General features: G+C 53.8%; 193 protein-coding genes, 8 tRNA genes and 2 pseudogenes (1 of these 203 running past the window's edge). 91 read left to right on the forward strand and 112 right to left on the reverse strand.

Annotated elements, in window-relative coordinates; all coding sequences use genetic code 11:
* Positions 1–51: 51 nt before the first annotated feature.
* A complete protein-coding gene (gene hxpB / locus NH461_RS09510) occupies positions 52–705 on the forward strand; it encodes a hexitol phosphatase HxpB (protein WP_261600126.1) in 654 nt (217 codons plus the stop codon).
* 401 nt (positions 706–1,106) lie between these two features.
* Positions 1,107–1,310, forward strand: coding sequence for a CPXCG motif-containing cysteine-rich protein (locus NH461_RS09515; protein ID WP_261600127.1), 204 nt, complete (start codon positions 1,107–1,109; stop codon positions 1,308–1,310).
* A gap of 63 nt (positions 1,311–1,373) precedes the next feature.
* On the opposite strand, the gene NH461_RS09520 is transcribed toward NH461_RS09515, so the two are convergent.
* Entirely contained in the window at positions 1,374–1,982 is a 609-nt protein-coding gene (locus NH461_RS09520; RefSeq protein ID WP_261600128.1) for a riboflavin synthase subunit alpha, read from the reverse strand.
* A gap of 239 nt (positions 1,983–2,221) precedes the next feature.
* Between NH461_RS09520 and NH461_RS09525 the strand changes: the two genes are divergently transcribed.
* The 10 genes from NH461_RS09525 (at position 2,222) to NH461_RS09570 (ending at position 6,930) form a co-directional block, all read left to right on the forward strand.
* Complete coding sequence (locus NH461_RS09525; RefSeq protein ID WP_261600129.1) at positions 2,222–3,592, forward strand: MATE family efflux transporter; 1,371 nt, start codon at positions 2,222–2,224, stop codon at positions 3,590–3,592.
* A gap of 109 nt (positions 3,593–3,701) precedes the next feature.
* The gene (locus NH461_RS09530) at positions 3,702–4,751 is read left to right on the forward strand and encodes a DUF3080 domain-containing protein (RefSeq protein ID WP_261600130.1); all 1,050 of its coding nucleotides are present in this window, start codon (positions 3,702–3,704) and stop codon (positions 4,749–4,751) included.
* 132 nt (positions 4,752–4,883) lie between these two features.
* Positions 4,884–5,144 carry a DUF5062 family protein gene (locus tag NH461_RS09535; RefSeq protein ID WP_261600131.1) on the forward strand — a complete coding sequence of 87 codons (261 nt, stop codon included), beginning with the start codon at positions 4,884–4,886 and terminating at the stop codon, positions 5,142–5,144.
* Between the two features lie 65 nt (positions 5,145–5,209).
* Positions 5,210–6,019 (forward strand): ParA family protein, encoded by an 810-nt coding sequence (locus NH461_RS09540; RefSeq protein ID WP_261600132.1) that lies wholly within the window; start codon positions 5,210–5,212, stop codon positions 6,017–6,019.
* Positions 6,020–6,212: 193 nt separating this feature from the next.
* Positions 6,213–6,289, forward strand: a tRNA-Val gene (locus tag NH461_RS09545).
* Between the two features lie 45 nt (positions 6,290–6,334).
* Positions 6,335–6,411 (forward strand) — tRNA-Val (locus NH461_RS09550).
* A gap of 58 nt (positions 6,412–6,469) precedes the next feature.
* Positions 6,470–6,546: transfer RNA gene (locus tag NH461_RS09555), tRNA-Val, on the forward strand.
* 47 nt (positions 6,547–6,593) lie between these two features.
* A tRNA-Val gene (locus NH461_RS09560) sits at positions 6,594–6,670 on the forward strand.
* A gap of 59 nt (positions 6,671–6,729) precedes the next feature.
* Positions 6,730–6,806, forward strand: a tRNA-Val gene (locus NH461_RS09565).
* Positions 6,807–6,853: 47 nt separating this feature from the next.
* Positions 6,854–6,930: transfer RNA gene (locus NH461_RS09570), tRNA-Val, on the forward strand.
* Between the two features lie 149 nt (positions 6,931–7,079).
* Here the strand turns inward: NH461_RS09570 and NH461_RS09575 are convergent.
* From NH461_RS09575 to NH461_RS09585, 3 genes are all read right to left on the reverse strand, one after another.
* Positions 7,080–8,000 carry a ribose-phosphate diphosphokinase gene (locus NH461_RS09575; RefSeq protein WP_261600133.1) on the reverse strand — a complete coding sequence of 307 codons (921 nt, stop codon included), beginning with the start codon at positions 7,998–8,000 and terminating at the stop codon, positions 7,080–7,082.
* Positions 8,001–8,012: 12 nt separating this feature from the next.
* The gene (locus tag NH461_RS09580) at positions 8,013–9,524 is read right to left on the reverse strand and encodes a thymidine phosphorylase family protein (RefSeq protein ID WP_261600134.1); all 1,512 of its coding nucleotides are present in this window, start codon (positions 9,522–9,524) and stop codon (positions 8,013–8,015) included.
* Positions 9,525–9,627: 103 nt separating this feature from the next.
* On the reverse strand, positions 9,628–10,983 hold the full coding sequence (locus NH461_RS09585) for an MBL fold metallo-hydrolase RNA specificity domain-containing protein (RefSeq protein WP_261600135.1): 1,356 nt from the start codon (positions 10,981–10,983) through the stop codon (positions 9,628–9,630).
* Positions 10,984–11,312: 329 nt separating this feature from the next.
* Here NH461_RS09585 and NH461_RS09590 point away from each other — a divergent pair, with 329 nt between their 5' ends.
* A complete protein-coding gene (locus NH461_RS09590) occupies positions 11,313–12,395 on the forward strand; it encodes a porin (protein ID WP_261600136.1) in 1,083 nt (360 codons plus the stop codon).
* Between the two features lie 46 nt (positions 12,396–12,441).
* Complete coding sequence (locus NH461_RS09595; protein ID WP_261600137.1) at positions 12,442–15,588, forward strand: ExeM/NucH family extracellular endonuclease; 3,147 nt, start codon at positions 12,442–12,444, stop codon at positions 15,586–15,588.
* A 125-nt stretch (positions 15,589–15,713) separates the two neighbouring features.
* On the opposite strand, the gene deoR is transcribed toward NH461_RS09595, so the two are convergent.
* From deoR to NH461_RS09610, 3 genes are all read right to left on the reverse strand, one after another.
* Positions 15,714–16,472 carry a DNA-binding transcriptional repressor DeoR gene (gene deoR / locus NH461_RS09600; protein WP_261600138.1) on the reverse strand — a complete coding sequence of 253 codons (759 nt, stop codon included), beginning with the start codon at positions 16,470–16,472 and terminating at the stop codon, positions 15,714–15,716.
* Positions 16,473–16,629: 157 nt separating this feature from the next.
* Entirely contained in the window at positions 16,630–16,932 is a 303-nt protein-coding gene (locus NH461_RS09605) for a polymer-forming cytoskeletal protein (protein ID WP_261600139.1), read from the reverse strand.
* A gap of 8 nt (positions 16,933–16,940) precedes the next feature.
* Positions 16,941–17,891 (reverse strand): M23 family metallopeptidase, encoded by a 951-nt coding sequence (locus NH461_RS09610; protein WP_261602875.1) that lies wholly within the window; start codon positions 17,889–17,891, stop codon positions 16,941–16,943.
* 220 nt (positions 17,892–18,111) lie between these two features.
* Here NH461_RS09610 and NH461_RS09615 point away from each other — a divergent pair, with 220 nt between their 5' ends.
* Both NH461_RS09615 and NH461_RS09620 read left to right on the forward strand, forming a co-directional pair.
* Positions 18,112–19,212 carry an efflux RND transporter periplasmic adaptor subunit gene (locus tag NH461_RS09615; RefSeq protein ID WP_261600140.1) on the forward strand — a complete coding sequence of 367 codons (1,101 nt, stop codon included), beginning with the start codon at positions 18,112–18,114 and terminating at the stop codon, positions 19,210–19,212.
* On the forward strand, positions 19,212–22,391 hold the full coding sequence (locus NH461_RS09620; protein WP_261600141.1) for an efflux RND transporter permease subunit: 3,180 nt from the start codon (positions 19,212–19,214) through the stop codon (positions 22,389–22,391). The genes NH461_RS09615 and NH461_RS09620 overlap by 1 nt, the downstream gene beginning before the upstream one ends.
* A gap of 111 nt (positions 22,392–22,502) precedes the next feature.
* On the opposite strand, the gene NH461_RS09625 is transcribed toward NH461_RS09620, so the two are convergent.
* The 7 genes from NH461_RS09625 to NH461_RS09655 all read right to left on the reverse strand — a co-directional run bounded on the left by NH461_RS09625 (position 22,503) and on the right by NH461_RS09655 (position 26,594).
* Positions 22,503–22,922: a GNAT family N-acetyltransferase gene (locus tag NH461_RS09625; RefSeq protein ID WP_261600142.1), complete on the reverse strand. Its 420-nt coding sequence runs from the start codon at positions 22,920–22,922 to the stop codon at positions 22,503–22,505.
* Between the two features lie 113 nt (positions 22,923–23,035).
* Positions 23,036–23,731 carry a hypothetical protein gene (locus NH461_RS09630; protein WP_261600143.1) on the reverse strand — a complete coding sequence of 232 codons (696 nt, stop codon included), beginning with the start codon at positions 23,729–23,731 and terminating at the stop codon, positions 23,036–23,038.
* An 84-nt stretch (positions 23,732–23,815) separates the two neighbouring features.
* Positions 23,816–24,238 (reverse strand): DUF1801 domain-containing protein, encoded by a 423-nt coding sequence (locus NH461_RS09635; RefSeq protein WP_261600144.1) that lies wholly within the window; start codon positions 24,236–24,238, stop codon positions 23,816–23,818.
* 74 nt (positions 24,239–24,312) lie between these two features.
* On the reverse strand, positions 24,313–25,185 hold the full coding sequence (locus NH461_RS09640; protein ID WP_261600145.1) for a GNAT family N-acetyltransferase: 873 nt from the start codon (positions 25,183–25,185) through the stop codon (positions 24,313–24,315).
* Positions 25,186–25,201: 16 nt separating this feature from the next.
* Entirely contained in the window at positions 25,202–25,681 is a 480-nt protein-coding gene (locus NH461_RS09645; protein ID WP_261600146.1) for a GNAT family N-acetyltransferase, read from the reverse strand.
* A gap of 17 nt (positions 25,682–25,698) precedes the next feature.
* On the reverse strand, positions 25,699–26,178 hold the full coding sequence (locus NH461_RS09650) for a GNAT family N-acetyltransferase (protein ID WP_261600147.1): 480 nt from the start codon (positions 26,176–26,178) through the stop codon (positions 25,699–25,701).
* A gap of 74 nt (positions 26,179–26,252) precedes the next feature.
* Positions 26,253–26,594, reverse strand: coding sequence for a GFA family protein (locus NH461_RS09655; protein WP_261600148.1), 342 nt, complete (start codon positions 26,592–26,594; stop codon positions 26,253–26,255).
* A 176-nt stretch (positions 26,595–26,770) separates the two neighbouring features.
* Between NH461_RS09655 and NH461_RS09660 the strand changes: the two genes are divergently transcribed.
* On the forward strand, positions 26,771–28,078 hold the full coding sequence (locus tag NH461_RS09660) for a YjiH family protein (RefSeq protein ID WP_261600149.1): 1,308 nt from the start codon (positions 26,771–26,773) through the stop codon (positions 28,076–28,078).
* Positions 28,079–28,323: 245 nt separating this feature from the next.
* Here NH461_RS09660 and cydB read toward each other — a convergent pair whose 3' ends face one another.
* Both cydB and NH461_RS09670 read right to left on the reverse strand, forming a co-directional pair.
* Positions 28,324–29,322: a cytochrome d ubiquinol oxidase subunit II gene (gene cydB / locus NH461_RS09665; protein ID WP_261600150.1), complete on the reverse strand. Its 999-nt coding sequence runs from the start codon at positions 29,320–29,322 to the stop codon at positions 28,324–28,326.
* An 8-nt stretch (positions 29,323–29,330) separates the two neighbouring features.
* On the reverse strand, positions 29,331–30,698 hold the full coding sequence (locus NH461_RS09670; RefSeq protein WP_261600151.1) for a cytochrome ubiquinol oxidase subunit I: 1,368 nt from the start codon (positions 30,696–30,698) through the stop codon (positions 29,331–29,333).
* 278 nt (positions 30,699–30,976) lie between these two features.
* On the opposite strand from NH461_RS09670, the gene NH461_RS09675 reads away from it, so the two are divergent.
* Positions 30,977–31,390 carry a RidA family protein gene (locus NH461_RS09675; RefSeq protein WP_261600152.1) on the forward strand — a complete coding sequence of 138 codons (414 nt, stop codon included), beginning with the start codon at positions 30,977–30,979 and terminating at the stop codon, positions 31,388–31,390.
* Positions 31,391–32,223: 833 nt separating this feature from the next.
* Positions 32,224–32,664, forward strand: coding sequence for a murein L,D-transpeptidase family protein (locus NH461_RS09680; protein WP_261600153.1), 441 nt, complete (start codon positions 32,224–32,226; stop codon positions 32,662–32,664).
* 154 nt (positions 32,665–32,818) lie between these two features.
* On the opposite strand, the gene NH461_RS09685 is transcribed toward NH461_RS09680, so the two are convergent.
* The 10 genes and pseudogenes from NH461_RS09685 to xsc all read right to left on the reverse strand — a co-directional run bounded on the left by NH461_RS09685 (position 32,819) and on the right by xsc (position 44,980).
* Positions 32,819–34,765: a tetratricopeptide repeat-containing diguanylate cyclase gene (locus tag NH461_RS09685; RefSeq protein WP_261600154.1), complete on the reverse strand. Its 1,947-nt coding sequence runs from the start codon at positions 34,763–34,765 to the stop codon at positions 32,819–32,821.
* A 190-nt stretch (positions 34,766–34,955) separates the two neighbouring features.
* Positions 34,956–35,339 (reverse strand): annotated as a pseudogene (locus NH461_RS09690) (cache domain-containing protein); the annotation flags it as partial.
* Positions 35,340–35,461: 122 nt separating this feature from the next.
* Positions 35,462–36,802 carry a TRAP transporter large permease gene (locus NH461_RS09695; protein ID WP_261600155.1) on the reverse strand — a complete coding sequence of 447 codons (1,341 nt, stop codon included), beginning with the start codon at positions 36,800–36,802 and terminating at the stop codon, positions 35,462–35,464.
* Between the two features lie 24 nt (positions 36,803–36,826).
* Complete coding sequence (locus tag NH461_RS09700; RefSeq protein WP_261600156.1) at positions 36,827–37,390, reverse strand: TRAP transporter small permease; 564 nt, start codon at positions 37,388–37,390, stop codon at positions 36,827–36,829.
* Between the two features lie 74 nt (positions 37,391–37,464).
* A complete protein-coding gene (locus NH461_RS09705; protein WP_261602876.1) occupies positions 37,465–38,463 on the reverse strand; it encodes a TRAP transporter substrate-binding protein in 999 nt (332 codons plus the stop codon).
* A gap of 200 nt (positions 38,464–38,663) precedes the next feature.
* Positions 38,664–40,136: an NAD(P)/FAD-dependent oxidoreductase gene (locus NH461_RS09710; protein ID WP_261600157.1), complete on the reverse strand. Its 1,473-nt coding sequence runs from the start codon at positions 40,134–40,136 to the stop codon at positions 38,664–38,666.
* A gap of 35 nt (positions 40,137–40,171) precedes the next feature.
* Positions 40,172–40,594 carry a nuclear transport factor 2 family protein gene (locus NH461_RS09715; RefSeq protein ID WP_261600158.1) on the reverse strand — a complete coding sequence of 141 codons (423 nt, stop codon included), beginning with the start codon at positions 40,592–40,594 and terminating at the stop codon, positions 40,172–40,174.
* A gap of 460 nt (positions 40,595–41,054) precedes the next feature.
* Complete coding sequence (locus NH461_RS09720) at positions 41,055–42,002, reverse strand: FRG domain-containing protein (protein ID WP_261600159.1); 948 nt, start codon at positions 42,000–42,002, stop codon at positions 41,055–41,057.
* A gap of 12 nt (positions 42,003–42,014) precedes the next feature.
* Complete coding sequence (locus NH461_RS09725) at positions 42,015–43,058, reverse strand: YeiH family protein (RefSeq protein ID WP_261600160.1); 1,044 nt, start codon at positions 43,056–43,058, stop codon at positions 42,015–42,017.
* A gap of 110 nt (positions 43,059–43,168) precedes the next feature.
* Positions 43,169–44,980 carry a sulfoacetaldehyde acetyltransferase gene (gene xsc / locus NH461_RS09730; protein ID WP_261600161.1) on the reverse strand — a complete coding sequence of 604 codons (1,812 nt, stop codon included), beginning with the start codon at positions 44,978–44,980 and terminating at the stop codon, positions 43,169–43,171.
* A 288-nt stretch (positions 44,981–45,268) separates the two neighbouring features.
* On the opposite strand from xsc, the gene NH461_RS09735 reads away from it, so the two are divergent.
* Together NH461_RS09735 and NH461_RS09740 are read left to right on the forward strand one after the other, a co-directional pair.
* Complete coding sequence (locus NH461_RS09735) at positions 45,269–46,249, forward strand: AAA family ATPase (RefSeq protein WP_261602877.1); 981 nt, start codon at positions 45,269–45,271, stop codon at positions 46,247–46,249.
* Entirely contained in the window at positions 46,246–47,982 is a 1,737-nt protein-coding gene (locus NH461_RS09740) for a cobaltochelatase CobT-related protein (RefSeq protein WP_261600162.1), read from the forward strand. The genes NH461_RS09735 and NH461_RS09740 overlap by 4 nt, the downstream gene beginning before the upstream one ends.
* A gap of 16 nt (positions 47,983–47,998) precedes the next feature.
* On the opposite strand, the gene NH461_RS09745 is transcribed toward NH461_RS09740, so the two are convergent.
* Both NH461_RS09745 and pta read right to left on the reverse strand, forming a co-directional pair.
* Positions 47,999–48,757 carry a sulfite exporter TauE/SafE family protein gene (locus NH461_RS09745; RefSeq protein ID WP_261600163.1) on the reverse strand — a complete coding sequence of 253 codons (759 nt, stop codon included), beginning with the start codon at positions 48,755–48,757 and terminating at the stop codon, positions 47,999–48,001.
* A gap of 28 nt (positions 48,758–48,785) precedes the next feature.
* Entirely contained in the window at positions 48,786–49,862 is a 1,077-nt protein-coding gene (pta, locus tag NH461_RS09750; RefSeq protein WP_261600164.1) for a phosphate acetyltransferase, read from the reverse strand.
* A 177-nt stretch (positions 49,863–50,039) separates the two neighbouring features.
* Here pta and NH461_RS09755 point away from each other — a divergent pair, with 177 nt between their 5' ends.
* Positions 50,040–50,849 carry an IclR family transcriptional regulator gene (locus tag NH461_RS09755; protein WP_261600165.1) on the forward strand — a complete coding sequence of 270 codons (810 nt, stop codon included), beginning with the start codon at positions 50,040–50,042 and terminating at the stop codon, positions 50,847–50,849.
* Positions 50,850–50,949: 100 nt separating this feature from the next.
* Here NH461_RS09755 and NH461_RS09760 read toward each other — a convergent pair whose 3' ends face one another.
* Positions 50,950–53,349: an ATP-dependent helicase gene (locus NH461_RS09760; RefSeq protein ID WP_261600166.1), complete on the reverse strand. Its 2,400-nt coding sequence runs from the start codon at positions 53,347–53,349 to the stop codon at positions 50,950–50,952.
* A 289-nt stretch (positions 53,350–53,638) separates the two neighbouring features.
* On the opposite strand from NH461_RS09760, the gene NH461_RS09765 reads away from it, so the two are divergent.
* The 5 genes from NH461_RS09765 to NH461_RS09785 all read left to right on the forward strand — a co-directional run bounded on the left by NH461_RS09765 (position 53,639) and on the right by NH461_RS09785 (position 59,730).
* Complete coding sequence (locus NH461_RS09765; RefSeq protein ID WP_261600167.1) at positions 53,639–54,745, forward strand: phosphoribosylaminoimidazolesuccinocarboxamide synthase; 1,107 nt, start codon at positions 53,639–53,641, stop codon at positions 54,743–54,745.
* Between the two features lie 256 nt (positions 54,746–55,001).
* Positions 55,002–56,870, forward strand: a complete 1,869-nt coding sequence (locus NH461_RS09770) for a methyl-accepting chemotaxis protein (protein WP_261600168.1) — start codon at positions 55,002–55,004, stop codon at positions 56,868–56,870.
* Between the two features lie 212 nt (positions 56,871–57,082).
* Positions 57,083–57,661: a porin family protein gene (locus tag NH461_RS09775; protein WP_261600169.1), complete on the forward strand. Its 579-nt coding sequence runs from the start codon at positions 57,083–57,085 to the stop codon at positions 57,659–57,661.
* 335 nt (positions 57,662–57,996) lie between these two features.
* Positions 57,997–58,839 (forward strand): MBL fold metallo-hydrolase, encoded by an 843-nt coding sequence (locus NH461_RS09780; RefSeq protein WP_261600170.1) that lies wholly within the window; start codon positions 57,997–57,999, stop codon positions 58,837–58,839.
* Between the two features lie 294 nt (positions 58,840–59,133).
* Positions 59,134–59,730 carry a DUF998 domain-containing protein gene (locus tag NH461_RS09785; RefSeq protein WP_261600171.1) on the forward strand — a complete coding sequence of 199 codons (597 nt, stop codon included), beginning with the start codon at positions 59,134–59,136 and terminating at the stop codon, positions 59,728–59,730.
* A 130-nt stretch (positions 59,731–59,860) separates the two neighbouring features.
* Here NH461_RS09785 and NH461_RS09790 read toward each other — a convergent pair whose 3' ends face one another.
* The 4 genes from NH461_RS09790 to NH461_RS09805 all read right to left on the reverse strand — a co-directional run bounded on the left by NH461_RS09790 (position 59,861) and on the right by NH461_RS09805 (position 62,499).
* Positions 59,861–60,388 (reverse strand): GNAT family N-acetyltransferase, encoded by a 528-nt coding sequence (locus NH461_RS09790; protein WP_261600172.1) that lies wholly within the window; start codon positions 60,386–60,388, stop codon positions 59,861–59,863.
* A 67-nt stretch (positions 60,389–60,455) separates the two neighbouring features.
* A complete protein-coding gene (locus NH461_RS09795; protein ID WP_261600173.1) occupies positions 60,456–60,674 on the reverse strand; it encodes a VF530 family protein in 219 nt (72 codons plus the stop codon).
* Positions 60,675–60,865: 191 nt separating this feature from the next.
* Entirely contained in the window at positions 60,866–61,465 is a 600-nt protein-coding gene (locus NH461_RS09800) for a hypothetical protein (protein WP_261600174.1), read from the reverse strand.
* Positions 61,466–61,575: 110 nt separating this feature from the next.
* Positions 61,576–62,499 carry a LysR substrate-binding domain-containing protein gene (locus NH461_RS09805; protein ID WP_261600175.1) on the reverse strand — a complete coding sequence of 308 codons (924 nt, stop codon included), beginning with the start codon at positions 62,497–62,499 and terminating at the stop codon, positions 61,576–61,578.
* Positions 62,500–62,660: 161 nt separating this feature from the next.
* Here NH461_RS09805 and NH461_RS09810 point away from each other — a divergent pair, with 161 nt between their 5' ends.
* Entirely contained in the window at positions 62,661–63,422 is a 762-nt protein-coding gene (locus NH461_RS09810) for an isocitrate lyase/phosphoenolpyruvate mutase family protein (protein ID WP_261600176.1), read from the forward strand.
* Positions 63,423–63,542: 120 nt separating this feature from the next.
* Here the strand turns inward: NH461_RS09810 and map are convergent, their stop codons facing one another.
* The 10 genes from map to NH461_RS09860 all read right to left on the reverse strand — a co-directional run bounded on the left by map (position 63,543) and on the right by NH461_RS09860 (position 76,257).
* Positions 63,543–64,322 (reverse strand): type I methionyl aminopeptidase, encoded by a 780-nt coding sequence (gene map / locus NH461_RS09815; protein WP_261600177.1) that lies wholly within the window; start codon positions 64,320–64,322, stop codon positions 63,543–63,545.
* Positions 64,315–64,521 (reverse strand): ParD-like family protein, encoded by a 207-nt coding sequence (locus NH461_RS09820; protein WP_261600178.1) that lies wholly within the window; start codon positions 64,519–64,521, stop codon positions 64,315–64,317. Before NH461_RS09820 ends, map begins: the two co-directional genes overlap by 8 nt.
* 151 nt (positions 64,522–64,672) lie before the next feature.
* The gene (locus NH461_RS09825; RefSeq protein WP_261600179.1) at positions 64,673–66,220 is read right to left on the reverse strand and encodes an alanine/glycine:cation symporter family protein; all 1,548 of its coding nucleotides are present in this window, start codon (positions 66,218–66,220) and stop codon (positions 64,673–64,675) included.
* Positions 66,221–66,875: 655 nt separating this feature from the next.
* Positions 66,876–68,324, reverse strand: a complete 1,449-nt coding sequence (gene gnd, locus NH461_RS09830; RefSeq protein ID WP_261600180.1) for a decarboxylating NADP(+)-dependent phosphogluconate dehydrogenase — start codon at positions 68,322–68,324, stop codon at positions 66,876–66,878.
* A gap of 10 nt (positions 68,325–68,334) precedes the next feature.
* Positions 68,335–69,051 (reverse strand): 6-phosphogluconolactonase, encoded by a 717-nt coding sequence (gene pgl / locus NH461_RS09835; RefSeq protein WP_261600181.1) that lies wholly within the window; start codon positions 69,049–69,051, stop codon positions 68,335–68,337.
* Positions 69,051–70,550 carry a glucose-6-phosphate dehydrogenase gene (gene zwf, locus NH461_RS09840; protein ID WP_261600182.1) on the reverse strand — a complete coding sequence of 500 codons (1,500 nt, stop codon included), beginning with the start codon at positions 70,548–70,550 and terminating at the stop codon, positions 69,051–69,053. Before zwf ends, pgl begins: the two co-directional genes overlap by 1 nt.
* A gap of 171 nt (positions 70,551–70,721) precedes the next feature.
* Positions 70,722–72,314 carry an ABC transporter ATP-binding protein gene (locus NH461_RS09845; protein ID WP_261600183.1) on the reverse strand — a complete coding sequence of 531 codons (1,593 nt, stop codon included), beginning with the start codon at positions 72,312–72,314 and terminating at the stop codon, positions 70,722–70,724.
* Positions 72,315–72,317: 3 nt separating this feature from the next.
* A complete protein-coding gene (locus NH461_RS09850) occupies positions 72,318–73,334 on the reverse strand; it encodes an ABC transporter permease (RefSeq protein ID WP_261600184.1) in 1,017 nt (338 codons plus the stop codon).
* Positions 73,335–73,339: 5 nt separating this feature from the next.
* Entirely contained in the window at positions 73,340–74,425 is a 1,086-nt protein-coding gene (locus NH461_RS09855) for a microcin C ABC transporter permease YejB (RefSeq protein WP_261600185.1), read from the reverse strand.
* A 44-nt stretch (positions 74,426–74,469) separates the two neighbouring features.
* The gene (locus tag NH461_RS09860) at positions 74,470–76,257 is read right to left on the reverse strand and encodes an extracellular solute-binding protein (RefSeq protein ID WP_261602878.1); all 1,788 of its coding nucleotides are present in this window, start codon (positions 76,255–76,257) and stop codon (positions 74,470–74,472) included.
* 600 nt (positions 76,258–76,857) lie between these two features.
* Between NH461_RS09860 and fusA the strand changes: the two genes are divergently transcribed.
* Complete coding sequence (gene fusA / locus NH461_RS09865; RefSeq protein WP_261600186.1) at positions 76,858–78,945, forward strand: elongation factor G; 2,088 nt, start codon at positions 76,858–76,860, stop codon at positions 78,943–78,945.
* Positions 78,946–79,132: 187 nt separating this feature from the next.
* Here the strand turns inward: fusA and NH461_RS09870 are convergent, their stop codons facing one another.
* From NH461_RS09870 to NH461_RS09900, 7 genes are all read right to left on the reverse strand, one after another.
* The gene (locus NH461_RS09870; RefSeq protein ID WP_261600187.1) at positions 79,133–79,912 is read right to left on the reverse strand and encodes a phosphorylase; all 780 of its coding nucleotides are present in this window, start codon (positions 79,910–79,912) and stop codon (positions 79,133–79,135) included.
* 467 nt (positions 79,913–80,379) lie between these two features.
* The gene (locus NH461_RS09875) at positions 80,380–81,591 is read right to left on the reverse strand and encodes an amino acid permease (protein WP_261600188.1); all 1,212 of its coding nucleotides are present in this window, start codon (positions 81,589–81,591) and stop codon (positions 80,380–80,382) included.
* Between the two features lie 628 nt (positions 81,592–82,219).
* Positions 82,220–85,162, reverse strand: a complete 2,943-nt coding sequence (locus tag NH461_RS09880) for a chondroitinase family polysaccharide lyase (RefSeq protein WP_261600189.1) — start codon at positions 85,160–85,162, stop codon at positions 82,220–82,222.
* Positions 85,163–85,331: 169 nt separating this feature from the next.
* On the reverse strand, positions 85,332–86,411 hold the full coding sequence (locus NH461_RS09885; protein ID WP_261600190.1) for an efflux RND transporter periplasmic adaptor subunit: 1,080 nt from the start codon (positions 86,409–86,411) through the stop codon (positions 85,332–85,334).
* Between the two features lie 16 nt (positions 86,412–86,427).
* Positions 86,428–89,937 carry an efflux RND transporter permease subunit gene (locus NH461_RS09890; protein ID WP_261600191.1) on the reverse strand — a complete coding sequence of 1,170 codons (3,510 nt, stop codon included), beginning with the start codon at positions 89,935–89,937 and terminating at the stop codon, positions 86,428–86,430.
* Positions 89,938–90,055: 118 nt separating this feature from the next.
* Positions 90,056–90,520, reverse strand: a complete 465-nt coding sequence (locus NH461_RS09895; RefSeq protein WP_261600192.1) for a YeeE/YedE family protein — start codon at positions 90,518–90,520, stop codon at positions 90,056–90,058.
* Positions 90,521–90,529: 9 nt separating this feature from the next.
* Entirely contained in the window at positions 90,530–90,943 is a 414-nt protein-coding gene (locus NH461_RS09900) for a YeeE/YedE family protein (protein WP_410000077.1), read from the reverse strand.
* Positions 90,944–91,099: 156 nt separating this feature from the next.
* On the opposite strand from NH461_RS09900, the gene NH461_RS09905 reads away from it, so the two are divergent.
* Together NH461_RS09905 and NH461_RS09910 are read left to right on the forward strand one after the other, a co-directional pair.
* Positions 91,100–91,300 carry a DUF2892 domain-containing protein gene (locus NH461_RS09905; protein ID WP_261600193.1) on the forward strand — a complete coding sequence of 67 codons (201 nt, stop codon included), beginning with the start codon at positions 91,100–91,102 and terminating at the stop codon, positions 91,298–91,300.
* 55 nt (positions 91,301–91,355) lie between these two features.
* Positions 91,356–93,059 carry an FAD-dependent oxidoreductase gene (locus NH461_RS09910; protein ID WP_261600194.1) on the forward strand — a complete coding sequence of 568 codons (1,704 nt, stop codon included), beginning with the start codon at positions 91,356–91,358 and terminating at the stop codon, positions 93,057–93,059.
* A gap of 152 nt (positions 93,060–93,211) precedes the next feature.
* On the opposite strand, the gene NH461_RS09915 is transcribed toward NH461_RS09910, so the two are convergent.
* The 7 genes from NH461_RS09915 to NH461_RS09945 form a co-directional block, all read right to left on the reverse strand.
* On the reverse strand, positions 93,212–94,534 hold the full coding sequence (locus tag NH461_RS09915; protein ID WP_261600195.1) for a hypothetical protein: 1,323 nt from the start codon (positions 94,532–94,534) through the stop codon (positions 93,212–93,214).
* 586 nt (positions 94,535–95,120) lie between these two features.
* Positions 95,121–95,960 (reverse strand): DUF4434 domain-containing protein, encoded by an 840-nt coding sequence (locus tag NH461_RS09920; RefSeq protein WP_261600196.1) that lies wholly within the window; start codon positions 95,958–95,960, stop codon positions 95,121–95,123.
* A gap of 29 nt (positions 95,961–95,989) precedes the next feature.
* A complete protein-coding gene (locus NH461_RS09925) occupies positions 95,990–99,079 on the reverse strand; it encodes an NfrA family protein (protein WP_261600197.1) in 3,090 nt (1,029 codons plus the stop codon).
* Positions 99,076–101,277: a glycosyl transferase family protein gene (locus NH461_RS09930; RefSeq protein ID WP_261600198.1), complete on the reverse strand. Its 2,202-nt coding sequence runs from the start codon at positions 101,275–101,277 to the stop codon at positions 99,076–99,078. Before NH461_RS09930 ends, NH461_RS09925 begins: the two co-directional genes overlap by 4 nt.
* Positions 101,264–102,355 carry a non-hydrolyzing UDP-N-acetylglucosamine 2-epimerase gene (wecB, locus tag NH461_RS09935; RefSeq protein ID WP_261600199.1) on the reverse strand — a complete coding sequence of 364 codons (1,092 nt, stop codon included), beginning with the start codon at positions 102,353–102,355 and terminating at the stop codon, positions 101,264–101,266. Before wecB ends, NH461_RS09930 begins: the two co-directional genes overlap by 14 nt.
* A 60-nt stretch (positions 102,356–102,415) precedes the next feature.
* Positions 102,416–102,811, reverse strand: coding sequence for a DUF805 domain-containing protein (locus tag NH461_RS09940; RefSeq protein ID WP_261600200.1), 396 nt, complete (start codon positions 102,809–102,811; stop codon positions 102,416–102,418).
* A 217-nt stretch (positions 102,812–103,028) separates the two neighbouring features.
* On the reverse strand, positions 103,029–103,931 hold the full coding sequence (locus NH461_RS09945) for a LysR family transcriptional regulator (RefSeq protein ID WP_261600201.1): 903 nt from the start codon (positions 103,929–103,931) through the stop codon (positions 103,029–103,031).
* Positions 103,932–104,097: 166 nt separating this feature from the next.
* Here NH461_RS09945 and NH461_RS09950 point away from each other — a divergent pair, with 166 nt between their 5' ends.
* The gene (locus NH461_RS09950) at positions 104,098–105,792 is read left to right on the forward strand and encodes an L-lactate permease (RefSeq protein WP_261600202.1); all 1,695 of its coding nucleotides are present in this window, start codon (positions 104,098–104,100) and stop codon (positions 105,790–105,792) included.
* Positions 105,793–105,875: 83 nt separating this feature from the next.
* Here NH461_RS09950 and NH461_RS09955 read toward each other — a convergent pair whose 3' ends face one another.
* Positions 105,876–107,132, reverse strand: a complete 1,257-nt coding sequence (locus tag NH461_RS09955) for an MFS transporter (protein ID WP_261600203.1) — start codon at positions 107,130–107,132, stop codon at positions 105,876–105,878.
* Positions 107,133–107,262: 130 nt separating this feature from the next.
* On the opposite strand from NH461_RS09955, the gene NH461_RS09960 reads away from it, so the two are divergent.
* Positions 107,263–108,153: a LysR family transcriptional regulator gene (locus NH461_RS09960; RefSeq protein WP_261600204.1), complete on the forward strand. Its 891-nt coding sequence runs from the start codon at positions 107,263–107,265 to the stop codon at positions 108,151–108,153.
* 335 nt (positions 108,154–108,488) lie between these two features.
* Positions 108,489–109,799 carry an IS4 family transposase gene (locus NH461_RS09965; RefSeq protein WP_261600205.1) on the forward strand — a complete coding sequence of 437 codons (1,311 nt, stop codon included), beginning with the start codon at positions 108,489–108,491 and terminating at the stop codon, positions 109,797–109,799.
* Positions 109,800–109,955: 156 nt separating this feature from the next.
* Here NH461_RS09965 and NH461_RS09970 read toward each other — a convergent pair whose 3' ends face one another.
* Positions 109,956–111,176, reverse strand: coding sequence for a NupC/NupG family nucleoside CNT transporter (locus NH461_RS09970; RefSeq protein ID WP_261600206.1), 1,221 nt, complete (start codon positions 111,174–111,176; stop codon positions 109,956–109,958).
* Between the two features lie 475 nt (positions 111,177–111,651).
* Between NH461_RS09970 and NH461_RS09975 the strand changes: the two genes are divergently transcribed.
* Positions 111,652–112,092: a c-type cytochrome gene (locus NH461_RS09975; protein ID WP_261600207.1), complete on the forward strand. Its 441-nt coding sequence runs from the start codon at positions 111,652–111,654 to the stop codon at positions 112,090–112,092.
* Between the two features lie 97 nt (positions 112,093–112,189).
* Here NH461_RS09975 and NH461_RS09980 read toward each other — a convergent pair whose 3' ends face one another.
* Together NH461_RS09980 and NH461_RS09985 are read right to left on the reverse strand one after the other, a co-directional pair.
* Entirely contained in the window at positions 112,190–113,110 is a 921-nt protein-coding gene (locus NH461_RS09980) for a LysR family transcriptional regulator (RefSeq protein ID WP_261600208.1), read from the reverse strand.
* Positions 113,111–113,248: 138 nt separating this feature from the next.
* Positions 113,249–114,877, reverse strand: a complete 1,629-nt coding sequence (locus tag NH461_RS09985) for a methyl-accepting chemotaxis protein (protein ID WP_261600209.1) — start codon at positions 114,875–114,877, stop codon at positions 113,249–113,251.
* Between the two features lie 366 nt (positions 114,878–115,243).
* Here NH461_RS09985 and NH461_RS09990 point away from each other — a divergent pair, with 366 nt between their 5' ends.
* The 4 genes from NH461_RS09990 (at position 115,244) to pstB (ending at position 118,722) form a co-directional block, all read left to right on the forward strand.
* Complete coding sequence (locus NH461_RS09990) at positions 115,244–116,062, forward strand: phosphate ABC transporter substrate-binding protein (RefSeq protein ID WP_261600210.1); 819 nt, start codon at positions 115,244–115,246, stop codon at positions 116,060–116,062.
* Positions 116,063–116,170: 108 nt separating this feature from the next.
* Positions 116,171–117,082 carry a phosphate ABC transporter permease subunit PstC gene (pstC, locus tag NH461_RS09995; protein ID WP_261600211.1) on the forward strand — a complete coding sequence of 304 codons (912 nt, stop codon included), beginning with the start codon at positions 116,171–116,173 and terminating at the stop codon, positions 117,080–117,082.
* A 5-nt stretch (positions 117,083–117,087) separates the two neighbouring features.
* On the forward strand, positions 117,088–117,954 hold the full coding sequence (gene pstA, locus NH461_RS10000) for a phosphate ABC transporter permease PstA (protein ID WP_261600212.1): 867 nt from the start codon (positions 117,088–117,090) through the stop codon (positions 117,952–117,954).
* An 18-nt stretch (positions 117,955–117,972) separates the two neighbouring features.
* Entirely contained in the window at positions 117,973–118,722 is a 750-nt protein-coding gene (gene pstB / locus NH461_RS10005) for a phosphate ABC transporter ATP-binding protein PstB (RefSeq protein WP_261600213.1), read from the forward strand.
* Positions 118,723–118,861: 139 nt separating this feature from the next.
* Here pstB and NH461_RS10010 read toward each other — a convergent pair whose 3' ends face one another.
* Complete coding sequence (locus NH461_RS10010) at positions 118,862–119,788, reverse strand: LysR family transcriptional regulator (RefSeq protein WP_261600214.1); 927 nt, start codon at positions 119,786–119,788, stop codon at positions 118,862–118,864.
* Positions 119,789–119,946: 158 nt separating this feature from the next.
* On the opposite strand from NH461_RS10010, the gene NH461_RS10015 reads away from it, so the two are divergent.
* The 3 genes from NH461_RS10015 to NH461_RS10025 all read left to right on the forward strand — a co-directional run bounded on the left by NH461_RS10015 (position 119,947) and on the right by NH461_RS10025 (position 125,075).
* Positions 119,947–121,086: an efflux RND transporter periplasmic adaptor subunit gene (locus NH461_RS10015; protein ID WP_261600215.1), complete on the forward strand. Its 1,140-nt coding sequence runs from the start codon at positions 119,947–119,949 to the stop codon at positions 121,084–121,086.
* Between the two features lie 3 nt (positions 121,087–121,089).
* Positions 121,090–124,203: an efflux RND transporter permease subunit gene (locus tag NH461_RS10020; protein WP_261600216.1), complete on the forward strand. Its 3,114-nt coding sequence runs from the start codon at positions 121,090–121,092 to the stop codon at positions 124,201–124,203.
* 434 nt (positions 124,204–124,637) lie between these two features.
* On the forward strand, positions 124,638–125,075 hold the full coding sequence (locus NH461_RS10025; RefSeq protein WP_261600217.1) for an META domain-containing protein: 438 nt from the start codon (positions 124,638–124,640) through the stop codon (positions 125,073–125,075).
* A 185-nt stretch (positions 125,076–125,260) separates the two neighbouring features.
* On the opposite strand, the gene metE is transcribed toward NH461_RS10025, so the two are convergent.
* Complete coding sequence (gene metE / locus NH461_RS10030) at positions 125,261–127,567, reverse strand: 5-methyltetrahydropteroyltriglutamate--homocysteine S-methyltransferase (protein ID WP_261600218.1); 2,307 nt, start codon at positions 127,565–127,567, stop codon at positions 125,261–125,263.
* 267 nt (positions 127,568–127,834) lie between these two features.
* Between metE and metR the strand changes: the two genes are divergently transcribed.
* Positions 127,835–128,746, forward strand: a complete 912-nt coding sequence (gene metR, locus NH461_RS10035; RefSeq protein ID WP_261600219.1) for an HTH-type transcriptional regulator MetR — start codon at positions 127,835–127,837, stop codon at positions 128,744–128,746.
* A gap of 91 nt (positions 128,747–128,837) precedes the next feature.
* Here metR and NH461_RS10040 read toward each other — a convergent pair whose 3' ends face one another.
* Positions 128,838–129,026, reverse strand: a complete 189-nt coding sequence (locus NH461_RS10040) for a DUF4250 domain-containing protein (RefSeq protein ID WP_261600220.1) — start codon at positions 129,024–129,026, stop codon at positions 128,838–128,840.
* 197 nt (positions 129,027–129,223) lie between these two features.
* Positions 129,224–129,895: a hypothetical protein gene (locus NH461_RS10045; protein WP_261600221.1), complete on the reverse strand. Its 672-nt coding sequence runs from the start codon at positions 129,893–129,895 to the stop codon at positions 129,224–129,226.
* Between the two features lie 308 nt (positions 129,896–130,203).
* Between NH461_RS10045 and NH461_RS10050 the strand changes: the two genes are divergently transcribed.
* The 4 genes from NH461_RS10050 (at position 130,204) to glpC (ending at position 135,866) form a co-directional block, all read left to right on the forward strand.
* Positions 130,204–131,376, forward strand: a complete 1,173-nt coding sequence (locus NH461_RS10050) for a GGDEF domain-containing protein (protein ID WP_261600222.1) — start codon at positions 130,204–130,206, stop codon at positions 131,374–131,376.
* A 205-nt stretch (positions 131,377–131,581) separates the two neighbouring features.
* Positions 131,582–133,315, forward strand: a complete 1,734-nt coding sequence (gene glpA / locus NH461_RS10055) for an anaerobic glycerol-3-phosphate dehydrogenase subunit A (RefSeq protein WP_261600223.1) — start codon at positions 131,582–131,584, stop codon at positions 133,313–133,315.
* A complete protein-coding gene (gene glpB / locus NH461_RS10060) occupies positions 133,312–134,655 on the forward strand; it encodes a glycerol-3-phosphate dehydrogenase subunit GlpB (protein WP_261600224.1) in 1,344 nt (447 codons plus the stop codon). Before glpA ends, glpB begins: the two co-directional genes overlap by 4 nt.
* Entirely contained in the window at positions 134,652–135,866 is a 1,215-nt protein-coding gene (gene glpC, locus NH461_RS10065) for an anaerobic glycerol-3-phosphate dehydrogenase subunit GlpC (RefSeq protein WP_261600225.1), read from the forward strand. Before glpB ends, glpC begins: the two co-directional genes overlap by 4 nt.
* Positions 135,867–135,953: 87 nt before the next feature.
* Here the strand turns inward: glpC and NH461_RS10070 are convergent, their stop codons facing one another.
* The gene (locus NH461_RS10070; RefSeq protein ID WP_261600226.1) at positions 135,954–137,189 is read right to left on the reverse strand and encodes an MFS transporter; all 1,236 of its coding nucleotides are present in this window, start codon (positions 137,187–137,189) and stop codon (positions 135,954–135,956) included.
* A 102-nt stretch (positions 137,190–137,291) separates the two neighbouring features.
* Between NH461_RS10070 and NH461_RS10075 the strand changes: the two genes are divergently transcribed.
* From NH461_RS10075 to NH461_RS10090, 4 genes are all read left to right on the forward strand, one after another.
* Positions 137,292–138,164 (forward strand): LysR family transcriptional regulator, encoded by an 873-nt coding sequence (locus NH461_RS10075; protein WP_261600227.1) that lies wholly within the window; start codon positions 137,292–137,294, stop codon positions 138,162–138,164.
* 245 nt (positions 138,165–138,409) lie between these two features.
* Positions 138,410–139,762 (forward strand): anaerobic C4-dicarboxylate transporter DcuC, encoded by a 1,353-nt coding sequence (gene dcuC, locus NH461_RS10080; RefSeq protein ID WP_261600228.1) that lies wholly within the window; start codon positions 138,410–138,412, stop codon positions 139,760–139,762.
* 282 nt (positions 139,763–140,044) lie between these two features.
* Entirely contained in the window at positions 140,045–141,595 is a 1,551-nt protein-coding gene (locus NH461_RS10085; protein ID WP_261600229.1) for a methyl-accepting chemotaxis protein, read from the forward strand.
* A gap of 244 nt (positions 141,596–141,839) precedes the next feature.
* Complete coding sequence (locus tag NH461_RS10090; protein ID WP_261600230.1) at positions 141,840–142,352, forward strand: ClbS/DfsB family four-helix bundle protein; 513 nt, start codon at positions 141,840–141,842, stop codon at positions 142,350–142,352.
* A 54-nt stretch (positions 142,353–142,406) separates the two neighbouring features.
* On the opposite strand, the gene NH461_RS10095 is transcribed toward NH461_RS10090, so the two are convergent.
* Positions 142,407–143,333, reverse strand: a complete 927-nt coding sequence (locus NH461_RS10095) for a LysR family transcriptional regulator (RefSeq protein WP_261600231.1) — start codon at positions 143,331–143,333, stop codon at positions 142,407–142,409.
* 219 nt (positions 143,334–143,552) lie between these two features.
* Here NH461_RS10095 and NH461_RS10100 point away from each other — a divergent pair, with 219 nt between their 5' ends.
* The 6 genes from NH461_RS10100 (at position 143,553) to NH461_RS10125 (ending at position 148,432) form a co-directional block, all read left to right on the forward strand.
* Complete coding sequence (locus NH461_RS10100; protein ID WP_261602880.1) at positions 143,553–144,698, forward strand: alkene reductase; 1,146 nt, start codon at positions 143,553–143,555, stop codon at positions 144,696–144,698.
* 34 nt (positions 144,699–144,732) lie between these two features.
* Entirely contained in the window at positions 144,733–145,368 is a 636-nt protein-coding gene (grxB, locus tag NH461_RS10105; protein WP_261600232.1) for a glutaredoxin 2, read from the forward strand.
* Positions 145,369–145,720: 352 nt separating this feature from the next.
* Complete coding sequence (locus NH461_RS10110; protein WP_261600233.1) at positions 145,721–145,939, forward strand: hypothetical protein; 219 nt, start codon at positions 145,721–145,723, stop codon at positions 145,937–145,939.
* A gap of 90 nt (positions 145,940–146,029) precedes the next feature.
* Positions 146,030–147,061: an IS630 family transposase gene (locus tag NH461_RS10115; RefSeq protein ID WP_261600234.1), complete on the forward strand. Its 1,032-nt coding sequence runs from the start codon at positions 146,030–146,032 to the stop codon at positions 147,059–147,061.
* On the forward strand, positions 147,042–147,578 hold the full coding sequence (locus NH461_RS10120) for a hypothetical protein (protein ID WP_261600235.1): 537 nt from the start codon (positions 147,042–147,044) through the stop codon (positions 147,576–147,578). Before NH461_RS10115 ends, NH461_RS10120 begins: the two co-directional genes overlap by 20 nt.
* A 95-nt stretch (positions 147,579–147,673) precedes the next feature.
* Positions 147,674–148,432 (forward strand): hypothetical protein, encoded by a 759-nt coding sequence (locus NH461_RS10125; protein ID WP_261600236.1) that lies wholly within the window; start codon positions 147,674–147,676, stop codon positions 148,430–148,432.
* 310 nt (positions 148,433–148,742) lie between these two features.
* On the opposite strand, the gene NH461_RS10130 is transcribed toward NH461_RS10125, so the two are convergent.
* Positions 148,743–150,011, reverse strand: a complete 1,269-nt coding sequence (locus NH461_RS10130; RefSeq protein ID WP_261600237.1) for an IS4 family transposase — start codon at positions 150,009–150,011, stop codon at positions 148,743–148,745.
* An 894-nt stretch (positions 150,012–150,905) separates the two neighbouring features.
* Here NH461_RS10130 and NH461_RS10135 point away from each other — a divergent pair.
* Positions 150,906–153,203, forward strand: coding sequence for a YgiQ family radical SAM protein (locus NH461_RS10135; RefSeq protein WP_261600238.1), 2,298 nt, complete (start codon positions 150,906–150,908; stop codon positions 153,201–153,203).
* 77 nt (positions 153,204–153,280) lie between these two features.
* Here NH461_RS10135 and NH461_RS10140 read toward each other — a convergent pair whose 3' ends face one another.
* On the reverse strand, positions 153,281–153,436 hold the full coding sequence (locus NH461_RS10140; RefSeq protein WP_261600239.1) for a hypothetical protein: 156 nt from the start codon (positions 153,434–153,436) through the stop codon (positions 153,281–153,283).
* Between the two features lie 44 nt (positions 153,437–153,480).
* Entirely contained in the window at positions 153,481–154,224 is a 744-nt protein-coding gene (locus NH461_RS10145; protein WP_261600240.1) for a YggN family protein, read from the reverse strand.
* Between the two features lie 175 nt (positions 154,225–154,399).
* Here NH461_RS10145 and NH461_RS10150 point away from each other — a divergent pair, with 175 nt between their 5' ends.
* The gene (locus NH461_RS10150; RefSeq protein ID WP_261600241.1) at positions 154,400–154,882 is read left to right on the forward strand and encodes an NYN domain-containing protein; all 483 of its coding nucleotides are present in this window, start codon (positions 154,400–154,402) and stop codon (positions 154,880–154,882) included.
* Positions 154,883–154,889: 7 nt separating this feature from the next.
* On the opposite strand, the gene NH461_RS10155 is transcribed toward NH461_RS10150, so the two are convergent.
* Positions 154,890–155,585 carry a cation transporter gene (locus tag NH461_RS10155; protein ID WP_261600242.1) on the reverse strand — a complete coding sequence of 232 codons (696 nt, stop codon included), beginning with the start codon at positions 155,583–155,585 and terminating at the stop codon, positions 154,890–154,892.
* 169 nt (positions 155,586–155,754) lie between these two features.
* Here NH461_RS10155 and NH461_RS10160 point away from each other — a divergent pair, with 169 nt between their 5' ends.
* Positions 155,755–156,639, forward strand: coding sequence for a LysR family transcriptional regulator (locus tag NH461_RS10160; protein WP_261600243.1), 885 nt, complete (start codon positions 155,755–155,757; stop codon positions 156,637–156,639).
* Positions 156,640–156,821: 182 nt separating this feature from the next.
* Here NH461_RS10160 and NH461_RS10165 read toward each other — a convergent pair whose 3' ends face one another.
* Together NH461_RS10165 and NH461_RS10170 are read right to left on the reverse strand one after the other, a co-directional pair.
* Positions 156,822–159,911 (reverse strand): FAD-binding and (Fe-S)-binding domain-containing protein, encoded by a 3,090-nt coding sequence (locus tag NH461_RS10165; protein WP_261600244.1) that lies wholly within the window; start codon positions 159,909–159,911, stop codon positions 156,822–156,824.
* Positions 159,912–160,036: 125 nt separating this feature from the next.
* Complete coding sequence (locus tag NH461_RS10170; RefSeq protein WP_261600245.1) at positions 160,037–161,479, reverse strand: phosphatase PAP2 family protein; 1,443 nt, start codon at positions 161,477–161,479, stop codon at positions 160,037–160,039.
* Positions 161,480–161,658: 179 nt separating this feature from the next.
* Here NH461_RS10170 and NH461_RS10175 point away from each other — a divergent pair, with 179 nt between their 5' ends.
* The 4 genes from NH461_RS10175 to NH461_RS10190 all read left to right on the forward strand — a co-directional run bounded on the left by NH461_RS10175 (position 161,659) and on the right by NH461_RS10190 (position 167,142).
* The gene (locus NH461_RS10175; protein ID WP_261600246.1) at positions 161,659–163,302 is read left to right on the forward strand and encodes a VRR-NUC domain-containing protein; all 1,644 of its coding nucleotides are present in this window, start codon (positions 161,659–161,661) and stop codon (positions 163,300–163,302) included.
* Positions 163,303–163,597: 295 nt separating this feature from the next.
* Positions 163,598–164,434, forward strand: a complete 837-nt coding sequence (locus tag NH461_RS10180; protein WP_261600247.1) for a pirin family protein — start codon at positions 163,598–163,600, stop codon at positions 164,432–164,434.
* A gap of 121 nt (positions 164,435–164,555) precedes the next feature.
* Positions 164,556–165,146, forward strand: coding sequence for a YfiR family protein (locus NH461_RS10185; RefSeq protein WP_261600248.1), 591 nt, complete (start codon positions 164,556–164,558; stop codon positions 165,144–165,146).
* The gene (locus tag NH461_RS10190) at positions 165,139–167,142 is read left to right on the forward strand and encodes a diguanylate cyclase domain-containing protein (RefSeq protein WP_261600249.1); all 2,004 of its coding nucleotides are present in this window, start codon (positions 165,139–165,141) and stop codon (positions 167,140–167,142) included. The genes NH461_RS10185 and NH461_RS10190 overlap by 8 nt, the downstream gene beginning before the upstream one ends.
* A gap of 66 nt (positions 167,143–167,208) precedes the next feature.
* Here the strand turns inward: NH461_RS10190 and NH461_RS10195 are convergent, their stop codons facing one another.
* Together NH461_RS10195 and NH461_RS10200 are read right to left on the reverse strand one after the other, a co-directional pair.
* Complete coding sequence (locus NH461_RS10195) at positions 167,209–167,682, reverse strand: DUF2947 domain-containing protein (protein ID WP_261600250.1); 474 nt, start codon at positions 167,680–167,682, stop codon at positions 167,209–167,211.
* A gap of 186 nt (positions 167,683–167,868) precedes the next feature.
* Positions 167,869–168,087, reverse strand: coding sequence for a hypothetical protein (locus NH461_RS10200; RefSeq protein WP_261600251.1), 219 nt, complete (start codon positions 168,085–168,087; stop codon positions 167,869–167,871).
* Between the two features lie 337 nt (positions 168,088–168,424).
* Here NH461_RS10200 and NH461_RS10205 point away from each other — a divergent pair, with 337 nt between their 5' ends.
* On the forward strand, positions 168,425–169,228 hold the full coding sequence (locus NH461_RS10205; RefSeq protein ID WP_261600252.1) for a DUF3108 domain-containing protein: 804 nt from the start codon (positions 168,425–168,427) through the stop codon (positions 169,226–169,228).
* A 51-nt stretch (positions 169,229–169,279) separates the two neighbouring features.
* On the opposite strand, the gene NH461_RS10210 is transcribed toward NH461_RS10205, so the two are convergent.
* From NH461_RS10210 to NH461_RS10230, 5 genes are read right to left on the reverse strand one after another with little or no spacing between them, the layout of a single operon-like run.
* Entirely contained in the window at positions 169,280–169,531 is a 252-nt protein-coding gene (locus NH461_RS10210; RefSeq protein WP_261600253.1) for a hypothetical protein, read from the reverse strand.
* Positions 169,532–169,545: 14 nt separating this feature from the next.
* A complete protein-coding gene (locus NH461_RS10215) occupies positions 169,546–170,103 on the reverse strand; it encodes a gamma-glutamylcyclotransferase family protein (protein ID WP_261600254.1) in 558 nt (185 codons plus the stop codon).
* 30 nt (positions 170,104–170,133) lie between these two features.
* Positions 170,134–171,042, reverse strand: a complete 909-nt coding sequence (locus NH461_RS10220) for a biotin-dependent carboxyltransferase family protein (RefSeq protein ID WP_261602881.1) — start codon at positions 171,040–171,042, stop codon at positions 170,134–170,136.
* A gap of 17 nt (positions 171,043–171,059) precedes the next feature.
* Entirely contained in the window at positions 171,060–171,761 is a 702-nt protein-coding gene (gene pxpB, locus NH461_RS10225) for a 5-oxoprolinase subunit PxpB (protein ID WP_261600255.1), read from the reverse strand.
* Positions 171,758–172,510: a 5-oxoprolinase subunit PxpA gene (locus tag NH461_RS10230; protein WP_261600256.1), complete on the reverse strand. Its 753-nt coding sequence runs from the start codon at positions 172,508–172,510 to the stop codon at positions 171,758–171,760. Before NH461_RS10230 ends, pxpB begins: the two co-directional genes overlap by 4 nt.
* A 209-nt stretch (positions 172,511–172,719) precedes the next feature.
* Here NH461_RS10230 and NH461_RS10235 point away from each other — a divergent pair, with 209 nt between their 5' ends.
* The 3 genes from NH461_RS10235 to NH461_RS10245 all read left to right on the forward strand — a co-directional run bounded on the left by NH461_RS10235 (position 172,720) and on the right by NH461_RS10245 (position 176,043).
* Positions 172,720–173,352, forward strand: a complete 633-nt coding sequence (locus NH461_RS10235; protein ID WP_261600257.1) for a TetR/AcrR family transcriptional regulator — start codon at positions 172,720–172,722, stop codon at positions 173,350–173,352.
* A gap of 8 nt (positions 173,353–173,360) precedes the next feature.
* A complete protein-coding gene (locus tag NH461_RS10240; protein WP_261600258.1) occupies positions 173,361–174,236 on the forward strand; it encodes an SDR family oxidoreductase in 876 nt (291 codons plus the stop codon).
* An 82-nt stretch (positions 174,237–174,318) separates the two neighbouring features.
* Positions 174,319–176,043, forward strand: a complete 1,725-nt coding sequence (locus NH461_RS10245; protein WP_261600259.1) for an FG-GAP repeat protein — start codon at positions 174,319–174,321, stop codon at positions 176,041–176,043.
* A 93-nt stretch (positions 176,044–176,136) separates the two neighbouring features.
* On the opposite strand, the gene NH461_RS10250 is transcribed toward NH461_RS10245, so the two are convergent.
* From NH461_RS10250 to NH461_RS10265, 4 genes are all read right to left on the reverse strand, one after another.
* A tRNA-Leu gene (locus tag NH461_RS10250) sits at positions 176,137–176,223 on the reverse strand.
* Between the two features lie 155 nt (positions 176,224–176,378).
* Positions 176,379–176,452, reverse strand: a tRNA-Cys gene (locus NH461_RS10255).
* A gap of 425 nt (positions 176,453–176,877) precedes the next feature.
* Complete coding sequence (locus NH461_RS10260; RefSeq protein ID WP_261600260.1) at positions 176,878–177,510, reverse strand: bifunctional 4-hydroxy-2-oxoglutarate aldolase/2-dehydro-3-deoxy-phosphogluconate aldolase; 633 nt, start codon at positions 177,508–177,510, stop codon at positions 176,878–176,880.
* A gap of 14 nt (positions 177,511–177,524) precedes the next feature.
* Positions 177,525–178,445 carry a sugar kinase gene (locus NH461_RS10265; RefSeq protein ID WP_261600261.1) on the reverse strand — a complete coding sequence of 307 codons (921 nt, stop codon included), beginning with the start codon at positions 178,443–178,445 and terminating at the stop codon, positions 177,525–177,527.
* Positions 178,446–178,831: 386 nt separating this feature from the next.
* Between NH461_RS10265 and NH461_RS10270 the strand changes: the two genes are divergently transcribed.
* On the forward strand, positions 178,832–179,032 hold the full coding sequence (locus NH461_RS10270) for a hypothetical protein (RefSeq protein WP_261600262.1): 201 nt from the start codon (positions 178,832–178,834) through the stop codon (positions 179,030–179,032).
* 226 nt (positions 179,033–179,258) lie between these two features.
* Here NH461_RS10270 and NH461_RS10275 read toward each other — a convergent pair whose 3' ends face one another.
* The 3 genes from NH461_RS10275 to NH461_RS10285 all read right to left on the reverse strand — a co-directional run bounded on the left by NH461_RS10275 (position 179,259) and on the right by NH461_RS10285 (position 183,405).
* The gene (locus tag NH461_RS10275) at positions 179,259–179,642 is read right to left on the reverse strand and encodes a VOC family protein (protein WP_261600263.1); all 384 of its coding nucleotides are present in this window, start codon (positions 179,640–179,642) and stop codon (positions 179,259–179,261) included.
* 56 nt (positions 179,643–179,698) lie between these two features.
* Positions 179,699–181,360: a tetratricopeptide repeat-containing response regulator gene (locus tag NH461_RS10280; RefSeq protein WP_261600264.1), complete on the reverse strand. Its 1,662-nt coding sequence runs from the start codon at positions 181,358–181,360 to the stop codon at positions 179,699–179,701.
* Between the two features lie 347 nt (positions 181,361–181,707).
* Positions 181,708–183,405 (reverse strand): methyl-accepting chemotaxis protein, encoded by a 1,698-nt coding sequence (locus tag NH461_RS10285; protein ID WP_261600265.1) that lies wholly within the window; start codon positions 183,403–183,405, stop codon positions 181,708–181,710.
* Between the two features lie 833 nt (positions 183,406–184,238).
* On the opposite strand from NH461_RS10285, the gene NH461_RS10290 reads away from it, so the two are divergent.
* Positions 184,239–185,576: an IS4 family transposase gene (locus tag NH461_RS10290; protein WP_261600266.1), complete on the forward strand. Its 1,338-nt coding sequence runs from the start codon at positions 184,239–184,241 to the stop codon at positions 185,574–185,576.
* Positions 185,577–185,666: 90 nt separating this feature from the next.
* Here NH461_RS10290 and NH461_RS10295 read toward each other — a convergent pair whose 3' ends face one another.
* The 13 genes and pseudogenes from NH461_RS10295 to NH461_RS10355 form a co-directional block, all read right to left on the reverse strand.
* Positions 185,667–185,996, reverse strand: coding sequence for a DMT family transporter (locus NH461_RS10295; protein ID WP_261600267.1), 330 nt, complete (start codon positions 185,994–185,996; stop codon positions 185,667–185,669).
* 11 nt (positions 185,997–186,007) lie between these two features.
* On the reverse strand, positions 186,008–186,406 hold the full coding sequence (locus tag NH461_RS10300; RefSeq protein WP_255387914.1) for a DMT family transporter: 399 nt from the start codon (positions 186,404–186,406) through the stop codon (positions 186,008–186,010).
* 56 nt (positions 186,407–186,462) lie between these two features.
* Positions 186,463–187,227, reverse strand: coding sequence for a hypothetical protein (locus NH461_RS10305; protein ID WP_261600268.1), 765 nt, complete (start codon positions 187,225–187,227; stop codon positions 186,463–186,465).
* Between the two features lie 54 nt (positions 187,228–187,281).
* Positions 187,282–187,953 (reverse strand): phosphate propanoyltransferase, encoded by a 672-nt coding sequence (locus NH461_RS10310; protein ID WP_261600269.1) that lies wholly within the window; start codon positions 187,951–187,953, stop codon positions 187,282–187,284.
* Between the two features lie 368 nt (positions 187,954–188,321).
* A pseudogene (locus NH461_RS10315) lies at positions 188,322–188,564 on the reverse strand (BMC domain-containing protein); the annotation flags it as partial.
* 7 nt (positions 188,565–188,571) lie between these two features.
* Positions 188,572–189,540, reverse strand: a complete 969-nt coding sequence (cutD, locus tag NH461_RS10320) for a choline TMA-lyase-activating enzyme (protein ID WP_261600270.1) — start codon at positions 189,538–189,540, stop codon at positions 188,572–188,574.
* Between the two features lie 69 nt (positions 189,541–189,609).
* Positions 189,610–193,014 carry a choline trimethylamine-lyase gene (gene cutC / locus NH461_RS10325; protein ID WP_261600271.1) on the reverse strand — a complete coding sequence of 1,135 codons (3,405 nt, stop codon included), beginning with the start codon at positions 193,012–193,014 and terminating at the stop codon, positions 189,610–189,612.
* 89 nt (positions 193,015–193,103) lie between these two features.
* On the reverse strand, positions 193,104–194,246 hold the full coding sequence (locus tag NH461_RS10330; protein ID WP_261600272.1) for a 1-propanol dehydrogenase PduQ: 1,143 nt from the start codon (positions 194,244–194,246) through the stop codon (positions 193,104–193,106).
* 15 nt (positions 194,247–194,261) lie between these two features.
* Complete coding sequence (locus tag NH461_RS10335) at positions 194,262–194,519, reverse strand: EutN/CcmL family microcompartment protein (RefSeq protein ID WP_255387920.1); 258 nt, start codon at positions 194,517–194,519, stop codon at positions 194,262–194,264.
* A gap of 33 nt (positions 194,520–194,552) precedes the next feature.
* Positions 194,553–196,232, reverse strand: coding sequence for an acetaldehyde dehydrogenase (acetylating) (locus NH461_RS10340; RefSeq protein ID WP_261600273.1), 1,680 nt, complete (start codon positions 196,230–196,232; stop codon positions 194,553–194,555).
* Positions 196,233–196,334: 102 nt separating this feature from the next.
* Positions 196,335–196,613 carry a BMC domain-containing protein gene (locus NH461_RS10345; RefSeq protein ID WP_261600274.1) on the reverse strand — a complete coding sequence of 93 codons (279 nt, stop codon included), beginning with the start codon at positions 196,611–196,613 and terminating at the stop codon, positions 196,335–196,337.
* 12 nt (positions 196,614–196,625) lie between these two features.
* Positions 196,626–196,910 carry a BMC domain-containing protein gene (locus NH461_RS10350; protein ID WP_255387922.1) on the reverse strand — a complete coding sequence of 95 codons (285 nt, stop codon included), beginning with the start codon at positions 196,908–196,910 and terminating at the stop codon, positions 196,626–196,628.
* A gap of 24 nt (positions 196,911–196,934) precedes the next feature.
* A complete protein-coding gene (locus tag NH461_RS10355; protein WP_015670698.1) occupies positions 196,935–197,213 on the reverse strand; it encodes a BMC domain-containing protein in 279 nt (92 codons plus the stop codon).
* A 347-nt stretch (positions 197,214–197,560) separates the two neighbouring features.
* On the opposite strand from NH461_RS10355, the gene NH461_RS10360 reads away from it, so the two are divergent.
* Positions 197,561–197,764, forward strand: a complete 204-nt coding sequence (locus NH461_RS10360) for a hypothetical protein (RefSeq protein ID WP_261600275.1) — start codon at positions 197,561–197,563, stop codon at positions 197,762–197,764.
* A 394-nt stretch (positions 197,765–198,158) separates the two neighbouring features.
* On the opposite strand, the gene NH461_RS10365 is transcribed toward NH461_RS10360, so the two are convergent.
* From NH461_RS10365 to amrS, 4 genes are all read right to left on the reverse strand, one after another.
* The gene (locus tag NH461_RS10365; protein WP_261600276.1) at positions 198,159–198,536 is read right to left on the reverse strand and encodes a FidL-like protein; all 378 of its coding nucleotides are present in this window, start codon (positions 198,534–198,536) and stop codon (positions 198,159–198,161) included.
* 134 nt (positions 198,537–198,670) lie between these two features.
* The gene (locus NH461_RS10370; protein ID WP_261600277.1) at positions 198,671–199,480 is read right to left on the reverse strand and encodes a transcriptional regulator; all 810 of its coding nucleotides are present in this window, start codon (positions 199,478–199,480) and stop codon (positions 198,671–198,673) included.
* 557 nt (positions 199,481–200,037) lie between these two features.
* Positions 200,038–200,346, reverse strand: coding sequence for a glutaredoxin domain-containing protein (locus NH461_RS10375; protein ID WP_261600278.1), 309 nt, complete (start codon positions 200,344–200,346; stop codon positions 200,038–200,040).
* 107 nt (positions 200,347–200,453) lie between these two features.
* Positions 200,454–201,530, reverse strand: a complete 1,077-nt coding sequence (amrS, locus tag NH461_RS10380; protein WP_261600279.1) for an AmmeMemoRadiSam system radical SAM enzyme — start codon at positions 201,528–201,530, stop codon at positions 200,454–200,456.
* Between the two features lie 71 nt (positions 201,531–201,601).
* Here amrS and amrB point away from each other — a divergent pair, with 71 nt between their 5' ends.
* On the forward strand, positions 201,602–202,390 hold the full coding sequence (amrB, locus tag NH461_RS10385; RefSeq protein ID WP_261600280.1) for an AmmeMemoRadiSam system protein B: 789 nt from the start codon (positions 201,602–201,604) through the stop codon (positions 202,388–202,390).
* Entirely contained in the window at positions 202,359–202,964 is a 606-nt protein-coding gene (amrA, locus tag NH461_RS10390) for an AmmeMemoRadiSam system protein A (RefSeq protein WP_261602882.1), read from the forward strand. The genes amrB and amrA overlap by 32 nt, the downstream gene beginning before the upstream one ends.
* 86 nt (positions 202,965–203,050) lie before the next feature.
* Here amrA and NH461_RS10395 read toward each other — a convergent pair whose 3' ends face one another.
* The 5 genes from NH461_RS10395 to NH461_RS10415 all read right to left on the reverse strand — a co-directional run bounded on the left by NH461_RS10395 (position 203,051) and on the right by NH461_RS10415 (position 207,648).
* Positions 203,051–204,205, reverse strand: coding sequence for a DUF3541 domain-containing protein (locus tag NH461_RS10395; protein WP_261600281.1), 1,155 nt, complete (start codon positions 204,203–204,205; stop codon positions 203,051–203,053).
* Positions 204,206–204,419: 214 nt separating this feature from the next.
* Entirely contained in the window at positions 204,420–205,052 is a 633-nt protein-coding gene (locus NH461_RS10400; protein ID WP_261600282.1) for an alpha-ketoglutarate-dependent dioxygenase AlkB family protein, read from the reverse strand.
* Between the two features lie 6 nt (positions 205,053–205,058).
* Entirely contained in the window at positions 205,059–206,210 is a 1,152-nt protein-coding gene (locus NH461_RS10405) for an endonuclease/exonuclease/phosphatase family protein (RefSeq protein WP_261602883.1), read from the reverse strand.
* A 237-nt stretch (positions 206,211–206,447) separates the two neighbouring features.
* Positions 206,448–206,933, reverse strand: a complete 486-nt coding sequence (locus NH461_RS10410) for a hypothetical protein (protein ID WP_261600283.1) — start codon at positions 206,931–206,933, stop codon at positions 206,448–206,450.
* A gap of 205 nt (positions 206,934–207,138) precedes the next feature.
* Positions 207,139–207,648 (reverse strand): O-acetyl-ADP-ribose deacetylase, encoded by a 510-nt coding sequence (locus NH461_RS10415; protein ID WP_261600284.1) that lies wholly within the window; start codon positions 207,646–207,648, stop codon positions 207,139–207,141.
* A gap of 47 nt (positions 207,649–207,695) precedes the next feature.
* Between NH461_RS10415 and mobB the strand changes: the two genes are divergently transcribed.
* Complete coding sequence (gene mobB / locus NH461_RS10420) at positions 207,696–208,223, forward strand: molybdopterin-guanine dinucleotide biosynthesis protein B (RefSeq protein ID WP_261600285.1); 528 nt, start codon at positions 207,696–207,698, stop codon at positions 208,221–208,223.
* A 483-nt stretch (positions 208,224–208,706) separates the two neighbouring features.
* Positions 208,707–210,689, forward strand: coding sequence for a methyl-accepting chemotaxis protein (locus tag NH461_RS10425; RefSeq protein ID WP_261600286.1), 1,983 nt, complete (start codon positions 208,707–208,709; stop codon positions 210,687–210,689).
* 79 nt (positions 210,690–210,768) lie between these two features.
* Here NH461_RS10425 and NH461_RS10430 read toward each other — a convergent pair whose 3' ends face one another.
* Positions 210,769–211,224: a hypothetical protein gene (locus NH461_RS10430; RefSeq protein ID WP_261600287.1), complete on the reverse strand. Its 456-nt coding sequence runs from the start codon at positions 211,222–211,224 to the stop codon at positions 210,769–210,771.
* Between the two features lie 868 nt (positions 211,225–212,092).
* Between NH461_RS10430 and NH461_RS10435 the strand changes: the two genes are divergently transcribed.
* A complete protein-coding gene (locus NH461_RS10435; RefSeq protein ID WP_261600288.1) occupies positions 212,093–212,458 on the forward strand; it encodes a response regulator in 366 nt (121 codons plus the stop codon).
* Positions 212,391–213,020 carry an HD domain-containing phosphohydrolase gene (locus NH461_RS10440; RefSeq protein WP_261600289.1) on the forward strand — a complete coding sequence of 210 codons (630 nt, stop codon included), beginning with the start codon at positions 212,391–212,393 and terminating at the stop codon, positions 213,018–213,020. The genes NH461_RS10435 and NH461_RS10440 overlap by 68 nt, the downstream gene beginning before the upstream one ends.
* A gap of 239 nt (positions 213,021–213,259) precedes the next feature.
* Here the strand turns inward: NH461_RS10440 and NH461_RS10445 are convergent, their stop codons facing one another.
* Positions 213,260–214,183: a glycosyltransferase family 2 protein gene (locus NH461_RS10445; RefSeq protein WP_261600290.1), complete on the reverse strand. Its 924-nt coding sequence runs from the start codon at positions 214,181–214,183 to the stop codon at positions 213,260–213,262.
* 296 nt (positions 214,184–214,479) lie between these two features.
* On the opposite strand from NH461_RS10445, the gene NH461_RS10450 reads away from it, so the two are divergent.
* From NH461_RS10450 to NH461_RS10515, 14 genes are all read left to right on the forward strand, one after another.
* Positions 214,480–215,652, forward strand: a complete 1,173-nt coding sequence (locus tag NH461_RS10450; RefSeq protein ID WP_261600291.1) for a glycosyltransferase — start codon at positions 214,480–214,482, stop codon at positions 215,650–215,652.
* Between the two features lie 2 nt (positions 215,653–215,654).
* Complete coding sequence (locus NH461_RS10455) at positions 215,655–217,064, forward strand: lipopolysaccharide biosynthesis protein (protein WP_261600292.1); 1,410 nt, start codon at positions 215,655–215,657, stop codon at positions 217,062–217,064.
* Positions 217,057–218,406, forward strand: coding sequence for an O-antigen ligase family protein (locus NH461_RS10460; protein ID WP_261600293.1), 1,350 nt, complete (start codon positions 217,057–217,059; stop codon positions 218,404–218,406). Before NH461_RS10455 ends, NH461_RS10460 begins: the two co-directional genes overlap by 8 nt.
* Positions 218,369–219,070, forward strand: coding sequence for an acyltransferase (locus NH461_RS10465; protein ID WP_315903220.1), 702 nt, complete (start codon positions 218,369–218,371; stop codon positions 219,068–219,070). The genes NH461_RS10460 and NH461_RS10465 overlap by 38 nt, the downstream gene beginning before the upstream one ends.
* A 32-nt stretch (positions 219,071–219,102) precedes the next feature.
* Positions 219,103–220,320 (forward strand): glycosyltransferase, encoded by a 1,218-nt coding sequence (locus tag NH461_RS10470; protein WP_261600294.1) that lies wholly within the window; start codon positions 219,103–219,105, stop codon positions 220,318–220,320.
* 55 nt (positions 220,321–220,375) lie between these two features.
* Positions 220,376–220,711 (forward strand): hypothetical protein, encoded by a 336-nt coding sequence (locus NH461_RS10475; RefSeq protein ID WP_261600295.1) that lies wholly within the window; start codon positions 220,376–220,378, stop codon positions 220,709–220,711.
* 1 nt (position 220,712) lies between these two features.
* Complete coding sequence (locus tag NH461_RS10480) at positions 220,713–222,287, forward strand: GumC family protein (protein WP_261600296.1); 1,575 nt, start codon at positions 220,713–220,715, stop codon at positions 222,285–222,287.
* Positions 222,238–223,248: a glycosyltransferase gene (locus NH461_RS10485; protein WP_410000107.1), complete on the forward strand. Its 1,011-nt coding sequence runs from the start codon at positions 222,238–222,240 to the stop codon at positions 223,246–223,248. Before NH461_RS10480 ends, NH461_RS10485 begins: the two co-directional genes overlap by 50 nt.
* 10 nt (positions 223,249–223,258) lie before the next feature.
* Complete coding sequence (locus NH461_RS10490) at positions 223,259–225,058, forward strand: sugar transferase (protein ID WP_261600297.1); 1,800 nt, start codon at positions 223,259–223,261, stop codon at positions 225,056–225,058.
* A 118-nt stretch (positions 225,059–225,176) separates the two neighbouring features.
* Positions 225,177–225,479 carry an STAS domain-containing protein gene (locus tag NH461_RS10495; RefSeq protein ID WP_261600298.1) on the forward strand — a complete coding sequence of 101 codons (303 nt, stop codon included), beginning with the start codon at positions 225,177–225,179 and terminating at the stop codon, positions 225,477–225,479.
* 1 nt (position 225,480) lies between these two features.
* On the forward strand, positions 225,481–226,248 hold the full coding sequence (locus NH461_RS10500) for an OmpA family protein (protein ID WP_261600299.1): 768 nt from the start codon (positions 225,481–225,483) through the stop codon (positions 226,246–226,248).
* 9 nt (positions 226,249–226,257) lie between these two features.
* Positions 226,258–228,345: an SLBB domain-containing protein gene (locus NH461_RS10505; protein WP_261600300.1), complete on the forward strand. Its 2,088-nt coding sequence runs from the start codon at positions 226,258–226,260 to the stop codon at positions 228,343–228,345.
* A complete protein-coding gene (locus NH461_RS10510; RefSeq protein WP_261600301.1) occupies positions 228,342–229,040 on the forward strand; it encodes a hypothetical protein in 699 nt (232 codons plus the stop codon). The genes NH461_RS10505 and NH461_RS10510 overlap by 4 nt, the downstream gene beginning before the upstream one ends.
* Complete coding sequence (locus NH461_RS10515) at positions 229,037–230,542, forward strand: SpoIIE family protein phosphatase (RefSeq protein ID WP_261600302.1); 1,506 nt, start codon at positions 229,037–229,039, stop codon at positions 230,540–230,542. Before NH461_RS10510 ends, NH461_RS10515 begins: the two co-directional genes overlap by 4 nt.
* Before the next feature lie 140 nt (positions 230,543–230,682).
* On the opposite strand, the gene NH461_RS10520 is transcribed toward NH461_RS10515, so the two are convergent.
* Positions 230,683–230,686: the 3' portion of a glycosyltransferase family 4 protein gene (locus NH461_RS10520; protein ID WP_261600303.1), read on the reverse strand. It continues 1,052 nt past the right edge of the window; 4 of the gene's 1,056 nt are visible here — the last part of the coding sequence; the start codon falls outside the window, past its right edge; it ends in the stop codon at positions 230,683–230,685.

Below are 230,686 nucleotides of genomic sequence, written 5' to 3' on the forward strand. Positions count from 1 at the left end.
AGATGAGTGCGAATCCGACTTGCCGCTCGTCGTGAAAATTGAGAGATGTACATGTTACAAGCTGCTGTTTTTGATATGGATGGCCTGCTGGTCGACTCAGAACCTTTCTGGCAACGCGCTCAAATTGAAGTACTAACATCGCAGGGTGTTCAGATCACGCTGGAAGATACCCGGGAAACCACAGGACTGCGGATTGATCAGGTGGTCGAGTTCTGGTTTGCCAAACAGCCCTGGCAAGGGAACGACTGCGCTACCGTCACCGACCTGATTGTCAGTCGGGTCGAAGCTCTGATCAACGAGCACAAACCCATGCTGCCGGGGGTGCTGGAAGCGATTCAGGTGTGCGAACAAGCCGGGCTAAAAATTGCTCTGGCCTCTTCTTCGCCGATGCGTTTGATCCAATCAACCCTGCAGGCGCTCTCTCTGGAAGATAAGTTTCTCGCGGTTCTGTCGGCCGAGCATCTTCGCTACGGAAAACCACATCCAGAAGTGTATATCAATGCCGCCGACGCACTGGGTGTTCCGCCTCAGGCCTGTGTTGCCTTTGAAGATTCGGTGAATGGACTACTGGCGGCCAAAGCCGCGCAAATGAAGGGGATCGCCGTTCCGGAACTTCACTTTGCCGATGATGCCCGCTGGGCGATTGCAGACCACAAACTTCGCTCGTTAAACGAAGTAAGTTGCGACTTGCTTCAGGCGCTGTAGCGCCATTTTTCGCAGCCTTCAGAGGTAAAGAGCAGCGCCCTGTCTTTACCTCTCATTTTTATCTTTTGCTTGCAGCGCAATGTTCCGAAATTGACTTTTTATCTTTTCGCGCCGCTCTGATAAAACGATAAATTACCAGCACAACAATTCCCCTCCCAGACACTTTCCTCGCAATTTGTTCTAAATTGCTCCAGCTATCAAACTTTATGGTTAATTTTCAGCAAAAACCAACACAAAACGCTACAGTTTAGATAAATGGAGGATGCCAGTCGTCCACAAACAGCCTTGATTTGAAAGGATTTTGATTCCCTCTGTCCGACACTCGAATCTCTCCAGAGGCGAATACTGAACAGCAAGGAATCTGGCTTGACGTGCTCAGCACTTCAGTAAGGAGTACAACAATGAAAAATATTACAGAGCAAGGGGTGATCTGCCCGCATTGCGGCCACAATATCCGCATCACCTTAGATACCAGCGGTGGCAGTCAGGAATTCTATGACGACTGTCCAGCGTGCTGCCATGCCATTCATTTGACCATGGAAGTCGATGATTTACATCGCACCATCAACTTATTCGTCGATGCCGACGACGAACAGATTTTCTGATCCAGAGCCTGCGAAATCACGAAACAACCCCGCAGGCTCAGAGCCGGACGGCAATCATTCTGGTTAGGACCGGGCTGCCAACACGCGCTCAACGGTATCGACGATCGCCTGCGTTTGCGGGTCGATTTCAATATTGACCCAATCACCAGCGCGACGCTGGCCAAACAGCGTCCGATTCAGCGTCTCCGGGATCAAATGGACACAGAACCGCGCGTCAGTCACCTCACCGATGGTCAGCGAACAGCCGTCAATGCCGATATAACCTTTACGCAGCACGTACTTACTGTAGTCCTCCGGTAAGTTGAACCACAGCGTACAATTGTTCGGGGTAGTGATCACCTCGCTGATCTCGGTGGTGAAGTTCACATGACCGGACATCGAATGGCCGCCGATTTCATCGCCAAATTTCGCCGCCCGCTCAATATTGACGTGATCGCCCACCGCCACCCGACCCAGGTTCGTTACTTTGAGCGTTTCCTGCATCAGATCGAAAGCAACCCGATCGCCTTCAATCGCCGTTACGGTCAGGCAGCAGCCGTTATGGGCAACCGATGCACCGATTTCCAACCCACAGAGCAACGCTTGCGGTAAGCGAATCACATGGGTCTGAAACTGCTCTTTTTTAATGATCTCAACAACTTCTGCGGTCCCTTGAACAATCCCGGTAAACATACATACTCCAGAGGAAAATCCGGTATCCGAATCATGGATACCGCTTGAAAAGCGTATCCTAGCACAACCAGTCCGTTTTCCCGGCAGGTGCTAACGGGCAAGCGGGAAATTCCGGCCAGGATTTCCGAAATCACAGCGTTTTTTAGTCGTTAACAATTGTGTCACGTTATTATCGCGCTATAATTCACCGCTCAGCACATTTGTATTACCTTTCTCTTACCCTGTTCCAGGAGCATCCCGTGCAAAACTATTGGCGAGAAACCCGTCATCTCTTGAAATTAGCCATTCCGGTACTGATCGCATCTGTGGCCCAAACTGCCATGGGGTTTGTCGATACCGTCATGGCCGGTGGCGTCAGCGCCACCGACATGGCGGCCGTTTCCGTCGCCGCCAGTATTTGGTTACCGGCTATTTTGTTTGGGGTCGGCCTGCTGATTGCGCTGGTGCCGATCGTTGCCCAGCTCAATGGTTCCGGAAAAAAAGAAAAGATCCCGTTTGAAGTGCAGCATGGATTTGTCCTCTCTGCGCTGGTGTCCGTTCCGATTATTCTGGTGCTCTATAACGCCGGAATGCTGATTGATTTGATGGACGTCGAGCCGGTTCTGGCTGAGAAAACCATCGGCTATCTGCATGCGGTACTCTACGCTGTTCCCGGCCTGTTGTTCTTCCAAACCCTGAAAAGCTTCTCCGAAGGGCTGTCTTTGACCATTCCCGGGATGGTCATCGGCTTTATCGGCCTGGCCGCGAACATTCCGCTGAACTGGATCTTTGTCTACGGTAAATTCGGCGCACCGGAAATGGGCGGGGTTGGCTGTGGGGTCGCAACCGCGATTGTCTACTGGCTGATGTTCATCGCAATGCTGATCTACGTGTTTATCAACAAGCGTTTAAAGCAAGCGGGTCTGTTTACCACCCTGTACCAGCCGCAGCCGAAGGCTGTTCTGCGCCTGTTTAAGCTGGGCTTCCCGGTCGCAGCCTCGCTGTTTTTTGAAGTTTCCCTGTTTGCAGCGATTGCCCTGCTGATCTCTCCCTTGGGTTCGATTGTGGTGGCCGCGCACCAGGTGGCAATCAACTTCTCCTCCCTGATCTTTATGCTGCCGATGAGCTTCGGCGCAGCACTGAGTATCCGGGTGGGTTTCCTGATGGGGAAAGAAGAGATTGATGAAGCCCGAATTGCCAGCCACAGCGGGATAATGGTAGCGATCGGAATGTCCCTCATCACCGCAATCTTGACTGTTGTGTTTCGAGAAGAAATCGCCCTGCTCTACACCGACAATCCTGAGGTTGTGCTGCTGGCCGGTCAACTACTGTTCCTGGCCGCGGTGTACCAGTGCAGTGACGCAGTCCAGGTGGTTGCCGCCGGTGCCCTGCGCGGCTATAAAGATATGCAGGCGATTTTCTCCCGCACCTTTATTGCCTATTGGATCCTGGGCCTGCCGTCCGGGTACATTCTGGGCATGACCGATTGGGTGGTAGCACCAATGGGTCCGCACGGCTTCTGGTACGGAAACATCATCGGCCTGACGTCCGCCGCCGTCATGCTGGCCGTGCGGATGCGCTGGGTACATCATCAGGACAACCAGTTCCAACTGGCAATGTCGCTGCGATAAGCACAGCACCTCCCCCTTCGAATGACAAGGCGACTCAGGTCGCCTTTTCTTTTTGCGCCAAAGTTAACCATAATAGAGAAAGCAATGATAAAAAACATAAGCTTACGTGATGCAAAAATGCCCTGCGATCGCTGTACTCCTCCTTTGCTTCGCCCTCTTCGGGTGTGAGCGCAATAGCTCGGAAGCCAGTTTCGAAATCTATCAACAACGCCTCGCCAGCGTCCTGGAGGTGCCGACACCTGCCGCACCAAAGACCCAAACACCACCCCTGCCGGATATCCGTGATCTGCTTCTGCCGATAGAGGAAATCCGAATCGGCCTGCTCGATGCATATGAGCTCCGAAAGTGCGGCCTGTTCCAGCTCATCGCAGAGCGAAACTCAACCCTGGGCAAACTTCAGGATAAGACCCGCCAGATGCGCTATGAGCTGCTGTTTATGGACGGGCTGGAATACTGCCTTAGTACGTTACCGGAAGACTCAGAGCTGCGGCCCCAGCTTGAACAGTTTCACGCCTTAAAACGCCGGCAGCTGCCGCATTATTTATGGAACATGCTGACAACGGGGGAAGAATGGCGCCGGCAACTGAACCTGTTCACCCACGCCTTTCCGCTGGACAGCTTCCCCGGTGCCACAGAGAACCAGGAGGCGATGCGCTATTTGCAACATATTCACCAACGAATTATCCGGGAAGAGACTCTGCCACCCAAGCAGGCGGAAGGTTTACTCCATCATCAAGCAGCCATTCACACCTTTCGTTACTTCGGCCAGCTCGTCTATTCGATGGCCCGCGCCAGCGACTGGCTCAACACCACCACCCGGTTGCTGGAAGCCCATGAATCCGCGGTCATCTGCGGCGCAAACCGCAACCAGCAGCAAGCGGAATATCTAAGTAATGTGTTCTATCGTTTTTTTGCCGCCGACCTGCAGCCTTATCTCACCGAACTCGACAGCCAGTACCAGCAGATCCAGGGACCACTACGGACGTTGTTGAACCCACCAACAGAACTCGGTCCCCGGTTCGCGCCCTATTATGACTATTACGTCGCCGGTCAGCTCTATCAGGACTATCGCCAGGCCATCCTCAACCATGTCCGTTTTTGGCAGCGCACGTTCAAACGCTGCCAGATCAAAGTCGGTTTGCAGCACCAATCCAACTAATGCTACGCAAACTAGCACTCGTCCAACCAACACCGGAGGCAACCCGGGCTATCTATCCCGGGGGAATCCCTCTATGATGAACTTAGCTGTGCTATCAGGCACATAGGTGGATCGCATAGGGAAGGAATACAAATGAAAAAGAATAAAAACGATGCCAAATTACTGAAAAAAGCACTGGAATTAGGTTTTGCCTTTGCGCACAAGCAGGGCTATGGCGATTTGGATAAAAGCGTCTCGGCCAAAGACAAGGTTGAATGTATTTACCGCCTGCTCGTTGCGGCCAAGCAAATTACACCACTGGCTCCGGAACAAGAAGACGGTCCCAATATGAAGCATAAGCTGGTGCTGTGGATTTCCCGCTTGTTGCCCCCGGATCACGAGTTGCTGAAATAAGCATTGCGACGCATACCGCGGTCAGGTAACGTATTTTGATTCAACATCATCCAGGGAAGGGAGACATGCGGCGAGTCATATTTAACCAAAAAGGTGGCGTGGGGAAATCAAGCATTGCGGCAAACCTGGCAGCGCTGAGCGCGGCACATGGCTACAGAACACTGCTGATCGATTTGGATGTTCAGGGCAACAGCAGCCATTATCTCGGCTACGATCCCCGCGATGACGCCGGGGCAGATCAAAGTAAAAATATTGCTGAGCTGCTGAATCAAACCGTCGGCTGGTTTTCAGTCTCCACGCCGGTCAAAGCCTTTCCCCAACCGACGCAATTCCCCAAGTTAGATATCATTCCGTCCAGCCCCAAACTGGAGAAAATTGAATCTGAGCTCGAGCGCCGCTACAAAATCTACAAGCTCCGGGATGCGCTCGATGAACTCGAAAAAAATTATGATCGCATTTACATTGATACCCCGCCCAACTTTAACTTTTTCAGTAAAGCTGCACTCATTGCCGCACAGCGGCTACTGATCCCGTTTGATTGCGACAGCTTTTCCCAGCAAGCCCTGATGACCTTGCTCAATAATGTCGCCGAGCTTCGCGAAGATCATAACCCTCGGCTTGAAGTCGAAGGCGTGATTGTCAACATGTTCAACGCCCAGGCAAACTTTCCGGCCAAAATCATTGCCGATCTGAGTGACATCGGTTTACCGATCCTCAAGCCCTATTTGCCTCTGTCAGTCAAAATGAAAGAGTCACATTACCACCAGCAACCGCTGATCCATATGCTCCCGAATCACAAGCTGACCCAAGCTTTTGAACAGTTATTTGAACATCTGGAGCAAACCGCACCCAGCAGGCTAGAAACTGAACAATAACAAGGCATTACTCTTTGGAAAACCGAAGTCATGATGCTGGTTTTAAGCCTGTTGTTGCTGGTTTGGCTTACGCTTTGCGTAAACAGTAAGCAAACACGCGCTTTTTTCAGTTTTTATGGATAGTTGCACTTGCGCCCCCATCATGAAGTGTTTAATATCCACCTTGTTCTCAGGAACATGACAGTTCAGTGATACGACCGTAGCTCAGCTGGTTAGAGCACCACCTTGACATGGTGGGGGTCGGTGGTTCGAGTCCACTCGGTCGTACCAATTTTGAATGTTAAACCAGAACATTCAATATACTGTGAACAATCTGCGTCTGTAGCTCAGCTGGTTAGAGTACTACCTTGACATGGTAGGGGTCGGTGGTTCGAGTCCACTCAGACGCACCAATTTGATAATGCCCTGCTCCTTCGATTCTTGTCAATTAAGCGGCGCATGACAAACAATACGACCGTAGCTCAGCTGGTTAGAGCACCACCTTGACATGGTGGGGGTCGGTGGTTCGAGTCCACTCGGTCGTACCAATTTTGAACGTTAAACCAGAACGTTTCGAAATACTGAAACAAAATCTGCGTCTGTAGCTCAGCTGGTTAGAGTACTACCTTGACATGGTAGGGGTCGGTGGTTCGAGTCCACTCAGACGCACCAAATTAAGAATGCCCTGCCCTTTCGATTCATGTCGATAAACGCAGTGCATCAAAAACAATACGACCGTAGCTCAGCTGGTTAGAGCACCACCTTGACATGGTGGGGGTCGGTGGTTCGAGTCCACTCGGTCGTACCAATTTCGAACGTTCAACCCAAACGATTCGAAATAATGTAACAAAATTTGCGTCTGTAGCTCAGCTGGTTAGAGTACTACCTTGACATGGTAGGGGTCGGTGGTTCGAGTCCACTCAGACGCACCATTTTCCTCGAAAGAGATTGAAAAGCCTGTTCTTTGGAACAGGCTTTTTTGTATTCCGACGTCACTGTCGACAAACTGTCTCGGAACCAGATTTACCGGGCCTGTCTTTACTGAGCCAAGCTGTATCAGACCGAGCGATACCCGAAAAAACTAGCGGGCGACAAACTCACGTATTGGCGCCAGCAACAAAGCCGTCAAATCCAGCTGTGGTCCGGTATATGGAATCGAGTTAGTCGTCATCAGCTGGCGCACCCCTTTATCCAATAACCGTTGATCCGAGCTATCGGCAAAAATACCGTGAATGGCCGCGCAGTCAATGGTTCCGAGCCCCTGGGCCTGTAAGGCATCGACGGTTTTCAGCAAAGTTTCGCCACTGGCAATCACATCATCAATGATCACCGCTGTTCGGTCCTGATACGGACGAAGATCCGGCAGCGTCACCTGAACATCCCGATCGCCACGGCGCAACTTGGTGCCAATCACGAACGGATGGCCACTTTGTGTCGCAACATCCGACACCCACTGGTGGCTTTCTTGATCAGGCCCGATCAAGAGCAACTGTTCCCTTGCTGCCAGCCATGCCGTCAGTAGTGATGTTGCATGAAGCACCCGAGTCGGGATCGTATAAATCTCATCCAGAGTTTGATAACGGTGCAGGTGCGGATCCACGGTGATCAGCCAGTCCATCTCCCGGGACAATTGTCCGGCAAAAATACGCGAAGTTACGGCTTCTCCCGGCATAAACCGAAAATCCTGACGCATATAGCAAAGATAAGGCGCAACCAGCCCCACACTGGTTGCACCGAGTTCACGCAAGGTCGCCGCCAGATAGACCATCGGCAAATACTTGTCATCCGGCCGGGACAGATCTGCCAGAATGATACAGGGCCGCCCGCTAACATCACTTTCCACGCGCAGGTAAGACTCGCCATCCGGGAAGCGCCGGGAATCGAGCTGCCCCGGCTGTGCCGGCAGTTGCTGACCCAAACTCCGGGCTAACGGATGCGGTGTCAGCGCAAACAACACCGGATGATTCTGCTGCGGGTGAAGCTGCACCCTTTCTTCAGTCATCAGCCACCTCGATTACAAGCCGTCGCCAATCACAAACATATCTAAGTTTTCCCGGTAGTACGCCAAGGCATAATCCCGCTCACCCAGGCTTTGCGTCAACAGGGTGAACAGCGGCGCCCCTTCTTCAACCCAGTCCCCCACAGCCACATGAAAACGCAGGCCTGCGCTGGCTTCATTCGGGGCCCCGGCCAGCTTCGCTAACCGGGCGAGGCGACGATTATCGATTCGCAACACCTTGCCGCTGTGCAGGGCATACTGAACCTGCTGATGGTGCGCGGTCGGTAGGATTTTCACCGGGCCTTGCGCCTGAAGAATTCGCTGAAACTGCGCCCAGGCAGCACCGCTGTCCAGGATTTGAGTGGCCTGAGCCAACGCGGCATCCAGCCCCTCACCAAACGCAAAGTCGAGCAACTCAGCCGACAACTGCAACGCCCGCGTCCTGAGCTCACCGGCCAGCCCGGCTTCACCTTTGAGGATGGCCAGGATCTCCCTGGCTTCCTCCGCCGGACCAATCCCCAAACCAATCGGATGGCTGCCGTCGGTGATCACACAGCGAACGTTCAACCCCAGCGCCAAACCGACCAACGGGAAGAGCTCCGCCAGTCGGTAGGCATCCTCTTGGTTCCGTACTTTGGCCGTCTCGCCGACCGGAATATCGATCAACACATGGGTAGAACCGGCAGCAATTTTTTTCGACAACACCGAAGCAATCAGTTGTCCTTCGCCATCCAGATCCAGTGCTCGCTCGACCCGGATCAGCACTTCATCTACCGGACTCAGGCTCACCGCTCCACCCCAAGCCAGACAGGCACCGGTTTGCTCCACCACGGTTTGCAACTGTGTCAGGTGCAGATCCACCGTCGTCAGGGTTTCCATGGTATCTGCCGTTCCGGCGGGTGATGTGATTGCCCGCGACGAGGTCTTCGGGATCACCAATCCGGCGGCACTGACAATTGCCACCACCAAGGGGGTCGTCCGGTTTCCCGGCAGCCCGCCGACACAGTGCTTATCAAACACCCGCTCATGCCCGGGCCAAGTCAGCCGTTTGCCGCAATCGACCATTGCGCGCGTCAGCGCAATAATCTCAATGGAACTCAGCCGCTGACCGGCACAGGCCGTCAGAAAGCTGGCTATCTCGATGTCACTGTAATGATGGGACCGGATATCCGCAATGATGGCTCGGATATCCAGATCATTGAGCTCGTGGCCATAAATTTTCTTCCGCAGCGCGCTCAGCGAAGGCACTAAGGGCACATGCTTCACCAGAACCTGATCACCACTGGCAACCCCGAGGCGTTGAAAGGCCACATCAGAAAACCCGATATGATGGTGCGGTATCACGTGCTTCGCCACCACATTCAGTGTCGCAATAATCACCTGCCCATCCGATTCAACCGCAACCCGGGAGCTGGCCACCAGCCCCTCGGCGCGACAGATATGACAGTCACTCCGCATATAGACCACCGGCTCCTGGTGGGTATCAATCCCCATTTTCATTGCGGTCAGCAGATGCTTCTTCTCCATACGGTTCGGCACCTCATGTTGTGGTTATCCATTGCCCATCGGATCTCAACAACGTCCTGGCTGTCTTGCCCCATACGAACTCACCCGCATGGTCAATCTCCGGTTAAATGGTCACAATGCTCTGGTATCCGGCGATATCGACCCGATATTTGGTGGTTTGTTGCAGGTGATCCCGCATCCCTTCGAGGGCATCCGGGTCGCCGTGGATCAGCTGGATGGGAGTATGCTGACGTAAGGCAGAGCGTTTCAGCCACGCCATGATATCGACATAATCCCCGTGCCCCGACAAACCTTCAATCACTTCAACTTCGGCCCTGTTTGCGACCCAATCCCCGTGGATTTTAACGTGCTCAACGCCTTCCAGCATTTTGGCGCCGCGGGTCCCGCCAGCCTGGTAACCGACAAACAGGATGGTGGTGCGGTGATCCGACAATCGCTGCTTCATATGATGCAGAATCCGCCCGCCCGTCACCATACCGCTACCGGCAATAATAATCATCGGCCCCTGCTTTTCAGCAATCATCTTCGATTCATCCACCGTGCGGGTAAACACTGCAACGTTACACATCGCGTGGCACTGATCCGGATTCAGCTTATGCTCCACTGCGTAACGGCAATAAATATCAGACACATCAATCGCCATCGGGCTGTCGAGGTAAGTCGGTAGTTTGGGGATCCGTTTCTCAGCCATCAGTTGCGATAACATGTGCAGCAAGGTTTGGGCACGTCCGACCGCGAAGCTGGGGATCAACAAGGTTCCCCCTTTCTGCGCCGTACGATTCACCACATCGGCCAGCGCGGCCATCGGATCGCCGGCATCATGCCGCCGGTTCCCATAAGTGGACTCCAGAAACAACATATCCAGAGTCGGCAGTGGTTCCGGCGGGCGCATCAGAATGTCATCCGGGCGCCCGACATCCCCGGAGAATCCGATCACCTTGCCTTCCGCCTGAAGGATCACACTGGCTGCCCCGAGAATATGACCGGCATTTTGCAGTCGAAGCCGGATATCCCCAACCTCGAACGTTTCCTCGTAATTGACCGACTGAAACAACGCCATCGACGCTTCCCCGGTCGGCCGATCATAGAGTGGCTCCGGCTTTTCGTGCTTACTCAGCTGATGCTTGTGATAAAAATTCGCATCTTCTTCCTGCAAATGTCCGCTATCGGCCAGCAAAATCGCGCAGAGCTCTTTTGTTGCACTGTGCGTGATCACCGGTCCCCGATATCCGCGCTTATAGAGCACCGGAATAAAGCCGGAATGATCTAAATGTGCATGGGTCAGCACAATGGCGTCCAATTTATCGATATCAAACAGTTGCGGCTGCCAGTTCCGTCGACGCAACCACTTGTAACCCTGATACAAACCACAGTCGATCAAAATCCGGGTGGTTTGAGTCTCCACCAGAAATTTCGATCCCGTGACCGTTTCACAACCACCAAGACAGAAAATCTTCATCGTTTTCCACAACTAAAAAGAAGGTGCTCCATCAATAGTAGTGTCGCTGGCGCCATTCCACGAAATTTCATCCCCGCTTTAGGGCATGACCATGCCATCTCTGCGCAACCGAGTCGTCATCAGGCCGTCATCGACTGATGTTAGTTGCGTGAAAATAATCACACTTTAAACAGAATGTAATCACATGGTTTCTATTCTATAAAGGCATATTGTTGACAGTTATCACAATTTCAAAAGCAACCGATTGCGAGTAATTACTCTAAGTGTGAGCATATAGACAGTTATTTGCGATTCAATGTTAAAAATCTAACACTTTCTAAGGTCAAATAATGAAGATGACTACGGCTCACAAAACCAAACTTGCGGCACTTGTTTCTGCCCTGCTCTGCGCATCCAGCGCTCATGCAGCCAAGATTTACCAGGACGAACATGGCAACGCCATGAACCTGTACGGTGAAGTCGGCGTTGGCGGCCACTTCGGTGCCAACTACGAATACGGCGAGTTCTATGCCGATCAGGGCTACATTGACGATTCATTCGCCACACTCGGGGTTAAAGGCAACAACGGCGATCTGCAGTATCGCCTTGAAGTCGACTACGAGCGCGAAAACTGGGCCTACGGCTCCGGCGATATGGTGCTGAGCATCGACAAGCTGTACCTGGGCTACATCCTGAATGACTACCACTACGTTGAATTTGGCCTGACCGACACCGCCTTCGACGACTACGACAAGTGGGGCGACTTTACATTTGATACCACCGTCGAAACCGGTGAAGCAGGCGATCAGGATGCCACCGTCAAATATGAAGGGACTTATGGCAGCGTGAAACTGGGCACCTCATACAGTTACAACGCCCAATCGTCTTCCGGTGCCCTGCTGGGTGACGTAGTGAACGGTTATCTTGGCTACTTCGGCGACCGCTTCTCTGCCGTGGTGGGGCTGGAAGGTCGCGCCGGGTCTGAAGGCGAATCGAAGTATGGTGAGCAACGACTCGTTGGCTTCGGCATGCGCTTTGCCCTGACCGACAGCCTGCTGTTCGGCCTCAATGCCTTCTACGAAGAAGAAGACATTGCCCAGTCGAAGACAACCGTGGATGCAACAGACCCGAACAACAAGGTTTACGCCTTTAACGACTACCAGACCTTAAAGAACGAAGGTGCACTGGTCTCTGCCAAATACATTCTGACCGAGCAATGGGAGTTTGTAGGTTCGGCAAACTACGAATCTTATGAGAAGTGGGAAGCGGATAGCGAATTCTGGGACGGTAAAAACACCGACTGGGGCAACAGCCGCACCTGGGGCACCCTGGGCGTGAACTTCAAGCCGACCCGCTCTTCGGTGATCGCGATTGAAGGTAACGTCGGCGAAGCGGCCCAGGATGCCTACGCCTACGCCCGTGTCTACTTCTAAACATTTTGTGAATACGCTATCTGCGACTGACGAATGAGAACTCACAATGAATAAGAAAATTACTGTCCTCTCTGCGGCCATTGCTACCGCTCTCTCCGCCCCTGCACTGGCGGATATCAACGATATTATTATTTCCGAGTATGTCGAAGGCTCGAGCTACAACAAAGCCATTGAACTGACCAACCTAGGGGCGACGGATTACACCTTCCCGGCACATATCGAGCTTTCCCGCCAGAAAGACGGTAAGGAGTGGAGTACAGTTGTAAATTCCAAAGGAGATCCTGCGCTAAGTGGCGAGACTATTCCTGCCGGCAAATCCATTATCATCCACCAGCCAAATCCAAGTAATAGCGATACGAATTTACTTGATGCCGTTTCTGCAAATGGAAAAGCATACGGTTCTAAAGCAATTCCAACGACCTCTGTTTCCCATAATGGCAATGATGCCATTGCGCTAAGAGATATGTCCGGCGAAACACCAAAAATTCTTGATATTGTTGGTGTACTGGACAGTGCTGATGACTGGGGGAAAGATGTCACCCTCCGTCGCTACAATACAGCGAACGCCCAGAAGAGCACCTATACCCCTACCGATTGGCTCTTCGAAGCCAAAAATACTTTTAACGGTTTAGGGGATCCGGCGCTTGCTGAAAAAGCGGTAGCACCAACCCCATGTACTGACGCCGCTGGTAAGTTTGAAACCAAAGTGATTGGTGAAGTTCAGGGCACCGGTTACCGCTCGCCACTGATCGCAGACGGTAAATTTATCAGCGACACCGAATATCAAATTGAAGGTGTGGTCAGCGCAGTGGGCAGCAGCCTGATGAAAGGCTTCTACCTGTATCAAAGCGATAATAATGAGCTGACTTCAGACGGCGTGTTTGTGGCCACAGAAGCTTTTGTGGATGAAAGCCTAGTCGGCAAAACGGTTTGTGTGATTGGTAAAGTTGAAGAAGCTTATGGCCTGACACAGATTCTGCCGACAGATGATCAGTGGGAAGTGAAAGAAGATGCACCAGTTCCGTCAGCGGTAGAACTGGTTCGCATCCCGGCAGACGGTGAGAACTTCCGTGCTACGCTGGAGCGCCATGAAGGCATGAAGGTCAGGCTGCCAAAAGATATGGATAGCAGCCAACAAGGCGACCAGGACATGCGAGTGTCGCGGACCTTCAGCTACGACTATGACAGCCGCCGAGACAATATGGTGCTGGCCTACACTCGTCCGAACATGCAGCCGAACCAGCAACATGTGGCGGGTAGCGTGGAATCGCAGCTTCAGGCCAGCCAGAACAAGAATTACCGTCTGTTTGTCGATTCCGACAAGAAAGCGCCAAGCGGCGAAATTCCGTACTACCCGGATTTCAACACCAAACCACACAGTAACTACATCCGGGTGAATGACAGTATTGTCGGCCTGGAAGGGATGATCACCTATAGTTATGGTGATTTCCGTCTGGTCCCAACCAATGAGATCACCAGCAAGAACATCACCCGAAACACACCGCGGACATCCTCACCCGAGCTGAACGATGAGACCACGTTCGAGCAGTTCCCAATCCGCATTGCGACCCAAAACGTGCTGAACTTCTTCAACTCACCATACGGCGGTGCAGACAACCAGCATGGCGACAACCGAGGCGCCGAGAGTGAGATTGAGTACATCAAGCAGAAAGATAAAATTGTTGAAGCGGTTTATGGCTTGAATGCCGATATCATCGGCCTGATGGAAATCGAGAACAACGGTTTTGGCGACTACAGCGCCATCACAGAGCTGGTCAACGCGGTAAACGAGAAATACACCGACGATCGCTACTCTGCGCGCCATTACAAAAACTCGGTTGAAAACAAATATGTTTTCGTTGGTTTCGATTCTGACGGCAACGCCCTACTGGACGACCTGGACGCCATCGGCGGTGATGCGATTTCATCCGGCCTGCTCTACCGCCCGAGCAAGGTGACGCTGGAATTCTCGAAAGTCATCCCGATGCCGTACCAGAAGGCACCGATGATCACCGATGAGAACGGCGCAGCAATCGTCGACAGCAAAGGCGAAATCCGTGAGAGCGGCAAGAACTACCAGCGGGATACCGTGGCTGCCACCTTCTGGGTGAACAATACCGGTAAGAAACTGACCGTAGCCGTCAACCACCTGAAATCTAAAGGCTCAACTTGTTGGGAAGACTGGCAAGGCTGGGAGAAATGGGACAACTTTGATCCGGCAAAAGACGATGTCAAAGATGATGACTTCCAGGGTTCTTGCGAAAACTTCCGGGTTGCAGCTGCTGATCACTTAGGGAAAGAAATGGCTAAGATCGGTGGTGATCGAGTCGTCATGGGCGACATGAACTCTTACGCTCAGGAAGACCCGATGCTGGTGCTGACAACAATCCCTGCTGGGAAAACCCTGAAAGCCGCTCGCGATACTTTCATTGGCTATAAGCCTCAGTTTGGTGAGAACGGTGGCGTCATCACCGAAGACTATGGTTATATCAATGCCGTATCCCTGAAGGATGAAGCCAATCAACGCACCAGCTGGAGCTACTCGTACAATGACGAAATCGGCTCACTGGATCATGTCCTGATCACCAAAACTCTGGAAACCAAACTGTTGGATGCGACAGACTGGCATATTAACTCTTCCGAGTCGCCACTGTTTGATTACAAGCATAAGAATAAGGGCAGCTCAACGGTTATCGACCGCCTCTACAGTGCCAATGCATTCCGCTCTTCTGACCATGATTCCGCGATTATCGCCCTGGGTTATGGCTACGGTGAAACCGCAGGCGAGCGCGTGATCCTGGCGAGTAAGAGTGACCGAATCGAAGTGGCCTACCCAGTGAAAGGCGGAACAGCGGGGCAAATTGCCAAGATTTCGTTCTCCCCAGCACCGGCGGACATGACCAACGTAGCGCTGCCGTCAGTCACCCTGAAAGAGAGCGGCGACCAGACCGTGATGTTTGATGTCAACGGCATCAAGCCAGGTGATTACACGGTAACCATGGAATTGCTCAACCCGCTGACCAAAGCGGCTACAACAGAAGCGACCCGCACCATGCAGGTCACCGTTATTAAACGTGATTCGCTGACCCCGAAAACCACTGTACAGCCATATGACGGCAGCGGCGGTTCTTTCGGCCTGTTTGGTCTGCTATCAATGCTGGGCCTTGGCTTCCTGCGCCGCAATAAGCGCTAAGCCACGTTAAGCAAGACAAGGGAGCAAATCCCATCACGCAAAGAGGCCGACTCCCGGCCTCTTTTTTTTGCTTACACCTCCCGCAGTAAAGCGGTCAAAACCCGACGACATCGGTGAAGTAAGGCTTACTGCGCTCCGGAACCAGGGACGCACTCCTGGTAAGCGAGCGGAATATCCGCATCGCAAATAAACTGATCCATTTGCTTCAAATCACAAACAAACGCCGATTTCACGGTACCCAGTTTGCTGTGATCCGCCAGCAGAATTTTTTGCCGCGATTGGCGAATAGCCTTTCGCTTATACGGCAGCTCTTTGTAGGAATAACAGGTGATCCCCATGGCCACATCCACCCCGGCCGCAGAGACAAACATCAAATCAAACCGCAGGTTATCGATCTCACTCTGATCCCCGAGCGGGTAAAAATTATCATGCTGGGGATCATACTCCCCACCACACAGAATCGCGCTACAGTTGGCCTTTTTTTTCAACGCCATAAACGTATTGAGGGAAAAACAAACCCCGGTAAACGGGATCTGCTCGTCAATGGCCGCAATCAAGTGAATATTGGTGGTCCCGTTATCAAAGAAAATGGTCTGATTTTCTGCCACGTAGGCCGCAGCCATCGAGCCAATCAGTTGCTTTTCCTGGACGTGATTCCCGGTCTGTTCCTGCAAGATATAGCGACCGCCCGGCTGATGTCTTGGCTTGCTGACAATATACCCACCAATCAGGCTTACCAACTCGCTGGGATCACTTAAATCCCGCCGAATGGTCATTTCAGACACGCCCAGTTGCTGGGCCGCCTCTTTTAAATGTATCTTTTCCCGACCCGCCAGAAGCGCATGGAGCTGCTTCAACCGGCGATCTCTTTTCGTTTCTGCCATTCGCAGCCCTGCTCTCCCTTCAATCAACACCAAATGCAACACCAGAAGCCTCATGCCACCCCGTCAAATCAGCGGCGGACGCTCTGGTGAATGACTGTCTACTGCTAGGATAGAACAAGTTCAAACTTCTATAAAACGAGCATTATCAACAGTTTGATCAGGATTTGGAATTCGCGGCTTTTTCTTTCGGGATCAGTTCCACCACCTGCTCCTGCTCAGTCGCATGGGTGGTGCCCAGGAACTTTCCCCCCCGCTCAATGCTCAGGTTGTCGCAGTAAATCGTGCCGGAGACCACCCCGTTTTCCAGGATTTCCATCACGTTGGCCCGACAGGTGCCTTCGACCAAACCGTTCACCACGATTTTGTCCGCCTGAATCTCACCTTTCAGTCGACCTTTGCGGCTGACCATGAGGTTTTTCTCCAGGCAGATCTTCCCTTCGATCATTCCGTCAACCTGCATATTACAAGCTAACTGGAGCTCTCCCTGGATAAAGCATCCTTCTGCGATGAGAGTTGTACCTGCAGACTGACCCGCTGCGTCACCTTGTTTATTAAAGAAACCCATTTCACGTTCCTCTCTTTCTCAAATATCTGTTCAAAGTTATCCATTTCCCAGTCCACGAACGGTGCCGGATCCAATGCCCGACCGACAAACCGAACTTCGTAATGCAGATGAGGACCGGAAGAAAGCCCGGAATTGCCGGAATAGGCAATCAAGTCCCCTTTGTTGACAAAGTCACCATTGCGGACAGCAAATTTTTTCAGGTGGGAATAGGAAGAGGTAAATCCAAATGCATGTCGCAGTCGCAAGTAGTTGCCCGAACCCTGCTTGCTCGGCCGGACTGCCGACACCACGCCATCGGCCGGTGCATACACCGGCGTGCCGGTATTTACGGCAAAATCGAGTCCCCGGTGCATTCGCTTCAGCCCGGTCACCGGGTGCTTGCGTACACCAAATCGAGAGGAGCGTCTGGCATCTTTCACCGGCGAGCCGCTGGGCAAGGTATCGAGCACAATTCTGCGCACCACCGAATTAATCGTAGCCACATCCAGCCGATCCTCCAGGGTTTTCAGTTCCCCGGAGTCACCACCAAGGACCTGCTCCAGCTGATCCAGGCGCTCTGACACCAGAGTTAAGCGCAAATCCTTGTCGTCGAGCGCCCCCTCCAAATCGGCTCGTTGCTGCTGCAATTCGGCCAGCTGGTCGTGAACCTCACGGGACTGCTGCGCCAGCGCCAGTTGTTTCTCTGTCGCAGCCTCCAACGCTGTTTGCAGATATGCAATGAAACCGACTGCGACTATGCCAGAAATGAACAGTAGTGCCCCGGCGCCCCACACCCCATAACGGAAGCGTTTTCCGATCCGGAAGTGTCTGGAACCCTGCGTGGAGGAGACAGAGATGGTGATATGTTCCTTCATCATTTTGCAAACTCAAGAATGCCTCTGCCCTGAATGGCGACCAACTGCCCCGTACTGTTAATTTTCATCTCACAATATTTGAGACATTACGCAAAAAAACAAATGAAACAAAACACATAAGTAACTTGAATACCTTATCAAGGTCGACAGTCAGGCTGTAAACTAACAATAATCTGTGCCGTGTATGCCCACGCCGTATCTTCCACAAGGACAGTTGCTGATGTTGCCGTTAAAAAAATTGCTATCCAGAAAACCCTGGATTATTTCCCTGTTTGTTATCCTGATCATCGCGCTCTGGCTGCTCAGCGGACAGGCAACGGTTGACGCCGAAAAACCGGAGAATGCCAAGGGCACGCAACAGTCCTCGGCACCGCCGCTGGCAAAAGTTGTGGTGGAACAATTTCAGGCCAGCCCGACGCAAAAAGTCATCATCCTCTATGGCCGCACAGCGCCGGATCGCAAAGCAACCCTGGCAGCCCAGGTGGCCGGCGCGGTGGAATCTCTCCAGATCCGCAAAGGGCAGCGCGTGACCGAAGGCCAACCTCTGCTGCGGCTTGACAAAGCCGACCGTGAGCTGCAACTGAAACGGGCCCAGGCGCTGCTGCGGGTTCGAGAGAAAGAGTTCAACGCCTCACGCTCGCTACGCGCCAAAGGACTGCAAGGCGAAGTTGCCCTGAGCCAGGCCGAAGCAGCATTGATTGAAGCCAAGGCCACGGTTCGCAACTTGGAGCTAGCGCTGGAAGATACCGCCATCACGGCCCCTTTTGACGGGATTGTCGAAAACCTGCTGGTCGAGAAAGGCGATTACCTCGGGATTGGTGATCCAGTGGCGACCATCGTCGATCTCAATCCGCTGGTGATCAGCGCAGATGTCAGTGAACGTCACATCCAGAACATCCGGAGCGGACTGGATGCCAATATTACCCTGGTGGACGGCGCGAAAACCAAGGGCGAGCTGCGGTATCAGGCCTCGGTGGCCGACCCGCAAACCAACACCTTCGCAATTGAAATTGAAATCCCCAACCCGGACATGCGCCTAAACGCCGGTGCCAGCGCCAGTGTCGAGCTGGTGCTCGATACCCTGGAAGCTATCAAAGTCAGTCCTTCCATGCTGGCCCTCGATGAAGCCGGCAACTTGGGGATCAAAACGCTGGCGGAGGACAACAAAGTCAGCTTCGTGCCGATTTCAATCGTCAAAGTCGAGCCCGACGGCATCTGGCTCGATGGCGTCGGCAAGCAAGTCTCGGTGATCACTGTGGGCCAGGGATTCGTACGTGATGGAGAAAGCGTGATCCCGGTACGACAGGCGGAGGCGAAGTAATGCTGACGTTAATCGATGCGGCGCTCAGCCGCGCCCGAACCATGATCACCCTGCTGATCCTCATTCTGATCGCCGGGGCCATCATGTACCGCCTGATGCCCAAAGAATCAAACCCCGATATCACCATCCCGGTCATTTACACCTCGGTCACCCATGAGGGGATCAGTCCGGAAGATGCCGAACGACTGTTGGTACGCCCGCTGGAGAAAGAGCTGCGCACCATCGAAGGCATTAAAGAAATGGAAGCCACCGCTGCCGAAGGCTATGCCTCGGTTGTCCTGGAGTTCAATGCCGGGATCGATATCGAAGAAGCTCTAACCGATGTACGCGAAGCAGTCGATCTGGCCAAGGTGAAACTGCCCAGCGACAGCGACGAGCCGAAAGTCAAAGAGATCACCATCGCCAGTTTTGACCCGGTCTTGTCCATGGTGCTCTACGGCACCGTCCCCGAGCGAACCATCGTCCAGATCGCCCGCAAACTCCAGAATGAGCTGGAAAGTTATCGCCAGGTGTTGGAAGTCGACATTGCCGGAGACCGGGAAGATGTCGTCGAAGTGGTGGTTGAACCCCTGCTGATGGAAAGCTACGGCCTGGATCAGGCTGACGTATTCAACCTGGTGGCCCGAAATAACCGGGTGGTCGCCGCCGGTTATATCGACAGCGGATACGGCCGTTTCTCCGTGAAGGTCCCTTCCGTTTTTGACTCCCTGAAAGATATTCTCGAGTTGCCGATCAAAGTCGAAGGCAACACCGTGATCACCTTCGGGGACATCGCCACCGTGCGCCGGGCATTTCGCGATCCCGACAGCTTTGCCCGCCTGAACGGCCAACCCGCCGTGGTGCTGGATGTGAAGAAACGGGCCGGGGAAAACATCATTGAGACGGTCGACATTGTCAAAGCGGTGATGGCGGAAGCCCAGCAGTTAGACGACTGGCCCGATAATCTGCTGGTGGAATACACCCTGGATCAATCCAAGGATGTCAAAACCATGCTGGTGGATCTCCAGAACAACATCCTGTCGGCGATCATCCTGGTGGTGATCGTGATCCTGGCAATCCTCGGTGCCCGTACGGCGCTGCTGGTCGGGATCTCGATCCCCGGTTCCTTCCTCACCGGTTTGCTGGTCCTGGCCGTGAGCGGCGTGACTATCAATATTGTGGTGCTGTTTTCGCTGATCATGGCGGTCGGGATGCTGGTCGACGGCGCCATCGTGGTCACCGAATATGCCGACCGACGAATGCAGGAAAACATTCCGCGCAAACAGGCGTATCAGGAAGCGGCCAAGCGCATGGCTTGGCCGATCACGGCCTCAACGGCCACCACCCTGGCTGCCTTTGCTCCCATGTTGTTCTGGCCGGATACTACCGGGGAGTTCATGCGCTATCTGCCGATGACCCTGATTGCAACCTTGAGTGCCTCCCTGGTGATGGCCATGCTGTTCGTGCCGGTACTCGGCAGTGTGCTCGGTAAGCCGCAATACATCAGCCCGAAACAGCAACAGCGGAAAATTGCCGTCGAGAACGGTCAGTTTGACCAAGCGACCGGCCTCACCCGGCTCTACCTCAACAGCTTAAGTCTTGCGATTCGCCATCCGCTGAAGATCTTACTGGGAGCGTTCGTCTTTTCCGTCGTGGTCGCGGTTGCCTATGCCAAAGCCGGACTAGGCGTGGTTTTCTTCCCGGATGTCGATCCACCGCACTTCACGATTAAGGCCCGCTCACAGGGGGATTTGTCTATCTTTGAAAAAGACCAGCTGATGCAACAAGTCGAATCGCGCGTGATCGGCACCGAGGGCATCAGCAGCGTCTACACCCGGACCGGGGGAGATGATCAGATCGGTCACATTCAGATCAACCCGCTCGACTGGCAATACCGGCCGCCGATTAAAGATATCATTGCTGAGCTACGGGAAAAAACAGCCGATCTGGCCGGGATTGAGCTGGAATTTACCTCCCCGGATGCCGGACCGCCCAGTGAACACGACTTGTTAATTGAGGTCAGCGGCAACAACAGCACCGAGATGTCGCAGACTGTTCAGCTGATCCGCCGCTGGATCGAGTCCCAGCCCGCGTTTACCAATATCTCTGACTCGGACAACAAGCCGGGAATTGACTGGGAGATTAATATCGCCCGGGATGATGCCGCCCGCTTCGGCGGGGATGCCACCCTGGTTGGCAACACGGTTCAGTTTGTCACCAACGGGTTGAAGATCGGCGAATACCTACCCAATGATACCGATGAAGAAGTCGATATCCTGGTACGTTATCCGCAAGATAAACGAGATATCGGCCAGTTCAACGAACTACGGATCAAAACCCAGTACGGGTTGGTGCCAATTACCAACTTCTCCAGTATTACGCCGTCTCCCAAGCAACATACGATCAGCCGGATTGATGGCAAGCGAGTAGTTCAGGTGATGGCAGATATGGCTCCGGGTTTCAACCTGAGCCTGGAAATCCCCAATATTCAGGCGGCCCTTGATCAAATGTCGATTGCAACCGGTGTGACGGTTGAAATTCGCGGCCAGAACGAAGAGCAAGCGGCCTCACAGCAATTCCTGGAAAGTGCATTTGTGGTGGCACTGGCCGTGATGGGGCTGATCCTGGTCACTCAGTTCAATAGTTTCTACCAGGCTTTCCTGATCCTGAGTGCCGTGCTGTTCTCAACCGTGGGCGTGTTCCTCGGATTGCTGATTTTCCAGCGGCCGTTCGGCGTCATCATGTCCGGGATCGGGGTGATCTCGCTGGCCGGGATTGTGGTCAACAACAACATCGTGTTGATTGACACCTATAACCAACTGCGTAAGCAGGGCTACGAGAAAACCGTCGCTATCATGCACACCGGTGCCCAGCGTTTACGTCCGGTGCTGCTGACCACCATCACCACGATTCTCGGGCTGCTGCCGATGGTACTGGAAATGAACATTGACCTGATCGGCCGGAAAGTGGAATTCGGCGCGCCGAGTACCCAATGGTGGTCGCAGCTGGCGACGGCGGTTGCCGGCGGTCTGACCTTCGCGACTCTGCTGACCCTGATCCTCACCCCTTGCTTGCTGATGCTGGGCCGGGATCAACATCAGAAGATCCAGCGTCGTCGGTTTGTCTATCAACCCAGTCACCACCAGCAACTGGAAAAACCGAAAGAAGTAACGCGGGAGAAAACGGAAGATGTTTATTAGCGATGTGCCGGACGTACTTTGACAGTACCCGGGTACCGAAAATGAAAACAGCCAGCATTAAGCTGGCTGTTTTTTCGCTGTTCTCCGACAGACTTGATGCCGTTAATCACCTCAAGACGGTTGACGACGCGGCGCGAACTTCTTCGTCATCCCATGGCTTGACGGCGCAACCATTCTGTATCCCAGTTTTTCATAAAACACCGGTTCATCTGCAATCATGGAGACATAAGACCCCTCAAGAGCCACGGAAGCCAGATAGCCGTCAATATGCGTCATGATTTGGCGCCCCAAGCCTTGTCCCTGATAGTGCGGGTCCACCGCCACATCCACCACCTCAAAATTACAGGCGCCGTCACCGACCACACGCCCCATCGCAACCAGGGCTTCGCCATCGTAAATTGAAACACCATACAAGGAATTCGGTAATCCGATGGTCGCCGCCTGCAGGGATTTTACGGACAGACCGGCTTTCACTCGCAAAGCACAGAACATTTCTGCACCGGGCACTTGTTCAACAATATTTAATGTCATGATTGGTCACTCCTTGTTCAGGCGGGTAATCATACACATGAATACTGTATAAATAAACATACTCCGTCATATCCAGCAACCTCCAAAAAGGAAAATAATTTCAACGAGTTCGCTTAAGGCGCAGCATGGCTCGTCACGATATTCCGGCTGAACTGATAATCCGGGTATTCCTGATTCAGTAAATCGACCACATCCAGCCATGCTTGCTGACCCAGCGAGAGCGGTGTTATTGCCGTCGGTAAAAGCGCCCACGGTGCCAAATGAAACCCCCAGGAAACTCCGCCCACAGGATACAACACGCCATGGCGTTCCGTTAATCCGAACAACATTCCCTGCCAGTTTAAATCCATATGCGGCGCGACCTGCCAACCGGGATTGTCTCTGAACACCGTTCCCAGACTGTAAAATGGGATACTGTGTTCTCTTTTTTCCTGCGCGCCGACATCGACAAAGGTCCAGAGATCATCTTGGGCGCCAAATGAGGCATGCTTGCCGGTGAGCTGTTTCTGTCCGGTGGTGGTCACGGGATGAACCCAGTGCGTCACCGCTGCTGACGACACTTCAATCGACGGAAATTTCGGGGCGTAGCAGTCGCCATTGCCTTGGGCGACGAACCGGATATCGAACTCGGTAGCGCTCCCCCACCCGCTCACCGTTTGTTGCACAAGAGACGGGTCGTCAAAACATTTGGCATAACTCCCGTGGGCAATGTTGGTGGCCAACAGCGCATTTCGATACAGGCCGAATGAAATATATGCCGCAATCACAAGGACGACGATACCGATCAAACCGGCTAAAAAGCGTTTCATCTCACTCCAGACTTCCATTCTGCTTTATGTGCGCCGGAGCGCTTCCAGCGTCATCATGAATGAATACAACTGAAGACCAGAGCATCAAGCAGCCGTTGAAGGGGATGCGCCCAGAAGTGGCTGGTGCTTGATCTTGTGATAAGTCATCGCCAATTGCAGACAATGCCTGATGGCTTGCTCCGGCAACGGCTCAGACAAACTCAGGACAATTGCCCGGTTCCCCTGAAATACCAAGCTCTCACCATACAGTTCCCGAAAGGTGTCCACCAGCTTGGTTTGGCAGTTAAAGAAGAGGTAATAATGGTGCGGTGTTTTCAGTTTCCAGTCGATGCGCACAGGGCTGCCGGCAGTGACGGTATAACTCGGCTCTCCCCACTTGAGCGTTTCCTCAACTTCCCCCAACGCATATTCCTCGGCGATTTGATAAATCAGCGCCCGCAAATTTTCGAGTAAAAGTTGAACGGCTGCCGGATAATCGTTGAATCGGGTTTGTACTGCCTTGTCCATGGAATGCCTCCTGTTCGAAAGTGTCGGGCCAAAAGCGTCCCGGCACTCAAAATACTGCTGAGTTCTGGCTGAATCTAAACCCGCCATTCATAGCGGATGTTTTTACAAAACTGAGTGAACCCTATCTTTTGATACAACGGAAAACCTTGCTCCGAGGACTGCAGAATCGCCACTTGATAGCCATCACAAAGAGCATCTCGCAAGATCACACGCATCATCTCCCGGGCGATCCCTTTGCCTCTGAAATCAGGCTTTGTGGAGACCCAATACACACCAACCACCCCGTCACTGAAGAAACAACTCGCTGTCGCAACAGGCTTCCCCTCATAAACACCGAGATAGTGTTTGACCGGATCACGAAAGCCGGCATCGATCAGCATTTGCTGATAAATCGGTCTCAATTCACGGTTGAACTGAAACCCATCAAACAAGGTCGCAATCCATTCCCTTAACCCCAGTTCCGTATCCACGGGCTTGATCGTCAAATTCTCTAACGGTTGCGAATCAAGATCCAGCGCTGAAAGCTCCGCGGCCATCCCCGGACATTCTGAAGCAAGGGTGAGTCCTTTAGAATGAAGTCTTTTTCCCAAATCCGAAAAATCCGATGAAGACCATACTTTCCAGCAAAAACTCTTCTGTTGTGATTTCAAAATATCCAGGATTTCATCAATACGGTTTTCGGGATCATCCGCACTGAGGTCCGCCGCCAGCACCCCATTCAAGATTGGCACGCAGCTTGCGCTTTCAATCCTGAGATAATCTTCATTTTTTCTCAACGAGATCACATCGGACTGCGCCAGAAATAGATCATACGCCCGCTGATTGTTGTCGATCAACAACGGTAAATTGTGCGGCTCATAGCTTTTCATGACACTCATGATTTTCCCCAACTCAATGTCAATACCATGATTTACAGAGACAGCTTCGCTAATACGCACGATGGTCATTCACCCCAAAGAAGCATTATTCACCGTCAACGGTGTAGCAATAAACCCACTCTGTTTCCCCATCGAAATTGAAGTCGCAAATGGTGCCGACTTTCTCAAATCCAATCGATTCAAATAAGGACTGCATCCGGGTGTTGCTTTCCTCGGTTGTTGAATAAACCTTATGCCAACCCGCCTGCGCTACCGCAGACCGAATCAACGCAGCGCCAATCCCTTTACCTCTATGGTCAGGGTGCGTATTCACCAGTGAGATCAACGGCTTGTTAAAAAACTCATTACTGGTTAATTTCAAATATCCCACGCAAGGGATTGAGTCCAGATCGGCTATAAATAGTTCACCACGCTCCATATCCATTCTCCGATCGCCTGCAAACTCATCGAATTCTTTCATTCGCACATAGTCGGTCACTTTACTTCTTCTGATCGTTATTTCCAAATTGGCATCCTTGCATTCATGAATTGATAAGCCAGATTGCGCCCCAACGACGCGAAGCAATTAATCTCCATTCCTTCTTAGTTGATAGACTGGATCAACTTCAACACTTCCACTGGCTGGCCATTGACCTGAACCACAAATTCATCGACCACGTTGAACTGATGCTGTAAGTAGAGACGGAGGGCTGGCCGATTAGACTTGACGATATTTAACGTCAGTGCCTGGCCTTGAAACAAAGTCATGACATGCGCCAATAAAGCACGCCCGAGCCCCAAGCGGCGAAAACCGGGATGAACATATAACCAGCCAATTTCTTGCTGCGATATCGTAATAAACCCTACGACGCTTTTGTTGATTTCCATGACATAAACATCAGAGTTGAGGAACTGCGCCAGACGGACCGGGTCATCTGCCAATGCCCGGGAGGTAATTTTCACCACTTCATGGGCAAACTCTTCAGGCTTACACAGTGCGTAAATATTCTGAATGTTTGAAAAGTCGTTCTCAACATAGTTGCGGATCTTGGTTTTAGCCTCGGTCGATGTTTCCAAAGTCATACCGGATGTTTCCTCGCGTGGTGGGCCCCAGTGTGTCTTCAATCGACATAAGCTGAACACTCACTGCCCGACCATTAATAGCTGGCACCATCGATTTTCCGCACCGGAATGCTGTTGAGCAGTTCCGGGGCTGCCATCTGCATATTGATGGCAAGGATATCGGCATCACAGGTTGGCGTGGTGACATAGTGGGTGATACAGCCGCACAAGCGACAACGGTGGAACTCGACTTCTTTATCGCCCCAGATGTAATAGACCGATTTTTCACGCTCAAACGCAACCGTGACCTCCTGCGGTGTGTAATACGCCCACGAAGCCGCATAACGGCGACAAATCGAGCAATTACACTGCCCAACCTCTTTGGGAACTGATACCGCCGAAATTTGAACATTTCCGCAATGGCAACTCACCTTCATCCGCACAATTCCTTCTGCTCAACTGAGTATACAAATAAAGCCAATTGCCTACTGTATCACCATTAATTTCGTAGGGGAAAGCGAATATTTAGTCACATCGATCACACAAACAAAACATAACCATAACAATGACGCGTTTTTGTATATACATTTTAATCAATAAACAAGGAGGTGTTATGGAAAATTCCAATGCAGCATCACAGGCACACAGCCGCAACTATTTTCGGCTGTTCGGACTCAGTGCCCTGGGTGTGTTTATCTTTTTTATTCCGGTCAGTTTTAACGGCAAAACCAGCATTCCCCTGGATCATCTGGTCAGCCTGATCAAAAGCGGGCTCGGCAGCGGAACCAGCTGGTACGCGATGGCGATGATCCTGGCCGGGGCCGTCTACCCGTTGATCACAAAATCCTGGCGACAGAGCACCACAAATACTGTGTTTCTGGGGCTGAAATGGCTCGGCGTCATCGCGGCGATTTTTGCCATCACCGGCACCGGACCGCAAGCCTTGCAGTCGCCGGATATGCTGCCGTTTCTGTTCAACAAGCTGGTGATCTCCGTCGGTTTGATTGTACCGATCGGCTCGGTCTTCCTGGCATTTCTGGTCAGCTATGGCTTGCTGGAAGCCATCGGGATCCTGGTTCAGAAACTCATGCAGCCGATTTGGCGAACGCCGGGCCGCTCCGCGATCGATGCCGTGGCCTCTTTTGTCGGCAGCTATTCGATTGGCCTGCTGATCACCAACCGGGTGTACACCGCCGGTCAGTATTCCGCCCGTGAAGCGGCGATCATTGCCACCGGTTTCTCGACAGTCTCCGCGACCTTCATGATCATCGTGGCGAAAACCCTGGGCCTGATGGAGATTTGGAATGTCTACTTCTGGGCGACCCTGCTGATCACCTTCATCGTCACCGCAATCACTGTGCGTCTGCCGCCGCTGTCGACCATGGATGATCAGGCGCAACACCGTGAGCCGGAGTGCGAGCCCGGTAACCGCATGAGAACTGCACTGGATACCGGCCTCACCGTGGCTGAGCAAGCGCCGAGTTTGGGCAAGAGCATTGTTGAGAACTTCAGAGATGGCCTGATCATGACCATCAGCATTCTGCCGTCCATTATGTCGGTCGGCCTGATTGGTTTGCTGGTTGCCAAGTACACACCGGTCTTTGACTGGCTGGGCATGGTGTTTTACCCCATCACGCTGATCTGGGGACTGGAAGATGGCATGGCGCTGGCCCGCGCCAGTGCGGCCGGCTTAGCGGAAATGTTCCTCCCGGCGCTGTTGATGACCGAAGCCAGCGATATTGCCCGCTTTGCGGCCGGGGTGGTCTGTGTCTCGTCGGTGCTGTTTTTCTCCGCTTCGATCCCCTGCATTCTGGCAACCCGGATCCCGCTGACCGTGGCAAAACTGGTGATCATCTGGTTGATCCGGACCATGCTGAGTCTGTTCCTGGCGATCCCAACTGCCATGCTGCTGCTCGGCTAACCGGCTCACTCGAAGCTAGCCGACCAGACAGTAACCCTGTTCCGACACAGCAAACATCAATGGAGGCCTCGCCTCCATTTTTCATGGCTTGTTTTGATGGCTTTATACTTTTTATCGTTCAACCCAAGCAGCTAAGTCCCGGGCAACGCCCAGCGGATCAACAGTGCCACCACCAGCAGCGTCAACACCCCGCCGGCCCACAGGGCCAGAAACCATAGCCAGCGTTTGAGACATGGATTACGCATTTAGTGATACCCCTCCCCTTCCTTGAGCCGTCCACGGAACACCCAGTAGGAGTAAGCGGTATAGGCAATGATCAACGGAAGCAGGAACACGGTTCCGGTCAGCAAAAACTTCAGGCTGGTGTCCGGCGCTGCGGCATCTGCATAAGTCAGGCTATGCGGCACAATGTAAGGATAGGTACTGACGCCAAAGCCGAGCGAGGCGAGGAAAAACAGCCCCAGACTCGCTAAATACGCCTTCACCGGTTTATGTTCGATCAAGTCTTTGAATAACAGATATACCAGATAACCCGACCCCGCCGGGATCAGCAAGAACAACAACGCCTGCGGGAACGAGAACCAGCGAGCCGCGATGTCATGATTAGAGATTGGCAACCAGAGACTGAGAATCGCAACCATGGCCACCATAATCAGCGCACAGCGCTTGGCCGTCACATAGTACCGACGATGATAGGATTTCGGCAGCTTGATCAGCAACCAACAGGCCCCCAGCAAGGTGTAGGCCGCAACTGTCACCAAACCGCAGAACACGGTAAAGGGCGTGAACCAGTCAAACCAGCCGCCGCTGTACTGGCGATCGACCACGGTGATCCCTTGCAACAAGGTACCCAGCATCATGCCCTGTGTGAAGGTAGCAATCAGCGAGCCGATGAAAAAGGAGCTGTCCCACAGAAACTGACCACGATGGGTCCGGAAGCGGTACTCAAAGGCCACGCCACGGAAGATCAGCCCCAGCAACATCATGATTAACGGCGCATACAGCGCAGGCATCACCACGGAGTACGCCAGCGGAAATACCGCAAACAAGCCGCCACCGCCCAGTACCAGCCAGGTTTCATTGCCATCCCAAACCGGCGCGATACTGTTCATCATCAAATCCCGCTCCTGAACCGACTCCCCGCCGAGGAACAAGATCCCGATCCCCAAGTCAAACCCGTCCAGGGCAACATAGGCAAACACGGCAATCGCAATCAGCATGTACCATATCAATGCGTAATCCATGTGGCCTCCTAAAGATTTGAGTGCGTTGTTGAAGTGACGGTGTCACTATCGAGCGGTCGTTCATACTTGGTCGGGGACTTGCGCATCAGCCGCAGCATGTAGAAAAAGCCCGCGCCGAACACGGTAAAATAGACCACCACAAATGCGGCCAGCGACACACTGACCGCCGCGGCGTTGACGGGAGAAATTGAATCAGCCGTGCGCAGTAGTCCGTATACCGTGAACGGCTGCCGACCCACTTCGGTGGTGATCCAGCCACAGAGAATGGCAATAAAACCGGACGGGGCCATCACCAAGCAGCACCGGTGGAACCAGTCAGCATGGTACAACTCTTTTTTCTTGCGCAACCACAGGCTAACCAACCCGACGGCCAGCATCAGAAAGCCCAGTGCGACCATGATGCGAAAACTCCAGAATACGATCGCCACTGGCGGGTGATCGGTTTCAGGGAAGGCATCCAGTCCTTTCACTTCACCGGTAAACGAGTGCGTCAGGATCAGGCTACCGAGATACGGGATCGACACCTGATAATCCACGGTCTGATTTTCCTGATCCGGCAATCCGAACAGGATCAACGGCGCACCTTCATGCGTTTCGAAATGACCTTCCATCGCCGCCACTTTGGCCGGCTGATGCTCCAGAGTATTGAGGCCATGCAAGTCGCCGACGAACACCTGAATCGGCGTCACAATCGCGGCCATCCACATCGCCATGGAAAACATCGTTCGCGCCAGATGGTTTTGCTGCGAGCGCAGCAAATGGTAAGCCCCGACCCCACCCACCACAAACGCCGTGGTCAGGAAGGCGGCCAGCACCATGTGGACCAGGCGATACGGGAATGACGGGTTAAAGATCACCGCCCACCAGTCTTCAGGAATAAACTGGCCCTGCGCATTCATGCCATACCCGGTCGGTGTCTGCATCCAACTGTTCACTGACAGGATCCAGAAGGCGGAGAATAAGGTGCCGATCGCCACAATCACCGTCGCCATGAAATGAAGCCGCTTGCCGACCCGGTTCATCCCGAACAGCATCACGCCCAGAAAGCCGGCTTCAAGGAAAAAGGCGCTAAAGACCTCATAGCCCATCAGCGGCCCGAGCACCGGCCCGGTCTTGTCCGCAAAGACACTCCAGTTGGTCCCGAACTGATAGCTCATGACGATCCCGCTCACGACCCCCATGCCGAAACTAATGGCGAAAATCTTGATCCAGTATTGATAGAGCTCGATATATTTTTGCTGACCCGTTTTCAGGTACAGGCCTTCCAGGACCGCCAGATAGCTGGCGAGGCCAATCGTAAATGCCGGAAAAATGATATGAAATGACACCGTGAAGGCAAATTGAAATCTTGCCAGATCGACTGCGAGTTCACCCATCGCTCCCCCTTCATCCGGCTCACCCGACCACGGCTGGAGCCAGATCGCCCCTTCATGAACACTCTCATGCAGATACGAACAAAGTTAAATTATGGTTCATCTCGCTCCAGGCCGGGTGTTTTTCCTGATGCTTTCCAATCCCCGTACCTATTTCTCTGCGCACGCGACACTCATGCCACTGAGTTATCAATGCCATGGTGATAACTCATTAGACGTTCGACCGGAAAAACCGCACAGTAAAGACACAAATTAAGCCATTGAAAAACGAGGAGCGAATCATGAGCAAGAAACAAGCCTTTCATAACCCACACATGCCGGATTTTCGCAATGCATTTAGCTGGGGACTGAAGCTGAGTGAGTTTGATGAGATCTTTTTCGTAACCGGTCATGCCGACTGCAATCCGGAATTTATCACCCAATTTCCGGATGATCCGGTCGCCCAAACCCGCCTGATCCTGGATCAAATTGACAGCCTGATCCAGGAAGCCGGATTCAGTCGCGACGATATCGTACGAACCGACTGGACCTTTACCAACGATGTCACCTCTGAGCAGTTCAGTGAGATCGCGGGGGTTTGGGAAGACTATCTAGCCGATGTCGCCGTCAAACCGGCAACGGGTACCCTGCGCTATGTCCAGCGACTGGGGATGCCGGACATGAGGGTTGAATACGAAATGATGCTGGCAAGATAGGTTCAGGGGAGAGCACGGGTCCATTTCCGGCACTTGGCCTTCACAAGCCAAGTTCATACGCCACTCTTAAAAGTTCCCCTCACAGGTCACCTCCCGCGGATGATAGTCGGCTTCACCTAAATAGCCGGCTATCATCATCAACCGACGATCATTAACCGACAGCCATCAACCAACAGGCGTCAACCAACAGTCATCTTCCAGCTTTCTGTTTCCTGCATCCTGTTTTCTGGATGCGTTGAGTCCCCTCACTGTTAAAAAACAAAAATATTAACAATGAATACTCATCGGATATTTCTAATCAACATTGGCACCTGAAATTCAGAGGTTTTATTTTACAACTGAGTTTAAACTCAAATAATGCACAATAAAAAAGACACATCAGCCTGAATAAATACACACCATAAAGATTATACCGTCTATTTTCTGTGAAATTTAAAAACAACCACGACAATAATTTGACGACAATAAAATGACGCAGAAAAATGCAAGTATTGACGCAAAAAAATACTAATTTCAGATCAAGCAGTTGAAAATGAACCCGCAAACATGGGATCAATATCACCTATTTTGAACGCTGTTTTTAGTTGATCCCTTATTCAGCATTGATTAAAGTCAGCTGTGTCAGGGCAATGTCAAGACGCTAAAAAATCACTAATAATTGTGAAATAAACTCAGGAGATCGGATTTTAAACTCAGGGAATGACATTATATTTCAATTTTTAATTTCATTTTACGATGCAACTTTAAATCACCGAACAACAATTAATCAATATATTAACAAGAAAATGAAAACATTATTAGTTATTTTATTTGCGCTCGTTTCAAACAGTGTCATGGCGTTCAGCTCATTACCTGCCGTCGATATGGTGCTGGTCAAAAAAGCCGAGAGAAAACTGTTTCTCATCAAAAATAATCAAATCTTCAAGGAATACTCAATCAGTCTGGGCAAGCGGCCGGTCGGACATAAACAGTCTCAGGGGGATTACCGTACGCCGGAAGGGCTGTATACCATCGATTTTCGCAATCGAAATAGTAAATATCATCTCAGCCTGCACATTGATTATCCGAACGATCAGGACAAGCGCCGTGCAAACCAGCAAGGTGTGAACCCTGGCGGTGATATCTTCATTCACGGCCTGCCGAATGGGAAAAACCTACCCCTGCTGTATCAGGGTGTCGATTGGACCCGCGGCTGTATCGCGGTAAATAATAGCCAAATCCGGGAAATTGCCAGCTATGTTGCAGACGGTACGCCCATTCGGATCCATCCCTGATGACATCACAGCTGTTGCGCCTGCCTGAAACATATAAAGGCAGGCAACAGAAGCTAAATAAGCAGCTTCTGAATCACAGCAGAGTGGCACAATAGGCCACGCTGCACACGGATGGGATGCCCCAAGACTGGCCAATCACTCCGAGACTTGCCAATTACTGGCCCTCCGTCATCAAGTAGCCGTTTCGGCCATTATGCTTGACCTGATACAAAGCGCTGTCGGCCTGCTTGAGTAATGATTCCCAATGGGCTGCCAGATTCTCGCCTGAAGTCGCCATCGCCGCACCGATTGACACCGTAATTTCACGTTCTCCCACGGTTGTCTCAAAAGGCCTTTCAATAATCGCCTGCTGTAATGCCGCCAGCCGCTGCCGGGCAACCTTCGGTTCGCATCGCATCACCGCCACAAACTCTTCGCCGCCCCATCGGGCCAGCATATCGTCAGCCCGAAGTGCCTGCTTCATTCTGGCGGCCAGCTCAACCAACACCTGATCGCCGACATCATGCCCGAGGGTGTCATTGATCATTTTAAAATGATCCACATCCAGCACAGCCACCATTAACGGTTGGCGCAGCTTGGTTGCTTTGGTGCGCAGCCAGTATTCGACAAAGCGGCGGTTCGACAGGCCGGTCAACACATCCTGACCGGATCGGATCGCCAACTCAGCATGTGACTTGGCCAGATCATGATGGCGTCGACGGATCCGGCTGTATTGCCCGTACAGAATGTACAGGCCCAGTGTGCCGACCACGGCTGCCAGCAGCCAGACATTTTCTCTGGCATTCTGCGCCGCGATCCGGGCAGTTTGCAAAGCATTTTCAGCTTTGAGCAAGGTCAGCTCATTCTCTTCCAGCTCCGCACCCAGCTCTTGCTGCAAAATTTGCTGAGCCTGACGGCGAGCCTCAATCAGGTACTCCCGTCCTTCTTCCATATATCGCTTGTAATTGACTAATGCCTGCTGATAGTCGCCCAACGCCTCATAGCTTTCCGCGATAATCTTGGTTGCAAACAGATAAAACTTGCGGTCATCTCGCTCATCCAGCTTCCCGGCCGCCACCATAGCAAGCGACTTCGCCTGATCCGGCTGCCCCATTTGCAACAGGGCAGAAGCCATCAGCACATTGCAATACGGCGTGCCTTTCTCGTCTTGATTGCGGTAGGACATGATCAGGCAACGACTCGCGCTTTTATAAGCCTCCCGACTCTGCGCCAAGTCCAGCTGGATATCGGCCAGATTGAGCAACGTCGCCATTTTTAGCCGATAGGAACTCGTCTGCTCCGCAAGCTTATAGGCTTCACGCAAATGGACTTGCCGCCGCTCTCCCCGATCAAAATATTTGTCGATCAGACTGGCATTAATGTGCAACGACGCCTCGGTCGCCGGTTGGGAATACTGATTCGCATGGTAAAGCTCTATCGCGCGCACCAAGTATTCTTCGGCCTTTGACCACATTTCCATGCGCATATACACCGTGGAGATGTTAGAAAGTAACTTGGCCACCTGCATGAAATCGTTTTGCTGATTGAAGATTTGATAGGCCTGGTGATAATGTGCCAGTGCTGACTGAAAATGGTCGCGATCCGCATCAACATTGCCCAGCCACTTCAAGGCCCTGGCCTGCAATGCATCGTACCCCAGCGCGCGAGCTGTCTTTTCAACGGTCAGTAATGTTGATTGTGCATCTGCCAACTGAAACCTGTCCACCAGGTTCACCCCCTGGTAATAGCGGGCTTCAGCCTCAATCCAGGCGATCTGGCTCTGCTTCCCCAGCGCTGCCAGTTGAGCCAGATACAGCTCTGCCTGCTGCCCCCCTTCCATATCTGCCAGTTCGATTTGCAGCGAGGCCAGCAAATAGAGCGCCTGTCGCACCGGGTTATCTTCCGGCTTCAGGCTCTGTTCCAGCTGACGAAGCTGGTCTTTCGCCCGGTACGGACAATTCGTGGCTTTAAGATACGTATTCAGATATGGCTGATCGACAGGCGAGACTTGCGCTTGCAGGTAAGGTTGAAGAATCTCTGCTTTTGCCGGAGCGGCAGGTATGAGCAGACCAGCAAACAGACAAAAGAAGACAAGAAAAAGCGCGTGTGGTCGCTGAGGCATAAGAAATAGCATACTACCTTAAGAATTTAAGTCACTGTCATTCCCTAACCTCAATCCCTGACTTGTATTTGTAACAAAGTTTATGTCGAAAATATAGGCTTTATGAATGAATCATTCACGCTCTTGACATGAAACGGCGATCAATTGGATCGTCGTTTCTGCCGTACAACCCGGATGATCACGGCTGACGATGATATCCGACAGCCACAATCACATCCCCCACGCGCATAAAGAGCGTGTGTTTGGGCTCACCCCGACTGTCGACCGGACTGGTCCAGTGGTACTCAATGATCCCTTTTCCCGCTTCGACGGCCGTGGTGATCATCTCTCGGAAAAAAGGCTTCCCGTACACATCCACTGTGTCCAACACGGTCTCCCCGGCCAGGACTGTCGACGAGCCGCCGCTGGCCAGAAACTGCCCGTCCACCCGCACTGCATAGACGTACAACTCACGGTCGAAGAACTTCGGATCAGTATTGAAGTCGGTCACGACCTCAGGCCCATACTTCTCAACATGTTTGACCGCTTTATCCAGCAAAGTCATGGCCCGGCGTTCATCTTTGGAAATAATATGTTCGACCGTGGCCTGATTAGCCCAAACAATCGATGCAAAAATCAAGGCCAGTAACGCCGCCAGACCCAGTAACATTTTCGACGTCATCTCACGCATGACTTCTCCCTCAAAATGACTCTTCATTAGTACCCCACCATCGACGGTAACCACAACGACAATTGCGGAAAGAACGCCACCAGAAAGACACCGACGACCGAGGCAATGACAAACGGGTGGATCCGGGCGGTGATCTGCTCTACGCTCGACCCGCCAATTCCGGACGCAACAAAGATGTTCTCACCAAGCGGCGGGGTGGCAAAACCGATCGATAAAGCACACACCACGACCACTCCGACATGCGTCGGATCGGCCCCCAGCATATACATGATCGGCAGCAGCACCGGCACGATAATCATGATCGCCGCCAGGGTTTCCATAAACATGCCGACAAACAGCAACAGCAAAATGGTCAGCGCCCAAACCAGATACATATTTTCAGTCAGGCTAAGTAACGACTCCGCAACCACCACCGGGATCTGTTGTTCAATCAACAACCGGCCAAATACGGTTGCAGCAAACAAAATCAGCAATACCCGCCCGGTGATCCAGGTTGTCGTGGTCAGCGACGTGAAAATACTTTTGACCGACAGCTCGCGATGGAGGAAAAAGCCGACGAACAGCGAGTAGAAGATCGCCACAATGGCCGATTCCGTCGGGGTGAACATCCCGCTGTAAATCCCCCCGAGGATCAGAAACGGCGCCAGAATCGACCAGGTTCCCCGCTTCACTGTTGCCTTGATATCTGACACCGACCAGGTTTCAGTCAGTCCTTTATAACCACGTTTTTTCGCAATCAGATAGTTAGTCAGGATCAGGGTAGAAGCCATCAGCAGCCCCGGAATCACCCCGGCGACGAAAAGTTTCGGAATCGACAGCGATGCAAACTGGCCGTGCTGCGCGACCGCTTCCGGTGGCGGCATCAGGCCCATAGCCGAGATACCGAATATCACAATCGGGATCGACGGCGGAATAATAATCCCCAACCCGCCGGATGCTGCGGTCACCGCCGACGCATAGCTGCGTTCATAGTCCCGCTTGACCATTGCCGGTACCATCAGCATTCCCACCGCCGCAGTCGTTGCCGGCCCGGAGCCGGAAATTGCACCGAAAAACAAACAGGCGAACACGGTTGCGGCGCCGAGTCCGCCGGTCACCGGCCCGGCTAGGCTTTCTGCAATATCCACCAGCCGTTTCGAAATCCCGGCCGCTTCCATCAGGGCGCCCGCCAGCACAAACGCCGGCAAAGCCATCAACGGAAAGTTACCGACCGAGGTAAACGCAATTTGCACCAACGCAATCGGGTTCTTGTCCAGGATCAGATAAGCCGCCATGGATGCCCCGGCCAGCGAGACAGTGATCGGCGCGCCTAAAATCAGCATCAGCAGAAAGCCGCCAAATAAAATCAGGGTTAAGTAATCTTCCATGATAATTTCCTCCTCCTTGGCCCGTTACTGCGCCGCCGCTTGGCGGGTCGCATGCTGCTGACGTTGTTGTAGCTTTTTCAGCTGCAGGGTTTCCGGATCCGTGGCCTCTTTGCCCTGGAACAAGCGCTCGTAGTTGTTCCACAGGATCCGAATCGTCATCAGGGAAAAGGCAATCGGCAGGATCAAGTAGAAGTACTTCATCGGGATCCCGGTCGTCTGTGACTTCCAGAACAGATTCATTTTATTAAACACAAAGTCATAGCTGAGGTAGACAAAGTAAAGATTGAACGCCACCCAAATCATGTCGGCGGACACTTCACAAACCGTGCGGACCACCGACGGAAAAAACTTAAAGTGAAAACTGACCCGGTTATGGGCCGACATCTTGGCCGCGACCACGGCGCCCAGATACGCGAACCAGACAAACATGTAGGTTGCGACTTCATCACCCCAGGGGATCGAATATTGAAACAACTGACGCACCAGGATCTGGGTAAAGAGCAGCAGAACAAATGCCGCCAAGAGTAAACAGCAGGTGTATTCTTCAATGTTATTCAGATGCTTGCGCACCGTGTGCATTGCAGACATATGGCCTCCGGAATAGACAACCGGCTGCCCGCCCGGTTTTACATCAGCGGCGGACAGCACAGACAGCGGTTGGATTAGCGCCCTAACACAGCCAACGCGGTATCGAGTTTTTCTTTGCCGCCGATACTGGCATAGAATTTCGGCCAGACCGCCTCGGTCACTTTCTCAATCCAGGCCTGCTCGCCGTTGGCCGGATCGGTAAAGACCATCCCCTTGGCCGCCAGCTCATCGCGGATTTTCTGCTCGGTCGTCTGGAGGTAGTTAAAACTGTATTCGGTCGCTTCTTTGCCAGCCGCCAGGATGGTTTGCTGCATCTCTGGCGATTGCGATTGGAAAATTGATTCACTGACAATCAACGGCTCAAGCGAGAAGATGTAGCGAATATTGGTCACGTATTTCTGGACTTCGTTGAATTTCATCGCATGAATGGTGATATACGGGTTGTCCTGACCATCGACCACGCCCTGTTGCAACCCGGTAAAGGTTTCAGACCAGGCCATTGGCGTCGGGTTCACGCCCCAGGCCTGATAGGCTGAGATCATGATTTCATTGCGCGGCACCCGGATCACCAAGCCTTTCAGATCCTCGGGAGATTTCACCGGACGTTTGGAGTTGGTCAGGACCCGGAACCCGGAATAAGCCCAACCGACAATGCGTACCCCGGCATCGCGAATGGTATTCTCCACCAGCTCCTGACCAATCTCACCTTGGGTCAGTAACTTGGCTTCATCCGCGCTCTGAATGACATAAGGCATGGTGAGCAGACCGACACTGGGTGAAAACGGCGTCACGTTATTAATCGCCAGCACGGAAAAGTCCAACAGGCCAATCGCCGCATTGTTGACCGTATCCTGCTCATTGCCGAGTTGCCCGTTGGGAAACAGATCCACGGTTGTCTTGCCGTTGGTTTTCTTCTCCAGCAGTTCGGCAAACTTGCTCCCCATTTCCCACTGAGTCCCGCCAGCAGCATCCCCCAGCGCCATCTTGAAGTTCTTGGCCAGCGCTGCAGGTGCAGCAACAGCCAGGCTGACTGCCGTAAATATCGGTAGAAGCTTATTTTTATTGAACATCATCATCTTACCCTTTCGTCAATGTCGCACAGTCCATGCGTAATCCATTCAATGACCGAGGTACAACCGGATGCCAAAGTTGGTGACCAGCCGTGCTGATCCCACTCCCTTGCGCCCCACCCTTTCAGCCATGTCCCTGTTATTCGAATTGAAGGTGGTCGGTCACCGCTTATGATGGCGCTGACCAACAACGATGGAGCGATTTACAAGACTTCGTCCTGAAGGTGATACCAGCGATAAAGGAACCGCTGCCCGAACCGACGGAACGGCGCAAAGGCTTCCGATTCCACCATTTCCCGGAGATTCGGGAACGGTAGTTTCGACTGGAATATCGGCAAGTCGAGATGCTCAGCATCCCCGGCAATCCACTGGGCGAGCCGCTTGCCCGCTTGTGCCGAGTACATCACCCCGTTGCCGCCGTAACCCAAGGCGTAGTAGATCGACTCGCCGGCATTAGGCTGGTAGATACGCGGCATCATGTCATGGCTGACATCCACCCATCCCCACCAGGAATAATCGACCTGGATCCCATCCAGCGCCGGGAATTTGCGCACCAAATCGGCCTTGAGCATGGCTTCATACTTCTGTTCCGGCGCCGCCCGGCCGGTGATCGCACTGCGGGTGCCGATCTGGACCCGGTTGTCCGGCAACAAACGGTAGTAATGACGCAAGACCCGGGTATCGGTGATCACCTGATTGGTGTGAAACTGACAGGCTTCCAGCTCCGCTTCGGTCAGCGGCCGGGTGACCATGGAGTTCGACAGGATCGGTAGCATGCGGTTTTTCAGCTCACGATGCAGTCCCTGCGAGGTATAGCCACCGGTGGCAACCCCAACGGCGCGGGCTTTGACCACGCCCCCCGGCGTTTGAAGGTAATGAATCCCATTCTTGGTTTCCCAGCCCGTCACCGGGCTGGCCGGATGCACCGTTGCGCCCAGGGCACGGGCCTTCTTGAGATAGCCAAAGGCCAGCTTACCGGCATGGATCCCAATCCCTTCCGGCTCATGCATCGCCCCGCAGGCTTCCTGATCGCCGACAAACTGGTTTTTCACCGTCTCGGCATCAAGGATCTGAGCGTCATAGTGAAAGGTATCTCGCAGCAACTTGGCTTCTTTTTCCAACGCCGGCATCACCCGGTCCCGGTGGGCGACATACAGGTGACCGCCGGGCTGTGGCTCACAGTCAATATCCTTGATCAGATCTTTGAACGTCGCCATGCCCTCCAGGCACTCTTCATGCATTTTCAGCGCGGTATCCAGTCCCCAGCGCTCAATCCACTGCGAGCGCTTCAAACGCCCGGAAGCACACTGGGCCTGTCCGCCGTTCCGGGTACTGCAACCCCAGCTGGCCCGGTTGGCTTCCAGCACCGTTGCCTTGATGCCGTATTTTTCCGCCAGGAAAATCGCCGCCGTCAGGCCGGTAAATCCGGAACCGATAATCGCCACATCGACATCCACATCGCAGGTGATCGGTCCGTCATCGGCAGGCGGCTCTCCCGCCGTTCCGACCCAGTAGGTCGGTGCATATTCAGCGCCCTGACCCGGCGTGGCCTGCACCAGCGGATCGTAAGCCGGATCGTACGAAGAAGACGCTTGCGTTGCCCGCTGTCGGGCACCCGCCGGGGCTGATGCAGATCGGACGACATCCTGTTGTTTTTCTTCCGCCAGTACACTCATGCTCAAACTCCTTGTATGAAACCCGATCCCTGAATTTAGCGATTCTCACCGGTTACCTGCGCCGGACGATCCTTGCGGAATGCGTTCTTCACCAGTATCTTGCCGTCCTTCAGCGTGAACACATCCACCATCCGCGCTTCAATGCGACTGCCGTCTGGCTTGGTCGCGCAAAAGGTCGACTCACTGACTGCCCGATTGCCGCAGACAAAATGCTCACCGTTGAGCCAGGCTGCATCAGGAAATGTTTTCCAGACCTGCTGGAAACTCTCCCGCACCGCATCACGTCCGGTAAACGAACTCCCCTGCAAACCAGGACCGGCCGCGGTATGGAAAGTGCAGTCATCGGTCATAAAAGTCATCAGCGCGTCGATATCATGATTGTTCCACGCCTCGCTGAACGCCTGTAAAAAAGCGACGCTGACTTCATCTCTGACCATTTCATCCATTTGTGCGCTCATAATTCTTCCCTTCTCAATTAACAGGTTACATAATAGTTTTCGGCCTCAAATCCATACCCAACAGTGATAAAAGCCGGATGAGAAGCTGACCTTCTTACAACGCATCCTCTAGAGGAATATCCCTGGGGACACGGTGTCGCTGACAGGCTTTCGCGTGGTGGTCGATTCACAGCAGCATGCCTTACAGCGAAATCAAAACAAAACAAATCATTAACAAAAATTTAACTTAAAATTAGTCCCGGTTTTGGGTTCCGTCAAGTCGATTTGAAGCTTTTCGAGACAATTAATTCCAAAAAATAACAATCAGTAAAAAATACTTATTTTTTGATGAGTTAACCATTTATCGGCACGGTATCAGTCCGTTCTCAAAGTACCCGATTCCAGGGTGCAGCCCATCGACCCCAAACACAGAGGCAAGGACAGTAAGACCACAGGGCAACAGGTGATTCAGCGAGAAGGATTAATCAAAATCGAAATCGGCAGTGTACTGCCGTCGGTACTGGCGTAAGCCGGATAACGAGTGGCCGGTGGTTAGACTCTCTGTCGGGGCTGATGCCACCGCTTGATAGTCCAAAGACCGGGGATGGATCCCCGAATAGCCGAACAGCTTGCCAGCCACGGTAGACGGCAGATTGTTCACCGCCACCTCAAGCTTTTCATCATCAGTTTCGACACCAGCTGACTTGGCGGTGAGCCAGTGGTTGAGGTGCTGGCAGAGGCCATCCAACCCCGGATACACAGTACGTTCATTGATCCCGTAAGTAGCCAACTCCGCCAGCAACTTCGATTTCATCGCCCGTAACAGCGGGATTTCCAGCAAACGATCCCGGCCATAAAGTTCCTGCTCCAACGGAACAAAGCCCTGCGCCTGCGGTGAGACTTGGCCATCACTGCCAACCTTAGACGGATGAATGGAATACCAGCTCCGCTGCGCGGTCGCCTCAGGCCGGGCCTCGATCGGTGAAAATACCCGGGTCTGGCTGATCGCCAACGGATCGGTGGTGAAGTCGACCTCATCAAGCCCATCCGCACGAAACAGATAAACATAGGGCTCAGGCGCACCACGCTGACAGGCAAACCACAGGGCGATCAGCGGGTTTTGGCTCCACGCCATCAACCGGGTCTTCATGCCAAACTGCTGCGCCTGTGACAACAGGTGCCAGTTAGATGCTTGGTCATCCCAAGTATGTGCCTCCTTCGGCGTAAACTCGCCGTATTGCTGAAACATCGCTAACATCTGACGCTCGACCGCCGTCGAGACCGGCTGATTGTGCCTGGCAATCGGTGGCAGCAAGGCCCTGCGACGATTCGGCTGGCCGCGAAACAAAGCCAGCTCACTGTCCGCCGTCAATTCACGAACCACTGCCAAATAACTCGACACGGAGCCAATATAGGTTGATGTTTGCATGAAAACTCCTTGTTAAGCCGCGGTCCACGGACGGACCAGAAAAACCACAGACAGCATGTATCCGGCAATAAACAGTGCATTGCCCAGCAGCAGCGCAATTGGCTCCCAGCCCAGCTCCGCCAGCTTTTCGAACGATGTTTTCACGCCGAGCGCGGCAATCGAAATCACCAGGCACCACTTGGACAGATCCGAACTCAGCGTAATCACCTCAGACGGCAACCATCCCAGGCTGTTCACAATCACCAAAGCGACAAACACCATCAGAAAACCCGGTACCAGCGGTTGCTTCGCCGCGCCAGTCCCACCGGCAGCCACGCGATCCTGATGAAACAACACCATCAGCACCACCACGACTGGCATCAGCATCGCGACACGGAACATTTTTGCCAGCGTCGCGGCATCCCCGACGTCGGTGGAAATCATAAATCCAGCCCCGACCACCTGCGCGACATCATGGATCGCCCCGCCGAGAAACAGCCCGGCTTCCGCTGTTGACAAGCCGGTTGCCGAGACCACCAGCGGATACAGCACCATGGCTGCGGTCGAAAATGCCGCCACGCCAATGGCCGTCAGCAGGGTAAAGTGCTCGTTGTCGCGGCTCTGGGGCAAGGTGGCAGAAATCGCCATCGCGGCGGAAATCCCGCAGATCCCGGTCGCACCACCGGAGAGCAGTCCAAGCATCGGCGGCAACCGGAGCACACGCGCCAGCAGCAAACTGAACCCAATTGTCAGCCCGACCGCCCCGGCCAGGGCGAATACACCCACCGTGCCAATGGCATGAATATCGCTGACGGCGATCCGGACCCCGAGCAACGCTACCCCGATCCGCACCAGTTTCTTGGCTGCCACTTCAATCCCGGGCAAGCATTTCCCGTTGTCAGCCAGAAAGTGAAACGCCATGCCGATCAGTAAGGCGTACAAGAATTTCGGTCCACCATACTGTCCGGAGACAAAAGAAGCGGCCGCAGCAATCACCATGCACAGCATCAGGCCCGGTACCAACTGCCCCAGCGCACCAACGGTGTTGCGCGGTTGACTGAGTGTATTTGTCGCCATCAGAAATCCCTTCTTGGCAGAAAAAAAAGCCTGGCTCCACCTCACCCGTGCCACCAGATGTCACACGGTGAGCATCGGGCGCCGGAACCAGGCCAAAAGGTCACCAAGGATCAAACATAGTCTTTGTATTTATCCAGGTAACGGACCGGCTTGGAGAGTGCGTCGCGGCGGAACGGGTCACCCAGCTCCTGCGTACACATGATCTCAATCACCGTGGTTTTCCCTTCGTTCATCTGCATATCAATCGCTTTTTGCAGCGTCGGGCCGACATCTTCCAGACGGTCAACCGTGATCCCTTCCGCGCCCATCGCCCGGGCAATTTCGGCAAAGCTCTGGTTATCCAGCTCACCGGCCACGAAACGGCGGTTGTAGAAGTCAACCTGGTTCTTCTTCTCCGCGCCCCACTGGCGGTTGTGGAACACCACCGCAGTCACCGGAATGTTATGACGAACACAGGTCATGGTTTCCATCAGGCTCATACCCCAGGCACCGTCACCGGCATAGGAAATCGCCGGGCGATGCGGTGCCGCGGCCTTGGCGCCGATAATCGTCGGGAAGGCATAACCACAGTTGCCAAAGCTCATCGCCGCAAAGAAGCTGCGTGGTTTTTCAAACCGCAGGTAGCTGTTGGCGATCGAGTTAATGTTGCCGATATCGGTCGAGACCATGACATCATCCGGCATCGCTTTCTCCAACTCGCGCAGCACCTGACGTGGATGCAGGTATTCGCCGCCGGAAAAAGGTTTTTCCTGGGCATTTTTATCAATCATGTCGAGGCTGAACTGGTCACGTTCGTGGGTCCACTCATCCAGCTCTTTCTCCCAGATCTCTTTCTCAGCCTGAACCTTGGTAAAGCGCTCATCTTTGGTCGCATCACAGGCCAGCGTGCGGCCTGCAAGACGCTCACTCAGCGCTACCGCAGCCGCCTTGGCGTCACCGCAGATCCCGACCGAGATTTTCTTCACCAGACCCAGCATCTTATGGTCGGCATCAATCTGGATGATCTTGGCGTCCTTCGGCCAGTAATCCATCCCGTGCTGCGGCAACGTGCCGAATGGCCCCAGGCGTGAACCCAGCGCAATCACCACATCGGCCTGGGAGATCAGCTTCATCGCCGCTTTCGAGCCCTGGTAGCCCAGCGGACCACACCACAACGGGTGGCTGGCCGGGAAAGAGTCATTGTGCAGGTAGCTATTGACCACCGGTGCGCCCAGACGCTCCGCCAGTGCCTTACACGCTTCGACCGCATCACCCATCACCACGCCGCCACCGGAAATAATCACCGGGAACTTCGCCTCGGCCAGCAAATCAGCAGCATCATTCAGGCTCTGCTCGCCACCGGGACCGCGATCCAGACGCGCCGGTTTTGGAATTTCACAAGTCACTTCACCGTAGAAATAATCACGTGGAATATTGAGCTGGGTCGGCCCCATCTCGCTCATCGCACGGTCAAAGCAGCGGCCTGTGTATTCCGCCATCCGGCCCGGATGAGTCACATGCCCCTGATACTTGGTGAACTCCTGGAACATCGGCAACTGGTTACATTCCTGGAACCCGCCCAGCCCCATGGTATTGGTCCCGGTTTCCGGGGTCACAATCACCACCGGGCTGTGTGCCCAGTACGCCGCCGCAATCGCGGTGACACAGTTACTGATCCCCGGTCCATTTTGTCCAATCACCACCCCGTGGTTCCCGGATACCCGGGAGTAACCGTCTGCCATGTGCGCAGCACCCTGCTCATGGACCACCGGGATCAGGCGAATGCCGGCCGGGGCAAAAATATCCATCGCATCCATAAATGCAGAGCCCATAATGCCGAACATATCCGTCACGCCATTGGCCACCATGGTTTCGACAAACGCTTCTGACGGCGTCATCTTGGTCGGGCCGGTTACCACGCTACGTGCTTCTTGCTCACTCATATCCTTTCTCCTTGATGATGGGACACTGAATCCTTTAAAAAGTGGAACCAAACGTCTCGTTATTGAAATTACAACTTTAAGCTAGACGGTGGTTTTTTAATCGTCAATAAAATTTAATTAATTGATATGAAATATTCCGAAAAACGATACTCGTTCGGCATTTTTGAAGATTGTACGTTTTGATTTGCGGATCACTCGTTAACAATGACAGTCAGGTTTTTGTCCGAATCGCGATCCGGAGCCTGATCCGGTACAGCAGCGAACGACAGTAAAAGGGAGCAGATCATGATGGAAATGGCAGCGAACCAGCCAGATATTGAAGTGTCCGTACGCGAGGTGTTCGGAATAGACAGCGATCTCCGGGTCCCCGCTTTTTCGGCCCGTGACGATCATGTACCGGAGATTGATCCCGCGTATCGGTTCAATCCAGAAGTGACCCTGGCAATCCTGGCTGGGTTTGCCCAGGATCGCCGAACCCTGATCCAGGGCATGCACGGCACCGGCAAATCCACCCATATCGAACAGGTTGCCGCCCGGCTGAACTGGCCCTGCGTTCGGGTCAACCTGGACGGCCACCTCAGCCGGCTTGATTTAGTCGGGAAAGATACGATTACGCTGCGCAACGGCCAGCAAGTGACCGAATTCCAGGAAGGGATCATTCCCTGGTCACTGCAGCGTCCGGTCGCCCTGATCTTCGATGAATATGATGCCGGACGGCCGGATGTGATGTTTGTGATCCAACGGATCCTGGAGCGGGACGGCAAATTTACCCTGCTGGATCAGAACCGGGTGATCCAGCCCCACCCGGCCTTCCGCTTATTTGCCACCGCCAACACCGTCGGGCTGGGCAACCTGTCCGGGTTATATCACGGTACCCAGGTACTCAATCATGCGCAAATCGACCGCTGGAATATCGTCGCGAGCCTGAACTACCTCCCGGCCGAAGAAGAACTGGCCATCGTGCTGGCCCGGGTGCCGGAAAAAAACAGTGAGTCCGGCCGCGCGCTGCTGCGGAAAATGATTGCGGTGGCAGAGCTGACCCGAAACGGCTTTGCCGCCGGGGATATCTCAACCCTGATGTCGCCGCGCACCGTGATCACCTGGGCAGAAAACTGCACCATCTTCCACAATCCGGCGCTGGCCTTTCGCTTCTCGTTTCTCAACAAATGCGATGAAGCCGAGCGACCGCTGATCGCCGAATATTTCCAGCGCTGTTTTGATCAGGAGCTGGAAGAATCCTGGGCTCATCAAATGGAGATGAGTCAATGAAAGCGCATTCCCGCCAGCAGCAGAAAACCGTCGAGCTCTGTGCCGCCAGCGTCCGGGCCATCAGCCGACAACCGGACCTTCACTTCCGTGGTCGCCAGCTCTATCGGGGCAGCACACCGCAACCGAGTCCGGCGGTTCACCTGCGCGAGTATGACGCTGAGCGCCCGTATGCCGCCAGTCGCGGCCGGGCCGATGCGATTGCCCTGCGCCTGCGCCACTCCGATCCGCAACTGCACCAGCAACACGCGCCGACCGCGCCCATTGCCCGGCTGATTTTCGATCTGCTGGAGCAATGCCGGATTGAAGCGCAGGCACCGGCCCACCTACCGGGTGCTGGTGCCAATATGGCCGCCAATTTCGAACACTGGGCCAGCCACTACTTCCACACCGGACTGGCGGAAAATCATATCGGCAACCTGATGCTGACTCTGATTTTAATCGCCCGCGCCCGGATCAACGCCGCGCCGGTGCCGGAATACGCCGAGACTGCCATTGAAGCGACCCGGGCCGCCATCGTGCCTGTGATTGGCCATGCGCTGGCTAAACTCAACGCCTGCCGTCACGATCAGGCCGCTTTTGCCCGTCCGGCCCGCCAACTGGCAGAAACCATCTGCGTCATGATTGAAGCCGAACTGGCTGACCAGCAAGAAGCCGGAGACGCTGAGCAGTCGGACAACGCCCTGGCCGCATTCCCGCTGTTATTGGCCATGGAAGAAGAAGGCTCTGAAACGGAAGCCATAGCCACAGCCAAAACCGGCCGCAGCGCGACTTTTAGCAAACATCATCAGCAATATCATATTTATACCACCGAGTTTGATCAGGAAGTCGCTGCAGCGTCTCTGATCCGGCCAGCCCTGCTGACCGAAATGAGAGCACAGCTTAATCAACAGATCCACCAGCAGGGGCTCAATGTCCGCGAGCTGGCGCGTAAGCTGGCCGCAGCCCTGAATCCGCCACAACAACGCAGCTGGCTGTTCGGCCAGGAAGAAGGCCGGATCGACGGCAGACGACTGAGCCAACTCGTCAGCTCGCCGACCGAGCGGCGTCTGTTCTACCAGGATCACCACCAGCCGACCCCGGACGCCGTGGTCAGCCTCCTGATCGACTGTTCCGGCTCGATGCGCGAGCATATTGATCAAGTTGCGATCATCGTCGATGTGATGGTCAAAGCGCTGGGAATGGCCGGGATCACCAGTGAAGTCCTGGGGTTCTCGACCGCAACCTGGAATGGTGGCCGGGCCCATCAGCAGTGGCTGAGCCGGGGACGTCCCGCGCAGCCGGGCCGGCTCAATGAAACCTGCCACCTGATTTTCAAACCGGCCGAGCAAGGCTGGCGCCAGAGCCGAAAATCAATCGCTGCGCTGCTCAAAGCTGACTTGTTCAAAGAAGGTGTGGATGGCGAAGCCGTGGCCTGGGCTTGCCAGCGTCTGCGGCTGAGGGCGGAAGGTCAGCGGTATCTGCTAGTGATCTCGGACGGCTGTCCGATGGATACCGCCACCAACTTAACCAATGATTCTTTCTATCTGGATAATCATCTCAAAGCGGTGGTGACGCAGGAAACCCATCGAGGCGAAATCACCATTCTCGGTCTCGGGGTCGGTTTGGATCTCAGCCCTTACTACCCGCGCAACCTGGCGATGGCAGGCGCCACCGCCGTGGATAACCGCCTGATGAGCGAGATCGTCGAGTTGTTCACATCATCTCGGGGAAAAAACTCAGGAAGCCGGCGCTAGCACCAACGGCATAAGACTAAAACAGCGCCGCCAGCGCGCTCGCAATCAGGTACAGGCCAATCAGCATCAACAGCCCAAACACCATCCGCCGCATCGCTGCCGCACTGAGCGGCGGCGGAAACCGCCTGGCCAGCACGGTGCTGAACATCACCACCGGGACTGCAATCCCGGCCAGCAGCACAATATCCATGCTCAATTGGCCCTGTACGCCAATCAACAGGCTGCGGAGGGCAGACGTGAAGGCAAAACTAATCAGCAACATATTGCGAATCGTTGTCAGGTCAAACGGCTGACGATAAAACTGATAGATCAGCGGCGGCCCGGCCATGCCGAACAACCCGCCGGTCAGCCCGGAACCAAAGCCACTCACCACGAAACTCGGATGACCGGAGCGAACGGTTTTCTGCGCCGGGCGCAACAGAAAATTCACCGCACTGTAGACAATCATCCCGCCCAGCAAGCCCTGCAACAAACTGGTGGCGGATTGGCTGAGCAGCTCCAGTAACCAGACGCCGGCCCCGATGCCGGGTAACACACCCAGCACCACGGCTGATACCGCACGCCAGTCCATCTGCTTCGCTGCGCCCGGCAGTGCCACCGCACAATTCACCAAAGTGACTAAGCTCACCACTGCAGCAATCACCGCGACCGTCGTCAGATCCAGCGCACTGGTGGCCCCCACCACAATGATCCCCAGGCCAAAGCCGGTCACGGTCTGAAAGTATGTGCCGACCATAATGATGGCGAGCAAAATCAATAAGGTTTCTGTGCTCATTGTTTCTCTTCTCCTGAGCATATCGGGTTCAACAGGGATCGCTTTGTGTCGCCGTAACGGTTGCCAGCATTGCGGGTTTCTGGTGGGATGCTTGCTGGTGGTGGAATGCTTGTTGCTGCGCCTGAACCGCCGTCACTGCTATCACGTGGTAAATATCCTGCTCGCTGCAACCGCGGGAGAGATCATTGGCCGGTTTAGCCAGTCCCTGCAGCAATGGGCCGATGGCAACAGCACGGCCGACACGCTCGGCGAGCTTATAACCGATATTACCCGCCTCCAGGTTAGGGAAGATCAGCACATTGGACTGCCCTTTTACCTGAGAGTCCGGTAATTTTCGCGCTGCGATATCCTGAACAATCGCCGCATCAAGCTGAACATCACCATCGATGGCCAGCTCAGGCTGGCGGGATTTCACCAGTGCGGAGGCCGCAACCACTTTATCCACGGCCGCATGGCGGGCACTACCGCTGGTCGAAAACGACAGCATCGCCACCCGGGGCGTTTCCATCAGCAACTGGCGGGCACTTTCGGCGGCCGAGAGGGCGATATCGGCCAGCTCCTCGGCGCTGGGCTCCACCACCAGCCCGCAATCAGAAAAGATCAGGCCACCTTTGAGATCATGAAACGGCTCGCACAACATCATCAGAAAGAAACTGGACACCAACCGGCAGTCCGGTGCCAGCCCGATCACCTGGATCGCACTGCGAACCACATTGGCGGTGGTCTGTACCGCCCCCGCCACCGAGCCGTCGGCGGCGCCATAGCGAACCAGCAGGTTGGCATAACAGAGCGGGTCCAGCACGGCTTGCTCTGCCTGCGTCCGGGTCATCCCTTTTCCGGCCCGCAGCGCGAACAGCATATCGGTCAGCGCCGGGCGTAAGGGAGACGTGGCCGGGTCGATCAGGATGCAGGACGCAATACACACGCCTTCCTCCTCTGCCCGGGCCTGGATCTGCGGCGTATTGCCGACCAGGATCACCTCGGCAATCCCGCCCTGCGCGGCTTTCACGGCGGCGCGAAGCACCCTGGCATCGTCCCCTTCGCTCAGTACGATCCGCACCGGGCGCTGCTTTGCCTGTTCAATAATACGTTCAATAGCCTTCATTTCTGCCTGCCTTGTTTGGGTCCCACCACAACAAACAACAATTAATGAGACGTTTTATTCCAAATATTGATATATATTTTGAATATTAATTGTTCAGCCGATTATGGTCAACGAATATTCAAATAAACGGTATAATTGCTATTATGTATTGATGATACATAGGGAAATCAAAGCGATATGACGAGTACAGTGAAAGAAACAACCGATCTTGCCCCCGTGCGTATCGAGGGAGACACACCGACCCTTCGCCTGTTCTCACTGCTGGAAGCCATTGCAGAGAAGGACGAATTTTTCTCGCTGCAAAAACTGGTGGAAGAGACCGGGCTGCCGAAGCCGACCCTGCACCGGATGCTGCAACAGCTCGAAACCGCCGGAATTATTCAGCGTGACGGGGATGAACGACACTACAGCACCGGTGCCCGGCTGCGGCGTCTGGCGGAGAAGCTACTGCTGAACAGCACCACCCACAGCGCCCGGCATGCGGTGCTGGCCCAGCTGAAAGAGGAAGTCGGCGAAAGCTGCAACCTGACCGCCCTCTCCGGCGGTGAAGTGATTTATGTCGACCGGGTCGAAACCGAGGCCCCGCTGCGGTTTTATCTCCACCCCGGCTCAAGGGTGCCGGTCCACTGCTCCGCCTCCGGTAAACTGTTTCTGGCCAGTATGAGCAGCTCCCAGCGACGCCGACTGCTGAGCAATGTCGAGCTAACCCAGTACACGGAAAAAACCATCACCGATTTCGACGCGCTGGAAACCGAGCTTGATGACGTCAAACGCACCGGCTATGCCATCGATAACGAAGAGTTCCTGCCGGGCCTGTTCTGTGTTGCCGTTCTGGTACCGGTCCCATCCGGACGATCAAACCTGGGCATTGCGATCCAGGCACCGATCATGCGATTAAAACCCGAGCAAGCGCTGCACTTTCTACCTGCGCTACAGCGCGCGGCAGAAGCCCTGGCCAGAATTGAAGCGGAAAGCTGGCCGGAATAGCACGACCGGCAGACTTCAACAAAAAAAGGCCACGCTCCGAAAGGAACGTGGTTCAGGTGCGTGGTCCAATTGATGGGCTCACGATCATCACAGCGCTAACTCAACGCCGCACCCGGCTGCGGGCGTGTGCAGCAACAATCAGACGATTGACCAGGACCTGCTGTTTGGTCGCCGCGGCGGATTTCAGTTCACGACGCAGCCGGCTCAGCTCACCATCCAGGTACTTGGCCGTTTTGGTTCGGATCATCGCCTGCAGCACCTTAGTTGCATTATCCGGCAAGGGTTGGCGCAGCGCCCAGCCATAGCTGTAATCCGGTTGTCCGGCCCCCTGACCTGCGGCGGTAGCCAATCCGGATGCTAAATCATGGAACGCTTCCGCATCCAAAGTTGGCTCCGTCTGCTCAGGTGCTTCTTTACGTGGTGCCTCTTGCTCAGGTGGTTCTTTGCAAGGTGCTTGTACATCGCCTTCCCGTCCCAGCCGCTTGTAGTATTCCGTCACAATCGGCGAGGCGTGGTACGGCAACTCACCTTCTTCGTACAACAGCGGGCCGACTTCTTTGGCTAATCCGGCTTTGGCTTCGAGCACAAAGGTACTGGCATTAGTGGCTTTACCGGCATTCGCTGCCGTGACCTCCGGCTCGGTAAAATAAACCATCGCTTGTTGCTTGGCCCGAGTCATCGCCACATAAGCCAGACGCCGCTCTTCTTCAATATCCGCCCCGATACTGCCGGAATATTTATTCAGATATGGAAAGGCATCTTTGTCCCAGAACGGCAGGTATACCCGGTCGTATTCACAGCCCTTGGCGCGGAAGATCGTGGTGAGCTGTACCCCGCGCGCACCCGCTTCCCTGTCGTGATTGACCGATTGCTGGGTATAGTATTCAAAATATTGCAGCGCTTTTTCGCACGGCTGATCCATGGTGTCCAACACAGTCGCCACACTATCGAGCCGCTCCACCGCTTCTTCAATCTCGGTGGCGGTGGCTTCGGTTTTCCAGATCCAGTTATCCAACCCGCTTTCGTTACGGTACTGGTTAAACACTTCCAGCGCTTTGAAGCTGCCTTTGCGTTGCAGCCGCACCAGCAAGTCCAGCCGCTCAATGAGATTTTCAAGCTTGAGGTTGCTGTTGGCTTTTTCAAAACGACCGATAAAGGTCAGCCACTGACCGCTGTCCATCCCGGCCAGCTGATCGCACAGCGGGCGCAAGGTTTTGTTCGGTACATAACAGTGCGGGAAGCTCATCAAATTGAACAGCAACTGCCCTTTGTTCGGCACCGGCCACTGGTCATAACGGCCGGTCGCCAACGACATCAGCTCGATCAGTAGTTTCACTTCCCGGCTGCTGGCGAGCACAGACGGCACCGGCATGTGATACGGCACCTGCTTGCTGAGAAATGCCAGCTCAAACAGCAAGGTCTGCGACCAGCGCCGGACCAGAATCGCCTGCTGAGACGGATCGCCCCCGGCGGCCAGATCTTTCTGGATTGACTGGGCAATTTCGCCAACCTGACGTGACGTGCCGCATACCTCGATGCGGGTATCATCCACCCCGGTATCCGAAACCGTCAGAAAATCATGGAAGCGCTGCTTGTTGTTGGCGATCAAATGGCTGGCCGACAGCGCCAGACTGTGGCCGAAGCGGAAGGTTCGCGACAGGGTGTACGTTTTCGCCGGGGCAAAATCCTGCTCGAAGTTGAGCATAAACTGCGGCGCGCTGCCCCGCCATTTATAGATACACTGATCGACATCGCCCACGGCCAGCAATTGGGTCTGCGGGCCGAGCAACTGCTTGAGCAGCCGGTACTGGGCGGTGTTGATGTCCTGAAACTCATCGACCACCACCAGCTTGCAATGTTGGTGATAATGGCTGCGGATCGCCTCATTGCTTTCCAGTAGCTTGACGGATTCCACCAACCAGTCATCAAAAAACAGTACTCGGTGCTGTTTGCGCAGGGATTCGAACTGCTCAAATCCATCGAGGATAAACAGATAGTCCCGGCTGATCTCCGCCAGCTGAAACACTTCGCGTGGCGGCAACATATAGGCTTTGACCAGACCAATAAAGCTCAGCAACAACTCGATGGTTTTGGGATCTTTGATCATCTGCTGGCGCTGATAGTTCTGCTCTCCGGCGGCAATCGAGCGCAACACCTGCTTGACCAGGGATTTATCACTCTCGCCGCTTTGATAATCGACCCGAAACCCCGTCTGGGCCAGAAACCCGGTCTGGTTGAGCAACCGAAGACAGAAACTGTGAAACGTGTGCACCGGGACCGCTTGCCCGATCCCATGATCCCGGAGCTTCTGCTGGAAGTCGGTCCTGATATCACGGTTGAACATCAACACCAGCATTTCCGAAGGCGGAATGTGCGCCAGCTTTTGTTCGATCAAGCCCACCAGTGTGGTGGTTTTACCGGTACCGGCCCCCGCGATGCACAGGGCGTTCCCTGCATCGTGGTGGATAAATGCGATCTGCTCGGGGGTATAGCGGGTCATAGGAACGATAGCCTGATCGTGAATAAGAAAATTAAACGAGAAAACAGGAGATTTTGCCACAGGCGCAGCGATTTCGCCTGACAAAAATTTCATTTGTCTAAGATGTAACCACGCATCTGACAGGCCCGGTGAAAATATTTGCGCAAACGTTTGCTTTAGTTGCTGAAAGCCGCCTGAGCTTCTGCTATGATCAGCGCCACTGGCAGCGGAAGCCGCTATTTTGTTGCTTATTCAGTCACGCTTTCCTGCCGGTTTGACTGTATCCCGACTCTTGAAATAGGAATTCACCATGAGCCTTGCCGATCAAGTTCTCGCTGTAAATGATGACCTCCCGATCCGTACTGACCAACCTGTTCACAGTGGTAAAGTGCGCTCTGTCTACTGGTTGACTGAAGCCGACAGCCGCCGCCTGATCAAGGAAAAAGGCTACAACGTCCAGCCGGATGCGCCACTGGCCATCATGGTGATCAGTGACCGTATTTCTGCCTTTGACTGTATCTGGCACGGTGAAGGTGGGATGAAAGGCGTTCCGGGCAAAGGGGCTGCCCTCAATGCGATTTCCAATCACTGGTTCCAGCTGTTTCGTGACAACGGCCTGGCCGACAGCCACATTCTGGATATTCCGCATCCGTTTGTCTGGATTGTTCAGAAAGCCAAACCGGTGAAAATCGAGGCGATCTGCCGCCAGTACATCACCGGTTCAATGTGGCGCGCCTACGACAAAGGCGAGCGTGAATTCTGTGGGATTGAAGTCCCGGAAGGACTGACCAAAGATCAGAAGCTGCCTGAGCTGCTCATCACCCCATCAACCAAAGGGATCCTGAAAGGCATTCCGGGGGTGCCGGAAGCTGACGACGTCAATATCTCCCGCCGTAACATCGAAGAGAACTTTGCCGCCTTCAATTTCTCGTCCGCCGAAGATATCAGCCGTTACGAAACCCTGCTGAAAGAAGGCTTCAACGTCATCAGCGACGCGCTGGCCAAACTGGATCAGATTTTCGTCGATACTAAGTTTGAATTTGGTTACGTCACCGATGCCGAAGGCAAAGAGAAACTCATTTACATGGATGAAGTCGGTACGCCGGACTCATCACGTATTTGGGATGGCACAGCCTATCGTGACGGCAAGATTGTCGAAAACTCAAAAGAAGAGTTCCGCCAGCTCCTACTCGACTATTTCCCGGATCCGGACATTCTGCTGAACAAAGATCGGATGGATGAGCGCGAAGCCCTGGCGCGTGATAATGCCCTGCCGCAAGAAGTTCTGATGCAGGTGTCCAAAGTCTATACCGGGATTGCTGAAAAAGTGACCGGGCAGCCAATCCACCTGAGTGACAATCCAAAAGCAGAAATCATTGATATCTTGCGTCGAGAGTATGATTTGATTGCAGAATAAGGTTTCAATTCTGTTAAAAATGGCGGCATTATTGCCGCCATTTTTCATTTTGTTGCATATTTAAACGCCAACAAATCGCCGAGATGAGCAACAATCCGCTGACATTGCACGCAATATCGTTCAAATTTTCATCAAAAAATGACCTAGCACAAATAATTCATATTCCATGATCACATATTTTGAAATCTTTGATTAACATCCCTGTCCGCGCAAGGGGACAATACACCTCACCATGTGCTTGTTGAGGTCTCATTCTATGAAGTTCAGCCATAAGATTGTTGCAACATCTTCTGCCATCTTGCTTGCTGCCCTATCTCTGCTTTCTGCCAACCAATATTTCAAAACCAAAGCTGAAGTCCAGTCGCTTGTCGTACACAGCATTGATGAAATTGTTTCCGGTATGAGTAATACGGTCAACGCGGAGCTCAACAGCAGTAAATCGCTGGCCCGCTATGCCACCAGCCTGATCGAACAGGATCTGTCGAAGGCCAATATCCAGACCGTGCTGAACCAGCCGGCCATTCATGATGCCTTTCTGCTGGCCGGACAGGGCTTTGAGCGTGACGGCAGTTACACCAGCAGTGATCCGAACTGGAACCCGGGCGCCAACTGGGACCCTCGTAGCCGTCCTTGGTATAAGGCCACCCAGCAAAGCCGTGATTTAATCATCACCAAGCCGTATCCGGATACGCTGACCAAAGAAATGCTGGTGTCCATCGCCACCCCTTTATTTGATAAAAACCAGTTTGTGGGCGCAATTTTCTTTGATGTCAGTCTGAGTGGCCTGGCAAAACTGGTCAATCAGGTCTCGCTGTTTGATGCCGGTTATCTGTTTATCGTCGATAACCACGGCACCGTGATTGCCCACCCGAATGCCGATTTCAACGGCAAAAGCATGTCTTCTTTCCTGGGGAATCTGCCGATTAGCAAGCAACCGACGACCCTGACACAAGACGGCAAACAGCTGAATGTCTCCTTCACCCAGATTCCGGGACAGAATTGGTTCGTCGGTGCCGTCCTGGATGAGAGCCTGGCGTTTGCCGCAGTCAATAAGCTGAAAACGGATTCAATTCTGTACTCGGCAATTGCGTTGATCACCGGGATTATTGCTCTGCTTCTGCTGATCAAAGTGCTGATGCGCCCGATCCAGGATCTCAACGATGCCATTCAGGATGTCGCGTCGGGTCATGGTGATCTGACCCGTCGTCTGGATACCAATACTGACCAGGAGTTTGCGGAGCTGGCGAAAGGTTTCAATGCCTTTACCGACAAGCTGCAACGCCTGATCATCGAGTCCAAATCACTGAGTCAGGAGATTCTGCACAGCACCGAGCAAACTGCAGCCGGGGCGAAACAGTCTGCGGATGCCATGTCTTCACAAATGCAGGAGCTGGATCAACTCGCGACTGCGATGCATGAAATGGCCATGACCTCCGCCGATGTCGCCAGCAATGCTCAACAGGCAGCTTCTGCGGCCCAGGCGGCTGAATCTTCAGTCTCGGAAGGCAGTCAGATTGTTTCCCATACCACTGCGGCGATCCACGACTTGTCGGCTCAGATCGACCGCACCGTAGACGTCGTCAAGCAGTTGGAAAGCGATACCGGTAACATTGAGTCCATCTTGCAGGTGATTAACGAAATTGCCGATCAAACCAACCTGCTGGCCCTGAACGCCGCGATTGAAGCCGCCCGCGCTGGGGAATCCGGTCGTGGCTTTGCTGTGGTTGCCGACGAAGTCCGAACGCTGGCCCAACGCACCCAGGAATCGACCACGGAAATTCGTCAGATGATTGAGCAGTTACAATCCGGCGCAACGACGGCTGCCAATGTGATGGGTGAAAGTAAGCAAACCGCAGCTAATACGGTCACCAAAGCTCAGGAAGCGGACGAAGCGCTGAATCAAATCAATGTCGCCATTGAGAAGATCAACGAGATGAACCTGCAAATCGCCTCGGCAGCCGAAGAGCAAAGCCTGGTTGCGGAAGAGATCAATACCAATACCCTCAACATCAAAGAGCTATCAGTCCAGGTCGCGGATGGCGCCGAAAACACCAATCAGGCGATGGAGCAGCAAATCCGTAAAGTTCATCAACAGGAAGAAGTGATGAGCAAGTTTACGGTCTAAAGACCCTACCCCGAAGACCCAAAAGCCACGATGTTGCATCGTGGCTTTTTTTGTAGCCTCGTGATACCAACCTGCTGCCTTTGATAGAATGTTAAGCCTATCTGATGCAGTGACCAACATAACTTTACAAGCACTCAGCGCTTCAATGCGGCCTCCTCTCATTTATTGTCTATAGTTTCTACATACACCCCTGTCTTGAAATGGTGACAACAATGAGAGAGTTTTTTGTATTGTTCATTTATCTTTCTTCACTTCTGCATAGCGCTATTGTTCATGCTGATTTTGGTGTGGGAAAGTATGAAAAAGTACCACGTCACATGTATTTGGGATTGAGTTACTCATTTGTCGATGTAAAGGTAAATATTAATGACGGCGATTCAACGTCTTTTGACAGTTCGCTATTAGGTCTAACAATCGGTTATCAAGCCCATACAAATTTTTCTGTAGAGTTTAGAGGCTATGGCAACATCTCTGATGATGAGATATCAAATACAACTGTCGAAGTCAGCAATAACTTTAGTTTAATGGGAAGAGCCCTTTTACCATTGGATGAAAATTTTAAGATCTACGCACTTCTAGGATACGGTAAAGCTAAAGGCAAATTAGGAGGGCAATCAGAAACCGAAAATGAAGTTCAGTATGGTGTCGGGATGGCTGTAAACGAAGGTCATCCAGTCGATCTCGAAGTTGAATGGGTTAAACTTTTTGATGATAACTTTAACCTATCAGGAGTCAATTTCTCAGGGGAAAGCATTAATATCAACTTGGTTTATCACTTTCCTGGTACATAGCTTCAAATCACAACATTCACATACGCCCCCTGAAAGCTTTTCCGATTTTGACAAGTGCGGTAGGATACCGACTTTAAATCAAGGTGTTTTAATGATCTTTACTCAGGCAGGATATTGGCAAAGCTCACAAAAGTTGTGAACGTGATATTGTTTTTAGAACAACACCTTGCCTTGGTAACCCTCTCCCGTGGATACTGAGCCTCTATGTGACGAAATCGATGCCATAGATGTACTTATGATATGGTGATTCTGGCGGTTTCGGAGTCAGACAGTTCTAATGTGCAAAGCCTGATGATGTGGATTTCATGTCATCCGTTAGCATTCAAGAGAGACTTATGAAGTATTCAATATTTTTAATCATCCTTCTGTCGTTTCAATCTTTTGCGCTTGAGCAAGCAGATTTTATCCCTGAAAAAACAGAAAAAAATGGATATGTCGAACCTTTTCAGATGTTTGATGATCTGTACTACGTGGGAGACAAATGGGTATCCGCCTATTTAATCACAACGTCAGATGGACTTGTTCTCGTTGATTCCTTAGAAAGCCCCTACGGGCGTTGGATCCCTGAAAATATCGAGAAACTCGGACTCAACCCAAAAGATCTAAAATACATGATCATCACGCATGGGCATTCCGACCACGTGGGTTCTGCAGAATATATTCAGAGAAAGTATGGGAGTAAGCTAATCATATCCTATGAAGGTTCCCTGTTGGCAAAATCTCAATCGGAGAAATCCAAAGGGAAAAGTCAATTTATGCCACCAAGGGTCGACAACATCGCTCAAGATAAAGACGAATTAATCGTTGGAAACAAGCGGTTCAAATTATATTTGACGCCAGGACATACAAAAGGAACCCTTTCCATAGACTTTTCCGTTCAGGACAAAGGCATTGAACATAGGGCATTCATTGTTGGTGGTAATGGCACCAATTTCAATGGCCTGGACTTGGCTGAAAAATACGTTCAAAGCGTAGAGAAGATTAGGCGCATTTCACAAGCTACACCAGCAGTCGAAGTCAACTTGGCAAGTCATCCCCATATGGCTCAGATTTTTTCGCGAAAAGCTAAAGGCTCCGAAGAAATGAATCCATTTATCGATGAAGATGGGTTCCAAGAATTTCTGGATGTCCTTGAAGCACGTGGCGCAAAAAAGTTGCTAGAAGAACAAAGCAAATAATGCAAAGAAATCAACCAATTTCACACCTACAACACCGAGCGTGCTAAAGCGCGCCGGTGATTGTGCCTTTCATAACGCAATGTTTACCGATTGAAGATGCACTGTTTTATGAATCAACAACTTGCCTTGATGGTCCTCACCATGGATACTGAAGCTCATTTTAGCAAAATCAATGCCATAGACAGATTTAGACATAATGGCTGCCGGTGTGTATGAAATCAGACATACCCCGTTGGAAAAGCCTGATGAGGTGGATTCCACGTCATTGATGAGTTTACAAGGAGGATTTCAAACATGGAAAGTTTGATTCAGTATGCTGGTATCGTTGCATCCATATGGATAGTTCTTGGTATTTATATCGCTTCCCTCTTCTATCCCAACTACAGCCATAGCACACAATTTTGTAGTGAGCTGGGTGCATTGGACAGCCCCACGCAGAAGTTGTCGCCAGCAATCAATAATTATCCCCTGGGTTTTCTTTTCATTGTATTTGGCTACTACCTTGTATCGACCCACGCCGCTTCCGTCGTGATCGTTGCAATCGGCTCAATGGTCATTGTTCATGGCTTATGTACGTGGGTTTGCGGATTTTTCCCGATGGATGCGGACCCTTACACGGCAACCCCATCGACAAGTTGCAATATTCATTCATACTCTGGCGCGATCATGCTGCTTTCATTCATCATTGCTCCAGCTATCGTCATTTTTTCAAGTTCGTTCCCATTCTCGCTCCGGACAATTTCCTTTGTTTGCCTGATTAGCAGCTTGTTCTTTTCATACAAACTGAGTTTAGCTTTCAAAGCCAAGACGAATCCTGGTCTGCATCAGCGGCTGAGTTATGGCTTTCAAATTTTATGGCTGTTTGTTTTTTCTATCTTTGAGATAGCTTAAAAGCGAAACTACGCATCATCACAATCGCCACGTGGCCGGAACAAAATAGACGTGATTTCGTCATCAGACTGACCCAATGTGACAAGGGCCTGGTGAGGGGGGGTAATCCCTCCTGAAAAAGAGCATCGACTCAGTCAATAATTCTTGATTTATTTTCACTACAACAGTATTCGGAAGCACACCCTGCCCCGATATTCTTCGCCATATTGAATCCGGTGATCGCAAATCCGACATCCTGATAAAGTTTGAGGGCTCGCTGATTATGATAAGCCACTCGGAGTTTGATCTGCGAAATACCAGCCAACGCAAGCTGACTTTCCAACATCGCTATCGCTTGTTTACCAAAACCCTGGCCACGATAACCAGGGTCAATATAGAAATCATAAATGAACGTCGATTGATCGGCGGCATGAATCGAATGCCAAAGATAGCCGACTAAACACACCTTGCCGTTGACCTCAGCATCAATACACAGCAGAGAATGATCGTTGTTTTCAAGGCCATTCGGGAAGCTTCGGCATAAATCCTTTTGGGCTAGCTCTACCGCTAAGTCCATGGAATGACCATAGTTCTTCGCAATCTCACGACTGTAGTCATCAATAAAATAGTCACAATAGGCGGGGTATTCAGCCTGGCGCATGTCCCTTAATACAACCATGTACCTTCCTTGCTCATTTTGTCAGATAGCCGATAACCGTAGCCAAAACGCTGTATGTTCTTTCGCCTCAGCTAAACGTACGGATATACAAGGATTCAACCTTGTCCCTCGCCCACTGCGTCTTGCGCAGGAACTTCAGGGAAGACTTGATGGATGGATCGTTGCTAAAGCAATTCACTTTGATCTCGTGGTATAAGCCATCCCAACCATAATGCTCGACTAAGCGTGTGAGGATCTTTTCAAGCGACAGGCCATGTAATGGGTTATTCGGTTGTTGCTGGCTCATGGAGCGGTTTCCTTTGTAAAATTGTCAATGCCGTGTCTGATTCAGGTGAACCGTCACAGACACAATTTCCGAATTTTACCAGAAAACGCCGTCAACCACGCGATTATCATCGCTCTCTTACTGTGTCACAGACGGTCAATGTCAGATTGGTCGACACTGCCTCAAGACGCTTCAAGTCCATCAACGCAACTTCACTTCGGCAGTTCAAACCAATCTTTCCACACCCCTGATCGCGCAATGGCTTCTATTGAAAAGTGGTCGCCCTGCCACTCAGTGAGTTTAATATTGCTATCAGTATGGCTTCCCACAAAGTCTTTGACGTTCGCCAATGACGTGAACTGATCCTGAGATGCATGGATCACATGCAGCGGAACGGTTGGGTGAGGTAAAACCATCGGTGGTATTGCTGAATTGATGATGGTTGCAGTTCGAAGCGCAGGATTACGTAGGTGTGAAAGGAGCGCATAAATCCCTTCACCGCCGCGACTATACCCAATGAGATCAATCTGAGCATGCCCGAAATGAGCGCTGACTTCATCCAGGTATGGCTTAAGAGCATCCGGCAACCAATGCGTGCCCGCCATACAACACGCAATGATCAATGGCTGCTTCAGTGAAAGATTGCCATCTCTGAGCAAGGTGGCAAACCCCGGATACTGATACTGGCCTTCAGCCCCTTGGCCGAATTCACCCGCGCCATGAAGGTAAACATATACCCTGTCGGTTGTCTTTTCTGCGCCATAAAGGATGGATTGGATGCCACAAACTTCCGGTAGCTCAGTCGATTTCATCTTCAGTCGCCCTGATTAAAAGTGCCAACAAACGCTATCAGAAAAGAAACCGGGGACACAGCGCCGAGCGGTGCATACAGTCAGATACATCCGGAACTTGGATGGATCATTCACTTCGATGATGAAGGTTCATGTTCGCCTTCACTCGACATCTCCGATTTCAGCCATTGCATGAACACCTGTAAGCGAGCCTTTTTCGCTGAATACGGATCGTACACGAAGTAGCGTTTCACCGAATTCGGATGCGGCTGGTCAAATGGGATCACTAACTCACCGGTATCAAGTCGTCGGCGACAGAGGTAGGTCACGGCGAGTGTGACACCATGACCACTTTGAACCGCATTTAGCGCCATATCCGTGCTGCTGACACGCGTCCACAGTTCATGGTGCTCAGAACCGTCAACGCCAGCATGTTCAAACCAGTGGTGCCAGCTATAGTAACCAGGGTTTTCCAGCGTCACAAGCCAGGTGGAGAGCAAATCTTGTGGCGATGCGAGCGCCAAAGTCTCCATCAGCCGGACCGAGCACACCGGATACACAAAATCTTCGCCAAAATAGTCGCAGGCAAGAGTCTTCGGGGTGTGTTTCTCCACATCAACCCCAAAACGGATCGCCAGATCGATATGCGATTGCTTGAGATCGTCAAAGCCAGGTGAGGAAACAATACGTACTTGAATATCAGGGTGTAACTCGGAAAAGCGCTGCAGCCGCGGCATCAGCCATAACGTGGTAAACGCCTGGGTTGAACTGATGGTCAACTCCCCTGCAACGTCCTCGGTATGAATGTGATTCAGTGTACGGTCAATCATTCGCAACGCCGGTTGCGCGCCATCAAACAGAGCTTGCCCTTGCTGCGTTAGTAACATTTGGCGGTTTTTTCGGATAAACAGCCGACACCCTAAGTCTCGTTCTAATTGCCGCATTTGCTGGCTGACGGCGGCCTGAGAAATACAAAGCTCTCCCGCGGCCAGGCTGTAACTGTTGTGTCGGGCCGCACATTCAAACGTCACAAGTAGATTGATATTTTTATACATTTTAGAATTCTGTCGATGTTTCACGAGCAAGCATTATAAGCATTGCTTATTTTAAAAGTCGATTTGTATCGTTGGCGTTCATTCATGCCGGCAAGCACAATCAATACAACAACCAAGGAATGGCGAGACAGCCACCGAGCCCCTATTGAGGAACCAAACGAATGCACGCATTTACCCAGCTACACCAGCAAGCAACCCCATTAGTCATCGGCAACGTCTGGGATGCCGCCAGCGCCCGTTGTGCAGAGCAAGCCGGCTATCAGGCACTGGGCACTTCCAGTGCAGCAATGGCCAGCCTGCTTGGGTATGACGATGGTGAACAGATGCCATTTCAAGAGTTGGTGTTTATGGTCCGGCGAATCGCCAGCGCAAGTTCATTGCCGTTGAGTGTGGATATCGAAGCAGGTTACAGCCCGGTGCCGGAAGTGATTGCGGATCATATTCAGCAACTGGCCGAGCTTGGCGTGGTCGGGATCAATCTTGAAGACAGCCGGGTGGAGACAAGCCGCAACCTTAGTGATGCTGATGAGTTTGCGAGCCTGCTGTTCAAGGTGCGTGAAATCTTGCAACAGCGCCAGGTGAACGTCTTTATCAACGTCCGCTGTGATGCATTCTTATTGGGCGTTGACGAGGCGCGTGCCGAAACCATCAAACGTGCACGGTTGTATCAGGCATCCGGGGCTGATGGCTTGTTTGTCCCCTGCATCACCCGAGCGGATGATATCCAGGCCGTCGCCGAGGCAATCCGGTTGCCGTTGAATGTCATGGCAATGCCGGATCTGCCGAGTTTTGAGATCTTGGCTCAGTTGGGAGTTAAGCGGATCAGCACCGGGAATTTTGCTTTTGAGCGGATGTACACGCATCTGAGCCATCAACTGACTACGATGAAGCAACACGGTTCGTGCGCAACGCTGTTCAGCTAATACGCACACCAAGCTCAGTAAAAAGAATTTGTGATAAGAACCAGCGAATAGAAGAAGTGTCCGTCGCGACACTTCTTCGAAACGCGGCAATGAAGCTGCCTTAAATTCGGGTTACTGCGCTCAAGCCGGGCTCTGCTCCCCTTCTCGCAGAGTCAGCACTTCCACGCCATCGGCGGTGACCAACACAGTATGTTCGAACTGGGCCGAGAGCTTTTTATCGCGGGTGATCACCGTCCAGCCATCGCGTTTGGTTTTGGTCTTTTCTGTGCCCTGGTTAATCATCGGTTCAATGGTGAACGTCATTCCCTCGCGCAGTACCAGGCCGGTATCCGGCAGGCCGTAATGCAGCACTTGTGGCTCTTCATGCATTTCCCGGCCGATACCGTGGCCACAGTATTCACGCACGACACTAAAACCAAAACGTTCGGCATGTTGCTGAATGGCGTGGCCGATATCTCCCAGCCGGGCGCCGGGGCGAACCATTCGGATCCCCTGCCACATTGCCTGATAGGTCACATCCACCAGCTTCCGGGCGATTGGGGTTGCTTCCGGCATCACATACATCTTGCTGGAATCGGCAATAAAGCCGTCTTTCTCCAGCGTAATATCGACATTGATAATGTCGCGCTGCCCCAGCTTTTTCTGCTCGCTCGGCATTCCGTGGCAAATCACTTCATTGATTGAGGTATTAAGCGCATAGGGATAATCATACTGGCCTTTGCTGGCCGGTCGGGCCTTCAGCTCGGCGGTGATAAATGCCTCAACGCGATCATTGATTGCCATGGTCGTCACGCCGGGTTCGATAAAGTCATCCAGCATGGCGAAAACCTGCGCCAGCAAGCGGCCGGATTCGCGCATCAAATCGGCTTCCTGAGCCGTTTTAATCACCACCTTATTCATGAACGGCCTCCATCGGCGGTACCACGACTTCCCGCAACAGCTTCTGAACCAACTCGTTATAGCTCAGGGTCGGATTCATCTCGGCCAGCATTCCCATTTTCACCCAGAACTCAGCCTGGGCGTTAATGGAGCGGGACATCACCTGACTGGCTTTACGGATCTCCTCGTGGAGATCATCTGAAATTTTCACGATACCCAAAACACACCACCTTGATACACTTCAAATATGATTTATATACGAAGTGTATATAAACAGTATATCAAGTGCAATGACGTATCATGGTGAACAGCCCAACAAAAAAAGGGTTAGCCGAGGCTAACCCTTATCTGTCATGAATGGTTTGTCGTGATTAAGCAATCGGCTTCACCGGCTCACCTTCGACTTCTTCAAGTTGTGCTGCAGGCTTGCCTGAATTTTTCAGACGTTTTTCCCAGAAGTCCGCGTTTTTGATACCCAGTTTCACTGGATCAAAAGTGAACTCTTTGACGCCCGCTTTCTGTTGCGCTTCGTAATCTTTCAGCGCTGCCAGGGCAGGTTTCGCCATGAAGAAAATGATCAGGATGCCGACAATGTTCAGCCACGCCATCAGGCCAACACCCACATCACCCATGGCCCACGCCAGGTTTGCTGTTTTCACCGTGCCGTAGAATACTGCAGCAGTCAGAACCAGTTTCAGCGCGAACATCATGCCCGGAATTTTCACAGAGCGACGGATGTAGGCAATGTTGGTTTCCGCAATGTAGTAGTACGCCAGAATCGTGGTGAAGGCGAAGAAGAACAGTGCAAAGGCAATGAACGGCTTACCGAAACCAGGCATGGTGCTTTCAATTGCCATCTGGGTGAAGACCGGACCGTTGGCTCCAATATCGGCCGCCAGGTTTTGTACCAGGAAGGTCCCTTCTGCACCACCGTGAACGTTATACGCACCGGTGATGATGATCATGAAGGCCGTCGCAGAACACACCAGCAGCGTATCGATGTAGATTGAGAACGACTGAACCAGACCTTGCTGTGCCGGGTGCTGGACATCAGCCGCCGCAGCAGCGTGTGGACCTGTACCCTGACCGGCTTCGTTCGAGTAAACACCTCGTTTTACACCCCAGCCAATTGCGGCACCCACACCGGCCATTGGCGTGAAGGCATCACCCACAATCATTCCGATAACCGTTGGCACCATATCGATATTCAGCAGGATGATAACGAACGCAACCACGATGTAGGCCAGCGCCATGAATGGCACGACAATCTGGGTGAAGTTCGCAATCCGCTTCACACCACCGAAGATGATGAAAGCCAGGATAATCGACACGATAGTACCGGTGATGATTTTCGCCAGACTGATGGTGCCCATCGTGGTTTCAATCATGCCGCCGGTACCAAACGCAGCTTCAACCGCGTTACCGATACTGTTGGACTGAACACCCGGTAGCATCACACCACAAGCAATCACCGTCGCGATGGCAAATAACCAAGCGTACCACTTCTGGCCCATCGCTTTTTCGATGTAATAGGCCGGGCCGCCACGGAACTGGCCGTCTTCATCTTCTTCTTTGTAAATCTGCGCCAACGCAGATTCAGTGTATGCAGTCGCAGCACCCAGGAAGGCAACAACCCACATCCAGAATACGGCACCTGGACCACCAAATCCGATCGCGGCAGCAACACCTGCGATATTACCGGTACCTACACGTCCTGACAAAGAAACGGCGAGTGCTTGAAAAGAGGAAATACCTTGGTCAGAACTTTTACCGGAAAGCAGCAGACGCCACATTTCACGAAAGTGACGGATTTGTACAAAACGCGTGGTAATGGAATAAAACAGACCCGCACCAAGGCACAAATAAATCAGTACCGGGCTCCATATAATTCCGTTCAAAAAATCTACTAACGACTGCATTAAAAATCTCCCTGTCTTATAGATTATGGTTAATGCTCAGTCAGTATAATAAGCAGATTGTAAGTTAAATGTTAAGGGTTTTATTTTGTCACTCAATTCAGCGTGAACTCCAGCACACTTATACAACAATAAAACAACACTCAGGGGGTTCTTCTTTATGTACCAGATCACATAGCTATTCATTCTAATGTGCATAAATGACCCAAAGATTCGATTTGTTCAGTTAATAATCAAACAACCAGTTTTTATGTTATTGATCACACTTATCTCAGCATTTAGACAGTCTTTCGCACCATTTCGATAAGTTTAAAGAACAAAGTTTATACGAAATGAGTGCAATTCATCGTCCAGTTTTGCCAAGTAAAATTTTATGCTATGCAAACTCGTATTCCAGTGAATTCTAAGAACCACCTGCCTAGAGTGTGTTTACATCACAATCATGGATTAATTGAATTCATCCGTAACGAATGATTCATGAGATCGGCTCTACTATGCGTAACATCTTGGCGGGTTGATAGCGCCTGTCCGGCTGTCAGATGCTTGCTGTCAGTCTGTGGCAGAATATGCAGTTTGTCATGAGCGGGATGAGACAGATAAAAAAAGCGCGGTTGAAGCAACCGCGCTTTTCGTCGAGGGCTTACTCAGCAGACTGAGATTAAACGTCGTAGGTGGTCGACGAGATATCGCCGCCTTTACCGGTCCAGTTGGTGTGGAAGAACTCACCCCGTGGCTTGTCGGTACGCTCATAGGTGTGCGCACCGAAGTAGTCACGCTGTGCCTGCAGCATGTTTGCCGGCAGACGTGCTGTGGTGTAACCGTTCAGGAACGTCAGCGCAGAAGACATACATGGCATTGGCAAGCCCGCTTCAAACGACTTGGCAACCACTTTACGCCATGCCGGCAGACAGTTTTCCAAAATCTCTTTGAAGTACGGATCCAGACCCAGGAACGCCAGCTCAGGATTGGTTTCAAACGCGTCACGGATGTTACCCAGGAACGCACTGCGGATAATACAGCCGCCACGCCACATCAGCGCTACGTTACCGTAGTTCAGTTCCCAGCCATTCTCTTCAGATGCTTCGCGGATCAGCATGAAGCCTTGCGCGTAAGAGATGATTTTCGACGCCAGCAGCGCCTGGCGCAGGGCATCAACCCATTGCGCTTTGTCACCTTCAATGCTGCTGATTGGGTTATTGAACAACTTCTCGGCTTCCACACGCTGCTCTTTCAATGAAGACAGGCAACGGGCGAATACAGAGTCCGTGATCAGCGTCAGTGGGATCCCGTGCTCCAGGGCATTGATCCCGGTCCATTTACCGGTCCCTTTCTGGCCTGCCGTGTCGAGAATTTTCTCAACCAGCGCTTCACCGTCTTCATCTTTATAGCCCAGGATGTCGGCAGTGATTTCGATCAGGTAGCTGTCCAGCTCAGTTTTGTTCCACTCAGCAAAGATCTGCTGCATCTCATCATGAGACATACCCAGACCTTCTTTCATGAAGTGGTACGCTTCGCTGATCAGCTGCATGTCACCATATTCGATCCCGTTGTGAACCATTTTCACAAAGTGGCCGGCGCCTTCTTTACCCACCCAGTCACAACACGCTTCACCTTTGTCGGTTTTGGCAGAAATCGCCTGGAAGATCGGCTTCACATGTGGCCATGCTTCCGGATCGCCACCCGGCATGATCGAAGGTCCGAAACGGGCACCTTCTTCACCGCCGGAAACACCTGCGCCAACATAGCGAATGCCTTTTTCACGTAACGCGGCATAACGACGATTGGTATCAGGATAATTGGTGTTCCCGCCATCGATGATGATGTCACCCTCTTCCAGCAGTGGCACCAAGTTATCGATGAACTGATCAACCACATCACCCGCGCGAACCATCAACATCACTTTGCGCGGACGCTCCAGCTGGTCGACCAGATCCTGCAGCGAGGTTGCACCCACAATGTTGCTACCCTTCGCCGGACCGTTCAAAAACTCGTCAACTTTCGACACGGTACGGTTGTACGCAACCACTTTGAATCCGTTGTCGTTCATGTTCAGGATAAGGTTCTGGCCCATTACCGCCAGGCCAATTACACCAATATCTGCTTTCATTTCATACTCCTCACGCTAGCTCTTGGGCTGCTTCTGAATCTAAATACCACTCTGTCAGGCCGTCAATGGCCTTCACTTGGGCAGCCGGATAAGCTGTCGCTTGCTCCGCTTCGTCATGAATCTCTTTAATTACTGAGGCCTTGCTCGCGCCCATCACCAGATAAGTGATGCGCTTGGCATGGCGGATCAGGTGTGCGGTTTTGGTCACCCGGATCTGACGATTTTCCGGATGTGCCGCAATGGCTGCGATCTCAGTGGTGTCGTAGTCGGTCTGGCCTGGGAACAGTGACGCCGTATGGCCGTCGGTGCCCATGCCCAGAATCACCCAGTCAAATGCCGGGACGCCCTCTTTCAGGGGGATCTCTGCCAGCATTTCTTCGGCAAATCGACCCGCTTCTTCGGCGGCGAAGTTCTCGCCACGGATCCGGTGAATATTTTCCGCCGGAATCGCAATGTGATCAAACAGCAGGGCTTTGGTTTTACCATAGTTGCTTTCCGGATCTTCCGGACCCACACAACGCTCGTCACCCCACCAGAAATGCAGGTTCTGCCAGGCAATCGACTCAGCCCATGGCGACTGAGCCAGGGTTTTAAACAGCAGGGCCGGCGTGCTGCCGCCCGACAGTGAAATATGGACCGGACGATTTTCCTTGCCGTAGGCCAACAAGGTTTCAGCCAGTGACGTTACGACATGATCAGGTGTTTCAAATACTTGATAGTTCATCATTATAACTCGCAGTAGTCGGTATCTGTCAGGTTCTTACATGGGAAGCGCCATTCACGCTGGTCGTTCGCCAGCAATGTGTCGGCTTCCTTCGGTCCCCAGGTACCCGCCGCATAGCCATAAAGATGCTCAGGATTCTCTTTATATTCGAGGATCGGCTGAACATATTTCCAGCAGGCTGTGACTGCATCGGAACGGGCAAACAGGGTCGCATCCCCTTTCATCGAGTCCAGCAACAGACGCTCGTAAGCCGTCAGCATGTTGGTCTCTTCCAGGCTCTCATAATGAAAATCCATCGAAACTTCTTTCGATTCAAAGCCTGCGCCCGGTTTTTTGAGGCCAAATCTCATTAAAATGCCTTCATCCGGCTGAATGCGGATAATCAGCTTGTTCTTCGGTGCGTTGGCACTGAACATCGGATGCGGGGTTTTCTTAAAGTGAATCACGACTTCCGTCACCCGGGTTGGCAAACGTTTACCTGTCCGGACATAGAAAGGCACGCCGCTCCAGCGCCAGTTGTCGATGAACATTTTCAGACCGACATAGGTCTCGGTCCGGGAGTCATCGGCCACACCCTGCTCTTCACGGTAACCCGGCAGGTGATCGCCGCGAACATCGGAAGCCGTATACTGACCCAGCACCAGGTTATTGTGCAGATCGCTTTCCGACAGTGGCTGGAAGCTGTTCATCACCTTGACCACTTCGTCACGCATGGAGTCGGCATTAATCGCTGCCGGTGGCTCCATCGCCACCATCGACAACACCTGCAGCAGGTGGTTCTGGAACATATCCCGCACCGCACCGGCACCGTCATAGTAGCCGCCACGCTCTTCCACACCCAGGAACTCCGCAGCCGTGATCTCGACATAGTCGATGAAATTACGGTTCCACAGCGGCTCAAACATCCCGTTGGCAAAACGGAACACCAGCAGGTTTTGCACGGTTTCCTTGCCCAAGTAGTGATCGATGCGGTAGATCTGGTGCTCTTTAAAATGCTGATGCAGTTTGTCATCCAGTACTTCTGCGGAAGCCAGATCATAACCAAATGGTTTTTCCACAATCAGACGCTTCCAGCCCTGAGACTCATCATTCAGGCCGTGGGCAGCCAGACATTCCGGGATCACGCTGTAAAGGCTTGGTGGGGTCGCAAGATAGAAGGTGGTATTACCCTGAGTGTCGTATTGTTGACCCAGGTCATCGAGGCGATGTTTCAGTTGCGCGTATTCTTCGACATCAGACGTATTGACCGCCTGGTAGTAAAGGTGCTGACAAAATGCTTCCAGCGTCGCTTCGTCGACTTTTTCCGAAGCCACCAACGCGGCTTTCAGCTTGTCTCTGAACGCTTGGTCAGAATACTCGGTCCGGCTGACACCGAGAATCGCGAATTTTTCTGAGAGCAGGCCGTTGGCATAGAGGTGGTAAAAAGCGGGGATCAATTTCCGATGAGTCAGATCGCCTGACGCACCAAAAATAACAATGCAATTATTTTCTGGCTTAACCATGAGTTTATCCATTCAGATCACACATACGGTGAACGCGTTCCTGATGGACCGAGATATTAACATCTAAATTAATATGAGATACATGGTTTTGCCTATTATTTTAATAGGCAAAACCTAATATTTTGCTTTACAGTATATGCAATATCTGGCATTAAATGTCTTAATCCGCTGTCAAACTGATGATAAATTCACCAACTCCCGCGTATACGCATGTTGTGGCTCCGTAAACAGCTGCCGGGTTTCCCCCTGCTCCACCACTTCTCCATTCCTTAATACCAGCGTGTAATGACACAAAGATTTCACAACGTGTAAATCATGGCTAATAAATAAGTAACTCAGTCCATGCTTCTGCTGCAGCTTCTTCAGCAGCGTCAGCACCTGAAACTGCACCGTGCGATCAAGCGAAGAGGTCGGCTCATCAAGCAGGATGAACTCGGGCTTCAGCACCAGTGCCCGAGCAATCGCGATTCGCTGCCGCTGACCGCCGGAGAACTCATTCGGAAAGCGGTGGCGGGTGGCCGGATCCAGTTCAACTTCACGCATCGCCTGACAAATCACTGCATCCGCGACCTCATCTGAAATCGCCTGATGGACTTTCAGCCCTTCTCCGATGATCTGCGCCACCGACATCCGCGGATTAAGCGCCGAGAACGGGTCCTGAAACACCACCTGTAACCGGCTCCGGTAAGGCAGCATCTGCTTGCGATTCAGGGTCGAGATATCATGCCCGTCAAATTCGATTCGCCCTTCACTGTGCAGTAACTTTAATAAAGCCATCCCCGTGGTCGATTTACCGGAACCACTCTCGCCCACCAGCCCCACACTATGGCCGCGACGCAAAACGAAACTGACGTCCGTCACCGCTTTGATATGATCCCGAACCCGCTTGAGGATCCCACCGGTGACGGGAAACCAGACCCGCAAGTGATCGACCGTAAACAACGCAGGTGCCTGCGTATCGACCGGGACCGGCTGACCGCTGGGATCGGAATTGATCAACTTCACCGTATACGGATCAGAAGGATGGGTGAAAATGATCTCCCGGGTATTGGTTTCAACCAGTTTACCCAGTTGCATCACGGCCACACGATCCGCAATCCGGCGCACGATACTCAAATCATGGGTGATGAACAGCATCGCCATCCCCATTTCCTGTTGCAGATCTTTGAGCAGCTCCAGGATCTGCGCCTGGACCGACACATCCAGTGCCGTTGTCGGCTCATCAGCGATCAACAGCTCCGGCTCGTTAATCAGCGCCATGGCGATCATCACCCGCTGACGCTCTCCCCCGGACAGTTCATGCGGATAGGCCTGCATCCGCCGTTCCGCGTTGCGGATCCCGACTTTTTTCAGCCAGTTCAACGCCCGCTTCTCGGCCACGTTCTGCCGGGTGCCATGGTGAATCGCCAGCGTTTCACACAGTTGGCGACCAATTTTGTGCAGCGGATTGAGCGACATCATCGGCTCCTGAAAAATCATGCCGATCCGGTTGCCACGGATCCCGCGCATTTCCCGCTCGCTGCAGGCAAGCATGTCGATGCCGTCGTAGCGGATCTGACCGCCGAGATAGTGGGTCGATGATTTCGGCAGCAGGCGCAAAATGGCATTGGCCGTCACAGACTTGCCCGAGCCGCTTTCCCCCACCAACGCCAGTGTCTCCCCTCGGCGGACCGACAGACTGACTTCCTGCGTCACCTGACTCACGCCGCCGCCGGTCTGAAAACCAACGGATAAATTTTCAATGGTTAGTAATGGTTTCGCCATAATTCATCTCTGATGATGGGGATCAAAGGCATCCCGGACCGCTTCACCGACAAAGACCAGCAAGCTGAGCATAATGGATAACACCACGAAGGCCGACAGCCCCAGCCAGGGCGCCTGCAAATTAGTTTTACCCTGCGCCAGCAACTCGCCCAGCGACGGCGAGCCAACCGGCAGACCGAAGCCCAGAAAATCCAGCGAGGTTAAGGTGGTCACCGAGCCGCTGAGAATGAAGGGCATCATGGTCAGCGAGGCAACCATGGCATTTGGCAACATATGACGCAACATGATCCGGCCATCGCCGACTCCCAGCGCCTGCGCGGCACGGACATAATCGAAATTGCGGCAGCGAAGAAACTCGGCGCGCACCACGCCCACCAGTCCCATCCAACTAAACAGCACCATAATCCCGAGTAGCCACCAGAAATTGGGCTCGACAAAGCTCGAGAGAATGATCAGCAAAAACAGCGTCGGCATCCCCGACCAGACTTCGATAAACCGCTGACCGAACAGATCCACCCAGCCGCCGTAATAACCCTGGCAGGCACCAACAATCACCCCAATCACCGTGGAGATCAGCGTCAGGGCGAAACCAAACAACACGGAAATACGAAAGCCGTAGATGATCCGGGCCAGGACATCCCGCCCTTTATCATCGGTCCCGAGCCAGTTCACACCATCCGGTGGCGACGGCGCCGGGCCCGGCAGATTGTAGTTAATGGTGTCGTAGTGAAAACGGATCAGGGGCCAGATCATATAGCCATCTTCCTGAATCAACTCCGCCACGTACGGGTCGGTGTAATCAGCGGCCGACTCAAACTCGCCGCCAAACTCGGTTTCGGCATATTCCGTGACGATCGGCAAATACCAACCACCGTCGAACCGGATCAGCAGCGGCTTATCATTGGCAATCACCTCTGCGAACAAGCTGATCACAAACAGCAGGCTAAACAGCCATAACGACCAGTAGCCCCGTTTGTTGGCCCGGAATCTGGCCCATCGTTCCTGGGTTAACGGGTTCATTTTCACTAGCGCGCCTCAAAATCAATCCGGGGATCCACCAGGGTGTAGGTGATATCGGAGACAATATTCAGGATCAGACCGAGCAGCGTCATAATATAGAGAGAGCTGAAAACCACCGGATAATCCCGTTGGATGGTGGATTCAAAGCCCAGCAGTCCGATCCCCTCCAATGAGAACATCACTTCAATCAGCATGGCCCCGGTAAAAAAGATGCTGATAAATGCGGCTGGAAACCCGGCGATGATGATCAGCATCGCGTTGCGAAACACATGGCGGTACAAAATATTCTGCTCGTCCAGTCCCTTGGCCCGGGCAGTGACCACATACTGTTTGTTAATTTCATCCAGAAAGGAGTTTTTGGTCAGCATCGACAAGGTGGCAAAGCCGCCAATCACCATCGCGAAGATCGGCAACGTCAAGTGCCAGAAGTAGTCGATGATCTGCTGATACCAAGTCAGCTGGTCAAAATCAGTCGATACCAAACCGCGCAGCGGAAACCAACTGAAGTAGTTGCCGCTGGCAAAGAAGATAATCAATAAAATCGCGAACAGAAATCCGGGAATGGCATAGCCGACAATCACCACCGCACTACTCCAGATGTCAAACCGGGAGCCGTGGTGCACCGCTTTAGCGATCCCGAGCGGGATCGACACCAGGTAGATAATCAGGGTACTCCACAACCCAAGTGACACCGAGACCGGCAGTCGCTCGATAATCAAATCAATCACGTTGCCGCCACGAAACAGGCTCTCGCCAAAATTAAACGTGGCGTAGTTTTTCAGCATCTCCCAATAGCGTTCGTGAATGGGTTTATCAAAGCCGAACTGCTGCTTGATGGCTGCCACGACCTCGGGATCCAGCCCCCGTGAGCCCCGGTAGCCACTCCCGCTTTCTTCCTTCGCCGCGGCCTGTACTTCCTGACCGCCACCGGTAAAACGCTCCATAATTCCGGAACTGCGCCCTTCCAGCTTGGCCACCGCCTGCTCGACCGGGCCGCCCGGTGCAATTTGGATCACAAAAAAGTTAATGGTGATAATCGCCCACAAGGTGGGGATCACCAAGAGTAATCGACGGATAATATATGCTGACATCTTCCCCTACCCCGACAACTGAAGCGCGCCTATAACTGTGACCGCTAACGACGCTCGACCGGTAGCTTGGAAAGTTTGGCAGCGTCTATCCACCAGGTATCCAGCCCCAACGCGAATTTCGGCCGCACTGCCGGACGAGCAAATTTATCCCAGGCCGCCACCCGGAACTTGCTGATGTGCCACTGCGGCATCACGAAGAAGTTCCACTGCAACACCCGATCCAACGCCCGCCCTAAATTCAGCAAAGCCTGTGGGTTTTCCTGATTCTTGGCAATTTCTGTCGTGAGATAGTCAATCGCCGGATTGTTTACCCCCGCCGTATTGTAGGTGCTGTCGATATACTGACTGTTCCACACAATCAGTAAGTTCGGGCTGGGGTAAGCGTTGGCGCTGTACCCGCCCGAAACCATATCAAAGTCCCGATCCCGCAGACGCTTGGTGAACTGAGTAACATCCACGGTGCGGATCTTCATCTCAATTCCCATCAGATTGAGGTTTTTCTGGATCGGAATGGCCAGGCGCTCCGTGGTCGGACTGTAAATCAGCAGCTCAAACGTGAATGGCTCACCGGTCTTGGTGTAGGTCATCACCCGATTTTTGACTTCCCAGCCGGCTTCTTTCATGAGTTGCAGTGCTTTACGGACTTGCTGGCGAATTCGCCCGGAACCATCGGTGACCGGGGGCTGGTATTCAGCCGTAAACACCCGTGGTGGGATCTGGTCCTTAATTGGTTCAAGCACAGCACGCTCGGCATCACTCGGCAGCCCATCGGCTTCGTAATCCGTATTCTGGAAATAACTACGGGTTCGGGTGTATTGGTTATAGAACAGGCTCTTATTCATCCACTCAAAATCCATCGCGTAGTTCAGGGCTTCACGAACCCGCGCGTCGCGGAAATACGGGCTTTGGGTATTAAAGACAAAGGCCTGCATCGCCTGCGGGATCTCATGCGGGATTTCTTCCTTCACGATATAGCCCTTGTCGAAGTTCGTCCCTTCATACATGGTGGCCCAGAACTTCGCCACGTTTTCCTGGCGGAAATCGTATTCCCCTGCTTTAAATGCTTCCAGCGTGACCGTTTCATCCCGGTAGTAGTCATAGCGTTTAGTCTGGAAGTTATGGCGCCCCACATTGACCGGCAGTGCTTTGGCCCAGTAATCCTCCACCAGGGTATAAGTCACGCTCTGACCGGGCTGATAATCAGTCGCTCGGTAGGGCCCGCTCCCCAGTGGCGGCGTGGTCAGCGGCTCGCTGAGATTTTTGTCCTGCCAGAAATGCTTCGGCAGCACGTTCATTCCCTGGACCAGGGAGAATAAAGTTTCGCGGCCGGGCGTTGCCATCTCAATCCGGGCGGTCAGCTTAGATTTCGCCGTCACAGAGCGCACGTCCTTATAGTAGACGCGGAACTGCGGCACCCCTTCTTTCATGAACTTATCAAAGGTAAAGGCGACATCTTCAGCGGTAATGGCATGGCCGTCATGAAAGCGGGCCTTAGGATTGATATCCACTTCCATCCAGGCATAGTTGTCGGCGTAGCGCACTTTTTCGGCAATCAGCGGATAGTAGCTGTCAATCTCATCAGCTGCGGAGACAAACAAGGTGTCATAAATTTCATCGGCCCCGGCGACCGACACTCCCCGACTGGCATACCGGTTGAAGCTGTCATAGGAGCCCACTTCGGCAAAAGTCACCGTGCCGCCTTTCGGCGCGTTCGGATTGACGTAATCAAAATGGGTAAAGTCACTGGAATATTTTGCACTGCCGAAACCGACCAAGTTGGTCGACTCAATCACTTCAGCCGCCTGCAGGCTCCCGGCGGCACACCACAGCATCCATATGAATGGTATCGTCTTCTGCATCTGCCTCTCCCTGACTGCGCATCATTCCCGAAGGTAAAAAAGTTCAAGTTATCATTATTCTACGATAGGACAGGAATCAAGTTTCAACAATGCCCAAACGACAGATGGTGTCACTTCAACGCGCTTCGATCCCTGACTTGCGAAAGCGGACGATACTTTTACAAATGTGATGTGTCGCGGAATAATACCACCCAATAAGCATCAAGGCACATATAACCCCTCACAATCTGTTGTCCTTGTATTCATCCGGAGCTGTCTCAGGTTTGTCATACTGGTGCCCTAGGCTATCAGCAACTAGACTTAAGCCGATTTGACCGTGAACAGCAAACCACAAGCGCGGGAGAAGTCAGGATCAGTAGCTGATTAGGTCAGACGATCGTCATCAGTCGGCATATTGCTCTTTGACTTGCTCCTTCTGTGGTTTTCTTGAGCGTTTAAGCCAAAAACACGAGAAAGACGAAGCAAAAACAAGCAAATGTTCATTTTCTAGTACATGGGCTCTGTAATCTTTGTCTGAATCAGTGATATACTCCCCCACCGAATAGTGACAGTAATTGTTTATAGAGAAAAACAATGGCAGATTTATCTAAATACAGAAACATTGGTATTTTCGCGCACGTAGATGCGGGTAAAACCACCACCACTGAGCGTATTCTGAAGCTTACTGGTAAAATCCATAAAATTGGTGACACGCACGACGGTTCAACAACGACTGACTTCATGGAGCAGGAAGCTGAGCGTGGTATCACAATCCAGTCTGCAGCAGTGAGCTGTTTCTGGAACGATCACCGTCTGAACGTTATCGATACTCCAGGACACGTTGACTTCACAGTTGAAGTATACCGTTCCCTGAAAGTACTGGACGGTGGTATCGGTGTATTCTGTGGTTCTGGTGGTGTTGAGCCTCAGTCTGAAACAAACTGGCGTTACGCGAACGATTCACACGTATCTCGTCTGATCTTCGTAAACAAGCTGGACCGTATGGGTGCAGACTTCTTCAACGTTGTTGACCAAGTGAAAAACGTTCTTGGCGCTACGCCTCTGGTTATGACACTGCCAATCGGCCGTGAAGATGACTTCGTTGGTGTTGTTGACGTTCTGACACGTAAAGCTTACGTGTGGGACGACACAGGTCTGCCAGAAAACTACGAAGTTCAAGACATCCCAGCTGACATGGTTGACGATGTTGAAGCTTACCGTGAAGAACTGGTTGAAACGGCTGTTGAGCAAGACGACGACCTGATGGAAGCTTACATGGAAGGTGAAGAGCCTTCTATCGAAGAGCTGAAGCGTTGTATCCGTAAAGGTACTCGTGACCTGGCGTTCTTCCCTACTTTCTGTGGTTCAGCGTACAAAAACAAAGGCATCCAGCTGGTTCTGGACGCAGTTGTTGACTACCTGCCAGCACCAACAGAAGTTGATCCTCAGCCGCTGACTGACAAAGACACTGGTGAAGCGACTGGTGAAGTTGCAACTGTATCTGCAGACGAACCATTCCGCGCACTGGCGTTCAAAATCATGGACGACCGTTTCGGCGCCCTGACTTTCGTACGTATCTACTCTGGTAAGCTGAACAAGGGTGACACCATCCTGAACAGCGCAACTGGTAAGACTGAGCGTATCGGCCGTATGGTTGAGATGCAAGCAGACGACCGTAACGAGCTGACTTCAGCACAAGCGGGTGACATCATCGCTATCGTTGGCATGAAGAACGTTCAAACAGGTCACACACTGTGTGATGTGAAGAACGAATGTACTCTGGAACCAATGATCTTCCCAGTACCAGTAATCTCTATCGCTGTTGCTCCTAAGGACAAAGGCGGTTCTGAGAAGATGGGTATCGCGATCGGTAAGATGGTTGCAGAAGATCCATCATTCCAGGTTGAGACTGACGAAGAAACTGGCGAAACTATCCTGAAAGGTATGGGTGAGCTTCACCTGGACATCAAGGTAGACATCCTGAAGCGTACTTACGGCGTTGACCTGATTGTTGGTCAGCCACAGGTTGCTTACCGTGAAACGATCACGCAGCCAGTTGAAGACAGCTACACGCACAAGAAGCAGTCTGGTGGTTCAGGTCAGTTCGGTAAGATCGACTACCGCATCAAGCCAGGCGAGCAAGGTTCAGGCTTCAAGTTCGCCTCAACTGTTGTTGGTGGTAACGTTCCTAAGGAATTCTGGCCTGCAATCGAGAAAGGTTTCGCTGGCATGATGGACACAGGTCCTCTGGCGGGCTTCCCTGTTCTTGATGTTGAAGTTGAGCTGTTCGACGGTGGCTTCCACGCAGTTGACTCATCTGCAATCGCATTTGAAATCGCAGCGAAAGGCGCATTCCGTCAGTCTATGCCGAAAGCGGGTCCACAGCTTCTTGAGCCAATCATGCACGTTGACGTGTTCACTCCAGAAGATCACGTTGGTGACGTCATCGGTGACCTGAACCGTCGTCGTGGTATGATCAAAGACCAACAAGCGGGCACAACTGGCGTACGTATCAAGGGTGATGTACCTCTGTCAGAAATGTTCGGCTACATCGGTACTCTGCGTACAATGACTTCTGGTCGTGGTCAGTTCTCTATGGAGTTCGCACACTACGCACCATGCCCAATGAACGTTGCTGAAGCAGTTATCGCTGAGCAAAAAGAGAAAAACGCTAAGAAATAATTTTTCTTAACGACTTCTTCAATAACCCCGGCCTGGTGCCGGGGTTATTTTTATCTATCGAACGACGCGTTCGACTCCAATTCTCTTCGTCTCATCGCATCAGACGGTCTTCCAGTCCGCCCCTTCTGAACGCGGCTTGCCTACGTTTGCAGCCAAAACACTCATGTCACAACGTCAACATCAACTGTCACGCTGCATCAAGTGACTGCGCACATTCAGTCAGATAACGCAAAAGGCCATACTGCTTCAGCCAGACCAGCTGCTCCGGACGTTTCACCAGAAAGCGGCCACTATAGTTCAGCGCGTTGGCGAACACCCCTTCAATGTTGTTCTGACTTCTCGGAAAGACCAGCATCCATCGTGCTGTCAGTAAGATGTTGTAGGGCTTGCAGTGGTCACCGTCAACCAAAGATAACCGCGTCAAGGCCTCGAGATAGCTCGCATACAAGGCCTCAACCTCTAAAGTCTGGTGTGTAAACAACATGTGCCTGAACGGCAGGGTCCCCCCAACAATACACGGCTCCAGAGGGATCTCCGCTTTGACCAGTTGCATGTGGCGATGGAGCTGACTGGCCCCGGCAAGGGGACCACTGTTATAGAAACCGAGTACATCCTCACTGGTAAACCCCAGTCGCCAGGCCTCAAAATCTGCGCGGGAGAGCGGTGCTGACTGGGGGACAAAACCTGCCGAACAGATCAGCAAGTGAGGTGACAGGACCGGAAATTTATTGAGCAGGCAGACATGGTCCGGCCCCGCCTGAGCCACGTACATGGCCGGCTCGTAGGGCAGAAAAGGATTGGCACCCGGTGCCAGAGCAATCGGCTTCTTGCGGGCATTTTGCGAAACGACATACCCCAAAAAATCGATCCCTTGCTCTGAGATAATCTCAGCCTCGGTGGTGATCGGCATTAAATCGCCGCTATCCAGCGCCTGCCGGGTAACGGTTTCAGCTTGATTCCAGAACATTGATTTATCCTTTTCTCGCCCTGAAGGCATTGCATCTCAGGTCATTAAATCTTATATATATCACGACCACTTCAGCGCCAAACCGAACGTTTGCTGAATTTTTAAACATGTGTATGTATTAGTTTACACATTCATGCGCTTCCCGTTGACGCTTAAACCCGGCGATTCATAGCCGCCGCAGGAGAAAATTTGTATTATCTACGGCGTTGAAATGAACAGGCTTTCCCACCTACCTTTTGCTGACTCCAAAGCATGGCGGTGACTCCAAAGGAAAGCCGGATAAACTGCGTTCGGTCAAACAAGTTTATCGCACGGCTATTATCGTTCGGTCAAACCTTAATACCCTCATGGTTCAACAATCCGTTTCTGAGCAGCTTTCAATCGATCAGAAGCGATTAATCTCTGAAAAAAGGGCGCTTACCCGAAGGTAAGCGCCCTTTTGTCGCTCCTGAACTTATTTTTGCGAATTAAATCAGCTCAGCGGCCAGCAAAAAGCAACCAAACAGGAAACTCATCACCATCGCCAGATGGCCACCTGCGGCTTGATATCCTTCGGCGACGGCCGCTTGCGTGCCTTCAATGGCGACAGCTTGCGACGCTGACGAGCTGACAGGCTGTGCCGGCGCCCGGCGTACCTTCAGCGTCATTGCCATGGGTACGAAAACAGCCAGGAAGACCAGAATAATCCCAGCGTAGCCCAGAACCGCCAGGAACTGGTCAGCAGCCCACAGAGCCCCCATCAGTGGGAAGATAAAGGTCATCACATAGGTTACGGCTCGATTCTGTTGAAACGTGTCGACGTTCTGATCAAACAATGCCATCGCTACACCAAGGAACGACGTCAGCAGGGCCAGGCCCGTGAAGACTGACAGGACAGCACTAATCGTGCCGTGATTTGCACCCAGTGCGACAATCAGCTCGGAAACGTTAGCGAATGTGCCCATCTGCGCTGGTGTTAAATTCCCCATGGCTGCATACAACCACAGCAGGTAACTGAACAACGGGATAAGAGAGCCGAAAATCACCATGTTTCTCAGCTGGCGATGCGTTGCTTCCTGGTTGTAAGAAACCAAGGATGGGATCACCACCATAAAACCAAAACTGGTAAACAGAACTGAGCTGGTTTTCACCAGTGCCAATTTGTCTGAGCTGCTGGCAACCAGCAGATTTTCGAGCGACAAGGTCGGTACCAGTGACATCAGCGTCACAGCCAGCATCACCACCATTACAGCAAACAGTGCGCGGTTGAGCTTGTCTATGACCGCGGTCCCGGCGGCGACAACCGCACCGGCCAGCAGGGTAAAGGCAATTTGACTCTGAACCATACTCAGCTCCAGCCCGATGCCGGAGAGCACTTTACGCACCAAATCCCCTGCCCCAATGATATAAGCCATCAACAGACAAACGAGCAAGGCGTAGAGCAGACCATTGGTGACGAACTGGCCGCCTTTACCTAAGGTTTTACGGGCAATGCTATTCATGCCCATCCCACCACCAGACTTGATACTGGCTTCCAGCAACAAAAGTGCAGCATAAGTGGTCCCCATCCAGATGAACAGCATCATCAGGGTGCCCCACAGCCAGCCGAACTGCGCCAGTACCATTGGGATCGCCAACATACCTGCACCCAGTGCAGTACCCGCAATGATCAGCGAGCTTCCAAGTAACTTTAAATTCACAACAATAATCTCTGAAAAATTGGTCAAAAAAGGGGTTCCGGCATCAACAAGGATTGAGGCCAGCGATCAGGCTTATCTGTCGTCACGATTTCCGGAATTGCACTGTGGTCAGCAGTGTGGATTTCAAATCAGTGAAATCGGTCCCATCGGGATCAGACAAAAATCAGCGTGAAAAGCTAAATCGAGAAACGGTCAGAAAGCCGTAATACTGAGAGGTAAAAGCAGGAAAGCGGAAAGATTGGCAGTGCAGGCGTTTCACCGTACTGAGCACCGGTAAAAGCCGATTCATAGCTGTAATTCGCAGCCCAGGCGAATGATGTGTCATTTATCGTACTCCAAAAAACGATATTACTGGATGGCAGAATAATCATCCTTTGATTATTCTATTTTCGTTCGGTCATTTGGCAACTTATAGGGCTGAAGTATAAAGCTCAACAACCGATAATGGAATCTAAGATTTCAAATTCTGCAAATCGGTTTCCTGCCACCAATACCAAGGTTTTCTTGTTATCCTGCAAAGCACAACGCCATTCACGGCGAACGCACCACCGACGAAAATCCCTCAAAAAGCCCTCACCACCTGCGTGGTAAGGGCTTGGTTTAACATGACTTCAAATGTTTACTGAGCTCAGTGAAACTTGCTCAGCGTCAGATTCACGGACTCTCCGAAGAAGCTCTCTACGGTAATCACCGTATTCTCACCCTGGTAGAAATAATCGGCCCCTTCCATTTTCCAGAGGCCCTTGACAACCACATCGATTGACACGGTTGGTGTTGGCTCTGTTTCATGAAGCATCAGCTCTGGAGATGCAACACTCAGATAGGCCGCCTCCCCTTTCAGCTGAATCAGCGCCTGTGCCGTGGTGCTCAGTGAGCGCAGCGGGCCATATTTAAACTCCGCGTGTCCCGTGCTGCTGTAGCCGAACAAGTTATTGGTCCGGTTGCGGATATACATCCCGTGGTCATCGGTCTTGCGAGTCACAAAGTACGGATACCGCTTCATCTCCGCGGCAAATACAGCCATATCCTCCGGATTGGTTTGCATCACCATCACGTATTCATAACGCGCATCTTCTGGTGCACGGCCATGATCAATCCATGCCGTGGAGAATTCACCGAAAGTCGCCTGCTTGGTTTTATCATGCCGGGATTGCTGCGGTCCACAGCGAACATGCACGGTACCGACATCCTTGAGATAATAGCCCACACCGTTATCATCAATGATCCAGTCCCCGCTTCCCAGCGTTTCTGAGAAGTTTTCATCCTGATGGCGGACGCCATTGATCCAGATCCCTTTCGACGGCTCCCCTATCGCCAACTGGAACAACGTGGTTTCGGTCTGGTGGTGACCGTCAGCATTGCGGATACCATTGCCGGTCAGGAACAGCTTATCATCGACGGCCATCACATGTTTTTCTGCTTCAAACGTCGATTCGAACTTACGGATATCCGAAGGTGCTTTGTGTTTAAAGGTAAACAGGCTGAAGCGCTCATTCAGCGTGGTCGCACCGCTGATCCCTTCTTCCGAACGTACCATCAGGCTGTGTTTGTTCGGACTTTCCAGCTGATCGTAATCCAGATGGATCGACGTCGCACCCGGATTACGGTTCCAGTCCCAGCCCTCCTGTTGATAGCCGAACTGTTCCGGATCCCCGTATGGCATCACATGCACGCTGCCGTGACTCTGGTAACGGCCGTAGCGGTTGTCTTTGTAATAAATTTCAGAGGACCAGACATCCTTGTTGTATCCCTTCAACACCGCCATCCGATCGCCATATCGGTGCACGACAAATCCACCGCCATTAAAGCTCCAGCTCCCTTGCGGTAATTTCGCCGGCGCGACCGATTGCCCGAAAATAGACTGGCTTTGCGCCTGCGGGGTATTGGTTACCTGCAGGAAAATCGATGCGAGCTCCTGATCGAGCGTCGGATAGGCTTTGGCCAGGTACTCCAGCCCGCTCTGATAGTGCATCACGCCCAGCTTGCCGAACGGATGTCGGCCAGACAGTGCCAGCGGCACATACGGGTTGCTATAACGCCAACCAGCGACCATGACCGATTTCAGGCTGTCGAGGGCCTGGGTCTCCAACGCAAAGCTCGAGCGCTTCAGGACATAAGCCACCAGCGCGGCCCGCTTAAAGGCATGGAATGCATAGCCGGGATAATGACCTTTATGACGCCACGCGGTGCCGTCCGGACGGAAACCGTCATGGTAGCCGGGTGGTGTCTGGCTCAGAGCATCGGAGAAAAAGGCGGAGAACTTATGCAGCAGCGCCACTCGCTCGCGAACATCCGGGTTCAACAACAGCAGCGCTAAGTGTTGGTTTGACAACGTATTCAAGTAGTCCAGATCGGAACTCTGGCTGCTCAGCACCATATCGAAGCTTTCTTTGAACTCGCGCGAGAACCAAACCAGCGCATCATAAGTCGGTTTGAGCAAATCATGCTTTTTCAGTTCATCAGCCATCATCAGCGCAGAAATATACCACCAGCGCGCGCCATATCCCCAGTGGTGGGTTGTGACCAGGCTACTGCCCTCAGTATAGCCCTGATCCAGAAGATGCTCAGTCATCAGGCGATACATGGTTGCAACCTGCTGGCAATCCCCTTTAAACGACGGGTCGTGATACGCCTTGGCTAAGTCCAGCATCAGATCGGTGTAGTCTGAGATTTCAGCATACTCATCAAACGCCGCTTTATCCGCCGGCAACAAATGATCCGGCTGATAGATGGTCTTTTGGTAGCCCGAGACAATATGACGGCCGGTGATCACATCCTGCGCGTCTTTCTGAATATTGAAGGCATTGAATCGTTTCTCCAACGAGGCGAAATTGCCAGAGCTACCGCTGTATTGCTTAATCAGTTGCGATTGAATTGTTTTCGCATCGTCCAGCTCAGTTTGCGTCGGCACCGGCAGCGTGTCCGGCAGCCCAAAATCAATTTCCGGGATGTCGTAACGGGTGGTCACCTGATGATCCGACCACTGATAGCGTTTGTCATCCACCGAGACCATCACCCGATCAATAAAGAGCGGCGCCGCACTCTCGGTTAATGCTGTCGGTGCGTGGAAGGTGAGTTTTGCCAGATGGTCGGTCACAGCAGGTTTGAAGTCAGCATTCAGAGACACACCGACGGCACGCCAGCCGGTGAAATTCATCTGAATCTTCAAATCTGTTGATTCCCGGCCTTCCTCATCCGACAGCACCACGGTCATGGTGTCATCCACGGCAACGGGGTTGTAGAGCCAGAACGACAGCACTTGCGTCGCGCCGCGCCCATAAGCGCGAGTGGCCTCGGCATCGGTCATGCGCTCAAAAGAATGGTCGATAGTGAGCGTATCACCCTGCTGCCAGTGCCACAACAGGGACTGTTCGCCGTGAATCGCACGCAGCTGCGTCAGTTCACTGTGATGATTTTGGACAAACGAAGGCAGCCGGGCTTCCTCAAAACTCAGGATCTGAGATTGAAGTTGGTTCGCGTTGGCTATTCCTGTGATCCCTAACGAAATTGCGGATGCAAGAATGAGTTTGCCTACCACCTGAGTGATGGCGGGAGATGTTGTTTTTTTCATTGTATTTTCCTGAATGACCTATGTTGGTCGGACACGGATAACACAAGTAAGCGTCTTCCAAATCTGGAATATTAAATGCCAACCGCTAAACGCAAGCCAAAACATACCTATAGCGCATGGTAAACAGATTCGAAAAAACAGATTCAGTCAAACGCAATCAACGCGCTTCTCACTCCTCCACAGCGGCTCTTGGCGAAGCCAGCAGGACCGTCTTATCCGTGACCCCTTTACGGACAATCACGCTGTCCGCATTGTGCTCGCGGGTTTCCACCAAGCGGGGCACCACCCGGTCCGATTCCACCACTTTGACATATTGCAGCTGACCGATCCGGTACAGGCTCGAGCGTGGGATCAACAACACCGCCTGCTCACCGGTTTGAATCGTCAGGCGGGCGAACATGCCCGGATACAGCTGCGTTGCCGGAACCTGCTCCGGCAACGCCAGCTTCACTATCACACTGCGTGAGCCGGTATCGGAAGCCGGGGTGATCTCCTGAATTTGCCCTGACAGACTCTGTTCCAGCACCGGCAACGAAATCGGCCAGCGCTGATCAAGTTGCAGCAAATGCCGCTGGCTGGCGGGGATCGAGCTCTCCAGCATCAGCGTTTTTGGATTATAAAGACTCAGCATCGCCACTCCGGGGGAAGCGATATCGCCCTGATGTACCAGCTTCTGGGTGATCACCCCATCAAACGGGGCCGCAATGATGCTATAGCCATAAGTCGTCTGGGCTTCTTCCAGCGATGCCTGCTGGCGTTTCAGCTCTGCCTGCGCCGTCTGCAAGGTACTGAGCGCCGTATCGAGTTGCGACTGCGAGACCAGTTTCCGCGCCACCAGCGATTGCATCCGCTGATATTCTTTCCGGGCAACATTGAGCTGCGCCTGCGCGCTGGCCAGTGCCTGCTCGGTCTGGCGAACCCGGGCATCTAAATCTAAATTGTCCAGCCGGATCAGAATATCCCCGGCTTTGACCGAATCGCCCACATCCACCAGCACATCTGCCACCTGCGCGGTGAGACGGGCCGACAGCGTCGCCTGCTGATCGGCAACAATGGTCCCGGTGTAACTCTGTTGCACCGGAATGTGCACGGATTCAATCGGCACCGTTTGCCGACCCGCCAGGGACTCGCCCGGCATCGACTGGTGCTCGGGATCGATTTTCGCGACAAAACCACCTGAGATGGCATAAAACAACACGCCAAGTCCGGCAAATGCAGCAACCGTCAGTCCACTTTTCTTCCTGTTCATCTTTTCGCTCCCTTTCTCAGTCGCTGGTCACCGCCTGGGCATCTATCTGATCCGCTGATTGCGCAGACGCCGAGGGTGTTCCCGTCTCTTCCTCGCCTGCCTCGGCCGGCAACCCATGACCCGGCTGGTTAGCGTAAGCCAGGTGGTACACCACAGGGATCACCAGCAGCGTAAACAAGGTGGATGCCGAAATCCCGAAGATAATCGCCCAGGCCAAGCCGTTAAAAATCGGGTCGAGCGTGATCACCACGTTCCCCAGCAACGTCGTCCCGGCGGTCAGCAAAATCGGCCGCATCCGCACTGCCCCGGCCATGATCAGCGCCGGTTTTAACGCCATCCCTTCGCGCAACGACTGATGAATAAACTCAATCAGCACCAGCGAATTTCGCACCACAATCCCGGCCAGCGCAATCATGCCGATCATCGCCGTTGCGGTGAACAATGCCGGATTCGGGATCCCGTTAATTTCCGTGGCTCCCAACTGATTGAGCAACCAGAAACCGGGCATAATCCCGATCACCGTCAGCGGGATCGCCAGCATGATCATGCCTGATACCGCCGGCAGCCCGGTTTGCAGCACCATGACGATAAACACGCCCAACAGCGCGGCGCCATAGGCAATCCCCAGATCACGGAACACATCCAAGGTAATTTTCCATTCCCCTTCGCCGCTCCACACCACCGAAATACCGTCCGGTAAAGTCCAGTGATCCCCGCCGCCGTTACTGAAATAAGTCCGTTCCTGCAACGTCCGGGGCGTCTGAAGGTGAACGGTTGATCCTTGGGCAACTTCGGATTCAGTTGAATCCTCTGCCGCGGATTGTAAATCCGTCATCACATCGACCACCACTTCTGCCGGCACCCGCCCCACAGCCTCGGCAAAGACATAGACCACCGGCCTGAGGTTCTTGCGCATCAGCGGTTGCGGCGCATCGACTTCCACAAATTCGCCCAGCTCAGAGAGTTGCACCAGCGGCTGTCCGGCATCCACCACCCGGCCCTGCTCGACCCGTTTGGCAATCCCCGGCATCCCCCGCACATACAGATTCTCCAGCGCGCTGAGATCATCGCGCTGATTGCGCGGCAACCGAATGGTGATTGGCAGCGGGTTTATCTCATGTTCGTCCTGTAAATAGCTGACCACCCGTCCCTCATTCGCCGCGGCCAGCGCCTGATTGATATCACGCACCGATACCCCGGAGAGCGCGGCTTTTTCCTGATCGACCCGGAACTGCCAGGAGGTCAGCGCCCCCTGAATGCTGGTATCGGTTTCCGCCACCAGCGGCTCGCGAGATAACCGTTCAGCCACCCGGTGCGCCGCTTGCTGAAGTTCGGCATACGGCGTGTGAGGCTGGCCGTACACTTCAGCGACAACCGTAGCAATCACCGGTGGTCCCGGCGGCATTTCAACCAACTGGATATCGGCCCGGTGCCGCGCGGCAATCGCCGTGAGGTCGGTGCGCAGTCGCGTCACCAATTCATGGGACTGCTGCTGACGCCGGTGCTTTTCGGCCAGCACGATCCGCAGCTCTCCCTGATGAGACTGATTGCGCATAAAGTAGTGCCGGACCATGCCGTTGAAATCCATCGGCGAAGCCGTCCCGGCAAAACCGGACACCGACACCACTTCCGGCACCGATTGCAGATAATCCGCAAAGTCACTCAGGGCGTTCGAGGTCTGCTCGACGCTACTGGTCTCCGGCATATTCAGCACCAGCTGGAACTCATTCTTGTTGTCATAAGGCAGCAACTTAAGCGGCACAATCCGCAGCGCCGGCAGCATTGCCGCCAGCACAAACGCCAGCCCAACCGCAGCCAGAAACAGCACACTGTTACGTTTACGGGCCAGCAGCGGACTTAACACCCGGTCATAGAGCCGGTACAGCAAAGTGTTTTCCACCCGATACCCACTCGACTGCTTGACCGCTTTGAGAATGTGCTTCGCCAGCCAGGGCGTGATCAGAAAGGCAACCACCGTACTGAACACCACGCTAATCGGCACGTTGAATGCCAGGGGGCCCATGTACGGGCCCATCATCCCGGTAATGAAAAACATCGGCGTGAACACAATGATAATCGCCAGCGTCGACATCAGCAGCGCACTGCGAATTTCGCTCATCGCCAGCACAATCGCCCGGGATTTCGGCAATCCCCGCCGTTTGAGGAACCGCTCAATGTTATCGATACTGGCGATCGGGTCGTCCACAATCAGGCCCAGCGCCAGGATCAGCGCAAACAGGGTGACCCGGTTGATGGTATAGCCAAACGCCAGGTCCATCGCCAATGCCGCCCCGTAGCTGATCGGGATCGCAATCCCCACCACCACCGCCGCGCGCCAGTTCAAAAAGACCCCGACGAAGACCACCACGGTCAGGATCGACAGGCCCAGACTGGATACCAGATTGCCGACTTTCCCATTGGCCGTCTCACCGTAATTGCGGATCACCGACACTTTGACATGGGGCGGAAGCTGACTGGCGGCGATCGTATCGAGGAGCTTGACGACATCATCAGCCACCCAAACCGCGTTACTGCCTTTTTGTTTCGCGATTGAAAGGAACACCGCCGGAAACGGCTCTGACGAACTCACCGTGTCCGGTGAAGCCTGCTGCGCAGCCGGTCCCCAGTGAAACCAGGTCTGGCTTTGCGCCTCATCGGGGCCATCCGTGACCGTGGCGATATCACGCAAATAAACCGGATGCCCATTGATCACATTCACCACAGTATTCGCCACATCATCGGCATCACGGAAAAACTGCCCGCTCTCCAGCTGATACACTTGACTTTGCTGGTGAATCGTCCCCAGCTGCTGGTGCTGATTGGTCAGGGCAAATGCCTGCTGAATATCTTCTACCGTGGTCAGGCGGCTTGCCATGGCCGGAGCATCCAGGGCGATCTGGATCACCCGCGGACTACCGCCAACCACCGCCACCTTATTGGTATCATCCAATGCTTGCAGTTGGATCACCGCTTGCTCGGCGATTCGACGCAGCTCCGCCGGGCCGGTCAATTCGGGACGGGTACTGTAGAGCGCCGCAACCAAAATCGGCACATCATCGATTTCAATGGGCTTCACCGCCCACTGGGTCACGGAAGGAGGCACCAGATCCAGGTTGGAGTAGATTTTGTTATACAGCTTGATCAGCGCTTCTTCGCGCTGCTCGCCGACATAGAAGCGGACAATGACCTGCGCTGCGCCTTTCATCGACGTGGAATACACATCTTCCACCCCGTCGATTTGCGTCAGCAGCTTCTCCAATGGCTGAGTGACCTGGTTCTCGACCTGGGCCGGTGACAATCCCGGCGCCTGGATCAGGACATCGGCCATCGGCACGATAATTTGCGGGTCTTCCTCACGCGGGGTCAGCCACAACGCAGCAGCACCGGCTATGAGGGCTAACACAATCAAGATGGGCGGAAATAAGCTATGGAGAAAACGTCCGACAATACCGGACTCTGCCGCCCCTTGCCCGGCTTCGTCCGTCGGATGCACTTGTTCCGAAGTGGGTTTGACCTTATCTGTCATCGCTTTCTCCCTCGCTTCCTTTCAACCGGTAGCCACCCGCAGCCCCTGAAATCCCAAGTTCCGCCAGCATGGCTCATGGTGAATACAATTGACGACATCCATGTCCAGAGTAGCTGAATCAGTGCTGCTCGATGGTGATCTCAGCAGCTTTTTCTTGTTTTTCAGTCCACAGGCAGCTGACCAATGTTCCGACAATCATACTGACCACAAACACCAGCATTTCAAAACGACCGCCAGACAGCGAGGTCACAGCCGGTCCCGGACAGATCCCGGCAATCCCCCACCCCAGGCCGAAAAGCACGGAACCGAACACCAATCGACCGTCAATGGTTTTCTTCTGGCTCAAGTGAAACTCCGCTCGGCACACCGGCTGAGCACGACGGTGAATCAACACCCAGTACGCCGGGGCAAAGACCAGCAACGCCCCGCCCATCACAAAGGCCAGACTCGGGTCCCAGTGGCCCGCCACATCCAGAAAGCCAATCACATTGGCCGGATCAACCATGCCGGAAACCATCATCCCCATGCCGAACAGCAAGCCGGCCATCAAAGCAATCAATCGAGAAATCAAATTAGAAAACATCGTAGCCTCTTACCCATGAACCCGAACATAGACCGTGGTAAATGCCGTGGCCATAAACACCAGCGTTGCAACCACGGAACGCTTCGAAAACCGGCCCATGCCGCAAATCCCGTGACCGCTGGTACAACCGTTAGCAAGCTTAGTGCCCATCCCCACCAGCACCCCGGCAACCGCGAGCATGCCCAGCGATGAAACCGGCAACGACGGCGGCAGCCTAAAGCCCAGCCCCGGAGCGATCACACCGGCAAAGACCATACCCACCAGAAACAGCAGCCGCCAGGAAAACTCGCCCGGCTTCGGATTCAGGATCCCGGCGACAATCCCACTGATCCCGGCGACCCGGCCATTAAACAAAAGCAACAGGGTTGCCGAAGCACCCAACATCATGCCACCGAATAAAGCAGGCCAAGGCCATGTTTCCATTATTTACTCCTAACCAGTCAGTGATTCATTTTCCATTAGAGATTACTGAATCACAAATTTTAGTCAATACTAATTTAGCCTAAAATCCATTAGACAAATCTAAAATTAAAAATTATAGTGAAGGAAATTCGAACGGCTATCCCAAGGAGTAGGACAATGACGTTAGAAAATGCAGTGCGGGTGTTTGCCGGGTTCATGGTTCTGGTGTCTGTCGCCCTGACCCTGTGGGTCCACCCTAATTTCTTCTGGCTGACCGTGTTTATCGGCGTCAATCTGATCCAAAGCGCCTATACTGGCTTTTGCCCGGCAGCCATGATTCTGAGTAAGCTGGGTTTTCAGAACAGTTCAGCGAAGTAAGCCTGTTTTAGCGGGGGTCCGCACCCCGCAACCCTTAATTGATTTGGAGCGAGCAATGACAAAAATTCTTATCGTCGGTGGCGTTGCCGGTGGTGCCTCGGCTGCTGCACGTGCACGACGTCTAAGTGAAGATGCGCAAATTATCATGTTTGAGCGCGGTAACTTTGTATCTTTCGCCAACTGCGGCCTGCCTTACCATATCGGCGGCGATATCAAAGATCGCAGCAAATTGCTGCTGCAAACCCCGGATAGCTTCCTGGCCCGATTTAACGTTGATGTCCGGGTCATGAACGAAGTCACTCACATTGATCGCCAGAGCAAATCAGTCACGGTCAAGAACCTGCTTGATGGCAATGAATACACCGAAAGCTACGATTTTCTGTTGCTCAGCCCGGGCGCAGCGCCAATTGTCCCGCCGATCCCGGGCATTGATAATCCGCTCACCCACTCACTGCGTAATATCCCGGACATGGACCGGATCATTGAAACCATCCAGATGAACAAGCCCGAGCATGCGACCGTGGTCGGCGGCGGCTTTATCGGCCTGGAGATGATGGAAGCATTCCACCAGCTCGGGATCAAAACCACCCTGGTGGAGATGGCGGATCAGGTGATGACGCCGGTCGATCGCGAAATGGCCGGCATCGTTCACGCGGAAATCCGGGACAAAGGCATTGATCTGCGCCTCGGTGTGGCACTCGAAGCCGTTGAGTTCGAGCCCAATATCTCTGTCGCCAGCGAAGATGCCGGGGAGCCCGTTTCGCACCAGCACCTGGAAGGTGAGCTGATCCTCAACCTCAATAACGGTGAAAAGCTCACCACGGATCTGTTGATTATGGCAATCGGCGTTCGCCCGGAAATCACGCTGGCGACCAATGCTGGATTGAAAGTCGGTGAGCTGGGCGGAATTTGGACCAACGCGCAAATGCAAACCAGCGACCCGTCGATTTATGCCGTCGGCGATGCCGTCGAAGAGCAGGACTTCGTCACCGGCAATGCCACGCTGGTGCCACTGGCCGGACCGGCAAACCGCCAGGGCCGCATGGCTGCGGATAACATGCTGGGCCGGAATGAAATCTACCAGGGCACGCAAGGCACCGCGATCTGTAAAGTGTTTGATTTAGCCGTCGCCTCCACCGGTAAAAACGAGAAGCAGCTGAAACGCGAAGGCATCGCCTACGAGAAGGTTTTTGTCCACGCCGCCAGCCACGCGGGTTACTATCCGGGGGCAGAGATTGTCTCGTTCAAAATGCTGTTTGACCCGATATCAGGCAAAGTCTTCGGTGCCCAGGCGGTCGGCAAAGACGGCGTCGATAAACGCATTGACGTGATGGCCGTGGCCCAACGTGCCGGCATGACGGTTGAGCAGCTCCAGCATCTGGAACTGACCTACGCACCGCCTTACGGCAGTGCCAAAGATGTCATCAACCAGGCTGCATTTGTTGCCGCGAACATCATCAAAGGCGATGCAACCCCAATCCACTTTGATGAAATCGATCAGCTGACCGACGCGCAAGTGTTACTGGATGTCCGCAACCCGGGTGAGCTGACCAACGTCGGCTATCTGGAAGGTGCCGTCAACATTCCGGTTGATCAACTGCGTCACCGGATGGATGAATTGCCGAAGGACAAAGAGATTGTGGTTTACTGCGCCGTCGGCCTGCGTGGTAACGTCGCCTATCGCCAACTGGTCAACAACGGCTTCAAAGCCCGCAACCTGATTGGCGGCTACCGCACGTATCAGTTTGCCAACGCATAGAAATGGAATAGGCATAATCAATTGCAACTGGATAGCTGGTTGCGTTTATTTTTCAGTATCCAGAAAAAAAGCCTAAAGCAAGTTGCTTTAGGCTTTAATCAACCTCCTGAAAATGATAAATAATCTTCCTCAGGTGTTTATTACGGCATCAATTAGTTGGAATGATGCTTTTTATAACTGCGATGCTTCCAATCGTAATGATAACGGTGAGACCATTTCTCGCTACGATTCGGACTCATGCTCACTTCAACCAACTCAATAATAAACAAGCAGTCAAAATACATGGGATCACCGACGCCATTGGTAAACTCGGAGAAGTTCAGCATCCCTGAACGCCGCACAGTCCCTTGATGCCCCTCGTAATCACCCGATGTTTCAATGACGCTATTCTCATCACTGGATGCCCCGGTAATATGAGTGATGTCTTCACCGTCCGGCGAAACAGTCAGTTCATTCACTGGCTGAATTGTAGTCTGCCCCCGAGTAATAATTTGTCCATCCGACAAGTTAAATATTGTGGTTCCGACAAGTTTCTGCCCGCCATTCTCACCGGGCTCAAGATTAGAGAGACAATCGGTGGCGGTCCCCACAAGCTCACCATCTGCAATATTTTTCAATTCAACATCGAAACAGTACGCAGGATCGGGTTGGCCATCACCATCAATATCCGGAACGTCCATTTCGTACATCTCACCGGCACCCACGACATTCAGCGCTAACCGTTGTTTCTCTGCATCATCTCCGGTGCCATCATCAGTGTCGTAGCCATCCGATGTATCGTCCGTGTTATCGTCCGTGGTGTCATCCTCATAACCGTAATCATCCGTCATGTCGTCGCTGGTATCATCACCGGTGTCATAGTCGTCCGATGTATCATCCGTGGTATCATCTTCGTAACCGTAACCATCCGTCATGTCATCGCTAGTGTCATCACCGGTGTCATAGTCGTCCGATGTATCGTCCGTGGCGTCATCTTCGTAACCGTAACCATCCGTCATATCATCACTGGTGTCATCACCGGTGTCATAGTCGTCCGACGTATCGTCCGTGGTGTCATCCTGGTAACCATAGCCATCCGTCATATCATCGCTGGTATCATCACCGGTGTCATAGTCATCCGATGTATCGTCCGTGGTGTCATCCTCATAACCATAGCCACCCGTCATGTCATCGCTGGTGTCATCACCGGTATCATAGTCATCAGACGTATCGTCCGTGGTGTCATCCTGGTAACCATAGCCACCCGTCATGTCATCGCTGGTGTCATCACCGGTGTCATAGTCGTCCGACGTATCGTCCGTAGTATCATCCGTGGTGTCATCATAAGATGTCGTTTCATCACCACTGACCTCATGCTTTGTATACGTATCGCCATCATATACAGAATCACTCGATACATAATTTTCTGAAGCTGCAACGCCGGAATAACCAATACACACTGCCAGTAATGATAGTGTAACCTTATTAAGTTTCATCTCATTTCTCCGGGGACTAATTATGGCTACCGTCATAGGATCATGGTTATAAAATATAACCACACCATCTAAAAAAACATCACAGATGTTTTTTTTGCATTCATTCCACGAAGCAAAGAATATATCAACAAAGAGGTAGGCATTGATAACAACTAAGACAGTTATTCTCAATTCTCACAAATAAGAAGTCACATGAGATGAGGGGCAACTTTAGAAAGGACAGTTTTGATTTTAATAAATCCCATCAAATCGCAATAAAATAAACCCTGAATGTCCCATCACGCCAAATAAAAACAAATTATAAATAAAACAACAATCTATCTTCTATAAATACCGTCCACCGCCCTCCACACCATCAGTAAATCATAATTAATACCGTGAAAGACAGATTCAACCCATGAGCATACAAAAAACAAAAAGACAGCGTTATAAAACATCGAGAATAAAAAACAAACACTGCTATATCACAAAAACCACGAGCCAGAATCATCAGTTTAGCGATCATCAGCTTAACGCTGAGCCACTGTGTTCATCACCACCTTAAAATAATCTCACTTACAATGGTCATCAATTTCTCCTGTTGAATTTATTTTTCCGATGTCAGGACGGTCTGCAACGGCTGGTCCGGGATCGGCAGATAACGCAGGGAAAACAGCGCGGTGGGGTGACAACTGGTTTGGGTGCGGATCTGAAAGTAAGCTGCCGGCTCAATTCGCGTTGCCTGAAACTGACGACTACTTTTATCTTGCTGAAAAACTTCTTTGATCAGCCCGACATGACACGGCAGTTGCGACAGATAGCGCTGGCGGGTGGCGTTATCGAGGCTTTGGGTGCCGGCACCGTCCTGGACATAAACCTGAAGTCCCAATGTTGTGAGCTGCAAGACCCAAGCAGAGAGTTCAGCATCCGACAGCTTCCCGGCCAGATACAAGCTGATCATCAGCGGGGACGGATACCGGGCGACCTCCCGGGCCAGGATGTCAAAAAGTTGCGCCTGCTGCGCCGGGGTTTCAAAGTCATAATCGCTGAGCTCCAGCGGCAAATAAAGCCCACGGATGTGTTGGCGGTAACGGTTCAGCCAGGGCTGCCATTGCTGATAGGTCGCATGCACGGCGGCGAAATAGCGGTGCAGGTATTGCTGTTGCGAGACCATACCCCGATGAATCTCCCGGAAATATGCTGGATCGGCGTAGAGGCCAAACCACAACTGCATGTCCGCGTCCATCATTGTTCGCAGGTTGCCGGCCAGCCAGCCCTGCGGCCCGCCGAAGGTTTCGCTGCCATAGTGCGACCACTGAATGATCAGGGTGTCTATCCCTTGCCGGCCGAGGGTTTGCGCCAATGCGTGCCACTGTTCGGGGCTGACCGGCCGATCCTGATTCAGCGGCTGATAAAACACTCCCTTCACCGGCTGGTTGCTTGGCACTGAACTGCACCCCCCAACGATCAAACTTGTTAAAAATAAGCCGAGAAACGCAGCAAAACTGCGTTGCCGACGTTTTCCAGTGCATCGTTGTCGAGAATATGCTGCCATTCCAGCCCCACTTCCGAGACGACATCATAGCCGTCGTAATGACTCGGATACCACTCCCAACGCCAGCTGGCACCCAGCCCGAGCCGACTGTCCTGCTGTCTGGCCAGTTCGCTTTCGTTCTCACTCCATTGGGCAAAACCGTACGGCGTCAGCAATTGACGGTGACGTATCGCTACCTTAAATGTCTGCCCCAGCTCATAGCGACCATAGAGGGCATGTCCGTCATCCCGGTTCAGGTAATACAAACCATCGAGGTAGAGATTTTGATACAACCAGCGTGCCTGCGCCTTCCAGGATTTGCTCCAGGCATCACGGGAAAAAACATCGGCGCTAAGCCGCACATACGGCCGGGTTTGAGTGTCACCATCCGAGAAAGACTGCTTCAGACCGGCTTTGAAATAGTAATTCCAGTGCTTGAATGGCTGGTATACAAGCCCCAAATCCAATTCGTTGCTGGCCTGACTGCCACTCTCCGCACGGTACTGGCCACTGTGCAACCCGGCAATCGACAGCGCACTACGCGGCAGCCAGGTATCATCGAGATAATAACGAGCCTCCTCGTAAAGGAAAAAATCCCCGGTGCTGTCTGAATAGCCGGGAACGGCCTGCCCGTTACTCTCCCCAATCCAGCCGGCGACGGTGAATTTCCAGCCCTGCTCCAAATCGCGATGGGCACGACGGAAATAATCCAGCTGTTGCTGCTGACGCACTTCCAGGGATGAGCTGACAGCCAGCTGATCGATATTCTCCGCATAAATTTCAGCGGCCCGGACTTTCCGACCATTTTCAGCCGCCACTCGGGCATATTCGGATTTTAAAATCAGATCGTGGCGGTACGGCTCAACCTGAACCGCTTGCCGAAACAGTTTCTCCGCCAAGAACGGCTGTGTCGGCGCCAGCAAATAACCGAGTTCGGCACTCATGGTACCGCGCTGATCATCGGCATCATTCGCCACAACCGCTGCCGTCAGCGCTGCCAGTTCCTGCGTATCCCCTGCCGCCAGGTAACGCTCCCCCAGTTGCCTGGCGATTTGCGGTGATGGCGCCCAGTGGAAGGCCTGTTTCAACCGCATGTCAAACACCCGCTGATCATTCAGCTCTGCGGCAAGATTCAGCCCGAGCAGCCACCAATATGGGTTTTCCCGGTCAAAGTTGGTGTTGCGCCAGTACGACTCAGCCAGCTCGAACTCACCGACTTCATACAGGGTACGAATGTAGAGATAACGATCCCCATCAGGCAGGAGTGCAGCATCAATGTTGCGCCAGTACGGATAGCTTTTCGAATAAGCTTGGGCCTGCGCATACCAGCGGGCAACAATGGTACTCTCCTCCAGGCTCGGGTTGGCCGGCAATGCCGCGGCATATCGTGTTGCAGCCGCTTCAGGTTGTTCCGCTGCCAGGCAATACGCCACCACCCGCCGGGCAAATACAGTGACGGAATAACGATCCCGCGGAGTCAACGCATCACATTTTTCCTGGATCTGCCATTTATAAGGGCCGATTTTTGCGTTCGGTGCCAGCGCGCTGTTCAGCCGTTCGATATCGGCCACCGAAAACCAGGCGACATTCTGATAGGCCAGCGTCGCCGCCCGACCCACTAAGTTTGAGTGTTTGAGAAAAGCCTTCGGCGTCGTTTGCAGTCCCGCAATAAACATTTCGGCCTGCCGTGCCGGTTGCGGTTCAGGCAACGTACTGAGGGTATACGTTGCCGCGTCGAGATACACTACGTTGCGCGTGCGCTGATACAATTCAAACTGAACTTGTGCCGCATCCTGTCCCATCCCCGCCTGACGCATCGCCTCCGCCAGGGCTTTACGATCGCCTTCGCGCCGACTGTGTTGCAACAATGCAATGATCTGCGGCCACTCCCCTTGTTGCTGATAGTGCTCGACCAGCACCGCACGACGCTTGCGCGCCAGTCCCGGCGATTGAAAAGACTGTTTGGCCAACAAGGAATAAGCCCCGAGAGATTCCGCCAGCGCCAGCCATTTGGCCGGGTTATCCTCGATCGAACACTGCGCCAGCATCGCACGGGCCCGGGGATTGTCATTCACTTGCGCAAGCCGCGTCACCTCTTTCAGACACGGACTCAGTACCCGGCTCTCCTCGGTGATTTGCTGAAGCTGCGCGGTGCTGAGCGCATTCAAACGAGTCAGCTGTTCCCGGTGTCGGTCGGTGATCAGTCCGGCCTGGGCCAAATCGTTGAGCACCGTTTTGGCCTCCTCGAGCCGGTTGGTATTCAGCAACCCATCGACATAGCTTTCCCACAAACCCGTTTTCACCGCCACATCGGTGATCCCGACCACGGTCCGGCGAAACGGCGCGGCCTGCCCCAGGCTCACATACATCTGCGCCAGGTACGCCAGGTCTTTTGCACTGGCCTGCTGTTGTTCTACAAAGCGCTCGAGAATCGCCACCGATTGCGGATAGCGCTGTAGTTGGTACAGGGTATACGCCTCAAACCGCTTGGCCTCGTCAGATTTAAACCGCTCCAGCTGCTTCAGGCTCCAGTTCAGTGCTTGCGTTGCCCCTTTGCGACTTTCGATCGCATAGAGATGGGTCAGATACCATTGCTGGATCTGGGCATCACTCAGCCCCTCGGTCATAGCCTCAAGCTCAAACGGCGCGTACAGCTGGGCATTGCCTGAAGCCTGCAACCTCAGCGTCAGTAATAAATCCCCGCGCTGATCGGCCGGGATCTGCTTGACCAGATGCTCAAGCTCTTCTTCCGGCCGCCCGGCCTTCACACTCAACGTATAGGCATATTTCAAGAAAGGGACATGGCCCGGGATCAGCGTCAGGGCCCGGTTGACCTCTGCCAGCGCGGCCTCATAGTCCTGCTGCTGCTCTTTGCGAAAAGCTTTATCGATATAAGGAAAAGTACGAAATTGCTGATATTCCGTGAGCCCCTGATAAATATCATCCGCAGGCTCAGCAGCACGGGCAAAGCCTGTCCACCCTGCCAGGTGAACCACCACCACCATCAATCCAACCACCAGGCCGCGTGTCATGGTTGCCGCTCCCGGTACTGCTCGATCAGTTGTGCAATCGTCCGCTGCTGCTTGGCCTGAAGCTGTAGTGCCTGCTGTACGCCGGCTTCCGAGACATAACCACGGCTGATCAGAAACGCCCCCAGACTCTGATCATCGACCGACTCAAAAACCAGGATCGCCTGGTTCAACACCGCCGGCTCAATTTGCCGGGACGAGAGCAAGCAGGCGCCCAACTGGCATTGCGAGGCATAATAGCTGTCCAGGATCATTTGCTGTTGTTCCGGCGAGATCACCCCGTCATTCATCGCCGCCGTCAGGGCCGGAGTCGGATTGGTCTCCTTTACCGCCAGATACCAGTAGCGCAGTCCCAGGGTCACTGCGCCGTTAGTGGTGATCACCCACTGTGCCGGGCGTTTGAGTCGACGCTCAATCGCTGCCAGCGCGACCGGGCTGAGGGCCGATTCCTTCCCCAGGATCAAGATGTCGTTGTCCATCGCCACAGGTAAAACGGCATATTTGAGCGCCAGTTTCCTGGGCACCAGGGCAATCAGGCTTTCATCTAAGGTAAAAGGATCGCACGCCTGATAACCGGCATGATATTGCTGGGCAATCGCCATACTGAGTGCGTGATTGGTCACCAAGTGCGCGCACACCAGATACATTCCCAACCGCTGATGTTGCGGACAGTCCAGGATCGCGCGATCCAACCGGCTCTGGCTCAGGTGGCCGTGCTCAACCAGGATCTGGCCGAGAGGGACTTTGCGCGATTCCATCGACACGCTGGGGAAATAATGCTCTGTTTTATCCCAGGCGACCCGGCGTGGATCGCCCTGCTGGATCACCTGATGCAGCGCCCGCAGGTTGGCCGAAAAGTTAATAATATTGCCCCACAGGATCCGGAGTAAAGACAGCCCACCTTCCCGGTAGCCATAATACTGGCTGACGAAATAGAACCGCTGCAACAGTCGATTGAGCAGCAGCCCGGTATTGATATAGAGCAATGACCGGGTCAGGGCATCATCGGTAATAATCGACATAAACCGGTAACTGTCGTCCGACAGATAACTGTAGATCAGCAGGGAAAGCAGTTGCAGCAACAACAGCATGGCCAGAAAACCGGCGGTATTGTTGACCAGCCCACGCCGGTCCCGCCACAGAAAATAATTAACCCGCCAGTCTTTGGTCCACTTATGGGTTTTAAAGCCCTGAAACACAATACCAATGATCCAACGGCTCTTTTGCCGCACGGCGGTATGATAGGTATCCGGAAAGTGCTCACGCACACACACCACACTGCCTTCGCGCATCGACACCCCGCGCGCGTCCTCCCTCAGCGTGGTTTGCTCCCGATCTTCGACCGGAAAACGAACAAAAATTTCATTCATGCCCCACTGTTTGAGACGAAAGCCGATATCGTAGTCTTCGGTCAGCGACTGAACATCAAACGGCAACCCGTCTCCTTCCACCAACAGCCTTAAGATCGCCTGGCGGCTAAAACAAGTACCGACGCCGGCGCTGGGCACCTGGCCGGCAATGGCTTCGCGCACCACAACATCCTTGCCGTGCAGCTCGGCAAACTCATCGGCATAGTGACCCGGCGTCATCTCGTACCATTTTCGGGTATAGGGATAAACCGGCAACTGGATCAGATCTTTACCGGGCAACAGGTAGTTAAACAGCCGCAGTTCCATCGGCGACAAAATATCTTCAGCGTCATGGAGAATAAATCCGACGAATTCCAGCTTGGCTTTTGTCTCAAACTCAACAATGGAGGCAATGATGTTATTGAGACAATCCGCTTTGCTGGTCGGCCCCGGCCGGGCACAGACGACTTTATGAACATGGGGATAACGCGCGCACACGCTATCGACATCTTGCTGGGTTTGCGGATCATTGGGATAGGTGCCGACAAAAATCTGGTAATTTTCATAATCCAGTTTTGACGCGGCCAGCTCAGCCATTTTGTCGATCACTCCGTGCTCCTGCCAGGCCGGCACCATGATCGCCAACGGCTGCTCGGCTTTGGTGTAGAGCTCTACCGCCTGCTTGCGAGTGTATTTCTTATAGACAGTGTTTGAGCGCCAGGCGCGCCGTACCCAATAGCACAGGTCAATGAAGAGATCGTCGAGGCCACAGATCATCAAGGTGATCATCAGCACAATCAGCACTGACTTCAGGCCATAGAGATACGTAACGAAGAAATCAAACCAGCTCATCAAACACCTGCTGCACCGCTTCGGCAATCAGGCGGGCGGCCTGACCGCTGCCATACGGGTTGATGACCCCCTTTGCCCGCCCCTGCGCCAACAACAATTCCGCCGCTGAGACAATTCGCGCCACATCCGTGGCTCCGGCCAGCTGCGACAGCCCCATCGCCAGCGCTTCCGGGCGCTCGGTGGTTTCACGAAGCACCACCACCCGGGTGCCGAAGGTCGGCGCTTCTTCCTGGATCCCGCCCGAATCAGTCAATACCAACGCCGACTGCGCCAGCACCTGTTGCAGCGCAACATAATCGAGCGGTGGCACCACGGATGCTGCCGGGCAGTCCGCCAGACCCGTCATCACAGCTTGTTTCACGGCCGGATTGGGATGGGTTGCAACCATAAATGTCAGGTCCGGCTGTTGTTGGCTCAACGCTTTAATCGCAGTACAAATCGTCGGGATCGCGGCCCAGTTTTCACGCCGGTGGGCCGTGACCAGCACTTGATTGGTCTCACCAGCGGTAATCGTGCCACTTGCCAGCAGGTACTGCTGGGCATCAATGGCTGTATTTCCGGTGACGAGAATCGTTTCCCCGCTGACGCCTTCTTGCAGCAAAGCCAGCTCGGCCGCCCGGGTCGGGGCAAAATGACGGTTGGCAATTTTCGCAACCAAGACGCGATTGAGCTCTTCGGGAAATGGGTGATGCAAATCGCCGGAACGCAGCCCGGCCTCGACATGACCGATCACCGGGACTTGATGGTAGAAAGCAGCCAGCGCGCCGGCGAGGGTCGAACTGGTATCGCCATGGACCAGGACACACTGATACGTCTTGTGGCTGAGTTGCTGATCAATATGATTGACCAGCCCCCCCAGCAGGGCCGGCAGGCCCGTTCCTGCCGGACGCTCGAAGACAACATCGGGCTGGATGCCAAACACCGCAAAGGTTTGTGCTGCCAGCGAATCATGCTGCCCGGTATGACACCAATCGATGGCATGTCCGCTGTTTTTAAAGGCCTGATAGACCGGCGCCATTTTGATAATTTCCGGCCGGGTTCCCGTCACGATCAGGATTTCATGCGCGTATTTCTTCATGACTCCCCTCAACAACATTCAATATGGCCATGTAATGAACGCCAGCGACTCTCCTGGGGTTCAGACTTTGAAATGCCCCATCGAATCGGCATCGATCTCTTTGGGGTTCAGGCCATATTCATTCGCGCCGGGCTGGCTGTCCTGAACGAAAAAATACACCAGTACAATCGTGCCGATGAGCGGGATCAGCGCCAGCAGCATCCACCAACCCTGACGCCCGATGTCATGCAGGCGACGTACGCCAACCGCAATACTGGGGAGCAACACCGCCAGGGAGTAGATACTGGCCAGCATGCCGGCCCCTTCGCCGCTGGCCGGACTGCCGATCAGCTTATCGACCCCCGTCAGGGTGAGACTGATCAGAAGATTGAACAGAAAAAAATACCAGTATTCCTGCCGCCGTGCCCGGCCCCGAAAGACCGCGTAATTTTTCAGCACATAAAGATACCAATGCATTGTTTTACCTGCCTGAGAGGACCTACTGAAAGTATATCCAGCCAGAACTTGGACCGTTTCTCTGTTCTAAAACAGCCGGCGTTTTTGGCTGCGATGAAGTTTCTGACGGCGATGAAGGTTCGGCGTGGGCTGCCTGCCCCCGACGCACAGGATGGCTTCAGGAGGTGGATGCAGGGGGTTGATGCAGGCAGCCTTTCAGGGAACAGCGAGGCGAGGGTTAAAAATAGTGATTCATCGACAGGTAGCGGTTGCGGATATGTTCAATCAGCAAACGTATTTTTTGTGAGGGCTGACGGGTATAGGGATACACCGCGTAAATGCCCAGTTTTTTGCCGACTTTGTCCGGAAACAGATCCACCAGTTTGCCTTCCATCACATCGTGATACACCAGGCAGCGCGGTACATAGGCAATGCCATAACCGCCCAGGGCCGCTTTCCGTAAGGCTGCGGCGTTATCGGTTGAAAAGTTCCCGTTGACCCGCAGAATATAGTTGCCCTGCGAACCGATGAACTCCCACTCCGCCGCCCCGGTGGTCTGATAAGCGTATTGCAAGCAATTATGATCGACCAGATCCTCCGGCTCCCGCGGCCGGCCACGGCGGCAGATATAAGCCGGGGCGGCGCAAATCACCCACTGGGAGTCGAGAATATGGCGGGCGATCAGGCTGGAATCTTCCAGATACCCGGTTCGGATCACCAGATCATACCCATCTTCAATCAGGTCAACGAACCGGTTATCCAAAGACATATCGACGGTCAGACCAGGATGCAGGGTACAAAATTCAGCCACCGCGTCGGCCAGCAACAAGTCCCCGGAGATCGTCGGCACCGACATTTTGACGTGACCGCTGACTTTTTCGCCATATCCGCTGACGGCATCGACCGCTTCCAGTGCCGCCTGCTTCACATTTTTTGCACCTTGATAGAGCACTTTGCCCGCTTCACTCACGGTTAACTTCCGGGTCGTCCGGTACAACAGTTGGACCCCGAGATCTTCTTCCAGTCGAGCTATGCGCTTGCTAACCACTGAGTTCGTAAGGGAATTTAGCTCTGCCACCTTACTGAATGACCCACATTCCACTACCTGTGCAAACAGGATCAAATCATCTGTCCTTGCCATAAGCCGCCGTTATTTATCTAGATTTGGAATTAATCTTTTTCATTATTTCCCTATATCAGAAAAAAATAAAGCGTCATCATCACACCGTATTAACAAAAGCATCACAACCAATAACACTTAAAACTGAACCTCAGACAAACAACATCGCTGTACGAAGGAAGTACTCATGAACGATACCCTACTCGCACTCCTGGCGTTCTCCCCGATCGTGGTGGCCGCCGTGCTGCTGGTCGGCCTGAACTGGCCGGCGAAACGTGCCATGCCCGTGGCTTTTCTGCTCACCGTCGCCATCGCCCTGCTGGCCTGGGACATGTCCGCAACCCGCGTGTTTGCTTCAACGCTGCAAGGACTGGCCATCACCGTATCCGTGCTCTGGATTGTCTTCGGTGCCATATTTCTGCTCAACACGCTAAAGCATACCGGCGCCATCACCACCATTCGCAATGCCTTCACGGATATTTCTGCTGACCGGCGAATTCAGGCCATTATCATTGCCTGGTGCTTCGGCTCTTTCATCGAAGGCGCATCCGGTTTCGGGACCCCTGCTGCAATTGCTGCCCCTCTTTTGGTTGCCATCGGTTTTCCAGCACTTGCCGCCGTCCTGATGGGCATGATGATCCAGTCCACCCCGGTCTCTTTCGGTGCCGTGGGCACGCCTATTATTGTCGGTGTCAACAAAGGTCTGGATACCCACAACATTACTGAAGCCCTGGCAAATAATGGCGCTAGCTGGGATTTCTACCTGCAGCAAATCACCACCAACGTGGCGCTGATCCATGCCAGCGTGGGCACCCTGATGCCAGTCCTGATGGCGATGATGCTGACCCGCTTCTTCGGCAAGAACAAGAGCTGGACCGAAGGCCTGGATATTCTGCCTTTCGCCCTGTTTGCCGGGGTCGCCTTCACGGTACCGTATGCGCTGACCGGCGTGCTGCTGGGTCCGGAATTCCCGTCACTGATTGGCGGTCTGGTCGGGCTGGCGATTGTCGTTACCGCAGCCAAAAAAGGGTTTCTGGTACCGAAGTCTCAGTGGGATTTTGAAAGCGAAGAAAAATGGCCGCAAGAGTGGCTGGGATCGCTGAAAATGGATATCAAAGAAACGCAGGGCAAACCGATGAGCCTGGCGCTGGCCTGGGCCCCATACGTCCTGCTGGCCGTGATCCTGGTTGCCAGCCGGGTCAGTGCTGATTTCAAAGGCTTTTTGGTCAGTATTAGCCTCTCTTTCTCCAACATTCTGGGCGAGAGCGGGATCAGCGCTGCCATCCAGCCGCTGTACCTGCCGGGCGGGATCCTGGTGTTTGTTGCCCTGCTTGCGGTCCTGCTGCAATCACGCAAGCTCTCACCGATGGTGCAGGCGTTTCATGAATCGAGCAAAACCCTGGTGGGCGCTGGTTTCGTCCTGATCTTCACCATCCCGATGGTGCGTATCTTCATCAACTCAGGCGTCAATGGTGCCGATCTGGCCAGTATGCCGGTGACTACGGCAAACTTTGCATCGAATCTGGTCGGTGATCTGTTCCCGGCGCTGAGCGCAACCATCGGTGCTCTGGGTGCCTTCATCGCCGGTTCGAACACGGTCTCGAACATGATGTTCAGCCAGTTCCAGTTCGAAGTGGCGCAAACCCTGACCATCTCCAGTGCCGCCGTGGTCGCCCTGCAAGCGGTCGGCGCAGCCGCCGGGAACATGATTGCGATCCACAACGTGGTTGCAGCCTCGGCGACGGTTGGCCTGCTGGGCCGCGAAGGGGCCACCCTGCGTAAAACCGTGATCCCGACGTTCTACTACCTGGTGGTGACCGGAATCATTGGCCTGGTGCTGATCTACGGCTTCCAGATCACGGATGCACTGATGACCCCATAAACCCGGTCCGCGGTGCAACTCCCAAGCGGCTGAAGCGTATGCTTCAGTCGCTTTTCTGTCTGCCGCTGACCCGATGATGACCGTCAAGTACGCTCCCTCACCATGCCACTCAGTGCCAGCGTGACCAGCCCAGCCGAAACAACAAATGTGACTGCAAACGCAACGACCGACTGAGGCTGCCCGGTCGGTGCAACAGCCATCGTCGCAAGATACACCCACCCCATCACAGAGGCGCCGCCCATCAGGCCCAGGTTACGGGAAAGGTTCAGCAACGCCGACGTCACGCCTTTGCGCCCTTCTTGCACGTTTCTCATCACCGAAGTATTGTTTGCCGCCTGAAACATGGCATATCCGCCCGTGATCATCACCAAGGGAAGCACATAGCCAAACGCCGCCGCCTCAGGGGAGTTCAACACCCAAATGGGGATCAGGGCAATGAGCAAGCAACCAGACAACATCACCACAAGCCCGGTCCGAATAACAAACCCGGAGCCCCGGCTATCGGCTAACTTTCCGGCTGGCGCTCCGGTCACAGCAGCAACAACCGGGCCGAATGCCATCACCAAGCCAATCTGCTCCGTCGTCAGCCCAATCCCATCGGTGAGGTAAAACGGGCCCACCACCATGGTCGACATAATCACAGCCGACACAAGAAAGTTTGCGCCACAGCTGCGTTGCAGCTCTGTGTTTTCCCGCAGGTGGTGCCACAATTGACCTTGCTGAACTGAACTTGGGACGACCGGACGATGATCCGGCAGCTGACGCACCAAGATCAGAAACGACAGGATGCTCACCGGTAAACTGACATAGAAAAGTGCATGCCAGTGAAAATGCGTGATCAACAACCCGCCCAGGACCGGGCCAAGTGCGGTTCCGACCGCAGAGGTGGTGCCCAACACACCCATCGCAAGTCCGGTTTTTTCGGCCGGGAGCAAATCGCTGACAAAGGTCATTGCCAGGCTGATCATCAGCGCTGCCCCCACCCCTTGGACCAATCGCGCCAGGATCAACGGCGTCAGGCTCTCTGCCAAAACGCAGCCGATGGTCCCCAGCACGAAAATACCGAGCCCTGACAACATCACCGGCTTGCGCCCCCACCGGTCGCCCCACCAACCGGCGATAGGCATCAAGCAAGTCATGGCCAGCAGATAAGTCACGACCAGCCATTGCACCGCTGGCATCGAAACCGAAAGCCTGTCGGCCAGGTCAGGTAGCGCAACATTGACCACACTGATATTAAACGACGAGAGCAACAGCCCCATGGCCAACCCCATCAACGCCAACCGACTGGCCAGCGGCAACGACTCCTCCCGCGCCAGCTCCGAAAAATTTTCTCTCATACGCATCACTCCGGATTGAATTATAAGTTTCAATCCATTCTAAAAGCGCCTCATATACAGCGGAAGATGCATGATTTACACTGATAACATGCAACAAACGCCATAGATGAATAGACGAGTAGATAAATAGATGAAAGACATCGACTTGAATCTGATCCCTGCGCTCAACATCCTGCTTGAAGAGCGCAATGTTGCCCGCGCGGCAAAGCGGATGAATCTGAGCCAATCCGCCATGAGCCGGACGCTGGCACGGTTGCGAACAACTATGGATGATCCGCTGTTAGTCCGGGCTGGACGAGGGTTGGTGCCATCCCCGCGAGCATTGGAGATCCAGGCTCAGGTCAGTCGATTGACCCTGGACGCCGAGGCGATCTTAACACCTGCGGCATCGCTAGATATTGCCGCAATCAAACGGACCTTTACCTTACTCACCAGTGACGGGTTTATGGAAAGTATTGGCGGCGAGCTGGTCAAACGCGTGGCAGCACAAGCGCCGGGCATTCGTCTTCGTTTCCTACCCCGCGCCTCCCCGGGCAACGGTTTACGCGATGGCAGTGTGGATATTGAGACCGGAAAACTCAAAGCAACTACCTACCCTGAGCTGCTGGTCCGCAGGCTGTTTGACGATCAATTCATCGGGGTGGTCGGTAAAGATCACCCCTTTTCCACCACCAAGGTCACCCTGAACAAATATCTCGACGGGCGACATATCGGCGTGTACCGAGACAGTCGAAACAATTGTCACCTGGAATCCATGCTGAACAAGCCGGAGCGTCCCCTCGCGATTCAGGCATTTGTCGGCAGCTATACCGGGGCGGTCGCGTTAGCGCGTGCCACCGGGTGTATCGCAACCGTTCCGGCCAGGCACACCGCAAGTTTTTGCCATGAGATGCATCGTTTCCCGCTGCCATTTGACGTCCCCGCCATCACGGTTTCTATGTTTTGGCACCCAAGAATGAATGCGGATCAAGCCCACCGCTGGCTGAGGGAAAAAATCATCGAAATCAGCGCCGAACTTTAAAGCCAGCGCCGGAGAACAGCCGGCGCTCGCAAAAACAGTTCCGATCATTGGCACACCGGCCTGTTTCGCATCGAACTATCGCAAACCAAGGGCGCAACAGCTGCGTCATTTCTGGATGAAAAGACCCCAAAAGGGTTGAATGCCGCATCCGTATCAGGATTAAGACACTTTGGCCTCCGCGTGTCCGCTAGTATTTAACTGCCCTTAGGTCTTAGATGTACGCACAAAGAAAGCCCGCGATGCGGTAATGCCGATCAGTTAAGCCAAAAATGATCGGTTGAACGATCCTCTGGAGCTGTCAAAATCCGAGTGTATTCAGTGCACTCGGATTTTTTATGGACGTCTCACAAGCCCTCGATATCATTAATAACTGGAAGCCTAACCAAGTAGAAACACTGGCTGACTTGCTTCCTCTCGAACTGATTGATGAAGCCTATTCCCTCACGGATACCGTCACGATGCGCAAGCGAAAGTTGACGCTGGAATCCATGGTCTGGCTATTGGTTGGCATGGCCATTTACAATGACAAGTCAGTGAAAGATCTTGTAAATCAGCTAGATATTGTTGATAGAACCGGGAAGGCTTTTGTTGCTCCAAGTGCATTGACCCAACGTCGAAAGACTCTCGGGGAGCCTGCCATGAGAGCGGTCTTCGAACGTATGACTGCCGCGTGGATGGAAGGCGCCAACTTGCCTCACTGGAACGGCCTCACACTGTTGGGCGTTGATGGCGTGGTCTGGCGGACGCCGGACAGTCCACAAAATAACGAAGTATTCTCCCGGCAAAAAGACACCCAATACCCTCAAGTCCGCATGGTCTGCCAAATGGAGTTAAGCAGCCATTTAATTACAGGCAGTGCTTTCGATGACTATGCTGTCAATGAGATGGTGTTGGCAGAGAAACTCATTGAGACGACCCCAGATCATAGCCTCACCATGTTCGATAAAGGTTTTTACTCTCTGGGCTTGCTGCATCAGTGGCATCAGGCGGGTACTGAACGCCACTGGTTGCTCCCATTAAAGAAAAATACGCAATATGAGATCGTACAATCTTTAGGCCGAAACGACAAACTGGTATCACTGAGAAGTAACCCGAGAGCCCGTAAACTTTGGCCCAATCTACCGGATAAAATCACCGCTCGCTTAGTCACGCGTAAAGTCAAAGGGAAGACATACGAGGTGCTGACTTCAATGGTAGATGCTATGCGCTACCCTGCCGCAGATATCAGCAGTCTCTATGGACATCGCTGGGAAATAGAAATGGGTTACCGAGAGCAAAAGCAGTATATGTTGGGCAACCGTCTGACCCTTCGAAGCCGTCTCCCCGAACTGGTGAAGCAAGAGCTGTGGGGGATTTTACTGACTTACAACCTGATCCGTTATCAGATGGTGGAGCTCTGCTTCACCCTAAAAGGGAACTACTTGCCTTACCAACTGAGTTTCAATGGAACGCTCGCACACATAATGCGCTTACTGGTTGGATTACCGTACTCAACACCGGGAGCTATCCCACGCCAGCTCAAGAGCTTCCACAGCATGGCTGAAAGTTTGATATTAGAGGGACGAAGAGAAAGAACCTTCCCCAGAACAGTCAAGCCTCGCCCCAAAAGATACGCCCAAAAGAAAAATGCCGCTCACCTTAAGTGAACGGCATTACCGCGATGCGGGCTTTTTTTGTAGTCATTTTTTTGGCCCGGCTCCATATCGGGACCGCATTCTCAGCGCAAACGAAAACAGAGCGCCGAAGCGCTCTGTGGCCATTTACAGCCATTGCAGGGGGTATCCGCTGCCATGGCAGGAAAATCAGAAAGACAAGAAAACCCCGGCAACGGTCGCACTCATCAGGTTGGCCAGCGTCGCAGCGAAAATGGCTTTCATCCCCAGACGGGCAATGTCCGGACGTCGGCTCGGGACCACCCCGCCCAGGCCACCCATCAGCATGGCAATGGAAGTCAGGTTGGCAAAGCCACACAGGGCAAAGGTCACGATTGCCTGCGAATGCTCGCTCAGTTGCGCTTTCACCGCCATCAGGTCGGCAAACGCCACAAATTCATTCACCGCAATTTTCTTGCCGATCAAACTCGCCGCGACCGTCGCTTCAGACCAAGGCACGCCAATCAGCCAGGCGACCGGCGCAAACAGGTAACCGAACAGCAGCTCCAGGCTCAGATTGTCCAGACCAATCAGCTGGCCAAGATGTCCCAGGCCACCATTGAGCAAAGCAATCAAGCTGATAATCGCCAGCAGGCTGGCACCAACGGCCATCGCAATTTGCAGGCCGCTCAGCGCGCCTTGCGAGGCCGCATCGATAATGTTCACCGGCGCATCATCAACAGCTTCCGCTTCAATCTCGGCATGATCCAGCGGTGCTTCCGTCTGCGGCACCAGAATTTTGGCCATCATCAGCCCGGCCGGCGCCGACATAAAACTGGCTGCGATCAGATAACTGATTTCAACCCCCAGCCCGGCGTAACCCACCAGTGTACCGCCGGCGACAGAGGCCAGGCCCCCGACCATTACCGCGAACAGCTCAGAGCGGCTCATCTTGGCCAGAAACGGACGGACCACCAGCGGGGCTTCAACCGAGCCGACGAAGATGTTGGCGGTCGCAGACATCGACTCGGTGCGGCTGGTGCCCAGCAAGCGCTGCAAAGCACCGCCGAGGGAACGGATCACCCAGCCCATCACCCCGAGATAGTAAAACACCGAGATCAGCGCAGAGAAGAACACAATCGTCGGCAGGACGTTCACCGCGAAAATGAAACCGATTTTGAATTTCGCCAAATCGCCGAACAGAAACTCGGAACCAATCCGGCCGTAGTCAATCACACCGGAGACGGCGCCGGAAACCGTGTTCAACACGTCTCGGCCGAGCGGCACATACAGAATGAACCCGGCGAACACGAGCTGAATCGCGAACGCACCGCCCACGGTCCGCCAGTTAATCGCGCGACGATTTTCAGAAAATAAGATAGCAACCGCAAATAGCGTGACAACGCCCAATAGGCTGACCAGATGGCTCAAGGTCATTCTCCAGTGTAAAGCTTGTAGTAAACGATTGCGGCGGCATTGTAGGGATAAATAAAACTGTGACAAGGTTCAAATTGTTATAGGTTTTTACACTTGCGATACACCCACAGGGAAAATTGCCGACTTTCCCACCAAAGCAAACGAAATCGGTAGATTGGTGCCTCACGGGAATTCTGTTGTTTCTTTACAGAACAATAACCCCCTCTCAAGTCCCCGAGGGGAATTTATTGTCGCGCATCAATTAACCATCATTTTTGCAGGGGTAATTCCCTCGCGTGCGCCGGACATCACCTAGACTTGTCTTTGCAATGTCACGTCAATGGCAACTCAGACAGCCGATGCATACACGGAGCAAGCTCATACACAAAGCAAACTCATGCACGAAACAGGCTCATGTACCAAACAGGCTGCAAGTGACCGTTGCCTGAATGTCTGGCCACTGGCTTTCGCAGAATACGGAGTGATCACCATGAACAAATATCAACGTCTAACAATGTTACTCGTGGTATTCGGTATCACTGGCTGTGAACAGGCCAGCAAAGGGTTCAGCCTCCCGGTTGGCGATCCTGTCAAGGGTGAGCAGGTGTTCCTGACGCTGGAGTGCCTCAGTTGTCACCAGATGGACGGCTATGAGCGTCCGGAAAATGCCAACGAGGAGCTGGCGGTGAAATTAGGCGGGAAAGTCGACAGTCTGAAAACCTATGCCGAGCTGGTCACTTCCGTGATTAACCCTTCGCACCAACTGGCTGAAGGGTATGATCTGTCGAAAATCCAGGTTGATGGCCAATCGATGATGCCAAGCTTCAATGACGTTTTAAGCGTGACCGATCTGGTCAACCTCATTACCTTCCTGGAGTCGCACTACGAACTGGAGCCTTATTCGAAAACAGAGTACATGATTTACCGCTAGACCTATCCGCCGAAGTCAGGGCCATCACGGTGCGTTACTGGGCTTCTGCCGGATCTCTTGATCCGGTTGGAAATACACAGCAGAAATGATGACCGCTTCAAAACAAAGTCCGGTCCCAGACGGCCGGCTCACCGATTTGCCCGCGAACGAAATCAATAAACACTTTGACTTTGAGCGGTAGGAACTTATGGCGCGGGTAAATCGCATACAACGGCAGATGCTGGCTCAGTTGCCAGTCCGGCATCAGCCGGATCAACCGCCCTTCCCGAAACTCGTTGCTGAGCAAGTACGTCGCCAGGTAGCCGATCCCATTGCCTGAGAGCGTCGCGTCGCGGATCGCATCGGCAGAATCCACCCGGTAGTTTCCCCGCACTTTCACCTTCTGTGTCTGCTCTCCCCGGCGAAAACTCCAGGTGTCATCTTTCCGCTCCCGGCTATGGTAAGTAATACAGTTATGCTCGGTCAGATCCTGCGGCTGATACGGCACACCGTACTTCGCCAGATAGGCCGGACTGGCGGCCAGCACAAAGCGGCAGTCGGTCAGATGCCGGGCAACAAAGCCTTCCGGCGGCGCATCCATCATCCCAATCCACAGATCCAGCTGTTCGGCAATTAAATCCACTTTGTGATCAAACAGGCTCATTTCCAGATCCAGCAACGGATACTGCTCATGAAACTCAGAAATGTAAGGACCGATATGATTGAGCGCAAAGGACTGCGCCACCCCGACCCGCAGCGCCCCTTGCAAGGTATCCGGATCGGTTAGCAACTCGCTTTCCGCCTCATTAATTTCATCCACAATGCTGGCACAATGGCGGGCAAACCGCTGCCCGGCTTCGGTCAGGGCAAACGAGCGCGTGGTTCGCTGCACCAACTGCACCCCGAGCCGGGCTTCGAGTTGTTGGATCTGCTTGCTGACCTGGGGCCGGGAAATATCCATAAGCTGCGCTGCGCGGGTAAAGCTTTGCTGCTTGTTCAGCGCATGAAAAATCACCATTTGCTGGACTTGTTTAAGCATAGACACCTTTTGATTGTTGTTTCCTGCCCCGGCAAAACCATCCGAGCAGGGGCGATTCATTCGCAGCAGCCAACACAAAAAGGCCTGTCAGTGACAGGCCTTTGATGCTGCGGTAATCCTTTATATAGCTGAAATCGATCAGATCTTAAAGAAGGACAACTGCTGTTTTTGTTGCTCCGCCAGTTGAGACAGTTCGCCACTGGCCGCTGCACTCTGGGTGATCCCCGCCACGTTCTGATTGATAATTTCAGACATGTTGGTCACGTTACGGTTGATCTCCTGCGTCACCTGAGACTGCTGCTCAGCCGCGGTTGCCACCTGGGTATTCATATCATTGATTTGCTCAATCGCCGTCGTGATCCCCATCAGCGCTTCATTGGCTTCGTTGGCCAGTTGCTGATTGCGATTCAGCATCTCCAGGCTGGACTGCATGCTTTCATTGGCCATATTCGACTGTGATTGCAACTCTTCGATAATCGCCTGGATTTCCTGCGTCGAATCCTGGGTTCGCGCCGCCAGCATCCGAACTTCATCAGCCACCACCGCAAAGCCCCGACCAGATTCACCGGCACGCGCGGCTTCAATCGCGGCATTCAGGGCCAGCAGGTTGGTTTGCTCGGAGATCCCCTGGATCACTTCGATCACCTTGCTGATTTGCTCAGATTGCTCTTTCAGGCGCATCACCACGCCGGCAGCATCGTTCAGCTTTTCACCCATCTGGATGCTTGCCGAATTGCTCTGGTCGAATTTATTCAACCCTTCGCGAGCCAGCTCATCGGTTTGCTTGGCCGAAGCATCCGCCGCGGTTGCCGTATCGCTGACATTATCCGCCGTGCTGGACAGCTCATTCACTGCCGAAGCAACCTGATCCACTTCGTTCAGCTCCGACTGGGCATTGACTTCTGCTTGGGTCATGACCGATGCCAGCTCCGTTGAAGCCGAAGCGACATCTTCGCTGATGCGGATCAGCGCATTCACCGTCGTGCGCAGTTGCGTCACGGTCTCATTCACATCCGCACTCAGGCGGGCAATCTCATTGGTCCCGTCCTGCTCAGCCTGAACCTGCAAGTTCCCGCTAGCCACTTCACGCATCACCACCTGCAGACGGGTAATCGGAGAAACAATCAGGCCGGACAGCCACCAGGCCACCAGCATCGCAAGGACAAAAATCGCCAAAATGACCATGGCAGCCTGACTCTTGAGCGCCTGGCTGTCGGCCAGGCTATCATCCAACCGCTTACCCGAATAATCATTAACCATTTTGGACAGGTCATTGACAGATAAAACCATTTTTTTACCTATCGTAACATACTGACTGACAAAACTATCGAACTCAGCTTGCGGCAGCAACCCTTGATCATGCCGGTTTAACAAGGGGACCGCGCGTTGCGAAAAGCGAATATACTCCGCAATATTGGCATTTACTTGCGCGGCCTGAGCTTTGAACAACGGCTCTCTTTCCAGCACACTCAATTCATGGGTAATACTGCCAGCAATCTGATTCAGCTCCTGCTGGAATGAATCTCGTCGGTTGGCATCATAAATGGCATACACTGCGCTAATACGCAGTGGGTAAAGCTGATCATCGACCTTCGCCAGAGTATCTTTATACTCAATCAGGGACGACGTATTGATAAAAATTTCATCTAACTCATGATCCAGCTCGTTTTTCACGATCCACAAAGATAGAAACAGAACGAGCACCGTAAACAGAACAGGTAACAGCACCTGAAGTCGGACTGATAAGTTTTTTATAATTGACTGCATCGAAACCTCAAACACACGTTATAGTTCGCGTCCCTGCGCGAAATCGTGCAGCATTATCCTTTTAAGTAGCACTGAAAGATAGACTCGAGTCACAAAAAAATACAATTTAGGATGACAAGACGTTAAAAGTGTCATTATGTCGTCGTGCCACCTGCCCGGCGGCAGAATTATGGCGCTTGTCACAAAGGCAAAAACAACAAATCGAGTAAAAACATTCTCTTGCAAGCGCCAACAAAAAAGCAAAGTTCATGATCGTCATATAGTGTTCAAAGTTCTGAAACAAGACTGTCATAAAACTCTCCTAATCTTTCCCTCGTTCATTCAAAACCGACTGGCAAAACAGCCAAGCATTTAAGGATTAGGAAAATGAAAACTAAGGTTATTGGTGCACTAGCCCTGGCAGGTTCAATGGTATTCAACCCTGCTGTCGCCAACGAAACAATTTCCGTTGTAGGCTCAAGCTCCGTATCACCTATCATGGAAGTTCTGGGTGAAACCTACGCAAAAACGCATAACGTGACCGTCGAAGTTCAAGGTCCGGGTTCGTCTGCCGGTATCCGTGCTGCTCACGATGGTTCTTCAGACCTGGGCATGAGCTCACGTAACCTGAAATCTTCTGAGAAGGCCGACAATATTACAGAAGTTGTGATTGCACGTGACGGTATCGCTGTTGTCGTTCATAACAACAACCCAGTTTCTGACCTGACAAAAGAAGAAGTTGCCAAAATCTACAAAGGTGAAATCACCAACTGGAACCAGGTTGGCGGCGAGAACAAGCCAATCGTCGTTGCGACCCGTGACACCGCTTCCGGTACCCGTGGCGCTTTCGAAGACATCATGAGCCTGAAAAAGAAAATCAACGGGACTAAGGTTTCTGCGATTTCTCAACGCGCTCAGGTTGCCAGCGGTAACGGCCAGCTGAAAACCATCGTCGCCAACAACCCGTTTGCTATCGGCTATATCTCTCTGGGCTCTGTTGACGGCTCTGTGAAGCCTCTGGCTATCGAAGGTCACAAGCCTTCTGTTGAAGCGATTAAATCCGGCGAGTACGGTGTTCAGCGTCCGTTCCTGGTCGTGTACAAAGACGGTCGCCCTTCAAAAGCCGCACTGGAATTCCTGAGCTGGGTTCAGACTGAAGACGCACAGAAAATCGTCGCCAACAAAGGCTTCATCGCAATTAACTAATTCATCTGCAACTCCTTTGCCGGCCAGCGTCAATGATGGCGGTGGCCGGTCTTTCACTTCCTCGATATTTAGGCAATCCAATTCTGGCTAGGTATCTGGAGAGACACTATGACCATCGCAAATAACATAGAAAGAACAACCAAAGGATCGTCGCTCAAAGCCAAAGATAAAATTGACTGGCGCGAGCTCTTCTTCAAATACCTGTTTTTAGGCAGTGCTGCCCTGGGTATTTTCTCACTCATTACGATCGGCTACTTCATTTTCCGTGAAGGTTACGCAGCGATTGAACACTCCGGCATCACCGGCATTGTGTTCGGTAACGACTGGTTACCACCTGCGCTGTACGGGATTGCGCCGATGATCGTCGCCTCAGTCGTCTCAACCGCTGGTGCGGTTGTCCTGGGCGTGCCCATCGGTGTCCTGACGGCAATTTTCATCGCCGAAGTCGCGCCAAAGCGCGTGTCCGATATTATCCGCCCGATGATCGAACTGCTGGCCGGTATTCCGTCTGTCGTTTACGGTTTCTTCGGCTTGGTGATTATCGTGCCGATGATTCAGAATATTTTCGACGTCCCAGCCGGGAACACCGTGCTGGCGGGGATTGTGGTGCTGGCCGTGATGATTCTGCCAACCGTGATTACCGTGTCGGAAACCTCTATCCGTGCCGTTCCGCGCAGCTACAAAGAAGGCTCGCTGGCACTGGGTGCTTCGCACATGTTCACCATCTTTAAGCTGCTGGTTCCGGCAGCCCGCTCCGGCATCATGACCGGCGTGATCCTGGGGATTGCCCGGGCCCTGGGTGAAACCATGGCCATCATCATGGTGATGGGGAACTCGCCAGCCATGCCAGAAGGCCTGCTGGACTCTGCCCGGACCCTGACCGCAAATATTGCCATTGAAATGTCTTACGCCACCGGTGTTCACGCCAGTGCGCTGTACGCCACCGGTATTGTGTTGCTGGTCTTTATCATGATGTTGAACGCCGCGTTGCTCTATCTGAACCGCGAGCGTGCGAGGTAATCCCTATGTCTATTTATTCAAAAAATGCTGCCAAGCAGCAGCTCAAAGATAAAATCTCGCTCAGTGTCATCTGGCTGTCAGCCTCAGTAACGGTCGGTTTCTTGCTGTGGGTCGTCTGGTACATCCTGAGCAACGGTCTGGCCCATGTAGACTGGAGCTTCATCACCAGCAACTACACCACCATCGGGCAAGAGTCCGGGATCTGGCCAATGATTGTCTCGACCCTGTACATGGTTGCCGCTTCGATTGCTGTTGCCGCACCCATGGGGATCATGACCGCCATTTACCTGACCGAATATGCCAAAGTCGGCAGCCGCCTGGTCAAAGTGATTCGTTTCTGTACGGAATCCCTGGCCGGTATCCCGTCAATTATTTACGGCTTGTTCGGGATGACCTTTTTCGTCGTCGTCCTGGGTTTCGGCTACTCGATTCTGTCAGGTGCCCTGACGTTGAGTATCCTGATCCTGCCGGTGATTATCCGGACGACGGAAGAAGCCCTGATGGCTGTGCCGCACACGTATCGTGAAGGCTCATACGGCTTGGGCGCCTCAAAAATTTACACCATCTGGAGACTCATTCTGCCAAGCGCTATGCCGGGCATCGTGACCTCCATCATCCTCAGCGTAGGTCGCGTGATCGGTGAATCAGCACCGGTGTTCCTCACCGCAGGTATGGTCGCCCGGATTCCGGAGAGCATGCTTGACTCCGGTCGGACACTGACTGTTCACCTGTATAAGTTGACCCAGGAACTCTACACCATCCATGAATGGAACCAGGCGTATGCCACCGCCACCATTCTGATTGTGGTTGTTCTTGTGATTAACATGATCACCAAACTGATTGCGAACCGATTCAACACTGCGACTTACTAAAATTTGAGGAAGAGAAACATGAACAAATTTGATATTGAAAACCTGGACCTGTACTACGGCGACAACCAAGCGCTGAAGAAAATCTGCCTGCCGATCCCGCAACGTCAGGTCACGGCCCTGATCGGTCCGTCCGGCTGTGGTAAATCCACCCTGCTGCGTTGCCTGAACCGCATGAACGACCTGATCGAAGGCGTTAAAATCGACGGCAAACTGACCATGGACGGCGAAGACGTCTACGGCAACATCGATGTGTCCCAGCTGCGCATTAAAGTGGGCATGGTGTTCCAGAAGCCAAACCCGTTCCCGATGAGCATCTATGAAAACGTTGCCTACGGCCTGCGCGCCCAGGGCATCAGCGACAAAAAACAACTGGATGAAGTGGTTGAGCGTTCGCTGCGTGGCGCGGCGCTATGGGATGAAGTGAAAGACCGTCTGAAATCACACGCATTCGGCCTGTCCGGCGGTCAGCAGCAGCGCCTGTGTATCGCCCGGACCATTGCCATGGAGCCAGAAGTGATCCTGATGGATGAACCAACATCGGCCCTGGACCCAATTGCCACCAAGAAAATTGAAGACCTGATGGAGTCGCTGAAGAAAGACTTCACCATTGTTATCGTCACCCACTCCATGCAGCAGGCACGCCGGATCTCAGACCGCACCGCCTTCTTCCTGATGGGTGAGCTGGTTGAACACGATAGTACGCACGCACTGTTTACTGACCCACGCGATGATCGCACCCGTGGTTACGTTAACGGTGATTTTGGCTAAACCAGCCACTTTTGATCATCTTCCTCGGCTCGCAGTCCGTGTAACCGAATAATAAAAAGCGATGGTACTTATTGCCCTCTTCTCGTAAGAGGGCTTTTTTTTGCTCTTTTATTGGATCGTTTCAGTATCCCGGATGGCCTTACATCGGCATCCCGCGCACGTCCCCTTCCGGTCGACAGTTTGGATAGTTTTCCGCTTCCGCCAGCAGAAAATCGATAAACGTCCGCACCGCCAGCGAGCGGTAATTGCGGGACGGATACACCAGCCAGCCGAAGCTCATATACGGGTCAACCTCTTCGAACAAGCGAAGCACCATCCCGCGCTCGACGTAATAACTCGCCAGCTCATCGGGCATCAAAATGATCCCGCGCCCCTGCAGGCAGGCTTCCATGATCAGCGGGACGCTGTTCATGATCAGATTCCCGGACACTTCAATGGTTTGATCGGCACTAATCGGCATCTGATTCTTGAGCGTCCCGTTCGGGTAGCGGTAAACGATAAAATTATGATTGGCCATATCTTCCGGAGAGACCGGCATGCCGAACTTGTCGATGTAATCCTGGGTGGCGTAATAGCCAAAGGACGCCGACTTAAACGGCCGTGCAATCAGGCTGGAGTCTTCCAGTTTCTCACCGACCCGCAACGCCACATCAATATGACGCTCGATCAGGTTATGCTCTTCCGAGCTGCAAATCACCTCGACGCTGACCTTGGGGTACATATCCATGAACTGAAAGATCAGCCGTCCGATTTCCATAATCCCCGGCAGCGGCAACAACTGCACCCGTAAATGCCCGGAAATCTCGTAAGTCGGCGCCGTGATTTCCTGAATACTCAATTCCAGCTCATCCAGAATACGCTTGGTTTTCTCATAAAACTTATGCCCGGCATCGGTCAGCTGCATCGAACGATTATTGCGATGAAACAAGCGGATCGACAACTCGTCTTCCAGCGATTTAATCCGACGGCTGAGGTTCGATTTGGGCAAATCAAAAATCTCCGCAGCCCGGATCAAGCTGCCCGCATCAACAACTTGATGAAATAGTTTCATATCTTCAGTCTTCATCACAACCCCTCAGTTCACAGCCGGTGCCCATTGTAAATCAAATCATGCGCAATTTTGTTCCACTTTTCGGAACACATATTCCCAAATCGTCCGGTTATTCGCAACTCAAGTGATCGGTATAGTGTGCGCATGAGATGCGAATAAGGAACAACATCAAAATGACGCCTAAATCCCTGAGCTTAATTGCCCTGCTCATTGTACCGGTTCTCTCCGGCTGCAACGATGTCGAAAGCGCAATTCAGCCTGAACCGCCGATCCGTCCGGTCAAACTCATGACGATCGAAGACATGAAGCTCGAGCAACAGCGTATTTTCCCGGCCAAGATTGCAGCGAGCCGGCAAGCGGATCTGGCCTTTCGAATCGGTGGTGAGCTGGTGAAACTTGAGCTGGTCGAAGGACAGCAAGTGAACAAAAGCGAACTACTCGCCCAACTCGATGATCGCGACGCCAAAAACGCCCTGCTCAATGCCGAGGCCAATCATGAGCTGGCGTTGGTCGATTTTACCCGCAAGCAAGAGCTGTACAACCGCAAGCTGATCTCCAAAGCCGAGTTTGATACGGCCAAGGCGACGCTGAAATCTGCGCAGGCAGCGCTGAATACCGCACGGGATCAGTTGGCCTATACTCGTCTCGAAGCACCATTCTCCGGGATCGTGGCAAAAATCAATCTGGATAACTATCAGAATGTGCAACCCACCCAAGTGGTCCTGACCCTGCAAGGAAACGAGAAAATCGATGTGAGTATTCAGGTCCCTGAATCACTGCTGATGTCCCTGAAAAATATCTCCTTCGACGAAGCCTTCAAGCCCCGCGTTCGTTTCAGTGCCCCGCAAACCCTGGCCCTGGAGAAAGGCTTTACCCCGACCCTGACCTCGTCGCGCCAGTCGTCCACCTATCCGGTCCAGTTTAAAGAGCGAGCCAGCAAAGTCAGTCCGGGCAGCCAGACCTACGAGGTTGTGTTCAGCCTGATCCCGCCGGAAAACCTCAACATTCTGCCGGGCATGAGCGCTGAGTTACTGCTGGATATGTCTGCCCTCAGCCAGCACCAACAAGCCATTGCCATTTTGCCGATGACCGCAATTGTCCGGACCGACAACAGCACCGACACCAAAGTCTGGCGCTATGATCACACCACCAACCAGATCGAAGCCGTTTCAGTTCATCTGGGCAAAATTCGCGGGAACGGCATTGAGGTGGTGTCCGGCCTGCAAACCGGGGATCAAATCGTGGCTGTCGGTGCAACAGCCCTCAAAGACAACATGGAAGTCAAACCCCTGCGTTGGGAACGGGGCGTTTAATTCATGAATGTGGCTCATTACAGTATTAAAAACAAAGTCGTCAGCTGGATGTTCGTATTGCTGATGCTGATTGGCGGCGCGGTGTCATTCACCGGCCTTGGCCAGTTGGAATTTCCTGAATTTACGATCAAAAACGCGCTGGTGATCACACCATACCCCGGTGCATCGCCCGAGCAGGTCGAAGAAGAAGTCACCCTGCCGCTGGAAGATGCCATTCAGAAAATGCAGCAGGTCAAACATATCACCTCGATCAACAGCGCCGGGTTGTCCCAGATTGAAATCGAGATGAAAGATACCTACGACGCGACAGAGCTCCCGCAAGTGTGGGATGAGTTGCGCCGTAAAGTCAACGACACCATCAGCCAGCTGCCGCCGGGCACAGCACAGCCGATCATCATCGATGATTTCTCCGACGTTTTCGGCGTCCTGCTGAACATCCGTGGTGACGGCTACGACTACCGCGAGCTGGAAAACTACGCCAATTACCTGCGCCGTGAGCTGGTGATGATTGAAGGGGTTAAAAAAGTCTCCGTCGCCGGTGTGCCGGAAGAGCAAGTCGTAGTCGAGATCAGCCAGGAGAAACTCACCGCACTGGGGCAGGACCAGGGCTATATCTACAGCCAGATCCAAAATCAGAACGTGGTCTCGAACGCCGGTAAAATCCTCGTCGGCGGCAACCGGATCCGGATTCACCCAACCGGTGAGTTCGACGATGTATCCGAGATGAACCGACTGCTGGTCAGCCCGCCGAACAGTGAAGACCTGGTCTACCTGGGCGATATTGCCAAAGTGTACAAAACCACCACCGAAACCCCGGATATCCTGTATCACAACCAGGGCCAGAATGCCCTGTCGCTCGGCGTCTCCTTCGCCGGGGGGGTCAATGTCGTCGATGTCTCCAAAGCCGTTTCCGCCAAAATCACCGAAATGCAATCCCAGTTACCGATAGGGATGGAACTCAACACCGTCTATGACCAGGGGTCTGCAGTTGAAGTGTCCGTCCAGGGCTTTTTAGTCAACCTGGCACAATCGGTCGCGATCGTGATTGTCGTGCTGCTGATGTTCATGGGCCTGCGCTCCGGGATCCTCATGGGCGCGGTCCTGCTGCTGACAATTTTCGGCACCTTCATCATGATGAACGTGATGGGCATTCAGCTACAAATCATCTCACTCGGCGCGCTGATCATTGCGCTGGGGATGCTGGTTGATAACGCCATCGTGGTCACCGAAGGGGTGCTGATCGGTATTCAGCGCGGCCAAACCCGCCTTGAAGCGGCGGGGCAAATCGTCAAGCAAACCCAGTGGCCGCTGCTGGGTGCGACCGTGATTGCCATTCTCGCCTTCGCGCCGATCGGCCTGTCCGGCGATGCAACCGGTGAATTCCTCAATTCGCTGTTTAAGGTTCTGCTGGTATCGCTGTTTATCAGTTGGATCACGGCGATTACTATCACCCCGTTCTTCTGCCATCTGCTGTTTAAAGACGGCGAAGCCACGGATGAGCCGCAGGATATGTATCAGGGGTGGTTCTTCAGCCTCTACCGGACCCTGCTGACCGCCGCAATGCGTTTCCGGGCCGCCAGTATCGGGTTGGTTCTGGTCATGCTGATCGCAGCGGTGTACGGCATGGGGCATGTAAAGAATGTCTTTTTCCCACCGTCAAATACCCCGATTTTCTTTGTTGACGTCTGGATGCCGGAAGGCACCGATATCCGCACCACCGAAGATTTCATCAAACAAGTTGAAGACGACATGCTGCAGTACGAGACCAAGAACCATGTGGGCCTGAAAAACCTGACCTCGGTGATTGGTCAGGGGGCGCAGCGCTTCGTGCTGCCTTATGTGCCGGAAAAAGGCTATGCAGCTTATGCCCAGCTCATTATCGAGATGGACAGCCTGGAACAGCAAACCCGCAATATGCCGCAGCTCACAGACTATCTCCGAGCGACTTATCCGGAAGCTGAGTTCCGGGTCAAGTATCTGGAAAACGGCCCGACGCCACCAGCCAAGATTGAAGCGCGTTTCTACGGGGAAGACCCGCAGATCCTGCGTCAGCTGGCTGCTCAGGCCGAGCAGATCATGATTGCCGAACCGACGGCGGAGAATGTCCGTCACAACTGGCGTAATCAGGTCACGGTGGTTCGCCCGCAACTGAACCTCGCCCAGTCACGGGAAGTGGGGATCAGCAAACAGGATCTGGACACCGCGCTGCTGACCAATTTCAGCGGCAAGATTATCGGCACCTACCGCGAGCAATCGCACCTGATGCCAATCCTGGCCCGGGCACCGGAGCAAGAACGACTCGATGCCGACAGCCTGCACAAGCTGCAGGTCTGGAGTTCGGAATACAACACCTTTGTGCCGGTCAGCCAGATTGTGTCTGCGTTTGAGACCGAGTGGGAAAACCCGATCATCATGCGTCGCGATCGCAAGCGTATGCTGACCGTGATGGCCGACCCGATCCTGGGAACGGAAGAAACTGCAGACTCGGTCCACCGTAAGATCCGGAACGAAATCGAGGCAATTCCGCTACCGGAAGGCTACACCCTGGAATGGGGCGGCGAGTATGAAACCTCGCGGGATGCACAGACCAGCGTCTTCAGCTCACTGCCGATGGGCTACCTGGCAATGTTCCTGATCACCGTGTTGCTGTTTAACTCCGTGCGTCAGCCGTTGGTGATCTGGTTCAATGTCCCACTGGCGATTATCGGGGTTGCGGCAGGCCTACTGCTGCTCAATTCACCCCTGAGCTTCATGGCGATCCTCGGCATGCTGAGCCTGAGCGGGATGATTATTAAAAACGGCATTGTCCTGGTCGATCAGATCCGGGTAGAGCTCGACAGTGGCAAACCCACCTACGACGCCATTTTCGACTCTTCGGTCAGCCGGGTCCGGCCGGTGTGCATGGCGGCCATCACCACCATGCTGGGGATGGTCCCGTTGATTTTCGACCCATTCTTTGAAGCCATGGCGGTCACCATCATCTTCGGCCTGGGTTTTGCCACCCTGCTGACGCTGATAGTCTTGCCGGTTAGCTATGCGCTGCTGTTTCGGGTGCCCCATCCGCACCGCACAGGGGCGTCTGAGCGGGCGTCCGAACCGGCACTGGCGGCGTCATAATGTCATCACGCATCCTGTAATGTAAATTAAGCGACTCGCTGCTTTGCCCGCCAATCTGGCGGGCTTTTTTATCTCCGGCCGCCATTGCATTCACCCAGAAAATAAATCCTTATTGAACAAAGGCCTGAATTCGAAAATAAGCCGATAACTGACATCCGCCTAACATATCCCGCGTTGATTTTTGCCAAGCTATTCACGGCCATCGCTGTAACAGCACCATCTGACGTAGATTGACCACAGCTTCGGCCGCCCGGAGTGGCCCGGCAACCGCCTGTTCATGTTCAGTTCAAGCGAAACCGGGCATGATAAACAGACGTTCCGGGCTCCGGTCTCTATACTCAATAACGACAGCACATTGAAAAATATAGCGACAGCACCTTGAAAAATAGCAACAATTTATCCGAAATTATCCTTCATCCGTTGGGGAATGAATCATGAAAAAGCGCTTACTGACGGCTCTCGCCATTACCACCCTGCTCTCGGCGTGTGCCGCCGACAAGCCGACACCACCCAAAATGATCGCAGACACTGATCTGGCCACCCACAACTGGGTGCTAACCAAAGTCGACAGCTCCCCCGTTTCGCTCCCGGAACCTTTCTCCGCCCCGACCCTGCAGTTTGATCCGGATATGGCTGCTAACGGCCACTCCGGTTGTAACCGTTATTTCGGTCAGGCGGAGCTGAAAGCGGGCAAACTACGCATTGAGAAAATGGGCATGACCATGATGGCCTGTCCGGCACCGGCGATGGAAATGGAACAACTGATGAGTAGCACGCTGATGGACTGGAGCCAGGCCAGCATTGTTGGGAATGAACTGGTGCTGAGCAACCGGGAGCACACCCTGATCTTCAAACGTCAGGATAACCAGTAAGCCCGGTCGTAACGACACCGATTGCGTCCCGGTTCGGCATGGTCCGAACAGGTCAATGCCTGGGTAAATTCAGTCTGGAAGTGGATTCGCTAACTCAGCGGATCCGATGCTGAACGGATGAGAGCAAACAAAAAGAGCGCCGAAGCGCTCTTTTTTATGGGGTCGTCTGAGTGTATCCAGCCCGCTTAGCTGACTTTCGCCTGCCACTGTTCACGCAGTGCCTTGGCCGCAGTGACCATGTTGTGCAGGGCAGCTTCTGTTTCTTCCCAGTTGCGGGTTTTCAGGCCGCAGTCCGGGTTAATCCACAGTCTTTCAGCCGGGATCAGCGCTTCGGCTTTCTCGACCAGTTGGGTCACCTGCGCCACTTCCGGAATATTCGGTGAGTGGATGTCATACACACCCGGACCAATTTCATTCGGATAATCGAAGGCTTCAAAGGCTTTGAGCAGTTCCATATCCGAGCGCGAGGTCTCAATGGTGATCACATCAGCATCCAGGGCTGCCACCGACTTAATAATGTCGTTGAACTCGCTGTAACACATATGGGTGTGGATCTGAGTTTCCGGCTCTGCACTGGCCGCAGAGATCTTAAACGCATTCACCGCCCAATCCAGATACGTCTGCCATTGCGAGGCTTTCAGCGGCAGCCCTTCACGGATCGCCGGCTCATCGATTTGAATCACTTGAATCCCGGCCGCCTGGAGATCAGCCACCTCATCGCGCAAGGCCAGGGCAATCTGGTTGGCGATAGCTTCACGGCTCAAGTCTTCACGCGGGAAGGTCCAGCCAAGAATCGTCACCGGTCCGGTCAGCATGCCTTTCACCAGCTTGTCAGTCAGCGACTGCGCATAGGTGATCCACTCAACCGTCATTGGCTTGGCACGGTAAATATCCGACACAATCACCGCTGGTTTCACACAACGTGAGCCGTAGCTTTGAACCCAACCAAAACGAGTCACTGCGAAGCCTTCCAGCAGCTCGGCGAAGTATTCGACCATGTCGTTTCGCTCGGCCTCACCGTGAACCAGCACATCCAGATCCAGCTTCTGCTGACGTGCGATGGCATCGGCAATGTGCCCTTTCAGCGCCGTGTTGTAATCGGCTTCAGACAGACGACCGGCTTTGAAGTCACGGCGTTGCACCCGAATTTCATCGGTCTGCGGGAACGAGCCAATGGTTGTGGTCGGCAGCAACGGCAAGTTCAGGGCAGCACGCTGTTGGCGGGCACGCTCTGCATACGGTGCTTTACGCTCTGCCAGTGCCGGAGTGATCGCCTGAGTACGCTGACGGACTTGCGGATTATTGACCAATTCACTCGTCGCACGGGCCTGGATCGGCGCGCTGTAGTGCTGGCATTCCTGCACCGCGACGTCGCTACCGTCAAGTGCCTGGGCCAGCAGGGTCACTTCACGACATTTTTGTTTGGCAAACGCCAGCCACTGGCGGACTTCCGGGTTCAGCTCAGTTTCCAGGTCGAGGTCAATCGGGCTGTGCAAGAGCGAACAGGAGCTGGCCAGCCACAAGCGCTCACCCAATTGCGCTTTTACCGGGGCCAGGATAGACAGTTGCTGAGCCAGATCGGCCCGCCACACGTTGCGACCGTTCACAACACCGGCAGACAGCACCCAATGGGCCGGGAGCGCAGCTACAACGTCGTTCAGCTGCTCCGGCGAGGCCGACAGGTCGATATGCAGGCCATCGACTTTCAGTTCAACGATTTTTTCGAGGTGATGGGTGATGTTGTCGAAGTACGTCGTCAGCAACAGCTTGGTACTGCCGTTCAGCACCTGATACGCCAGCTTGAATGAGTCCGCCCAGGCCTGAGGCAGCTCCAGCGCCAGCACCGGTTCGTCAATCTGCACCCACTCAACGCCCAGAGCCGCCAGTTTATTCAGGATCTGCTGATAAGCGGTCAACAAACGCGGCAACAGGGACAGGCGGTCAAAATCAGCTTCTTTCTCTTTGCCCAGCCACAGGTAAGACACAGGCCCCAACAGCACAGGTTTCACTGCATGACCGGCTTTTTGTGCTTCCACAACTTCTTCAAACAGCTGAGTCCAGCTGACGTTAAACGTATCGTCTTTGGTAAATTCAGGAACAATGTAGTGGTAGTTGGTATTGAACCACTTGGTCATGTCCGACGCCGCGCAAGCACAGCCAGTCGGTGCTTTACCACGCGCCACGCGGAACAGGGTATCGAGATCCGGATGGCCGTGATTGTGGCGCTGCGGGATATGGCCCAGCAGCATGCTGGTTCCCAGAACATGGTCATACCAGGCGAAATCACCCACCGAAACATAGTCCAGTCCGGCACCGACCTGATCGCCCCAGTGACGGTGACGCAACAGGCTCCCCACCTCTTTCAGTTCTTGCTGGCTGATTTCTCCACGCCAGTATTTTTCCTGCGCAAATTTCAGTTCACGCTGGCTCCCCACCCGTGGGTAGCCAAGAATATGAGTCGTTGTTTTCGGCGTTGTCTGTGTTGTTGTCATCATCATTACCTTATGAATGCGGTTCCGTGTCGATGACTTCACAATGGCTGAACGCTGTTTGATGAACAATGTCTTAAAATTCAAACTGATCATGAAGAAATTTAATATTGATCATCTTTCATATCAAATTCACACGTTTAGACGTCCAGATGTTTACACATCCAATTTTTGGCGGTACAGTGAACTTCTCTCTTATCCGGGACGCATGAGTTGAACTGACAACCGATACGGATAAAGCACTTGCAACAGGGACGGTAAGCAAAAACCATGATTGAAGTTAAACATCTCAGAACACTCTCGGTACTGCGAGACACCGGCTCTCTGACGGCAACCGCCACGACCCTCTGCCTGACCCAGTCAGCACTGTCTCACCAGCTCAAAGATCTGGAGCAGCGGCTGGGCGGTCAGTTATTCTTGCGAAAAACCCGGCCGGTGAAATTTACCGCCGAGGGGGAAATTCTGCTCCGCCTGGCGGACGAACTGATCCCAAAAATTGCCAAAGCCGAGTATGAACTAGCCAGTCTGAAAGAAGACATCAACGGGCGGCTGCATATGGCGATCGAATGCCACTCCTGTTTCCAATGGCTGATGCCGGCTCTGAAGGAATATCAGATCCACTGGCCGAGCGTCACCCTGGATTTCTCCTCCGGCTTCGGCTTTGAGCCCCTGCCCGCCTTGGGTGCCGGCGAGCTGGATCTGGTGATCACCTCAGATATTCAGCCACGCAGTGAGGTTCACTTCGAGCCATTGTTTGATTTTGAAATGCGGCTGGTTGTCTCTCCCCAGTCTCCGCTGGCAGACAAGCCGTTTATAACGCCGCAGGATCTGGCCGATCAAACCATGCTGAGCTATCCGGTTCAGAAGGGACGGTTAGATGTGGTCAAACATTTCCTCCAGCCAGCCGACGTTGAGCCGAGTCACTGGAAGCAGGCAGATAATACTCTGATGCTGGTACAAATGGTTTCCGCCGGACTCGGCGTCGCCGCCCTGCCCAACTGGGCAATTTATGACTTTGCCCGTCAGGGATTGGTGGTCAGCAAACCGCTCGGTGACGGCCTGTGGCGGCGCTTATTCGCTGCCATTCGCGCCTCCGAGCGAGACCGACATTATTTGCAGGCATTCTTTGCCACCGCAAAACAGCAATGCCAAACCCATTTGGAAGGAATTAAAGCGGCTTAATGGCCTCCGCGCCCGAGCCGCTTTATCTCTCAGAGATGCCAGCTGATTCGGTCAACAGTCGATTTCATCAGCCGGGTTCAACAGACTGATCTTATTTATACTGATTGGAGATGGGATCATAGCGAAAGCCCAATGATTCCATCTTGTCGTTTAACTCGTCGTAATCCAGTTCATAACGGCTGACCAGATCATCAATCGACGAGCATTCCAGCCGCAGCTTCTCATTGACAATACCCAGCACGATATTGCCATCCATCTTCAACAAGTTTGTAATTTCCATGCTTCCCCCTGACCGAAACGACTTCAGTGACTCTCAGTAAGCATAGTCATTGTTGCTGTTGCTGGCCTGGTTACAAAACCTGCCGCGTTCCCTAACGACAGAGAAAACACGGGTGCAGATCCAGAAACATACAACTTTAGATGCAACATGAGCGCCATCTGGCGCTCATGCTCATCGAATCCGGTGTCGTATTCGCACTAAATAAATGCCAGTTGCAAACTGCCGGAAGCAACCAACAGCAGTGAGGCCGCCAGCAGTTGCCAGCGATTGACCGTTTTGGTCAGCAAGAGATGCCCGGCCCAGACCAGCAGTGACAACACCAGCAGCACCAGGGCGCCGACCACATCGTTCACCAGCAGCTCCAGTTGCGACTCATCCAGCCCGGACAGGGCCCACAGCATCGTCAGGACACTCAGCATTGCGCTGACAAAACCGGTAAACGGCAGAATCCGGTGAAACGCCTGCAACCGGGTCCGGGCCTGGGTCAGCAACAAATGCGCCAGCGAAGCACCGAACAGCGGCACAGCCATCAGGCTGAGCGCCATTTCCGGTACGCTCATTGAAGGCAACAACCCAAGCCAGCTTAGAATCGCCAGCGCATCGGCAGCATATAAAACCTTCAACGGACCCGCATCCCGGGTTTTACCGGTTTTCACCTGGAACGTGAAGTAGCTCAGTGTCAGCAACGGCAAAAGAGCGATAGGATGGCTCACAACAGCCAACAGCCAGCCCACCAGCAATACCGGTAACGTTTTGTGAACCCGACCACGCTGGCCCGGGCAAATTTCACCTTTGGTCAGCACCAGCGTCAGAATGAATTGCGCCCCGAGTAACGCAGGCACCAGAAATGTTAAATAACCTGTAAACATGAAGGAATCAGCACTATGAAAAACCGGCCGCCATCATAGCAAGTTCCCTTCGATTTTGCATAATCGCGCAACTTTCTCATACCGCTTTCGGATCAGTAAATCCTCGAGCTGGAGCACAGAAAAACCACCCTTAATCTGGATCAGTATCACGGTTTACAAACCCAAGCTGTAGAATAATTACCCACATATACACGGACAAATTGTGTTGTTTTTCAAAAGAAAAACATCCAGCACGCTCATAACATCAGTCATCCAGTGCCGTCCCCCGGTGCCAAATCGGGACGACAGCAACGAAGCCGGCGAAAGGAATGCAAGAAAATCAAGAGCAACTGATTAAGACACTGAAACTTTACGTGCCGGATCTCTGGAGCGCCAACGCCCACAGTGCCAGCTTCCAACATACCCGTAGTGGTTACTTACGTAACCGTGTCTCGATGTTGTGTATGGTCTGGGGAGTGCTCATCGTCCTGTGGGCACCATTCGACCTGTTTTTTCTGCCCGAACACCAAGGTGTACCGGCCGCCATCGCCCGTGTGGTCCTCGGGTTGTTTCTGTTTATGATTGCCAAGGTGAATAACCGGCAAACTTCGCTTCACAAAGCCCAATGGTGCATGACCCTGATGGTGTTCGGACTGAACCTGTTTTATCTCTACACCATGCAGATCCTGAACTATCCAGTGGTCTCCAGCGGGTTCCAGTATGGCTATACCTTATTGCCCATCCTTCACGTCGCCATCCTGACCATTTTGCCGGTGACCCTGAAAGAAAGCCTGGGTCTTTTGGCGATGACCGCAATCACCCAGATCTATGTCGGATTCCAGACCGAGCGTTTGTTTACCCCGGAGCATATCGCCGATCTCTGGTTACAGAATGTCCTGGCCCTGATGGTGATTTGGTCCCAGCTGTCCAAGCTCTATATGCTGATGCGTCTTTACCGACAGGCGACGCTTGACCCGCTGACCGGGATCTACAACCGCCGGATGCTGCTGCAACTGGCGCAGAAATCGTTAAAATCCTGCGAAGCCAAAGATGCGCCCTTCTCTATCCTGTTGTTCGATATTGACCGGTTTAAACGAATTAATGATACCTGGGGCCACAGCGCCGGCGATAAAGTCCTGCGCGGTTTTGCCGATTTCATGCAAACGCAGATCCGGAAAACGGACCTGTTCGGTCGTTATGGCGGGGAAGAATTCATTCTCTTTCTGCCGCGCTGTAACGGCGAAATGGCCGAGAAAATTGCCGAACGCATGCTCACTTCAATTCGCCAACTGGAATTGTCCTCAGGCTATGACGACACCACGCTCAAAATTACCACCAGTATCGGCATCGCCACCAACTCCGGGAGCGATACCCTCTCGTCCCTGATCGAGCGTGCCGACCGCGCGCTGTATGAATGTAAAGATTCCGGCCGCGACTGCTGCCGATTCCATCACGTCGGGCACCTGTATCTCGGCGATGCGCGTCGACGGGCTACGGCCTAATCCACAACGAACATCCTCATTGCTTTAAGCGCCTTTGGGCGCTTTTTTGTTATCCGAACATCAAAATCACTCGAAATCGACCTTCGTTCGCTCACCATATGGTTCAGATCAAATAATCCCCTTACTTTTCGTGTCATATTGGACCCATAAAACAAGGAATCAAACTAATTCCTCGGTCATAAACAATAAATAAGCGAATACGAACATGACACGTTGGTTTGAAACGGAAGTTGTAATTATCGGCGGCGGTGCCACCGGAACGGGGATCATGCGCGATTGTGCCCTACGTGGGATCCGCTGCATCCTCATTGAACGAGATGACCTGGCGTCCGGCACCACCGGACGCAACCACGGCCTGCTTCACTCCGGTGCTCGCTATGCGGTCACCGATCAGGAGTCGGCCCGCGAGTGCATTCAGGAAAACCGGATCCTGAAAAAAATCGCCCGCCACTGTGTCGAAGACACTCAGGGGCTGTTCATTTCATTGCCGGAAGACGACCTGGATTTCCAGGCGCAGTTCATCATAGCCTGCCGACAAGCGGACATCGATGTTGAACAGCTCGATCCGCAACAGGCGCTGGCACTGGAACCCAATTGTAATCCGGCGCTGATTGGTGCGGTCAAAGTGCCGGACGGCACGCTGGACCCATTTCGACTGGCTGCCGCCAATATGCTCGATGCCACCGAGCACGGGGCACGCCTGATGAACCACACTCAGGTCACCGGCCTGATCCGCGACGGCGATACCGTCAAAGGGGTCAATTGCCTTAACCTGCGTACCGGCGAGCATATCGCGATCTACGCTAAGCAGGTGATCAACGCCGCCGGGATCTGGGGACAACAGATCTGCGAATACGGCGATTTGTCGCTCAAGATGTTCCCGGCCAAAGGATCGCTGCTGATCCTCGACTACCGGATCAACAACCGGGTGATCAACCGCTGCCGGAAACCGTCCGATGCCGATATTCTGGTGCCGGGCGATACCATCTCGTTGATCGGCACTACATCCGAGCGCATTGATTACGCCGACATCGACAATCTTCAGGTCACGCCCGAAGAAATCGATATTCTGCTGGAAGAAGGCACCAAACTCGCGCCGATCATGGCCAATGCCCGGGTGCTACGGGCCTATGCCGGGGTCCGGCCGCTGGTCGCGGTCGATGGCGACAGCAGCGGGCGTAATATCAGCCGGGGCATCGTGCTGCTCGATCATGCCGAACGTGACGGCATGAATGGCCTGATCACCATCACCGGCGGCAAGCTAATGACCTACCGGATGATGGCGGAATGGGCCACCGATATGGTGGCGAAAAAGCTCGGCAACACCCAGCCCTGCACCACCCATCTGCAACCCCTGCCCGGTTCGGAACAACCGGCGGCCAAGCCAAAAACGACGGCTAGTCTGGCCAAGCCGGTGTATCAGTCAGCCATTTATCGCCACGGCGAACGGGCGCAACAGTTCCTGAAAAATGACAAACAGCGCCAGGCGGTGATCTGCGAATGCGAAATGGTGACCTGCGGCGAAGTCGAGTACGCCATCAAATCACTGGATGTTCACAATCTTGTTGATCTGCGCCGCCGGACCCGCGTCGGCATGGGCCCTTGCCAGGGTGAACTCTGCGCTTATCGCGCTGCCGGGCTGTTTACCGAATTCGGTTCAAATTCAGGCAACCAGGCCAGCCACCTGTTGCATGAGTTTCTGGAAGAGCGCTGGAAAGGGATCAAACCGGTGTTCTGGGGCGATGCCCTGCGCGAAAGCGAATTTACCTACTGGATCTATGAGGGGCTGTTCGGCCTCAGCGACTTGCCGGAGCACTCCCCCGTAACCGGTACTTGTGGTGAAGTGGCGCCGAACCACGACGGTATCAATCACAGCAATACCGGCAGCAATAACGCCAATCGTCCCCGCCCGCACTCAACCGAGGAGATAGCGCCATGAAATTTGACAGCATCATTATCGGCGGCGGTGTCGCTGGCCTCAGTTGTGCCATTCGCTGCGCCGAAGCGGGATTAAAAACGGCGGTGATTGCCGCCGGGCAAAGTGCACTGCACTTCTCTTCCGGCTCTATCGATCTGCTCAGTCAGTTGCCGGACGGCACCCGTGTCTCCCAGCCGTTCGCGGCCTTCGACGCTTTGCATCAGCAAAGTCCGGACCACCCCTACAGCCTACTGGGCAAAGACACCGTCTTTGAAGCGATCCAGTGGTATCGGGCCATGATGGCCACCTGCGGGGTTCAGTTACAAGCGCAGCCGGATATGACCAACCACCTGCGGCTCACGCCGATGGGTACCTTCCGTCCGACCTGGCTGTCGCAGCAAACGGTACATCCATATCCGCTGACCGCCCCGGCACAAGGGCTGGGCCGGATTGCTTTGGTCACCCTCGAAGGATTCCGGGATTTTCAGCCGCAATTGGCAGCCGATAACCTCCGTCGCCTGCCAGCGTTCGATGGCGTTGAGATCCATACCGACGCCATCACCCTGCCAGGGTTTGACACCATGCTGCGTAACCCATGCGAATTTCGCTCGATTGATATCTCCCGGGTCCTGCGGGACACCGCCAAGCTGCATGAATTTGCCAAAGCCCTGATCCAGCAAGTCGGCCAGGCCGATCTGGTTGTGCTACCGGCTATTTTCGGCAACGGCGACGGTGCCGCCACCCTCAAACTGCTGGAAGGCCTGACCGGCTACCGGATATGCGAGCTGCCGACCATGCCGCCATCCCTCTTAGGGATCCGCCTGGAAGAAGCGATGAAAACACACTTCCAGGCTTTGGGCGGACTCCTGCTCAAAGGTGATGAAGTCACCGGAGGCGAGTTTAAAGACGGCCGCCTGCAGCGGATCTACACTAAGCATCATCAGGATATGCCGCTGGTTGCCAACCAATTCCTGATCGCCAGCGGCAGCTTTTTCAGCCGGGGGCTCCATGCGGATCGCAATCAGATCCAAGAGCCGGTTTTTAACCTGGATATGGCCGATATCCCGGATCGCAGCCATTGGTATCAACGGGAATTCTTTGGCCCCGGTAGCCATCCGTACCTGAAGATGGGCGTTGCGTGTAACCAGCACCTGCAGCCGGCAATCCACGGTCAGACCATCGGCAATCTTTACTGTGCCGGCGCCCTGCTTGCCCACTATGATCCGGTCACTGAAGGCTGTGGCAGTGGCGTCGCGATCAGTACCGGCTATTTCGCCGCTGAACAAATGATCGCTGCTATCCGAACCGTTCCAAACACAGACAACGAAACAAACGAACAAACAAAGAGGGTTTACCTATGAGCCTGCCGCGCAAAGACACCAGTTTTGATCAATGCATCAAATGCACCGTGTGTACCGTGTATTGCCCGGTGGCTAAAGCCAACCCGCAATATCCGGGTCCGAAACAGTGCGGACCGGACGGCGAGCGGCTGCGGATCAAAAGCCCGGAATTTTACGACGAAGCCCTCAAGTTGTGTACCAACTGCAAGCGATGCGAAACTGCCTGCCCGTCCGGAGTGAAAATCGGCGATCTGATCGCCGTTGCCCGCGATGAGCACGCCAAGAAGCCGCTGAGCATTAAAACCATCCGGGATTTCGTGCTGAGCCACACCGATCTGATGGGCTCTGCGGCGACACCATTTGCGCCGTTCATCAACACCATGACCGGGCTGCAGCCGGTGAAACAAGCCATGCACCACACCATCGGCGTTGATCAGCGTAAAACCCTGCCGAAATATGCCCATGGCACATTCCGTCGCTGGTACAAACAAAACTGCACCAGCCAGGCGCTCTATCCCCGTCAGGTGCATTATTTCCACGGCTGCTATGTCAATTACAACTACCCACAATTGGGCAAAGATCTAGTGAAGGTGATGAACGCCATGAGTATCGGCGTCCAGTTGCTCGACAAAGAAAAATGCTGCGGCGTCCCCCTGATTGCCAACGGCTTTTTCGACAAAGCGCGGAAAAACGCCCGGCTGAACGTCAACAGCTTCAAAGCGGCCGTCGACAAATATGATGCGCCAATCATTTCAACGTCATCGACCTGTGCCCTGACCTTGAAAGAGGAATATCCGCATGTTCTGAAAGTGGATAACAGTCAGGTGGCCAGCCACATCGAATTTGTCACCCGTTTTTTGCTTAAAGAATGCATGAACGGCAACCTGCCGAAGCTCAAACCGATCAACAAAAAGGTGGTCTACCACACCCCGTGTCACCTGGAGAAAAGCGGTGGTAGTCTTTACACCATTGAGCTGTTAAAGCAAATTCCGGGATTGGATCTGGTCGTACTCGACAGCCAGTGCTGCGGCCTTGCCGGCACTTACGGCTATAAAGTCGAAAACTATGACACCTCCATGGCGATTGGTCATCCGCTGTTTAGTCAAATCCAACGGGAACGTGCCGATTTTGCCGTCACCGATTGTGAAACCTGCAAGTGGCAAATTGAAGAGAACACCGGCTTAGAAGCGCTGCATCCGGTCTCTTTGCTCGCCATGGCCCTAGCCGATTAATCGACCCTACCGACACAAACGCCGCAGCCCGGCTGCGGCGTTTGTGTTCGTTTTGATGTTTGTAACCATGCCCGGAGCACAGCACTGTCACGCAGAGTGCGAATTGCCCTGCGCCGGATGAACGTTCTCTTCCCCGATGGGCGCGACATGCTGACTCACCCCAATCAACCGGAACGCCAGCAGATAGAGCACCACATAGAGCACACTGCCGCCCGCCAGGACCCCGGACCAGCCCCAGTATTCCCAGCACGCCACCAGAAAGAAGCCGCCCAGGCTCCCCCCGGCATAGTAATGCACCAGATACAGCGCCGTGGCGGTGGCCTTCGCTTGTGTCGCTTTCTGGCTGACCCAGGCATATGCTAGCGAATGAGTGAAGAAGGCCCCGGAGCTGATCAGCATCAGGCCAATCAGCATCGCCGGGATCGATTCCCACGCAGCCACCCACATGCCGGCCATACTAATCGTCGTGCCCAGTAGCATGCCGGTTACCGGATGATAAGACAGCGTCCACCGGCCGCTCAGTTTCGCCGTCACACTGCCGCCCAGATAGCAAAGGAAGATCATCGACGCCAGGCTCACCGGGATCAGGTAAGGCGCCGCGACCAGCCGGAAGCCCATCACGGTGTACAAATTCACAAATAAAGCAAAGTTCACCCCGCCAATCAGCATCGCATAACGCAACACGGGCTGGCGAAAATGCTGGAACACGCTTCGGGTATGCATACCCAGCTGCCCTTTACTGGCGACAAAATGCTGCTGAGGCGGTAGCAAGCGCCACACGATCACCGCCACCAGCAAACTGAACCCGGCCATCCCGATCACCGCCGTTTGCCAGCCCCAGTGATCGGCAACAAATCCACCGGCCAGCCGTCCGACAATGCCGCCGAGCGAGTTGGCACTAATATAGCCGCCGACAGCCACCACCAAGGCACGCGGCGTGAACTCTTCGGCCATATAAGCCACGGCGACCGCCGCAAATCCGGCCAGCGAAGCGCCCATCAGCGCCCGGCCGATACTCAACCACACCAGATCCTCCGCGGCCAGCATTAACAACCCGACCACCGGCAGCAGGAACAGGCTAATCAGCATTACCTGGCGTCGGCCGATCACTTCCGAGCCTACGGCCCATGGCACCAGCATCAACGCCAGCGCCAGGGTGCTGGCGGCAAGTAACCAGTTGACTTCCGTGGCCGTGGCCGAGAATGTTTCTGCCATCAGCGGCAGCATCGGCTGGAACAGATACAAGTTACAGAAAATCAGGAAAGAGCCGAGGGCCAGTGCGAAACTGGCGCGTCGGTACGCGGGAGTTTTTAAATCGATCATCCGATGCAGCCTGGTTAAAGTGACTGTGAAAACAGTAGCAATCCGCCAGCAATAATGAAAATATATTAAAAATATAGAGATGATAAACAGAGTTTATAGTGGATGGATATTCGCCAACTGACCTACTTCGTCACCCTCGCTGAAACCAAAAACTTTACCCGCGCGGCTGAACAACTGCACATTGCGCAACCGGCACTGAGCATCGCGATCAAGAAGCTCGAGTCCCAATTGGATCTGACCTTGGTTCAGCGCAACGAGCGCAAGGTTGCCCTGACCCATGAAGGCGAAGTGCTGCTTGAACATGCCCGGTTGATCCTGCAACAGGTCAACGATGCCAACGTTGCGATGGCTGAACTCAAAGGTCTGGAGAAAGGCGAAGTGCGTCTCGGCTTGCCCAGTATGCTGGGTTCCTACTATTTTCCCGAAATCCTGATGGGCTTTAAGAGCCGCTATCCGAACCTGAAACTGACCATTGTCGAGGCCGGCACCCAATCCATCCGGCGCATGCTCATCAGCGGTGAGCTCGACCTCGGCATTATCCAGAATGCCGAGGTGCCCGACAGCCTGGAAACCGAGCACCTGCTGCGGTCGCAAATGGTTGCCGTCGTCAGCCCGGAGCACCCCTTCGCCAAGCGCAAAACGATTCCGTTCGACGCTTTCTTTCAGCAAGAGCTGGTGATGTTCAAAACCGGCTATTTTCACCGTGAGTTTATCGACGAAGTCTGCCACCAGTATCAACTGCGCCCGAAAATCGCATTTGAAACGAATCTGCTGCCGATGATCCTGAAAATCGTGCGCAACGATTTCGCGATCACCGCCCTGCTGGAAATGGTCACCCAGCATGAATCTGGGCTGGTGCCCATTCCCTTTGCCGAACCGGTTTACCTGGATATTTCGATAGCCTGGCGTAAAAACGGTTACCTCTCCGTGGCCGATCGGGCGTTTATGGAGTACGTCAAGCAGCATGGTCACTAAACGGGCCGGCATGTGCCACAGCTAATGCTTTACAGGCATCAAACAGTATTTTCCCATGCTGTTTTCACCTGGTTTACAGACGAACAAAGGACAACAAAAATACTGTTTTAGATCATGATAGATTCAGTTATATATCGAGTGCCAGGCTAAAAGCGGGTAAATTCCCCATATAAAGTGCGTATTAAAGCATTTATGAAAACGCACAATAACTCACCAACTGTATGACGTTGATAAGGGGATTATTCATGCTGGAACTCATCATTGGCCTCATCGTCGCCGGGATTGTCGGCCGGTATATATTCAAAGGTTATACGGCCACTGGCGTGCTGTTAACCGGTGGTATTCTGCTGCTCGCCATCAGTGCCGCAATGAACAAGGCCGTGCTGCCGGCGGATGTCGCATCCACCGGCAATGCGGTCACAGATGTATTTGAATATATTAAATATTTGCTGATGTACCGTGCCGGTGGCCTGGGCATGATGATCATGGTGTTGTGTGGTTTTGCCGCCTATATGACCAAGATCGGCGCCAACGACATGGTCGTAAAAATGGCATCCAAGCCACTGAGATTCATCAAATCCCCTTATGTCCTGATGGTCGCGGCTTACTTTGTCGCCTGCCTGATGTCGCTGGCGGTCTCCTCGGCAACCGGTCTGGGGGTGTTGCTGATGGCAACCCTGTTCCCGCTGATGGTGAACATGGGGATCAGCCGCGGTGCGGCCGCGGCGATTTGTGCCTCGCCGGCTGCCATTATCCTGTCTCCGACTTCCGGGGATGTGGTGATTGCTGCCGAGTCTTCCGGCATGGAACTGATTGATTTTGCGTTCAAGACCACCCTACCGATTTCCATCGTCGCGATTATCGCCATGGCGCTGGCACATTACTTCTGGCAACGTCACCTGGATCGGAAAGAAGGCATCAGCCACGAAACCCTGGAAGTCAAAGAAATCACCGTCGACGCGCCGAAATTCTTCTGCATTCTGCCGTTCACACCGATCATTGGGGTACTGCTGTTTAACGGTACACTGCTGCCCGAGCTGCATATTGTCACGATTCTGGTGATCTGCATGTTCCTGGCAGCCTTGATTGAACTCGTTCGCCATCGCCGTGCCAATGCTGTCTTTGACGGACTGGATGCGGCATATCACGGCATGGCCGAGGCCTTCTCCGGCGTCGTGATGCTGCTGATCGCCGCCGGGGTCTTTGCCCAGGGCCTGAAATCCGTCGGCTTCATCGACAACCTGTTACACCTGGCTGAAATGGCCGGAACCGGCGGCGTATTCCTGATGATCCTGCTGGTTGGGATCACTACCATTGCTGCCATTACCACCGGCTCCGGTAACGCCCCTTTCTATGCCTTTGTTGAACTGATCCCAAGCCTGGCAGCAAAAATGGGGATTAACCCGGCGTATCTGGTGATCCCGATGCTGCAAGCCTCAAATCTGGGCCGCACCGTTTCGCCGGTCTCCGGGGTTGTGGTCGCCTGCTCCGGCATGGCTCAGTTGTCGCCGTTTGAAGTGGTCAAACGCACCTCCGTGCCGGTGCTGGTCGGCGTGGTCGTGGTCATCCTTGCCACCCAGGTGATGGTTCCGGCATAACCGCCCCCCTTACTCTATCTGTCCGACCAAAGCCCACCACGTGTGGGCTTTCTTGTTCTGCATTTCACAATTTAATACCGCTGATTTATCGGAATATACTCACCTGCTTCAATCATTACGCCATCCAGTCGCCCATATCCAATTGAATTCTATCAAGACTTTAGTCGCACGGTAATTCCCCTGGGGAATTACCGTGTTACAATTGATTGCACCTATTCATATTCTATTAATAATTATATTGATTATGCGTCAATAGCTTGCGATTGAGGCAAAGGTATTTCAATGAACAATCAACGTCAAATCACCCAACACGAAATTAAACTCGCCCAAGCCGACCAACTGGTTACCACCACCGATTTACAAGGTGTGATCACCTATGCCAACGAGTCGTTTGTCGAAGTCAGCGGCTACTCGGCTAAAGAGCTGGTTGGCCAGCACCACAATATCATTCGCCATCCGGATATGCCGCCTCAGGCGTTCACCGATCTATGGCAACACCTGAAGGCCGAGCAGCCCTGGCGCGGGATGGTCAAAAACCGCTGTAAGGACGGCCGCTATTACTGGGTCGATGCCTATGTCACCCCGATCTACGAAAACAATCGCATTTCAGGCTATCAATCGGTGCGCAGAAAGCCGAGTGATGCCCTGATCCAAAAAGCCACTTCGGTTTATCAGCAGCTCAATCAACAAAGACAGCCGGCTACTTTATCACTTTCAGCCAACCTGAAGCTTGCCCTGGCCTTGCTCCTCTCTGTCCTGACCATTTTTCTCGGCCACTTGCTTCCGGATAGCCTTGGTGCCTACAGCGCCCTGGCCCCGTTGTGTTTTCTTAGCCTGATCTATCGTCAGGAGCTGTTCATCACCCCCAAATTCTGCGCCCGGCTGGCCAGTCAGTATGACAGCCTGACCCGAGTCATCTATAGCGGCAACGCCCAGGCGTCCATTGCTGATTTTCACCTCCAGCTGAATCGGGCCAAAATGCACACGGTTCTCGGCCGGGTCGAAGATACCGGCCATGCCCTGAAAGATGTCGCCAACGCCATGCAGGACGCCTCATCTTCCACCAAAGCTTCCATTGCTCAGCAGGATCAGGACACCCACACCATAGCCTCCGCGATTACCCAGTTGACGACCGTTTCGGGTGAAATCGCACAAAATACCCAGCTCACCGCTGATAAAGTCACAACGGCGCAAAATCAGTGTCAGGAAACCACCCGCGCGCTCAACGCGACCCAGACCACAATTCATGAATTGGCACAAGAAACCCGAGCATCAGCTGAAACCGCCCGCTCTCTGGCCAATATTTCCGCGCAAATTGAAACCATGATGATTGAAATTCAGGGCATTGCCGAGCAAACCAACCTGCTGGCGCTCAACGCAGCCATTGAAGCAGCACGGGCCGGAGAGCAAGGACGCGGTTTTGCGGTGGTTGCCGACGAAGTCCGGGCACTGTCGCAACGCACCCATGGTGCCACCGAAAAAATGCAGGTCAGCATTGGGGAAATTCAGGTTGCCTTGAACCAATGGCAAGCCCGAACCGGGCAGACCACAGAGAAAACCAACCTGTGCGTCGAGAGCACCGAAGCCACAGCGCAACGGATCCGCGATGTGTTTCGCATGATTGACGACATCGCCAGTATTTCTGCACAAATCGCCACAGCGGCTGAAGAGCAAGGACTGGTCTCAAAAGATATCTGCCAAAACATCACCCAAATTTCAGCATCTTCCAGCGAGAATCTGAACCAGGTGGAGAAGATTGAAGCTTCCTCCCGCCTGATGAATCAAAAGGTCCAGATGCTGGAAGGGTTGGCAAAATCCTTCGGCGAGTCCTAATCGCGCTGCCGCCCCTAAATCCGACGGCCACGCCGTCATCGACAGGGAGCCACCGGCTCCCTGTTTTTCACAGTCGTTTCACCCGAGCTGAGATGCCTCCCGCACAAACGCTCTTCCAGCGATCTGGCATCAGCGATTCATGATGCAACACATGGTGATTCCCATCACGCCTTGGCTTAATGCTGACTAAGCACCCAAGCGCAGCGAGTCAGCCCCGCCATCGCGCACGTGAACGGAGAAAACGATGTCCTCAGTCCCGCAGTCTAAAGCAGATTTAACCCTGGCAATCCAGACGATTTTTCCCAAGCTGATGGCCGATTACCGGTCTGTTCCGGCTCACCTGGCGCGTGAGCGAGGCGTCGAAGGCAATATCAAAGGCACCCATATCAGCGTCTGTGATACGCTGGCCTACCTGATTGGCTGGGGAAAGTTAGTGCTGAAATGGCATCGCCTCGTCGCACAAGGGCAGCCGGTGGATTTTCCGGAGACCGGTTACCAATGGAATCAGCTGGGATTACTCGCCACGCACTTTCATCAGCAGTATAGCGACTGGCCCTATGACGCGCTGCTCACCGAGCTTGAACTCACCGTCCATGAGATTTTGGCGCTGATCGCGGGCCTCAGCAATCATGACCTCTATGGAACCCCGTGGTACCAACAATGGACGTTGGGCCGGATGATTCAGTTCAACACATCCTCCCCCATGAAAAACATGCGGACCAAAGTCCGGCGGTTTAAGAAAGCCAATGGGGTGTGACCAAGATATCTCCGTCTTTCGCTACGGGAAAATGGCATCCCGGATGCTCCGGTTTCAGGACCGGAACGTGTCCGCCCGAAAATAGTCCAGGGTGAAATCAATAAACGCCCGGGTCCGCGCCGGGACATGCTGCCGGGTCGGATAGACCAGGTGCAAGTCCGCTCCCTCTGACACTTCGGGCGCGAAATCTTGCAGATAATCTTCCAGAAGCACCACCAGCCGACCGGATTGAACATCTTGCTCTACATCGACCCAGGATTTCAGAACGATCCCGTGCCCGTCGATTGCCCAGCGTTTGACCATCTCGCCATCGTTGGATAATCGGCTTGGTTGGATTGCCAGATGTTGCTTATCTTTCCCGGCGAAGAAGGTCCAGCGGGTCAGCTGCTCACCCGCCCGGAGCAACCCCAGACACTGATGCTGGTGTAAATCTTCCGGCACGGCCGGACGACCGTTTCGTTCAAGGTATCCCGGCGAAGCACAAAGCACCCGGCGGCTGGTCCGCAGACGACGCGACACCAGTTGGCTATCTTCCAGGTGACCATAGCGAAACACCACATCCAGGCGGCCGTCATGGATCGGCAAAATATCGTCACTGAGGATCAGGTGAGGCACCAGTGCCGGATGCCGTACCAGAAACCGATCCAGCATGGGGGCAACGACATTTTTCCCCAGATCGCGCGGTGCTGAGATACGCAGGTTCCCCCGCAGAACATCCTGCTGACTCATCATCTGATTTTCCATCTCAGCAATGTGCTGCAAGGTTGTTTTGCTCAGTTGATAAAACTGCTCCCCCTCATCGGTAAGATGCACCGTCCGGGTGGTCCGGTTGAGCAATTTAACACCGTAATGATGTTCAAGTGCCTTGAGTTTGGTCGACACCGATGCCGGGGACGTATTGAGATGCTTAGCCGCCGCAGCCAGGCCGTTATGCTCAACAATCGCTGCGAACAGGGCCATGCTGGCCAGTTTATCCATCATTCCCCCTTTGATTATTTGGATATTCTAAATAGTTAATTCGATTTCGGCCAGATTATCCCGATGCGCTTTTTCGCTATTGTTTCTTTAACCCAGGAGTAATCTGAATCGAGATATCTCGTTCTGACTTACTCTTTAGATTTTATGAACAATCGCTGCATGCCATCGGCACGCAGTCATTTTGGAGCACCTCACATGACCACGCGCACTTCCCCAACACGTATGACCTCAGCACGCTTTGCCACTAAACACTGTGCCCCGACACTTTTCGCCCCAACGAGCCTGCAAGGACTGCCTCTGGCCAACAGAGTGGTGATGGCGCCGATGACCCGCGCCCGTACCACGCAGCCGGGAAACATCCCCAATGCGATGATGGCGAACTACTATGCCCAGCGTGCCAGTGCCGGATTGATCATCACGGAAGCAACCCAGATTTCAGACGACAGCCAGGGCTACTCATTCACGCCTGGCGTGTATACCCCGGCGCAGGTTGAAGGCTGGCGACAAGTCACGCAAGCGGTCCACGATCAGGGCGGGCGGATTTTCAACCAACTGTGGCATGTCGGTCGCGTCTCCCACCCGACCTTTCAGCACGGCCAGGCGCCAATCGCCCCATCGGCGATCAAACCGATCGACACCCAGGTCTGGATTGCCAATGAAGATGGCGTGGGGCAGATGGTGGATTGTATCGAGCCTCGGGCGATGACCCAGGCCGACATTGAACATGTGATCGCTGATTTTGCCCAGGCAGCACACCAGGCGATCGCTGCCGGGTTTGACGGGGTGGAAATCCACGGCGGCAACGGCTATCTGATCGACCAGTTCCTGCGAACCAATTCCAACGTGCGTGACGATGCCTACGGCGGCAGCCGCGAAAACCGGATCCGATTCTTGCTTGAAGTAGTTGATGCGGTGATTGACGCCGTTGGCGCGGATAAAGTCGGCGTACGCCTGGCGCCATTTGTCACCTTCAAGGACATGGATTGCCCGGACATTGTACCGACGATTCTGGAAAGTGCCCGCCACTTGCAAGCCCGAAACGTAGCTTACCTGCACCTGTCGGAAGCCGACTGGGATGATGCGCCGACCATTCCGCTGAGCTTCCGCCAGGCGTTACGGGCAGTGTTCACCAATACCATCATCGTCGCCGGACGCTATGACACCGAGCGCGCCGAACACATCCTGACGCAGGGGCTGGCGGATCTGGTGGCCTTCGGCCGTCCCTTTGTCGCCAACCCGGATCTCGTTTCCCGGCTGAAACACCTGTACCCGCTGGCGGAATTGGATCCAACCACCTTATTCGGTGGCACGGAAAAAGGTTACAGCGATTACCCGGTTTATAGCGAAACGCCTCAGCCAACCGCTTGAACAATTCAATCAAACCCATTATCAGGAAGCATCCATGAAACTGTATATCTATGAACACTGCCCGTTTTGCGCCCGGGTCCGATACATCGCCGGTCGCCTCGGCGTCCCCCTGGACATTGAAGTCCTGGCTTATCATGATGAAGCCACTCCCACCCGATTGGTGGGCAAAAAAATCGTCCCGATCCTGCAGCTCGACGACGGCCGGTTGATGACCGAAAGTCTGGAAATCATCGACATGCTGATCAAACTGCATCTACCGGCACCTGCGGAGCTGACCCCATCCCCCGCCGTGCTGGCATGGCAACGCAGCGCATTTCCCTTGCTGCAAAAAATCGGTTATCCGCGCTGGCATCACCTCGCCCTGAAAGAGTTCGCGACCGCGCAAAGTCGCGCCAGCTGGCAAGCCCGCAAAGAAAGCCCTGAGCTCAATTTTATGGCGCTGATGACACAGACAACCACCATCGTCAACGAGCTGGAATCCCTGCTGGAACAGGCCACCGTGTTGCTCACCGAACGCGACAGCCTGCAACCCCAGGCGATGCTCGACAACGCGATCCTCTATTCCATCCTGCGTGGCTATGCCTGTGAGCCGTCGATCAACTGGCCACCCGCCCTGCACCGCTGGCTAAGGCAAAGTGCGGAGCTGAGTAGCGTCCCACTGGTAGCCTGAACTCAATTCGTATCCAACTAAAGCAGCCCCGATGTTGAACCATTCAGCATTGGGGTTGTTGGCGTTAGTCTATTCACCAACCGTAACCCGGGATTTACGAGACATGTTTTGCTTGCTTTCCACACCATCAGTCCACCAAAGGCGACTCTTCTGACGCACGGGTCAGATGAGGTCTCGCTCAATCACAATGCTGACTTTGTACGGATAACTTCAAGACAGATGATAGTGCTATTGTGATGTAATGGATTGAAAGTAAATATATTTTATGGTTACAGTACGACAAATATCCCGTGCAGTAGCTGCGTGAAACCAGGCATGCTGCACATTGGCTGTTAGTTTTTCGGAGGGAACTGTGTACAAATATCTATATGGAAAGTGGAAATATCTACAAGACTTAGTCGATGGAAGTGGTCAAATACGGCTATGCGATATAAGGCATTATGCTCGCCTAGAAAACGAAAATATGCAAGATGACGAAGAGATTAAGCACTTTGAGTTTACTCCCGAATCAATAAAAATTGCTTTTGCTGGAATAGAAGTAAATCCCGATGATCTAAATAGCTGTTCCTAATAGTAGATCTTTCAGGGAAGGGAACTCAGTCCAAATTGTGCGATCTGATCAGTTACCACACCAAATCATATCCACGCAGAGGACTGAGCAATGGCCATCATAGCACCGATTCCACGTCCGGAACGTCGAAGAATGCACAAAGCGATTCAATCAACAGCAGATAAAGGTTTTGCCCGTCGATTAATTGCACTTCTTGCCCTGCATGATGGTAAGTCTATCGTTGAAGTTCATGCCCTGACTGGTGCTGCTCGCTCCTCTATCGGACGCTGGATTAACTGGTTTACTGAGTGTGGTATGGACGGGTTGAAATCAATGGATACCGGCCGTCCACCGCTGTTACCCATGAATGAAATGCTTTCTATGTTAGTACTTCTGATTCAGCTATCACCACAGGATTTAGGATATCAGCGAAGCCGCTGGAGTACCGAGCTGCTGACACTGGAATTGAACAAATTGTTTCGTTCATCCGTTGCCGCCTCAACTGTCCGTCGCTGGTTACCTAAAGCTGGCATTGTTTGGCGACGAGCAGCGCCAACACTCTGTATCAGAGATCCGCATCGCACTGAAAAGATGGATAAAATCAATCAAGCCTTAGCCAATTGCTCTGCAAGACATCCTGTCTTTTACGAGGATGAAGTTGATATCAATTTAAACCCTAAAATCGGTGCTGATTGGGTGATGAAAGGCCAGCAAAAACGCGTCCCGACACCGGGAAAAAATGAAAAACACTATCTTGCGGGAGCGCTTCATTCGGCAACAGGCAAGGTGTTATATGTCAGCAGCTGTAGCAAAAACTCAGAGTTATTCATCGCGATGTTAGAGAAACTCAAGCGCCACTATCGTGGCGCAAAAACGATCACACTTATCCTGGATAACTACATCATTCATAAGAGCCGAAAAACACAAGCCTGGCTAAAACAAAATCCCAAGTTCATTTTGCGGTTTCAGCCTGTTTATTCGCCTTGGGTCAATGTTATCGAGCGGCTGTGGAATGCGCTGCATGAAACCATCACACGGAACCACAAATGTAGCTATATGTGGCAACTTCTTCGGCAGGTGAAGTTCTTCATGGACAACGTATCACCATTTCCAGGAGGCGGGCATGGGATTATCAAAATGTAGCACTATTAGGATCAGCTATTTAGCTGGTAATGTAAATGTTACAATGCCAGTACGAAACTGCTTATGTATCTGCTTCAGCAATAAGAAAAATGACCCCGAATTATTCGAGAAATTTGATGCTGACGTGTGTATAGAATTCAATGTTGAATATCTAATCGAATTCTTGAAATTTGTGTTTGAAAAGAGGCTTGGCGGTAAGGTTGTGGCTAGAAATGTCGAGTATTATGACAAAAACGCAGGCTTAGATTACTTGCCTTCAGAAGCTGCTGTATTTACAAAATCAATCAAATATAGACATGAAAGTGAGTATCGTATAGCAGTCTTTTTTCCATATGACGCAGAAACCTTTATTAATGTACCAGGTAAAGAAGCATTTCGAGCGTTTCAACGCTGCGGTTGTCCTGAGCAAGTCATCAAGGCTGGTAATTGTGGTTGTTACTTTGCGTTTTTACATAATGGGTTAAAGGATGGCTTTAAAAGCTATATCGGCGAAATTGAAAAACTAACAAAGTCGTAAACGCGGACAAAAACTTGTTGGCTGCTACACTTCGCTTCACATTTTAGCCAACAATTTTTGCCGGTTACAACGGCGTTAGGTCATAGGAGAAAAATTTGAGTAATACACCTAAATGGTTTGAAGTTGGTAGCCAGTTAATTGGCGAGGTATCTGGTGTAGCTATACAGCTGGCAGATCAATTGTCAGACTTGTCATTGGACAGTAAAACCTCGGTCCAATGTTCAGTTCTTCATTACGTTCAATGCTTAATGGCAAGTGCAGACGCAAATCGAGAGGGCAAACATGCAATAGCGTTAAGCTTAACTCGGCAAAGTGTCGAAGCGTTAACTTTAATTGAATGCGGCTTCTTAAAAGATCGAAGCCTTTCGTCAGAATTAGTTACGGCATGGGTCCAAGGTTCAAAAAGTTCGGGAGCAATCAGAAAAAGATTAAGTCAGAATGTTTGGCAACTTTATACTAAATCCTTGTGGTCACAAGGTTGGGGGGAATATTTTGGAGAGTTCTGTTCTTCAATACAACCGTATGCCCACTACTCTCGAGAATTGCAAGGGTGGCAACTTGAAGTGATCGATAATGCAACATTGGAAGACTGTGGCAGCATTACTCTGAATATGAAGTTCGGCTTTGATACTTATGATTCAAATAAAGCTACTAGAATCACGTTGATTCATATCTTGCTTAGTTGGACTCTGGGTAAAATCATTACAAATAACGTAAACCAACCTGAACTTGAGCACAAGTTAGGCGAATTGCAGCAAGCTTTAGAGGTTTGTCCTGAGTTAGGGAAAGGGCAACTTGATTGGGCTCAGCAGCTTTGGGCTTCTGAATTTACCAAGCCTCAAGAAATGGCCTAACAAACGACTATGGCGTCATCGGGAATCACTGCACTGAGGATGACAACCGTCTTCCTGACGCAGGACAATCCCCCCGGAAAAAACAGCAACACAAAACGCGACGGCGTCATTGAATGAGAAGAAGTCCATGCCATCCGTTAGACTGAGAAGTAACAGCCACCACAGTTGAGGTCGTCCCTTTATGCTTTTTCCTAAAATAGGCAGTCTTTCTATCGTACTGTCCATCCTGTTAACGGGATGTGCGACTTCTCCACATGGTTCATTTGCGGCGATCAGTTACGTTGATAAGGGCGCAGTCATAGACTGGAACTTAAGCATTAAGTTTCTTGTAAATGCCATCCAAGCTACTGTCCTGCCTAGATTTTCTTTGCTTCGATTTAACAGCGTTCTTCGATATATATTGAATGGCCCAATTCAGGCGGACCGTTATTTCTGACCAAGCTTGATGGATTAATGCCTCCAAAATCGGAAGTAACCAGACATCCACGTTTTTGGCTGCCTTGAGAAGGGAGACTGTTGGCAGTATTTGCACCGCGAGACTGCGCCTGACTATCAGCGCTAGCAGGCTGGCCCAAATAAGGCCTTCAACTATCGCTTTTTGCCCTGTCCCAAAACGCTTCCAGTTGGTATGTGATTTCAACTCCTTGAATAGTAGTTCGACCTGCCAACGACAGCGATACACGGCCATCACGTCATCTGCCGTGAACTCTGATATCGGTAGGTTGGTCAACCATATACAGTAGCGCTTTTCCTCGGCGAACCACCGCCTTATCAGGCGAAACTTGAATCTGCCACGTTGGCAGGTCAAGTCGAGCACCTCGGAACGATTGTTCTTCCGGGTGATATCTCTGAGCTTTCTGCCTGCCAACTTCGGCAAAAGTCGGCCTTTGCCATTGCGGGCCTCAACGATGAGGGGGTTGAGCGATTTTCCGCCCCGGACCACGAACGCTCCTCCATGTTCTGTAAGCGCCTCGAAATAGTCGAAATCTACGTAACCGGCATCGGCCAACAGAAGCTTGTTACTAAGTGACTGGGGCTCAGGCAGGAAACCACGCTCTGAGGCTGTGTCAGCCGTGACTGACATTGCGGTGGGAGACTGGCTGGATAGTGACATGGTCATATGGCATTCAACCGCCGCTTTGGATTGTCTAAACCGGCTCGGAAATACCCCGGCCAAGTCTGGATGTACGGCAAACGAGCTGCCATCCTGCAGCAACACTTCATCGAACAGTGCGAGCTTTTTCGGTAGCGAGTGGGACGCCTTCTCGACAAACTGGATCATGGCGAACTTGACCAGCTCCTTCATGAAGTCGGCAAAAGAATCTTTGCGTAGTTGGTTATGGAAAGGTTTGTATGCCACATTGTCATTTTCACTCAGGCACATACCATTGAACTGGCGATGGAGGTCAGCGATGGCGGTACAGTTCCCCTTACTCAGTGCGGCGAGTAGGCTCAGTACCAGCGATTGTGGCTGAATAGCCCTTTTCCGCTGGATAAATCCGCAACGTTTAGCAGTTCTGCCAAGAAAATCAGCATTAAAGAATTGCGCTAACTGGTCTTTCAGAGAGATAATCGTCATCGGCTTCATGGTTGATTTAGAGGGTTTGTTTGGCGACGACTATCTGATCATAAATGAAGCCTTTTTTCTATCTAAAATATAGAGTTAGCGCTTAAGATCCTATCTATGAGGGCGCAGTAAAAAGCTCCAACGCAATCGGCCCAGTGAGGGGGGAAAGCTGTCAAACGAGAGTTCTGTATTTGTTTCCCGTGGGCCCGGCAACGTCAACCAGCGAGGCGAGGCAATCCAAGCAGCCAAGAAGCAACATATGGGGACAAACTATATTGCGGATATCTCGATAGACGATCGAACAAACTGGAAATTCGGATATTCAGTACAATGCATAACCGTCGATGCCATTGCTTATTGAGAGTTAGCTCTATTGCCTCGCTGGTAAGTCACCAATAATCGGTGATTTTATCTACAAAAATCTTGATGAATTTCTATCTTTCTTCGGTGCGAGACCTTAACCACAAAGTGTTTAAGGTCTTGTTGACAAGCAGCAACGAAACCGCTCCCCCAACCATAGAAATTGATGTTTTCCCGCCTGAACATGGTAAACTCATGCCCCTTTTGAGATGAGCGCTCGGTTGGCGGAAATCCCAACAACCGAAGCGATGAAAATCGCGCCTGTCGTACCGGCAGACCTGAACATCAGCGGTCTAGCAGCGACTTGTGGCAGTCCCGGCTAGAAAGCCGGGGCAAACCCGCCATACTGAAAGCTGGCCGGATGTTCTCTGCAGGGGCAATTTCCGACATACGCCAATCAACAGGGGCATTCACATGCAACAGCAATTGACAATATCCGGGTGTTTGGGTGAGTGAGCACACCCAACGCAGCGACACCGCTGCCCCTACAAGAAGGCAAGAATGCCCCCAATATGCCCCTAACATAAATGAAGTAACTGTAAGCAAATGATTTCAAACAAAATTAACGAGTACCCAAAATACTGGGCCGAATGTTACGGCACAGCGCCGTTCCTGCCGACCACGCGTGCAGAAATGGACGCCCTCGGCTGGGACAGCTGTGACATCATTATTGTGACGGGCGATGCCTATGTCGACCATCCGAGCTTCGGCATGGCCGTGATCGGCCGGGTGCTGGAAGCCCAGGGGTTTCGGGTCGGGATCATTGCCCAGCCGGAGTGGCATAATAAAGACGCCTTCATGGAACTGGGGCAGCCAAACCTGTTCTTCGGCATCACCGCCGGCAACATGGACTCCATGATCAACCGCTATACTGCGGACCGTAAGCTGCGCCACGACGATGCCTATACGCCGAATAACGAAGGCGGCAAGCGTCCGGATCGGGCCGTGCTGGTGTACTCGCAGCGCTGCCGCGAAGCCTACAAAGACACCCCGATTGTACTGGGCGGGATTGAAGCCAGCCTGCGCCGCCTGGCCCATTACGACTACTGGTCGGATAAAGTCCGTCGCTCGGTGCTGTTTGACGCCAAGGGCGATATTCTGCTGTTCGGCAACGCCGAGCGTGCCCTGGTGGAAGTGGCCCACCGCCTGGCCGGTGGTGAAGATATTACCACCATGACTGACATTGCCGGTACGGCGGTAATCCTGAAAGAACGCCCGGAAGGCTATAAGGAAATTGATTCCAGTCGGATCGAAAAACCGGGTAAAGCGATGCCAATGCCAAACCCGTATGCGACAGAGGAGACCTGTGCGACCACCAAAAAAGCACAGGCTGAGGAGGCTGCCAAACCAATCACCATTCAGCCCTCGCGCCACGACTCGAAAACCACGGCGGTTCGCCTGCCGTCGTTTGAAAAACTGCGTAACGACCGCATCCTGTATGCCCACGCCAGCCGGATCATGCACCTGGAAGCGAACCCGTATTCTGCGCGTGCCCTTATCCAGCAGCACGGTGATCGAGAACTGTGGGTCAACAAGCCGCCGATCCCGCTGACCACCGAAGAGATGGACTTCGTGTTTGGCCTGTCATACGCCCGGGTGCCGCATCCAAAGTACGGCAAAGCCAAGATCCCGGCGTATGACATGATCAAAACCAGTGTCAATATTATGCGTGGCTGTTTCGGCGGTTGTTCGTTCTGTTCAATCACCGAGCACGAAGGCCGGATCATCCAGAACCGCTCGCATGAGTCGATCCTGAGCGAGCTGGAAGATATTCGTGACAAGGTGCCAGGCTTCACCGGGACCATTTCAGATCTGGGTGGCCCGACCGCTAACATGTACCGTCTGGGTTGTTCGGATCCAAAAGCGGAAGTGAACTGTCGCCGTCCGTCCTGTATCTTCCCGGAGATCTGTAAGAAGCTGGATACCGACCACAAACACACCATCGATCTGTACCGTAAAGCGCGCAACGTCGACGGCATCAAGAAGATCCAGATCGCGTCCGGAGTTCGTTATGACCTGGCAATTGAGTCTCCGGAGTATATCCGTGAGCTGGTGACCCACCACGTGGGCGGTTACCTGAAGATTGCGCCGGAGCATACCGAGAAAGGCACCCTGGATCTGATGATGAAGCCGGGCATGGGCACTTATGACCGCTTCAAAGAGCTGTTTGAAAAATACAGCGCTGAAGCCGGTAAGAAGCAGTACCTGATCCCGTACTTTATCTCAGCGCACCCGGGCTCAACTGATGACGACATGCTGAACCTGGCGCTGTGGCTGAAGAAAAACGACTTCCAGTGTGATCAGGTTCAGAACTTCTACCCGTCACCGATGTGTAACGCTACCGCGATGTATCACTCGGAGACCAACCCGCTGAAGCGCGTGAAGTACAAAAAGCGTGAAGATCTGTTTGTGGCCAAGGGCGAGCGTCAGCGCCGACTGCATAAAGCCTTGCTGCGCTATCATGATCCGGCCAACTGGCCGCTGATCCGCGAAGCGCTGGTCAGCATGGGCAAGAAGCACCTGATTGGTGACAAGCCACACTGTCTGGTGCCGGAAGCCGGCAGCGATGCCGAACTGACTCCGGCTCAGCGCCGCGGCTCCAGTCGCCACGGTGCCAAGCGTTTTGCAACCAAACACCCGAACCAGCCGGATATCCGTAAAGATGGTCAAGGGAAGTCAAATGGCCGTCCCGGAAATTCATCCCGTGGCACGCAAGGAAAAGCCAACACAGCCAAAGGCAACGGCAAAGCGCAAAGCCCATCCAACCGCCCTGCCCGCCCGGGAAAACCGGCCGGCCAGCGCCAGAACGGTAAACCGGCCCGCAGCCGTTCCGCGGCCCGCTAAACCTTTCGCCAGAACGTGATAAAACACAAAGCCCGCACGAAGCGGGCTTTGTTTTATGCCGAATGGACCCAGGCTAGTCAGCGCATCAGCTCAATCGCCATCAGGTACGCCACCGCACCAGCAATCACGACACCCAAGACAATCAGCAGCTTTTTCTGACGGCGCTCATCTAAGTATTTCGTCGCCAGATAAGCCAGCAACAATAAAACCCCGATCACCGCGAATTTCAGCATGAGTTCACTCCTATGCCGTCAAATGAAGCTGCCCGTCCGGGCCGTTAAATTTCAAACATCTGGTATGGTTTCAGTTCCGGAACCACCCGATGCAGCTGCTGTTCTTCTTCGGCCAGTCCTTTGATCGAATCACAGACTTCCCCGGCTTTCTCTGCCACTTCACCGGAACGTTCACGTACTTTCGCTTCAATAGCCGCTTTCATTTCACCAAACTGCTGCTGGAGCTCAGAAAAGCTGATTTCACCGTTTTTCATTTTCTCGGTCAGGGCAGAAAACAGATTCGACATCGACTCCACACTCACATGCTTCATCGCCTGCTCAAATTCCTGACGCCAGTCGGTGTCTGCCGTTTCAAAAATGTTGGCCGGCATAACAAACTCCCCTTCCGGGTAAAATTTATCATGGGCCTTCTGGCTGTAATCCGCAATCAGGGTTTTTACCCCAGCAAAAGACTCGCCGGAATCAAACCGGGACGCCACTTCATTCATAATCTCTGACGCAATCCCGACGCCATCGTCTGCAAGATCAGCCACTTGCGGTAAGTAAGTCTTCACTGCCTGACTATAGGCTTCCACCGCCTGCTGCTGAACCGTATTCAATTCTAACTGTTTGCCGTCTACAAAGACCTGGTTCTGCGCATCGATCCACATTTTGGCCTGACCGCCCTGATAGACCGACACCTGATCATCCGCAATATGGATATCGTGCTGGACATCAACCGGACAGGTTTTGGCAAAAGCAGCGTTTGCACTCAACAGGATAGCCGCTGCCAGGGCTGTTTTCATCATCGACTTTTTCAATGGATTTGCTCTCAACTTCGACAAGTTACCCTGCTAACTGTCACATGTTTTCCCTGCCGCGACAAGAGCCTACAAAATTTCCTTACAACATCCTGACCGACTTGTATTTCGACCGATTCACAGGCACTCTTGCTGAGTTTATTCATTTACCTGCCGAGTTCCCGTGGAAAAAGTCGCTATTTTCGTCGATGTACAAAACATCTACTACACCGTGAAAGATACTTATGGCTGTAACTTTGATTACAACGCCTTTTGGGCTGAAGCGACGCAAGGACGAGAAGTCGTTGCCGCGTATGCCTATGCCATCCACCGGGGCGATGAAAAGCAGCGGCAGTTTCAGAATATCCTGCGTGGTATTGGCTTCGAGGTGAAGCTCAAACCTTTTATTCAACGCAGCGACGGCTCGGCGAAAGGCGACTGGGATGTCGGGATCACGTTAGATGTCATTGAGCATGCGCCGGAAGTCGATCGGGTGATTCTACTCTCCGGCGACGGGGATTTTGATTTACTGGTCGATAAAGTGCGTTCGCGCTACCAGGCGGATGTTGAGATCTATGGCGTGCCGGCGCTCACCGCCAGCTCGCTGATTGATGCCGCCAGCCATTTTCGGGAAATCGAGCATACCCTGTTGCTTAACCGCAAGTAATTCAAATTCACTCCACCCCACTGTTGGCCAGCTTGCCGGTCTGTGACTGACCGGCAACAGCACCACGCAAATCACCCAGTGCGCCATAGACCATTCGCAACGGCACAATCACAAAGTAAATCGACGCCACCACCACCATCACCGGATCAGCGTAGACCGCATACTCCGCCCAAGGCGTGAAACGCATCACCGATGCCAGAATAAAGCCAATCATCACCGCACCGCTGATCACCGTATCCATCAGCCACTGGTTAATCTCAGCAGTCACTAAACCCGACCGGATCTTTTTCCCCTGCGTGGCCATCACCCACATGGTTGCGAGACAGCCAAGCACATTCACCACCCCAAACAGCAGGGCCAGTCCGGCATCCACCTCCCGGCCGCCATGAAGGATCGCCACCACCGCAGAGCTGAATGACAAGCAACACATCACGGTAATCACAATGCCTTTCAACGCAATCACCGCGGGTTCAATTATCGCAACGCGCTCCGGCTGCGCGGCGACCGCCGGGTTGCGGATATACGCCGCTGCAGCCAGGGATACCAGGGTTAATGCCAGGCTGATGAAGGAATAAGCACCGTCGAAAACGATCACTAACGACCCCATCCACAGCCCAAGGCCAATCCCCATCAGGGCAAACATCAAGGAGGAAAATGTGGAGAACTGAAGTAACCGGCGTTCTAATTGTATATTGGTCAACATAACTACCTCTGACAAACCGACATATTTTTCGTCGGATATCTCGAATCTGATCACACAGCCGTAAGGTTACCTGATGATAGTTGGTTGCTATAATCACTGAGCGACAACTTTTTCGTCGCTAAAGCCAATAAATTTTATTCATGACACGAATCATCTAAGCGGAGCCAATGTGAAAATCAGCCAGGTCGAGATGTTCATCCATACCAGCCAAAGCGGCTCCATTGCGGAAGCGGCGAGAAAACTCAACAAAAGCCGCACCACCGTCAGCGCCGCCTTAAGTGCCTTGGAAGATGACTTGGGCGTCCAGCTACTCACCCGCTCCGGGAACAAAGTGATGCTGACCGAGATCGGCGAAGCCATCGCCAACGACTGTGAGCGACTGCTGCAGATCAGCAAAGATATTGAGGACAAATGCCACCAGCACCTGAACGGCGTCGAGACGAGCCTGCGAATTGCCCGGGATGATGCCCTGCCGGAAATCCTGTGGCGTCAGTTGATCCAAGCGATGAGTGAACGGTTTCCCAACACCAGTATCTCGATTTATGTCGCGCCGCCACCGGAGCTGGAGCAGATGGTGCAGGAAAATATTGTGGATGTAGCGTATACCCTGCTCACCGATGATCACCGGATTTCACAGGTGGCGCAGAACAAGCTGGGGCAGATCCGAATGATGTCTGTCGCCCATCAAGAGCATCCGCTCGGGCGGCTGCGCCAGGTCAAACGCAGCGATATGGATCGCTACACTGAGGTTGCCCTGGCCTATATTGACGACGAGAGCCTGAAAGCTTTCACGCCAAGGGCCAGCAACTTTATTGCCCTACCCTTTTTTGAGCACATGCGTGATGCCGTACTGGACAATACCGGCTGGGCCTATGTCCCAGCGCTGCTGATCAATGAGTATTTACGGGAAGGCACGCTGAAGGTCCTCAAATACAATCAGGCGATGAGCTGGCAGTCTTATGGGGAAATAATGAAAAGCGACAGCCGTCCGGGAAGTGTGATCCAGTGGCTTTCCGATCAGCTGGCAGACTATCTACTCGAAGCGAATCATTAACCGATTGCCCCGCGTTAACGGGACTGCTATCTTCGCAAAAAAAAACAAGGCGACTGCCTGTAAAAGCAGTCGCCTTGTCTAGTTGATCAGCAGCTTACACCACAGCCAACCTGTTTCACTGGTCACCTGGCAAGCTTGCCACAGACATGGCAAGCTAAATCCAGAGCAAATGGATGACCGAGTCAGCCCGCCTGGGTTGCCGACACAGGGTTCGCTCTGGCGACCTGCAGCAGAACCTGGACCGGGTGTTTCATCCGGATATGCTCAAACCGCTTCACCTGGCTGCGGCATGAATAACCGGTTGCCATACAACGCTCGGTATCGAGTTGCTCCAAGTTCGGCTGCCAGCTCAGATCGTAGATCCCGCGGGACATCGCCAACTTGTCTTTTTCATGACCGAAAGTGCCGGCCATGCCGCAACATCCCACCGAAACCGGCATGAGATTCGCCCCGAACCCGGCAAAGATCTGCGCCCACTCTTTTTCCGCATTCGGCATTTTGGTTTTTTCCGTACAGTGCGCAAACAGGTACCAGCGATCCGCTTCGCGCATCGACCGGACCGGGAGCGACGGCAACAGCGGCAGCAGCCATTCATGTGCGGTCATCACATGGAAGTCGCCGCGGGTCTCCCCCAGCACTTCCTGATATTCATCGCGATAACACAACACCAGTGCCGGATCGACCCCGACCAGCGGGATCCCAAGCTGGGCTAGTTGGTTGAGGAAATCTGCGGTATTGCGAGCGGTTTTAGCAAACTGACGCAGGAAGCCTTTCACATGCTGCGCCTTGCCGTTCGGTTTAAACGGCACCAGCAGCGGTTTTTTGCCCAGAGTTTCCGCCAGCAGGACAAAATCACGTACCACTTCAGCGTCGTAATAACTGGTAAACGGATCCTGGACGATCAGCACATAGTCTTCACGCTCCTGCGCCGACAGGGCCTGTAACCATTGCAGATCAAACCGGGTCGCATGGTGGCCATCAAGCCCTTCCAGCAAGGTCGGGACCGACAGCGGCGGCATGTCGACATAACCGATGGTTTTCTCGGTCAACTTTTTCGACCATGACGGGCGCATCAGGGCATTGAAGGTCACCGGGGCCTTGGCCATCAGCGGCAGATAGTTTTCGACATACGCCACCAGATAGTCCTTGGCCGGACGCTGGTAACGGCTGTAGTAGAGATTCATAAAGCGGGAGCGGAAGCTCGGCACATCCACTTTGATCGGACACTGACTGGCGCAGGCCTTACAGGCCAGACAGCCGTTCATCGCGTCCATCACTTCATGGGAGAAATCATACGTCTGCTTGCCGGCACCGAATGTATTTCTGAAGCGGTCGATGATTTGCTTCACCGACGGGGTGCGGCTCATCAGTTGCTCTTCGAGCTTCACCGGATCGATCCCCTGCTCGGCCAGCAGTCGCAACCACTCACGGACCAGCCCGGCCCGGCCTTTCGGCGAATGGCGGCGATCAGCTGTGATTTTCATCGACGGACACATCGGCGAGCTGGTGTCATAGTTAAAACATAACCCGTTGCCGTTACATTCCATCGCGCGGCTGAAGCTATCACGCACCTTGACCGGGATTTGGCGATCAAAAGTACCGCGTTTCACGCCATCGACTTGGACCAGCTCGGCATCACTATCCAGCGGGGTACAGATTTTCCCCGGGTTCATCCGGTTATCCGGGTCGAATGCCGCTTTGATCCGCCGCAGCTCAGTAAATAGCTCGTCGCCGAAAAATTCTGGGCCGTATTCAGAGCGGTAGCCTTTGCCGTGCTCGCCCCACATCAGGCCGCCGTATTTGGCCACCAGCGCCACGACCTGATCGGAAATCTCCTTCATCAGGCGTTCCTGCGCCGGATCGCACATGTCCAGCGCCGGACGCACGTGCAGTACCCCTGCATCCACGTGGCCGAACATCCCGTAGTCGAGTTGCTTTTCGTCCAACAGCTGGCGGAACTCGACGATAAAGTCGGCAAGGTTTTCCGGTGGCACACAGGTATCTTCGGCAAACGGCACCGGCTTTTTACTGCCTTTTGCGGCACCCAGCAAGCCAACCGCTTTTTTGCGCATGGTGTAAATTTTCTGGATCCCCGCCAGATCATCACACACCTGATAGCCAATCACCCCACTCTCACCGCGAGCCATCAACGCATCGAGCTGCGCACACAACGCCTCAACCTGACGACGGTTTTCCGCCGGATCATTACTGGCGTACTCGACCATGTTGATCCCGAGCAGGGTTTTCCCCGGTACATCTGTCAGCAAATCGCTGACGGTATGCCAGACGATATCCTGCTTGGCCAGATTCAGTACCCGCGAATCCACCGTCTCCACCGACAGCGCCTCCGCTTCGACCATCATCGGGGCATTGCGCAGCGCCGAATCAAAACTGTCGTACTTAATATTGACCAGAGTGCGGGATTTCGGGATTGGGGTAATATTGAGTTTTGCCTCGGCAATAAACGCCAGCGAGCCTTCCGCGCCGCACAACAGGCGTGCAATATCAAACTGCGACATCGCCTCATCATAGCCGTGCTTGAGGTCATACCCGGTCAGAAAGCGGTTCAGCGGCGGGAATTTATCGAGGATTTGCTGACGCTTGTCGCGACACACCTGCGCCGAAACCCGGAGCGCCCGGGCGGCAAAATCATCGCCCTGGCTCTGTACCGCCAGCGCTTGCTCCGTCAGAGGCGCGGTGTCGAGCACTGAGCCGTCCACCAGCACCGCTTTGAGCGCCAGCACATGATCCGAGGTTTTACCGTATTTCAGGGAGCCCTGACCGGATGCATCGGTGTTAATCATCCCGCCGATGGTGGCCCGGTTACTGGTCGACAGATCCGGCGAGAAGAAAAAACCGTGGGGACGCAGCGCATCATTGAGCTGATCTTTGATCACCCCGGTTTGCACCCGAACCCAGCCCTCTTCCGGATTCACTTCCAGGATTTGGTTCATGTGGCGGGATAAATCAACCACGATCCCCGGGGTCAGTGACTGCCCGTTGGTGCCGGTACCGCCGCCCCGGGCAGAAAAGGTGATGGCCCGAAATTCAGCCTGCTGGCCGATTTGGCCAATCCGCACCAAATCTTCGGTCGAGCGCGGCAGCACCACGGCCTGCGGCAGTTGCTGATAGACACTATTATCGGTTGCAACCGCCAGACGGCTGGCATAACTCTGCTCAATATCGCCGGTGAACCCGGCTTGTTCTAATGCATGCAGATAAGACAGTACGACATCGTCGATACTATTCTGATGGGTCAATACAGGTAACATTGCTCTCCTTGTCCAGTATTACCGCCGTTCCCTACGGCTACTGGCCTCTCTTATAGAAATCGTTTGCCCTCACTTTACCGCACTCCAAATATGAAACAAAGCGTGACATTGCGCACGGCGCTAAATCAGTGAGGAATCCTGGCAATCCGTTCCTGACGGCGGATGATGACGGATGGTGCCCCCACCAGCCACATCAACGCCAGCGCCCAGCCGATGGCCCAGATCACCAACACCATGGCATTGACCGAACTGTGGTCGGAAATCAATTCGGTGACCAGCATCACCAGGCTCACCCCCACCACAGAAGCCACCAGAATCTGCCATCGTGTCACCATAGTCGGGATACTGCCGGCTGCCGGCAGTTGATCGACCACTAATAAAAGCCCCACCAGCCCGGCAAACAGATACGTATGATCCGGGGCCTGGGTCAGCACTGCAATCAGGCCGCATATCAAAGCGCTGATAAACCAGAATCCGCGGCTGACAACCATCGCCGCCAGCGGAAAGCGTTGTGCCGCCTGCCACCACTGAAACAGTGCCAGCAACACCAGCCCCAGCAGAATGCTCACCACAATATCACTGAAAAAATGGACGCCGTACCAGACCCGGGCCAGTGCTTGCCCGCCAATCAGGAGCGGTAATAAACAGAAGGTCCCCCACCGCAGCAACGGGCCGACCCGGTGGCTCAGCCAGGACCAGCCCATGCCCCACAAGACGGTGGCCGTCAGCGTGTGACCGCTGGGAAGACCAAATCCGTACGCATTGACTTTTTGAAGTTCCGGCATAATGTCGGAAGGGCGCGGTGAGCCCACGCCAAGCTTAATCAATGAACTGGTCAACATCGTCAGCATCAGGATCACAAACAGCTGTAACATGGCACGGGGACCAAACCAAGCCGTCACCCCGACAACCAGTAAGGCGAGCACTTTGGCTTCTCCCGGCAGGTTCAACCCCCACATCAGCCATTCGACCCCCTGTTCGAGCGGCGCGGGCAACGAACGCGTCCAATTCTGGAGCGTTTCGATCCATTCCAGTTCAAGTCGGTGATAGGAGTATGCATGCTGAGCTAAAACGGCATACACTTCGATGGCGCTGGACGGGGTCTGGGCCAGCCATTGCGGTAAACTGCTGACATCCTGAGGGTAACGGTACTGCTTTTCTGTCAATAACGTCGGATCGACTAAATAAACCCGGCGCACTTCCTTGGCATAATGTTTGGCAAACCAGGAGGCGACAATGGGATAACCGGACGGATCCTGAAAAGAAGAAACCAGGATCGGCGTTTTGGCCACGCAACTGAAAATAGCAGCCCGCCCCCGATAGGTGATCAAGTCTTTGACTTCCACCTCAATTCCGGTTTCTTCCAGTGCTTCTCGGGCCGCCGCCTGGGCAGCCGTCTCGCCTGCATCAATATAGCCCCCCGGCAGTGACATTTTTCGGATAATGGCTTCAGAGAACATGACAAGTTGATTATCATGGCGAATAACACAGGAAGCACCCAGCAACTCGGATGGCGGAGCACTGCTCTCTTGTAAGGCGGCAAAGGTATTTGCAGATATGGCGATCATACCCAGAGCAAATATGAATAAATATCGGAATACAGAAAATAGACAGGCAAACACAGCAAACCTTTCCCCAAACATTTCTGCTCATCATATCAGCTCGCTGGGGAATGTCCTACTTACGACATTATTTTTATCAAATATAACAACAAGATATGGAATAACAACCGGTTACAGGACCCACGATGACCCCCATTGAACTTGCACCTGATTATTACCTGCACAACTTTCGCCGACTGATTGACACAGTCGAGCAGCGTTACCAGGATTTGCTCAGTGACGATGAGTCACACTGGGTCGTTCAGTTTCGAGGGCTCACCGCCGAAGCACAGATGTTGTACGTCCGCCTGTTGTCACGCAAGGGTGAGTTTTTCCGTCTCGGCAAACTCAGCTACCCGGAGATTGGTGATTTGGCTTGCGCCGCCAGAGCCCTGGCCGATCGGGGCCTGATTGAGTGGCACCAGCACACCTGGCCCACCGAGCAGTTGGCCGCTTTGTTCACCAAACCAGAACTGCTGAGTCGGTTTCCGGCGTTATCGCCTTTCAAGCAGGCCCGCAAACCGCAACTAGTCGAAGCGCTGGCGGCACGCGCCCCCGCCCCGGAGGACTTCGGAGACGATATTCTGCGGATCTGCCATCAACAATATCTCAGCACGTTCCTGCTGCTGTTTTTCGGCAACCGGCACCAGGATCTCAGCCAGTTTGTGCTGACAGATCTCGGCCTGCACCAGTTTGAAGCTTATCCGGTTGATCGCAACAACCGCTTATTTACGGCACGCCAGCAGATTGAGCAGTGGTTGATGCTGTCTGATCTCAGCGACCAATACTGGCAGGCGAAAGATCGCAAAGATCCAGAGCCGATCCCCGCCCTCGCCCAGCAGATCCCCGCGACATATGACTGGCCGCCGCTGGAACGCAGACGACAAAAACTGATCAATCTGATCGCCCGTGACCTGGAGCGAGCCGAACACTTTGATGTCGCCTTGGCACTGTTTCGCCAGAGTGAGCTCCCCCCTTCCCGGGAGCGTCAGGCCCGGATACTGAATAAGCTCGGCGATCCGGACAGCGCGCTGACTTTAGCCCGGCAAATGCGACAGGCACCCCACAATGAAGAAGAAGCCGATGTGGCGGCCCGATTGGAGAAAAAGCTTTGCCGTCAGCTCAATCATCCGTTTGCGCCGGTCCCCGAACCGGATATTACAGAGAGCCACCTCCAACTGGCGTATACGGGGCAGCGGGTCGAGCTGGCAGTCGCCGAGTATTACACCGTGCAGGGCTGGCAGGTGTTTTATACCGAAAACAGCTTGCTGTGCGGGCTGTTTGGCCTGGCCTTCTGGGACATCATCTTTGCGCCGGTTCCGGGAGCATTTCTTAACCCGTACCAGCGCGCGCCCCGGGATATGTTCCAGCCCGAGTTCACCCAACAACGCCAGGGGCAAATCCAGCAACGACTACAGGATATTGCGCAGGGTCGCTGGCAACACTGGCACCGCGTCTACGATGCAAAGTACGGCCTGAGCAATGACTGGGTCAATTGGCCGCTGCTCCCGCCGGAGCTCCTGACCCTGAGTACCGCATGTTTTTCCGGCCCGTTGCTGGCCCGGCTGTTTGAGCGGATCCTGTTTGATCCCCGCAGCAACCGCGCCGGGCTGCCGGACCTGATCCTGTTTCAATCCGGCCAATACCTATGGGTCGAAGTCAAAGGTCCCGGAGATAAATTGCAAAGTAATCAAATCCGTTGGCTGAGAACCTTTGCCGAGTTGAATATCCCGGCGCGCGTCGACTATGTCCGCTGGAACAATAATGCCGACGAGCCGGATCAGCCTTAGTCGAGTTCCGGTCAAAACGGCTCAGGATAAAGTATGAAATTCGGAACAAAAAAGTCCCAAAAAAGCGGGATTTTCCACCGCATCGCTTGAGCAAATCAGAAGGGAAGGTCTAAGATTTAATCATTAAAATACGTAATTATACCAGACTGATCAGGACACAGATCCGAGCTGTCGTGGTCCAGCCCGTCAGATTGATATTGCGGCCTACGCGTCACCACACCAGGCACGCATGAATATTGGCAGGCAGTTCAAATCCGACCTCTGAATCAGTCGCAGTGGTACGTGGTATTTGGGCATGAAAAATACAAAAACGATCAACAAAATCCGCTATGGTCACCGATCCGGCGCGATCACCACCTTCATTAATCCGGACGACATGTATGAGCTCGATCCTTTCGTCCTGTGGGATCACTTTGAAGCCAAAGAAATCGTCCGCTCCATCGGCCTCGATTACCACGGCCATTCCGGTATTGATGCGATCAGTTACCCTGTCACGGGACGACTGCGCCATCATGACTCTGCCGGCAGCCATGTCACCCTCAACAGTGGTGATATCCATGTCATGACCTCCGGAAACGGCATCATTCACCAAGACACCATGACGCCGCAGGACGGCCGGGTCGAGTCATTTAGCTTGTGGACCGCACTTCCGGCAGGACACTCTGAAATGGCTGAAGCCTCCAGTGTGAATATTGCCTCCCCGTGTATTCCGCTGGTCGAAGAGACCGACTCGACAACCAAGGTCCTGATCGGCCAGTACAAAGACATCATGAGCCCGGTGCCCTACAGCATTCCGGTCACGTATCTGGATATTATGATCGCCCCCTACGGATGCTGGCAATTTGAACCCGATGCCAAGCAAACGACCGGCTTTCTCTATGTCCGCTCCGGGATGATCTATATCAACGGTAATCAGCTCCACCCGCACCAAATGGGCACCCTATATCCTTCTGCCCTGCCGCTGGAAATCAAAACCGGCCGGCTCGGCGCCCGGTTCTTTGTCACCTTGGGTGAACCGCTGCACCAGCACTTTGTCTCTTCGGGGAGTTCAGTGCATTCGACTGCCGCCAACCTGGTCTCCGGGACCCGACACATTGCCGAGCTGCTGGCCGCACGCAAATCCAGACATTAACCGAACCCTGTTCGGTTTCGAGGTTTGATTTCGAGGTTTGGTGTCGAGGACAAGCCAGCGGTCAGTTCCAGTTCGACAGTGAGGCGGTATGGGCAAATTCAGGCAGTATTGCAACGGATGGATGACATACCACCATCATTCGAAGCCCCGATGGCGACGCTTTCTGCGCCTGGCCCTGTTTGCCATCGGACTCATGCCATTTCCGGCTGATACCCAGGACATGGGCCATACCCCGCCGCCGTCTGTCGCCAGCAAAGCCCGGATCAAAGCACTGTATATCTATTACTTTGCCAACTTTGTCCGCTGGCCCGAACAGCGTCATCCCAACCGATTTTGCACCTACGGCAGCGATCCAGTCACCGCAACCCTGCACCAACTGGTCGAGCGCAAGAATCAACCGAATAAACAATTCAACATTCAAACGCTGGATGATCTGAACAGCCTGTCGACACAGTGTGACATCCTCTATCTCACGGCCGAACGACTGGCTTATCTCCCGGTCGTGCCGCAAATTCGCGGGATCCTTACCGTCAGTGACAGTGATGTGTTTCTGCAAAAAGGCGGCATGATTGAGCTCCGGACCTACCAGCACCGCATCAAACCCGCCATTGCCCTGGAGCATGTTAATCGCAGCGAACTGACGATCAGCGCCCACTTGCTGCGAATTGCCCTACTCCCCGCGAATGTAAAAACCGGGGGCCGGGATGAGTAAGTTGATGCGACGACTCTCGTTAAGCCAGCGGCTTTCCATCCCGGTGATGAGTGTCATTATTTTGGTTTTTCTCTGTTTTCAGTTCATCACGTATCAGAACTATCTCAGCATTGAGCAGCAGAATCTGCTAACCCGGACCCGGATCCTGGCCAGTGGTGTCGGCATGAATCTCACCGCTGCCGTTCTGTTCAACGATCCTGTCGTCGGTAATGAAGTGCTCTCAGCCTTTAAAGCGGATCCATTGGTGGCCTGGGTCCGGCTTGAACACCCCGATCATCGCGTGTTCGCCCGCTATGAAAATCCGGCGCTCACTTTCGTGCCACCGAGCACCGAGCAGCAGCACCAGATTGCCAGCCAGGGCCACCACTTCGGAGATGATCTGCTCTATCTGATCGTGCCGGTGACCCTGGACAATGAGCCGATTGCCCACATGCACATTGCCGTCTCCCTGCAAACCTTGAAAGAAGTTCGCCGGACCCATTTTCAGATCAGCTTTGCGTTGCTGCTGGTGATCTTTGCCATCAGTGCCTATGTGGTCAACCGGATCCAAACCTGGGTGACACAGCCCATCACCCAGCTCAACCACGCGATGACCCGGATCATCAAGAATGAAAATCCGGCGCCGCTCCAGCCCCATACCTATGATGAGCTGGGCGAATTGGTTAAATGTTTCAACAGCATGCAGGTCAAACTGAACGAGCGGAATGCCAAGATCCGCGCGACGCTGCGCCAATTGGGCGATGAGAAGGCCTTTGCTGACGATATTATCGAGACAGTTCAACATGCGTTGATTGTGGTCGATGCCCAGCAGCGCATCACCCTGGCCAACGAAGCCTGCGCAGGGGTCTTAGAACACAAACCGGACAATCTGCTCGGCATGCAAATTAAAGCGGCCATCCGGCCGGAAGCGCCGGACATATTTCAAAGCCAGGTGCAGGCCGTACTCAAAGGGGAACACCAGCTTGATCAGACTGTAGTGATTGGCGCCAATTCGGGCGGCGAGACCCGGTACTATCAGCTCACCAGTCGCCCGTTGCATAAACGCCAGCAAACCCTGTTTGCGATTGAGAATGTGACCAAACGCCAGTTAGCGCAGCGGCAGCAAAAGATGGCCGCCAAGGTCTTCGACAGCAGTCAGGATGCAATCATGCTCCTCAACAGCGCCGGCAAGGTCCAGATGGTCAACCCGGCATTCACACAATACTTAGGCTATGACGCCCGGGAAGTGATCGGCCGTCATTTCCACCGATTCATCGATGTCGCCACCTTTGGCCGGATGGAGCAGCTGATTATGCGCGAGCTGGCACAGACCGGTCACTGGCAGGGGGAAATTAACCAGCGCTGTAAAGACGGCTCTTATATTCCGCTGCTGGTACGGATCAATAACATCAAAGACAGCCACGACTTGCAAACCGTCCTGATCGCCTCCGACCTACGCTCAATGAAAGAGATGAAACGACTGGAACACCTGGCGACGCACGATCCGCTGACCAACCTGGCCAACCGCAGCAAACTGTGCGAGGAAATCGATCACTTATTAATGGCACAACAACAGTCCCAGCAGCTGTTTGCCGTACTGTTTATCGATTTGGATGACTTCAAACAAATCAATGACAACTATGGTCACAATGCCGGGGATTTGGTGCTGAAGATTATTGCAGAGCGTCTCAATCGCACCGTGCGTCGCAGCGATCTCGTTGCCCGGCTGGCTGGTGATGAATTCGTAACGGTGATTTATCCGGTGGGCCAGCAAGCTGATGTCGTGCTGACCAGCCAACGGCTCCTGCGCCGGATCAGAGAGCCCATCCAACTGGAGAAGGAAGCGCAGGTTGATATGGGGGCCAGTATCGGCTGCTACTATGTTCACCCGGAGCAGGGGCTGACCGTCGAAGATATCTTACGGCGGGCCGACAAAGCCATGTACGGCGCCAAGCTTTCCGGCAAAGGGCAGATTATTGAGTTCAACACCTACCATCCCGGCCCGCGGAGTGTATAAGGCACAGTGCTAAGCCATTTGGGGGGATGCGGTCCTATCGCCGCAATCCACCCGCTTCCGGCGATCTTACGGGCGGCAGGCGCACTGAAAGGTGCCTTTTGAGCTGAACCATACCGACTGCGCTTTCTTGCGGCCAATCAGCAGTGGGCCATCATCGAAAAACAGGAAGTTTTTCCAGTTCCGCTTGAACACGCCCCACTTGGTTTCAATCACATTGTATTTCTCATAACAGAAAAATACTGTGGTGTTGTCTTCCCAATCGATGAACTCAGCAATTGCTGCCGGCAGATCCGGCTCATCACCATCCCAGTCGCCCTGCCAGTCCAGCGCTTCACTCCAGAGAGCACTCTCACTCGGCCAATCCCCTTTACCGAAATGATCGGCATCCGGGCTTTGTTTGCTGATGTGTTCGCGCCAGAGCTCTGCGGAGCGTGCCTGCGTTAAAGGCTTAATCTGGGATAAATCTTCTGCCGCGACCGGCATGGAGGCGTGGGTAAAAATCCACTTGCGGGAATAACTGTCTAACTCTATGTAGTTCATGCTGCGACCTAACATTACAATGCCCGGGCAATGTACCTCAGTCGTCTGGATTGTTCCAGTGTTGCAGAAAAAGCTGTTGAAAAAGACCGCAATCTTCGTCGGGGAAACAGCAGGATGTTCGAGACAGGAGCCAGCAGAGCGCACAGTGATTGCTGCAGGACCGGCTCCGAAGCAGCGTGATTTCAATTACTTTTTGGCGTCCCAAAGATTACTGACCCAGCCGCCGATATTGGCATCATAATGACAGCCACTAAAGTGCTGTTCGATTGTCGGCGCTTGCTGGTGTCGTTCGTGTAACAGTTGAGAGATGTGGCAGGCCATCGGATCACCGTTTTCCAGCAACCGCTGTCGTGTTGCAACTTCTTTAATCACCCGCAGACGATATGCTGAATTCATTTTTTTCATCGGACCTCACCTCTCTGTCAATTAAACCCAGATAAAAATAGGAGCGAGTCGGAAGGCCGTCAAATTTCCGACATCAAACGGTCATATTTACGGTCTACCGCGACAAACGCAAAGCATTTACTTTCAATGGGTTAACTTTGACAGCGCTGCCCGTTGCAACAACGAAAACGCCATTTTACGGCTAAGTCATTCATTGTTTTGAATTAATTGTGAAAAAAAAGATTCATAATTTTATCTGGATCGCAGTCACATCCGGCAGGTTCAGCCCCCGGCTTTTTTGCGTAATCAGACACCCACTGCTAACGTTTAATGACGATATCTGTCGGCTGGAGGTCTGGTGAAATTACAGTTAGCCGTGCATGCCCTACTGGGGTTGGGAGTCGGTCTTTTGAGTCCATCAGCACTGGCGCTCCCTGCACAGCAATACCATCAGTGCACCAAGTCATTTACGTATGATTTGTTCCTGAGCAACCACCGGATTGGTCATTACCAGCGAACCCTTAACTGGCAGGGGGATCAGGTTCAAATCCGCTCCTACAGCACGATTGATATCAAGGTGTCGAAGAGTCAGTTCCGACAGAACAGTCGGGTCTTCTGGTCTGAGCAGGAAAATGGCTTTTTAACCCACTCCTTTGAACGCCACATTTCCGGCTTGATGGCCGGTCAGACCTCGGCAACGTTCAGCGAGGATGGCCGACGAACATCGCTGCAACATGAAGGCGACACCCTGACCTTTACCAGCCAGGACATCCCGATCCGTGATGGCGATGCCGTCGGTAGCCAGATCCGGCTCAATCTGCTGAACGGAAAGAAATCTTTTGATTTCAAACTGCAAGGTACCGATGACGTGGACCGGTATTACTTTGAAGTGAAAGGACAGGAATACATCAACACCAACTTCGGCCGCCTGAAAGCATTCCGGGTCGAGCAGGTTCGTAAACCAGATCGCCAGTTGGTGATGTGGTTTGCGCCGGCGGTGGACTATCAACTGGTCAAAGCCACCTACGAGCGCCGTCTGTTGAATCTCAAAGCCATGCTGCTGCGCCAGGATATCCAATGCCCGCAGACAACAGCCACGATGCAATCAAATGCCACGATACAATCTACTGCCACTTCGCAATCAACGCCCTCAATTCCATAAGGTCGCCAACGTTGCAATGAATAACATCAGGCTGCAATCGGCTCGCAGCCCCTATTTCATGCGGACTTTACCACCAACCATTTTGAACGCCGGGGCCCCGCGCACCAAAGTGTCGCGCGCAAACACCGCCTCACAGTTCGGGCACACACCCGCTTGGGTGGTATAGTCCCGGCTGATCCTTTCCTTGAAGCATTTTACCAACGCGCCTTTGCCACCCTTGCGGTATTGAAACAGAATGGCCTGACAGCCGGTACAATAAATCTCGACGGTTTGTGTCGGCCCTTTCTTATTTGGTTTTGCCATGTTGCACCGCTCAGTTAAGGGCGGGCCGTCGCGACCAGTTGGTCAATCAGACTCAAATGCGCCGCTTCAACCCCGGCCAGATTGCCATATTTCGGCTGGTGGCGATCATTTTCCAACGCATGGTGCCACCCCTGAGTGGTGTCGACAAATGCACGGGCAAACGACGCTGAAATCGATAAACAACCCGCCAGCACAGTGTCGACATAGGTTTGCATAATCGGCTGATCCGGGCATGGCGGCGCAGAATTTTCACGCACATAGACCCAAATCGGGTCATCGCTGAGGGTGACCTCCTGCTCGGGGCGAACCGCACTCGGGTCCAGGGCGATGCGGCGATAGCCCTTCTCCCGGCGGTCAAACTCCGGCAAAAAGCCGTCATGGACACGGACCAGCACGCCATTACAACGCCCTTCACCCGGTTCGCATACCAGTGGTGCAATGGTGTAGCTGCCGTCGACTTTGCCCCAGCGTCGCTGCAAGCCATCGACAACCACCGGCACGGCTTCGCCGGTCTGCCCCGTCAACAACCGCGAATGACGATTGATCAGGCTGCCGTAACCGAAAATATACATACTGTCTCCCCAACGGTCACCGATGAAACGCTACATCGGCAAACCGAAAAACTGTGAAAAGTCCTGCCATTCTTTGCTTAAGGCTGACCATTTCCCCCGGACAAACTGAACCGCAGTACCTGGTCTTGCCTGGGCCAACCTTGGCATATCCATCCTGGCAATACAACCCAGCTTAGGATATCCGCCTAATGTCTGGCGGTCATTCAACAAAATAATCGGTTGCCCGTTTGGCGGGATCTGGATCGCGCCGTACGCGATGGCTTCAGAGATGATGCCGTTAATCTCCGCCTCAACTGCCGGGCCTTCCAGACGACATCCCATGCGATCGGATTGCTGGCTGATCTGATATGCACTGGCGTAAAAGCGTTGCTTAGCTTGCTCAGAAAAATGATCGCACTGATACGACTCCATCACCCGCAGACGAACCGGCGCGGAATAATCCGGGATATAGCGCGGCGCCGCCCGCTTCGGCTGAAACGCATGGTCATTGATTTCACCGTGTGTCACGGGCAGCACATCGCCCTCAGCCAGTGCAGTCCCGGCCTTCAGGCCACCGAGCTGATTACGGGGCACCGCCGAAGCACTGCCCAGCACCCGGGGGATATCAAACCCACCTTTGACCGCCAAATAGGCCCTGAGTCCGTCCCGGGCATAGCCGAATTTCAGCACTTGTCCCTGATGCACCACAAAACTCTGCCAGGGGGGTTGCCGCTGGCCATCCACCGTCACAACCATGTCCGCGCCGGTGATCGCACAAATCAGATCAGTGTGTGCCCGAAAACTGGCTTGCCCCAAGGTGACTTCCAGCTGCGGGCAGTTCATCGCGTTGCCGACCAGATAATTGGCCCAGCAATAAGCATGCAAATCAACCGGCCCTCCCTGGCTTAATCCGAGCTCGGCAACGCCCAACCGCCCGGTATCCTGGATTAAGGTCAGCATCCCCGGATGCAGGACTTCTAATGCGGCCACAACATCCCTCCCAGTTGTAAAAAATGCTGCCGATCGATTGACTCAAACCTGACCTTATCCCCGACTGCAAACGGTGTCATCGGCTCACGGTCCGGCGAGAACAGCGGCAACGGACAGTTCCCGATGATCTGCCACCCGCCGGGCGAATCCGCCGGATACACAGCCGTTTGCGCATTGGCAATCCCGACGCTCCCGGCCGGCACTCTTAACCGGGGCTCGGCATGGCGAGGGGTTGCAATCGCCGGATCAACCGAGGCCAGAAAGGCAAAGCCGGGCGCAAAGCCAATCGCACACACGGTATAGGACTGCTGGCTGTGCAGGGCGATCACTTCCTCAACACTTTTATCATGTGCCTTCGCGACGCCAGCTAAATCCGGTCCCGTGTCCGGATGATAATAAACCGGTAACCGAATCAGCTTGCCGGTCTGGGATTCACTCTCTGAAGCTGGCTGCTTCAGCACCGATTGATACTGAAACATCGCCTGCTCCAGCACCGCATAGGTGGTTTTGCGCGGATGAAACTGGATAAACAGGGAGGTGTAGGAGGGGATCACTTCAATCAGCGCATCGGAAAAGTCTGCTTTCACGAACCGGGCCAGTCTGCCAACCTGCTCGGTGAGGTGCGTATCAATGTGACTTCCTAAATAAACGATGAATGCAGTTTCCGAAACGGGGGCAACACGCATCATGGGTTGAGTACCTGATGCAACCGGGCAATCATGGCCACGGATTCATCGTTATCGCCGTGGACACAGACGGTATCCGCCTGCAATGCCAGTCTGTTGCCCGTAACGGTGGTCACCTCACCCACGGCCAGTTCACGGATTTGCTGTTCGATCCGGGCCGGATCACGGTGAACAGCGCCAGACTCACTGCGAGGCACCAGGTTGCCATCATCACGATACGCCCGATCCGCAAACGCTTCGAACAGTAGCTCCACCGCATAGCGGCGTGCTAACCCCTGATAAATTTCATTATCTGCGCGCGCCTGGATCATCAGCTTCACCGGCTCGGCCGCCCGCATCGGAGCAAACTGGTTCAGGCCGGCGACAGCTCTGAGCATGGCTTCGAATATGGCTTCGCTGGCCATCATATCGTGATACAGCGCACCATGCGGTTTGACATACCGAACATGCCCCCCCTGCAATCGGCAAATGGCTTCCAACGCACCGGCCTGATAAGCCACCAGCTGCGTGATTGACTCCGGTAGATGCGGAATACTGCGCCGACCAAAACCAGGTTTATCGTCATAACCAGGATGAGCACCAATTTCGACACCATGGGCTAGCGCTGAAGCCACCGTTTCAGCCATCACATCCGGATCCGACGCATGGAAGCCACAGGCAATATTTGCCATATCAATCCACGACATCACAGCATGGTCATTTCCCATTTGCCAAATGCCGTAACTCTCACCCATATCACAGTTCAGTTTCATTGCGATTCCCTGCAAGCTTCTATTTCACTGATTACTTTAACTTTATACACAAACCACAGGGGGATCAATGTGCGCATTCCACACGCCGCCTGCTCTGGTGAACCCCATAAAAACCAACCACTAATACTCACTCATTAATTATTGAACGCTTGCGTTTCATAATTGGTTTGCATATATTTTGATCATTCACGCAATAAGCAATCAATCTCATGAAAACAGAAGCCCAGATCACCCAAGCCGGCCGTCCGGTCGATCAGCAAAAAACCCAGCAGATCTTCGATGCGATCGACACCATCCTCGCCACAGATGGCATTGCCCGCCTCTCCATCGAACGAATTGCCAGTATTGCTCAGGTTTCCAAAGTGACGCTGTACCGGCGCTTTACCAACCTGGAGGGCATCATCAGCGCATATGTTGACAGTTTTACCCAAACTGCGCTCAAGTCAGCATTGGCCAACATCAGATCCGACGATCCTACCAGCCTGGAGCAAGGACTCAACAACTTGGGGGTCCAACTGATGACCCTGATCAGCCAGCCGCGTGTGATCGCTTTTGATAACGCCATTGCCGCCGCCGGTGCGCATATGACGGGGCTCAAAGATCAGTTGTATCAACACGGTCCACAGCGTGCCGTGGCGGCGATCTGCCAGATCCTGGAGCAGGGCAAGGTCCATTCGCCGATGTTCGAACCCGCTCAGCTGGCCGATATGCTGTTTCAACTGTGGAAAAGTGATTTCTATGATGAGCTCCGCTTTACCGGCAACATGCCGCTGGAACCGACCCAACTCGAACAGCACGTTGGACTCAGAACCCAGTTTTTCCTCAATTTACTGACAAAGTGAGAATTGTGATGGCAGAAATGAAACCTCGCGTCCTGCTGGCCGGTGCCACCGGCTACCTGGGACGCCACTTGGTCAAACAGCTTCTCAACCGGGATTATCCTCTCCTGGCTTTAGCCAGAGATCCGCACCGGCTCAAGGCGTTGGGATTGACAGACCCGCAAATTCGAATCGCCCAGGTCACGGAACCGGCGTCGCTAACCGGATGTTGCGACAATATCGATGTGGTGATCTCTTGTGTCGGGATCACCCGACAGCGCGATGGACTGGGGTATATGGATGTGGATTTTCAGGCCAACCTGAACCTGTTACGTGAAGCCGAAAAAGCCGGTGTCCGGCGCTTCATCTACATCTCCGCCTTGAATGCGCCCAATTTTCAAACCGTTCGGTTATTACGGGCCAAAGAGCGTTTTGCCGGACAACTGCTGACCTCTTCAATCCCAGAGCCGTGCGTCATCCGTCCGAATGGTTTCTTCTCCGATATGACTGAGTTTTACAACATGGCCAAGCAAGGACGGGTTTACCTTTTCGGGAACGGCTCCCAGCAACTGAACCCGATCCATGGCGATGATTTAGCGACGTTTTGCCTGGAAGCCATCCATACGAATGACCGGGAGCTGGATATCGGCGGCCCGGAGATCCTCTCGCATCGTCAAGTCGCTGAGATTGCCTTTGAAAGTGTGCAACACCCTGAAAAAGTGACATTTGTACCAGAGATATTACGCAAGTTATTACTTAAAATGTCACGAACTTTACCCGAAAAATACACCGGAACAGCGGAGTTTTTCCTCACAGCCACGGCACAGGACATGATCGCGCCGGCCTACGGAGAGCGAACACTTGCACAATATTTTCAAACGCTGAACAGCGTGGAGCGCCAGCTGTAATTCAGGAAAGACAGGATACGATAGATTCACCAACCTGCCGCCGAGCAGGGACTTATGCATACACGACGTCAGGGATCATGACATGAAAAACAAGAATAACCCCGCCCCCATCGTGGGCCTGCCCTTACTTACAACCTTACTCTTAACTGCATGTGGCGGCGGTGGTGACGACAGCACCCCACGAACCCAACCCGACCCCCTCCCTTCTGCCTTCAATTTCCAGGAGATTACGGCACTTACAACGCAAAAAGGGAGTATCAACTTTGCATGGCAAGCCGCCGAGCGGGCCAAGTACTACCAACTGTGTATCGCGGATACGACCAATGACAGCAATTGTTCCGAGGTCGCAACAACTGATCAGACAGAACTCACCTTATCCGCCCGGGCAGTCAAAGCGATACAAGGCCATCCCTATTTCATTCGAGCGGTGAATACATCGGGCGTGACAGACTCAAACCGGATGTCTCTCCCTGTTTCCGAACTCGTTAAAATAACCAGCGCATTCGAGCCCACCGTCATTCAGAAAAACTCTGTCTATGCTGAGAGCGTGACGATGAGCGCCGACGGCACGACGCTGGCAGTCGCAGCACCGTTTGAAGATAAAGGCACTGGCCTATTTTTTGATCAGCAGATGGGCGCGGTATATGTATATCAACGGGATAACGAAGGCAACTGGCAAGAACCGGTCCGAATCACTGCCACTAACGGCGACGGTTTCGACTGGTTCGGCGTCAGTATCAGCTTATCTGATAACGGGAAAACGCTCGCTGTCGGAGCCAGTGGGGAAAGCTCAACAAGCGTGGATGACCCGACGGTCAATGCGACTGACGGTGTCGGTGCCGTCTATATCTTCGAACAATCTGGAGTTGGTACTTGGCAGGAAAAAGCCTACCTCAAGAGCGCCTCCAGCCTAGATACATTTGATTTCTTTGGTCACCAGGTCAAGCTCAGTGGGAGCGGCAAGGTTCTTGCCGTCACGGCCACCGGCCATGATGCCGCGACAGCAGACGCTCCGCAGGAGAATCATAATAGCGGTAGAGATTCAGGCGGCCTGTATTTGTTCGAGCGTCAGCCAAACGGCAACTGGGCTGAAAAACAGTACCTGAAAGGCTCATATATCGAAGCGAATGAAGGCTACGGCTATAGTCTCGCCATCGACTATTCCGGCTCGCAAGTCGCTGTCGGAATGCCCTACTTTGTCCATAACTACAAGTATGGCCATGTCTCGACTTACAGCCGTAATGCGCAGGGTATCTGGCAGTTATCTGCGTCGCTTCGCGGCGAAAGAGAGCCTGTGGCACAATTTGGCGCGGAAGTCGATATGGACAGCGATGGCCGCACGCTGGTTATCTCAATGCCCGGATGGAGAAATACGAATTTCGGTAAAGTTTATGTGTACCACCGAGATGATGCAAACCGCTGGCAATTTACCTCGGAAGTTGCCAGTCCTCAGCAGGATAATACCAATAGTTTCAGCCAGTACGGATTGAGCCTGAGCCAAAACGGACGCGTGTTGGCCGTCGGTGCAACGGCTTCTCAAGACAGCCTGCCGGATCAACCAAACACTCCACTCGAAAATGTTGGTGCCGTGCATATCTATACCCTGGATGCACAACAAAACTGGCAATTTGGCCTGACGCTCAAAGCAAATGAGATTGAGGAAAATGCATTTTTTGGCCATACCGTGGATCTCAATGAAGATGGTACCACCATTGCGGTCGGGGCAAGTGGGTATCGATTCAGAGACCCCATGTATGCCACCACTGTCATTCCTGCGAGCCTGAACAGCCGGATCGTGGTGTATTAATGACGCCCGGTAAACTGAGGCAATATCGCGGTCATTAAATGGTGCCATAAAGAAAAACGGCTTACAGGACAAGCCTGTAAGCCGTTGTTAAAATGGTGCCCCGGGCCGGACTTGAACCGGCACAACGCGAACGTCGAGGGATTTTAAATCCCTTGTGTCTACCAATTCCACCACCAGGGCACGCAATTCTGTTTTGATTGTTATTCAATCGTCCGATACCGCAACACTGCCATATCGTTTCATCTGTTTCGACATCCAAAGCTCCCCTTCTGAAGGAAACCTGGTGAAACCTCAACTGTGATGAGCTTGCGCTCAACCTGCCGGGCTTGTCGAAATGGAGGCGCGTCCCGGAGTCGAACCGAGGTCCACGGATTTGCAATCCGCTGCATAGCCACTCTGCCAACGCGCCTTTTCATCACAACACTTCATGAAATAAAGTGTTTCAACCGGTTAAGGGGTGACCCCGCTGCGGTATGGGCTGCATTCTACGGATTGGCTCAACTGAGTCAATAAGAAAATTGGACCATCTCGGCCAAGTGTCTGTTTTGCGGTCAAACCAAGCCGAAACCTCTGATTTTTTATGCGATGGAACCCTCCTACCACTACTTATCCATGCCAAAGAAGCGATTGATGCATCTGCTATCCACCCAACCGTTTAACAAACCTGAGTCAAATTGATGCCGAATGCGCAAACTAAAACGATGAAACTATGCATGACTGCGGCATTTCTCCGGGTTCAGGGGAAATTCGATACTTATCGATAGTGATATTGATATTAATGTTGATAGCAATAAAAACGCCGCTCATTGCGGCGTTAAAAAACAAATCTCTGGTTTATCCCTGGGTCAATGCCACGGCTTCACGTACCAACCGGCCGACTTCTTCCCATTGACCCTGTTCAATCAGCGCTGGGGCCACCATCCAGGTACCGCCACAGCAGGCAACCCGGTCAACCGCCAGATACTCCCCCACATTGGACTTGCTGATCCCGCCGGTCGGCATCAGTGAAACATCTACATACGGGGCAAGCAGCGCCTTCACCATGGCAACCCCGCCGGAGGCCTCCGCAGGAAAGAGCTTGAGAAAAGTCAGCCCCATTTCCAGCGCTTGTTCAATCTGGCTGGGGTTATTCACCCCCGGAATAACCGGCATGTTGTGCGTCTGGCAATAACGCACCGTATTCGGATTCAGCCCCGGCGCCACCACAAACTCTGCACCGGCGGCTTTGGCCCGATCCACTTGCTCAGTCGTCAGTACGGTCCCCGCACCAATACACATTTCAGGGTAAGCGTCACGCATCAACCGAATCGCTTCCGCGGCAGCTTCGGTCCGAAACGTCACTTCCGCAACCGGTAATCCATTCTCAACCAGTGTTTTCGCCAAAGGGACAGCCTGCTCTACACGATTGATTTGAATGACGGGGATTACTTTAAATGAGGCCAATTGATCGATCAGGGCTTGGGACATGAACACGTTTCTCCTTACAAAATGTCTTCCATCGCCTCCGGTGGAATAATGGCTCCCGGATGTTGAATCACGATGGCGGCCAATTCGTGGCCTAACTCTGCCGCCATTGTAGCGCTTTCGCCACTCAAACGGCCAGCCAGATATCCCGCCGCGAATGCATCCCCCACCGCGCAGGGATCCGTTGTGGTATCAAGGACCTTGGCCGCCACGACGCTCTTCACGGGGTTTCCCGAACGCATCTCGGTATACACGAAGCAAGGCTGGCTGCCCCGGGTCACCACCACTTCGTCACAGTCAAAATCAGGATAGCGATAACGCACATCGCAATCGCCCCAAATCCGCCGCTCATCGGCTTCACTGGCAATCACCAGATCCGCATAAGGCAAAGCCTGCTGATACCAGTACTGCGCTTGTTTGACCGTCCACAGTTGCGGGCGGAAGTTATTGTCGAACACCACACGGCCGCCATTGGCTTTCATTTGTTCCAGCAGCGTCACCAGGATTGCTTTGGCCTCTTCTGCCAAAATAGCCAGGCTGACCCCGCTGATACACAGAACATCCAACTGCCGGTTTTGAATAGCTTGCTCAAGCGGGCTGAGTGCCGTGGCAAAGTAAAACTTCGCTGCGCTGTCATTGCGCCAGTAATGAAAATGGCGCTCACCGCTGGGTTCTGTTTCCACCAGATACAATCCCGGCAACTTGTGTTCCAGCCGACGGACCATAGCGGTATCAATGTGCTCTTCCTGCCAGGCCATGAGCATATCGGAACTGATATGATCGGTGCCCAACGCCGTGGCATAACTGACGGACAACTGACGTGAGCGCCCCAACCGAGCCAGATAGAGTGCCGTGTTGAGCGTGTCGCCACCAAAGGTTCGGCGCAGCGGCTGCCCGCTCAGTTCCACCATACACTCACCAAAAAATGCAATTTTCACGCGGCTTCCCCATTTCGAAACCAGTGCTTCTAAAAGCGTAATCCATGACACGCGCTCTGTTTTGCCACAACGCCCTGCATTTTCAGAAGTTTCAGCAATATATTCCGGACTTGAAATCAGAAGGGTTATCTAATTCTGAACAGCGTTTTTAACTTAATTTTAAGACAAAATACTCAACGGTAAGATCTGTAATGACTGCCTGCTTCCCTACCTGCAAATCCCGAAGCCCAAGTCAGAATGCATTTTCCCCCGACCGGGAGATTACAGCACCGCGAAGAAACGGTATGATTCCGCCCTCAGAAAGACAAATAAGACGTGCTACATCGCAAAATAACCACGTCAAACAAGCACGCAATTGATTCTTATATGCCCAAAAGGAGAAAATTATGGTTGTTATGGATTTCGTCAACGCTTTCCTGTTTAGTCTGGCCGTGTTGCTGACCGGTTTGGCCGGCGGCTGCCTGTTCAGCCTGGTGACGCTGAAAGCAAATGAAGTCGAAAGTCTGGTTGAAAAACGAATCGAGTATGGGATGTTCGCCACAGCCTGTATCGTGTTTACCGGCCTGATTATCGGCATATTGAGCTGACACCCGCCCTCGCTGGTACTACCAGCCCGACCCCAAGGCGGGGAATCGATCCGCGTCACCCGCCTTCACCATCGTCACCGCCGTCACATGAGCACTTCCGGATCATCGCCGGTTGTCGAAAGCAAAGCATGATGTGCGAAACAACGCGGATTGATCCGAAACTAAGCGCGGTATTCAGAAGAGCATCGTAACATTCAAACACCTTTCAATTTGCAGCATAGCCGCACTAGGCCTGATACAGCTCCAGCGGCAGCCCGTCCGGATCCTGAAAGAAGGTAAAGCGTTTGCCGGTGTATTCATCCACCCGAACGGGCTCGACGGTGATGCCGTGTGCGCACAGATGTTCAACTGCCGCCTCCACGGACATCACCCCAAACGCCAGATGCCGCAAACCGCACGCTTCAGGATAACTCGGCCGTTGCGGTGACTCAGGAAACGAAAACAGCTCCAGTTGACTGCCGTCCGGCAGCTGCAAATCTAACTTATAGGAATCCCGCTCAGTGCGATAGTGCTCGGCGAGCACTTTCAATCCAAGCACTTGGGTATAAAACGCTTTCGAGCGTGTGTAGTCACTGCAAATAATCGCTGCATGATGAATGCCGTTGAGCATGGTTTTTCTCGTTCCTGATTTGAAAGCTGCATTTACGCATAAGACAGCGGCCGCTATCAAGCAATGGATACCCTCGACATATTACCGATCCGCTGCAAGGCAACCCGATAATATTCATCGGCTTGTTTCACTTCCGCGGCTGTTGGCCGGGTATCGTTCTGATAAACCCAATGACATGAGTAAATCACCGCTTCCACTTCTTTCGGGGTTAAAAACGATGGCGTCGCCAATGCCGTCAGCTCAAGGATCAGAAAACACAGCCGGTAGTGGAACGGCACCATATGGAACGCCCGATAGGCATCTTCAATTGCTTCAGTCGCCCGATTATTTTTACGTTTCTCAAATGCCTGATCGACCAGTTTGTTTCCCCGGGTGAGACGCTGATTAATTTCGGCATGACAGGCTTCGAGCAACTTCACCTGACTTTGGATCAAGGCATCGTCATCACTTAAAGCACACAACTCCCGCGCTATTTGCATGGTTTTTTCGTACTTATCCGGCATCCCGCAAAAACCATAAAGTCTGGCAACATTCAACACCGTGTAGTAATCCGTCAGCGGCTTATTAAGTGAATTCACTTTATTGACAATGGTAAAACAATTCTCAATATCCCCGTGCAGACAGGCGAAGATCGCTACGCCCACCAGCGCACTGATTTCGCTCTCATAGCGCTCTTCATCTGCTTCCCCGACAATGCGTTGTTCGTGGATATTATGGCGGGCCTCTTTAACCAGTTCGGTGTGCTCTGCAACATCTTCGGTATAAATACTGGCCAACATCAGTGACACCGAAACATTCAGGTTGACCCCGTAGCTGAACCGGCTGGTGCCCGATACTTTTGATGTGTAACGCTGGTAGCCAATCGCCGCTTTTTTATGTTGCTGGAGCGCTGCGTACAAATTGGCAATGATCAACTCACGCAATGGATTGGCCGAGTTAACTTTATGCAGGATGTTAAACTGCTCCAGGGCTTCAGGCACCCGATCGGACACCAGTAAACACCCGGCCAGATGCTTCCGGGCCAACGGCTGTTTGGGGTATTTGTCCAGGATCTCCTGAAACACCGATTCCGCTTCTTTTAATTGACCCAACTCTTTCAGCGCCTGGCCATACCCAACCCGCGGCCAGAGATGGTCAGTTTTTTGGCATGCTTCTTCGTAAAACTTCTTGGCCTCCAGGTGCCGCTCTGAACGCAACAAACAGTCACCATTAATCCGGTCGATATACCCGGCATAATCGGGGTAGCTAATTTTATATCGTTTACAAAGACCAATCGCCGTTTGATATTCCTTATTATCAATCGCGAGCAGAAGCGGATAAAGGGCTGATTTTCTTTCGGCAACCATTTCAATACGTTCATAAAATTTGGCAGCAGAGAAAGGTTTAATTAAATAATCATCCGGTTCTAATTCAATAAAATGGGAAACGACCTGCTGGGAATTGTCACCGGTGACACAAATAAACACCCCATCGCTCGGTAGTAACTGGCGGCGTTTGACTTCGTCAAAAATCAACCCACCGTCAATATTATGCCGCATATTATAATCACAAATGACGACATCATAACTGTGAGATACCATCATCCGAATCGCCTTCATGCTATCGGTTGTACTATCAATAAAATCATTGGTGATCCCAAACGAATTCAGCATCGACCGCATCAAAGAAATTGCAGTGTTACAGTCATCAATGAGTAAAAACTTTTTCCCTTTAAGCACTTACAGCCTCCCTAGCCAACCCGGTAATCCCAGATCACCCCGCCTGCCACTGTAAAATATTCAGCTCAACTGAAAATTATGCCGACAGCGATTGCATCCTTGCGCTGTGTTTTCAGGTTGAAAGATTTATATTGGATGCTCCTTACCATTTCTATAGCATTTATTTCAGTGTAGGGAAACCACGACACTTCTGCATATGAAAAAAGATTATTTATCATCCACTGACAAATAATCTTTACCTCTATTCAACACTGGCAATGGGGTCGTGTTGAAGATTTCGGATCGTCGGACAAGCAATACCTGCGAACTCGACCCGCTATCTTCCTCAATCAAGCTATCTTCCTCAATCAAACCGCAAAAGCGGACGTACTGTGCTTGAGTTGCTCCGACATCTTGCTAAGAGATTCAGCAGAAACATAAGTGCGTTCAGCACGATCGGCATTTTCCTTGGCACTGTCGTTGATTTCCACCACACCGCGATTGATTTCCATCGTGGTGATGTTTTGCTGCTCTGCTGCCGTCGCAATCTGGTTGTTCATCTCTTCAATCACAGTGATCGCATTGGAAATGACTTCAACCGCTCCCCGAACCTCCTCTGCCAAATGCGCTGTTTCAGCCGCGAACTGGGCATTTTGATTAATATGGTGTAGCGACCCTTTGGTTTCCTGCTGCAAGTTGACAATCAAGGACTGAATTTCTTCGGTACTGTCCTGCGTCCGGCTGGCCAGCTCCCGGACTTCATCTGCAACCACAGCAAATCCGCGCCCGGCCTCTCCGGCCCGGGCAGCTTCAATCGCCGCATTCAAAGCCAGCAAGTTGGTTTGCTCAGCAATGCCACGAATCACATCGAGGATCCCCCCAATCGCGTCACTTTGCTGCTCCAATCCCCGCATCCGAGCGCTGATCTGCTCCATCGATTGCGCCAGATTCTGAACCTGGGTAGTCATGGTGCCAATCCGATCCATCCCTTGCTGCGACGCGCCACTCGCCTCTTTCGCGGCATCTGCTGCCTGAACCGTATTCCGGGCAACATCTTCCACCGTCGTCGACATCTCATTCATCGCGGTCGCCGTCTGCTCCAGCGCCAACGTCTGCTGTGCGGTACCGGCCCGCATATCTGTCGCGCTGGCGGTCAAACTCTGTGATGCGTGATTGAGCCCATTCGTCAGGGTCAGCAGTTCGCTGACCAGATCACGCAGGCTGCCTCTCATCTGCAAGACATGCTTGTAGATACCCCTGGCGTCCTGCACCGATTCACCCTGCTCACGAAGCTGACCAGAAGACACTTGCTGAACCAGGGTAGCGATATCGTCCGGCTCGCCGCCCAGCATCTCCAATAGCTTTTTCGCCATCCACAAAGCACCGATCGCCAGCACCACGGTAAGCACAACCTGCACGATCAACAACACCTGTTGTGTCGCAGAAGCCTCAGCTTCGACCACGGCAACATCGGACGCCGTCCGCATCAGAACCGCTTGCGATAGCTGATCAACCGCGCGCCGGATCAAAGCCAGTTCACCAAAATAATTGGCATCATAGAGCACCCGGGTCGCGAACTGATTGACAGTTTCACCCGCCTGCGGCGTGGCCGGACCGGGATGTAACCGCCCGGATTGTACCGACTGCATCGCCTGCTCTTCGAGCTTGACCAGCGTATCGGACTGGCTCAGCGCTTGTTGGTAGAACGCCATTTCCGTCCGGTTGATCCCGTTCGCCTGCATCAAAGCTTGCTGCGAGATGGTCGCGCCGGGTGAAATGGACAACGATTCAGGACGGGGAGACTGGCCGTTTCGCCAATCAACAATCGATCGATAGGCCGTCAGAAACTGCGGATTACCGGTGACCGCATAACTTCGGGACAGTCGGGTCAAATCTTCCGATGACTGGATAAATTCCTGAATGATCCGTTCTTGTCGCTCTTTTTGTGAATATACTTCTCCTTGTTTTTCAATGAGTTTTTTCTGCCAAAAGACCCCACCCACTAATATTGCCTGATTCAGACATATCCCGCCAAGGAATAGAATGATTGCAGTTTTGACTTTCATAGTTCATCCCTAAATCATTTCCGCGCTTAATACACCCTTGCCTACCGAATAAAACACTTCCGGAAAAATAAAAATTAAATAACAGTTTCACCCCACCTCGGAAATTACATCGCGCAAAACGGTAGCCGCTACCAATATAGACAGGGTGTATTCCAAGTATATATACAATATAGAAAGACATCGGGTTAATTCATTCGTGATTTATAAAGACATTGGCACACTTTCATTTCACGCCTCATACATCCAGCGGCTATGAGGGTGCTTTCCGCCTCAGCTGATCTTCATGAAAGCAGAACCGGGGAGCAGCATAATGACAGGACACATCTCGCATGTCAGGAAGCATAAAGACATCAGAAAACATCAGGGGCGTAGGGACACACCAGAGCGGTGGAATGAGCGCGGAAAAAAGAAGTCGACCCTATCCGGTCTTACGTGTCTGTCTCTGTGGAAAATAAGGCATCGTTGAGATTACAGAAAAAATATACGGATGACAATTAAATAAACTTTTGAAATTTATATCAGATTCATTTAAACGATATTATTTCCACATTCGGTGTAATCACTTGTCATAGGCATTCATTCCGATCAACATTAAAATTAAATATTTTTTCAAATAAACCACATTGCACATTCAGTAACACATGAACAGGTTTCCTTTTATAGTTCTCTATCATCACGGTCATCGCCAATCAATCCAGTTCTGTCCTGAGCTGTCAATCCAGTAAAGAAAAAGCCCCGGAGACTCACTCGCAATGCTGATCAGTTAAGGATCGGTTGACTGATCCTTCTGATGCGTCAAAATCGGAAATCATTTACTGGTTTCCGGTTTTTTTATGCCCTTAGCTTCCGCACTCACTGATTTTCTTGAAGAGTCTCCTGTCGATATCTCCCAGCTGACCACTTTCTCTGAACACGTTCCCGACGAGTGGGTTGCCAGAGCTACATCTTTATCGACTCAGGCAACCATCAGACGAAGACGGCTCCCCAGTGATATGGTGCTCTGGCTTATTGTCGGTATGGCCTTTTTCCGCAATGAGCCTATAGCTGAAGTGGCCCGCCGTATGAATGTCTGTGCCGAAGGGTTGGCAAACGAGGAACTCCTGGCCAAGAGTGCTCTGACACAAGCCCGTCAGCGACTGGGAAAGGAAGCGCCTAAATGGCTGTTCAAACAGTGTGCTCAGGTATGGGGTAAAGAAAGGTACCCGGAAGACAGCTGGAATAAACTTCAGGTTTTTGCTGTTGATGGGGCTCTGTTCAGGACCCCGGATACCCCCGGGCTTCGCGAACACTTCGGTTCGGGAAACACATCCGGAAAGCGCCAGACACCTTACCCTGTACTCCGTCTTGTCACCATGATGAACGTGCGTTCCCATATCATCATTGATGCCGATATCAGCCCTTATCGCCGAGGTGAAATACCGCTGGCCCAACCCTTTATCAACTCGCTGCCGGATAACTCGGTGACTTTGCTGGATAAGGGATTTTACGGAGCAAGCCTGTTGCTGGGCATCTCTGCCAGCGGGGCAAACCGACATTGGCTTATTCCTGCTAAAAAAGGCGTGGTATACACACTTCTCGACGAGGAGGAAACCAATGACAACCTTATCGAGATGAAGGTCTCGCCCCAAGCGAGAAAGAAGAATCCGACCCTTCCTGAGAAATGGCAGGTACGGGCAGTCACCTATGAGGTAGACGGGAAAGAGAAAACGGTTTTCACCTCCCTGCCAAGAGAGATGTACAGCGCCGAGCAGGTTGCCACCCTATACCACGAACGCTGGGAGATTGAACTGGGCTACCGCGATATAAAGAGCTCCATGCAGCACAATTCTCTTACCTTGCGGAGCAAAACGGTCGAGCTGGTTTATCAAGAGTTATGGGGGTTGCTTCTCGGCTACAACCTGGTCAGGAGAGAGGCAAGCCAGGCGGCTGTGGCGCATGACAGAGCCCCCACAGAAATAAGCTTCAAGTACGCCTGCCAGTTTATTGCAAGTCAGCTCAGGGTAATGAGTAAGGCACTGTCACCGGGAAACACGCCCAAGAGGCTAAAGGCACTACGGGGGGACCTGTCAGTGCTCTTCAAGGAAAATCGCCCCAGGCCATCTAGGCCCAGGGCAGTTAAGATATCAAAGACCCGCTACCCGGTTAATCGCCATGCAGCTCCCCTTAAGTGAACTGCATTGCGGAGACTCACTCGGGGCTTTCGATTTCTTCCGGTCACATGTATCCATGAAACCTGGAACGCATGCGGGCGGTATGATGTGTTACATCTGCGAGAACACGTTCATGATCACGCCACCGGAGATGATCAAGCCCATCGCCAGCATGGCCGGAAAGTCAGGCTTCTGCTTGTACAGGATCATCGAGAAAATCGTGACACCAATAATACCGAAACCACACCAGAGCGAATAAGCAATCCCGACCGGGATATATCCCATCGCCTTAGTCAGCGCGAAGTAGCACAAGCTGTATGCACCGATGACCAATGCCGACATCGCCGGATTGCGGAAGTTATTGGTTTTCTTGATGTATGAAGTCCCGGTAATTTCAGAGCAAATTGACAGTGCCAGCCACAAAAAACCTACGTTAAACATGGTATCTCTCCTTACCCTTTCGCTTCTTCAGTTTTCAGTTCGATTGGTGCTTCGCTTTCTTCTTCACCCATTTTGGAGAACAGGTTCATGATGATGATCCCGCTGGCAATGATCAGCATGCCGATCATCGCGGCCATATCCGGATGCTGGCCGTAGAACACCATGCCCAGCGTCGAAACCAACAGGATCCCGGTCCCCGACCAGGTTGCGTAGGCAAGACCGACCGGCAGGTACTTCACCGCCTGAGACAACGAGTAGTAACACACCACGTACAGCAGCACGATCACCGCCAGCAACGCTGTTTTGGTAAAGCCTTCACTGGTGTCGAACATTTTCAGGGTTGAGGTGGCTGAGGTTTCGGAGGCAATGACCAGCGCCATCCAGAGCCATTTTTTTACAGATTCAGACATAAATACTCCTAAAGTTTGCTTTCAATTTTTTGTTTACGAATCAGATAAAGCGTTCGCTAACCAACCTGCTGAGCCTTGACATACTCCTGAGCCAGATCAGTGAGCCGATCTTGCTCCGAGAACGCAGCCCCCCCCTGCGCCATCACTTCCGAGAGGGTGATGAAGCGCGGCGATGCAGACTCTGCCGGCGCGTTTGCATTTGTTGTTATTGCAGTTGCTGTTCTTGAGCTTATTGCTCTTGCGTCTGTTGCTTTTGAGATGGGCGAAAGGGCTTTGCAGCCCGCCTCCCGGGGTTCTGCATCAAATACCGAGATCGAACCGAGCGTTAAGCCCAGTGCCTGCACCGCCTGACGCTGCGATGCCAGCCTTGCAGTCATGGCCGGATTATTGGCCAGTCCCTTCAGCTGGTTCAGCTCACTGTCAAGCCGGCATTGATAATCCAGTGCCGTTGTCGGCATCCCTTTCATCAGGGCGGTTTGTACCAGTACGGCACCTGGCGATCCAAACAAGCCGTTGGCGATCTCGGCCAGCGTTGCCGGGTCGAGAAACGGCAACCACACCGCCTCGAAACCGGACAGAAACTGCGCCGGATCGCGGCCGTCCCAAGAAAGGATCTCCCCCACTTCCTGCCACTGAACCGCTGAATGTGCGGCAGCCGCAGAAGGCGGGATGTAGATAGCGAATCGGCGCTGCGAACACTGCTGAAGACGCGCAATGATCAGGGACTGATAGTCCGCATCCCCCCCCAGCACAATCAGGGTGCGAGGCTGCATGCCCGCGAGTACGCGTTTCACCAGGGCTTCAATCTGTTGCTCGTTCATTCCTACCTCTCTTCACTCAGCCACTAATTTGGCGAGCTTGTCTGGCCGGTTGACTTATCTCGCCAGATAAACGTCTTCCCCGGAGCGGAGCCCTGCCGCATTGGCTTCGTCGGTGTCGATATGGAACTCCAGCGCGTACGCTGGGCTGACCCGCACCACCACCTGCTCGAACACCACCCCACAACCACCACCGGCACGCACCTTCACCCGCTGGCCGTTCTCGACCTGAAACCGCGCAGCATCCTGCGGGCTCATGTGGATATGGCGCTGGGCACAAATCACTTTCGAATCAAGGTGGCAGTAGCCAGCCGTGCCGACCAGCAAGGCATCTGCCGAGCCTGTCAGATCGCCCGATTCACGAACCGGTGCCTTGATACCCAGGGTGTAGCAGTCAGCTTTCGAGACCTCGAGCTGGGTTTCTGCCCGCGCCGGACCAAGCACACGGACCCGCTGAATCGAGCCCTTCGGTCCGACGATGGTGACGCACTCTTTGGCTGCGAACTGGCCCGGCTGCTTGAGCGCCTTGATAGGCGTGAGCTGATACCCCTCCCCGAACAGCGCCTCGATATCGGGCTGGCTCAGGTGAACATGGCGATTGGAGACCCCGGTCGGAATACCGAGGTCCGACACGGCATCGGACATGGCCGAGCTCAATATCGCGGCTTCCTCGCGGCAGCTCGGCGGTAGTTTCTGCTCAATCTGTGCCATTAATGTTGCGCTAATCATTGGCGTGTTCCTTGTCTGCGGGTCCGGGTAGAGCGTTTCGCGGCAGGCTTATCGCCCGATGTACGAGTCGCGCTGCCACTCTGTCCGGCTGTTGCCTGATGGCTTGTTGCTACCGGTTTTTCTTCGGCCTTGCTCGCGGCCACTTTGACTTCAACTACGTCGGCGTCAGCGTCGTCGGCTTTTACTTCATCAACGTCGACAGGCTTTGCTTCTGGCTTTGCCTCTGCCTCTTTGGCCGCTTCAGAAACTGCCTGGTTTTTTGGTTCTGCACCGTCTGACCTCGCCATCTCTGCTGCAGAATCCACTTCAGGTTCAGCTTCGGTGACAAGCACTGGCTGTGGGCATACCTCATTTTCCAGCATCGCCAGCACACTCTCGTCCGGACGGGCAATCACCAGTGATGCCACGACGTCTTTCGCCGCCTCGACACCGTTTTCGACCGCCGCCGATACGGCGCTGATCTCGCCGTGAAACATCACGGACACCAGCCCCGAACCAATTTTCTTGTAACCCACAAGGTTGACAGCTGCCGATTTGCAGGCCGCATCAGCAGCCTGAATGGCAGATGTCAGACCCCGGGTTTCTATGACGCCCAAACTGGTCATCTTCATTTCCTCCTTAATGTCGAACCAAGCGGATATCAAAATCGAACTGGGTAAAGAAGGCACTCAGCTGATCCAGCTCATCGTCGCTATAGCCAAGGTCTTGTTTGATTGGGTAAATCATGTCGAGTTTGTCGTACTTGGTTTTGCCAAACTGGTGGTATGGCAGCACGTCGATGCGCTGGATATTGCCGCGCTTGGCAAGCTCCATGACATAGCTGAATGCCCCGGTGATCGCGTCGTAAGAATCGTTGTAGCCCCGGATCAACGGCATCCGGATCACGATGTTGGCGCCCATATCGACCAGATACTCGAGGTTGCGTTTTACTCCTTCGTTCCCGATCCCGAGCAACTGACGGTGTTGGTTGGTATCAATCTGCTTGATATCAAACAGGAACAGATCCGTGCATGTCGCCAGTTTCTGGTAGTTCTCCAGGGAAGTGGTGCCCTGAGTTTCGATCGCGGTGTTGATCATCTGCTTTTTGCATTCGGTCAGCAGGGCCGTGGCGAAATCCGCCTGCAGGCTCAGCTCACCGCCGCCCAAAGTCACCCCGCCGCCGGAAGACATATAGAAGTCGTAGTCCTGCATGATGATTTCCATCAGCTCGGAGACCGTGACATCTTTGCCCATCACATCCAGCGCATCGCCCATGCACACTTCTTCACACTTCCGGCAGCCAATGCAGTCCACCGTCCGGTTGATCTTGTGTAGGGCCTTACCGTCTGCCCCGGTGCTCATCAGGTGCACCCCGGCAGGACAGACCTCGGCACATTTGCCGCAGGCGACACATTTGTCCTGGCTGAACATCACCTGGAACTTGCTGCTCAGCCCCTCGGGGTTGGCGCACCAGTCGCATTTCAGGTTGCAGCCTTTGAAGAAAATCAGCGTGCGGATCCCGTCACCGTCATAAATGGAATATTTCTGGATATTAAAAATCCGCCCGGTCAGCTCGGTGTCTTTGCTCGCTTGTGCTATCCCAGTCATTATTTATTCTCCTCACTTCGCTCGCGCTTCGTGGTTTTGATCAGGGGCCTTGCGGCCCCTGGCGCTGGGTCAGAATTTTTCCAATACGGTACGGCTGATGATCTCGTCCTGAACTTCCTTGCAAAGCTCGACGAAGTAGGCGCTGTAGCCGGCAACACGCACGATCAGGTCGCGGTATTTCTCAGGCTCCTGCTGGGCCTTCTTCAGTACTTCGTTATCGACATAGCTGAACTGCATCTGGCCATTGCCGAGAATCGAAGCCGTGCGCAGCAAGGTGATCAGACCGTTCTTGCCTTCCGGGGTATCAAGCAGGCCTTTGAGGAACTTGAAGTTGTGCACCATGCCGATGTTCATGGTTTCAACATTCATTTTGCTCACGGATTTGATAATCGCTGTCGGGCCTTGCTTATCTGCTCCCTGCGTCGGGCTGATCCCGTCAGACAGCGGCATCCACGCCAGACGGCCGTTCGGGGTCGCATTGGTCAGTTCACCAATCGGGGTGTTGTTGGAAATCGACAGGGTGCCGTGGCTCAGACGCGAGTAAAGCATCCGGTACTTGCCACACTCACGCTCGGTCCACTCGGTGATATCCAGCGCGAACGCATCGGCATAGTTATCATCGTTACCGAACTTCGGTGCGTTCAGACAGTCACGGCGCAGCTCTTCGTAACCTTCGAAGTTAGCCAGCATCGCATCGCGCATTTGCTCCAGGGTGTATTTCTTGTCTTCGAAGACCAGCTTGCGGATCGCGGCCATGGAATCGACATAGGTTGCCAGGCCGGAGAAGATCAGGCCCGGGCCATAGTTCACCACCGCGCCCCCGGCACTGACGTCTTTGCCCTGTTCCATACAGCCTTCCACCAGCAGTGACATCAGCGGCTTCGGCGCCACATCGCGGTGGACGCGCTGGCTGATCACCGTCCCGACGGCAGACAGTTTGACGATATGGGCGATTTGCTCTTTCACCGCCGCATCGAAGGCTTCGAAGGTGGTCAGCTGATTCAGATCGCCAGTATCCAGCCCCTGATAGCTATCGAACAACACCATGCGGCCACGGTTGAGGACGAACTCAATTGCAATCGGCCACTGGGTGTACCCGGTAGAGGTCCACTGGTAGATACGACCGGATTTCTGCGGTTCGACACAGCCCATCAGACAGTAGTCACGGGCATCTTCGAAGTCGTAACCTTTGCGCAGCATCATCTTGATGTGCGAGTCATCGAAGTGACACGCCGGGAAGCCCATACCCGCCTTCACCACCTCGACGATTTTTTCCATGTAGTGCTGTGGCGATTGGTTGTGGATCCGGCATGCCAGCGATGGCTGGTACACCTTCACGAAGCGCACGGCATCCATGATCAGCAGGGTCAGGTCGTTGGTCGCATCACCGCCCATCCGCTTCTGGCCACCGACAGTCAGGTTGATGAATGGCTGATAGCCGGCGAAGTATTTCGCGCCCAGCTCGCTTGACATCCACATCAGCTCGGCACACTTGATGATGAAGGCCTGCATCATCTCCAGGGCTTCTTCCTGGGTCAGGCGGCCGGATTCAATATCGGCCTGATACATCGGGTAGCAGTACTGGTCCAGACGACCCAGTGACAAGCCGGTCTGGTTTTCTTCGACCTCAAACAGGGATTCAACGGTCCAGACACTTTGCAAGGCTTCCTGAAAGGTCTTCGGCGGGTTAGCCGGCACGTTTTCATTGGTTTCGGCAATGGTGAACAGCTCAGCACGGCGCACCGGATCGGTTTCGGTCAGGGCCAGCTCGCGGGCATGGTTCGCCAGACGCTTGGCGTAAGCCATCACACCTTCACAGCTTTCAATCGACGCCTTGTAGAAATAGATCTTGTCGATGTCTTCCGGGTTTTCCATGCTCAGCTGAGCCAGTTTTTCCTCGGCATCGGCCTTGATCCCTTTCATGCCCTTGGTGAACAGCAGGACATCGTAGCCCGGACAGGTATCGCCGCCCCCGTTGATCTGGTGGTAAGACAGATCACTGACGTAAGTCTCGCCGCTGAACGCCCACAAACCCGCTTCGCGGTACTGTGCTTCACAGATCTCATCCAGAGAGCGGCCTTCCCAGAACGGGACGATCTCTTCGCGGATCACCTTCTTGTCTTCTTCGGAGATCTCGAACGGATCCTGCGGACGGGTGCTCATGGTATCGAGCTCGTCACGAACCCAGCGCCATGCGATATCCGGCGAGAAGGCACCTGCACGTGGCTTGCCACAAGGGTGACCAACAATCAACTCGTCATCCTGGATCAGGAGCGGCGCGGTTTCACAGGCAACGCGGAACGCCTTGGCACGCAGCAGGATTGTCGGCAAACCCTGATGCTGCTTGGTTACTTCGGTGAAAGCCAACGCACGGTAGATAGACACACTCGGGCGCGCTTTCAGGTAGTTCTGGCGCAGGCGCTGCATCCGCGGCGTCAGGCCTTCCATGGCTTTCATTTCAGACTCGCCCGCAGCTTGTGGCGCAGCAGTTGACATGGCAGCACCGCCCGCACGATACAGGCGAACCGTCAGCTTGCTGTCCAGGCTTGCCAGGTTGTTCCGGGCTGCCAGCAGCATCTTGGACAGATCATTGATCACCAGCTGGCTGTCTTCGAAACGGCCGCCCTGGACCATCCAGTCGAACATCGGGTAACCGTCGACGGCTTTCTCAGCACGAACTTCAGACAGCTCACTCAGTTTCAGCCACAGGCACTCAATCACCTCGTATGCCTGCTGCTCGGTGATTGCACCGCTCTGCAGATCACGTTGATAGTAGCTGTACAGCGCCTTATCGAAACCGGTCGCACCCACGGCGTAACTGCCGTTATCCAGATGCATCATCAGCTGGAACAGATAGAAGGCCTGACAGGCTTCCTTGAAGGTCTGTGCCGGTTGCGCCGGAACGCGGCGAAGGATCGCGGCAGTTTCTTGCAGCTCAGCCTGGCGGTACGGGTGAGTTTCCGTTTCAGCCATGCGCGCCATTTCGGTGGCCAGTTTGTTGGCCAGCGCCACGGCACCGTTGCAGGCAAAGATCATTGCCTTACCCTGATTCACTTCGTCCATGCCGCTGCGGCTGATTGCGCTGCCGATATTTTTCAGGCGCATCTCGATGTGTTGTTCCAGGACCTGGAAACCGGAGCTGATCACCGACATGTAATCAGGACTGTTGGTTTTCTCGCAGTTGAGGAAGCCAAACACCGATTCGTTGTTCAGTTCGGCTTCGGTGTGGAAGATCGCCCCGCGTGCCTGAGACGACTGGCTGCCGACAATCAGTTCGTCCTGACCGATATAAACCGGCAGCTCAGCCATCAACTGGGAAAACTGATGGGCATTTTTGACCATCGGCGGCATCCCGGCGATATCGTCGCCCATGGATGCCAGAATCGTTGCGCGCTCGGCGCTAATGGTGCTTTTTTGCGTAAGCAGTCTTTCCGCCAGCATTTTTACACGCGGCGTGAGGGAATAGTTGGCCATCTTCAGCCTCTCCTAATGATATGTTTCACTGTCGACCGGGCCTGACGCCCAGCCGTGGGATATTGGATTGTTGTGCGTTGTGGTATGACCTAGGTGTGGGCAATCCCTGCAAACGCTTGTCGGTATAGGGTTTCCATGTGGTGCGTATTCACCTCACGGGGGTTGGTTGGTGTACAGCCGTCTTTCAGCGCCGGTCCAATCAGGTCCGGCAGCGCGGCAAAGAATCCGGGCTCGGCCACCTCACAGTCGCGGATGCCTGATGGCATATTCATCTGCTCTTTGAGCACATCGATCGCCACAATCAGACTCATCACCCCCTCACGGGTCGTCCGGCTCGGCAAGCCAAGCTGCTTCGCCAGGTGGGCGTATTTTTGGGCGGCGGCAGTCTTGCAATCGCCATGTAAGTTGGCATTAAAGGCGATGACATGCGTCATCATCAGCGCGTTCGCCCGCCCGTGCGGGATCCCGAAGACACCGCCAAGCGCGTGGGCCAGACTATGGGTGATCCCCAGGGAGGCATTGGTAAATGCCATGCCTGCGATACACGAGGCGTTGTGCATTTTCTCCCTGGCAGCCAGGTTGCTGCCGTTCTGGTAGCACTCCAGCAAGTGGGCGAAAACCAGTTGCACGGCCTTCTCTGCCAAGGCATCGCTAAAATCAGACGCCTGGGTGGAGACATAAGCCTCCAGCGCATGGCACAGCACATCCATTCCGGTATCGGCAGTAATACCCGCGGGCACCGACTTCACCAATTCAGGGTCTAAAATGGCGTGATCCGGCAACATAAACTCGTCGACCACCACCCACTTTTCGCCTTTTGATTTAATGACCGAGAATGCGGTGACTTCCGAGCCCGTGCCGCTGGTGGTCGGGATAGCCACAAAGCATGGTTTTTTCGCCAGATTGCCGCTTTCCCACAGGGTGTAGATCACTCCTTTCGCCGCATCGATCACCGAGCCACCGCCCAGTGCGACCACTACATCCGGCGCCTCGGCATCCATTTGTTTCATCCCATTGACAATGACCGAGATGTCCGGATCCGAAGTAACCTCGGCAAACAGACTGACCACCATCTGGTTCGCCTGCAGCCGCTGACGGACTTGGTCGGCCATGCCAAATTTAACCATCGCCTGGTCGGTGACGATCAAAGCCCGCTGCCCCGTCAGTGTGCCCAGCTTGTCCAGAGCGCCGTTGCCAAAATGGAGCATCGGCTTAATCTGAAATTCGTTCATGTGATTGAGTCTCCCTTATCTGTCCTGGTGGACTTTTTCCACGATGGCAACGATTGACATGGCCTTGTACTGCTGTTTGTGCAGCGCAAAATATTCCTCAACCAGGACCAGATCACGCACACCAGCCCCCACACTGTCGACGGCGACATAAGTCCGGTCCTTGATGGGCGCCAGATCGTCCCCCAGTGCCGTGACCAGCAAGAGGTTGCTGCCGCGTAGTTCGTCATTTTTCTGGGGGGCGACGACATGCCCGGTTACCTTTGCGAGAATCATAGTTTTGCCACCTTCTGTTGCGTTGCTGCCGGGTTAGGGCGCCATACGTCCCATCACCTGTTTGATGATGCGCTCAACATTTTCTTCGCTAATGTCATGACAGGTTTCGCCATGGGTGCCATGACAGGCAGGCGCCGGAATACCACAGCCAAAGCGATCATCCGCCGCTGTCATTGCTGTTGTGATAGCCACAGGCGCAGCAACTGACGCATGTCCACCGGTAAAGCGCATGTCTTCGAAGATACTGACCGGTGCACTGGCAGTGACTGCCGGAGCTGGAGTCGCAGCCGGTGCAGCAAGCGAAGCAGACGCAGACTGTACCGCTGGCGCAATCAGTGTTTCAGGCTGGCGCAGGTCTTCAATGTTGCGAACGCCGTAACCGACCTTGCGGACATTGAGCAGGTTCATCGGACCGACGTTATCGGAGCTGGAACCGCCGCCCAGTGCGCCGCACCCTAAGGTCAGGGCCGGGATCAGGTTGGTGGTCGCACCAATACCGCCCAGGGCTGCCGGGGTGTTGACCAGCATGCGGAACACCGGTTTTTCCAACGCAAACTGGCGAACGATGTCCGGGTTCTGGGTGTGGATCACCAGCGTATGGCCCAGACCTTCGTTGGTGAGCAATTCCACCACGCGATCGCAGGCAGAGCGCCAGTCTTCCTCGATGTACAGGCCCAGGACCGGGCAGAGTTTTTCACGGGCATACGGATTCTGATGGGACACGCTGTCCTGGCGGGAAATCAGGACCTTGGTGCTGGCCGGTACACTGAAGCCGGCAATGCCTGCCAGTGATAGCGCGCATTTACCCACAATGGCCGGATTAATCATGCCGTTCGGGCGCAGCAGGATCTTCGCCAGTTGTTGCGACTCCTGCTCATTCATAAAGTAAGCGCCCTGAGCCAGCAGCTCCTGGTGCACCTGTTCATAAATGCAGCGTTCCGCAATGATCGATTGCTCGGACGCGCAGATCACGCCGTTATCAAAGGTTTTACTGGTGATAATGTCGCTGACCGCCTGCTTGATATCAGCGGTACGCTCGATAAAGGCCGGCCCGTTCCCCGGTCCGCCGCTGATTGTCGGTGTGCCCGATGCATAAGCGGCGCGGACCATACCTTCACCACCCGTTGCCAGGATCAGCGAGACATCTTTGCTGCGCATCAGCGCTTGCGTGGCTTCCATCGTCAGCAGCGACACGCCGTCGACAATCCCGGCAGGCGCTCCGGCTTCTGTTGCAGCACGCTTCACCAACTCAATGGCTTTCTGGCTGCACACCTTGGCGTTCGGATGCGGCGAGAAGATAATTGCATTCCCGGCTTTCAGCGCGATCAGGGTTTTGTAGAAAATGGTTGAGGTTGGGTTAGTCGACGGCACCAGTGCGGTGATGACCCCAAGCGGCACACCGACTTCCATCACCTGATTGACCGGATCCTCAGAAATAATGCCGACCGTTTTGATCGATTTGATGTGCTCGTGCACCTTGGTCGATGCAAAGATATTCTTCAGGACCTTGTCCTGCCAACGCCCGAAGCCGGTTTCCTCATGGGCCAGTTTCGCCAGCTCTTCAGCATGACGAGCGGCTTCAGCAGCAATATGCGCCACGATGCTGTCGACTTTCTCCTGCGAGAACTGCGCAAACTGGGCTTGTGCCTGTTTGGCCTGTTTCAGCAGCTCTCGAGCTGCCTGGATGGATTGTAAATCCTTGTCTAAAGTCATGATCTTTGTCCTTCACTAACGCGTGAAACGAAGGGGAAGAAGGATTGCCTTACGATAATTGGGTAAGGCAAACTCGCCCCGGCATCTTGCACAGCGGCAACGCTAGGCTTTGTGCTGAGATGCAATTTTCTCAATGTCATTGTGCGGGCGGGCAATCACGCGAGATGACACCACTTCGCCAATTTTTTGTGCCGCTTCAATGCCTGACTCAACGGCTGCGTTCACCGCACCGACATCGCCTTTCACCATGACGGTCACCAGACCGGAACCTACATTTTCGTAACCAATCAACTCGATATTGGCGGCCTTGCACATAGCATCAGCAGCTTCAATACTTGGAACCAAACCTCTTGTTTCGATAAGACCAAGTGCATCTTTCATAGAACTTTCCTTTTATTCAGTCACGGTGTACTGAGAGACAATTTTTTCGATGTCGCTGTGCGGACGGGCAATCACCAATGACGTGACAACCTCACCGACGCGCTGCGCCGATTCCACACCTGAGTCCACCGCAGCCTTCACCGCACCGACATCACCACGCACCATGGCCGTTACCAGACCAGAGCCGACATTTTCATAACCAATCAAATCAACGTTGGCGGCTTTGCACATCGCATCAGCGGCTTCGATACAAGCAACCAGTCCCTTAGTCTCAATCAGCCCTAAAGCATCACTCATTGTCAGATCCTCCGTTCACGCCACTTATGCTTTATGTTTAATAACGATTTTGTTGATATCGTTATGCGGACGGGCAATCACCAATGACGTCACCACTTCACCAACGCGCTGCGCCGATTCCACACCTGAATCGACAGCAGCTTTCACTGCCCCGACGTCACCTTTCACCATCGCCGTCACTAAACCGGAGCCGACGTTCTCATAGCCAATCAATTCGACATTGGCGGCTTTACACATCGCATCTGCCGCTTCAACACAGGCAACCAGCCCTTTTGTTTCAATCAAACCTAATGCATCACCCATATTTCTTTCCTCCGTACATAGGTCTCGAGTAAACGTTATTGAGATAAGGCCTCCAGGCCTTTTTTTGTGGTTTTCTTATGGTTTTATTGGCCTGTTCCAACCACGAAAATCACTATATTCCCCACAAAAAGAAAATGGCATTAAACTCCAAAAACTCAGGATACTTAGTTGATTACTCTTCATATAAGGAGCTTTGACGCCTCAATTTACAAAACGATCCTGTTTTTTATCTCTATCCAATACTGATAACCAACCTAAATAACCCCCAAAAACGGAGCTAAATCACATCCCAAACAAGCCTCGCAATATCCGAACATTCAGCCTGAAAATTCCGACTGATTTCACCCGTGGCGGCGTCATCCGGCGGCCATGACGACGGCAATAAACAGGATAAAAACGGCAAAAAACGGTTCGGTATTCACCCGTCGCTAGGCAAGGTGTCGCCAGTAAACATGACAACTGAAATAACCGTGGTCGCAGGTGTCGATATGGCAGTGAAAGTGGTAATCGAAGAGAAAGTGGTAGTGGTAGTGGTAGTGGTAGCAGAATAAAATATGGAGGGCATCGTCCTCAGAGAAAAGCATCAAAGAGGCGATAAACAGAAATGCGCTTACCCGGCAGGGGATGTGTAATGGCCAACCAGATAAGAGCCGGGGGATTTTCTGAGTGCGATAGCCAAAGCTCCGTCGGCAGCTCAGTCATGAGAGCCGCTGATGACAACACTTCCCACCGGAAGTCTGGTGGTTTTCAGTCATGGATTGGATGATTACCAGCGGCAAACGACTGGTTGAAGCTATTCAGGTTTGGGGATAGCGCGTGAAGTGGGGAGACGGAGTCAAGTTATCGCAGCGCAGCGCCTGCCGGTCATTCGCCTGACTAGCGGCACGATGATCGGATGCAGGCGCTTTCACAGAGAATCAAAACAATAATGAATATTCGCCCGGCCTACTGCTCACTTAAAGCACAGACAAATAAAGGTGAGTTGATCGAGCTCAGGAGTACGGTGTCGTAGCTAAGCTTCTCGACTTTGATTAGAAGCTCGTCATGGCTGTCAGACATTTCACGCATGAAGTAATCGAACAGCACATCGGGGGATTCATCGATTGAAGACTTGGTCGAAGACCACTTTTTGACCTGGTAATGACGCGCATAGGCCGAGACCCGTTCGCTGGTGTAGTCAAACTGAACGTAGCGCTGCAAGTACAACCAGCCAGCCTTGGAGTCTGAGTACCCTTCGACAACCAGTGAGCCTTTGCCGCGTTCACTAAATCGAAAGTGAAGGTTCGCATTCACGGTTTCTGTCACCGTGTCTTCAAAGTGCATGATTGCCCGTGCCGTGCAGCTCAGATCTCCAGACTGTGATGGGATCACTTTTGAAACAAAGGGCAAAGTGCAGAGGAAAAATAAAATCAGCGCGTAGAAAAAAAAAATCTTACCGCTTTTGCGTGTTTGCATTATTACTTCCAGGAATAATAAAAATAATTATCACAATAGGCGTACGGGTTATTTTCATTTTCAGCACAGCGCGCAATATAGGTTCGCCCTAACCCATTGCTCTGCAATTTATCTCCATAGTAAAAAATAAATCGTTCATCCTTCGCACAAGACAGGCCCAGCTTGTCTCGCACAGCTTTAAAGTTCTTCATGTACTTTTCACCCATCGCCCTGTTGATCATCAACTCCGGCGAGAACAGCTCACATAACCCGCTCTCCACCTCGGTCAGACTGACAACATGCAACGAACGTTCGGTGATGATGGCCGTCCACAATAAGACCAAGGCGGCAATGAACAATGACGCACTGGCAATCATCCAGTTGCGTTCCTGTTGTTCGGTTTGTGGCGAGAGCTGCGTCACCTTACTTGCTTCGGCCAATGACTCGGGGACAACCGCGGGGTCCGTATTGGCTTGCTGCAAGAGCGGATGCAACGGATTATCATCCACCACCTCTAGGATCAGCTCGGGATTGAGCTCCAATCGTCCACGGGGAATGGTGACAATCACATTCTCAATCCCGTAGCTGCGAAACGATTTTCTCAGCAAGCTCAGGTATTGGTTCAGGTTACTGTTGGATGAAATCAGGCCATTGTCGTCCCAAACCTTGGTCATCACTTCATCACGCGTCAGCACACCCGGGTGCTGAATTAAAAAAAACAATAATGCATTGGCGGTAATGGAAAGTTGCGTATCGCTGGCGGCCTGGTCTTCAAGCTTTAGCGTGCCATCTATTGCGTCGTAATATAGAAACCCATTTATTTTATACTTCATTGGTATAGGTTTTTCCTACTCAAAATGACCGCAATCCCCCACGCCTTTTCGCATTATCATCCCGGTTTACACGCAACCATCACGTCACCTGCATGCGTTGAACACTGCCAAAAAAATAACGCGCGTCGCTTCTGGCTTCTGGCTTCTGGCTTCTGGCTTCTGGCTTCTGATTAGAGTGGGGTATTCATCGGAGTAGATCATACCGCCAGGGCGCAAATTGGATTGTTGATACAGATCAAGAGAGTCTGGTCAGGTAAGACCACATACAGCGATTATGTCTACCAAGTCACATGAAACGACTTACACTCTGGTGCGCACACCAGTCCGAAGTTTGGTTCAGCACATTGCTGTGTTGTCCCTGAACGTCAACCTAGCCCACTTATCAGCATTCGGGCAAACAAAAAGGACACCGCAGATGCAGGTGTCCTTTGCTTGACAGCTTGTTCGCGTGCCGAGCAAATTCTGTCGGTTCATATCGCTCAGCTCACCAAGCGCTCCCCCTTCAGACTATCAGCTCAGGGCAACACCGGGCTGGCAGCACCAGGCCGGCAAGCCAGTTACAGCTCGAAATCACCAAAGGCGTCGCCGTCCACCTGGCGCGCCAGAAAGGCCACCAAATCGTCATGACCACCGATGTAATTGCCGTCCAGAAAGATTTGCGGCACCGTACGTACCGTATTACCTGTTTGCTGTTCAACAAAATCAACCATGGTGGTTTTCGCCAGATCAGTCCCCAGCACCAGCGTGGTATACGCCGTGCCGCGCTCATCCAGAATGGCTTTGGCTTTTACACAAAATGGGCAGTTCGGCTGGGTGATCACCAGGTTCTGGTAACCGGCCAGCTGTTCAAAGGTCATATCAGACATCTACTTTCATCTTCATATCAGGGATTACCGGGTCGCTAAGATTAAGGAAAGATCCACGGTCTGACAAGCGCCGTCGCGTATGCGATGTCTAACCCGGCCCCTGCGGCTCAGGCAATATGAACCGGGATCCGTTGTCGTCCGAACGTTTTCGGCGCGGCAAAATGACCCGCGATCTGGTAGCCGCAATGTCGACAGGCCCCGCTGTCGGTAAGCGCACACTCGCCTAACTCATACCAGTTTCGCACCAGTACTTTGCGATGGCAGCCCGGGCAATAGGTACTGTCGCCTGCTTCGTCGAAAATATTACCGACATAGGCATAGTTGATCCCGTTGGCCAGTGCGATCTCCCGCGCCCGCTGCACGGTTGCCGGCGGGGTTCTGGGTTTATCCATCATTTTAAAATCAGGATGAAAAGCGCTGAAATGGATCGGTACATCCGGACCGAGATTATCCACCACCCACCGGGTCAGCTGGTCCAGCTCCGCCGAGCTGTCGTTTTCATCCGGGATCAGCAGGGTGGTAATTTCAAACCAGACATCCGTTTCATGCTTCAGGTACAACAAGGTATCAAGCACCGGCGCCAGGTGACCGCTACAGATCTTATGATAAAAACGCTCGGTAAACGCCTTGAGGTCGATATTGGCCGCATCCATATCGCGATAGAAAGCCACCCGGGGCTGATCACAAATATAGCCGGCACTGACCGCCACGCTGTGGATCCCCAGTTCGTGGCAGGCCTGGGCGCAGTCGACCGCATACTCCATAAAAATCACCGGATCGTTATAGGTAAAGGCAATGCTGTCACAACCATATCGCTGCGCTGCGTGTGCGATTTGCTCCGGCATCGCAGTAGCCCCTAAGGTGTCGATTTGCCGCGACTTGCTGATACTCCAGTTCTGGCAGAACTTGCAGCCCAAGTTACATCCGGCCGTCCCAAATGACAGTACCGAGCTGCCGGGATAATAGTGATTGAGCGGTTTCTTCTCGATAGGGTCGATGCAGAACCCGCTGGAGCGACCATAGCTGGTCAGTACAATTTCACCATCTTTGGCCTGCCTGACAAAACAGGCGCCCCGTTTTCCGTCCCGCAACCGGCAGTGGCGCGGACACACATCGCAGATCACCCGGCCATCTTCCAGCCGATGCCAGTATTCAGTTTTAAAATATTCAGGAGGTTGGTGCATAGAACACCTGCAACACAGTCTTTTGTTCCTATACTAAATATAGTATTGCCAGAAATAACCGCGTGATTTCTATGAATATTCGTCCACCAGCCGTCGCGGGGAGCTTTTATGATAAGTCCCCGGAAAACCTACAGTCTCAGTTAGCACACTGGCTCGGAACCGGTGGCGGACAGCCGGAAAACATCCGGGCGATGATCGTGCCGCATGCCGGTTATATCTATTCCGGCAAAGTCGCAGCGGATGCCTATCGCCATCTGAAATCCCAGGCAGCGACCATCAACAAGGTGATTCTGGTGGGGCCCAGCCACCGTTACTATTTCAAAGGCTGTGCCCTGCCCACGGCCCATTATTTCTTAACCCCGCTGGGCGATGTGCCGATTGACACACAAAGTGTTGAAAAGCTAAGTGAAATAGACGATATTCATTTATCAGATGAAGCGCACGCCTTCGAGCACTGTCTGGAAGTTCAGTTGCCCTTTCTGCAAACCTGTTTAAGTAATTTCAGTTTACTGCCGCTCTTAACCAGTGATGTTTCCCCAACCGTCGTCGCCCGGATCCTGGATACCCTCTGGCAGGGTGACCAGACCCTGTTGGTGATCAGCAGCGATCTCAGCCACTATCATCCTTATGCGCAAGCACAGCAGATAGACAGCAAGACCTGCGATCTGATCGAACATTACCGGACGTCGCTGAACCCAGAGCAGGCTTGCGGCTCCACCGGCATTAATGCATTACTGCAACTTGCCAAACAGCGCCATTATCAACTAACCCGCATAACACAAAAAAACTCCGGAGATACTGCCGGAGATAAGGAGAGAGTTGTTGGATATGTCAGTTACCTCGTCTCAGAAACTCAATAAGGGAGAACTCACGCAGCTACTGGATGTTGCACGTGAGTCGATTCGCGGCCATTTTTCAGATGCACTACCGCACCCACCGCAATTGGATCTCTATGGTCACAGGCTCCTCCGGCCCGGCGCCTGTTTTGTGACCCTGGAAGTCGACGGCGAACTACAGGGTTGCCTGGGAACCATGACGGCCAATGAGCCCCTGGTACTGGAAGTTCACAACAAAGCCAGGGACAGTGCTTACCAGGATCGGCGATTTATGCCGCTGACCGAAGATCAACTGGATAAACTGATGATTGAAATCTCAGTGCTGTCGGAACCCCAGGTGCTGGCGGTCGATTCAGAGCAAGCACTGATTGACTTCCTGAAAAAACATCGGGTCGGTGTCGTGTTGTCTGATCACCATGCACAAGCCTTGTTTCTGCCCCAGGTCTGGCAACAACTGCCGTCACCGGAGGTTTTCCTCCGCCACCTGAAACAGAAAGCCGGCTGGCCGGCAAATTACTGGTCAGACACCCTCACGATCAAAACCTTTACCGTCACCAGTATCAAAGGTCGGTATTTCCAGCTTTCGGACACCTATTAAGCTTGTGAAGCGCCGCCGGTCTGAACTCCGGCGGGCTACTGGGCGACGCCTTAGATCTGCGTTTTCCTTCAGAACTGTTCTTTCCGTCAGGGCTGTGCTTTTTGCCTTGGTTCACGGGGGATCAAACCGTAAGGCACGGCAGTAAACAGTTCAGGTTGCCCCGCAACTGTCGGAACCGCGCGCGCGCCCTGCCAGTCAAGCAACATGATGGCGAGCACATTGCGATGCTCGCCCTGATCGAGGTCGGTTTCCCCTTTCACGGACGGGATCATCCCGGCCCGACGGTCGATCCCGTGCTGAATCGTCCACCGGGTTTTCTCGACCACCGGATCCGATGCCAAGCCTGCCAACAAAAAGTTAATCCCCACTTCCGCAATCACATCTTCTTTGGTTCGGGCCAGAATGGTGTCGATGTTGCGGCGATAGTAATCAAAAATCCACTGAAACTCCTGTTCACTCACCGGATGTTGGTAGTACCCGGAAGCGGCAAAGATGATGTGCGTCAGTCCGTAGATCTTATTCATATACTGCTGCTCGCTCAGCGTCGCATCCTGTGCGTCCGGATACGTCGCCATGAATGCTGCAATAAATTCATCGACAACATCCTGCTCGCCCAGTTGTTTGAGCCAGTACACCTGGTTGGCCAGTTGCGCAGCCCAGGCCCGGATCATCGCCGGATCGGTCGCGTAACGGCTATAGTCATACCGGCGGATCACCTCGCGCAGTTTGGCATCCTCGCGATGCTTCAACCCGTACTCGTCCGCCCGGGCCATGGAACCCAGCAAACCAATACCCAGATACAGATATTCCGGCCGGGATTGAGTCACTTCATACCGGAGCGCACTCCGCTCTCCCTTCTTCTGGCGATAGCTGTTGATTTTCTTTTGGGAATATTGACGGATTTGCTCTGGCGTATAGACTTCAGCGGCAAACTTGTTCAGGCGACTGGCCACCCGGGCCATATCCGTCCAAACTGCGGTCGCATAGCGGTCATCCTGGGTCTGGCGATAGAGTCGCAACCCGTAGTGCCCCAGCGTATACGGCGGCAAGGTATACAGCTTTGACTCAAATGTAGCTTTAATCAACGCAGCATCCTGGGCGTAGGATGCCGCCGCCGGGCTGGTTTGGGCCAAAGATGCTGGCAAACGGGTTTCCGGCCGAACCGCGGGAGCAACGTCAGCCTGGATTGGAGCGGATAACAGTAAGAAACAGAGGAACAATACGGCGCTAAAGGATTTCATAAACCTCTCCTTGGCAAAAATGAGCCTTGCCGCAGGCTCATCTCTTCAATCCCAGCCGACAGCAATGGCGGACCATTGCCTCAGGCAAGTTGGTATAAGTATCGGTAATCAATGCCAAATAACGCTAGCAAAAATCACAATCCATGCGTCAGCACCGCGTCAAAAGCATCTCCCGGCTTATGCTGAATGTGATCTCAGCCGCTAATTACGCCCGCTAAGCGCCAGCACCAGCACCAGCGGCCGGATAGATGGTTCGGTAGGTCAGGTTCATCCGCGCGGACAGGGGCTGCCTGGACTTCGGGATCGCATGGGTCCAGTATTGCTGAGTGGTCCCGGCCATGATCAGCAGGGAGCCCGAAGTCAGATCGAAGGTGATTTTCTGTTTGCTGTGCAGATGCTTCAGGACAAAGCGACGGGTTTCGCCCAGGCTGACCGAGGCAATCACCGGCTGCGGCCCCAGCTCGGGCTCATTATCCTGATGCCAGCCCATCGAATCCTGTCCATCGCGATACAGGTTGGCCAGCACCGAGTTAAATTGCTGATCGCAAACCGCCTCACACGCGGTTTTGATACTCAGCAACGCCGGTGTCCAGGGGGCCGGGCTCAGGGTTAAGCCGGAATAGGTATACGACGCCTCACCGCACCAGGCCTGCAGCCGCGGTTGCCAGACGTTGCGACCGAAAATGCGAATTTGCTCCTGTCGCCAGTCCAGCGTTTTCCGGAGCTGCTCAAAATAGGTCTGCGCCTGCGCCGCAGTAAAGAACGCCGGTGCCCAATATAATCGGCCATCGGGAATATCAAACCACTCACCCGAAGCTTCGGGTGGAAACAAAGACAGGGTCTCCATAAGGTGTCACCTTTTCGCCATCACATCCGGATCTGCTGCGCGCGCAGTCCGGGATTTAACTGAAGCGTGTTCATGCTGCCGGGTTGCGTCCGGCGCCAGCATTATATCCACCCACACCAACCGATGATCCGATCCAGCCTGGGCTCTCGGCCGCCCTTGTTCGTCACAAATCAGGGGACGGAGCGGATCTTTCTTATCCGGCCAGAACACCCCGGATTGAAGCACCGGCAGATCCGCCGACGGCAACACATAGTCGAGACGTAACCCTGCGAGATGAGTCCATTCCGTCGCCCGCCCCTGCCGGGGTTGCCACGGCAAATGAAAACGACCGCCGAGACTTTTCGGCGTGTGTTTCCCAGCACTGACCTGACGATTGATTTTCGGATGCAGTAACAACCGGCGGATCCCGACTTTGATCCCATCGCCATCCGCCATATCGGCATTAAGATCGCCCAGCACGACAAACGGATCTTCGGGTCCGAGCCCGCCAAAGCGACCCTGATCATCGTGCAGCCAGGGAGCATCATCGATAATCTCCGTCAGCAGCCGCAATTCATCAAAGTTACGCCGGGCATTGCGCTGCTCTGCCCCGTCAAACACCGGCGGAGTCGGATGGCAACAGAGCAGGTTGAGCTGCTGCCCGTCAATCTGCACCGGAACCAGCACATGATTTTTAGACGACAAGCGCAACACTTGCTGTGCCTGAGGGCTGTAGAAATCTGCCGGGATCTGGTTATCCGGCATATCTTGCCAACGAAACTGCTGCCAGTTGCGGATCTGCGATTCCAATATCGGATAGCGGGACAACACCACAAAGCCGAAATGGCCGTGGTGCTCACCGAACCCCAGCCCGTCCCCGGGCAGGGTCAGCGCGCCATCGCCATCCAGATCATGCGGGCTGAGCAAGCCGGTATTGGTCGGCGGACAATAGCGGTAAGGATAAGTGATTGGCGATTGCTGATGCTGGGAACGTTCAAGATAATGGCGACAAAAATTCGCCAGACTCCCGTCATCGCCACCCGTGCCGGGATGGTCAAACTCGCAGAGCATCAGGAGATCAGGACGGGTGTGCTGAATTATCGCCGCCAGACGGCTCAGACGGGGATCATCGCAGACTGCCGTTTGCGCCAGAATTTCCCCCGGCGCCGGGGCAGACATCGACACATTGAACACGGCGCATCGCAGGTGGGTAGATGTTGGCGCAGGATCAGAAAACACAGGAGCATTCCAGCTAAAAACAAACGGAAATTTTAGCGGTTACCACCCGAGAGGGAAAGTAGCGCGGAACTTTTATCGCCCAGCCCACCACCGAAGCCCGTCGCTGGCTCACGCTATTTGACTGACTGGCGACCGAGCCGCAAAGAAACTTAACGGGATCGCGACTGACCAAATCAGCTATTTGACCAACTGGCTGATCGCGAGACGAATTTGCTGGGCATCCTGCATGGCACGATGCTTGGCCGGCCCGATTTCCTCCAACGCCAGCTGGAACTGAGCGCGATTAATCCCGTTTTCCTGCATCAGCCAATGGCCGATTTCCGTCAGAATAAACGATGGCCGCATATGGGCGGCATGATAGAGTCGTCCGAGCCAAAACAGATCCCACTGGCTGTCGCAAAACACATGCTCATACTGCCCAAGCACCGCATTGAGATGCAGGCACACCTCAACCACCTGCCATCCTTCGCGATAAAGCTCCTGACGCGATATGCGGTGAATTTCCTGCTCCGCGTAGTCATCCCAGTATTGCCAAACCCCGCTTGCGGTCTGGGGATTGATCAGAATGCTATGACCTTGGCCGTCGGGTAAAGAATAGCCCACTTCGATCGGGTAAGACTGATCGGATAATCCCGAGGCTTCAAAATCCAAAGTTGCCCACATTGCACTCTCCCTGATGCTTATTTGATTTTGGTCGTCTCCGATACAGCGACATCCTGTCACAACAGCCAGATCACGACTTTGACGGGAGCCTGATCGATTCAGCACGAGTCTGGACCAAGGCTCACAAACTACACATTAACTTTAGACGCTCTCATTTCTGATCACGCAAAAAAGCGGTGGCGGCTCAATTTTGATACAACCCGGTTTACGCTTGTAAATTGGCCTGATAGCGCTTCAAATCCTCATCACTGAAACAGACGAAATAGACCACATCCATGGCATTGTCGATGTCATCCAGCGTCGCCTTCACCGTCGCCACCGCAATCTCGGCGGCGCGCGCTTTGGGAAAATGGTAAACCCCGGTACTGATACAGGGAAACGCAATGCTCCTCGCCCCGTGTTGCCGGGCCAGTTGAAGCGAACGGCGATAACAGTTGGACAAATGCGTCACTTCCTCATGCATCCCCCCGTGCCATACCGGCCCCACGGTGTGGATGACATATTTGGCCGGCAGTTGATACCCCTGGGTCAACTTCGCTTCACCGATGCGGCAGCCGCCTAAGGTTTGGCACTCCGCCAACAGCTCAGGGCCTGCCGCCCGGTGAATGGCACCATCAACACCACCACCGCCCAGCAACGATGAATTGGCGGCATTGACGATCGCATCCACTTCCAGCGTGGTGATATCCGTTTGAATCGCAACTAGTCTGGTCATTGGCTTTCCTTTAGGATGTGGGCATGTTTCTCACACGTTTTATGTCTATGACTCCAATTATAGGTTTCGCCGGATACAGCGGCTCAGGGAAAACCACCTTGCTGGAACAAGTGATCCCGCTGTTGAAGCAGCACAGTCTGCGCATCGGGCTGATCAAACACAGCCATCACACCATTGATCCCGATACCCCGGGCAAAGACAGTTACCGGCTGCGGCACGCCGGGTGTGCCCAAACGCTCATGGCAACCCGGGAGCGACACATGCTCTATTTCGAATATCCAGAGCCGACCCGTGAAGAGCCGACGCTGACGGCATGTCTGGACCAGTTGGATCACAGCCAGCTGGATCTGGTGCTGGTCGAAGGGTTTCGCGAAGCCCCCATTCCTAAGATCGAAATTCACCGGCCCAGCTATGGTAAGCCGCTGCTCTATCCGGCAGACCCGCATATCATCGCTTTTGCCAGTGATACGCCGGCCCCGGCCGACTGTCCGCTCCCGGTGCTCGATCTCAACCATCCCGAGGCCATTGCCGCTTTCATCCTGAGCACAGTCGCAACCAGTCCTGACCAGCTCTGACCGGCACAGCCCGGTCTCCTGCCTCTGATGCCGCATTCCATCCCAAGCTGAATGCGGCGGCCTATCTCGCACGCCATAGCATTAACGTTTTGAATTATCAAACCAAACTATCCCTAACGGGGGTGCTTTGTTTGTCAATAATTTGTAATGCAAGTTTGCAAAAATACCGTTTGAGCGCTCTATAGAGCGCGATAAAATCACAAGTCAGCGCGCCAGAAACCACCTCTGATACCAGCGGTACTCGTGATAAACAAGATATAAAAAACAATAACTTAAAAGCATAGCCATTCCTGAGCACCTTCTGAGTTCCGTTTCTCATCATGTTCACACGCTCACACTTTTGGTTGTAAGTGATCATTAAGAAGATGTTACATGCTATGTTAACTCCGTTTGCTTTCGATTTCGAAATATTTAGCAATCAAGGTAAGCCTTTCATTCTAATAACAATCTGACATCATCAATTTTCGATATACTGAGGTTTCCATGAACAGTCCGTTCACCACCATTAAGCAGCGATACAGTGCGATACTGATCGGCTTTACCTTGCTGGTTAGCGTGCTCACCTGGCTGGGGATACAGCGCTGGATCGAGCCGAGTTTACGTCACGTCGGAGAGCAGAACCTGGTTCTGGCGGTGGGAGAGATTTCCACTGACATTCGCCATGCCTTATCTGCTGTTCAGGCGCAGCAACGCGCCACCACACAGCTCGTCCCCGAGCTGAGCAGCCCCGAGATTGATCGCTTGCTGCCTTTCCTGGTTGACCAGTATGGCAACGAGCTGGTTTTCGGTGGCGGGATCTGGCCACTGCCAAACCAACGTGTACCGAGACAGGATCGCGCCAGTACCTTTTATCATCGGGACGCAAGCGGGCGCCTGATTGAAAACACATTCTGGAACAGCGCCGAGGCACCGGACTACTTTACCCAGCCCTGGCATCTGGCCGGGCAGCATGCCCCTCGCGGTGCCTGTGTCTGGGCCGCCGCGTATAAAGACGGCGCCAGCACCCAGCCGCGCACCAACTGTGCCATGGGTATTTACAAAAACGGCCAGCTGTACGGCGTTTCCACCGTTGATGTCACCCTGGGCTTTTTCAACACCCTGGTGGCCGATAAAGAGCGGGAGCTCAACGCAGAGATCCTGATCGTCGAACGTGACGGTAAGATCCTCAGCAAGAACCGTGAACTGACCGGTGACAATGTGATTCTGACCAATTTGGCCGATCACCCCTATCCGCTGGCCAACGCCATGCTCAGCGCCCTGCGCCAATCCCATGACCGGGTCGAGTTCACCCAGAATCAGGAAGACTACACCCTGTTGCTGAAAGATGTGGAAGGCACACCATGGCTGGTGGGGGTCGCGCAGCCAACCCGGCTGCTGACCGCACAAAGCCAGCAAATGCTGGGAACCCTGGCCGAGATCCAGTTGCCGATGGTCGCCCTGCTGCTGCTGATTCTGTTCCTGGCACTGAGTCAGCTCACCAAGCGTCTCGACAGCCTCAAGCGCAATGTGGACTCTCTATCGGCTGGTGACGCCGACTTACGCATGCGCCTACCGGTGAAAGGCAACGATGAAGTAGATGCGATTTCCGAGTCGGTGAATCATTTCATTATTTATCTGCAAAACCTGATGAACAATGTGATGCAAGCGAACCAGGCATGCAGTCGGCAGATCAGCGCTATGACGGAAGTAACCGAGAAAACCCTGAACGTCCTTGAGCAGCACGTCAACGAAACCGATATGGTGGCCACGGCCGTCAACCAGCTCAGTGCCTCGGCCCAGGATGTCGCCGGCCATACCGCACAAAGCACCGAGATCACCAACACAGCGCAGAAACAGTCTGACCTCACCAGCCAGTCGGCCGCGCAGGCCACGGACAGTGTCCGAAGCCTGGTTTCGAACGTAGAGCTGACCTCGGACAAGGTCACCCGGATGCAGGAGAACGCGGCGGCAATTGAATCTGTGTTACAGGTGATTGGCGGCATCGCCGAGCAAACCAACCTGCTGGCCCTGAATGCGGCCATCGAAGCGGCACGTGCCGGTGAATTGGGTCGCGGTTTTGCGGTAGTTGCCGATGAAGTGCGCAACCTCGCAGCCCGGACCCAGGAAAGCACCACTGAAGTCGAGGAAATGCTCCATCTGCTGAAGATTGGCGTCGACGAAACCGTTGCGGCGATGACCGACACCAAACAGCAATGCCTGAGCACGGCTGAAGTGACGGAAAACGTCAATCAGGGCATCACCACCATGACCGAGTCAGTGATCAAGGTAGATGACATCAGCTTGCAAATTGCCACCGCGGCCAATGAGCAAAGCAAGGTCGCCGAGAACATCAATGAAAGCATGGATTCGATCCGCACCATGCTGCAACAACTGCACAAGCACGGTCGCTCTTCCAGCGAACACGCCACCGCCCTGGAATCCGCCAATGCGCAGCTCCAGCAACTGGTGGGCCAGTTCAAGGTGTAGACTTTCACTGCCCCCGGACAGATAGCCAACAGGGCACCGGGGTGCCCTGTTTTTTTGGCGGTAAAACGGCTTGATGCCGCTAAAAAGTTATTTGCGAGTCGAGTGTGACCACCAGATTATAGTTCTTGGTATCAATCAACCCGACCGGCGCCGCGCCGAGGTTAAAGCTCAGCCCGTCAAACGGTAACAGGCGCAGGTAAGGATGGGCCAGCGGCATCACGGGCAAACCGGATTCCTCTTCATACCCGGTGACACCGCCCAAGCGGATGCCAAAGCCAAAATAATCATAGGGGTCATATTCAAAAGCTTTATAAAAAACAAAACTTTGTCGGGAATAACTATTTTTGTAACCGACAATGCCATAACCGGCATATTCCACACCAAACCCCGGGTTCGATTCATTTAAATCAAGGCACTGTTCGCTCGCGCAATAATAATGTTTACTGGCCATTGGCAAAGTTGCACGAAATTCACTGGCATCACTGAGTCCGGGCAACGAAGCCAAAGCGAAGATCGTCGCGAATGCTTTTTTCATTTTTGATTCCTGTTCTGTATTCACTCGACACGGCACACACGCCAAAGCACAGCCTCGGGTCAGTACGCCCGTTGCGCTTGATGCATCATGAGATTCATGGTTCTGAGCGAGCACTGGCCAAATACGCCAGAGTCTCACGCTCAATGACTAGATTTCTGTATCTACGGCTACGGCGACATCCCTCGCACCACCTTAAATTGGTGCTATTTTTGACCACCATGATGGCGATTCGGGCAAGTGAGTCAAATTCAAAACAGCGTATTTTTCAAAGAAAACGTCTTAATAATAAGAAGGGAAATACTAAGAACAGCTTAATTTATTGTGATTTAAAGCAATATTAATTACGTAAGGAAAGCGTTTTTTTAGTTTATTTTTGAGAACGAATTGAATGTCTTACCGATAAGCTATTTCGGATGAGAAAAACTAGTATTTTTTGTGGCACTATTTTATGAATACCGCAAAAAACTTCATCCGATTGACCACCCAATCCACGATGATATGAACACTGAGATTGCCTGAATAACCAGGCAACCTCCCCCGCATTTTCGCAATTGAAATCCGACGCCGACATCCAAACGCCGACATCGGAACACAACGATCGGGATTCGTTCTGCTCACAGCCGACTCAATCAGTTGGCCTTTCCGGACATACCCATCTGAAATCACAGACTTTTGTCGAAGTGAGCACAAAAATTGCAATCACTCTTTTCATCACCGGCTGCGCTGCTGTTTACCAGAAGCGCTGCATACAAAAGCCGTTCAATGCCAAGAGATTTTGCAAAATGAAGTGCAGGACAGGCTTTCTGCAACACCGCCACCGGTGACCGAGTGAAACATGCTTGCAAGATGACGGACAAGGATCGAGTGAATGAATGACAAACGCAAAATCCTGATTGTAGATGACGTCAAAACCATGTTGCTGTTACTCAAATCCTGCCTGGCGCCGGACTTTCACCTGCAGATTTGTCAGGATCCGAAAGCCGCGCTCAGCCGACTGCAACAGCAGACCTTTGATGTAATTATCTCCGACTATTTGATGCCCGGGATGGATGGGATAGATCTCTTGTCCCAGGCGAAAAGCTGCCAGCCCCACTGTGCGCGGGTGCTCCTGACCAGCGATCGGGACCTGACCACGGTGCAACGGGCGGTCAAAGAAGGCCATATCAGTGCCTTTATCAGCAAGCCCTGGCAGAACCCGCGTTGCTCGCCTGTATTACAGAACTGGCCGAGCTGACCCGCTCATCCAGGAAGCGCAAACGGCCCAACGCCGGGAGCGGCAGCTTAAAACCCGGGCCGCCCATCACGGTGCCAGGCTGCTCGCCTCGATCCCCGGCCTGAAGGAAGTCGCTACAACCGTCGAATCGATTGACGAGAACATGGACGGCTCCGGGGTACCCCGGCATGTCTCGGGGAGCAATATCCCGCTGCTGTCGCGGATCCTGCGCATCATCCGGGATTTTGACCTGACCCACCGCCAGGCCCCGATGTCCGGCAACCGGCGTAAATATGCCTGCGTACGCCTGCAGTCTCAGACCCACAGCCGCTATGATCCCGATCTGGTCCAGCGCTTTATTCGGTATCTCAATGATCACCTGTATGAATTAGAGCATTGTGCCGGTCTCTCTGCCGACGAGCTGCTGCCGGGCCAGGTACTGCAACAAGCGATCTTAGGGAGCAACGACACCGTCTTGCTCCAGGCGGGACAGTCCCTGACGGAGCCCTTGATTGCCCGTTTACGGCGCTACGAAAAAAAGCACAATCTCCGGTTAATCGTGTTTATCCGGCCTCAGGACTAGCTTCGGCCCCAATTTCTGGGGCCAGCCGATCCTGCTTTTTCCAAGCGTATGCACGTCACGAATCAGGTTCCCCCGCAGGATCAGCTTCACCAAAAGCAAATCAGCCCAAAACAGACTGCCCCGAAAACAAATTGCACCAAAGCAGATTGACCAGACATCAACAAGGGCTGTCTGACAGCCCCTGTATCTCCCCCCCCCCCCCCGGCTCTGTGACCCTTTGCCGGGTTCCGCATAGCCATTTACGAACGCAAAGACAGCCATCGCAACGTATCGCCTGAGATCACTTTCAACCGCGGCCAGTCCGGTTTCAGGCAAAACCCCATCAGCTCGCGAAGCACCGCCCCACCAAAGGCGCGCCGTGCCCGATAACAATCCGCAGTAGCCGAAAACCAACGCTGATACCCCGCCAGCAAGGTCAGCGGTTGCATGCGTACCGAGGCAGCATGGCGGTCGAGGATCTGTTTCATGGCCGCCGCACGCCGCTCGTGGTTCCCGGAAATCGCCCCGACCCGGCCAAAGGTGTAATCACACAGAGGCTGATTCACCACCCCCACCGGCCCCTGCCGGGCCAATTTCAGCCACAAATCCCAATCCGAAGCCGAGCGAAACTGGGGATCCAATCCCCCCACAGCCAGCAACGCATCACGCCGGGCAATCACGGTGCTGGTACCAATCATATTTTCCCGGTACACGGCACTCAGGAAATCGGGAAAAACCTGCGACTGCGGATCACCGCACGCTGACAGGCGGCGGGTAAAACCCGGCCAGAAACAAAAGCAGCGCAGCGCTGAGGGTTGATCATCAATCAAGAAACGGTAATCGGTGAAGCTCATCACCAATTGCGGATTTGCATCATGCAATGCAAGCTGATGCATCAGTTTTTCAGGATGCCAATAATCATCCGCATCGAGGAAAGCGATCAGCTCACCACAGGCTTGTTCAATCGCCAGATTACGGGCCACGGAAACACCGACCCGCTCGGTGCGGATCACCCGGAGATCCGCTTGCGCCTGTAACCAGGCTTGCGTGCCGTCTTCCGAGCCGTCATCGACCACCAGGATCTCGACGGCCTGCCCCTGGCGGCGCACGGTTTCAACCGCTTTCGGTAAGGTCGACAGGCAATTATAGGTCGGTATCACCACGGTGAGCTTGCATGTATTCATCGGCTCTCTCCTGTGAGTCGCCCTGCATCCGGCCGGTCCGGATCACGCCGCAGCAATCAGCCAAGACCGTGGCAGAGCATCTGTCATTAAATTGCTATCATCAAATTTGCCAAGTCCTTGTGCCGTCCCCGGCACCGCTTTTCGGCAACAACAACCAGAGCGGTGCAAAGAGCACGCCAGTGAGCTAGTCCCAAGACGGAACACAAATTGCTACGCAGGGATTAGCCCTGTTTTCTCGCCCGTTCGGGCAAACCGCAGGAGATGGGATCTGATTCTCGGCATGAAGGAGTGCATCCATGACTAAGCACGGCATGACAAAGCAAAACCTAAAAAAGATCGGTTATGTCATTCCTACATTTCCTGTCCTTTCTGAAACCTTCATAGGCGTCGAAATGCGGGCGATGATGCGTCAGGGGCACGCCGTTCAGCCCTTTGCGTTTGCAGCCACTGCGCAGTTTCAACCTGCCGATCAGGCGCAGGTCGAGCGCTGCCAGTACATCCCTGACCGCCTGTCCGCCGGAGCACTGCGCTACCTGCTGAACGTCGGTGCCAGCCATCGCTTCCTAGCCCGGCAGCAAGGGTTTTCCTATCTTTCCCTGCTCAAGCAAGGGGTCATCCTGGCCGAGCTGGCCGGTCGGGCGGGTTGTGACCATCTGCACGCCCACTTTGCCTGGCACAGTGCCGCGACAGCCATAGTCGCCGCCAGACTGCTCGGGATTTCGGTCTCACTGGTCGGTCACGGCGCAGACATCTATTCGGCGCCGGAAGATCTGGACAGCAAACTCGACCATATTGATTTCGGCTGCGCGGTCACCCAGGACATGATGCACCATTTGCAAACCCGAACCACCACCCGGATCCACTACGTCGCCTGCGGTCTGGAGCCATCGCATTACCCGCCGCTGAACCCGGACTGGGTGCCGGGGAAGGATTTTTTGTTCATCGGCAGGCTGGTCGAGAAAAAAGGGCTCGATACCCTGCTGGACGCATTCGAACAGCTGCCGGCTACCACGTCGCTGGATGTGGTCGGCGACGGGCCGCTGATGCCGGTGTTACGTCGCTGGCTGCGGGACAAAGGACTGGCGCGGCAAGTCACCCTGCTCGGCGCCCAGAATGCCCAATGGCTCCGCCAGCACGCCGGGGATTACAAAGCGCTGGTTGCGCCCTTTTGCATTGCGGCCAGCGGCGATCGGGATACTGGTCCTTTAGTGCTCAAAGAAGCCATGGGGCTGGGCTTGCCGGTGATCACCTCCGATCTGGCCGGGTGCAATGAAATCCTCGACCCGCAATCGGGCTTACAGGTCCCGATGCAAAATGCTGACGCACTGGCCCAGATGATGGCGCATGTACTCAAGCAGCCCTTTACCGCCCTGTCGCCACTGCGCCGTCAGGCCTACCAGCGGGTGTTTGAACTTTACAATGCCGATCGCCATGCCGGTCGCTTGTCCTGTCTGGTCCAGGGGGTCTGACGATGACGGCCATTTATGCCCGGCTACAGCGCCTGCCCAGCGTCGCAGCTTATGCCATCGGACTGGCGGTCAGCAAGCTGATCGGGCTGGTGATGCAGCCATTGCTCACCCGCTGGCTGCCTCCGGAAACCTTTGGCGAGTACGCGACGTTGGTCACCCTGGCGAACCTGGTATCCCTGCTCATGCTGGTGGGTATGGTCGACAGCCTGTACCGCTTTGCCAATGATCCCAACTACGACACGGCGCAAATCTACCGCAGCGCCTGGAGCCTGACGGTTCTGACCAGTGTACTGATCGCGCTGCCGTTCCTGCTCTGGCCGCATTGGGTCGCAGCCTGGCTGCCCGGTGATATTTCGCCCTTTTCCGTGCGCTGCCTGATTGTCAGCCTGATGCTGGGAACCCACAGTGCCTTGCAGTTGGCCAAGCTGCGCATTGACGATCGGGCGCTGTGTTTCATGCACATCCAACTCATATTTGCCCTCGCGCAGGGCGGGTTCATGATGCTGCTTACGCCAACCATGGGCGTGGAAGGGCTGATGCTGGCCGGTGTGCTGGCCCAGGCCATTCAGTGGGTTCTGCTGCACCGCCAATGGCCGACATTCACCTGCCGCAATGCAGGCATACTGCTCCGGTACGGGATCGGCATCGCGGTTTCCGGTGCTGTCGGCTTTGTTGCATTCGGTGCAGAGCGGTTTGTACTGGCCGGGAGCATCGGGACCGCCGAGCTGGCGGTGTACGCCATCACGATGCAATGGGCCGTGGCAGCGACCTTGTTGCTCGACCCGTTCAACTTATGGTGGTTTCCGCAACGTTTCAGACACCTGCATACCGCTTCCGGAAAACAATACGTTGCCCGGATGAGTATGTTCGGTTGCCAGTGCGCTGCCTGGGTCGCCGCGGTGCTGATTGCAATAGGCTGCCCGTTCCTGCTGCTGTGGCTGCCGGAAAGCTACCAGCTGGCCAGTGAAATCCTGCCATGGCTGGCCTGGCTCCTGTTCATCAAGTACATGAGCACCCAACTCAACATCGGCTGCTATTACCAGCAGAACAGCGATATCACCATGGTGATCTCAACCGTCAGTGCCGGGTTAGCCCTGTTGCTGATGTGGTTGCTGATCCCCCGCTTCGGTCTGGGGGGTGCCATCGGGGCCGGGCTGCTGGTTCAGGGATGCCGGTTCATACTGTTTCTGGCCGTCAGCCAACGCTTGCTACCCTTACGTTATCCCGGCGCTCCGCTTGGCAAACAATTAATTGGATTGACAGTCATCACGCTGTTGCAATGGACTCAGGGCCAGGCGGACGAACTCGCGCGTTACACGATCCCCGTCACCATCGCCGTGATTGCTGTCATGAGCTACCAGCTCTGGCGTGACGGGCAACAGCTGCGCCAGGAGGCCAACCGCCATGACTGAACAGCAGCGTCACATCCTCGCCGCCCTGTCAGCCACCGCATTAATCGGCGTGGGCTATTACCTGCAGGGCATTCTGGCACTGGCGCTGTGTATGCTCTTTGTACTCCCGCTGCTGATCCGCAATGCTTACCTGATCTGCGTCTGGTTTATTTTCTTTTCCTACTTCAGGCTGCACGAAGCAATTCCGATCTTAATGGCCTTTAAAATCCCGCAATTACTGGCCCTCGCCAGTCTGGCCGGTCTGGCGTGGCAGCTGTGGATGATGCGCGGGCAGCTGGCCTGGCACCGGGTCCATACCCTGCTCTGTCTCTTTTCCTTCTGGGTGTTTGTCTCCTGCCTGATGGCTTCCAATAAAGGGATGGCGTTCGGCAGCTTTAACTCCACGTATATCAAAATTCTGCTCATGGTCTTTGCCATCAGTTGGTTACCGACCCACCTCAACCAGTTACGGCTGTTTCCGCCCGGCCTGCTGATGTGTGGTGTGCTGATTGCGGGCATCGCCCTGTATAACAAGGCCAACGGCATCGGGCTGGTCGAAGGCACCCGCGTCACCATTGGTCGCAGTATCGGCTCCATGCTGGGCGATCCCAATGATCTGGCGCTGGTGCTGCAATTCCCGGTCTCCTTCGCCCTGGCGTATTGCTTCTCCGGTAGCAAATTTCGTCGCGTCCTGACAATCGCCTGCTTTGTGACCTTAGTCTTCGGAGTGCTGGCAACCCAGAGCCGTGGCGGCCTGCTGGGCATTGCCGCCGGGGTATTCACCATGACTTTACTGCGCAGCAAAAACCTGGTTCTCCCCGGCATCATGGGAGTCTGTAGCCTGGGCGTTCTGGTGCTGGCTGCCGGGATCAGCGACCGCAGCTCCGGCGGCGCGGCGGAAGGGGGCGTGGATGAATCGGCGATGGGCCGCGTCTACGCCTGGGTTGCCGCTTTCAGAATGGCGGTTTCCAACCCGTTTACCGGCGTCGGTCTCAACAACTTTTACGTCAATTACTATTTTTACTCGCCACACTGGGACGGCAAGAACCACGCCGTTCACAGTACCTGGTTTCAAGTCCTCGGCGAAACCGGCTTCTTCGGTCTGGCACTGTTTCTGCTAATGATTGTGGGGGCCTTCATGAGCAGCTACCAGTTGCTCCGGCGGCTTCGCGGGCATGATCTCCAGCCCTTTGCCGAGGGCCTCTGGCTCGGTCTGATCTCATTCTGCGTCGGCGGCACCTTTCTGACTCAGGGGTTCACCTGGCCGCTATACATCCTGATCGGGTTACTGATTGCCCTGAATCGACTGACACAAGGAGAAAACGATGATCACAGCCATCCTGAAAAAACATCTCTCCCCTGATCACGTCAGCCAGCTCCGGCTGTGGCATCAGGCATTGAACGGCTTCACGGTGCCGGTACTCCCCGGGATCCACACCTTCGTGTACGGGCTGCACCGCACGCTGGTGAGCGTGGGACAAACACTGCTCCAGAAACTCTATTTTACGCCGCTGTTCCTGTCCCGGGTTGCCATCCGGCCCCGGCGGCTGCAGCTATACTCCGGCATGCCCCTCATCAGCGGTCACTTACGCATTGAACTGGGAGAGCAATGCCGGATCTCCGGTGCGACCACGTTTTCCGGCCGCACCAGCAGCGACCGGCCCACACTGGTGATCGGCAATAACGTCGACATCAACTGGCAAACCACCATCGCCGTCGGCGACCGGGTAACGCTGGAGGACAACGTCCGCCTGGCCGGGCGCGTGTTTCTCGCCGGATATCCGGGCCACCCGGTCGATCCGCTGCGCCGCGCCCGGGGCGAGCCGGATGATGCCCACCAAATCGGCTCGATTCATCTCAAGGAAAATGTCTGGGTCGGCACCGGCTGCACCATTCTTCAGGGGGTAACCATCGGCGAAAACAGCATTGTCGCGACCGGCAGCGTGGTCACTAAATCCATGCCGGCCAATGTGCTCATCGGCGGCAACCCGGCCCGCGTGATCAAAAATCTGGAGGTGCGTTCATGAAAGAATCGGCACTTATCAAAGAAGCTGTGCTCATGAAAGAACATGCAATTAACAAAGAAGCTGCGTTCATGAAAGAGCTCATCGTCTTCGGCGAAGATTACAACCGTCACCCGTCCAGCTCACAGCATATTGTGAACACGTTGCAACATCAGTTTGCTTCGATTCAGTGGATCAACTCCATCGGCCTGCGCAAACCCTCACCGAGCCCCCGGGATCTGGCCCGGATCCGGGAAAAGCTGCGCAACGCGCTCACCGTAACCCCATGCCGGGACGACCTCCCACCGCCCTTTCCCGTGATCCACCCGCTGGTCTGGCCGTTAGCGGAGCACCCACTGCTGCGGTGGTTCAATCAATTGTCCGTGCGACGCCAACTGGCACGAAAGCGCCATCTGCGGGTGGTCTGGGCTGCCCTGCCCAGCGCCGTCGACTATCTGGATGCCTTACAGGCCGATGTGGTGATTTACTACTGCGGCGATGATTTTTCCGGCCTCGCCGGGGTGGACCACACCCGGGTCAAGCAGATGGAGGAACGCATGGCAAAGCGCGCCGATCTGATCCTGTGTGCCAGCCCGGCACTGGTCGGGAAAATGAGTCAGCTTTCACCGCAGAACACCCATCTGCTGCGCCACGGCGTCGACTTTCATCGCTTTGCCGCGCCGCAGCCGGATCCGTATCCGCCTGCGCCGTCCCCCACGCAGGGGCGCTATAAAGTCGGATTCTACGGCAGCCTGAACCAGTGGCTGGATCAGACCCTGCTGTGCGAACTGGCCGCCGCACGGCCCGAAGTCGACTTCCACCTGATCGGCCGCCGTGACTGCGAGAGCCCGCTGCTCGACGCCTGCGACAACATCAAATTTCACCCGCCGGTTCCGCATCAGCATCTGGCCCAATATGTCCAACACTGGGACGCCGCGCTCCTGCCGTTTGTCGATAACGCCCAGATCCGCGCCTGCGATCCGCTCAAACTGCGGGAATACCTGGCTGCAGGCTGCCCGGTGATCAGCAGCAACTTTCCCGCCGCCCGACAGTATCCGTGTCTGGTTTCCGTCGCCACCTCCCAACAGGACTGGCTGGACGCCATCGACGCATTTTGCCACCTCAGCCAGCAACATCGTTTGCAATATCGGAAAACAGCCCGTCAGCACATGGTGAACGAAAGCTGGGACATGCGGGGAGATACTGTATTAACCTTGATAAACAGTATCTTAGAAGAAAAACAGACCTGCTTGCCTGAATTCAGCATCATTTAGGCACTCTCCTTGCTCCTGATCTGATATCAACCCATGGTCAGATCAGGAGCCGCCGATGAAAGCGTTATGGACCGCCTTCGCGATACTACTGCTCTCCGGGTGCGTATCCCCCGGTATTCAGCCCGCGCAGCGTCTCGAGCTGTATTACAGCCAGGAGCAAACCACGCTCACGGCCCGGCAGAAAGACGACATTACTGCGCTATTCAACACCGCACCGGCCTGGACGCTCGATGTCGCGCCATCCAGCCATGAGCAGCCGTTTCGCGCCCTGCATATCAGCCAGCAACGCATCAAGTCGATTCGCCAACTAGCCAAACAGCACAGCATCCGGTTGAACGAGCAATACCAGCCCCGGCAATCGGCCGATACGGTGATCATCAGGGAGCCTTAAGATGCGTCAACGTTTCTTTGCCCAGCTGTATCCGATCCTGCAGGCGCTGTGGAAGTACCGCTACCTGATCGTGTTGCCAATGGTGTTACTGCCATTCGTCGCCACCTTCATCAACGGTCTCAAACCCAAGCACTATTACTCCCACACCACGATTCTGGTTCAGGAGACAGCACTGATGAACCCGTTTCTGGAGGATCTCTCGATTTCGTTCCATCTTGAGGAGCGGATGGAAGCCCTGCGGGTGATGATCCACAGCCGCTACATCCTGAACGAAGTGATGACCACCCTGGCGCTGGTGCCCGATGAAACGCCTTACGAACTGAACCGGATGCGCAACAAGCTCTCCGGCGGGCTCCGCCTGTCGCTGGCCGGTTCAGATCTGATCAAAATTGGCCTTAGCTGGGACCGACCCGAGCAGATGGTGCCGATCCTGGAAGCGGTGTCAAAACAGTTTCTGGAGCGGCTGCAAGCGCCGGGAAAAGCCTCGGTCTCCAGCTCAGAGCAGTTCCTGGAGCAGCAGCTACGTGAAACTCAATCAGAACTGGAAGCGGCGGAAGGCACCCTGGCCAGATTCAAGCAAGAAAACATCGATAACCTGCCGCAAATTCAGGGCAGCCAGACCCAGAATGTGGCTCAGCTCGAATCTCAGCTACGGGAAGCCGAACTGGCGCTGAAGCAGGCCGAAGCCGAGCGGGAAGTGCTGAAGAAGCGGCTGATCAACGCCAATCCGGTGATGTCGCTGCTGGAAGACGAGCTGATCCAGGCCGAAGCCAAGCTCACAATTCTCCGGGCCCGCTACACCGACCAACACTCGGAGGTCAAAGCCATGCTACGCCGGGTCAACACCCTGCGTCAGGAGTCCAAGCGCCTGCTGGCCCAACAGAGTCACCTGAGTGAAGCCGAGCTGAACCAGCTCTGGACCGTGGCCGCCAACCAAAGCGATCACCCGGATGCGGCCAGCCGCCCCTTGCTGATCAGCCAGCTGGAGCAGTACCAGCAAGCCGAGAGCAATATTGACGCGCTGGCACAGAAACAGCAGGTGCTGCGGGAGCAAATCCGGAGCCTGACCCGCAAGCGGGCCGAGTTTGCCAACCTCGAAAAATCGCTCAAATCGCTGGAGCGTAATTTCGAGGTAAAAGAAAAAATCTACAACCGGTTACTGGAGCGCTACGAAATGGCGCAGGTGACCGGCCAACTGGGCCGCTTCGAAGAGCGGGATAAGCTGAAAATTATCGATACCCCCTATACCCCGTCCCAGCCGACCAACTGGCCCTGGTGGATCAGTTTTGTCCTCGGCATCGTCGGCGGCCTGGGGCTTGGCCTGTCCATGACCACCCTGATGGTCCTGACAGATACCCGAATTTACGCCACTGAGCAGGTACAGCGGATCACCCGGACAGCCGTTCTGGGACGGATCCCGGCCTTGCGACGTCCAGATGAGGATCGCACCTATGAAGACACCAACTTCGGCAACAATCATCCAAATTGTTCAGCACCTTCGACCCGGCGGCATCGAAGTCCTGTGTCTGAACCTGCTGCGCCATGCAAGCTGCCCGATGCACCTGGTCGCTCTTGAAGGCAGCCGGGAGGACAGCCTGCGCCAGTGGCCTTTGCTGCGCGAATTTGGTGATCGGCTGCATTTTTTGGATAAACCGGCCGGTTTTTCCTGGCAGTCAGTTCGGCAACTGCGGCAATTGATCCACCGCCATCAGGCACAGGCCATCCATACCCACCATCTCGGCCCTCTGCTGTACGGCAAGCTGGCCCTGCTGGGCGAGAACTGCCGCCACGTGCATACCGAGCATGACGCCTGGCACCTGGAGGATCCCAAGCAGCGCTGGCTCACCCGGCTGCTGCTCAATCGGAACATCCGGCTGGTCGCTGATGCCCCGATGGTGGCCAACGCGCTGGCAGAACAACTCGACACGGCCGCGCCGCTGGTGATCCTCAACGGCATCGATACCCGGACCTTCACCCCGGGCAACGTGACTGAGGCCAGAGCGCACTTTCATCTGCCGGAGCATGCCTTTCTGATTGGCTGTGCCGGGCGACTGGTGCCGGAAAAAGCACTGGAAACCCTGATTTCAACGCTGCCGGCACTGTCGCAGCCCATCCATGTCACGATCGCCGGAGATGGCGACATGCGCTCACACTGGCAACAGATGGCAACCGAGCTTGGCGTCGCCGAGCGCATCAGCTGGCTCGGCCATGTCAAAGACATGCACCGGTTCTACCAGGCCATCGACCTGTTTTGCCTGCCGTCGGTACGCGAAGGGCTGCCGCTGGCGCTGCTTGAAGCTCAGGCCTGCGGGTGCAGTGTTGTCGCCAGCCGGGTCGGAGCCATTCCGGAGCTGACCAACCCGGCGACCGGCACCCTGTTTTCGCCCGGAGACAGCCGGTCACTGGCGCGGATCCTGGCCTCAAAAATCAACATCCAGCATCACAAGTACCGTGAGCTGAACCAGCAGTTTGTCGCCCGGGTGGCCGACATTCGTACCACAGTCGCCCGCTACGAACAGCTGGCTTGTCAATATTAAGGAGAATGGTATGGCTTGGGTTTGGGGAGCCTTGATTGTCCTGGCGGTGCTGATTATCTATCACCACCTGATCTATTTACCTGTGATGCTCCTGTTGAGCCGGTGGCGCAGCCGCCAAAGCACGGATACTGCTGTTACGGCAGCCTCCGGTGACTGGCCGAAAGTGGCTATCGTGATGTGCGCCTATAACGAAAGCGACTACATCGAAGCCAAACTGGCGAACCTGATCAGCCTGGATTACCCGGCAGACAAGCTGCACCTGTACATTGCCTGTGACGGTTGCAGCGACGATACCGCCGAGAAGATCCGCAACTGGCAGCCCCGACTCGATGCTGCCGGTCTTCAGCTGACCCTGATCGATGCGCCGGATAACCGCGGCAAGCTCTATCGCCTGAACCAACTGATGGACCTGGCCCGGGAGCATGAAACCTTCGCGGCACTGACCGACGTCTCGGCACTGATTTCAATTGATGCCCTGCAACAGAGTGTCGCCGCTTTTGCCGATCCGGCCATCGGGGCGCTCACCAGCCAGTACCTGCTGGCGACCCCGCAACCGGGCGAAGCGCAATACTGGGCCTGGCAAAATCAGATCCGTCGCTCCGAATCCGCCCTGGGCAATGTCATGGGCGGCAGCGGCGCGTTTTACATCATGCGCACCGCCCTGTTCCGCCCACTGCCGCACGACACCATCAATGATGACTTCATGCTGCCGATGAGCATTATCGAACAGGGCTATCAGGTGTTGCTGAATCAAGCGATCAACAGCGTGGAGATGGCCCCGACCAGTGATCAGCAGGACCAGCACCGCCGCGAGCGGATCGGGGCCGGTAACCTGCAACAGCTGATCCGCTGCCGCTTTCTGCTGCGCCCGTCCCTGCTCACCAGTGCCTGGATCTTCATGTCCGGCAAAGGGCTCCGCACCCTGATGCCCTTTATCCTGCTCCTGTTTCTGTTGCTCTCCTTCGCTCTGGCGCTCAACGGCAGCCTGATCGCCACCGGGCTCAGCATCGCGCAGATCCTGGGATACAGCCTGGCGTTGCTGCCCGAGATCGGCGTGCGCGCCGGGGTTCTGGTCAAGCTCAATTATCTGGTACGTGGTTACGCGGCGTCGCTGAAAGGCATGGTGGCTTACCTGTGCGGACAGTATCGCCAGGGGTGGCAGCCCGCTGCGGCCCTGCATCTGTACCAGAGCTTGTCGACGCGGATCCTCAAGCGTCTCTCCGATCTGGTGCTCAGTACCCTTGGCCTGCTCCTGACCCTGCCGCTGTGGCCGCTGATTGCGCTGGCCATCAAGCTGGAATCCCCGGGGCCGGTGTTTTTCCGTCAGCTACGGGTGGGCCAGATCCATCATCACCGGGTCGAGCTGTTCCACATGATCAAGTTTCGTTCGATGGGGCAGTTTGCCGAAAAAGAGACCGGCGCGGTCTGGGCGTCCCGGCAGGATCCCCGGGTGACCCGGGTTGGTAAGTTCCTGCGTAAAACCCGTCTGGACGAGCTGCCGCAGTTTCTCAATGTGCTCCGGGGCGACATGTCGCTGATCGGCCCGCGGCCGGAACGGCCTGAATTCTGTGGCGATTTGCAAAATGCATTGCCATTTTATGCCGAGCGCACCGCCGGTCTGAAACCGGGGATCACCGGACTGGCGCAGGTCAATAACGGCTACGACGAAACCCTGGACGATGTGAAGCACAAACTGCTGTGGGACCATGCTTACTCCACGGCACTTAGCTCGCCATTTCAATGGCTTATGATGGATTTACGCATTATCGGTAAAACCGCCTGGATCATGATGGCCGGCCGCGGACAGTAACCTTGGCATGCAACTTGTTTATGTATAGAAACTCAGTGTTAAAAACCAAAGAAACAGACCCAGTTAAACAGACCGGTTGAGTGCACCTTATTGATCATCTTGTTCAGGAGAAGCAGTGATGGAAAAGACCGAAGCAATTGCCCTGACCTTGGCAAACGAATTTGACGCTTATGCGGCGAAGCAGCTTGAAGCCGATTTCGAGACCCTGAGCCAGACCGAGCAAACGGAAGTGATCCTGGATTTAACCCAGGTCAGCTTTATCGACTCCTGCGGGATCGGCGCGATTGTCTTTTTGTACAAACGCCTGCGCAGCCGCGGCCGAACCCTGCGCCTGCTCAATGTCAACGGCCAGCCCCGCCAGCTCATGAATATGCTGCGCATCGACAAAGTGATCCCTTTAATCACCAGTGCGGAGATTTAACATGGACAGACGGTTGATCCTTTTTCCCCTGCTGCTCTTCGGCGGCTGTGCAACCTGGGATAACACCCACTATCCCAGGCTGAACCAAGCCGATCTGGCACTGGTTCACCAGGTGGAACACCTACGGCTGGAGATCGAAGTGTTGGCCAACCGCGGTGCCCGCGAATGCCTGCCGGGCCAGTTGCAGGTGTTGCAGCGCCTTTACCTGAAGGCCAAGCAGGAAGCTGAAGCCGGGTTCGATAAAGATGTGCAACACTCTTTGATTGATGCCAACGAGCAGGTCCACCTGATCACCCACCAGCTCGACTGGCTGGAAGAGCACACCCAGTGCATCAACCGGGCTTCTGTGGCTCAGGAGCGACGCCAGTTGATGCTGTATTTCTCCGTCGACAACCAGTTCGCGCTGGATCAAAGTGCGCTGCTGCCCGACTACCAGCAGGCCCTGCGCCATGCAGCCGCCATTTTAAAACGCCGCGACAACTGGCTGATCACCTTAACCGGTTATACCGATGCCAAGGCCACCACGCCCTATAACCAGCAACTGGGACTGCGCCGCGCCAACCGTGTGAAAGAATTCCTGGTCACTCAGGGCGTGTCTCCGTCGCAACTGACCACCCGCAGCCACGGTGATCAGTTTGCCCATCCGGGCGCGGACCGTACCGCCGCGCTGGCCGAACGCACGGTGATTGCCGAGCTGTCCGAGAAGTCATCCTCTACCGTACCTTCACCGGGCGTTCACGCAATCAGACACTGGCATCAGCACCCCTAGGGAGTCGCTATGAAACGGATTTTGCTTTGTCTGCTGATCTTCTTATGCCCCGCCTGGCTCCAAGCCCAAACGCTGGCACCGGGAGATGTGGTCAACATTCAGCTTCCGGGCGAGGAAGCATTCAACCAACCTTTCATCATCAGCGACAGCGGACAGCTGCTGCTGCCGGAAGTGGGGGCAGTGTCCGTTGCCGGGATGGATGAACAGCAGGCCCAGCAACAAATCCGCCAACGGCTGGCCGCGGTGTACCGGAATCTGGATGAGTTTTCCCTCAGCTTGCTCAGCAGTGAAATCCGAGTTCGCGTGCTGGGCTATGTCAACCAACCCGGCACAGTGACATTGGCAGCCGACGCCAATATCCAAATGGCCCTGACAGCAGCCGGCGGGCTGAAACCCGGAGCCCAACTCGATAAGTTGCAACTCACCCGCGACGGGCAATCCCGGCATCTGAATTACAAATCGTATCTCGATAGCGGCGATCTCAGCTTGCTGCCGGCGCTGGAAAGTGGCGATACGGTTTTCGTTGCCGCCTCGCCGCAACTGGGCAATGTCGAAATCCAGTTTGATGCCGCCTCACTGGTCGAAGCCGGTGACGCAGAGCAACAGAGCGGACTCACCCTGTTCGGTGAATTTCGCAATCCGGGCACATTCAGTTTCAAACCGGGCATGAGCGTGGTCGATGCCGTCATGCGCGCCGGCGGGGTCACGCGTTACGCCGATGTCACCAAGATCCGGGTGATCACCCATAACCAACCCACCCTGTTCGATCTCAAGGCCTATTTAGATTCCGGCAAGACCGAGCAGTTACCGCCCATTCAACCCGGCAGCATTATCTTTGCGCCTATCGAAGTCGAAGAGATCAGTACCACCCAGCGCACCGTGTACATTATGGGGGAAGTCCAGGCGCCCGGCGCGTATGAAAACAGTACCGGTGCCGGATTTATGGATGTGCTGGCCAATGCCGGCGGACCGACCCGGTTCGCCGATACCACCCAGATCCGGGTACTGCGCGATAATGGCCCGGCCCTGCTGGTCAACCTGGTGCATTACAGCCAGAATCCGGCCCGCCATCCTTTGCCGGACTTGCGTCCGGGGGATGTCATTTTCGTACCGGAGAAAATTGATTTCAACGAAAAGTCCTGGCTGAAAGTCACCAATGATCGGGCAATTAAAATCATCGGGGCGGTATATAACCCCGGCCGGTTCGAATGGGACAGCAGCATGGGCTTTCTCGATGTGCTTGCCCATGCCGGCGGCCCGAATCAGGAAGCCAACCTGGCCAATATCCGGATCCTGCATCAGGGCAGCGGCAACAACAACCTGACCCGCTTCAACCTGGAAGCTTTCATCAATCAGGGCGGGGACTTTGCCACCTTACCGATGCTCAAAGCGGGTGACACCATCATCGTCGATGAGCTGCCCAAAGATCCCACCGATAACAAAGCCAGTTGGGTTCGCCAGTCTGCCGAAGATTCCATTTACGTCTTCGGCCAGGTCGGCGCGCCGGGCCGCTACGCCTTTAACCGAGAGCTGGGTATTCTGGATATTCTTGCCGCAGCCGACGGCCCCAACGGTGATGCCAATTTACGTCAGCTGCGTATCAGCCACCGAGACGGCCCGACCGCCAGCGTCAGCAAATTTGACCTGGCCCTTTATTTCGAAACCGGGGATGAATCGCTCCTGCCCACAGTCGTCCCCGGAGATGTGATTTATGTCCCCAAACTCGATGCCGACTGGCTGGATAAACCTTCCGATAAAGTCGTCCGACTGATGGGAGAAGTCACCACGCCCGGCCGCTACACCTTCAGCCAGGAAATGTCACTGCTTGATCTGCTGGCCGAGGCCGGCGGCCCGACCGAGAATGCCTTTATTGAGCGGATCATGATCGTCAACACCTCCTGCTGCAGCGATGAATCTCAAGCCTTCAACCTGCGCGACTATGTCAACGACCCGGCGGACCATCCCCTACCGATGCTGCGCCCGGGAGACACGGTCTATGTCCCGAATAAAGAAGACTCTGCGCCCTCGCAACTGCGTCAGGGATTGCGGGATGTGTTATCGATGGTGACCTTAATTGTACTGGGAGCAGCCCTATGACCCCTTGGCTCAGTCAGGAATTTGATTTGTTGTTTCAGCAGGTGTACCAGAGCGGTGCCCGGGTGATCACCCTCGCCGGGGCCAGCCGGGCCTGCGGCACCTCGACCCTGTGCCGCTGGCTGGCCGAGCGGCTCAGCGGCGAAAATGCCAATGTACTGCTGATCGACTTCGATTTCAGCGGGACCGGCCAGGGGATCCCCCCGGCGGCGTGGTCGCTCGACGGTACCGGTCAGCGCGAGGCGATCTATCAGCCCAACAGCCATCTGGCGATCCTGCCGCGGCCCAGCTCGCCGGCGACGCTCACCAGCCTGCGCCAGCCCCAGTGCCTGAACCAGGCGATCGCCGCCTGGCGGGAGCAATACGATTTTGTCCTGTGCGATGCCGGCACCGTATATGTCGCCAACTGGCAGAACCTATCGGCAACGGCGATCGGATCAGCCTGTGACGGCGCACTGCTCTGTGCCGCCGCTGCAAAAACGCCGGAAAATAGCCTGTTCCAGAGCATTAAGCGGCTGGAACAGGGGAAAGTGACGTGTATCGGGACTATAATCAATGATTTGCACTACCCGACGTTAGCCAGCGAAATCACCCGGGTGCTGAACAGCCGGGGCAGCTGGCTGCCGCGTCGCCTGCGCCAGCGGCTGACGGAACGCATCAACCGCAGCCCGCTACTACAAGGAGAGTACCAGTTGTGAAGCAATGCCTGCTGAGTCACCAGTTTCCGATTTCATTTGCTGCCCTGGCCGGGATCCGCCAATACCTCAAACGTCAGCTGAACCTGCTGCAAATCGCCGGTCCGACCGCCCAGGCCGTCGAGCTGGCCACCACCGAGTACATCACCAACCTGCTGCGCCACCAGCAGCAGCCACCGGCACATGTCATCCTGCGTTTTTACAAGCAACGGCAGGCGCTGATGTTCGAGATTGAGGATGACGGCCCCGGCTGGGCGTTTATGGCCGAGCGACTGGCGCAGGCCAGCCTACCGACCGAGCTGGCCGCCGACGGCATGGGGCTGGGGCTGATTGCTACCTTGCTGCCTGAGCATCAGTATCACTACCTGCCGGGCCAGAATTGTCTGGCCTTTGCACTTCCGGACACGCTGCCGCTGCCAACCGTGTTGGTCATTGATGACAGTGTCAGCCAACTGACCCTGCTGCGCGAATACCTGAGCCGGGATTATCAGGTCGTCACGTTCAGTACGGCGACCGAAGCACTGACCTGGCTGAGCGGAAATGAATGCCACCTGGTGATCACGGACCTGCATATGCCGAACATGTCCGGGTTTGAGTTTCGTCTTCAGGTCGGGCGGCTGCCGAAACATTCGCTGCTGCCGTTTATATTCCTCACCGGCGATGAACTCCCGGCGACCCGCAACCGGGCCGTCACGCAAGCGATTGACGATTACCTGATTAAACCGGTCAAACGCGGGGTGCTCCTCGACAGCCTGGCCCGGGTGCTCTCCCGTCACCAGAACCTGGAAACCCTTTATGAGCAAATGCTGCTGAACAGCCTGTTGCCGCAACTGGCGGAAACCCCGGCCATGCCGTCGAGCTGGCAGATCCTGCATCAGAGTTACCCGGAGCACAGTGGCGATTTTCTCCTGTCCAGAACGTTTGATAACAACCGGACCATGCTGGTACTGGGGGATCAGATGGGACACGGACCGGTTGCCCGAGCCAACGGCGCTGCCTGGATTGGCTATATGCAGGGCTTACTTAGCCATTCCGATATGACTCTCTCGCGCTTCATGGCGCAGGTCAACCAGGAGCTCTATCGCACCGGACCGCGCCTGCCGCATCTGATGTGTCTGATGGCTCTGGAGATCGACGCTACCGGCACGCTACAGGTGATCAACGCCGGCATGCCGCCCTACATCGTACAACAACAGGGGATCCCAGCCGCGCAGCCACACAATCTCGGATTGCTCGGGATTGACCCGGTCATCGACGCTGAGATTCAGTGTTACCAACTGGCCCCCGGCGACAGTATCCACGGCTTTAGTGACGGCGTCGCCGAGCAGGTCAGCGAACTGACCGACGCGATTGCTGCCGCTGATGCACCGCCTCCCGTCACCGGCGAAACACTGCACCAGTGGCTGTGGCACCAGGAGCTGTTGTCAGATCAAGGGATTGTACAGGCACACAACCCGCCGGAAGTTCAGGACGACCGGAAGCTGCTGACGCTGATCAAGCGCTAACGATAGCAATGATGGTTGCGACAGAGGCACTAAAACGCCAAAACGCCAAAACGCCAAAACGCCAAAACGCCAAAATATTATGGCCCCGGTGATACCGGGGCCGCTTCATTGAAATGACCACTCAGGACAACTGCGCCAGCTCAT

This window comes from Photobacterium sp. TY1-4, assembly GCF_025398175.1.
Classification (GTDB): Bacteria; Pseudomonadota; Gammaproteobacteria; order Enterobacterales; family Vibrionaceae; genus Photobacterium.

Coding starts and splice junctions, on each gene's coding strand:
- NH461_RS09695 (WP_261600155.1), bottom strand. CDS start 36,802: ATGGAAGATTACTTAACCCTGATTTTATTTGGCGGCTTTCTGCTGATG.
- NH461_RS10510 (WP_261600301.1), top strand. CDS start 228,342: ATGACCCCTTGGCTCAGTCAGGAATTTGATTTGTTGTTTCAGCAGGTG.
- NH461_RS09980 (WP_261600208.1), bottom strand. CDS start 113,110: ATGCTTAAACAAGTCCAGCAAATGGTGATTTTTCATGCGCTGAACAAG.
- NH461_RS09720 (WP_261600159.1), bottom strand. CDS start 42,002: ATGCAAACATCAACCTATATTGGCTCCGTGTCGAGTTATTTGGCAGTG.
- NH461_RS09780 (WP_261600170.1), top strand. CDS start 57,997: ATGAAGTATTCAATATTTTTAATCATCCTTCTGTCGTTTCAATCTTTT.
- NH461_RS10500 (WP_261600299.1), top strand. CDS start 225,481: ATGGACAGACGGTTGATCCTTTTTCCCCTGCTGCTCTTCGGCGGCTGT.
- NH461_RS10215 (WP_261600254.1), bottom strand. CDS start 170,103: ATGTATATTTTCGGTTACGGCAGCCTGATCAATCGTCATTCGCGGTTG.
- gnd (WP_261600180.1), bottom strand. CDS start 68,324: ATGAAAGCAGATATTGGTGTAATTGGCCTGGCGGTAATGGGCCAGAAC.
- NH461_RS10495 (WP_261600298.1), top strand. CDS start 225,177: ATGGAAAAGACCGAAGCAATTGCCCTGACCTTGGCAAACGAATTTGAC.
- NH461_RS09610 (WP_261602875.1), bottom strand. CDS start 17,891: ATGAAGGAACATATCACCATCTCTGTCTCCTCCACGCAGGGTTCCAGA.
- wecB (WP_261600199.1), bottom strand. CDS start 102,355: ATGAAGAAATACGCGCATGAAATCCTGATCGTGACGGGAACCCGGCCG.
- NH461_RS10270 (WP_261600262.1), top strand. CDS start 178,832: ATGGTTGTTATGGATTTCGTCAACGCTTTCCTGTTTAGTCTGGCCGTG.
- pta (WP_261600164.1), bottom strand. CDS start 49,862: ATGAAGGCTATTGAACGTATTATTGAACAGGCAAAGCAGCGCCCGGTG.
- NH461_RS09805 (WP_261600175.1), bottom strand. CDS start 62,499: ATGTATAAAAATATCAATCTACTTGTGACGTTTGAATGTGCGGCCCGA.
- NH461_RS10210 (WP_261600253.1), bottom strand. CDS start 169,531: ATGGCAAAACCAAATAAGAAAGGGCCGACACAAACCGTCGAGATTTAT.
- NH461_RS10455 (WP_261600292.1), top strand. CDS start 215,655: ATGACGGCCATTTATGCCCGGCTACAGCGCCTGCCCAGCGTCGCAGCT.
- NH461_RS10415 (WP_261600284.1), bottom strand. CDS start 207,648: ATGACCAGACTAGTTGCGATTCAAACGGATATCACCACGCTGGAAGTG.
- NH461_RS09890 (WP_261600191.1), bottom strand. CDS start 89,937: ATGACAGATAAGGTCAAACCCACTTCGGAACAAGTGCATCCGACGGAC.
- NH461_RS09735 (WP_261602877.1), top strand. CDS start 45,269: ATGGAAATGGCAGCGAACCAGCCAGATATTGAAGTGTCCGTACGCGAG.
- NH461_RS09910 (WP_261600194.1), top strand. CDS start 91,356: ATGACAAAAATTCTTATCGTCGGTGGCGTTGCCGGTGGTGCCTCGGCT.
- amrS (WP_261600279.1), bottom strand. CDS start 201,530: ATGCACCAACCTCCTGAATATTTTAAAACTGAATACTGGCATCGGCTG.
- NH461_RS10020 (WP_261600216.1), top strand. CDS start 121,090: ATGAATGTGGCTCATTACAGTATTAAAAACAAAGTCGTCAGCTGGATG.
- NH461_RS09775 (WP_261600169.1), top strand. CDS start 57,083: ATGAGAGAGTTTTTTGTATTGTTCATTTATCTTTCTTCACTTCTGCAT.
- NH461_RS10130 (WP_261600237.1), bottom strand. CDS start 150,011: ATGACGATTATCTCTCTGAAAGACCAGTTAGCGCAATTCTTTAATGCT.
- NH461_RS09620 (WP_261600141.1), top strand. CDS start 19,212: ATGCTGACGTTAATCGATGCGGCGCTCAGCCGCGCCCGAACCATGATC.
- xsc (WP_261600161.1), bottom strand. CDS start 44,980: ATGAGTGAGCAAGAAGCACGTAGCGTGGTAACCGGCCCGACCAAGATG.
- NH461_RS10300 (WP_255387914.1), bottom strand. CDS start 186,406: ATGTCTGAATCTGTAAAAAAATGGCTCTGGATGGCGCTGGTCATTGCC.
- NH461_RS09860 (WP_261602878.1), bottom strand. CDS start 76,257: ATGCTGTGGTGTGCCGCCGGGAGCCTGCAGGCGGCTGAAGTGATTGAG.
- NH461_RS09850 (WP_261600184.1), bottom strand. CDS start 73,334: ATGAACCCGTTAACCCAGGAACGATGGGCCAGATTCCGGGCCAACAAA.
- NH461_RS10185 (WP_261600248.1), top strand. CDS start 164,556: ATGACATACCACCATCATTCGAAGCCCCGATGGCGACGCTTTCTGCGC.
- NH461_RS10505 (WP_261600300.1), top strand. CDS start 226,258: ATGAAACGGATTTTGCTTTGTCTGCTGATCTTCTTATGCCCCGCCTGG.
- NH461_RS09700 (WP_261600156.1), bottom strand. CDS start 37,390: ATGTCTGCAATGCACACGGTGCGCAAGCATCTGAATAACATTGAAGAA.
- NH461_RS09615 (WP_261600140.1), top strand. CDS start 18,112: ATGTTGCCGTTAAAAAAATTGCTATCCAGAAAACCCTGGATTATTTCC.
- NH461_RS09520 (WP_261600128.1), bottom strand. CDS start 1,982: ATGTTTACCGGGATTGTTCAAGGGACCGCAGAAGTTGTTGAGATCATT.
- amrA (WP_261602882.1), top strand. CDS start 202,359: ATGTCAGTTACCTCGTCTCAGAAACTCAATAAGGGAGAACTCACGCAG.
- NH461_RS09625 (WP_261600142.1), bottom strand. CDS start 22,922: ATGACATTAAATATTGTTGAACAAGTGCCCGGTGCAGAAATGTTCTGT.
- NH461_RS10340 (WP_261600273.1), bottom strand. CDS start 196,232: ATGACTTTAGACAAGGATTTACAATCCATCCAGGCAGCTCGAGAGCTG.
- NH461_RS10450 (WP_261600291.1), top strand. CDS start 214,480: ATGACTAAGCACGGCATGACAAAGCAAAACCTAAAAAAGATCGGTTAT.
- NH461_RS09800 (WP_261600174.1), bottom strand. CDS start 61,465: ATGAAATCGACTGAGCTACCGGAAGTTTGTGGCATCCAATCCATCCTT.
- NH461_RS09925 (WP_261600197.1), bottom strand. CDS start 99,079: ATGACACGCGGCCTGGTGGTTGGATTGATGGTGGTGGTGGTTCACCTG.
- NH461_RS10175 (WP_261600246.1), top strand. CDS start 161,659: ATGACCCCCATTGAACTTGCACCTGATTATTACCTGCACAACTTTCGC.
- NH461_RS09810 (WP_261600176.1), top strand. CDS start 62,661: ATGCACGCATTTACCCAGCTACACCAGCAAGCAACCCCATTAGTCATC.
- NH461_RS09715 (WP_261600158.1), bottom strand. CDS start 40,594: ATGAGCGCACAAATGGATGAAATGGTCAGAGATGAAGTCAGCGTCGCT.
- NH461_RS10075 (WP_261600227.1), top strand. CDS start 137,292: ATGGATATTCGCCAACTGACCTACTTCGTCACCCTCGCTGAAACCAAA.
- grxB (WP_261600232.1), top strand. CDS start 144,733: ATGAAACTGTATATCTATGAACACTGCCCGTTTTGCGCCCGGGTCCGA.
- NH461_RS10425 (WP_261600286.1), top strand. CDS start 208,707: ATGAACAGTCCGTTCACCACCATTAAGCAGCGATACAGTGCGATACTG.
- NH461_RS09870 (WP_261600187.1), bottom strand. CDS start 79,912: ATGTTCTGGAATCAAGCTGAAACCGTTACCCGGCAGGCGCTGGATAGC.
- NH461_RS10430 (WP_261600287.1), bottom strand. CDS start 211,224: ATGAAAAAAGCATTCGCGACGATCTTCGCTTTGGCTTCGTTGCCCGGA.
- NH461_RS10445 (WP_261600290.1), bottom strand. CDS start 214,183: ATGAATACATGCAAGCTCACCGTGGTGATACCGACCTATAATTGCCTG.
- NH461_RS09635 (WP_261600144.1), bottom strand. CDS start 24,238: ATGGACAAGGCAGTACAAACCCGATTCAACGATTATCCGGCAGCCGTT.
- NH461_RS09740 (WP_261600162.1), top strand. CDS start 46,246: ATGAAAGCGCATTCCCGCCAGCAGCAGAAAACCGTCGAGCTCTGTGCC.
- NH461_RS10310 (WP_261600269.1), bottom strand. CDS start 187,953: ATGATTAGCGCAACATTAATGGCACAGATTGAGCAGAAACTACCGCCG.
- NH461_RS09650 (WP_261600147.1), bottom strand. CDS start 26,178: ATGACTTTGGAAACATCGACCGAGGCTAAAACCAAGATCCGCAACTAT.
- NH461_RS09685 (WP_261600154.1), bottom strand. CDS start 34,765: ATGCCTCAGCGACCACACGCGCTTTTTCTTGTCTTCTTTTGTCTGTTT.
- NH461_RS09930 (WP_261600198.1), bottom strand. CDS start 101,277: ATGAGCTGGTTTGATTTCTTCGTTACGTATCTCTATGGCCTGAAGTCA.
- NH461_RS09825 (WP_261600179.1), bottom strand. CDS start 66,220: ATGCAGTCGTTAGTAGATTTTTTGAACGGAATTATATGGAGCCCGGTA.
- NH461_RS09790 (WP_261600172.1), bottom strand. CDS start 60,388: ATGGTTGTATTAAGGGACATGCGCCAGGCTGAATACCCCGCCTATTGT.
- NH461_RS10235 (WP_261600257.1), top strand. CDS start 172,720: ATGAAAACAGAAGCCCAGATCACCCAAGCCGGCCGTCCGGTCGATCAG.
- NH461_RS10365 (WP_261600276.1), bottom strand. CDS start 198,536: ATGCACTTTGAAGACACGGTGACAGAAACCGTGAATGCGAACCTTCAC.
- glpC (WP_261600225.1), top strand. CDS start 134,652: ATGAGCCTGCCGCGCAAAGACACCAGTTTTGATCAATGCATCAAATGC.
- NH461_RS10015 (WP_261600215.1), top strand. CDS start 119,947: ATGACGCCTAAATCCCTGAGCTTAATTGCCCTGCTCATTGTACCGGTT.
- NH461_RS09540 (WP_261600132.1), top strand. CDS start 5,210: ATGCGGCGAGTCATATTTAACCAAAAAGGTGGCGTGGGGAAATCAAGC.
- NH461_RS09580 (WP_261600134.1), bottom strand. CDS start 9,524: ATGGAGAAGAAGCATCTGCTGACCGCAATGAAAATGGGGATTGATACC.
- NH461_RS09885 (WP_261600190.1), bottom strand. CDS start 86,411: ATGAACAGGAAGAAAAGTGGACTGACGGTTGCTGCATTTGCCGGACTT.
- NH461_RS09530 (WP_261600130.1), top strand. CDS start 3,702: ATGCAAAAATGCCCTGCGATCGCTGTACTCCTCCTTTGCTTCGCCCTC.
- NH461_RS10375 (WP_261600278.1), bottom strand. CDS start 200,346: ATGTCTGATATGACCTTTGAACAGCTGGCCGGTTACCAGAACCTGGTG.
- NH461_RS10145 (WP_261600240.1), bottom strand. CDS start 154,224: ATGATGAAAACAGCCCTGGCAGCGGCTATCCTGTTGAGTGCAAACGCT.
- NH461_RS10100 (WP_261602880.1), top strand. CDS start 143,553: ATGACCTCAGCACGCTTTGCCACTAAACACTGTGCCCCGACACTTTTC.
- pstA (WP_261600212.1), top strand. CDS start 117,088: ATGTCTATTTATTCAAAAAATGCTGCCAAGCAGCAGCTCAAAGATAAA.
- metE (WP_261600218.1), bottom strand. CDS start 127,567: ATGACAACAACACAGACAACGCCGAAAACAACGACTCATATTCTTGGC.
- NH461_RS09515 (WP_261600127.1), top strand. CDS start 1,107: ATGAAAAATATTACAGAGCAAGGGGTGATCTGCCCGCATTGCGGCCAC.
- NH461_RS09965 (WP_261600205.1), top strand. CDS start 108,489: ATGGACGTCTCACAAGCCCTCGATATCATTAATAACTGGAAGCCTAAC.
- NH461_RS10220 (WP_261602881.1), bottom strand. CDS start 171,042: ATGCTGACCTTAATCCAGGATACCGGGCGGTTGGGCGTTGCCGAGCTC.
- NH461_RS10120 (WP_261600235.1), top strand. CDS start 147,042: ATGGGATTATCAAAATGTAGCACTATTAGGATCAGCTATTTAGCTGGT.
- NH461_RS10330 (WP_261600272.1), bottom strand. CDS start 194,246: ATGAACGAATTTCAGATTAAGCCGATGCTCCATTTTGGCAACGGCGCT.
- NH461_RS10140 (WP_261600239.1), bottom strand. CDS start 153,436: ATGCTGAAATTCGCGGTGATCGGGGTTTTATTGTTGCTGGCTTATCTG.
- NH461_RS09755 (WP_261600165.1), top strand. CDS start 50,040: ATGACGAGTACAGTGAAAGAAACAACCGATCTTGCCCCCGTGCGTATC.
- NH461_RS09785 (WP_261600171.1), top strand. CDS start 59,134: ATGGAAAGTTTGATTCAGTATGCTGGTATCGTTGCATCCATATGGATA.
- NH461_RS09900 (WP_410000077.1), bottom strand. CDS start 90,943: ATGGAAACATGGCCTTGGCCTGCTTTATTCGGTGGCATGATGTTGGGT.
- NH461_RS09770 (WP_261600168.1), top strand. CDS start 55,002: ATGAAGTTCAGCCATAAGATTGTTGCAACATCTTCTGCCATCTTGCTT.
- NH461_RS10135 (WP_261600238.1), top strand. CDS start 150,906: ATGATTTCAAACAAAATTAACGAGTACCCAAAATACTGGGCCGAATGT.
- NH461_RS09960 (WP_261600204.1), top strand. CDS start 107,263: ATGAAAGACATCGACTTGAATCTGATCCCTGCGCTCAACATCCTGCTT.
- NH461_RS09985 (WP_261600209.1), bottom strand. CDS start 114,877: ATGCAGTCAATTATAAAAAACTTATCAGTCCGACTTCAGGTGCTGTTA.
- mobB (WP_261600285.1), top strand. CDS start 207,696: ATGACTCCAATTATAGGTTTCGCCGGATACAGCGGCTCAGGGAAAACC.
- NH461_RS10170 (WP_261600245.1), bottom strand. CDS start 161,479: ATGATCGCCATATCTGCAAATACCTTTGCCGCCTTACAAGAGAGCAGT.
- hxpB (WP_261600126.1), top strand. CDS start 52: ATGTTACAAGCTGCTGTTTTTGATATGGATGGCCTGCTGGTCGACTCA.
- NH461_RS09675 (WP_261600152.1), top strand. CDS start 30,977: ATGAGCAAGAAACAAGCCTTTCATAACCCACACATGCCGGATTTTCGC.
- NH461_RS10410 (WP_261600283.1), bottom strand. CDS start 206,933: ATGTGGGCAACTTTGGATTTTGAAGCCTCGGGATTATCCGATCAGTCT.
- NH461_RS10040 (WP_261600220.1), bottom strand. CDS start 129,026: ATGGAAATTACAAACTTGTTGAAGATGGATGGCAATATCGTGCTGGGT.
- NH461_RS09945 (WP_261600201.1), bottom strand. CDS start 103,931: ATGGCAAGGACAGATGATTTGATCCTGTTTGCACAGGTAGTGGAATGT.
- pstC (WP_261600211.1), top strand. CDS start 116,171: ATGACCATCGCAAATAACATAGAAAGAACAACCAAAGGATCGTCGCTC.
- cutC (WP_261600271.1), bottom strand. CDS start 193,014: ATGGCCAACTATTCCCTCACGCCGCGTGTAAAAATGCTGGCGGAAAGA.
- NH461_RS09905 (WP_261600193.1), top strand. CDS start 91,100: ATGACGTTAGAAAATGCAGTGCGGGTGTTTGCCGGGTTCATGGTTCTG.
- NH461_RS10290 (WP_261600266.1), top strand. CDS start 184,239: ATGCCCTTAGCTTCCGCACTCACTGATTTTCTTGAAGAGTCTCCTGTC.
- NH461_RS09765 (WP_261600167.1), top strand. CDS start 53,639: ATGAGCCTTGCCGATCAAGTTCTCGCTGTAAATGATGACCTCCCGATC.
- NH461_RS10275 (WP_261600263.1), bottom strand. CDS start 179,642: ATGCTCAACGGCATTCATCATGCAGCGATTATTTGCAGTGACTACACA.
- NH461_RS09725 (WP_261600160.1), bottom strand. CDS start 43,058: ATGGCGACAAATACACTCAGTCAACCGCGCAACACCGTTGGTGCGCTG.
- NH461_RS09940 (WP_261600200.1), bottom strand. CDS start 102,811: ATGCATTGGTATCTTTATGTGCTGAAAAATTACGCGGTCTTTCGGGGC.
- NH461_RS09595 (WP_261600137.1), top strand. CDS start 12,442: ATGAATAAGAAAATTACTGTCCTCTCTGCGGCCATTGCTACCGCTCTC.
- NH461_RS09630 (WP_261600143.1), bottom strand. CDS start 23,731: ATGAAACGCTTTTTAGCCGGTTTGATCGGTATCGTCGTCCTTGTGATT.
- NH461_RS10490 (WP_261600297.1), top strand. CDS start 223,259: ATGGCTTGGGTTTGGGGAGCCTTGATTGTCCTGGCGGTGCTGATTATC.
- NH461_RS10180 (WP_261600247.1), top strand. CDS start 163,598: ATGAAAAATACAAAAACGATCAACAAAATCCGCTATGGTCACCGATCC.
- zwf (WP_261600182.1), bottom strand. CDS start 70,550: ATGGTTAAGCCAGAAAATAATTGCATTGTTATTTTTGGTGCGTCAGGC.
- NH461_RS10240 (WP_261600258.1), top strand. CDS start 173,361: ATGGCAGAAATGAAACCTCGCGTCCTGCTGGCCGGTGCCACCGGCTAC.
- NH461_RS10195 (WP_261600250.1), bottom strand. CDS start 167,682: ATGAACTACATAGAGTTAGACAGTTATTCCCGCAAGTGGATTTTTACC.
- NH461_RS10405 (WP_261602883.1), bottom strand. CDS start 206,210: ATGTCTGCCCCGGCGCCGGGGGAAATTCTGGCGCAAACGGCAGTCTGC.
- NH461_RS10095 (WP_261600231.1), bottom strand. CDS start 143,333: ATGATGGATAAACTGGCCAGCATGGCCCTGTTCGCAGCGATTGTTGAG.
- NH461_RS10395 (WP_261600281.1), bottom strand. CDS start 204,205: ATGAAATCCTTTAGCGCCGTATTGTTCCTCTGTTTCTTACTGTTATCC.
- NH461_RS10370 (WP_261600277.1), bottom strand. CDS start 199,480: ATGAAGTATAAAATAAATGGGTTTCTATATTACGACGCAATAGATGGC.
- NH461_RS09745 (WP_261600163.1), bottom strand. CDS start 48,757: ATGAGCACAGAAACCTTATTGATTTTGCTCGCCATCATTATGGTCGGC.
- NH461_RS10400 (WP_261600282.1), bottom strand. CDS start 205,052: ATGGAGACCCTGTCTTTGTTTCCACCCGAAGCTTCGGGTGAGTGGTTT.
- NH461_RS10295 (WP_261600267.1), bottom strand. CDS start 185,996: ATGTTTAACGTAGGTTTTTTGTGGCTGGCACTGTCAATTTGCTCTGAA.
- NH461_RS10115 (WP_261600234.1), top strand. CDS start 146,030: ATGGCCATCATAGCACCGATTCCACGTCCGGAACGTCGAAGAATGCAC.
- deoR (WP_261600138.1), bottom strand. CDS start 16,472: ATGGCAGAAACGAAAAGAGATCGCCGGTTGAAGCAGCTCCATGCGCTT.
- NH461_RS10230 (WP_261600256.1), bottom strand. CDS start 172,510: ATGAAACTGAACTGTGATATGGGTGAGAGTTACGGCATTTGGCAAATG.
- NH461_RS09915 (WP_261600195.1), bottom strand. CDS start 94,534: ATGAAACTTAATAAGGTTACACTATCATTACTGGCAGTGTGTATTGGT.
- map (WP_261600177.1), bottom strand. CDS start 64,322: ATGAATAAGGTGGTGATTAAAACGGCTCAGGAAGCCGATTTGATGCGC.
- NH461_RS10245 (WP_261600259.1), top strand. CDS start 174,319: ATGAAAAACAAGAATAACCCCGCCCCCATCGTGGGCCTGCCCTTACTT.
- NH461_RS10190 (WP_261600249.1), top strand. CDS start 165,139: ATGAGTAAGTTGATGCGACGACTCTCGTTAAGCCAGCGGCTTTCCATC.
- NH461_RS09760 (WP_261600166.1), bottom strand. CDS start 53,349: ATGACCCGCTATACCCCCGAGCAGATCGCATTTATCCACCACGATGCA.
- NH461_RS10200 (WP_261600251.1), bottom strand. CDS start 168,087: ATGAAAAAAATGAATTCAGCATATCGTCTGCGGGTGATTAAAGAAGTT.
- NH461_RS09575 (WP_261600133.1), bottom strand. CDS start 8,000: ATGACTGAAGAAAGGGTGCAGCTTCACCCGCAGCAGAATCATCCGGTG.
- NH461_RS09880 (WP_261600189.1), bottom strand. CDS start 85,162: ATGAAAAAAACAACATCTCCCGCCATCACTCAGGTGGTAGGCAAACTC.
- NH461_RS09640 (WP_261600145.1), bottom strand. CDS start 25,185: ATGACCATCGTGCGTATTAGCGAAGCTGTCTCTGTAAATCATGGTATT.
- NH461_RS09585 (WP_261600135.1), bottom strand. CDS start 10,983: ATGAAGATTTTCTGTCTTGGTGGTTGTGAAACGGTCACGGGATCGAAA.
- cydB (WP_261600150.1), bottom strand. CDS start 29,322: ATGGATTACGCATTGATATGGTACATGCTGATTGCGATTGCCGTGTTT.
- NH461_RS09680 (WP_261600153.1), top strand. CDS start 32,224: ATGGCGTTCAGCTCATTACCTGCCGTCGATATGGTGCTGGTCAAAAAA.
- NH461_RS10085 (WP_261600229.1), top strand. CDS start 140,045: ATGAACAATCAACGTCAAATCACCCAACACGAAATTAAACTCGCCCAA.
- NH461_RS10460 (WP_261600293.1), top strand. CDS start 217,057: ATGACTGAACAGCAGCGTCACATCCTCGCCGCCCTGTCAGCCACCGCA.
- NH461_RS10050 (WP_261600222.1), top strand. CDS start 130,204: ATGCAAGAAAATCAAGAGCAACTGATTAAGACACTGAAACTTTACGTG.
- NH461_RS10465 (WP_315903220.1), top strand. CDS start 218,369: ATGATCACAGCCATCCTGAAAAAACATCTCTCCCCTGATCACGTCAGC.
- NH461_RS10345 (WP_261600274.1), bottom strand. CDS start 196,613: ATGAAAGATGCACTTGGTCTTATCGAAACAAGAGGTTTGGTTCCAAGT.
- NH461_RS09950 (WP_261600202.1), top strand. CDS start 104,098: ATGAACGATACCCTACTCGCACTCCTGGCGTTCTCCCCGATCGTGGTG.
- NH461_RS09795 (WP_261600173.1), bottom strand. CDS start 60,674: ATGAGCCAGCAACAACCGAATAACCCATTACATGGCCTGTCGCTTGAA.
- NH461_RS09955 (WP_261600203.1), bottom strand. CDS start 107,132: ATGAGAGAAAATTTTTCGGAGCTGGCGCGGGAGGAGTCGTTGCCGCTG.
- NH461_RS10260 (WP_261600260.1), bottom strand. CDS start 177,510: ATGTCCCAAGCCCTGATCGATCAATTGGCCTCATTTAAAGTAATCCCC.
- NH461_RS10435 (WP_261600288.1), top strand. CDS start 212,093: ATGAATGACAAACGCAAAATCCTGATTGTAGATGACGTCAAAACCATG.
- glpB (WP_261600224.1), top strand. CDS start 133,312: ATGAAATTTGACAGCATCATTATCGGCGGCGGTGTCGCTGGCCTCAGT.
- glpA (WP_261600223.1), top strand. CDS start 131,582: ATGACACGTTGGTTTGAAACGGAAGTTGTAATTATCGGCGGCGGTGCC.
- pxpB (WP_261600255.1), bottom strand. CDS start 171,761: ATGATGCGTGTTGCCCCCGTTTCGGAAACTGCATTCATCGTTTATTTA.
- cutD (WP_261600270.1), bottom strand. CDS start 189,540: ATGACTGGGATAGCACAAGCGAGCAAAGACACCGAGCTGACCGGGCGG.
- amrB (WP_261600280.1), top strand. CDS start 201,602: ATGAATATTCGTCCACCAGCCGTCGCGGGGAGCTTTTATGATAAGTCC.
- NH461_RS10350 (WP_255387922.1), bottom strand. CDS start 196,910: ATGAGTGATGCTTTAGGGCTGATTGAGACTAAGGGACTGGTTGCTTGT.
- NH461_RS09590 (WP_261600136.1), top strand. CDS start 11,313: ATGAAGATGACTACGGCTCACAAAACCAAACTTGCGGCACTTGTTTCT.
- dcuC (WP_261600228.1), top strand. CDS start 138,410: ATGCTGGAACTCATCATTGGCCTCATCGTCGCCGGGATTGTCGGCCGG.
- NH461_RS10285 (WP_261600265.1), bottom strand. CDS start 183,405: ATGAAAGTCAAAACTGCAATCATTCTATTCCTTGGCGGGATATGTCTG.
- NH461_RS09660 (WP_261600149.1), top strand. CDS start 26,771: ATGGAAAATTCCAATGCAGCATCACAGGCACACAGCCGCAACTATTTT.
- NH461_RS09855 (WP_261600185.1), bottom strand. CDS start 74,425: ATGTCAGCATATATTATCCGTCGATTACTCTTGGTGATCCCCACCTTG.
- NH461_RS10010 (WP_261600214.1), bottom strand. CDS start 119,788: ATGAAGACTGAAGATATGAAACTATTTCATCAAGTTGTTGATGCGGGC.
- NH461_RS09975 (WP_261600207.1), top strand. CDS start 111,652: ATGAACAAATATCAACGTCTAACAATGTTACTCGTGGTATTCGGTATC.
- NH461_RS10155 (WP_261600242.1), bottom strand. CDS start 155,585: ATGTTGACCAATATACAATTAGAACGCCGGTTACTTCAGTTCTCCACA.
- NH461_RS09655 (WP_261600148.1), bottom strand. CDS start 26,594: ATGAAGGTGAGTTGCCATTGCGGAAATGTTCAAATTTCGGCGGTATCA.
- NH461_RS10070 (WP_261600226.1), bottom strand. CDS start 137,189: ATGATCGATTTAAAAACTCCCGCGTACCGACGCGCCAGTTTCGCACTG.
- NH461_RS10090 (WP_261600230.1), top strand. CDS start 141,840: ATGTCCTCAGTCCCGCAGTCTAAAGCAGATTTAACCCTGGCAATCCAG.
- NH461_RS09605 (WP_261600139.1), bottom strand. CDS start 16,932: ATGCAGGTTGACGGAATGATCGAAGGGAAGATCTGCCTGGAGAAAAAC.
- NH461_RS10045 (WP_261600221.1), bottom strand. CDS start 129,895: ATGTTTACAGGTTATTTAACATTTCTGGTGCCTGCGTTACTCGGGGCG.
- NH461_RS10475 (WP_261600295.1), top strand. CDS start 220,376: ATGAAAGCGTTATGGACCGCCTTCGCGATACTACTGCTCTCCGGGTGC.
- NH461_RS09710 (WP_261600157.1), bottom strand. CDS start 40,136: ATGAGTGTACTGGCGGAAGAAAAACAACAGGATGTCGTCCGATCTGCA.
- NH461_RS09535 (WP_261600131.1), top strand. CDS start 4,884: ATGAAAAAGAATAAAAACGATGCCAAATTACTGAAAAAAGCACTGGAA.
- pgl (WP_261600181.1), bottom strand. CDS start 69,051: ATGATGAACTATCAAGTATTTGAAACACCTGATCATGTCGTAACGTCA.
- NH461_RS09670 (WP_261600151.1), bottom strand. CDS start 30,698: ATGGGTGAACTCGCAGTCGATCTGGCAAGATTTCAATTTGCCTTCACG.
- pstB (WP_261600213.1), top strand. CDS start 117,973: ATGAACAAATTTGATATTGAAAACCTGGACCTGTACTACGGCGACAAC.
- NH461_RS10355 (WP_015670698.1), bottom strand. CDS start 197,213: ATGGGTGATGCATTAGGTTTGATTGAAACAAAAGGGCTGGTTGCCTGT.
- NH461_RS10480 (WP_261600296.1), top strand. CDS start 220,713: ATGCGTCAACGTTTCTTTGCCCAGCTGTATCCGATCCTGCAGGCGCTG.
- fusA (WP_261600186.1), top strand. CDS start 76,858: ATGGCAGATTTATCTAAATACAGAAACATTGGTATTTTCGCGCACGTA.
- NH461_RS10165 (WP_261600244.1), bottom strand. CDS start 159,911: ATGTTACCTGTATTGACCCATCAGAATAGTATCGACGATGTCGTACTG.
- metR (WP_261600219.1), top strand. CDS start 127,835: ATGATTGAAGTTAAACATCTCAGAACACTCTCGGTACTGCGAGACACC.
- NH461_RS10470 (WP_261600294.1), top strand. CDS start 219,103: ATGAAAGAACATGCAATTAACAAAGAAGCTGCGTTCATGAAAGAGCTC.
- NH461_RS10025 (WP_261600217.1), top strand. CDS start 124,638: ATGAAAAAGCGCTTACTGACGGCTCTCGCCATTACCACCCTGCTCTCG.
- NH461_RS09895 (WP_261600192.1), bottom strand. CDS start 90,520: ATGTTTTCTAATTTGATTTCTCGATTGATTGCTTTGATGGCCGGCTTG.
- NH461_RS10335 (WP_255387920.1), bottom strand. CDS start 194,519: ATGATTCTCGCAAAGGTAACCGGGCATGTCGTCGCCCCCCAGAAAAAT.
- NH461_RS10305 (WP_261600268.1), bottom strand. CDS start 187,227: ATGAACGAGCAACAGATTGAAGCCCTGGTGAAACGCGTACTCGCGGGC.
- NH461_RS09990 (WP_261600210.1), top strand. CDS start 115,244: ATGAAAACTAAGGTTATTGGTGCACTAGCCCTGGCAGGTTCAATGGTA.
- NH461_RS09705 (WP_261602876.1), bottom strand. CDS start 38,463: ATGATGTTCAATAAAAATAAGCTTCTACCGATATTTACGGCAGTCAGC.
- NH461_RS09845 (WP_261600183.1), bottom strand. CDS start 72,314: ATGGCGAAACCATTACTAACCATTGAAAATTTATCCGTTGGTTTTCAG.